We start from the raw sequence: 221,282 nt of genomic DNA, 5'->3' as shown, positions 1-221,282 counted from the left end.
GCCAGCACGCTCAAGGTGGTCTGGGAGCGCCTCGGCGGCCTGCCGGCAGCGCAACGACAGGCGCTGCTGCTGGTCGGCGCCGAAGGGCACACCTACGAGGAGGCCGCGACCCTGCTCGGCTGTCAGGTCGGCACCGTGAAGAGCCGGGTCAGCCGGGCGCGATCGTCGCTGCTCGATACCCTCGGCGTTGTGGTGGCCGGGCAGGTCCCGTCGGCGTGACGCCTACCTGCCGCCGCATCGGGTGAGCCGATGCCCGGGGTCCGAGGGTGCCCCTCGGCGCCGTGTCGCGAAGCGCATGACACACGCTGTGGTGGAGTTGTTCCGCCGCGTCCGGGTTTAATTTCGCTTTAAGGTTGAGATCCCAAAAGCGTCCCATCAGCTGCGACGGGACCGTACTGATATTCGCGCCTGTTCCCTCTTGCTCGGCGGATGAATACCCTCAAGAATCTCAAGCTCATCAGCAAGCTGGCGATCCCGGTCACGATCCTGATCGCGGTCTCTCTCGGGATGGTCCTGCTGGCGCGATCCAACCTGAACACGCTGGACGCGATCACCCGCGACACCGTCGAGGTCAGTGCCGGGCGCGTCATCCGCGTCCAGCAACTCGCCTTCGCCATCGGCGAGACAACGATCCGCGACAAGAACGCGATCATCGAGACGGATCCGAGCGTGCTCGCCCGGCAGGCCAAGCAGTTCGAGGCGGACAAGAACCGCGCCCTGACGCTGGCCGACGAGCTGATCGCGCTCTCCAGCTCGCCGGAGCGCCGCGCCGTCAACGCGGCGATCAAGTCTCAGCTCGTGACCTATCTCTCCTCAGTCGAGAAGGGCATGGGCTATGGCTTGGCGGGCGATAAGCAGATGGCCGCCAAGATTTCCGGGAGCGCGAGCCGCGACGTCCGGCTGAAGCTGATTGATGAGCTCAACGGCCGCATCACCGAGAACCAGCGTGATTTGAAGGCCGCGCAGGAGCGCGCCGCCGAGATCGCCGCCTCGGCCGCGACGACGCTGACGGTCCTGGCGGCTGTCGGCCTGCTGGCCGCGACCGGCCTGCTCGCTGCGATCGCGGTCTTCGGGGTGGCGCGCCCGCTGAACGCGATGGCGGCCGATATGGGTCGCTTGGCGGCCGGTGACCTGGACGTGTCGGTCGTCGGGACCGAGCGCCGGGACGAGGTCGGCTCTCTGGCCCGCTCGCTGCAGGTGTTCAAGGAGAACGCCGTGGAGGCGCGTGCCCTGGCGGCCGCCCAGGAGGCGGAGAACCAGGCCAAGATGCGCCGCGCCAACGTGCTCGACGACCTGACCCGCAGCTTCGAGCGCAGTGTCTCCGTGCTGACCCAGAGCCTCGCGGGGGCGGCCACCGAGATGGAGGCCACCGCGCGGGCGATGACCGCCACCGCCGACGAGACCACGGACCAGAGTGTCTCGGCGGCCGGCGCCGCCCAGCAGACTTCCGCCAACGTGCAGACGGTGGCGGCGGCCAGCGAGGAGATGTCGGCCTCCGTCGCCGAGATCGTCCATCAGGTGAGCCACTCGTCGCGGATCGCCGACGAGGCCGTCGAGACGGCGCGCCGGACCGACGCGACCGTGCAGAGACTGACCGGCACGGCCGAGCGCATCAGCACGGCGGTCTCGTTGATCACCGACATCGCCAGCCAGACCAACCTGCTGGCGCTCAACGCCACGATCGAGGCGGCGCGGGCCGGCGAGGCGGGGCGCGGCTTCGCGGTGGTCGCCGCCGAGGTGAAGGAACTGGCCGGTCAGACCGGCCGGGCCACCGGTGAGATCGGCGAGCGCATCGCGGAGATCCAGTCCGCCACGCGGGAAGCCGTCGCCGACATCCAGCAGATCGCCCGCGTGATCGGCGACATGTCCGCCTACACGGCGAGCATCGCCGCCGCCATGGAGGAGCAGGGCGCGGCGACGCAGGAGATCACCCGCAACGTCCAGGAGGCCGCCCGCGGTACAGAGCAGGTCACCCACAACATCGGTGCGGTGCGGACGGGGGCCGGCCAGACGAGCGCGGCCGCCACGCAGGTTCTCAGCTCGGCGCAGGAGCTGGCCCGGCATTCGGAGAGCCTCACGCACGAGGTCTCGGCTTTTCTGGCCGGCGTGAAAGCGGCCTGATCCAGCCTTTCGCCCATTCGAGGCCCGCCCGGCATTCGCCGCGGCGGGCTTCGTCGTTGCGGCGGCCGTGTTCCCGTCCTCGGTCCGGGACGGGTGCCGATCCGGCGCCTGGCTGAGCCGGCGGCCAGCCTGTGCTGTTACATAACGTTACGTCCCGGGCCGGACTGCAAAACTGGAGCAACGCCTCGACGCCACGGTCCTGCGGTGGCGCCGCAGAAGCCTCCCGCTCGGACGCGGGCTCGCAGACGGTCGTCCCGGAGGAGATGTCCGATGAAGAAGCCCCTGCTCGCGGTGATCGGTCTGATCGCGTTCTCGGCCACCCTGGGCTCAGCCACGGCACCCGCCTCCGCGCTGGGCGCCTGCGGTCCGAACGGCCACCGCAATGCCTGGGGCCGCTGCGTGTGGGGCGGGCAGAACCAGGCCTGGTGCCTGCGCCATCGCGGCCGTGTCGCAGGCTACGGCCCGTACGGAACGCGGTGGTGCCGCTGATCCAGTATCGGGTCTCGCGAGCGGAACCACCAGCGGTCGCGCCATCAAGTGGGCTTTGAGAAAGCCGGATGTGGATGGCTCCCAGCCGTCCACATCAGGTCGTCCGAGGACCGTCGGGCAAGCCGGCGGCGTTTCGCCCGCGGATCGCCCACTGAAGCGCGGCGCTCGCTGCGGCGCGATCGCGGCCGAGACCCGGCGCCACTCACTCGGTCAGCGGCCGGGCCTCCTCCGGCAGCATGATCGGGATGCCGTCGCGGATCGGGTAGGCGAGCTTCGCCGAGCGGCTGATCAGCTCCTGCCGGGCGGAATCGTATTCCAGAGTGCCCTTGGTCAGCGGGCAGACCAGGATCTCCAGCAGCTTCGGGTCGACGCGGGTCGCCTCGACGGGGGCGGTGAGGTCGTTGGACATCGGTGGTGCAACCTATTGCATCGGCGATTCGGGGCCCGAACCGCGAACCAGTTCCATCTGCGTGACCGCGATCAGGATCTCGGCCCGGGTCTTCAGGTCGGGGGCCTCCAGCATCGCCTGCTTCTCCCGTACGCCGAACGGGCTCATCATGCACAGAGCGTTGACCAGCGCCTCGTCGGGCGCCTCGTCGATCCCGGCCCAGTCCACCTTGAGATCGTTCGATTCCACGAAGTCGCGCAGCGCCTTGAGGACTCCTCGCGGTCGACATGCTCCTCGCCCGCCCGCGGCTCGAAGTCCACCGCGAAGGCGTCGTAGGAGACGTGGCAGCGCCGGTAGGGACCGACCGAGGCGATCTCGCTCTCCACCCGGAACCGGCTGATGCCGGTCAGCGAAATCAGGTAACGGCCGTCGCCGGTCTCGGCATATTGCGTCACGCGGCCCGCGCAGCCGACGCGGTAGAGCTTCGGGTTCGCCGCCGCACCCGGGCTCTCGGGATCGGGCTGGATCATGCCGATGATCCGGTCCGTGCGCATGGCGTCATCAACCATCGCCAGGTAGCGCGGCTCGAAGATGTTCAGCGGCATCTGCCCGCGGGGAAGCAGGAGCGCCCCCGACAGGGGGAACACCGGGATCACGGCCGGGCAGTCCGCGGGGCCCTTGTAGCTCGCATGGGTGCTCATGGCGCCTCCCAGAGGGACCGATGGGTGGGCCGGCGCGCGAGCCGGCGCCTCACGAGAACAGAAGCGCCGAGAGCTTGCGCCGGCCGCGGATCGTGTCGGGGTCCATCACGCCCCAAGCCTCGAAGAACTGCAGCAGCTGCTTGCGCGCCCCGTCCTCGTTCCAGTCCTTGTCGCGCTTGCGCAGCTCGATCAGCTGATCGACGGCCGGCCGCGCTCGCCCCGCGCCGCGAGGCCGAGCGCGAGATCGAACCGGGCCTGATGCGCATCCGGATTGGCCTCCACCTCCCGTTGCAGCCCCGCGAGATCGCCCAGGGAGGCGGCCTGCTCGGCGAGTTCGAGGGCGGCGCGGACGCCGGCGAGGGCCGGATCGCCGGCCTTCGCCTCTGGGACCATCGCCAGCACGCGCTTGGCGTTCTCGATCTCGCCCGCGTCCAGCTGCATCTTGGCGAGGCCCGCCAGTGCCGTGACATTGTCGGGCTGCTGCTCGAGCACGGCGGCGTAGATCTCGGCGGCGCCCGCAAGGTCGCCTTCCTCGATCAGGCTGGCCGCATCGGCGAGCGCCGCCTCGACCGGATCTTGCACCGGGCCGGCGACGCGCCCGATCAGCTCCTTGATCTGGCTCTCGGGCACCGCGCCCATGAAGCCGTCGACCGGCTGGCCCTTCTGGAAGACGATCACCGCCGGGATCGACTGGATGCCGAGCTGGCCCGCGATCGAGGGATGCTCGTCGATGTTCATCTTGACCAGGGCAACGGCGCCGGCGGCCTCCCGGACGACCTTCTCCAGCACCGGGGTCAGCTGCTTGCACGGCCCGCACCAGGGCGCCCAGAAGTCGACCAGCACCGGCCGGTGCATCGACGCGGCGATCACGTCCTGGCGGAAGCCCGCGGTCGTGGTGTCCTTGATCAGGGAGCCGGTATCGCCGGCCGGGACGCCGCCCCCGGCGAGGGTGTCGTTGAGCATCGGTCTCGCTTCGGAACCTTTTTCGTGGAGGGCCTTAAATGGGGCTTCCGAGGTCGTCTGACCAGCCCGAACGCCGTCGGCTCAGCGGGCCGGTGCGGCGCCGGGCGCCCCGGCCGCCGCCTTGGCGGCCGTCACGAACGTTCCCGCGAAAGCTCGGCCATCGGCCGCGTTGGCTTCGCAGGTGATGGCGGTGCGGCCGGGTTCCAGTGTGGAGAAGCGGCAGGCGCCGATCGCCAGGGTGGGACCGGCATCCTTGCCGATCGTCACGACATTGATCGGCTGGAGCGGGTCGGTCTCTTCAGTGGCCTCCTGCTGGGCGCCGTTGCCGCTGAAGCTGACCGTCTGACCGTCGGCGGTGGTAAAGTCGAAGCTCGTCCGGTTCCGGCTCACCGCGTTCGTCAGGACGTTGCTGCAGGATTGGCTCAGGTCCTGCGGGCCGATCATCAGCTTCTCGCAGGTGCCTTCCAACCGCAACGCCGCCTGGGCCCGCGCCGCGGACGGCAGGCTGATAAGGGCGCAGAGCAGCGCGAGGCGCAGGCTGTTGGTCATGGCGTGTCAGGCATCCTCCGGTTGAGAGCCGAATTAGGCGCGCCCTGACGGCCGTCGAGGGGCACGGCACATTGTCCGGCCTCGGACGGGCGGCAGCCGGCTGGACGCGCCCGCTTCGTCCCGCGGGCGAGGCAAGCCAGCGACGGCACGCTCGCGCATGTCCCGCGCCCCTGGCTTGCCTCGCTTCGCTCGCAAAAACCCGGGGAAAAGCCAGGCCGATGGGAGAAGCCCGCTAAGCGCCGAACCGCAGGGCACGGTCGTTCGGGGCCGAGAAGTCCAGATCCGGTCCGAGCGGCACGATCCCAGTCGGATTGATGGTCGGATGGCTCTCGTAATAGTGCCGCTTGATGTGAGTCAGGTTCACCGTCGGCGCGATGCCGGGAAGGGCATAAAGATCGCGCAGGTAATTCGACAGGTTCGGATAATCGGCGATCCGGCGCTTGTTGCACTTGAAGTGGCCGACATAGACCGCGTCGAACCGCACCAATGTGGTGAACAGACGGATATCCGCCTCGGTCAGCCGGTCGCCGCAGAGATAGCGGTTCCGGTCGAGCCGCTCCTCCAGCGCGTCGAGTTCCGCGAACAAGGCCTCAAAGGCACTCGCGTAGGCATCCTGCGCGGTGGCAAATCCCGCCTTGTAGACGCCGTTGTTCACACGGTCGTAGACGCGGGCATTCAGGCGGTCGATCTCGGTGCGCAGGTCTTCGGGGTAGAGATCCGGCCCGGTGCCGCCGAAGGCATCGTTCAGCATCCGCAGGATCTCGGCGGATTCGTTCGACACGATGGTCGCGCGCTGCCGGTCCCACAGCACCGGCACCGTCACGCGGCCGCTATAGGACGGGTCGGCCGCCAGATACACCTCGTAGAGGCGCCGGGCACCGTGGATCGAGTCCGGCGTCGCGCCGGGCGCATCGCCGAACACCCAGCCCTCCGCGCCCATATGCGGATCGACCACCGAGACGGTGACCGCCGCCTCCAGTCCTTTGAGGGCACGCCCGATCAGCGTGCGGTGGGCCCAGGGGCAGGCCAGCGAGACGTAGAGGTGGTAGCGGCCGGGCTCGGCGCGAAAGCCGCCCTCGCCCGACGGGCCCGGTGCTCCGTCCGCGGTCACCCAGTTGCGGAAGGCCGAGGCCTTGCGCTCGAAGCGCCCGCCCGTCGCGGCGGTGTCATACCATTGGTCGCGCCAGACGCCGTCTACGAGGAGACCCATCGCCCTATCCCGTTCCCGGTGAGATCCCGGACGAGATGGGCACGGTGCGGCACGCGGAAAGTCGGCCGGATGAATTCTTGAGGCCGCGTTAACTCCGGCATGCGCGCGGCGTTCGTTCCCGGCCGCCCGCGAATTCCGCGCAAGGCAGGTTTGCACGCACCCTTCTGTTGCAGTGCAGCAAGATCGGCCATCTCTCAAGCGCTCGCCCGCCGCATGTCCGAAGGACTGCCCGATCTCGGCGGGACATCGAACGGAGGTGGAGTGATGTCGTTCGCGCTGGTGCCCGTTGCCGAGGCGGCCCTGTTCACGTTCGGGTGCCTGGTGATCCATGCCCTGCGGCGCCACGCGGACGTGGTCACGGCGACGCTCGCGTGCCTTGCAACCCTCCTGGTGCTGATGATCGGGATCGCCTACGCGCCGGAATCCTTCGCGCAGTATCAGGCGGCGAGCATCAGCGATTTCACACGCATGGATCCGGCGATCTACTGAAGCTCGGGCGTAGGTCGCTTCTCGTCCAGGCCCTCTTTCTGGATCCGCGCGAGGCGGCCTCCGGTCCCCCGCTGGCCCGCGACAGCGACGTCGTAATCGTCGCTCGGAGTCCGGGCCAGGAAGCGTTCGGCCAGCTCGAAGAGCAGGATGTCGGGCCGGACGCGCTCGATATAGGCCCAGTCGAGGCTCGGCGACCAGACGAAGTGGACCTCGTGGAAGCTCTCGGCGAGCAGACCCGTCAGCAGGAACGGGTCGAAATGCGCGCAGGAATCGCCGAACAGCACGAGACGGCGCGGATCGGCGGTCGGCGCCTCGTTCCGGTAGATGACATGCGCGCCGACATGCACCTCCCGGTCGCGCCCCTGCGCCTCGTAGGCGGCGAGATAGGCGCCCGTCTCGACCCGTTTGGCATCGCGCTGCAGCATGAACCGCTCGACCCGCTCGCGCGGTCGTTCGGGAAGCTTCTCGCCGAGGTCCATGAGCTGGTCCGAGACGGTGCCGGGGCGCGTGCCGATATCGGCAGGCGGGATTGCCCCGAGCGCCCGCATGATCTCGCGATAGGCCAGCAGGCATCCCTGCGCCGTCCAGTGCGTGTCGGTGCGCAGGTAGAGCGGCACCGGCCCGTTCCGGGCCGCACGCAGCGGGGCCAGAAGATCGAGATAGGCCGGGTGACGCGCGAGATATCGCGCCAGACGCCGAGTCGAGGCCCTGGCGGGCGCGTAGCGCAGGCCATCGGTCTTGTCGTCGTAGACCGACAGCTTCTCCGGGACGATCACGTGGAGGCAGCGGATGCCGAGGCTGTCCGCCCGCCGCGCCCGCGCCCGGATCAGCCGCACCCAGCCCCGGAGCAGCAGCCAGTGCCGCAGGCCGCCCCGGTACCGTTCCAGGACGCGGTTGGTGCCGCCGGTGAGAAACAACCAGCCGCCGCGGCCGACATGTACGCTTTCCCTGCCTGCAGACATGGCGGTGCTTTAGCCGCACCGGGACCGGCCGACTAGGCCGGACCCGGCACGGCAGCCCATGCGTTCGCCAGGGATGCCGCCCTCGTCCGCTCTCGCGCTCGACGCTCCCGACCCGACAGCCCGCCCGCGGCCCGCCCGCCTGTGGCGCCCGCGCCGGGTGCTGGTGACGCCGGCCGCGCTGGAGCATGCGCATGGTCGGGCCATGCTGGCCCGCGCCGAGGCGCTGCGCCTGCCGGTGGAACGCCTGACGGCGAACCGCCTGCCAAGCCCGCGGGAGCCGGATCCGCGCCGCGCCTACGCGGCTGCCAAGGCCACGCTCGCGCTGACGGTGGCACCGCCGACAAAGCTGCGGCTGCAGCCGATCCCGCCCTCGGCCGACTGGCGCTTCGACCTTGCGGAGGGCTGCCCGGCCCATTGCCAGTACTGCTACCTCGCGGGCTCGCTCCAGGGGCCGCCGGTCACGAGGGCCTACGCCAATCTCGACGCGATCCTGGGCAACCTCGCCGCCTATGTCGGGCGCGGCGCGGTCACCTCGGCCTCCGCCGAGCGGGCCCACGAGGGGACCACGTTCGAGGCCTCCTGCTACACCGACCCGCTCGGCATCGAGCATCTGACTGGCTCGCTCTCCGAAGCGATCCGGCATTTCGGCGCCTGGGACGCCCCGGTGCAGCTGCGCTTCACCACCAAGTTCGCCGCGGTGGCCCCGCTTCTCGACCTGCCGCACAATCGGCGCACCCGCATCCGCTTCTCGGTGAATGCCCGCGCCGCCGCGCATTACGAGGGCGGCACCGATCCGCTCGACGCCCGGCTCGCCGCCCTGGGGCAGGTGGCCCGCGCCGGCTATCCGGTGGGTCTGACCATCGCGCCGATCCTGCCGGTGCCGGGCTGGGAGGAGGCTTACACCGACCTGATCCGCGATGCCGCCGACGCGCTGTCCGGCGTGCCGAACCTCGACCTGACGGCCGAGCTCATCACCCACCGGTTCACTCCCGGCTCGAAGGCGGTCCTGCGCGGCTGGTATCCGGGCTCGGACCTGCCTCTCGGCGAGGCGGAGCGCGTGGAGAAGCGCACGAAATTCGGCTCCGTGAAGCACGTCTTTCCGAAGCCGCTGATGCAGGCCATGCGCGCGCATCTCACCGAGAGCATGGCGCGCATCCTGCCGGCGGGCCGCGTCCTGTACTGGACCTGAGCGCCCCGGGCGCCATGTCGCCCGCATGAACGATGCCCCCCTGATCCTGACGCTCGCCTTCGATGAGCCGACCTTCGCGCGCTTCGACGGCGAGCGGCGGCGCTACTTCCCGGAGATGCTGAACGTCATCCCGGCCCACGCCACGCTGTTCCACCATCTGCCGGGCGATCGGGAGTGCGGCGTGATCGAGGCCATCACCGCCCTCGCCCGCACCCTGCCACCCCCGGAGGTCGCCGTGACGGGCCTGCGCTTCACCGGGCGGGGCGTCGCCTACGTGCTGGAATCCGAGCCGCTGGCGGCTTTCCGGGCTCGCCTCGCGCGGGAGTTCGAGCCGCATCTCACCGCGCAGGACCGGCAGGGCTGGCGCCCGCACGTCACCGTGCAGAACAAGGTCGCGCCCGAGAAGGCCCGGGCGCTCCATGCCGACCTGTCGGCGGGGTTCGAGCCGTTCCGCTTCACGGCGCCCGCGACCCTGCTGTGGCGTTACCTCGGAGGTCCCTGGGACGCGGTCGCGCGTCTGCCCTTCGGAGAGAACGCCTGATGGCCACCACCCCGCATCTGGAGGTCGCATCGTGAGAGCGCCGGCGAGCCTCCGGGACAACCGGCTGATCCGGCCCGCCACGGCGGTCTGGCTGCGGCTGCGGCTCAACGAGGTCGGGCCCCTCGTCGCCCTGCTCGGCCTCAGCATCCTGGGCTACGGCTTCTTCTACCTCGCCCACGAGGTCGGCGAGGGATCCACCGCCGCCCTCGATCGTCGGATCCTGCTGAGCCTGCGCAACCCGGCCGACCTGTCCGACCCGATCGGGCCGCCCTGGCTCGAGGAGACGATGCGCGACATCACCGGCCTCGGCAGCGTGTTCACTGTCCTGTTCCTGACCTGCGCGGTCGCCGCCTACCTGGCGGTGTCAGGGCGCCGCCGGATCGGTCTGTACGTTCTCGCCGCGGTCGGCAGCGGCGAGCTGGTCTCGACCGTGCTGAAGGTCTTCTACCAACGGCCCCGGCCGGACCTCGTGCCGCACGGTATGGAGGTGTTCACCGCGAGCTTCCCGAGCGGCCACGCCACCATGTCGGCGATCGCCTACCTGACCCTGGCGACCCTGATCGCCCGGGTGGAGCGCAACCGGCGCGCGAAGGCTCTGGTTCTGGCGCTCGGCGTGAGCCTGACGCTGCTGGTCGGCCTCAGCCGCATCTATCTCGGCGTGCACTGGCCGAGCGATGTGCTGGCCGGCTGGTGCATCGGCGCGGCCTGGGCGAGCCTGTGCTGGTTCGTCGCCCTGCAGCTTCAGCGCCGCGGCGAGGTGGAGGCGCCCGACCCGCCGCCGCCGGCCTGACCGCGTCGTTAAGGTAAACCACAGGTTAAGATGGACGTCGCGGTACGGTCCGGGCTGGATGGCGGTTGTCGGGGCATCGACGTCTTCGAGGATCAGCGATCGTGATCGACCGCCGCCGCACCGCCCGCCGCCGTGTCTGCCTCGGCGGCCGCGTGCGCGTCGCCGCCTTCCTGCCCGAACTCGACTGTACCGTGCGCGACGTGTCCCTGGACGGCGCGCGGATCCGCGTCGACGCCGAGACGATCCTGCCGGACTGCTTCGACCTGTTCATTCCCTGCCGGAACGAGACGCGGCGGGTCTTCGTCGCCTGGCGGTCGGGCGCGGCGGTCGGCCTCGGCTTCGACGTAACGCAGGCGGCCTCCGCGCCGGAGGCGGTCGCCCGGCGCCTCGCCGCCAGCGAGACGGAGGTGGCGCGTCTGCGCGCCGCGCTCCTGGGTGGAAACAGCTCGGAACCCGGTCGCGTTCACTGAGTGGGCGGTCCGGCCAGCGCTGGCACCCGGCCCCTGCTGCGGCGCTCCGGCGCCGTCACTGCAATCCGGCGATACGGCGAGGCTCATGGCGGACGACAACCGGCTCTCACGACGTAACCTTCTGGCCGCCGGGGGCGCCCTGGCCGGCGCCGCGATGGGAGGCCCCGCGCAGGCGGCGCCGCCGGCGCCGTCCGTTCCGGCCGACACCGGCGCGGTCCAGGGCGGCCGGGTGATGTTCCCGAACTGGCGCGGCTCCGGGGATCGTCCCCCGGCGCCGACCCCGTCCCCGCAACCGCCGGGCCAGCGCGTCGGCTACTGCGTCATCGGCCTCGGGCGCCTCAGCCTCGACGAGATCCTGCCGGCCTTCGGGGAGACCAAGCGCTCGCGGCTGGCCGCGGTGATGTCGGGATCGCCCGAGAAGGCGAAGCTCGTTGCGCGCCAGTACGGCCTGCCCGAGGATGCCGTCTACGGCTACGACGAGTGGGATCGGCTGAAGGCCAATCCGAACGTCCAGGCGGTCTACGTCGTCACGCCAAACGGCGTGCACCGGGACAACGTCGTGGCGGCGGCCGCCGCCGGCAAGCAGGTGCTCTGCGAGAAGCCGATGGCCGTGTCCTCGGACGAGTGCCGCGAGATGATCGCGGCCTGCGCCAAGGCGAGCGTCAAGCTGATGATCGCCTATCGCTGCCAGTACGAGCCGCACAATCGCGCGGTGATCAGGATCGCCCGCTCGGGCGAGTTCGGCCGACCCCGGACGATCCAGGCCTTCAACGGCCAGACGACCGGCCTGCCCGAGCAGTGGCGCCTCAAGAAGGCGCTGGCGGGCGGCGGCTCGCTGCCGGATATCGGGCTCTACTGCCTGAACACCACCCGCGCGGTGCTGGGCGAGGAGCCGGAGCTGATCCAGGCGCAGATCCACTCGCCGCCGGACGATCCGAAGTACCGCGAGGTTGAGGAGACGGTGAGCTTCACAATGCGCTTCCCGTCCGGGGTGATCGCGCAGTGCATGTCGAGCTACGGCGTCTATGAGGCGCGCTCGCTGACCCTGCACACCAGCAACGCGTCGGTCGATCTCCAGAACGCCTTCGCGTACGAGGGTCAGCGGCTCTACATCGGCCACCGGGACGGCAAGAACGCCGCCCGGGACGAGAAGGTCCTGAGCGCCAAGAACCAGTTCGCCCTGGAGATGGATCACTTCTCCCGGTGCATCCAGGAGAACCTGCGCCCGCGCACCCCCGGCGAGGAGGGCTTGCAGGACCAGGTGCTGATGGAGGCGATCTACGAGGCCGCGCGCACCGGCGCGCCCGTCAAGGTCGGCCCGCCCCAGGGTGCCGGCGCGGGCCTCGACGTGACCCGCGGGCCGGAGCCGGAGGAGCCGAGCTGAGATGCCTCAGAACGGCAGCAGGATGTCGACGATCTGCTGGCCGTAGCGCGGCTGCTGCACGTCGGTGATCTGGCCGCGGCCGCCATAGGCGATCCGGGCCTGGGCGATCTTGGCCGAATCGATGGTGTTGTCGGACTCGATGTCTTCCGGCCGGACGACGCCGGCGACCACCATCTCGCGGATCTCGAAATTGACCCGGATCTCCTGCTTGCCCTCGACCACGAGGTTGCCGTTGGGCAGGACCTGGGTGACGACCGCGGCCACGTTCGTCGTCACAGTCTCGGCGCGCTGGACCGAGCCGGCGCCGTCGTTGGCGGTCGCCGAGGTCGCGGCGAGCAGCGCCGTGCCGCCGACGCCGAAGGCCTTGCCGACGGCGTTGTTCTCAAGACCGAGGGCGTTCGGCAGGCCGAAGCTCTCGGTGTTGGCCCGCGACCGTTTGGTCTCGTTGCTGATGTTCGCTTGGTCGGTGACGTTGACCTTGATGGTCAGGATGTCGCCGAGCACGGCCGCGCGCTGATCCTTGAAGAAGGCGCGCGAGCCGGTGCGCCAGAGCGAGTTCGGCGCGTAGGAGACCGGCTGGACGTCGGGCATCGGCATCCGCACCGGCTTGTAGCCGGGCTGGGTCGTCGGATCCTCGATCGCCGACAGGGCCGGCGTCGCGCCGACCTGAGACAGGCGGTCGGCCGTGTTGCAGGCACCGAGCGCGCCGACGATCAGGGCGGCGGCGAGCGGGTTCAGGACGATGCGGCTGGCCATCGGACGGGTACTCTTCGACGCGGACAAGATGGGTACTCAGCGCAGGGAGGCGGTGGCCTGGACCTGCGCGGGGGCGCCCTGCTGGGCCGTGGGGCCCGGGCTCACCGAGACCCGGCCGGGCCCGATCACGGTGGCTTGAAGAACCTTCTTGGAGGTCACGTTCACGACGTTGACGACGGCACCCATGCGGCCGCTCTCGTTGGCGATGCCGCGCATCTGCAGGCTGATGCTTGGCGTCTCGTAGACGATCGTCACGTTCTCGCCCCGAGCGACCAGCTCGGGCGGCGCCGTGTCGGACACCCGCAGCACCGTGCCGGCCGACAGCGCGTGCTGGGCGACCTCCCCGAGGATCGCGGAGGCGCTCGCCTGCGCGTCGGTGGCGACGGCGTCGCGCGGGCGCCGTTCCAGGGCGATGTCGCCGTCCCTGACCGCCTCGCCGCGGTTGAGCGCGCGGGCGAGCACGGCCACTTCGCGCATCTCGATGACCACGCCCGAGACCCGCAGCGAGGCACGGCGCTCCCCCAGGCTGACCAAGCCCGCGACACGGCGGGAGCGCGGGTCGTAGCTCAGGTCGAGGGCAGCGGCCTGCCCTTCGAGGTCCACCGGCGCCAGCAGGGTCGGCCCGTCGCCGTCGAAGCGCACCGCGACGGTGCGCGGGTCGAGCCCGTAGTCGGTCTCCAGGCCGTGCTTGAGCGCCGCCTCGATCTCCGGCGGGCCGAGGCGGCGGGCGGCGCGCTGCACGGCGATCTGCAGCCGGCCTCCGGTCTCCAGGCCGGTGACGCCGAGCGCCGTCGCCGCTTCGGCGATCCGGCGGGTCTGGATCGTTCCGGTCGCGCCGAGCGCGGGAGAGCGGAACAGCGGGCGGGCGGCGAGGGTCGAGGGCGCGCCCTCGATCAGGTCGGCAAGGGTCAGGACGTCGCCGCGGGCGGTCACGTCGCCGCGCAGGCGCAGGCCGTCGGCCCGGGCCATCGCGGGGATCGCGAGCGCGCCGAGCACCGCGACGGTTAGGACGGCGAGCACCGCGCGCAGGATGACGGCCGTGCCGAGGGGGACGACCCGCGGCCGGGGACGGCGGACGATCGGGCTGAGGTCGCTCTCGTCGGACGCCGTGCTGACGAGGGGCAGGACGACGGTCTCGCGGGCGGGATCGGGGAGCATGCCGGCATACATGATCAGGGACCTGGAGCGGGTGCGGGCTGCGCGCTTAGCTGCGGAACATCTGGGTGGTGGTGGAGAGCATCTGGTCGGCGGCGGTGACGACCTTGGAATTCATCTCGTAGGCGCGCTGCGCGGCGATTAGCGACGAGATCTCCGTGACGGCATTGACGTTCGCCTCCTCCAGGTAGCTCTGCTGGAGGTTGCCGAAGCCCTCGGCGCCCGGCAGGCCGCTGATCGCCGGGCCGGAGGCTGCCGTCTCGATGAACAGGTTGTCGCCGATTGATTCGAGGCCGACCTTGTTCACGAAGCGCGAGAGCTGGAACTGGCCCAGCGCCTGCGGCGCCGTCTGTCCCGGTAGCGTCGCCTGCACGGCGCCGGTGGCGCTGATCGTCACCGAGGTCGCGGTCTGCGGCACGGTGATCGCCGGATCGAGCAGGTAGCCGTCGCGGGTGACGAGCTGGCCCTGGGCCGAGAGGTCGAAGGAGCCGTCCCGCGTGTATGCGGTCCGGCCGTCCGGCATGGTGACCCGGAAGAAGCCCTCGCCGCGGATCGCGACGTCGTAGTCCTTCTCGGTGGAGGAGAGCGTGCCCTGCGACATCACCCGGGCGGTGGAGGTGGTCTTCACGCCCGAGCCGAGGGCGAGGCCCGCGGGGAGCTGCGTGTTCTGCTCGGAGGTCGAGGAGCCCGCCCGGCGCAGGTTCTGATAGAGCAGATCCTGGAAGTGCACCTGCTGGCGCTTGTAGCCGGTGGTGCGCAGGTTCGCGATGTTGTTCGAGATGACCTGGACGTTGAGTTCCTGGGCCGCCATGCCGGTGGCGGCGGAGTAGAGGGCGCGCATCGGTCAGGCCCCCTTACGCGACGTCGGCGAGGCGGCGAATCGCCGTGCCCCGCAGATCGTCGAGGCGGGAGATCATGCTCGATACCATGGCGTAGGAGCGGTTCACGTCCATCAGCCGGGTCATCTCGATCACCGGCCGGACGTTCGAGCGCTCCAGCGCGGCCGGCTCCAGGCGGCCGTCGATCCCGGCCGGGCGTGCCGGATCCGGCGAGGCGTAGAGGTTGGCGCCCTCGTTGGTGAGCCGCTGCGGGTTGGCGAAGGTGACGAGCTTGATCTTCCCGCGGATGCCGAGATTGGTCGAGACCGTGCCGTCGGGACCGATCGCCAGCCCGGTCTCCTGCGGGTTGATGGTGATCGGGCCGCCGTCCCCCACGACCTTGTTGCCGTCGCTGGTCACGAGCGTGCCCTGGGCGTCCAGCTCGAACGCGCCGTTGCGGGTGTAGCGCTCGCCCTGGGGCGACTGCACGGCGATGAAGGCGGAGCCCTTGACGGCGACGTTGAGCGGGTTGCCGGTCTGCTCGACCGGCCCCTGCCCGAGGTCGAGTGCGGTGCCCTGGTCGATGACGTAGGAGAGGCGCCGGTCCGGCCGGGCGAACGAATCCGCGCTCGCCACCGGCATCAGGTATTCCTGGAAGCGGCTGTTGCGGGCCTTGAAGCCGGTGGTCGACACGTTCGCCATGTTGTTGGCGATCACGTCCAGCTCGCGCTGGAGCGCCATCTGGCTCGATACGCCGACGAAGAGGGCATTCTGCATCGTGGACTCTGGGACTCGTGCGCCGCGGTGGCGGCAACGATCCCTTCAGCATGCGCTGTGCCACGAGGTCGTGTGCAAAATTTCTGAGCTTACGGAATGACTTATCCGGAAATCCGCCGGTCGGTCCTGCCGGTCCGGACCGTGCCACGGCAAACCTGACTCGGCAGGAATTGCCCCCTTAACGGCGCGTTAACCGTGATGCTCCGATATCCGGATGTACCCGGCGCGGGGACTTCCGCGAGAGAGCATTATTCCATGGCCAAGAAGCCCAAGAAGGCCTCCGCCGGGGAAGGCGAGGCCGGAGCCGAAGCCGCCCCGAAGAGCAAGAAGAAGCTCATGATCATGGTGGCCGTCGCCGTCCTGGTGGTGGCGGGCGGCGGTGCGGGCGCCTTCATGATGATGGGCAAGGGCGGGGACCACGGTGAGGGCAAGGAGGCCACGGAAGGTGGTCACGGCAGCGGTCACGGCGGCGGCCACGGCGCCGGGCCGGAGGGCAAGAGGCAGGTCGTCTTCGTCGACGTGCGCGAGATGCTCCTGAACCTCAGCCCCGACATGCCTCAGGACAAGACGAAATACGCCAAGGTGCGGCTCTCCCTCGAGCTCAAGGACGCCAAGGTCGAGGAGGAGGTGAAGCCGCTGATGCCGCGCGTCGAGGACGCGCTGCAGATCTACATGCGCGAGCTGCGCGCCAGCGATCTCACCGGCTCGGTGGGCCTGTTCCGGCTGCGCGAGGAGCTGCTGCGCCGCGTCAACATCGCGCTCTATCCCGCCAAGGTCGAGGCCGTGCTGCTCAAGGACGTGATCGTCCAGTGATCCGGTCCGAGACCCTCTCACGCCACGCGAAGGCCGCGCGCCAAGGCTTGATCGAGCACGCCTGATGGAACCCGAGGACGAACTTCCCGAGGACGATTGGTCGGCGGCCCTTCTGGAGCAGGGCGCCGAGGGCGGCGACACGTCGCTCGCCGAGGAATGGGGCGCGGCCCTCGCCGAGCAGGGTACCACGCGCAATGCGGGCGACGTCGCCGCCGAATGGGCGACGATGATCGAGGATGGGGAGAGCGACAACCTCCCCGAACTCGCCGGCAACGACCGGGTGCTCAACCAGGACGAGATCGACGGCGTCCTCGGCTTCTCCATGCGCGAGCTCTCGGCCTCCGGGGCCGGGGGCGTGCAGGCCATCGTCGATTCGGGCGTCGTCCAGTACGAACGCCTCCCGATGCTGGAGATCGTCTTCGACCGGATGATCCGGTTGCTGTCGACCTCCCTGCGTAACCTGTTCCAGGACAACGTCGAGGTGACCCTCGACAACATCACCTCGGTCCGCTTCGGCGACTATCTCAACGCGATCCCGCTGCCGACGCTGCTGGGCGTATTCCGCGCCGAGCAGTGGGAGAATTCGGGCCTCGTCACGGTCGATTCCAACCTCGCCTACGCGACCTTCGACCTGCTGCTCGGCGGCAAGCGCGGCGGCCTGTCGAGCCGCCTCGACGGCCGTCCGTTCACCGCCATCGAGATGACGCTGGTGCGCCGCCTCGTGGAGATCGTGCTGGGCGACCTGGAGCTTTCGTTCCAGCCGCTCTCGCCCGTGAGCTTCGGCATCGACCGGATCGAGACCAACCCGCGCTTCGCCACCATCACGCGGCCGGGCAACGCCGCGATCCTGATCAGCCTGCGCCTCGACGTCGACGGGCGCGGCGGCATGCTGCAGATCCTGTTTCCCTACGCGACCATCGAGCCGATCCGCGAGCTGCTCACCCAGAGCTTCATGGGCGAGAAGCTCGGCCGCGACCACATCTGGGAAGGCCATCTCGCCACCGAGATCTGGCAGGCCGACGTGGCCATGGAGGCGGTGCTGCACGAGATGATGCTGCCGTTGAAGCAGGTCATGAGCCTCAAGGTCGGCGAGACGCTGATGTTCGACGCCAAGCCGTCGGACCTCATCACCGTGCGCTGCGGCGACTGGGCGCTGACGCAGGGGCGAATCGGCCGGGTTGACGGCCACATCGCCGTCCAGGTCACCCGACCGCTGCGCCGGTCGCGCACGACCATCCAGGCCTACGAGGCCTCGATGAACAACCGGTCGGACAATTAGGGGTGAGGGTCCCGGCATGAGTCTCTTCGTCACCCTCGCCGCCGACATCCTGGTCGCGGTCCTCCTTGCGGCGACAATCGTCACCTCCCTGCGGCTGTCGCGCCGGATCGGCCAGATGAAGGGCGACGAGGCCGCCCTCCGCCAGACCATCGGCGACCTGATGGTTGCGACCGGCACCGCCGAACGCGCCATCGCGGGTCTGCGCGCGGCCATCGGCGATGCCGACCGCACCCTCAATGCCAGCCTGGATGCCGCGACCGCCCGATCCGCCGAGCTGAAGCTGCAGGTCGAGGCGGGTGAGACGGTGGTGACGCGCATCGGCGCCATCGTCGCGCAGATGCGCGCGGTGCCGGCCCGGCCGGAGCCGGCGCCCGCCCCGCAGGTCGTGTCCGAGCCCGAGCTTCAGCCCCTGCGCCGACCGGAGCCGTCGAGCCCGAACGGGGAGCGCCTCGGGGCCGCCGCCGCGGCGGCGCTCGCCATGAGCGAGCGTGCCCTCGCGCGCGTCCGGGCGCGCGCCGCGTGACCGGAGTCAAGGCCCCGAAGCTCCCGCCGCCGAAGCCGGATCCCGAGGCGAAGCTGCGCCGCGCCGGCGAGGCGCTGCGCCGCCTGCCCCCCAAGCCGGCGCAGCCGGTGCGGCCGGCGCGGCTGCGCCTCATCAACGCCGTCGCTCTCGCGGCGGGCGGGCTCCTCGTGCTCAAGCTCCTCAGCCTGCTGCAGGCCGGCCTGCCGGAAAGCGCCGCGCTGCCGGACTACAGCCGCGCGGTCGCCCGGGCCCGGACCGGCTACGAGCCGCCCGACCCGGTCACCACCGGATCGGTGGGCGCCAAGGAGGAGCCGGCCGCCGCGGCCGAGAAGGCTCCGGTCACGGCCCCGCCGCAGCCTGCGGCCCCAGCCTCGGTCTCGCCGACCGAGCGCGCGCTGCTGGAGAAGCTCGGCGCTCGGCGCGATGCCCTGCGCCAGAAGAACGACGAGCTGGAGCTGCGCGAGAAGATGCTGGGCGAGGCCGAGCGGAAGCTCGAGACCGGGCTCGGCGATCTCAAGAAGGCCGAGGACAAGGTCGATTCCGTCGCCAAGGCGAAGGAGGAGGCCGAAAAGCAGGGGCTCAAGAACATCGTGACGATGTACGAGGCGATGAAGCCCAAGGATGCCGCCCGGGTGTTCGACCGGCTGGGCCACGACGTCCTGGTGCCGATCGTGCTGGCCATGAACCCGCGCAAGATGGCCGAGGTTCTGGCTGTGATGCAGCCCGAGACCGCCGAGCGCCTGACCGTGGCGCTCGCCAACCGCGCCCGCGGCGCCGGCGGCCCGCAGGCGCTGGCCGGCTCCGGCCTGCCGGCGAACGAGCTGCCGGCAATCGATCCGGGGCCGCCGGCGCACTAGACCCTCGGGGCGCGCCGATTGGCTATGGTGCGCTCCGGCCCATCCGTCGTAGGGTCCAGGGCCACCGAGATGGCGACCGCGCCCCACGCGCGGCACGATGGGAGCACCCGGATGTCCGATCTCGCGACCCTGCGCGGCCTGTCAGGCCTCAGCCCCGAGCCGGCCGGGCTCAAGGGCTCGGCGCTCGTCATGATCGACCTGCAGCAGACGTATCGCGAAGGCGTCATGCGCCTTGAGGGTGTCGAATCCGCGATCCGCGAGGCCGCGGACCTGCTCCGGCGGGCGCGCGAGGCCGGCATCCCGATCCTCCATGTCCGCCACGATGCCGGGCCGGGCTCGCCCTACGACGTCACGGCCCCGATCGGCCAGATCAGCCCGGAAGTGGCGCCGCAAGGGGACGAGCCGGTGATCACCAAGGCCTATCCGAGTTCGTTCGTAGGGACCGACCTTCAGGCGCGGCTGGAGACGGCGGGCGTGAAGGACGTCGTGCTCGCGGGCTTCATGACGCATATGTGCGTCAACTCCACGGCGCGCAGCGCCTTCAATCTCGGGTTCCGCCCGACCGTCGTGGCCGCCGCCACGGCGACGCGCGACCTGCCGGCGCCGGACGGCAGCGTGGTGCCCGCCGCGCAGCTTCAGGCCGCGAGCCTCGCCGCGCTCGGCGACCTGTTCGCCGTGGTGGCACGCAAGCAAGCCGACCTCCCGGATTGAGGCGCCGCCGGAGAAGGAAGTCCGGGCGCGGGGTTTACGGGTCTCCCGACGAGAAGCACCAAGCTCCCCGTCATCCCGGGTTGCGCAGCGGAGCCCGGGATCCGGACACGCCGAGGTGCCAAGTTCTGGCGCTCATGGCGGTTCTGGGTTCCCGGCTCGCCTGCGGCGCCCCGGAACGACGGTGACTCAGGGCCAGTGAGGCGCCGGGAGGCGGCCAGGAGACGTCAATCTCGACGACACTGCCGCCCGCTTACCCAAGGCTCAGGTCGCTCGCCCGATCGTGGCGATGACCTCTGGCAGGCTCGGCCGCCGCGCCGGATCGGCCTGCGTGCAGGCCCGTGCCAGACTTTGCAGTCTCTCCGGCGGTGCGGTGCAGTAGTCGAGCAACTCCCCGATCAGGATGCCGACGGCCCGCACCTCGACCCGCATCAGCGCCGAACCGGTCTCCCCCGCCGGCAGGGCCGAGGCCGCTCCGAGATCGCTGAGCACCGCCGCACCGGTCGCGACATCCCAGAGGGTGTTGTGGGCGTAGACGTCGCCGTGGAGCAGGCCGCGGCCATGAAGGTGCGCCACCGCCTCCGTCACCGAACGGGCGATGCGCAGGACCTGCGCCGGGTCGAGGCGCAGGCTCGGCGCGTAGACGTCGCGGCTGCAGCTCGCGAGGCTCGGCGGACCCGCGAGCACGCGCCAGTGCTGGGGCAGGAGCCGCAAGAGCAGCCCCTGCGCGCCGTCCGGATGTCCCGCGATCCGGCCGAGGGCGCCGGTCAGCGCCGGATGCGTCCCGGCAGCGAGGCAGGCTTCCATCTCGCGCTCGGGCAGCCCGTCGCTGGTCATCGCACCCTTGAACAGCTTGAGCGCCGCGTCCTGCGCGCCGGCGGGGCTCGTCCACACGGCCCGAAACACCTGCCCAGAGGCCCCTTCCCCGAGGAGATCGCCGACCGTCAGGGCGGCCCACGGGACGCGCGGCGCCCCGGCGGGCTCCGTCGCCGGCTCCGCGGGATTGCCCGCATAGGCGATCCAGGCGAGGCGCGGCAGCCGCGTCAGCCAGGCGGGGAGCGCGTCGAACCGGTTGCACGACAGGCGGATCAGCTCGAGATTGTCCGCCGCCGACAGGCTGTCGGGCAGCGCGGCGACCCGGTTGCCGGCGAGCATCAGCTTCTGCAGCAGCGGCCGTTCCCCGAGCGTGTCGGGCAGGCGCGCGATCTGGTTGTCGGTCAGGGTCAGCCAGCGCAGGTCACGCGGCAGGGAGTCCGGCGGAACCTCCCGGATGCCGCAGCCCCGGAAGCCCACTTGGCTCAGCGTCGGGCAGTCGCCCAGGACCGGCGGCAGGCAAGAGAAGGGGTTGCCGGAGCCGAACAGCACCCGCAGGCGCCTCAGGCGCCCGAGATCGTCCGGCAGCGTGGTCAGGCTGCCGCGGCCGAGATCCAGAACCTCGAGGGTGTCGGCGAGATCCAGCACCTCCCGGGGGAATCCGGCGAGCCCGTCGGGCAGGCGCAGCTCACGGGCGCCGTCGAGATCGCCGCGGCGAAGAGCGGCGAGCGTTCCGGTCCGGTCCAAGCGTCAGCCCCGCTTGAAGAAGGCGTCGGCCGCGCCCTGCGCCGCCTGCTTGGCCGCCCGGGCCGCCTCGATCCGGGCGATCTCGGCCCGCAGGAGCGCGACCCGCTCGTCGAGATCCGACAGCGAGAGCGTGTCCAGCGGCTGCCCGATCTCGTGGGCGACGGCCTTGCGCGGCCGGTCGTCATCGTCCCGCATCGTGCGCACTCCCTAGAGGAACGGTCGTCCGGCGCCGTCCCAGGGCAGGCCGAGATGGGCCGCCACTGTGGCACCGATATCCGCGAAGGTGTCCTGCCGCCCGATCGCGCGGCCGGCGACCCCCGGACCGAAGGCCAGGACCGGCACCTGCTCGCGGGTGTGGTCGGTGCCCGCCCAGGTCGGGTCGTTGCCATGGTCAGCGGTGATCACCGCGAGATCGCCGGGCCCGAGCGCCGCCAGGATCTCCGGGACCCGGACATCGAAGGCTTCCAGCTCCGCCGCGTAACCCGGCACGTCGCGGCGGTGGCCGTGTTCCGTGTCGAAATCCACGAGGTTCACGAAGACGAGGCCGCCGTCCGGCAGGTCCTTGAGCGCGTCGAGCCCGGCCGTGAGGCAGGCGGCGTTCGGGCCCGGCTTGATCTCGCGGCCCGTGGCGCGGTGGGCGAAGATGTCGCCGATCTTGCCGACGCTGACCACGGCGCGGCCCGCCGCCTCCGCCCGGTCGAGCAGCGTGCGGCCGGGCGGCGCCACGGCGAAATCCTTGCGGTTGCTCGTCCGGCGGAACTCCGCCTCCGCCGAGCCCACGAACGGCCGGGCGATGACCCGGCAGACCCGATAGGGATCGCAGAGCCGGCGTGCGGTGCGGCACAGCGCGTAGAGCCGCTCCAGCCCGAACGCCTCCTCGTGGGCGGCGATCTGGAACACGCTGTCGGCCGAGGTGTAGCAGATCGGCTTGCCGGTCCGCAGGTGCTCGGCCCCGAGCGCGTCGATGATCGCCACGCCCGGCGCGTGGCGATCGCCCAGGATGCCCGGCAGCTGCGCCTCCGCGACGAGCGCCTCGGTCAGCGCGGGGGGAAAGGCCGGCCGAGTATCGGGAAAATGGCCCCAGGGCTCGGGCAACGGCAGGCCGGCGATCTCCCAATGGCCCGAGGGCGTGTCCTTGCCGGCGGCCGTCTCCACGGCGTGGCCGTAGGCGCCGCGCGGCGCCCCATCCGGTGCCAGGCCGGGCGGGATCCGGCCCGACGCCCCGGCGGCCGCGAGTCCGAGACCGAGCGCGGCCAGATGCGGAAGCCGCAACGGGCCGGCGCGCAGCCCGGGCCGATCGCCGCGTCCCGCCATGCAGGCGTCCGCGATGTGCCCGAGCGTGTCGGACCCGGTATCGCCGTAGGTCTCGGCATCCGGGGCGCCGCCGATGCCGACGGAATCGAGGACGATGAGGAGCGCGCGCGCCACGGTCAGGCGGGCTCCAGCTCGGTGGGCGCATCGCTGTCGAGGGCGAAGGCGGCCTTGAACAGGGCCTGCGTGTAGGCGGTCTGCGGGCTCGCGAAGATCGTCTCCGCCGGGCCCTCCTCGACCACCCGGCCGTTCTGCATCACCACCACGTAGTTCGCCAGCGCGCGGACCACCTTCAAGTCGTGGCTGATGAACAGGTAGGCGAGGCCGCGCTCGCGCTGGAGGTCGCGCAGCAGGGTCACGATTTGGGCCTGGACCGAGCGGTCGAGAGCCGAGGTCGGCTCGTCGAGCACGACGAAGCGCGGATTGAGCACGATGGCCCGGGCGATGGCGATGCGCTGGCGCTGGCCGCCGGAGAACTCGTGCGGGTAGCGGTCCATGGCGGCCGGGTCGAGGCCGACATCGCTGAGGGCCTTCGACACCACGGCGCGGCGCTCGGCCCTGGAGCGCACGGCGCCCTGAACCACCAGCCCTTCGGCGACGATGTCGGCCACCGACATGCGCGGCGAGAGCGAGCCGTAGGGATCCTGGAAGACCACCTGCATGTCCTTCCGCAGCGGCCGCATCTGCGCCACGCCGTAGCCGTCGATCGCCTTGCCGAGGAACACGATCGGGCCCTCCGAGCCCGTCAGGCGCAGCAGGGCGAGGCCGAGCGTGGTCTTGCCGGAGCCGGATTCGCCGACGACGCCCACGGTCTCGCCGGCCCGCACCCGCAGGGACACCCCGTCCACCGCCTTGACGTGGCCGGTGACGCGCCGGAGCAGGCCGGTCTTCAGCGGGAACCAGACCTTGAGCGGCCCGGCCTCGACCAGCGAGGGGGCGTCGGACGGGACGGGATTGGCCCGACCCTTCGGCTCGGAGGCGATCAGGCGCCGGGTGTACTCGTGCTGCGGGTTCGCGAAAACCGCCCCGGTCGCACCGGCCTCCACGATCTTGCCCTTCAGCATGACGCAGACCCGGTCGGCAATCCGCTCGGCGATGCCGAGATCGTGGGTGATGAACAGCATCGCCATGCCGAGGCGCTTCTGCAGATCGGCCAGCAGCGCCAGGATCTGTGCCTGCACGGTGACGTCGAGCGCCGTGGTCGGCTCGTCGGCGACGAGCAGGTCCGGCTCGCAGGCGAGCGCCATGGCGATCATCACCCGCTGGCGCTGACCGCCCGAGAGCTCGTGCGGGTAGGCGCCCATGCGGCGCTCGGCGTCGCGCAGGCCCACGAGCTCCAGGAGTTCGAGGATCCGGCGCCTTGCCGCCTTGCCGCTGAGACCGCGATGGAGGCCCAGCACCTCGCCGATCTGCCGCTCGATCGTGTGGAGCGGGTTGAGCGACGTCATCGGCTCCTGGAACACCATGGTGATGTCGGCGCCGCGCACGTCGCGCATCGCGCGCTCGGGCAGGCCGGCGAGGTCGCGCCCCTTGAACAGGATCCGGCCGTCCTGGCGCGCCGCGCCGTCGAGGAGACGCAGGATCGCCAGCGCGGTCACCGACTTGCCGGATCCGGACTCGCCGACCAGCGCCACGGTCTCCCCGCGGCGGATCGTGAAGGCGATGTCGTCGACCGCCCGCGTCTCGCCCGCGCGGGACCGGAAGGCGACGGACAAGCCCTCGACGGCGAGGAGCGGCTGGTTTTCGGCCTCTGACATGCATCCCTTATAGCGCGCGTGCGCCGCGGCCCTAGTCTCTGCGGCCGTAAGGATGATCTGCCCGGCCGCGCGGATTCACGGGAGTTCGGCATGATGGAAGGCGCCGAGGCATTCGCCGCGCAGATCTGGGAGGCGCTCGGGGGACCGCCCCGCGTCCTCGACAGCCTCGACATCACCGGCACCGGCGCCCTGCCCTCCGCCTTTGCGGTCACGGAGCTGGCCGGCGGCTCGATCGGCGCAGCGGCGCTGGCGCTCGCGGCGATCGCGGGCGCGCGCGGACCGGTTCGCGTGGATCGAAGGCTCGCGGGGCTCTGGTTCGCGACCTCGCTGCGTCCGGAGGGCTGGACCGTGCCGGCGCCCTGGGATCCCGTCGCCGGCGACTACGCCACCCGGGACGGCTGGATCCGCCTCCACACCAACGCCCCGCACCACAGAGCCGCAGCCGAGCGGGTGCTCGGGGCGCAGGCGGATCGCGCCGGCATGGCCCGGGCGGTGGCCGGCTGGGCCAAGACCGAGCTGGAGGCCGCGATCCTGGCCGAGGGCGGCTGCGCCGCCGAGATGCGTGGGCTTTCCGAGTGGGCGGCGCATCCGCAGGGGCGCGCGGTGACGGCCGAGGCGCTGGTGGCCTGCGCGCCGGCCAGCGACCGGACGGAATCGCGCTGGGTGCCGCGTCCTGAGCGGCCGCTCGCGGGCCTGCGGGTGCTCGATCTGACGCGGGTGCTCGCCGGGCCGGTGGCGACGCGCTTCCTCGCGGGCTTCGGGGCCGACGTGCTGCGGATCGATCCGCCCGACTGGAACGAGGCCGCCCTTGAGCCGGAGGTGACGCTGGGCAAGAGTTGCGCCCGTCTCGACCTGCGCCAAAATCCCGACCGCGCGACATTCGAGGCGTTGCTCGGCAGGGCGGACGTGCTCGTCCACGGCTACCGGCCCGGCGCCCTGGACGGGCTCGGTTACGGCGAAGCGGCGCGGCGGGCGCTGGCGCCCGGCCTCGTCGAGGTCTGCCTCGACGCCTATGGCTGGACCGGCCCGTGGGCCGGACGGCGCGGCTTCGACAGCCTCGTTCAGATGAGCTGCGGCATCGCGCAGGCCGGGCAGGACTGGCGGAAGGCCGAAGCCCCGGTGCCTCTGCCCGTACAGGCCCTCGACCACGCGACCGGCTACATGATGGCCGCCGCGATCCTGCGGCTGCTGGCGCGCCGGCTCTCGGACGGAACCGGCGGCCGGGCCCGGCTCTCCCTCGCCCGGACGGCGGCGCTTCTGGTCGCTGCGGGGCCGGGAGCGCCCGACCAGCCACCCGTCGCCGAGGCGGCGGACGACCGCGCCTCGGAGATCGAGGCGACCGCCTGGGGCCCGGCGCGGCGCCTGTTGCCGCCCGCGACCGTGCCGGGCGCTCCGATGCGCTGGACCCGGGCGGCGCGCCGGCTCGGCGACGACGCCCCGGCCTGGGCGGCGGACCGGATGGATTGATCCGCAACCGGAGGTCGCTACAAGCGCCGGTGTGACCATCTCACGCCTGCGCCTCGGCGCGCTGCTCGCCCTCCTCGGCTTCGCTGTCGCGCATCCGGCGGCCTCCGCCCCGTCGGAAGGGGCCACCGAGACCGTCGAGCAGGCGCTCTGCCGGCTGATCGACGAGTCCGCCAAGGCCCGCGGCCTGCCGGTGCCGTTCCTGACGCGGCTGATCTGGCGCGAGAGCAGCTTTCGCGTCGGCGTCGTGAGCCCCGCGGGCGCGCAGGGTGTGGCGCAGTTCATGCCCGGGACCGCGCGGGAGCGGGGTCTCCTCGACCCATTCGACCCGGAGCAGGCGATCCCGCACGCCGCCCACCTGCTGGCCGACCTGAAAAGGCAGTTCGGCAATCTCGGGCTGGCCGCGGCCGCCTATAACGGCGGCGCGACGCGGGTCAGCAAATGGCTCGCCGGGGACGGCGGGCTGCCTGCCGAGACCCGCGCCTACGTGGCTGCCATCACGGGCGTTCCGGCCGACGACTGGCGGACCGGCCCCGCCAAGGCGATCGAGTATCCGGAAGGCGGGGCGCCCGAGAAGACCGAGAAGCCGGAAAAGCCCGAGCAGAAGGAGGCGAAGACGGAGGCGCCCCAGACCTGCCTGCAGGTCACCGCCAGCCTGCGGATCCCGGCCCGCGGCGACCGCTTCGCGCTGGGACCCAATGAGGGTCCGGCGGCCCCCTGGGGCATCCAGCTCGCCGGCAATTTCTCCAAGGCGCTGGCCCTCCAGAGCTTCAACCGTGCCCGGAGCAGCTATGCGGGTGTGATCGGCGAGGTGCGGCCGATGATCATCGGGACGCGCCTGCGCAACCGCGGGACCCGCGCCTTCTACCGGATCCGCATCCCGGCGCAGAGCCGGCAGGCGGCCGACGGCCTGTGCGGCCGGATCCGGAAGGTCGGTGGCGCCTGCATCGTGCTGCGGACCTGATTTTTTTCCGGTGTTCGCCGCCGGGCCGTCATCAATCCGCCCTGAGCCCGATGCGGTATGGCCCGGTCGGGACAACCGGATGGGATATGACACGTCTGCTTACCGCGCTGGCCAGCCTCCTCTGCCTCGGCCTCGCCGCGTTCGGCTTCACCGCCGCCTCGCCGCTTGCCCTGTTCGACGCGATCGGTCCGCGTGATCCGGGTGGCCGCCTCGCGGCAAAGGACCAGCCCTTCGGCGAGGGACCGCGGCGGCAGCTCGACGTCTACGTCCCGACGGCGGCCGCCGAGAACGCGCCCGTGCTGGTGTTCTTCTACGGCGGCTCCTGGCAGAGCGGCTCCAAGGACGACTATGCCTTCGTCGGGCACGCGCTCGCCGCGCAGGGCTTCGTCACCGTGCTGCCCGATTACCGGCTCTATCCCGACGCCCCGTTCCCGGGCTTCCTGGAGGACGGTGCGGCGGCCCTGGCCTGGGTGCGCGACAACATCACGACCTTCGGCGGCGACCCGCGCCGCATCGTGCTGGCCGGACACTCCGCGGGAGCCTACAACGCCCTGATGCTGGGCCTCGACCCGCGTTACGTGACCGCGGCCGGCGTCGATCCCAAGGTCATCAAGGCCGTCGCGGGCCTCTCGGGTCCCTACGACTTCCTGCCCCTCGACCAAGACACCACCCTCAAGGTTTTCGGGGACGCGCCCGACAAGGCCGCGACGCAGCCCGGGACCTTCGTCGGCCCGCTCTCGCCGCCCGCCTTCCTGGCGACCGGTGACGCCGACACGGTGGTGAAGCCCCGGCACACGGTCAGCCTAGCCGCCAAGCTGCGTGCCGAGCACGTTCCGGTCCAGGAGCGGCTCTATCCCGGGCTCGACCACAAGGACACGCTCCTGGCGCTGTCCGTGACCTTTCGCTCCAAGGCGCCCGAACTCGCCGAGATGGCGTCCTTCCTGATGCGGCAATCGGCCGGGCGCTCGCAGTACACGATGCGGCGCTGAGCATCGCGGCCCGGCGTCAAGGTTATCACGCGATCGTCGGGACGAAGCTTTAATTGCCCATCGCCCTGGATCCGTCCGCCGCTAGAATGACCAAGGCCGCAGAGCGCGGCTTTCGCGGTGAGACGGGATGGCTTCTGCGGGCGCGGCAACCGGGATCCGGGTACAGGAGCGGCAGCGCGGCACCGCGGCGCGCGTCGTGCCGGACGTGCTGCGCGTTCTCCTGAACGGCGCGGTCTTCGTTCTCCTCTGGAACCACATCTGGCTCGTCGACCTGTCCGACCGGTCGATCCTGGCGGCCTCGGAGGAAGGCAGCCTTCTCACACAGGCGCTCTTTCTCTCGACCGGTGTCGCCATGGTTGCCGCCATCCATCGGATCGGTTTCCGGCACCTGCGGCCACTGGTGACAGGCCCGCTCGTGCTGTGCGCCGTCTGGCTGAGCGGGACGGCTCTTCTCTCCATCGAGCCGAGCCTGTCGCTGCGACGGCTGGCCCTGTTCGCCATCGCTGCCCTGCTCTCGGCTGGCGTGCTGATCGTGGCCCGCTCTCCGCGGCAGCTCGCCCTGACCATGGCCGCGGCCGCGCTGGTGATCGTGCTGTCGTCCTACTTCGCGGTCGCCCTCGTTCCGAACCTCGCCATCCATTCGGCCTTCGACGTCAATTCCGACCCGAGCCATCCGGGGCTCTGGCGCGGGATCTTTCCGCAGAAGAACGAGGCCGGTGCCGCCATGGTCATTCTGGTGATCGTCGGGCTCTACGTTGCGCGGGTGGCGAGCCGCGTCCTCGGCTGGAGCATCGTGCTGCTGGCCGCCGGATTCCTGATCGCCAGCGGCTCCAAGACCGCGATCCTGCTCCTGCCGGTGATCCTCGTGATCACCGGTCTCTGCCAGATCCTCACGGGCGGAATCATGCGGACGCTGCTGCTGCTCGGCCCGATCGTCGGATTCTCGCTGATCTCGATCGGCTCGGTCCTGGTGCCGTCGATCCAGGACGCGGTGGGGGCGCTCCTCACCAACGCCACCTTCACGGGCCGTAGCGAGATCTGGCAGTTCGCCATCGACAACATCCTGGTCCGCCCTTGGCGCGGCTGGGGGCTCGGGGCGTTCTGGATGACAGAGCGCACCATGTATGGCGGCTCCGAGGAGCTGACCTGGGTCAACACCGTCGACCACGCCCACAACGCCTATCTCGACACGGCTCTGATCGGGGGCCTGCCGTTCCTTGCGCTGACCGTGGTGGCGTTCGTGCTCGCGCCCGTGCGCGACCTTCAGCGCGTGGCGGGCGGAACCCGCCTCGACGCGGAGACGATGCTGTTCCTGCGGCTGTGGTTCCTGGGGCTGGTCTCGGCGTCGTTCGAGACGGTGCTGTACAACGGCAACAACGCCACCTGCTGCATGTTCATGATGGCGGTGTTCGGCCTGCGCTTGCGTACGCGCTACCCGATCGCCCGTGACTGACCTATTCGCGCCACGGGCTCGGCCGCGGTCAATCGGGCAGCGCGAAGACCAGGAGCGCGTCGCCGGTGCCGAAGCCTGACGCCTTGGTGAACGACGCGCCGCCCGCCGCGACCGCCAGAAACTGCTTGCCGTCGAGGGCGTAGGTCATCGCCGGCCCGCTGATGCCGGCCCCGCACTGGAAACGCCAGAGCACGCGGCCATCGCGCGCATCGTGCGCGTCTAGATGCCCATCCTCCTCGCCGGAGAAGACGAGACCGCCGGCGGTCGCCAGCGTGCCGCCCGACAGCCGGCTCGCCGACCGCACCGACCAGGCGATCTTGCCGCCATCGCCGAGATCGACGGCCGTCAGGGTGCTGAAGGACGGCTCGCCCCTGGCCTCGCCGGTCTCGGTGTAGCGGATCTCCGGCCGCCCGGCGGTCGCCGGCACCGTCTTCACCGTGTAGGTCGTCGCCCCGTGGCGGACCTGCACGTAGGCGCGCCGTCCGTCATAGGCGGTGGGCGGCCACGACACGGCGCCGAGGGGACCGGGCGCCACCACCGTGCCCTGCGGCGTCGGCGGGGAGAACAGGTTCTTCTGGTCGATGAGCGGGGCCGAGCGCGCGATCAGCCGGCCCGTCGCGCGGTCGTGGACGTAGATCCAGCCGGTCTTGCTCGCCGAGGCCACGGCCTTGGCGCCGCCTGGCAAGTCGAGCAGAAACGGCGGCGCGGCGACGTCGTAGCCCCACTCGTCGTGCGGCACCTGCTGGTAGTACCAGCGCAGCGTGCCGGTCTTCACGTCGAGGGCAACGAGGCACATCGTGTAGAGGTTGTCGCCCGGTCGCGAGAGGCCGAAATTCTGCGGGGCCGGGTTGCCGGTCCCGAGGTAGATCAGGCCGAGATCCGCGTCGTAGGCCGGCGTCATCCAGAGGGAGCCGCCGCCGACCCGCCAGGCGTCGCGATTGGCCGGTGCGGCTGCCTTCTCGGCGGCGATGTCGCGGTGGAGTGGCGTCCCATCCGCAGTCTTCTCGGCGAAGCCGCCTTCCCAACCCTCCGACGGCGTGACGTACCAGCGCCAGCGCTCCTCGCCGGTCATGGCGTCGTAGGCCGCGAGCCAGCCGCGCCGCCCATATCCGCCCTCGATCCCGACCACCGCGCCGCCGTCGAGACCGCCCGCCTCGTCCTCGATGTGGAGGCCGTAGCCCGCGCCGGTCACGCCGACGATCACTAGCCCCTCGGCGACCAGCGGGGGCATCTTGAAGCCGAGGCGGCTCGATCCCTGCACGGGCTTGCCGCCGAGCGTTGCCGCGAGGCCCGAGGCGGTCTCGCTCTCGCCCTCCTCGGGCCGGACCGCCTCCTTGTCCCAGGCGATCTTCCCGGTCTTCGCGTCGAGGGCGATCAGCCGCCCGTCCATGGTCGCCTCGAAGACGAGGCCCCCGGAAACGGCCAGTCCGCGGTTCGAGGGCGGCCCGAAGATCTTCTCGGTGCGCGCCTTGTGCGTGTAGGTCCAGATCGGCTGGCCGGTGCGCGCGTCCAGTGCCGCGACGTTGTTCTGCGTCGTGGAGACGTAGAGCGTCCCAGCGACCATCACGGGCTGAGCCTGGAAGTAGCCGGTGACGCCCGTCTGGAAGACCCAGGCGGGGCGCAGGCGGCCGACGCTGTCGCGGTCGATCTGGGTGAGTTCGGAGAAGTTGCGATTGCTGGAATCGTGCCCGAAGGCGGGCCAGGGCGTCTCGGCGGCGGATGCTGCGCCGAAGGACGCGACCTGCACGAGGCAGGCCAGCGCGGCAGTTCCGAGGGATCGCGGCAAGACTCTGCTCCCGGGTGGGGCGCCTGTCGCGCCCGTGCGTGTCGGCTCGACGGTGCAACGCGCGGCGACGTGCACTACCGCCGCGCTGCCCCGTCGAGCTGCCCCGGCGTCGCCTGGGCGCCCATGGCCCGGGCCATGTCGGCCGCGCTCTGGCCTGCGGCGTCGCGGCGATCCGGATCGGCGCCGTGCTGGAGCAGCAGGTCGACCATCTCGGTCCGGTCGAACATCGCGGCCGTCATCAGGGCCGTGCGGCTGCCGCTGCCGGTTCCGTCCACCGCGGCCCCGTGCTGGAGCAGCAGCCGCGCCACCGCCAGATCGTTCTTGAAGGCAGCACCGGCCAGCGGCGTCTGGCCGCGGTCGTTGGCGAGTTCCGGGTCTCCGCCGGCCTCCAGGATCACCCGCGTGGCCTCCTCCTGGCCGTTATAGGCGGCCAGCATCAGCAGGCTGTCGCCCTTGTCGTTGCGCAGGTTCGCCGGCAGGCCCTGTCCGAACAGCTCCGCGAGTTCCTCCGCGTGGCCCATCCGCGCGTACTGGAACACCCGGGCCGCGAAGGCCAGGGTCTCGTCGTCGAGGGCGGGGGCGTGTTCGTCTCGGATGCCATCGTGTGCTCGTCTCTCACCGGCGGATGATCTGGGCCGGTGCGGCATTCGCGTCCAGGGCCGGCGGGAACAGTTTCGACGGGACGCTCGTTCCAGCCGCCAACCCGGGTCGATAAGGCCCGGCGCCTCCGGAGCGCGACGATGCCCCGACCCTTCGAGCCTTACGCCGACGCGCTGCGCACCGCGCGCGACATCGTCCGCGAGCGCGGCGTTGCGGTCGCCGAAGCGGCCGTGCAGGCGGATCCGCGCGCCTACGACGAAGCGTGCAACGCCCTCGTGCTCCGGATCGCCCAGGCGATCGTCGATGCGGGCGAGGCCGCGACGATGCATGGCCGAGGCCGGGATCACGAGGCCGCTTGAGGCCGAGACGGGCGGTCAGCCCCGCCGTCGTCCGCCGCCGCCCTTGTATTTGGGCTTCTGCCCGCCGAGCCCCTGCGTCGAGCGCGGCTTCGGCCGCTCCTGCCAGACCGGCGCCGTGCCGCCCACGGGCAGCTCCCGGTCCGTCCCCGGACCCATATTGTCGAGGTCCGGCTTGGCGATGCGGCTGCCTCCGCCCCCACGCGGCGCCTTCCGGCCGAACTTTCCGGCCTCCCGCTCCACGTCGCTCTGCCGCGCCATCGGGTCGTCGGAGACCAGCAGCTCGGTCGCCTGGAGCCGCTTGAGCTCGTCGCGCAGTCGCGCCGCCTCCTCGAAGTCGAGGTCGGCGGCCGCCGCGCGCATGCGCTTCTCGAGGTCGGCCATCACGGCCTTGAGGTTGTGGCCCACCGTGATCGCGTCCTTGGCCAGGCCGGTATCGACCTGGACGTGGTCGCGCTCGAACACGCTGCTCAGGATGTCGGCGATGCCGCGCTTCACGCTCTGCGGCGTGATCCCGTGCTCTTCGTTGTAAGCGAGCTGCTTGGCGCGGCGGCGCTCGGTCTCGGCCATCGCCCGCTCCATCGAGCCGGTGATGTGGTCCGCGTACAGGATGCAGCGCGCGTCGGCGTTGCGGGCCGCGCGGCCGATGGTCTGGATCAGCGAGGTCTCCGACCGGAGGAAGCCTTCCTTGTCGGCGTCGAGGATCGCCACCAGGGCGCATTCCGGGATGTCGAGGCCCTCGCGCAGCAGGTTGATGCCGATCAGCACGTCGAAGGCGCCGAGCCGCAGGTCGCGGATGATCTCGATCCGCTCCAGCGTGTCGATGTCGGAGTGCATGTAGCGCACCCGGACGTTGTTCTCGTGGAGGTACTCGGTGAGGTCCTCGGCCATGCGCTTGGTGAGCGTGGTCACGAGCGTCCGGTAGCCGGCCTGCGCGACTTCCCGGACCTCGCCCAGCAGGTCGTCGACCTGACTGCGCGCCGGGCGGATCTCGATCACCGGGTCGGCGAGGCCGGTCGGGCGGATCACCTGCTCCGCGAACACGCCGCCGGTCTGCTCCATCTCCCACTTGCCGGGCGTCGCCGAGACGTGGACCGTCATCGGCCGCATCGCGTCCCATTCCTCGAAGCGCAGCGGGCGGTTGTCCAGGCAGGAGGGCAGCCGGAAGCCGTATTCGGCCAGCGTCGCCTTGCGGCGGAAGTCGCCCCGGTACATGCCGCCGATCTGCGGCACGGTGACGTGGCTCTCGTCGGTGAAGACCAGGGCGTTGTCGGGCAGGTACTCGAACAGGGTCGGCGGCGGCTCGCCCGGCTTCCGGCCGGTGAGGTAGCGAGAGTAGTTCTCGATGCCGATGCCGTTGCAGGCGCCAGTGGCCTCGATCATCTCGATGTCGAAGGTGCAGCGCTGGTCGATGCGCTGCGCCTCGATGAGGCGGCCCATCTTGGTGAGTTCCTCGATTCGGCCCTTCAGCTCGTGCTTGATGCCCTTGATCGCCTGCTGCAGCGTCGGGCGCGGCGTCACGTAATGGGAGTTGGCGTAGACCTTCACGAACTTCAGCTCGGAGATCGTCTTTCCGGTGAGCGGGTCGAACTCGGCGATGCTCTCGACCTCGTCGCCAAACAGGCCGATCCGCCAGCCGCGGTCTTCCAAGTGGGCGGGCCACAGCTCAATTGAATCGCCGCGGACCCGGAAGGTGCCGCGGGCGAAGTCGGACTGGATGCGCTTGTACTGGAGCGCCACGAGGTCGGCGATCAGCTGGCGCTGCTCGATCCGCTCGCCGAGCGAGATCGTGAATGACATCGCCGTGTAGGTCTCGACCGAGCCGATACCGTAGATGCACGAGACCGAGGCGACGATGATCACGTCGTCACGCTCCAGCAGGGCGCGGGTCGCGGCGTGGCGCATCCGGTCGATCTGCTCGTTGATCGAGGATTCCTTCTCGATGAACGTGTCGGAGCGCGGGACGTAGGCCTCGGGCTGATAGTAGTCGTAGTAGGAAACGAAATACTCGACCGCGTTGTCGGGGAAGAACGCCTTGAACTCCCCGTAGAGCTGCGCGGCCAGCGTCTTGTTGGGCGCCAGGATCAGCGCCGGGCGCTGCGTCTCCTCGATGATCTTGGCCATCGTGAAGGTCTTGCCCGAGCCGGTGACGCCGAGCAGGACTTGGTCGCGCTCATGGGCCTGCACGCCGCTGACCAGTTCGGCGATGGCCTTCGGCTGGTCGCCGGCCGGCGTGAATTCGGATTTCAGCGTGAACCGGACGCCGCCCTCGGATTTCTGCGGTCGCTCCGGGCGGTGCGGCACCCAGGTCTGGCCGTCCTTGAACAGCGGATTGCCCTCGGTGAGCAGCCGCTCCAGGACCGTGACGGTGGCCGAGGCGCCGCCATCGGCGCCGGGATCCGGCAAGTCCGCGCCTTCCGGCGCCGGACCATCCTCCGGCGGGATCAGGCCGAGGGCCTGGGCCAGCCGCGGGTCGACATCTGCCGCGTCGCCGAGTGCGTAACCGGCCTGCGGGGCCTCCGCGAAGCCGTCGCGGGCGATCTCGGCCCGGCGCGTGGCCGCCTTGCCGTCACCCTTGCCGGTGCGCCCTTTCACCTTGCCCGGCCGCGCGGGCGGCTCAGGGGACGGCTCGATCGGGGCCAGCCGATTGCGGTTGAGCGCCGGGTTCAGCAACTCGGCCAAATAGGTATCGAGGGGCTTCAATTCGGGCTTCGACGCCTTGGCGGACGAGGCCGTGACGGAAGCGGCGCGCGATTTCTTCGGAGCGGGCATGGTATCAATATGGGCCCGGCGCCCGCCGCGAGAAACCCTTTTCGGCACGGAGTTTTGCCGCTTTCGTCGATGCCGCGGTCGATCCAGCCGGTGCGAGACACCCAGGACTCCAGCTGAAATCCATGAGCGAACGATGAAACGGGCGCTGCCGACGAGGAGCGTCCGCAACGACGGGCAGGCGCCGTGTCGGCTCATGCTGAGAAATATCGCCCCTTGACCTGCACGAACCGGCTTGCGGTGCCCTTGTCGGGCCGTTACTTTGCGTTACAAAGCATGATGCAGCCCGGGGCATGAGGCACATGCAGGACCTGGACAAGGCGCTGGCCGATATCGTGGCGATCCGCTCGCAGATCGCTCGGGACACGACGTTCCGCGGACTCGGGGCTGCGACGGTTGCGGCCACCGGCGGCCTTGCCCTGGCCTGCGCCACGGGTCAGGCCCTCTGGCTCGGCGATCCGGCCGCGCGGACCGGGATGTTCTTCGGCGTGTGGATCGCGGTTGCCCTCGTGGCCTTCGCGCTGATCGGCATCGAGGCGATCCGGCGCAGCCGCCGCCTGCATTCCGGGCTGGCCGACGCGATGGTGTGGAACGCCATCGAGGTTTTCCTGCCGGCTGCCGGCGCCGGCGCCTGCCTCGCCCTGGTGATCGCCCAATTCGCGCCCGACGAAGTCTGGATGCTGCCGGGACTCTGGCAGGTCCTGGTCGGGCTCGGCCTGTTCGCGTCGTCGCGCATCCTGCCGCGGGCCGTCCAGGGTGTCGGCGCCTGGTATCTGCTGGCCGGGCTCGCCGTGCTGGCGATCTCGGCCGAGACGCGAGCCCTCTCCCCCTGGACCATGGGCCTACCCTTCCTGGTCGGTCAGGTCTGGCTGGCCTGTATTCTCCATCACGGCGCCCGAGCCTTCGATGACGATCTCTGACCGAACCGACGGGCGCTTCTCGTACGAGGGGCTCGACAGGACGATCCACGAGCGGGCGCGCCTGAGCGTGCTCACATCGCTGGTCGCGCATCCGAAAGGCCTGCCCTTTCCGGATCTCAAGCGATTGTGCGGGCTCACGGACGGCAATCTGAGCCGGCATCTCGCCGTGCTGAGCGAGGCCGATCTCGTCAGTCTGGAGAAGGGCTCCGCCCATAACCGGCCGCAGACGGTGTGCCGTCTGACGGCGACCGGGCGTCAGCGCTTCATCGGCTATCTCGGCGTCCTCGAACAGGTCGTCCGGGATGCCGCGGAGGCCGCCGACCGCAGCGCCGAATCGGGGCTGCGCAGCCTCGATCCGGCCACGAAAACAGTGTGAGACCGAACGATCCCGCCCGGATTGTTAACGATAATCCGACAACCTTCAGCCAAGCGCCCATGCCGGGAGACTTTACGATGCAAAGCGAAGCGGTGCCGAGGGCCCTGCACGCCGGGATCATCATGGACGGCAACGGGCGCTGGGCGACGCAGCGCGGTCTCCCGCGGCTGGCGGGCCACCACCGCGGCGTGGAGGCGATCCGGCGCACCGCCGAGGCGTGCCCGGATCTCGGGATTGGCACGCTGACGCTCTACGCCTTCTCGGCGGACAACTGGCAGCGCCCGGCCGAGGAGGTCGGCGGGCTGATGCGGCTCCTGCGCTCCTACCTGCGCAACGAGACGCAGCGCTTGGCGCGCACCGGCACGCGTCTCAGCGTCGTCGGCCGGCGCGACCGGCTCCCGGACGGCATCCCCCAGGCGATCGCCGCCGCGGAGGCCGCCACCGCGGCTGGCAGCCGCCTGCACCTGCGGATCTGCGTCGACTACTCCGCCCGTGACGCCATCATCGCGGCCGCGCAGCGCCTGCAGAGCCAGGAGGACCTCACGCGGGAGAGTTTCGGCGCGCTGGTGGCGGGCGCGATGCACGGCTCGCCGGTCGACGTCGACCTGCTGATCCGGACAGGCGGCGAGCAGCGGCTCTCGGATTTCATGCTGTGGGAGGCGGCCTACGCCGAGTTGCACTTCACCGAGCGGATGTGGCCCGATTTCGGTCCCGACGACCTCGCCGCCGCCATGGCCGAGTTCGCCCGCCGCGAGCGCCGCTTCGGCGGCCTCAAGGCGCCCGCCGTCCCGGCCGCGGCCTGAGTCCGGCTTGACGAGCGCGCGCAGCCGCGCAGAGGGTCCGGCATGACCGAGACCCTCGCCAACCGCCGCGTCCTCCTCGTCATCGGCGGGGGCATCGCGGCCTACAAGGCCCTCGATCTGATCCGGCGGCTGCGCGAGCGGGGCGCCAGCGTCTGCCCGGTTCTCACCGCGGGAGCCCAGGAATTCGTCACGCCCCTGGCGGCGGCGGCGCTCGCTGGCGAGCGTGCCCATACCGACCTGTTCGACCGGGCCTCCGAGGCCGAGATCGGCCATATCAAGCTCGCCCGCCAAGCCGATGCGGTCATCGTTGCGCCCGCCACCGCCAACCTGATGGCCCGCCTCGCCGGCGGCCACGCGGCCGATCTGGCGACCACCGTGCTCCTGGCCACGACCCTGCCGATCCTGATCGCGCCGGCCATGAACGTGCAGATGTGGGCGCACCCGGCCACCCGACGCAACCTCGCGACCCTGGAGGGCGATGGCGTTCGCGTGGTCGGCCCGAATGCCGGCCGCATGGCGGAGCCCGAGTCCGGCCCCGGACGCATGGCCGAGCCCAACGAAATCGCCGACGCGCTGGAGACGATGCTGGGCGCGGATGGCGCGGCGCGGCCCCTCGCCGGACGACGGGTGCTGGTGACCTCCGGCCCCACCCACGAGCCGATCGACCCGGTGCGCTACCTCGCCAACCGCTCGTCGGGCCGGCAGGGGCATGCCATCGCGGAAGCGGCCGCGCGGGCTGGCGCCATCGTGACCCTGGTCTCCGGGCCGGTGACGATTCCCGATCCGCCGCGCGTGACCGTGGTGCGGGTCGAGACCGCACGGGAGATGCTGGCCGCCGTCGAGGCCGCGCTCCCGGCCGACATCGCCGTCTTCGCCGCGGCGGTGGCCGATTGGCGGCCGGAGCACGAGGCCGGGACCAAGAAGATCAAGAAGGACGGCAGCGGACCCGCCCTGCTTCCCCTCGCCGAGAACCCCGACATCCTCGCGACGATCGCGCGGAGGCCGTCGGGGCGCCCACCCTCGTGGTCGGGTTCGCCGCGGAAACCGACGCGGTGCTGGATCACGCCCGCGCGAAGATCGCCCGCAAGGGTTGCGATCTGATCGTGGCCAACGACGTCTCGGCTGAAGGCGGCGTCATGGGCGGCGTCGCCAACGCCGTCCACCTGATCCGCCCGGACGGCGCGGTGGAATCCTGGCCGCGCCTCGGCAAGGACGAGGTCGCCCGCCGGCTGGTGCAGCATCTGGCCGGAATGCTGGGCGGCTGACCGTCACCGCGCTTGCGGGCCGTGATGACCCGCCCTGGCCTCGCCGGACGTGAGCCGATAGAAGCGCTCCGACGGCCGGCGCGTACGGCGCCGGCTCCAGGGAGAAACCATGCCTCGCCTGTCCCTCATCGCCGGAGCCGCGTTGATCGCCATGAGCACAGCCGCCAATGCCGAGACCGTCACCCTGCCCTCCGGCCTCAAGTACCAGGACGAGGTCGTCGGGACCGGGCCTGAGCCCAAGGCCGGTCAGCAGGTCACCGTCCAGTACACCGGCTGGCTCGACGAGGGCGGCAAGAAGGGCAAGAAGTTCGACTCCTCCCGCGACCGCAACCAGCCCTTCTCGTTCCCCCTCGGCGCCGGCCAGGTGATCAAGGGCTGGGACGAGGGCGTCGCCACCATGAAGACCGGCGGCAAGCGCACCCTGATCATCCCGCCGCAGCTGGGCTACGGCGCCCGGGGCGCCGGCGGCGTGATCCCGCCGAATGCCACGCTGATCTTCGACGTCGAGCTCCTCGGCGCGAAGTAACGTCACGGCTGCGCGGACGGCGAGAGTCCCGAAGACATGCTGTTCGCGCAGCTGCCCGACGAGCTGTTCAAGCCGCTCGCGGCTCCGAGCCGCGGCTTCAATGCGGCCCTGCTCCTGCACCTGCATCGGCGCGTCCTCGGGGCCGAGCCGGTGCGCAAAGCCGAGTTGCTCGCCGAGATCGGCGACTTCGCCGCGGGCTGGAGCGATCCGGAGGTCAGCGGCGACGAGCCGATCTCGGCCGATCCCGCTGAGCGCCGGACCGCGCTGTACCGGCGCCTTCTCGACACCGGCTGGCTGATCGAGCGTCGCGAGCGCTACGTGCCGGTGGTGGAGTTCGATCCCGAGGCGCGTCTCCTACTGGAGGAGCTGTCCCGCCTCGAACGGGGCGAGACCCGCTCCTACGGCGGCGCCGTTCTGGAGGTGCTGGGTGGGCTGGAGAGCGCCCTGTCGGACCCGGCGAACCGCTCGGAGGCCCTGTCCAACGCCGCCCGGGCCGCCGCCGCCTTCCTGTCGCATGTGCGCGGGCTCGCCGCCGGCATGCGCAAGGTCGAGGAGCGGATCCTGCGCGAGCCGGACCGGGCCAAGACCTTCCGGCTGTTCTTCGAGGATTTCGTCGAGCGCCACCTGATCAGCGACTACCGGACGCTGCACACGCGCTTCAACCCGTTCCGGTTCCGCGCCAGCGTGGTGCGCGAGGCGGGCCGGGCTTTGCGCGACGCGCTCACCCTGCGGGCGCTGGCCGAGGGCCTGATCCGCGAAGGCCGCAGCCCCGATCTCGACACCGCCCAGCGGGCGGTCCGGGCCGACCTCGCCCAGATCCTCTCGGTGTTCGAGGGGCTCGACAACCATCTCGATGCCGTCGACGCCGTCGTGGCCCGTCTGGAGCGTCGGATCGGCGCCGCCCTGCACGTCATGGACCGCCCGGATCCGAGCGGGGTCGAGCGCGCCGCCGCGATGCTGCGGGCCATCGGCGGTTCGGAGATCGCGCCCGACGTGCCGGCCGACGTCTCCCAGCTGCGGCCACCCATCGGCCACGCGCATCTCCAGGCGCCGCGGGCGCGCAAGAGCGCGATCGACATGGAGCCCCTGCCCGACCTGGAGGACGATCCCGTGGTGGACGCCTTCGCGGCCGCCAAGGCGGAGTTCCAGCGCCGCACCACCGTGACGCCCGAGAGCATGACCGCCTTCGTGGAGGCGCGGCTCGGCAAGGCCGTGCGGCTGCGCGGGTCGCAGATCGTCATCGCGGGCGTCGACGACTTCGTCGTGTTCCAGCGCCTGCGCGAGATCGACGTGCTGTTCGACGCGCGGCTCGGCGAGCGATACGCCGTCACGCGTCTGCCGGAGCGGGTGGTCAACGGCTGGCTCGACTGCCCGGATTTCCTGTTGGAGCGCCGTCCCCGTGCTTGAGGGCTTCCGCGCCATCATCGACGGTGACGAGCCGCCGCCTCCCGGGGCCCGGGCGCCCGATGCCGAGGAGCTCAGCCGCGCGCTTCAGGTGCTGCTGAAGGGCAGGTGATCTACGCGGACACGCAGGGGATCGGCCGCTCCTACGAGCTTGCCCGGCACTATGCGCCGTTCTTCACCGACTATTTCGCCTGTCTTGGATACGCGCTCACGGTCTCGCACCGCGACCAGATGGTCTCGCTGAGCCCGTCGGCGGACGCGCCGCGCCACGACATCGTCTCGGAGCGCCTGCGCAAGGACGAGACCCTGGTGCTGCTGGCGCTCCGGCTCCTGTACGAGGAGGGCCTGCGCGACCACCGCGCCGGCACCGACGGGATCGTCGAGTGCACCACCGACGAGATCGTCGAGAAGATCCGGACCGTGGCGCGCAACGAGCCGCCGGAGGAGGGCCGGCTCGCCGACATCCTCCGCATGTACGCCAAGCGCGGCGGGCTGCGGCTCGGCGAGCGCGACCGGGTCGAGCGGGTCACCCCGCTCTCGCTCCTGCCGGGTCTCGCCGTGCTGGCCTCGGATGCGTGGCTGGAGCGCCTGCGGGCCTGGTCGGAGGCCGGCGAGGCCTGAGGCCGGCGCCTGTCGATGACGGGGGCGACCGGGCTCCTCACCCGCAAGCCCCCGCCCACCGGTTTCCGCTCAGGCCGCCCGGACGGTCGCAAGAAAGCGCTCGACCTCGCTGCCGAGATGAGCGGCCTGGCGGGCCATCTCGGAGGCCGAGGCCAGGACCTGGGCGGCGGCCGCGCCCGTCTCCTCGGCGGACCCGGCGACGCCGCTCACGTTGGCGGTGACAGCGTCCGTCCCGGTCGCGGCCTCGGCGACATTGCGGACGATCTCCTGAGTCGCCGCGCCCTGCTCCTCCACGGCGGCCGCGATCGAGTTCGCCATGCCGCTGATCTCGCGGATGCGCCCGGCGATCCCGTCGATCGCCTGGACGGCCTGCCCGGTCGAACCCTGGATCTGCCCGATCTGCGCGGAGATCTCGGCGGTGGCCTTGGCGGTCTGGTCGGCGAGCGCCTTTACCTCGGAGGCGACGACCGCAAAGCCCTTGCCCGCCGCGCCGGCGCGCGCCGCCTCGATGGTGGCGTTGAGCGCCAGCAGGTTGGTCTGGCTCGCGATGGCGGAGATCAGGTCGGCGACCTCCCCGACCCGCCGCGCCGCCGCACTCAGTTCCTGGACCAACTGGGCGGTCGCGCCGGCCTCCTGGACGGCGGCCTGCGCGAGGTCTGCGGAGGAACCGACCTGGCGCCCGATCTCGTTGACCGAGGAGCCGAGTTCCTCGGCCGCGGCGGCCACCGTCGTCACGTTGGTCGAGGCCTCCTCGGCGGCCGCGGCCGCGCTGGTCGACTGGCCGGCGGTCTGCGTCGCGGTCGCGGTCAGGCTCTGGGCGGTGGCCTGAAGCTGGGTCGCCGCGGCGGTGACGGACCCGACGATGCCGCCGACGCTCGCCTCGAACCGATCGGCCAGGTCCCGCGCGGCCTGGCGGCGCTGCGCCTCGGCGCCGGCGCGGGCGAGCGCGGTCTCGGCCTCCAGGGCCCGGGCATGCAGCAGGTTCTGCTTGAACACGTCCACGGTCGCCGACATGTCGCCGATCTCGTCCCGCCGCTGGGCGAAGGGCACTGCGGCCTCCGTGTCGCCGTCCGCGAGGCGCCGCATGGCCTGCGTCATGGCCGCCAGCGGGCGCGACACGCCGACGAAGGCGTAGAGCATCGCGCCGAGGGCGATCAGCACGGTGACGACCAGGATGGTCACGGTGGCCTGGACGGCTTCCGTCTGGCTCTGGCGGGCGACCTGCCCGGCAGCCGCGCCGGTCTTGATATTGAGATCGGCGAGGGCCCGGGTGGCCGTCGAGGCCGCCAGATAGTTGGCATTCATCGGACCGCGGAAATAGGCGAGCGCCTGCTCGTGCGCATCGGCCGGAAAAGCCCGCAACCGGTCCCAATCCTTTTCCTGGGCCGCGAGCTTGGTCAGCAGATCCTCGTAGATGGCCTGCTCCTCTTTCGAGGCCACCAAGGCGCGGTACGCCTCAACCTTCGCTTGGCGGTTGCGGGTCATCTCGTCCGCATTCTTCAGGCTCGTGTCCCGCTCGGCCTGCGTATCTGCCGTGACGTATCGGAACTGCCACAGTCGGGTCCGAAGCACGAAGGCATTGATGGCCTGGGCCTCGTTGATCGACGGGACGGCGTTGTCGAGAAGCTCCGTCAGTCGCTGATCGACCGCCTGCATCTTGTACAGCGTGACGCCGCCCTGGATCATCGCTGCGAGGAGCAGCATGATGAACAGGCCGCTCAACTTCGTCTTCAGGCTCAGGCGCATCGATCGAGACCGGGTCATCGGGCGAGATCCCAGCGGCATGAACAAGTTGTGCTAAAATTGTCATAATTTGTGGTCGTGTCCCGCATCCGGGCGGCGACCCGGTCGGCTTGCATACGCGGCCGATCCCGGCCAACTGGGCCGGCCGAATTCCTGCCAACGGTCCGACGCCCCGTCTCGTGTACGTCCTCACCGACATCGCCATCTCGAACTGGTACCTGATCCGCCGCGAGCAGATTCGGCTGCGCGGCGCGGCCGCGCTCGTCGGGCCGACGGGCGCCGGGAAGTCGGACGATTTTCGACGCGGTCGGCACGGTTCTGGCCGGCAACAATGCCAGCCGTCTCGCCCTCAACGCCTCGGCCTCAGGCCGCAGCGCCCGCACGGTGCGGGACTATTGCCTGGGCTGGATCAGCGACCCGGCGGAGGGCGGTCGCCCGACGCGGGAATCCTGCGAGACCGTGCTCGCCCTCGTGTTCGAGAACCCCGAGTCGGGGCGCGTGGTCACGGTCGGGCTGGCGCTGGCGGCGCGCGCCGTCGAGCCGAAGGAGACCGTGCTCTCGCGCTTCATCGCGGTCGGGCACCGGTTCGAGATCGCCGATTACGCCCGCACCGCCCCGGGCGGCAGCTACACGGCGCCGTGGAGCGAGATCGCCGCGGACCTGCGCGCCCGGGCATCGAGCTTCACGGAATACCGCACCTCCGGCGAGCGCTTCACGGCGGACATCCTCGCGACCCTGCGCGAGGGCGCGCTGGCGCCCGAGCCCCGCCATTTCCTGCGCAGCTTCGCCAACGCGGTGGCGTTCAAGCCGATCTTCGACACCAGCGCCTTCGTGCGCGCCTTCGTGCTCGACCCGGAACCGCTGGACGTCGAGCGCGTCCGCCTCTCCATCGCGAACTGGCGGCGCCTCCTGGAGACGATCGCCGAGCTGGAGACACGCCTCGGCCGCCTGCGGCGCCTTCGGGACCGTTACGAGGCCTGGAGCGAATCGGTGCTCGCCGCGGCGACGCACGACTTGCGCGCAGCGAGCGCCGAGTTGCGCCGCCGTAGCCTCGACCTGATCGCCGTTCGTACGCGCCTGCGCGAGGGCGCCGATACCCTGCGGATTGCCCGGGAGCGTGTCGCCGCGAGCCGCGCCTTCGTGCGCGAGATCGATGGCGAGATCGCCGAGAAGAAGGCGCTCGCCGCCGCGAGTGCCGCGGAGGGGCGGCTTGCCGCCTCGACCCTCGGCCTCTCCATGCTGGAGCGGGACCGCAAGGAACTCGCGGGCCGGATTGCCGACTTGGTCGGCCTCGTCGGTCAGATGGGCAAGCTCCAGGCGGTGGCCCCGATCCTGCGGTCGTCCAGCCCGCAGGCGGCGCGGCTGGCCGAGGCCTGTGCCCGGGCCGGCCTGCGCAAGGAATCTTCCCGGAGGAGATCCTGCGCCCCGACGGTCCGCTGGCCGAGCTTGTCGACGGGCTGGCGCGGTTGCCCGATTTCGGACGAGGCGCTGGAGCGGGCCGCCGAGGACGCCGCCCTCAAGGCGCGCGCCCAGGAGAGCGAGGCGGAACGCACCGCGCCGCGCACCGGTGCCGGGCCGACGGCGCGGCTGTCCTCCGACACGGTGGCGTTCCGCGGCGAGCTGGAGCGGCGCGGCATCACGGCGGTGCCGATCTGCGAGCTGGCCGAGATCGCCGATCCGACCTGGGGGCCGGCCCTCGAAGCCCTGCTCGGGCGTGCCCGCGAGGCGCTGGTGGTGGCGCCGGACCGGCTGAACGAGGCGCTCGGCGTCCTGCAATCCGGCCGTGATCGGTTCCATCGCTGCATCCTGGTCAAGACCACCGACACCGCCAAGCAGCGGGCGCGCCGCTACGATGACGGGCCGCTCACCGTCATCGAGACCAGCGACCCGCACGCGGAGGCGTTCCTGGGGGTGCGGCTGGGCGGCTACGACCTCGCTCGGGACGATGCTGAGCTCGCCCACCTCGCCCGCGCGGTGGCGCCGAGCGGTCGCACCACCGCCGGCATGGCTTATTCGGTGACGCGCAGCGTCGACCTCCTGATGACGCGCGGCCAACGCGGGCCGACCGCCGACAGCCGCCGTGCCCACGAGGTGGCGGTCGCGGAGGCGCGTCGGCTGCGCGGCGAGGCGGCGGTGCTGCGCGAGGCGGCCCGCACGGCCGCTGCGATCCGCGCCCGCATCGCCCGGGGTCTCGACGACATCGACACCCTGCGGACCGAGATGGACGGCCTGGATGGGCGGCGGCGAACCCTTCAGACAGAGCGCGAGGGGATCGAGAAGCACGACACCGCCGGGCTCACCGCCGAGATCACCGCGCTGAGTGCGGAGCGCGCCGGCTACCTGCGCGAGTTGTCGGAGGAGCTGGAGCCGAAGCTCGACCGCCTGCTCGCCGACGAGGCGGCGCTTCGCGCCCGGCTCGGCCCGGTGCGTGAGGCCACCCGCGCAGCCCTGGCGGCGCGGCGCGCGGCCCTGCGCCAGCTCACGGGCGGCGATGCCGCCCGGGTGCGGCTCGCGCGCTCCGAGGTGTTCGATGTCGGCATTATCGCCGAGGCACGCCGTGCTCTCGCGGGGCTCGACGCCAAGGCCGCCGGGTCGCGGGCGACCACCGAGCGCACGCTGGCCCGGGAGGCGGCCGACGCCGCCCGGTCACATGGCCGGATCGCCGAGCGGGAGCTGGCGGAGGCCTGCGCCGCCTGGCGGGTCGAGAACCCGCTCAATGCCGGAGATGCGCCCGCGATCGATGGGTTCGCCTGGGTCCGGCGGGAATACGAGGCCGTGGAAGGTCACGAGCTGCGCCGCTATCGCGCCCAGGCCGAGCGGGCCGAGACCGAGATGCGCCGCCTCATGACCGAGGACCTGCTGACGCGTCTGGCCGACCGGTTCGAGCGCGTCCACGCCAAGCTCGCGGCTTTGAACGAGCGTCTCTCGGCCCGCAGCTTCACCGGGCAGACCTACGCGTTCGAGGCTGCGGTGGACCGCCGCTACGCCGCCGTCCACGCGCTCGCCATCGAGACGGCCCGCTCGCCCGAGGCCGCCCAGGCGCTGTTCGCCGGCGAGGCCGAGGGTCCGATGGCGGCGGCGCTTGAGGAGATCACCGCCCTGATCGCCGGCGCGGAGGATGCGGCGCGGCTCGCCGATTACCGCAACTACTTCGTCTACGAGATCGGCATGCGGGACCGGGCGGGCAACCGCACCACCATGTCGGCCCGGGCGCTCCGCGGCTCGGGCGGCGAGGCGCAGGCGCCGTTCTACGTGGCGATCGCGGCCTCCCTGGCGAGCGCCTACTATCCCGGCGACCGGCCGGGCGACGAGAATCCGGGCCTGGGCCTGTGCCTCCTCGACGAGGCGTTCTCGAAGCTCGACGTGCGCAACAGCCAGGCGCTGGTGGACCTCTACCGGGCGTGGGGGCTGCAACTGCTGATCGCGGCGCCCGAGGACAAGCGCACGACGCTCACCGAGGTGATGGACACCATCGTGACGGTCTACAAGAGCCCGGATCTCACCTCGGTCCGGATCGAGGCCGAGCATCCGCTCGAGGCCGCCCGGCGGGCGCTGCACGCGATCAATCCCGACCAGGTCGGGATCGAGGGGTTCCGCCACTCAGACGCGGCGGAGTGAGCCCCGGGGACCCGGGGCGGCGCTTGCGCTGCCATCCCCGGTATCCCCGTTGCTCGACCGCTGGGGTCGTCAGTTCAGGTAGGTGCGGATCCAGTTCGGCGAGAGGATCTCGCCCTCTTCGGTGATGATCCAGGGCTGCTTGGCCGGGTCGGTCAGGGCGCCGGCGGCGGCGGCGATTGCCTCGCGCAGCGTGTCAAAGCGCTCGGGCTGCGCGAGCGGGGCGCTCGCCGGGGCCGTGCGCCAGATCGTCAGATCCGCGGGCCGTTCCAGAGCTTCGGTTTCCATGTGTACGCGTCCTTCCGAACCGTTTTGGACCGTTCAGATCACCGCCGTCGGCCTGAGCCGAGACGCGGCGGGGATCGATGGTCTGAGCGTCAAAGCAAGCATCTCTGCGGCAGTTTTGCGATCAATTCGGGCGGAGTTCGAAGCCAGCATCCGGTGCACAGGCACGAGGAAAGGCTGGGTCCGGTGTTCCATCGCCGTCTTGAACACATCCGAGCTGCCGTGGACTTGCGAGAATTGTGGCTCTCGAAAGATGACCATTCCGTTAGCCAGTTTGCGCCGCTCGCCGACGTGCGCCAGAACACGTCTGAGGCCTGTCGGCAGCGGCGCCTGTCTGTGTTGACGCCCTGAAGCTGAACGCGCACTTAAGACCCGCGCCCGCCCCGGGCCTTCCCTGGAGACACCCGTGCCGGATCGTACCGTGCGCATCCTTCTCGCCGCGGTCCTGGTCCTGATGGCGCTCTATGTTGTCCAGCCCTACCTGCAGCCGCTGCTCTACGCGGCCAACACGCCCCGGGCTGTAACCGCGCGCGGCGATCTCGCGCAGTCGGAGAAGGCGACGGTGGCCCTGTTCGAGCAGGCGAGCCCGTCGGTGGTCCACGTCTTCGCCCAGGGTGCGGCCCAGAACCGCGACCTGCTTGACCTCGATGAGGACGGTGGCGAGCAGGGCAACACGCAGACCGGCACCGGCTTCGTCTGGGATGGCGCTGGCCATATCGTGACCAACACGCACGTGGTGCAGAACGCCGCGCAGAGCGGCGGCTCCGTCTCGGTCCGCCTCAGCGACGGCGCGGTGGTGCCCGCGACGCTCGTCGGGATGGCGCCGTCCTACGACCTGGCGGTCCTGCAGCTCGGGCGCGTCGCGAACATGCCGCCGCCCCTGGCGATCGGCACCTCGGCGGATCTCAAGGTCGGCCAATCGACCTTCGCGATCGGCAACCCGTTCGGCCTCGACCACACGCTGACGACCGGCGTGATCAGCGCCGTCCGCCGCCGGATGCCGACCAGCGAGGGGCGTGAAGTGTCCGGCGTTATCCAGACGGATGCGGCGATCAATCCCGGCAATTCCGGCGGCCCGCTTCTCGACTCCGCCGGCCGGCTGATCGGCGTCAACACCGCCATCGTCTCGCCGTCGGGGGCGAGCGCCGGGATCGGGTTCGCCATTCCGGTCGACGTGGTCAACCGGATCGTGCCGGAGCTGATCAAGGCGGGACGCGTGCGCAATCCCGGCATCGGCATCATCGCCGCCCAGGAGGCTGCCACCGCGCGGCTCGGCATCGACGGCGTGGTGATCGTGCGGGTCCTGCCCGGGTCGCCGGCGGCCCAGGCAGGCCTGCGCGGCGTCGATCCCCAGACCGGGGACATCGGCGACGTAATCGTGGAGGCCAATGGCCGCCCGGTCCATCGCCTGGCCGATCTGACGGCGGCCATCGAGTGGGCCGGTCTCGGTGCGCCCGTGACGCTGAAGGTCGAGCGCGACGGCCGCATCCGGCAGGTGCGGGTCACGACGGCGGATGTGGCGGAGAACCGTCGATGAAATCCTCTCTCCTCGCTCTTCTCGTCGGGCTGACGGCCGCGGCCGCGCAGGCCGGCGAGCGGCCGGTGCGGTCACGCCTGTGCCCGGAGAACCTGCCCGAAGGCGTCCGCCTGCCGCCGCAGCCCGGCTGTGACGCCATCGCCGCCAAGCCGAAGTCGCGGCGTGACGGCGTCTACGATTTCGGCAACGGGACCACCGTGCAGATCGGCGGCCGGGCTTCGGCCACGTACGGCGCGCGGCGCTGAGCGATGGCGCTGCTTGCCGGCCTGCTCGCCTGCCTGACGCTGTGGTGGCTCTCGAAGAGGAGCGACGGTCTCGGTCGGCGGCTGAAGCGCGCCTTCGGCCAGGGGTTCGGTGCCGCCCTCGGCCGGGCGCAGCTGCCGACCTTCGGCGCCTTCGCGCTCCTGGCGGCGGGCTTCCTGCTGCTCCGGGGAAACCTCGTCCTCGCGGCGCTTCTCGGTCTCGGCGGCGTCTGGCTGATCGAGGGGCAAGCCTCGATGACCGAACGGCTCCGCCGCCTGGTCCGGCCGGCTTCCGGCCGTGACCCCCGCGCACCTCAGGACCGGCGCGTCCGCACGGTTCTGATCGACGCGCTGCTGCACCCGGACGGCAGCCTGCGCACCGCGCAGGTCCTGTCCGGGCCGGATATCGGCGCGCGGCTCGAGGGTATGCCCACCGGTGCGGTGGTCGAGCTGCTGCGGCTCTGCCGCCAGCGCGACGCTGCGGGCGCCGCCCTGCTAGAGCCGTATCTCGACCGCCGGGCGCCCGGATGGCGTGTAGACGCTGAGCGCGATCGAGACCCGCGGCCGGGCCGTCCGCCGAACCCAGGGGCGATGACGCAGGAGGAGGCGTACCAGGTCCTGGGGCTTCAGCGCGGGGCGACCGCTGAGGAGATCCGGTTGGCCCACCGGTCTCTCATGAAGCGCGCCCACCCCGACCAGGGCGGCAGCGCCGAACGGGCGGCGCGCGTCAACGCGGCCCGGGACAGGCTTCTGAACCGACATCGCTAAACTCCACGCGCGTTGTCAGAGAGTTACCGTATGCAGCCGCGGGCCAACTCAGCCGCGGCTTCACCGTATCGGCGCGGCTTGGGGCGCCGTCAGCTCCGGGTCGCGAAGCAGCTGAAGCCGCTGCGCTTCAGGGCCGAGCAGGCCTCCTGGGCGGAATCCTGCTCGGCGAAACCCGAGAAGCGGGCGCGGAACAGCGTCGTGCCGCCGTGCTCGACCTTGACCGTGTAGGGGGCCGCCTTGGCGAGGCTGCCGCCGACCTTGGCGCGCGCCTCCGAGAGCATCGACCGGGCCTTCGTCTCGTCGTCCATGGCGCCGAGCTGGATCACCCAGGCGGTGGGCACGACGCGGGCACCGGAGACGGCCTTCGGCGGCTCGTCGCGCTCGACCGACGCCACCCGGGCGGCCGACTTGGTCGCGCCCGGGAAGGGCGGCTGCGCGCTGCTGGCGCTGGCATAGGCCTGCGCGGCCTTCGGGATGCCCTGCGGGCCGGGCTTCCAGGTGCCGCCGGGCGTGGTGGTCTTGGACGGGGCGAGATCGAGGGGCTCGCCGGTCGTGCCCGTGGTCTCGACATCCTCGTCGTCGGCCGAGGCGACCTGCGTGCGGGTTCGCGAGACCGCGTCGGCGACGACCGCCGGGCGGGCGCGCTCGGCAACCTCGGTGACCGGTGGCGCGGTGCGTGCACCGGCGTAGGCCCGCGGCAGGCTGGAGCGGACGAGGTCGGCCATGATCCGGTCGCGGCTGGCGCCGGACTTTCCGCCGAGCACGATCGCCACGATCTGGTGGCCGTCGGACTTCGCGGCGGTCATCAGGTTGAAGCCGGAATCGCGGGTGTAGCCGGTCTTGATCCCGTCAACGCCCTGGACATTGCCCAGCAGATGGTTGTGGTTGCCGATCACCCGGCCGCGGAACGCGAAGGAGCGCGTCTGAAAGTAGCGATAGTAGTGGGGGAAGCGGTCCTGGATCGCCCGGGCCAGCAAGGTCAGGTCGCGGGCGGTTGTGAGCTGATCCGGGTCCGGGAGGCCCGAGGCGTTGGCGTAATGCGTCCGGCTCATGCCGAGCGCGTGCGCCTTGGCGGTCATCATCTGCGCGAAGCGCTCCTCGGAGCCGGCGATGTTCTCGCCGATGGCGCAGGCCACGTCGTTGGCCGACTTGGTCACGATCGCCTTGATCGCGTCCTCGACCGAGATGGTCTGGCCGGGACGCAGGCCGAGCTTCGAGGGTGCCTGTGCGGCGGCATGGGCCGAGATGCTCAGCTCGGAATCGAGGGCGAACTTGCCGCGCTCCATCTGCTCGAACAGCATGTAGAGCGTCATCACCTTGGTGATCGAGGCGGGATGGCGCAGGGCATCCTCGTTGACCGCGTGCAGGGTCTTGCCGCTCTTCACGTCGGCGACCATCGCGGCGTAGGGCGGATTGTAGCCGCCGCCGGTGCGCGCATGGTGATGGTGGCGCCCGCGCCGGGCCTCGGCCGGCGAGGCCAGGGCTGTCAGGACCGCCGCGGCCGCGAGGGCGGCCGGCAGCACGGGGATCGTCCGGGAGCGGCCTACTACGCTACGCATCACGCCTGATTGCCTCGCGAAACCGGCGCGCGCCGGTCATGTCCCCTGGTGGCCCGCGCTGGTCGCGTGGCCCCGATGCATCATCGGAGAGTTAGGCAAGTGCAGTTACAGGCCCGTTAATGCGATCGGCTCGAATGCCGGATCGTGTCGATCCAGCGGTCGCTTATTGTCCTTACCGGTCGTGGCTTGACGCTGGCTGACGCGGCGCACAAATTTGTATCGGGCCGCCGGGGCCGGCCTGGCTGGGCCAGTTGCGGTCCGGAGATCGGGCATGCAAGCCAAGCTCGGCCGCGCTCGCGAGCGCGGTTTGTCGCCCGCGTTCGGGCCTGCGCGGCTCCGGCGCGTCGGGCATGCGCGGCAAACCTTCCCGGACGGGCGGACAAGTGCGCACAGGCGTCTGGCGAAGTCGGCTCACCGTCTGTAGATTAACGGAAGCGGAGCCGAGCGCCGCTCCCGGCGAGGCCGAGACAGACGCGGCTTTTCGGGCTGGCGACGCCCGCTCCAGTTGAGGGATCGGTTCGACGCACATGAGACAGGTCCCCATGCAGGGCACCGCGAGTTCCACGAAGGGTCACTGGCCGGCGCGCATCGCGATCACGGCGTCCGGGTCGCGCGCGCCAGGCGGTGACGACCGCTCCAACACCGCGATCATCACCCGTACGAAGCCGCGGACCAAACGGCCGAGCCTCTACCGGGTGCTCCTTTTGAACGACGACTACACGCCCATGGAGTTCGTGGTGCTGGTGGTCGAGCGGTTCTTCAACAAGAGCCACGAGGATGCCTACCAGATCATGATGCACGTGCATCAGAACGGGGTCGGCGAGTGCGGGGTCTTCACCTACGAGGTGGCGGAGACCAAGGTGACGCAGGTCATGGACTTCGCGCGCAAACACCAACATCCTCTCCAGTGCGTTATGGAAAAGAAATAGGCGCCGCTCGCGGTAGGCACCCACACAGAGGCCAGCTTTGCCAAGCTTCTCACGCAGCCTAGAACAAGCTCTCCACCGCGCCCTGGCGCTCGCGGGAGAGCGCCGGCACGAATACGCGACGCTGGAGCACCTCCTGCTCGCCCTCGTGGACGACCAGGACGCGGCCGCGGTGATGCGCGCCTGCAATGTCGAGATCGACACGCTCAAGCGCAGCCTCGCCGACTACGTCGATACCGAGCTGTCCAACCTCACCGGCGACGGGCGGCAGGATGCCAAGCCCACGGCCGGGTTCCAGCGCGTGATCCAGCGCGCGGTGATCCACGTCCAGTCCTCCGGCCGCGAGGAGGTGACGGGGGCGAACGTGCTGGTGGCGATCTTCGCCGAGCGCGAGAGCCACGCCGCCTACTTCCTGCAGGAGCAGGACATGACCCGCTACGACGCGGTCAACTACATCAGCCATGGCATCGCCAAGCGTCCCGGCGCCTCCGAGTCGAAGCCGGTGCGCGGTGCCGAGGACGAGGGCGCGGCCGAGCGGCCGAGCGACGAGGGGGATCCCCGCGGCGGCGCGAAGAAGAAGGGCGACGCGCTGGACGCCTACTGCGTCAACCTCAACAAGAAGGCGCGCGACGGCAAGATCGACCCGCTGATCGGCCGCGAGACCGAGGTCCAGCGGACGATCCAGGTGCTCTGCCGCCGGCAGAAGAACAACCCGTTGCTGGTCGGCGATCCCGGCGTCGGCAAGACCGCGATCGCGGAAGGCCTGGCGCGCAAGATCATCCAGCACGAGGTGCCGGAGGTCCTAGCCGACGCGACGGTGTTCTCCCTCGACATGGGCACGCTGCTCGCCGGGACCCGCTACCGTGGCGACTTCGAGGAGCGCCTCAAGCAGGTGATGAAGGAGATCGAGGCGCACCCGAACGCGATCATGTTCATCGACGAGATCCACACGGTCATCGGCGCCGGTGCGACCTCGGGCGGGGCCATGGACGCGTCGAACCTGCTCAAGCCGGCGCTGGCTTCGGGCACGCTGCGCTGCATCGGCTCGACCACCTACAAGGAGTACCGCCAGTACTTCGAGAAGGATCGCGCCCTGGTGCGCCGGTTCCAGAAGATCGACGTCAACGAGCCGTCGATCCCCGACACGATCGAGATCGTGAAGGGCCTGCGCCCGTACTTCGAGGAGTTCCACAAGCTCAAGTACACGACCGAGGCCGTGAAAGCCGCGGTGGAGCTGTCGGCTCGCTACATCAACGACCGCAAGCTGCCCGACAAGGCGATCGATGTGATCGACGAGACCGGCGCCTCGCAGATGCTGGTGCCGGAGGCGCGCCGCAAGCGCACGATCGGCATCAAGGAGATCGAGGCGACCATCGCCACGATGGCCAGGATTCCGCCGAAGACCGTCTCCAAGGACGACGCGGTGGTGCTCCAGCACCTGACCGAGAACCTGAAGCGGGTGGTCTACGGCCAGCCGAACGCCATCGAGGCGCTGACCTCGGCGATCAAGCTGGCGCGCGCCGGCCTGCGCGATCCGGACAAGCCGATCGGCTCGTATCTGTTCGCGGGCCCGACCGGCGTCGGCAAGACCGAGGCCGCCAAGCAGCTCGCCTCGTCGCTCGGCGTCGAGATGCTGCGCTTCGACATGTCGGAATACATGGAGCGCCATACGGTGAGCCGCCTGATCGGCGCGCCCCCCGGCTATGTCGGCTTCGACCAGGGCGGCCTGCTCACCGACGGGATCGACCAGCACCCGCATTGCGTGCTGCTGCTCGACGAGATCGAGAAGGCGCACCCGGACCTGTTCAACATCCTGTTGCAGGTCATGGACCACGGCAAGCTGACCGACCACAACGGCAAGCAGGTCGATTTCCGCAACGTCATCATCATCATGACGTCGAATGCGGGCGCCTCGGATCTGGCGAAGTCGGCTTACGGCTTCACCCAGAGCAAGCGGACCGGGGACGACGTCGAGGCGATCAACCGGCTGTTCGCGCCGGAATTCCGCAACCGTCTCGACGCGATCATCTCGTTCGGCCACCTGCCGAAGGAGGTCGTGGCGAAGGTGGTCGACAAGTTCGTCCTCCAACTCGAGGCGCAACTCGCCGACCGCAACGTCACGATCGAGCTCTCGGACGAAGCCCGGGACTGGCTGGTGGAGCACGGCTACGACGACGCGATGGGCGCGCGCCCGATGGCCCGGCTGATCCAGTCGACCATCAAGACGCCGCTCGCCGACGAGGTGCTGTTCGGCAAGCTGAAGGATGGCGGCGCGGTCCGGGTGATCGTGCGCAAGCCGGAGGACGGCGAGGCCAAGGCCGGCGCCAAGGACAGCCTGGGCTTCGAGTTCCCGGCCGGTCCGGTGACGCCCAAGCCCGAGAAGGACGTGACCAACGTCGCCAAGCGCCACAAGCGCACAAAGCCCCGCACCGCGGCCCGGAAGAAGACTCCGAAGGACAACAAGGGCGGCGGCGGTTCGGGCGGCGTCCGGACCGTGCCGAAGGTGCCACTCGTGCGCGCCTAATGGTCCGCACGGCGATCGGCGGCCTTCCGGAGTAGAAGCCGCCGGTCTATGACCGCCGCGACGCGCAAGCGCCGCGGCGAGGAGGCGCCCGATGACTGACAATCTGCACGAGGGCCCCCTCACCCCCGTCTCGCAGCCGGCGCCCCCGAAGAAGCTGACACGGCGCGAGGAACGCCGCCGTCGCCGCCAGCGGCGTCGGCGGGGCGAGGAGGTACTCGCCTGGATGCTCGTGCCGCTGATCTGCTTCGGCCTCTATTGGGGCATCAACGCGGGCTTCAACTTCTTCGGGACGTCGCCGGGGCAGGTCTGGGACCAGCTGATGCAGGTCAAGGCCATGATGGAGAAGCGCTCGGGCACGCAGGGCGCGCGCGGTTAGCGCGTCCTTCCGCGTCCGGTGGATCCAGGACGTTTCCGAGCAGAGGCGCCATGAGGCCGGCTCAGCCGACACCCACCCGACGCGCGATCATCGCCTCCACCCTGCTGGCCGCACCGGCCCTGCGCGCGGCCGCGCGGGGCGGGACCGTGGTGATCGTCGGCGCCGGTTCGGCAGGTCTCGCGGCCGCGGCCGCGTTGCGCGCGGCAGGTCAGAGCTTCACCCTCGCCGAGGCGCGGGACCGGATCGGCGGACGCGCCTATACCGACCGGGCGCTCGGCGTGGACTGCCCGTTCGACGCCGGGGCCGAGTACATCCACTGGGCCGAGCACAATCCGTGGGCGCCGATCGCCCGCGCGGCCAAGGCCCGCTTCGCCCGGGAGGACGGCTGGGCGCGCACCCTCACGATCGACGGGCGCCCCGCGACCGACGCGGAGAAGGCGGCCCGGCGCGCCGGCTTTTCCGGCCTCGACGCGCTGCTGGAGCCGAAGGGAGGCGATCCGTCCCTGGCCGAGGCCGCCCGGGCCGGCGGCCGCGATGCCGAGCTGGCAGCCGCGGGCCTGAGCCGGCTCTCCCTGGGGGAGGATCCCGAGCGGGTCTCGGCTGTCGATTACGACCGCCTCTGGTCGGGCACCGACCTCTGGGTCGACGGCTACGGCGACTTGCTGGCGCGGCACTTCTCGGACCTGCCGGTCAGTCTCGGCTGCCCCGTGCGGGCGATCGACTGGTCCGGCCGGGAGGTCCGGGTCGAGACGGCACGAGGCACCCTGTCGGCGGCCGCCGTGATCGTCACGGTGCCCGTGGGCGTCCTCAAATCCGGGGCGATCCGGCTCACGCCGAAGCTTCCCGACGGCGCGCAGGCGGCTCTCGATGGGCTGCAGATGGGCGCCTACACCAAGGTCGGCCTGCGCCTCGACCCGACGAAGGTCGATCCGACGGCATTCGGCGATGCGGTCTCGATCGCGACCGGCGGCCCGACGCTGTACTTCGAGATGGGCCCGTTCGGCCGGTCCCTGGCGGTCGCCAATCTCGGCGGCGACCTCGCCCGCGACCTGTGCCGCGCCGGCGAGGCCGCGGCGGTGGCGCTGGCCACCGAACGCCTCGGCGCCGTCCTGGGCGAGAAGGCCAAGGGTGCCGTGCTGGCGGGCCGGCTCGCCGGCTGGTGGACGGATCCGCACGCCTGCGGATCGTACGCGATCGTCGCGCCCGGTCACGCCGCGGCCCGCGACCACCTGCGCGAGCCGGTGGGCGGGCGGCTGTTCTTCGCCGGTGAGGCCCTGGCTGGCGGCGGAGCCATGACGGTCGGTGGCGCGACCCTCGACGGCGAGCGCGCCGCCCGCGATGTGCTGAAGGCACTGGGCGCCTGATCGTGTCTCCCGCCAGGGGGTGGGATGGCTACCCCCGTTGGGACGTCTCAGCCCGCGACCACCTGGCTCTGGATCGGCGCCACCGACGCGGTGACGGGCGCGCGGCGTCGGACAGAAGCAACGGTCATCGGCTCCTCGCGGCCCCGCAGGGCGTGGGCGCCGAGATCCTCCGCGACAAGATCCGCCGGCAGCGGGCCGAGCCGGCGCAGGAGATCGGCCGACACCAACACGTGGACGCCGAGCGTCTTGGACAGTGCCTCCAGCCGGGCGGTGGTGTTCACCACATCGCCGAAATAGGCGATCTTGTGCCGCTCCAGACCGATCTCGGCGGTGACCACCGGGCCGCAATGGAGGGCCGCGCGGAATTCCGGGACCTGCCCGAACCGGCGCCGCCACGCCTCGGACTCGGCGGCGAGGCGCGCCGCGAAATCGAAGACGCAGCGGAGGCACGCGGCGTCGCGGGTGCCCCGCTCCATCGTCCAGGTCACCAGCGCGAGGTCGCCGATATAATCGCCGATGGAGCCGCGCGTCTGCGAGACCGGCAGCGCCAGCGCGTTGAACACCTGCCCGAGATAGGCCTGGGCCTCACGGTCACCGTAGCGGTCCGCGAAGCGCGTCGAGCCGGTCACGTCGAGGAACAGGAAGATCCGCTCCTCGCTGATCGGGCGGTGATACCGGCCGATCAGCAGGTTGGCGAACACGCCCGGCCCGATCAGGTCGCGGACCCGGAACACGAACACCACGAGCGCCGAGATGCAGAGCGCGTAGAGCAGCCCGGTGTCGGTCATCAGCATCGCGTTGCGCTCGCTGTACATGAACCGGAACAGGCGGTTCAGCACGGTGCTGGCGGCGGCATTGCCGACGATGATCATCGCGACGTAGATCGCCACTGTGGCGAGCAGGAACAGCGGCGTGGCGAGGCTCCGGACGCGCTCGCGCAAAGCCGGCGCCAGGAGCCGGCGCTCGTAGAGCATGATCGGCGTGCCGATGATCGCACCGCGGATCGCCGCGCCGGTCAGCGGGCCGACCTCGAAGATCGACCCGTAGACCAGGCCGGCCAGGGCGCCGAGGGAGGGCGCCACCACGTAGAACCAGGGCGGTCTGAAACGCACCGGCGCCTCCTCCGCGGCTCCGCTCGCCCGCGAACCCTCAATCCAGCCGGAGCGCGTGGACCGAGAACAGCCCCTGCGGATCGGTCCAGACCTTGAGCCAGGTCCAGCCGGCCCGCTCGGCGAGGGCCTGGAAGGTCGCGACCGTATACTTGTAGCTGCTCTCCGTGTGAATCGTCTCGCCTTCCGCAAACGCGAAGGTGTCGGAGCCGACGCGCACGTCCTGCGCGTTCCGGGAAACGAGATGCATCTCGATCCGTGAGGCCGACGGGTCGAACACGGCGCGATGGGTGAAGGCGTCGAGGTCGAAGCGGCCGGCGAGCTCCCGGTTGATCCGGGTCAGGAGATTGAGGTTGAAGGCTGCCGTGACGCCGGCGGCGTCGTCATAGGCACGCTCCAGCGTCGCGGTGTCCTTCACGAGGTCGACGCCCACGATCATGTGGGCGCCCTCCCCCAGGATCCGCCCGAACCGGCGCAGCAGGCCCTCGGCCTCGGCGGGTTCGAAGTTGCCGATGGTCGAGCCGGGGAAGAAGCCCGCCCGCGGCAGGCCGTCGAGGCTCTGGGGCAGGTCGAAGTCGCGGGTGAAGTCGGCGACCACCGGCTCGACCCGGAGTTGCGGCAGGTCCGCCTTGAGGGCCTCGGCCTGGGATTTCAGGAACGTGCCGGACACGTCGACCGGCACGTAGGCGGCCAGCGTATCGAGATGCTCAAGGAGACGGCGAAGCTTCACGGTCGAGCCGCTGCCGAACTCCACCAGGGCGGCGTGCGCCGGCAGCAGCGCCGCGATCTCCGGACCGCTCCGGTCGAGGATGCCGATCTCCGTCCGGGTCGGGTAGTATTCCGGAAGCCGCGTGATCGCCTCGAACAGGTCGGAGCCGGCGGCATCGTAGAAGTATTTCGGCGACAACGCCTTCTGGGGCCGGGACAGGCCCGCCCGGACATCATCGAGGAAGGCCAGCGCGGCCGTTTCCGGCGCGGCCGTGTCGAGGGCGACCGGTGCCGCGTCGGGGAAGGTGGGCTTGATGGTCAAGAGTGCCTCCGGGGCGCGTCAGGCGGCGTCCGCGAGGCGCAGGCCGGTGAACTGCCAGCGCTGGTGCGGATAGAAGAAGTTGCGGTAGGGCAGACGGGCATGGCCCTCGGGCGTGGCGACGGACGAGCCGCGCAGCACGAATTGGTTGGCCATGAACTTGCCGTTGTACTCGCCGAGCGCCCCCGGCAGCGGGCGGTAGCCCGGATAGGCGAGGTAGGCGCTCCGGGTCCATTGCCAGACGAGGCCGAACGCGTCCGGCAGCTGGCCGTCCCGGGCTGCGACCTCCCACTCGAACTCGGTCGGCAGGAAGCGGCCCGCCCAGCGGGCATAGGCGTCGGCTTCATAGTAGCTGATGTGGGTGACGGGCGCGTCGAGCGCCACCGGGCGCAGGCCGCCGAGGGTCATGGTGGCCCAGCCGTCCCCGTCCCGGCGCCAGTAGCCCGGCGCCTCCCAGCCCTCGCCCGGACCGGCATACCAGCCGTCCGAGAGCCACAGCTCGGGCTTGGCGTAACCGCCGTCTTCCATGAAGGCGAGCCATTGCCGGTTCGTGACCAGCGCCCGGTCGATCCGGCCGGCCGCGATCAGCGTCTCGTGGCGGGGCGACTCGTTGTCGAACGAGAACCCCTCCCCCTCATGCCCGATCCAGGCAATGCCCCTGTCCAGGCTGACCTGGCCGGGCCGCGCGGCGGCGTCGGGAAACCGCCGGCGGGATCGTAGGCGGGGCTGAGCGGGTTCTGCGCGAAGGCGTGGAGGATGTCGGTGAGCAGGAGCTCCTGATGCTGCTGCTCGTGGAAGAGGCCGATCTCAAGGATCGGCAGCACCGCCTCCAGGGCGCGCTCGGAGACCTGACTGAGCAGGCTCACCACGGCCTGATCGACATGCGCCCGGTAGGCGCTCACCTCCGCCATGGTCGGGCGCGTGATCAGGCCCCGCTGGATGCGCGGCTGACGCGGGCCGGCTGCCACGTAGTACGAGTTGAACAGGTAGTGCAGCCGCTCATCGAAGATGGCGTAACCCGGCAGGTGCTCGCGGAGCAGAAATTGCTCGAAGAACCACGTGACGTGCGCGCGATGCCACTTGGTCGGGCTGGCATCCGCCATGGACTGGACCTGCTGGTCCTCCGCGGAGAGCGGCTCGGCGCGACGCTCGGTCTCGTGCCGCACGTGGCGGAACGCGGCGATCCAGGCGGCCCGGTCGATCGGTCGAGCGGTGACGGTGGGCGGCGGGAAGGCTGGCGCCCCCTGCTCGCGCGCCCCCTTCGGGCGCAGTGCGGCCGTGGCTGCCATGACGATTGTCCCCCGTTCCGGGCACGACGCGGAACCATTTCCTCGATTCCGAGCCAGCGCGCAGAAGATATGTCCCGGTCGTGGTCAGACAACCTCTGCAGATCGGGAAGCCTGGCCGGCGCGGTCCTGTGCGTCTTCGCTCCGCGGACGCCGCGGTTAACCGGAACAGTTGGGGATCGCGGGTCTTTCTCTCGCCGCAGTGAGGGCCCTTTAACCCTCACCGCCGAGATTTTAGGACGCTCGTCGAGGAGTCCAGGGTTCTCATGCGGATCGATCTGATGGCTGGGGCCAGCCTGTCCGCCGCCGCGTTGCACGTCGCCTCCGAGCCGACCATCCTGGTCTTCGATTCCGGTCTGGGCGGCCTGACCGTCCTCGACGCGGTGCGCCGCGCCCGACCGGATGCCCGCTACGTCTATGTCGGCGACGACGCGGCCTTCCCGTACGGACGGCTCGGAGAGCCGGCGCTCGTCGCCCGCGTCCTCACCGTGATGGAGCGCCTCGTCGCGACCCACCGGCCCGACCTCGTGGTCATCGCCTGCAACACCGCCTCGACGCTGGTCCTGCCGGCCTTGCGCCAGCGCTTCACGACGCCCTTCGTGGGGGTCGTGCCGCCGATCAAGCCGGCCGCCGAGGCAACGCGCTCGCGCCTGGTCTCCCTGCTCGCGACGCCCGGAACGGTGGTCCGCTCCTACACCCGCGACCTGATCGCGACCTATGCCGGATCCTGCACGGTCAGCCTCGTCGGCTCGCAGAACCTCGCGGGTTACGCGGAGGCAGAACTCGCCGGTGCTCCGGTAGACGACGCCGCACTCGCGGCCGAGATCGCGCCCTGCTTCACGACCGAGCCGGACGGGCGGCGCACGGACGTGGTCTGTCTCGCCTGCACGCACTACCCCCTGCTGCTGCCGCGCCTCGAAGCGCTCGCGCCCTGGCCGGTGACGTGGATCGATCCGGCCCCGGCCATCGCGCGGCGCGTCGTGCAGCTGATCGGGCCCCTGCCCCGCGACGCGGGCCGGCACGGAACTGCGACCGGCGCCTTCACGGCCGGCACCTGCCTGAACGCGTCTCTGCGCACGGCGCTGGCGGCGCGCGGGATCGGCGAGGTGGGGATCGAGGCGATTCCCCTGCCGATGCAATAGGCGGCACACCTCAGCCGACGCTCTGACGAGTGCGTGAGAGCTGTATTGAGCGCTTGCCAATTCGGCGAGTGCAGTTACTGATTGCGACGATTCGAGAGGATGTGCTGATTTCGGGAGAGGCCGATGTCGCTGAAAGCTTCGGTGCTTGCGGCTGTATTGATCCTCGGCATGGATCCGACAGCGACGGCTCTGGCCTGCGGCGACGGTGAGGCCCCGACCTCCTGCGACGATCCAAGCCCGAATGGATTTGCATCTTGGATGCTCGGCCGCGTGGATCGGGCCCTGCAGTCCGACAAGGTTCGGGCGCTCCAGGATTTCACCGACGGGGCCCGCGGCTTTCGCACCGCCGACACGTACGTGTTCTGCATCGGTCCGGACGGCGTCATGAGTGCCCATCCCAGCCCGATCCTGAGAGGGCACGACGTGCGGGACCTGCACGACAGGACCGGGAACTATTTCATCCGCACGATGATGGAGGCGGCCGTGCCCGGGCAGATCTCGGTGATCCGTTACCTGTTCCCCAAGCCCGGCAGCACCGTGGAGGAGCCGAAGACCACCTACTACACCAGGGCGGGTGACCAGACCTGCGCGGTCGGCGTCTACGACGCCGATGCCGCCGCCCCTGCGGTCGCGACGGCCGACGGGCGCGTCGCCCAGCTTCGGCACCGCCTCGACAGCCAGATCCCGAGCAGCGCCCGCGCGGATTGGACTGCCTTCCTCGAGGCGCTGAACGCGCAGTGCGACGAGCGGGCGACGGTGATCGCCCAGGTGCGGCATGACTTAAACGCCGCGGCGACCGCCCTGGATCAGGCCGGCCCGAAATCGGTGGGTGGCCATTAGGACCCGCCCGACGCTGACCGGGGCCCCGGCCATGCGGGGCCGGTGCCGCCCGGGCCTGTGGGGTCGGTTCAGCGCGCGGCGATCACCGCCCCGGCCGGGCTCGCATCGGCCTCGGTCGGGACGATCAGGTGGACGAACAGCATCCCGGCCGCGACGATCAGCGCGAGGGCCACGATGCGCCAGACTTCGAGGATCGGCTCCTGGGGCGGCGTGTTCGTCTTGGTCGGCATGTTTCCGCATCCTGCCTGTTCGGACCCGGATGGGACACCCGGAGAATGAACGCTTGGTAAAGCCGTCCCGGTGATCCGCCCCGCGCGGCCCGCCACCCAGGCTCGGCGATGGCGGCTTGGGCGAGGACGATCAGCACTCGGGACAGCGGCGGTCGGTCCGTTGTGGAGCCGGCAGATGGGACATGTCGCACCGCCTCCGCGGTGCGGCGCCGCACAGACGGCGCGAGCCGCCTCTCAGGTGCTCGCGTTGCCGATCGCAATAAAAAGAGCCCGGCACGAGGCCGGGCTCAAGTTCCCATTTTGCACGGGGGTAGTCCATGACGCCGAAGCAGGCTACCCCGGCATCATGTTCCGATCGCCAGTGGTGATCAGAAGTCGCGCTGGACGCGGAAGCGCACCTGCGAAACCGAGTCCTTCGAGGCCGTGGCGACAGCGAACGTGCCGGCGTTGATGCCGGCGATGTTCGAATAGGCGGTCGGGCTCTTGTCGAGGTCGATCGCCCGGCCGCTCTTCAGGCCGATCTGCGTGTAGAAGGCCTCGACGCCGATATCGAGGTCCTTGACCGGGGACCAGATGATGCTGCCACCCGCCACGAACTGGTAGGTGTCGCGCAAGGCCTGGCTGAGCTGGAAGAACCGGGTGCCGGGCGTGCCGACGGCGTTCGAGCCGAACGGGTTGCTGCCGGCAAGCCCGCTCACGAGACCGTAGAGCTGGCCCTGCTGGAAGCGGGCGGTCGCCGAGAAGTCCTGCTCGCCGTAGGAGCCGAAGAACGCCGAGCGCCATTCCGGGGTCCAGTAGTGCAGGTAAGACGCCGTGACAGTGAAGCTCTGCGAGGTCTGCAGCTGGCCCGTATACGGGTTGACCGTGGCGTCCGAGAAGTACTGGGCGAACTTCTGGCCCTGGATGGTCGTGGTGCTCTGCGTGTAGCAGCCGGTATACGCGCAGTAGCCGGTATACATCTGCGCGCCGTCGCCGTAGGCGCCCTGCAGGTAGAGGGCGTCGCCCGGCGCGATGAACGGGGTGTTGATCTTCAGGCCGCCCTGAACCGCCCAACCGAACACGCTGTTGGTGTGTGCCGGAGAGACGATGGAGCCTGTGCCGGTGGTTGCAGCGGTGGAGATGTTGCCGACGTTCAGCTCGTGCGCGGCAGCCGAGAGCTGGGCCGAACCCCAGGCCTGGTCGAGACGCGCGACGCCGACGAAGTCGGGCAGGCGCTCCCGCTCAATGGTGTCGATGGCGCTGTAGCGGGTCGGCAGACCGTTGGTGTAGCCGACGAAGACCTGCGTCGGCTGGGTGGTCACGCCGAAATTCTGCACGCTGCCGGTGTTGAGCGTGGCAGAGACGTTCTGCGGCGAGAAGATCGGGGTGCGGCGGAAGACCGGATCTTCGATCGAGAGCGTCGCCGACAGGCCGTTGCCGATCGTGGCCGTGTAGGCGAGCAGGTTGGTCGAGAACACGTCCGAGCCGAGGGTCGCGGCGGCGATCTCGAAGTCGTGGGCGTAGAAGTCGAAAAACGAGGAGGCGCGACCGGCGGTCAGGCCGGCGAACTGGATGAACGCCTTGTCGACGTTCACGTATTGCTGGTCACGGCCGAACTGGTCGGTGCCGATGCCCGGGAAGGCCTGGCCGATGCGCTGCTGCGTGCCGGAGGTGCCGACGCCGGAGTAGCCGGTGCGGGCGCCGGCATCGAGGCGGACGAAGGCGCGCAGGGTGCCGTAGGCGGTCTGGGTGCGGGCATCGAGGTTGATGCGCATCCGGCCCTGGTAGCCCGACGTATCGCCGCTGTTGGTGCCGGATTGGCGGGTGTAACTGGTCTGGTAGCCGCCTTCGAACCGGGCGCGGCCCGAGACGCGCAGGCAGGTGTCGGTACCGGGAATGTAGAAGAAGCCGGCGCCATACGCGCCGCAGACGCGGACGTACTCGATCGGAACCGTCTTCTTGACCGGAAGGTCGGCGGCGTGCGCGGCACCCACGGCCGCGAATGCAGCCGCTGACCCGAGCAGCGAGCTCTTCAAGAGCGTCATAGATATCTCCAAAGCTTCGAGACCCGTGGCGCGGCCGCCCGGTTATCCAGATCTGACCGCATGTCTTTGGTTTGGCCTGCGTCTTGAGCGGCAGGCTCGTCAGGGCTCGCGTTCGGCGATGCCTGAGTGCGCTGCGATCATGCTCAGACGGCGGCTTCGGGACAATAGAGTTTAGTGCTTCGCGATGGTTGCACGCAGGCAATGTGATTTTTGTGCAACTTTTTACTCGACTTATACGATCGAATTAATCGCACAAACGAGAAATATTACGAAATGTATCCGGAAACTATGTTGCTGTGCTTAAATGATGCGCTCAATGCCCGCCATTCTGCCCATGTCGCGTGCAGATCGGAGCGCGCGCCGAATCGATCGTGAGCCCATGGCGGTCCTGCGAGCCGCACGGACGCTTCAGCCGAACGCGGCCTCCAGATCGTGGGGCGGTCGGCGCGTCATGCGGCAACATCGGTGAGAGGCGCGACCTCACAGATGTCGGCCCGAAGCCGCCAATCGATCACCCGCGCCCGCTCGCACAGAAGCGCCTTGGCTTGCCACTCGGCGGAGACGTCCGAGCGAGCGCGGACCAGGATGGTGCTCTGCACGGCACGGTGGTCGTGCCCGGTATCGTCGGGAACGGTCATGTAGAAGGTCACGCGGTAGATGCGCATCGGTCGGCTCCGCTCTGGGCGGAATCACCGTCGGTCACTGCGGCGCCCGCTGCCTTGATCCGGCGCAAGGACAACGGGAGGCGCGTGCCGGCGGGGCTTGCGGCGCCGATGCCGTCGTCGGAGAGCGCGAGGTCACCCACAGCTTTGCCGCGTACGATAAAGCCGAGTTGCCGTCACCGCTCGAATAGTCCAGCTTTGGCCGCAATCGCCTGCGGTCTTCACCATTCAAGAGCGGAGGTCATCGGCCCGGGAGTCGCTGATGTTCGAAAACCTGTTCTGGGGGGCGGCGCTCCTGATCCTGATCGGGGCGGTGACGCTGGTGGCGATCGGCGCCATCCGACAGCCGCGCCCGCGAAAGGGCCAGGCCGACCCGCACCGTGCCGACCCGCGCAGGACCTTCGGGCGCAAGCGACGCTGGCGCCGCGCCGCCGGGGCCGGCCGGCGCCCGGGTGTCCTCCCGCTGCGGTGAGCGGCAGGTCCGCCCCATCGGCGGACGAATTGCGTGCGCAAGCCTGGATCGGTCCGGCCTCCTTGGCGGTTGTGCTTGCCGGGCCCTGATCAGCCCTTCGGTCACACCGATATTCTGGACGTGGACACGACATGCTGGCTTGGTTTCGGGCCCTGATGCCGAAGGAAGACCGGTTCTTCGGCCTCTTCGAGCGTCACGCCGCCACGCTCGTTGACGGCGCGGTCGCCCTCCGGGCCCTCCTCGACGGCACGCAGGATATCGCGGGGGCTTGCGCGGCCATCGCGGCGCGCGAGGACGAGGCCGACGCGATCACCCGCGAGGCCCTTCTGGCGGTGCGCAGGACTTTCATCACGCCCTTCGACCGCGGCGACATCCAGGCCCTCGTCGGCTCCCTCGACGATGCCATCGATCAGATGCTCAAGACCGCCAAGGCGGTCCAGCTGTTCGAGGTGACGGCCTTCGAGCCGGCGATGCGTGAGATGGGCGTGGTGATCCAGGAGGCCGCCCTGGTTACCGCCGAGGCCCTGCCGAAATTGAGGGCCCTCGGCGAGAACGCCGCCGCCCTGAACGGCCTCACCGAGCGCGTCATCGAGCTGGAGGGTCGCGCGGACGACCTGCACAATGCCGGGCTGAAGAGGCTGTTCAAGGCCTCCCGGCAGGATCCGATGGCCTTCCTGGTCGGGTCCGAGCTCTACGATCACCTGGAGAAAGTCATGGACCGGTTCGAGGACGTGGCGAACCAGATCAGCAGTATCGTGGTCGAGCACGTTTGAGCGACGGGTCGCACGCGTGACGTTCCTCGTCGCCCTGATCGCCCTCGCGCTGATCTTCGACTTCCTGAACGGGCTGCACGACGCCGCCAACTCGATCGCCACCATCGTGTCGACCCGGGTTCTGGCGCCGCGCTACGCGGTGTTCTGGGCGGCGTTCTTCAACTTCGTCGCGTTCCTGGTCTTCGGCCTGCACGTCGCCGGGACGGTCGGGTCCGGCATCATCGACGTCACGGCCGTGGACGACCGGGTGATCCTCGGCGCGCTCGGTGGCGCGATCACCTGGAACCTGCTGACGTGGTATGCCGGCATCCCGTCCTCGAGTTCGCACGCGCTCATCGGCGGCTTGCTCGGAGCCGGAATCGCCAAGGCGGGGACGGGCGTGATCGTCTGGCAGGGCGTCGTCGCCACGAGCGCGGCGATCGTGCTCTCGCCGGCGCTGGGATTCGGGCTCGGGCTGCTACTGATGCTGGCCGTGTCGTGGCTCTTCGTCCGGTCCACGCCGACAGCCGTCGACCGGCTGTTCCGGAGCCTGCAATTCGTCTCGGCCTCGCTCTACTCCCTCGGGCATGGCGGCAACGACGCCCAGAAGACGATGGGCATCATCGCGGCACTGCTCTACGCCCACGGTGAGAGCAGCAGCTTTCACGTGCCGCTCTGGGTGGTTCTGTCCTGCCAGACCGCCATGGCTGTCGGGACGCTGCTCGGCGGCTGGCGCATCGTGCACACGATGGGATCGAAGATCACCCGGCTCTCGCCCATGCAGGGCTTCTGCGCCGAGACCGGCGGTGCCGTGACCCTGTTCGCCGCGACGGCGTTCGGCATCCCGGTCTCCACCACCCACACGATCACCGGGGCGATCGTGGGGGTCGGTGCCGCCCGCCGCGTCTCGGCGGTCCGGTGGAACGTCGCGCAGGGGATCGTGGTGGCCTGGGTGATCACGATGCCGGCCGCCGGCCTCGTCGCCGCCTTGACCTACGCGCTGTCCGGCCTGGTCCTGCCCTAGGAAGCCGGGCGCCGCGACGCGTCACCAGCGATGGTGCCAGCCGCCGGGGTGGCCGCCGTGCCAACCACCATGCCAGCTCCGATGCCATCCGCCGTGCCAGCCCGCATGCCGGAAGCCGCCCCAGCGATAGCCGCCGTGCCAGCCGAACCGCCGATGCCAGGCATAGGGATGGCCGTAGCGCCACCGGTAGCCGCGGACGACGACAAACGGACGGTAGAAGCCGTTCGGCCGGCACCAGCCGTAGAAGTTGCGGTGGAAGCCGGGGCCGCACCCGTCGCGGGCCTCGGCACTCGAACCGGCCAACAGGACTCCCGCCGCGAGGGCTGCGGGCATGACAAGCTTGCGGATCATCTGTCACTCCATGGTCGTCCGGCCGCGGGCCGGACACGGTACGGGGTTGCAGTCGGGCGACGCGTCAGTTCGGCCAGCAGCGTCGGCCGTAGGGACCGATGTGGAATCCGGGCGGGCAGGAGACGCCCCGGACGTAGCCGCCCCACTGGCCGCCGGGACGGCAGCCGCCATAGGGGCCGCGATGCCCGTACGGGCCGCAGCCGCCGTAGACTTGGATGATCTGCGCATCGCCCGGTCCGGCGGAGACCGCCGGCTGGACGAGCGGCAACGCCGAGGCCGGAACCGCGAGGGCGACGAGGAGAGCGGCCGGGCCGAGAACCTTCAACATCGGTGCGTTCCTTCTGCTCACGTGAGAGAGCCCTTGGGGCTCTGTCCCATCCGTCCCGGCTTTGGTCCCGCCGCGACGTGTGAGCGTAGGTTCGCCCGTGCGCTCTGCCCGGATGTGACGGGCGGAGGCCGGCGTGTAACGTTGCGTAACGCTTGATTTCTCGGTTGAGGTGCCGGCGCGTCAGGTCAGGGCTGGCAGCGTCACGGTGAACCGGGCTCCGCCCTGCGAACCTGTCTCGGCCACCACAGTGCCGCCATGCGCCTCTGCGATCTGCCGGCTGATCGCGAGACCCAGACCGGTCCCGCCGGTCCGCCGGTTTCGGGAGCGCTCGACCCGGTAGTATGGGCTGAAGATCGCGGCGCGTTCGGCTTCCGGAATGCCCGGCCCGTCATCCTCGGCGACGATCTGGCAGGCCGCGCCGGTCCGCCGCACCGACACGGCGACCGAGGATTGCCCGAACTTCACCGCGTTCCCGATCAGATTGGCAATGACGCGGCGCAGCGCGAGGGCGTCGCCCGCCACGGTCGCGTCCCGCACGTCCTCGCCGGTCATATCGATGTTGGCGCCCTGCGCCGCGTGCTCGGCGACTTCCACGGCCACCAGATCGGCGAGATCTACCGGCGAGCGGGCGGCCTCGACGGCGGTGCCGCGGGCGAAGACCAGGGAGGTCTCGAGCAGGTCGGTCATGGAGTCGAGATCCGCCACCAGCCGCTCCCGCAGCCTGGGCTCGGCCACGCCCTCGGCGCGCAGGCGCAGCCGCGTCAGATACGTCTTGAGGTCGTGCGAGATCGCCCCGATCAGCAGCGAACGCTCGGCCATCAGGCCGCTGATCCGCTCCTGCATGCCCTGGATCGCCTCGGCGAGGCGGAGGATCTCGGGGGCGCCGCGCGGGGCGCTCACGCGCTCCGGAGCCCGGCCGTCGAAGCGGGACACGGCGTCCGTCAGCCGCCGCAGCGGCGCAAGCTCGTGGCGCGTGCCGACCAGCACGAGAGCCGCCACCACGGCCCCGAGGACGGCCACCCAGAGACTCAGCGGCTGTCCGAACAGCCACGGCATGAGCGAACGATGGTGCGCGACGGCGGTGATCACCAGGGTCCGGCCGTCGGGCAGCGGGTATGTCGCCGTCGCCAGACGGCCGAAGGGACCACGCTGGTCAGCGTTCGCCACCGTGGACGGGTTGATGCCCCGCAGCAGCAGCGCCGAATCGGTGAACGCCCGGACCGGACCGCCCGTCAGCCGCCGGAGACGGGCTTCGAGGCGCGGCTCCGGGATCAGTCCGGTCTCGTCTGGGGGCGCGTCGACGATCTCCGCCCGCAAGGTCTCCCCGCTTACCGCCTTCAGGATGGCGGGTCTCTCGGCCGGGTCCGCATCCCGCAGGAGCGTCATGATGCTGGCGGCTTGGTCGACGCGCGGAAAGCGCGAGCCACTCGGCAGATGTTCCTGGCGACGCTGCCAATCATCCAGCGCCACGGTGGCGAGTACGAGGAGCGACAGCGCCCCCAGCAGGAGCAGCATGATCCGGCCGAGGAGGCCGACCCGGCCCATCACGGCAGGCCGGACTTCACCGGCGCGGCCAGGATGTAGCCCGCGTTGCGCACGGTCTTGATCAGGGACGCCGCGGTGCTGCCGGCGGCTTCGAGCCTGTGCCGCAGGCGGCTCACCTGCACGTCGATGGTGCGGTCGAAGGCGTCGGCGGTCCGGCCGCGAGTCCAGTCGAGGAGTTGGTCACGCGACAGCACGCGCTGGGGCCGGGTGATGAAGCAGTGCAGCAGGTCGTACTCGGCGCTGGTGAGCGGGATCTCGGTGGCCGGATCGCGGATCTTCACGGTGCGGGCCCCGAGGTTCACGGTGAGATCCGCGACGCTCAGCGTTTCCGAGCCGGGCTCGGCCACGTGGCCGCCGCCGCTGGCCCGGCGCAGGACGGCCCGGATCCGGGCGAGGAGCACGCGCGGGTTGAACGGCTTCGAGACGTAGTCGTCGGCGCCCATCTCCAGGCCCAGCACCCGGTCGATATCCTCGTCTTTGGCGGTCAGCATCACCACGGGCGGACCGTTCGCGTCCCGCAGCCGCCGGCAGATCGAGAGCCCGTCCTCGCCGGGCAGCATCCAGTCGAGGACGATCAGGTCCGGGACGGTGCCGGCCGCCAGGATCCGGTCGAGGCTGGCGCCACCGTCGAGGGCGACGACACGGAAGCCCTCACCTTCGAGATAGCCGGCGAGCAGCGCGCGGATGTCGGAATCGTCCTCGACGATGGCGATGGTCGTGCCTTCGTGCATGGCCGAAGCATAAGCGGTGCGGGCGGCCCGGCAACGCGAAACGTGCCGCTGACACAAAACGTTACACGGGTGATCCACGCGTTTCGGGCGGTGCTGCGGCGGACGTTCACCGCGCGCGCGGGCGGAGGTGGCCACCGCGTCGATGTCTCGGCACGAGGCGACACGGCGCGGTGGTCCGGCGCCGGGCCTACAGGTGCTTGAGCCCGTAGCTGTCCAGCAATGGCAGCAGTTCGTTGCGCGCGCGGATGCGGTGCTGGCGCGTGGCGTCGAGGGCCTCGGCCGCATCGCCGGCGCGGATCGCCTGCGCGATCCGCCGGTGCTCCGCAATCGAGGCGTCCAGCGCCCGGCGGAGGTTGAGCGTCAGCATCCGGGCCCGGTGCGACTGGTCGTTGATCGATTGCACGATCCGGCTCATCCGTCCGTTCCGGGCGTGCTCGATCAACGCGGCGTGGAAGGCCCCGTCGGCCTGCCCCCAGGCCGGGAGGTCGCTGCGTGCATGAGCCTCGGCCATGATGTCGGTCTGGGCGTCCAGCGCCTGCGCGGCCGCCAGGCGCTCATGGTCGGCTAGCGCAGCCACCAGTTCGGCGGCACGGCCCTCCATCGCGATGACGACGTCGTAGATCTCACGCATGTCATCCGGAGCGAGGGCCAGGATCAGGATGCCCTTCCGGGGCAGGACGCGCACGAGCCCGTCCTCCTGCAGCCGGATCGCCGCTTCGTGCACCGGCGTACGGCTCATCCCCAGCCGCAGGGCGATCTCCTGCTCGGAGGCTTGGTAGCCGGGAGCGAAGCTGGCATCGCGGATTGCGGCGCGCAGGGCCGCATACGCGTCGTCGACGAGCGAGGTGCGTTTCTCGCCCTCGTCAGCGGCCCCCGGCACCTCCGGATCCTTGCCGCGCTGCGCCCGCGCCATCAACCGCCTCCTCGATCCCGCTGCCCTAGCACCCCCGACATCCGCCGCGGAACAGGCATTGACAGGTCTGACCACCGGTTCTAGCGGTATTCCATCTTGCATGGAAGATGGCGCGCAAGTCACAACAGCGCGCCACGGCCGAGGGAGGAGACGATGGACGGCTCGCTCGAGCACGCCACCATGCGCCGCGTCGCATGGCGCTTGGTTCCCTTCATCTGCCTCCTCTACTTCCTTGCCTTCATCGACCGCGTGAATATCGGTTTCGCGGCTCTGACGATGAACAAGGATCTCGGATTTTCGGCTTCTGTCTTCGGTTTCGGGGCCGGCGTGTTCTTCTTCGGTTATTTCCTGTTCGAGGTGCCGTCGAACATCATTCTCGACAAGGTCGGTGCGCGGCTCTGGATCGCCCGCGTCATGATCACCTGGGGCTTCCTCTCGGGCGCCTTCGCCTTCATCCGGGGCGAGACGAGCTTCTACGTGCTGCGCTTCCTGCTCGGAGCCGCGGAGGCCGGATTCTTTCCCGGCATCATCCTCTACCTGAGCTACTGGTTCCCGAGCCGCTATCGCGCCGCGGTGGTCTCGCTGTTCATGGCGGCCGCGCCGATCTCGGTGCTGCTCGGCTCGCCGCTCTCGAGTCTCTTGCTCGAGATGGACGGCGTCCTCGGCCTCCACGGCTGGCAGTGGATGTTTATCGCCGAGGCTGTGCCCGCCGTGTTGCTGGGCGTGGCGGTGCTGTTCTACCTGACCGACCGGCCGGAGGCGGCGACCTGGCTCGCCGACGACCAGCGCGCCTGGCTCGTCGCCGAGATGAACGCCGAGCGGGCCGCCAAGCAGCCGAGCGCCCGGCACAGCCTGCTGAGCGGCCTTGCCGACGCCCGCGTGCTGGCGCTGGCGCTGATCTATTTCGGCACCTCGGCCGGCCTCTACACCCTCGGAATCTGGGCGCCGCAGATCATCAAGGGTCTCGGCCTGTCCACGATGACGGTCGGCCTGCTCAACGCCGTGCCGCCCACCGCGGCGGTGGTGGCGATGGTTCTGTGGGCGCGCCATTCCGATCGGACGGGCGAGCGCACGTGGCACGTGGTCATCGCCTGCCTCGCCGCATCCCTCGGCCTCGTCCTGGCCGGCGGCGCGTCGTCGGTGGTGGGGGTCGTGGCCGCCCTGAGCCTCGTCAATATCGGGATCAGTTCCGCCAAGCCGCCCCTCTGGGCGATGCCGACCCTGTTCCTGTCCGGCCCGGCCGCCGCGGTGGGCATTGCCACCATCAACGCGATCGGCAATCTCGGGGGCTTCGTCGGACCCTGGGTGATCGGCTGGATCAAGGACCGGACCGGCAGCTTCGCAGGCGGCCTGTACTTCGTCGCCGGCCTTCTGGTCCTCTCCGCCATCCTCACCCTCGCCGTCGCCCGCGCCGGGCGACGCGCCGTGCCCGAACGCGCGCTGGCGCGCTGAACCCTCTCTCGTTCCCAAGGAGATCTGTCATGACCAAGACCTACACCATCGCGGCCATCCCGGCGGACGGCATCGGCGTCGAGGTCATCGCCGCCGGTATCGAGGTGCTCGACGTGCTGGCCGAGAAGACCGGCGCGTTCCGGTTCCGGTTCGACCATTTCGACTGGGGTTCGGATTACTACAAGAAGCACGGCGTGATGATGCCCGCCGACGGTCGCGAGCAGATCAAGGACCACGACGCGATCTTCTTCGGGGCGGTGGGCGCGCCGGACGTGCCCGACCACATCACGCTCTGGGGCCTGCGGCTCAACATCTGCCAGCCCTTCGACCAGTACGCCAATGTCCGCCCGACCCGCATCCTGCCGGGCATCACCAGCCCGTTGCGCCACGTCTCGGGGCCGGAACTCGACTGGGTGATCGTGCGCGAGAACTCGGAGGGCGAGTATGCCGGCGTCGGCGGCCGGGTCCACCAGGGCCATCCGAACGAGGTCGCCACCGACGTCTCGATGATGACCCGGTCGGGCGTCGACCGCATCATCCGCTACGCGTTCAAGCTCGCCCAATCCCGGCCGCGCAAGCTCCTCACCGTCGTGACCAAGTCGAACGCCCAGCGCCACGCCATGGTGATGTGGGACCAGATCGCCGCCGAGGTCGCAGCGGATTTCCCCGACGTCACCTGGGACAAGATGCTGGTCGATGCCATGACGATGCGGATGGTGATGAAGCCCGAGACTCTCGACACCATCGTGGCGACCAACCTGCACGCCGACATCCTGTCGGACCTCGCGGCGGCGCTCGCCGGCTCGCTCGGGATCGCGCCGACCGCCAACATCAACCCGGAGCGCACCTTCCCGTCGATGTTCGAGCCGATCCACGGCTCGGCCTTCGACATCACCGGCAAGGGCATCGCCAACCCGGTCGCGACCTTCTGGACGGCGTGCCAGATGCTGGAGCACCTCGGCGAGCCGGATGCGGCCGGCCGGCTGATGCGCGCCGTCGAGCGCGTCACCGCGGATCCGAGCCTGCACACGCCCGACCTCGGCGGAAAGGCGACGACCCGTCAGGTCACCGATGCGGTCATCGCGGCGATCCGAGGCGACAACGCCTGAGGCAGCTGGACCCCGGGGGCGCCCCGTCATCGCGGGCGCCTTCCGGCCTCTCAGGCCCAAGGACCGGGCTTCGGGCGAACGCGGATCTTCGGAGGGGCCGGATGCGCCGCTGACGCTCGCGCCCGATCGTATCCAGTATTCGCCTTGATCCGTTCCGGCGCATGCGGCGCGTCGCTAGGCTGCCGCGCGTGACACCGGACGCGCAGACGGCCGGGCTCGAAGCAGCGGGAGGACGCGATGATCACACTGGACCCAAGCCGTCGCCGCGTGCTCGGCGGTGCGGCCGCGGCAACCCTCGGCGCCGCGCTCGGCCTGCAGGGCCGCCCGGCCTCCGCTCAGCACAATGTGCGCTTCTCGACCGGCACGGCGGCGCCGACGTTCAAGGTCCCGCCGAACACCGCGGATTGCCATTTCCATATCTACGACAACCGCGTCCCGCCGGCGGCGGGCGGCCTGCCGGCTCCGGACGCGACGCCGGACGATTACCGCGCGCTGCAGGCCCGCCTCGGCACCACCCGGGGCGTCGTGGTCCAACCCTCGCTGTACGGAACCGACAACCGCCCGACGCTCGCCGGCATGGCGGCTCTCGGGCCGAACTTCCGCGGCGTCGCGGTGGTGACCCCTGCCGTCAGCGATGCGGAACTGCAGCGGCTGCACGGTCTCGGCATCCGCGGCATCCGGTTCAACCTCGCGCAGGCCGGCACCACGACGCTCGACATGCTGGAGCCGCTCTCGCAGCGTGTGGACGCCCTCGGCTGGAACTGCCAGATCAACATGCCGGGCGACAAGATCGTGGCGGCGTCCGACACGTTCCTGAAGATCCGCGGCAAGCTGGTCTTCGATCACTTGGCGCACTGCCCGCAGCCGGGGGGCGTCCAGAGCGACACGTTCAAGCTGATGCGGCGGCTGCTCGACCAGGGGAACACCTGGGTGAAGCTCACCGGCCTCTACGCCGACACCAAAGTGGGGCCGCCTACCTACGCCGATACCGTGGCCGTCGCGCGCGCCTTCGCGGCCGCCGCACCGACGCGGTGCGTCTGGGGCAGTGATTGGCCGCATCCCACCGAGCGTCAGGACAACAAGCCCGACGACGCCCTGTTGCTCGATCTGTTCCCGACCTTCGTGCCGAACGAGGCCGACCGGACACGCATCCTCGCCGACAACCCCGCGGAACTCTACGACTTCCCGAAGGCCTGAGCGGGGCCTGGCCCTGCCGGGTCGCGTCCGTGCCGAATGCCGGCCGCGGCGCGATCCGGCCCGCCGGGATGCGCAGGACCGGAGGCGGGATCGCGGCTGATCCGATCCGGCGCTTTCCGGGAAGCGGCGACACGCGCATAGTCGCCCGATGCGCCGTCCCGAGCCGCGCCGGGCGTTCCGGGTCATCGAAGGCGGACCGCCGCCGCAGCGTTCCGGGCTGCGTTCCCGGTATCATCGCTTCGGCATCGCCGCGGCGTCCACGATCGGCGGTCTGGGTGCCGCCGTGGGCGTGTCGAAAGGGCTGTTCGGGCCCCGTGCAGGACCGGCCGATTGGATGATCGTCCCGATCGTCACGGCACTCTGTGCGGCTTCGGCTTACGGAGCGTGCCGGGCGCTCGGCTGGGCGGTGTCGAAGTTCCAGGGACGATAGGCGCCGGCCGCCAAGGTCTTGACCCGTCCATGTTCCGGGCGCGGCTCAGGCGACGGGCTGGGGCAGCTGGCCGGCCAGATCGCGGGACGAGAGGAAGCGGTCGGGCTCATCCAGGGGGACATCGAGAGCGCAGCGCGCGCCTTCAGGCGGAAAGCTCAGCTCGACCGATCCGCCGAGCTCCCGGGCGATGCCGCCGGTGATCAGGCGCGTGCCGAAGCCCCGACGTGTCGGTACAGCCACGGGCGGTCCGCCGCTCTCCCGCCACTCCAATACGAGCCTGCGAGCGTCGTCGGGCCCCACGACGACACGCCACGTCACGTCGACCCGGCCCTCCTCCGTCGCCAACGCACCGTATTTGGCCGCGTTCGTGGTCAGTTCGTGGATCGTCATGCCGAGGGCGAGCACGTAGCGGGGCCGAAGGTCGAGATCCGGCCCATCGAGTCTGAAGCGGCGGCCCTTCCCGTCCTGGAAGGGTGCGAACTCGTTCTCAATGACGAGCCGCAGCTTTGCCCCACCCCAATCATCCCGCGAGAGCAGATCGTGCGTCTTCGAGAGAGCGAGGATGCGTCCTTCCAGCCGGTCGCCACGGTCGTCATCGCGCCGGGCCTGCCGAGCCAACGATTGCACCGTCGTCAGGGTATTGCGCACGCGGTGGTTGAGTTCGTGCAGCAGCAGCGTCTGCCGTTCCTGAAGGAGGCGGCTGCGGGCGATCTCGGCGCGCAACTCGCCCTCATGCTTTTGCAGTGCGACCGCCATGGCGTCGAACGCCTCGCCGAGTTCGCCGAACTCGCCGGTCCCCCGATCCCGCTGCGCACATCCAGCTCGCCGGCCCGCCAGGCTGCGGCCGACCGGAGAAGGCGTCGGACCGGCCGGCGGATGAAGGCGCGCCCGCCCATCAGCGCCGCCACGAGCGCCAGGGCGGCCCCGATCCCGATCAGGACGAGACCGCGCCGCGTGGCGGCATCGATGTCGGCGAAGGCCGTGTTCGGTGAGAGACCGACCGCGACCGTGAAGGAGCCGAGATCCTCCGGGCTCGTCCCGGCGATCGCGGTGATCCGCGGATTATCCTGGAGGCCGGTCAAGTCCGCGACACCGCCGCGATGGCGGCTCAGCGCCGCCCAGAAGGGCGCGGGAAGCGGCTTGCCCACCCATTCGTCGTGATCGGGCAGACGGATCAGGACGGTGCCGTCCCGGTCTGCGACGGTCAGCGCCGCGTCGGGTGGCAGGCCGGCGGAGGCTTGGCGCATGGCCAGGTAGGAGAGATCGATGCTCGTCAGGACGATGCCGTCCGGGCGGCCATCGGCGCCGGGGATGGCCAGCGCGAACTGGATGGTCGGCCGCTTGGTGACCCGGCCGGACACGACCTCGCCGATGGCGAAGCCGCCGGTTCGCATCGCCTCCTTGAAGTAGGATCGGTCCGCGATCGCGTAGGCGCCGGGCGACGACCCGAGCGTATTGCACAGGATGCGTCCTTCGGCATCGGCCACGCCGAAGAAGAACGATCCTGGAACCTTATCGACCACACTCCTGAGGTAAGCCGTGCAGACTTGCGGATCCTTCTTCTGAATTTCCGGCAACTCGGACAGGATGCCGAGGATCTGCCTCGCGCCGCGACTGAACTGATCCAAGTCGACGGCGACGCCGCGTGCCGTCCGCATGGCCTCACCCCGGACGGCCTCGCCCCGCGCGCTGCGCAGCGCGTACTCGTTGTAGCCCTGGATGGCGAGCGCCGGCAGGAGGGCCAAGCCCACGAGGCCCACAATCCGCTTCGTCAGTGACATCGACGGCGCCGTCCTGCTCCTGAGTAACCCTCGCCGTGGGTCCGAGGACCGAAGGGCGCAGATAGGCGGCGACGGCGTTTCGGAAAGCGCCTTTCGGCGCGCCTGAAGCCGGCGCCGCGCTACGGTCATCCATTCGGGCCGCGCGACGGAGACTGAACCGTCTCTGATACGCATGGTTGACCCTGTGAGAGAGAAAAAACGTCCGAGGAATATTGATGACCCGTCTGCCTCTGCTCTGCGGCGCTGTTGCGCTCACGGCTTTCAGCCTGTCCACGGCTGCCTTCGCGCAGGAGGGCGGCCCGTGCACCGACGACATCGCCACGCTCAAGCGCGACCTCGGAACGCAGGTCGGCCTGGGTGCACCCGTGTCCGAGCCCGATTACGGCCAGCGCCGCGGGCCGAACGAGTCCGGAGGCCAGCAGGCCTCGGCCAGCACCACCGGCAGCACGGCCAAGCCGGTGGGCACGCCCGACACGGATCGGGCGCAGCAGGGTGGGGCATCCCGCGAGAGCGGCGGCACGCCCGGAACCGTCGGTGGCGTCTCGGGACCGGTTGGCGCGGCGACCGGCGGCACGCAGGCTGACGCCGTCGCCAGCGGCCGGATCGCCACGTCACCCGCGGATGTGCGCCGGCAGTCGGAGAACCGGCCCACGGCTGCCCAGGCTGCGGCGCAAGGGGGCGATCCCAAAGCCTCCCCCGAGCGGTCGTCCGAGGACAGGGTCTCCCAGGCCAAGATGGCTCTGCAGCAGGCCGTGGATCTCAACGCGCGCGGGGATCAGGGCTGCCGCGAGGCCGTCAAGCGGACGCGGGACCTGATGCCGCAGCAGGGCCGCTGAGGTCCATCGTTCGTCGGCCGTCGGTGCGCGCGGATTCCCGGAGCAGGCCTTCCGGGGTCTGCGGCACGCGCTAGAGCCACGGTGAAGAACCGCGCGCCGCTCCGCATCGATACGGTTCGCGCCGGCGGATGGCTCAGGCTGCTGATTGAGGCCTGCCATGCGGCTTCCCGCGACGGCTGAATTTAGGGGCGTGCGCGGTTCCGCACCGCCATGCCGCGCGGACCTCGGACTGGGGTCCATTCGCGACGTGTCAGGCGCGGCTCAGGTTGGACGTTCAACATCCCGGAGGTGAGATGGTCGATCCGTCAAAGGTACAGCGCGCGCCCGTACGCACAAACCGCTTCGGGCTGATTGCCGCCGCAATCCTGATCGCGGCGCTGATCGCGTACGCGATCTACTTCGTCATGGTCCCCGCTCCCCTGCCGCCCGGCGCGCACTGACGGTCCGGAAACGGCGCGCATCTCGAGAAGGCTGAGTGGGTGCGATGATCATTCCGACGGGGCCACCCGGGATTTCCGGAGAGCCTCGGACGGCGTGAGATCAATCTGAACATTGAAGCGAACCAGCGCTTTAGACGGCTGATTGTGCCCAGGAAAGAAGTGAAAGACGCAAGCACATTCAACGCCGTTCATCCCAGGTGCGAAATTTTCCGCGCCTTTGAGCAGCCGGTGCTTTTTCCGATGCGTCCCGCACCGCCGGCTGTTTGATCTTCTCAACGGCAGAATGAGGACGAACCGGTGACGGCCATCCTCAAACACCGCCGGGATTGGCATCGACGTGGTCCGGTGCGCCCGGCCGCGCGCGCCGGTACAGCACCCGTGCGCCCTGCCGCAGCGTCACCTCATCCCGCGGATAGGCACCCTTCACCGCCTCGAAGGCCGCGATCGCACCGTCGAGCGGGTAGATCACGCCGAGCCGCAACTCGACCCGGCCGCGCGCGTCCCAGACCTCGATCGCGAAGGGCCGGCCCGGCGGGACCGGCGGCTCCAGATCGGGCAGCTTCGGGAGACGCAGCGTCGCGAGGCACTGGCTCTCGTACTTGCGCGCGGCCTTGGCGCCGGGATCGCGCTGGTGGCGGCAGGTGGCGGTGAGCGCCCGCAGGAGGTCGAGCGTCGCGATCTCCGGCCCGAACCGGGCCAGCAGGCCGTCCAGGCGGTAGCTTCCGTGGCGGCGGCAGGTCGCGCAGTCGATCGCCAGCCGGTCGCCGGCGATGTCGCCCAGGCGCTGGGACGGGCCATCAGCCATGCACGCGGCCCCGCGCCGAGCCACGTGCGATCAGACGCCCCTGCCCGGCCGCGCGTCGGTCGGCCGCGTCGAGGTCGGTGAGCGCATCCGTGATCGCCTGGACGCGCGCCGCCCGGGCATCGCCTTTGGCGGCCCGGCGATAGGCCGCGGCGATCGCCTCGGCCTCAGGCCGACGGATCTCCACAGGCGGCGCGTGCCGTTGGACGTGCATCCGGGTCACAACCTCGATTAGAACAGATAGGGAACAAAGCGGACGGCGAGGCGTGGTTCAATGGCTGTTTCGGATCGCGCGACGATTGCGGTGGGCACCTGTGGAGAAGTTGGGAAAACGCCAATGCCGCGGAGGCTTTACCGCTTCCACTGCCTGGGAGGCGGTGAGGCCGTGTTCGATCTGGAGGGGCGGTGGCTGTCCAGCATCCGCGAGGTCCGGCAGCACGCGGACCGGGTGGCGCTGAGTCTGATGACGGGGGTGGGCTGCCAGGACTGGACCCTGTGGTCCGTGGACGTGCGCGATGCCGCGGGCCGGCCGGTGCTGTTGCGCGCGTTCACCGCCGTGACGGTGGACGGCAAGCGGGCGTGAGCGGAGCGGTGAAGCAGGCCGAGAACCTGGCCAAGCGGATGCCCGGCGCGGCGGTGCTGAAGGTGATGGCCGAAGACGGGACGGGCGAGCTGGAAGGCGTCACCATCCGCGGACAGTGGGGCGAGATCCCGGACGACGTCGCCGCGAGCCTGCAGGGCGGCTGACGCAGGTTTCCGGCCGTGCCGGCCGGTGAGCCCCGCATTATGCTCTTGTGCTCCTGCCCATGCGGCGTTGCGCGCCGGAACGTCACTGACCTGCCTGTCTTTCCAGATCACGAGGGCGGTCGATGACGACGGGCCCAGACAGGGACATTTTCATGCTGAACTTCGCTCGCGGATCGGTGGCGCTCGCCGCCCTCTTCCTCGCAGGTCCTGCTCTCGCCCAAGGCAAGCCGCTGGCGCCGCCTGCCAGCGATGCGATGCCGCCGGTTGAACTCACGATCAGCATGAAGGACGGCAAGCCGGTCTGCGACCCCGCCGAGCTCAAGCTGCCGGCCGACACCAACATCGCCCTGCACATCGTGAGCAGCGCCGATGCGCCGGTCACCATCACGGCGCCCGGGCAGTTCGAGAACGGCCTGGTGCTGCACGCGGACGGCGACCTCGTCCATGTCGCGAGCGAGAAGGGCTACACCGTCAAGCAGAACGGCCAGGGCACGCTTCGCCTGCGGACGATGAAGGCCGGACAGGAGGAGTACGCCTGCACCAGCACGCGCAAGGCCGACGCGCCGTTCAAGGGCAAGCTGGTCCTGAGCCCACCTGCCAACTAGCGTCCTGCCACAGCCACAACACCCCTGGTGAGGCGACCACGAGCGGGAGGCTTGCGTCGGCATGCCCGATAAGACATCGGCCAAGAAGAAGCCGCCCAAGGTGGCGGTCGCCGAGAAAGCGCCCCGCAAGGTCGGCCTGCCGACGCAGCTCGCGGCGATCCAGACGAAGTACCGGAACGCTCTTCTCGACGCCGCCGATCAGCCATTCGCGGCCCAAGGCGATCTGATCCGATCAGCACTGGCGACGCTGCTGGCCGAGAAGGCCGCGTTGGGCGTGAAGGACGGCGAGGAGGAGGCCGGCGCGTCGGAGTAGCCCTGCCGGGCGGCGGCCCGCGCCGCGAACTCCCAGACCCGCGGCCCCAGGTCTGGTTCTGCTTGTTCGGGTGGCCGGTCAACCGTCGGCGCCGCCCGATCTGCTCACGGGCCGGTGGGGTCGCAAAATCGGGCTTACGCGCAAGCCGCTTGCTACTTACCGCCGGCAGCCTTGTAGGCATCGATGGCACGGCGACAGTTCGGCGACATCTGGCTCATGTTCTTCTTGAAGCAGGCGTCCATCTGCGGGCTATTCGGGTCTATGCCGGCACAGAATGTGATGGCGTCACCTGCACAATTGGTCTGCAGTTCCTGATTGCCGCGATTTGGCGCCTGTGCCGAGGCGGGGGCGGCGATCGCGATGAGACCGAGGGCGAGGATGAGGCGGCGCATGTTTGGTCCTTAACCAGAGCAGTTCGTCCACGCCCTAACGAAGCTGACGCCCGTTTTATCCCATCCGCGTGCAAAATCGGATTCCAGCCGCGCTCTGCAAGGTAAACCCCAGGCCCGCGGTCATGGCACCAACCTGGTCAGCCCGCCGGCCGCCAAAGCTGTCACGAGCATCGCAAAGCCGATGCGCGAGCCCTGCTGCCGATCCTGGTCCGAACCAAGTGCCTCAGAGACTCGTCTTTTTTGCCGCGAACTCCCAGACCGGCACGCCCCAGGCCTGACCCGGCTTCGTCCGGTAGCCGGAGAAGCAATCAAACACGATCCGGTCCTGCTCGACGGCAATCACCCGGCTGTCGTTGACCATCAGCGCGCCGGCATATTCCACGCGCAGGAAGCCATGTTGCGGGTGAACGCCGAACAGCTGCTCGGCGGTCCAGCCGCGCCGGTGCGCGTCGGCGCCGTGCGCGTCGAGGAAAGCCAGCGCGTTCGTCCGCATCGCCGCTCACTTCGCCGGCAGCAGATACCGGCACGGCGACGCGTGCTCGGACAGGCGCTCGATCTGGTCGCGCCAGGTTATGACGGCGGGCGGGTAGTTGGACATGACGGCGGGGTACGGCCGAATGGTTGCCGGTCCGCTAAGCGTCCGCCACGTTCGCGACCGATGAGGATGCGGGCGCAGCCTTCATCGCGATGGCCAAGGCGGCGGCCATGACGCCCTTCACGGGAGTCGTTCCGCCGATTCGGCACTGACCCGATCGGCCTCCACCCTGGAGAGGCCTTGTGGCGGAGCGGTCATGACGCGGTCGAGGCCCTACAACGCAAAACGGCCGGGGCGATGCCCCGGCCGGTCCCGTTGTCGGCGATGCCGCTCTTAGCGGAGCAGCTGCAGGATGCCCTGCTGCGCCTGGTTGGCCAGCGACAGGGCCGAGATGCCCAGCGACTGCCGGGTCGACAGCGCCTGCGAGTTGGCCGCCTCCTGGTTGAGATCGGCCGCGGTGAGGTTGGACGATCCGGTATCCAGGATGTTGATCAGGTTCTTGCTGAAATCCTGACGGTTCTGCACCACCGAGAGGTTCGAACCGAAGGTCGAGGCATCGGTGCGCAGCTGGCTGGAGGCAGTGGTCAACTTGCTAAGTGTCGTGTTGATGTCGTCGTTCAGCAGGAAGTTGCCCTGTCCTGCCTTGGTCGTGCCGGCCGACTTGTTGCTGATCGCACTGAGATTGAGGCCGGCCGAGGTCTCGTCGGTCGCGGTGACCTGCAGGTTCGAGTTGCCCTTCGGGTTGAAGTTGATCGTCAGGTCGTTGTTGGGGCCCTTACCTCTGATCAGGTTCGTGCCGTTGAAGCTTGCGTCACTGGCCAGCTGATCGATCTGGGTCAACAGGCTGTTGTACTGCGACGCAAGCGTTGCGCGGGCCGAGACGCCCGACACCGTCAGATCCGTGCTCTGGCTGGCGGCGGTCGTGGTGTCATAGGTCACGCCCGACGCGTTCGTTCCGCCCGTGAAGCCGAGCGCCGTCTGATCGGCCGAGGTCTTGAACTCGACGTCGGCCGACGCGTTCATGACGATCTTGGTGCCATCCGTGCTCTTCGAGAAGCTGCCGGCGCCGACGGCGGTATTGAGAGAGGCGATCGCGTCGTCGATCGTTCCGGTCGAGGTGAGCGCGGCAGTCGTCGCGACACCGTTGACGAACAGGTTCAGGGTCGTGGCGCCCGTCGGAGCCGTATACGCGTTCTTTGCGGTGCCGGTGGTGGTGATCTGGGTGGACAGCGCCTGGTTGGCGACCGACTTCGCCTGATCGACCAGCTTCTGGATCGACGTGATGCCCTGGTTGGCCGCCTGGATCGCCTGGATGCCGTTGGAGATGCCGTCGAGCAGGTTCCCCAGGTCGCCGGAGCGCTGGCTCAGCGACTGGGAGGTGAAGAAGCTGACCGGGTTGTCGAGGGCCGAGGAGACCTTCAGGCCAGTGGAGAGCCGGTTCTGGGTGGTCGCGGTCAGCGCCGCCGTATCCTGCAGGGAGAGCAGGTTCTGGCGGGTCGCGGCGGTCAGGGTGACGCTGGAACTCATCTGCTACGCATCCATCGTTGCGTGTTCACAGCTATTTCGCACGGCAAAGTAAATAACATCTTATCTGGCCGATAATCCGCAAACGGGGCGGTCGAGTGGACAAGGTTTATCGGATCAGGCAGTCCCGCCTGCACGCTGTTACCCCCACTCGCGGAGGCCTGTACCATCAGGTTCTAGGATGTCGGCGCACGCGCTTCGGCGGCCATCCTGCTGGGATGTGCGAGGCTCTCGTGCGCGGGAAAAAGCCCGCGCCGGCGGACCGGGCGGGCTGATGCAACGTTGGGCCGGCTCAGCGCTTGCGATGCTGGGAAGCCACAGGCAGCCGCGAGAAGACCTCCTCGCACATCGTGCCGAGGCTGCTTCTCATGAGATTTCTCGCCCAAATCCGGCGGCCGTTGTCCATCAGCTCGATCGCTTTCGGCTCCGGTGTCTCTTTTGCGCAGGCTTTCATGACCCTCATGAAGGGATATTCCATCTTGCGACCGCACGACTTCACCGCTTGAAGGAATATCCCGTAGTTCTCAAAATTTTTACTGCAGTTATCGTCCGAGCGTGCGGCCGAGATAGAGCCACACATGATCAGCATCGCAAGATATGACCGAAGAAGCACTTGTGAAATCCGTGCAAGCGGGATTTACGAGCCGGCGTCCAGACGCAAGATGGCCTGCCAGAGCAGGGTTGTGACGGGCGCTCGCTCGCCCGAGAGACGTTGGTCCCTTCCAAACAGTTCCGAGCGCCTGCAACGAAAAAGCCCTGCCGGCGGTGCCGGTGGGGCTGAAGGAAACCGTGAGCGGAACAGCCGAGTCCGGTAAGCGGCGGGCCAGTCAGCAGGGCGGCGCCCAAGCGGTGCCCTTGTCGGATAGCGGGACTCAGCTATCCTGCCGACATGCGCGCAGCCCTCGCAAGCCTCGCTCTCATCGTCGCTACCGGTGGGGCAAGCGCGCAGCAGCACCTGCCGACTGTTCCGGAGTTGCTGACCGCGGAGCTGAAAGCCTCGCAGGCCTGTCAGGGCTCCGGAGATCCCGCCATCATCCGTGAGCAGTGCCGCCTCCGCGATCGGCTCAGCGGCCGCTTGGCCCAGGCTGGTTACTGCTGGGGGCGTAAAGGGCAGACCGACGAGAAGAAGGAGTGGCACGCCTGCCAGCCGGACTCGATCTATGAGGACGATATCGAGGCCGTGCAGCGCTGACGAGAAAACCCGCCTGGGCGAAACGCGCCGGCGAAACGCCCGCTCGTCCCGGCCCGAATCCCCACACCGACTGCCGCGCAGAGGCCGAGCCGCCGCGTCCCTGAATTCGGACCGCAGCACATCATGGCCCGCACCGGCGGACCGGCCGGGCGAAGGTTGCGTACGATGTTGGAGGCCCGAGCTCCTGATCCGATCGCAACCAGCGTCGGTGGCTGAACGACTACGCCTGTAGCGTGATGCGGTCAGAGAGAAACAGCCATGTAACGCGGTCTGCCCAGTGTCGAGCTTCGTCAACCTGGAGCGGCTCAGCATGGACGACCCTTCCACGCCGGATGCTATGGACATCCGCCTCGACGCGCGTCACCCCGCCTTCCGCGAAGACCCGCACGCCATCCTCGGCGACCTGCGCGCACGCTGCCCGGTTCATCAGGACAGCGTGCTCGATCGCGTCGTGCTCACCCGCGCCGACGACGTCGCGGCCGTCTTGGCTGACCGCACTCTGTCCAGCGACCCCTTCAAGGGACGGCCCACCACCTACGGTCGAGCCGGTTTAACCGACGCCGACCGCCCGGACCTCCCGCTGCCGTTTCTCGACGATCCGGACCACGCCCGGCTGCGCCGGCTCGTCGTCCAGGCTTTCAGCGTCCGCGCCGTCGAGGCACTTCGTCCACGCATTGAAGCGATTGCCGCGACTCTGCTCGACCGCATCGACCCCACACGCCCCTTCGATCTCATCGCCGACTATGCCGTGCCGCTGCCGACCCTCGTCATCGCCATCATGCTCGGTATCGGCGATGCCGAGATCGAGCAGTTCAAGGCGTGGTCGGACGCCGTCTTGATCGGGTACGCGCCGGGGCGGACCGAGGCGGAGGTGCGCGATCGAAACGCCGCAAACGATGGGCTGAATGATTGCATCCGGCGTGCGATCGTCGAGCGTCGGCGTGAGCCCCGCGATGATCTCATCGGCGCCCTGACGGCGGCCGAGGCGCAGGGCGAGCGGCTGAGCGATATCGAGATCCTCAACACCTGCCGCACGCTGCTCGTCGCCGGCAACGTCACGACCACCGATCTGATCGGCAACGGCAGCGTCGCGCTACTGCGGCATCCCGAACAAGCCGCGCGGCTGCGCGCCGACCCCGGGCTGTGGCCGGCTGCGATCGAGGAGATGCTGCGCTACGACCCGCCTGTTGTGAGTTGGAACCGGCAGTGCATCGATGACCGCCTGATCGACGGTTGTCCGGTCGAAGCGGGCCAGACGGTGACGGCCATGCTGTTGGCGGCCAACCATGACCCGGCCCTGCACGCCGCGCCACACGACTTCGACATCGGGCGGGACCGCCAGAAGCACCACAGCTTTGGCGGTGGCGCGCATTTCTGCCTGGGAGCTTCGCTAGCACGCCTGGAAGCCCAGGTCGCGCTCTCGGCGCTGTTCGACGGTTTTAAGCAGTTGCGGCTGGCACCGGGGCACGACCTGCACCGTAAGGCAATACCCCGATTCGGCGGCTACGAGACCGTGTGGCTGACAGCGGTGTGAAACTGAGAAAAGCCCCGCGCGGCGGTGCCGGCGGGGCTTCGGAAGGCAATCTGGTCTATAAGGACACGACGCCCAGTGTTCGGCCGATGCCCTAGCGGCTGTTGCCGCTGCCAGCGCTGCCGCCCGGCACCGCCCGTGAGGGCTGGCTCGCGTTGCCGCCAGCAGCCGAGTTCGTCGTTGCGGTTTCAGCCCCAGTCGCGCCGCGGGAGATGACCACGTCGCGATCGTTGCCGGTCGTGTTGGGCTGAGACTGGATTACAGCTCCGCCTGATTGCGGGGAGGCGCCGGGGGCCGCAGGTTGGGCAAAGGCCATTCCTGGAGCCAACAAGACGAGCGAAGCAATAAGAGCGGTGGATGTGACGCGCATTGAGCATCCTTTCAGTTGCAGCTCCTTAGGTAACTCAGCGCCAGATCGAAGTTTCCGGATGACTATAATGTATGCTTCGATACACGTGATGGGCGCCATGTTTTTTCGCACGGCCCAACAGCAACTATAATCCCCACAGAGGCCATTCGATCGGCTGATAGGCGCGATCACCCTATGTAGCCTCTCTGCATCGGGATCGGATCCCTGAACCGACCGCGTTCAGGCGGACAGTCGTACACGAAAAAACCGCCTCGGCCGGAGCCGGGCGGTTCGCGGTGGTCTCGCTGGCAAAAACGAGATCTGGTCTGGGCAGGTGACGTTCGGGAAGGTCTGCCGCGCGGCGGGTTGCCCGGCTCGGCGCACGAGCTGGGCAAGGCCGGCACGCGCCGGGCGGCCGAGGACGGGGCGACGGAGGCGAAGCTCAACGCGCTGTTCGGCTGGTCTGACGGTCGCCGCGAGAGTGCAACCTATACGCGGAGCGCGAACCGGGCCGGCCCGCGAGGCGCGGAGAAATACCGCACCGGTTCCCAGGATCCCGCATCCCCGGAAAAGATAAAGCCCGCCAACAACTTGGCGGGCTCACATCCGTTAATTGGTGCCCAGGAAAGGACTCGAACCTTCACCTCTCGCGAGACTGGTACCTGAAACCAGCGCGTCTACCAATTCCGCCACCTGGGCTTGCCGTCGGCCATCGGCCGGCGACGGCTCCGTTTAGGCAACGGAGCCGTCGCCGTCAATCGCGATTTCAGCCCTGCGGCCACTCTCGAATGTCGGCGAAGTGCCCGGTCACCGCCGCGGCGGCCGCCATCGCCGGAGACACGAGGTGCGTCCGCCCGCGCGGACCCTGCCGGCCCTCGAAGTTGCGGTTCGATGTCGAGGCGCAGCGCTCGCCCGGGCGCAGCTTGTCCGGGTTCATGCCGAGGCACATCGAGCAGCCCGGCTCGCGCCAGTCGAAGCCCGCCGCCTTCAGGATCTTATCGAGGCCCTCGGCCTCGGCCTGCGCCTTCACCAGGCCGGAACCCGGCACGATCATCGCCGAGACGCCCTCGTGGACCTTGCGGTCGCCGACCACCCGCGCGACCTCGCGCAGATCCTCGATCCGGCCGTTCGTGCAGGAGCCGATGAAGATCCGGTCCAGAGCGATGTCGGTGATTCGGGTGCCCGGCGTCAGGCCCATATAGGCCAGCGCCTTCTCCTTCGATTGTCGCTTGTTCTCGTCGGCGATCTCGGCCGGATCCGGCACGCGGCCCTGCACCGAGATCACGTCCTCGGGGCTGGTGCCCCAGCTGACGATCGGCGGCAGGTTGGCGGCGTCGAGGCGCACCTCGCGGTCGAAGAAGGCGCCCTCGTCCGTGACGAGGCTCTCCCAGTAGCGGCGCGCCGCGTCGAAGGCGGCGCCCTTGGGGGCCTTCGGCCGGTCCTTCACGTACGCGAAGGTCGTCGCGTCGGGGGCCACCATGCCGGCGCGGGCGCCGCCCTCGATCGACATGTTGCAGATCGTCATCCGGCCCTCCATCGAGAGCGCGCGGATCGCGTCGCCGGCATACTCGATCACGTGGCCGGTGCCGCCGGCGGTGCCGATCTCGCCGATGATCGCCAGGATGATGTCCTTCGCGGTCACGCCCGCCGGCAGCGTGCCGTCGACGGTGACGCGCATGTTCCGCGCCTTGCGCTGCACCAGCGTCTGGGTGGCGAGCACGTGCTCGACCTCCGAGGTGCCGATGCCGTGTGCCAGCGCCCCGAAGGCACCGTGCGTCGAGGTGTGGGAATCGCCGCACACGATCGTCTGTCCGGGCAGCGTGAAGCCCTGCTCGGGTCCGATGATGTGGACAATGCCCTGGCGCCGGTCGAGGGCATCGTAGAATTCGATGCCGAAGTCGCGCACGTTCTCGGCCAGCGCCTCGAGCTGGGTGCGGCTCTCGGGGTCGTCGATGCCCTTCGTGCGGTCGGAGGTCTGGACGTTATGGTCCACCACCGCGAGCGTCTTTTCCGGGTGGCGCACCTTGCGGCCGGCCGTGCGCAGCCCCTCGAACGCCTGCGGGCTCGTCACTTCGTGAACGAGGTGACGGTCGATGTAGAGGAGGCTGGAGCCGTCCGGCTGGACATCGGCGACGTGGTCGTCCCAAATCTTGTCGTAGAGAGTGCGCGGGCTGGTCATCGGTTTTCGTCTTCGGAGATGGGGCGGTGCAGAGCTCTCGCGATGATGCGTCATCCTTAGTAGGCATCGCGCGCGGATTTCGAAAGAGGCCAGCCCTGCCCCGGTCGGATGGCCGCCCGGCGTCGGCGCGCGGATGTCACCGTCAAGGGGCTGTCCCGCTGGCGCCGCACCCCGCGCAGGTCCTATGCGGGAACGGGGGAACCGGCCGCCTCGCTGAGCGGCCGAACACGGGAGTGAGCGATGCCTGATGCGCCGGCCGAGATCCTGTTGCTGCGGAAGATGCACCCGCTGGTGGAGGCGGCTTTCGAGGGGCGGCATACGGTGCACCGGCTCGCGGGCGCCGCGGATCCGGAGGCGGTGCTCGCCGAGATCGGCCCGCGAATCCGCGCGCTCTGCGTCGGCGGGCAGGTCGGCGTGGACGCGGCGCTGATGGACCGGCTCCCGAACCTGGAACTCATCGCCAATTTCGGTGTCGGCTACGATGCCGTGGACGCGGTCGAAGCCCACCGGCGCGGCGTCACCGTCACCAACACGCCGGATGTGCTCACCGACGAGGTTGCCGATCTCGCGGTCGGGCTCGTGCTCGCGACCCTGCGGCGGATCCCCCAGGCGGATCGCTACCTGCGTGCCGGCCACTGGCCCAAGGCGCCCTTCCCGCTCACGGCCTCCCTGCGCGGGCGGCGCATCGGCATCCTCGGTCTCGGTCGGATCGGGCGGGCGATCGCTCGACGCCTCGAGAGCTTCGGCGTGGAGATCGACTACCACGGCCGCAGCCGGCAGGCGGACGTGCCCTTCACCTATCACGACAGCCTGCTCGGCCTCGCCCGCGCCGTCCATATCCTGATCGTAGTGGCGCCCGGGGGCGCCGACACGCGCAACCTCGTGGACGCGGCCGTGCTGGAAGCGCTCGGCCCCGAAGGCATCCTGATCAACGTTGCCCGGGGCACGCTGGTCGGCGAGGCGGCGCTGACCGCCGCGCTGAAAGCGGGCACGATCCTGGGTGCCGGTCTCGACGTGTTCGAGAACGAGCCGCACGTGCCGGAGGACCTCGCCGCCCTCGACAACACGGTGCTGCTGCCGCATGTCGGCTCCGCCTCGGAGCATACCCGTGCCGCGATGGCGCAACTCGTCGTCGATAACGTCATCTCGTGGTTCGAGGGGCGCGGCCCGCTGACGCCCGTCGCAGAGACGCCCTGGAGACCGAAGACGTGAGATCGGCACAGGCCGCCCTGCTGGCCAGCTTGGTCCTGATCCCCTGGCCGGCGGCGGCGCAGGATGCGCCCGACCCGGCCCCTGGATCCGCTGCCCCGGCCACCGACATGCTCGCGGCCCCGCCCGTCGCGGCCTCCGCCCCGCCGAGCCTGCCCGAGAAGCTCGGCGAGGTTCCCGGGACCTGGGACCTGTCCCGCGACGGCACCAATCGCCGCTGCGTGATGACATTGCTGCTCGACAGCGGCGAGGCCGGGCGGAAGGTGAACTTCCCGGCGGGGTGCCGACGCGCCCTGCCGGTGATCGCCGGCGTCGCCGGATGGCTGTTCGTCGATGGCGCCGTGCGCCTCGTCGACCGCAACGTCCGGCCGATCCTCGACTTCGCCAAGCGGCCGGACCAGCGCAGCCTCGTCGCACGGGCGGAGAGCGGCGAGCATTACAGCCTGGTCCCGCTGGACATCGTGGCGATGCGGCCCGCCGAGGCGGCGGGCGGAGCGGGCACCCCGGCCGAGCTGGCGCCGAAGCCGTCCACGCTGCAGGCCGCGATACCGGTTCCGGCCGCGTTGCAGCCGGCCGCGGTCGCCGCGCCGGGGCCGGAGCCAGGGATCTACGCCCTGGACCGCTTCCAGGAGCGCGATACCTGCCGGATCACCATCGACGGCGCCGGTGGCGGCGTGAAGATCGTCCCCGGCTGCCACGATGGCGGGCTGGAGGTGTTCGACCCGGTGCGCTGGCGCTACGCCAACGGCCGCATGACGCTGACCGCCAAGCGCGGCCACAGCATCGACCTCGTGCCGAGCGGCGACGGGCGCTGGCGGCGCGACCCGGAGGTCGGCACCACCTTCGTCCTGCGCCGCGTCGACTGACGCTTAGCGTGCGGCGCCGCGGCCGTCCTGAACCGGGAGCATCCGCTCCAGAAGGCCGTCGCGGCGGATGACGAGGTGCCAGACGGTACCGGCGACGTGCAGCACCACCAGGGCATACACGAACCACTGCCCGGCGACATGGATCGACTCGGCCACCTTCTGGGCCGCGTCGTCCTTCGGCAGGCCCGGCACCGTGAACAGCCAGAAATACGGCGTGTCGCGGCCGGACAGCGCGCTCAGCAGGTAGCCGCTGACCGGCATGATCAGGAAGATCGCGTAGAGCAGCCAGTGGTTGATGCGGCCGATCAGCGTCAGGAGGCGCGGCGCCTGCGGGTCCGGCGGCGCCGGCCGGATCATGCGCCAGACGATCCGCAGGACCACGATCGCCAGGATCGTCAGGCCGACCGATTTGTGCAGGACGAAGGCGCTGCCCTTGGCCGGCGACGGAGGCAGGCTGATCGCCACCCAGGCCAGCGGCAGGATGGCGAGCACCAGGGCTGCGGTCAGCCAGTGCAGCGCCTGCGCGACGGGATTGTAGCGCGGCAGCCCGGAGGCCGTGACGTAGGTGGCGGGGAGCGGCGCCGCCTTGCCGGCCGCGATCGGAGAAGCTGACATGATCCCTCGCGCGTGAGCGTGGTCCGGTTCTGCATCTAGGGCCGGCGGCGAGGCGGAGGAGTATCGCGTCAGCGGGACGCGTCGGCCTCCGCGGTCCGCGCGACGGCGAGCAGGGCGGCAAGCTCCGCCGCCGCGGCGTTCAGCCGGGCCGCGACCCCCTGATCCACGATGCGGCCGTCCAGAATGTCGTCGGACCCCGCGTAGACCGACGTCGGCGCGATGTGGGCCGCGAAGAAGCCGAACAGCGGCCGCAGCCCGTGCTCGACCACGAGGGCATGGCGCAGACCGCCGCCCGTGGCGGTGAGCGCCACGGGCATGCCGGCCATCCGGACCGGATCGGCGAAGTCGAACACGTGCTTGAACAGGCCCGCATAGCCACCCTGGTACACCGGCGTCCCAACGATCAGTGCATCCGCCCCCTCGATCGCCTCGATCATCTGTGCCGCCGGCGCGGACAGATCGTCGCGCTGCGTCGCCCCGAGGCTGGGCCCGGCATCGAGCAGGTCGTAGACCGTCAAATCGATCCGGCGCAGGCGGCCGAGTTCGGTCCCGAGCGCCTCGACCAAGACGCGGGTGCGCGAGGGCCGCTTGGCGCTCCCCGAGAAGGCAACGACGCGGGCAACGCTGGGCTTGACGCTCGACTCGATACTCACCGGGAACCTTTCCGCCGCAGGACGCCCCGATGCGGGACTGCGCACACATCCGGCGCGTGCAACGGACGCGCCTCGGGCCTCATGACGGTAGCGCATTACCCCTCCGGATGAACACTCGGCGCATCCGCGCGCCGCCGCCATTTCGTTGCAGAACGACGAAGCCTCACGGCCGCAGCCTCCAGACGTGGCTGCGCTTGATCTCGGAATCTTCCAGGGATCGCGAGACGGGCACCGCGTAGGTCACCAGGCATTCGAGCCGGTCCCGCGGCAGGTACGTCCGGCCCGGATCGCCGATCAGAACCGTGGTGCCCTTCGCCTGGAGGCCGGTGAGCCATCCCGTCACGGCTTCGGCGAGGTCGCGCTCGTAGAAGACGTCGGCCGCCAGGACGAGATCGACCCCGGGATCCGTCTCGAGGAGATTGCCGGACACGGCCGCGATGCGGTCTGCGACGGCGTTGGCGGCGGCGTTCAGATGGATCGCCGCCACGGCGAACGGGTCCAGGTCGCTGGCGATGACATGCCGCGCACCGGCACGCGCCGCGGCGATCGCCACCAGGCCGGAACCCGAGGCGAAATCCACCACCCGCGCGCCCGCTACGACATCGGGGTGATCGAGGACATAGCGGGCGAGGGCCTGTCCGCCCGCCCAGGCGAAGGCCCAGAACGGCGGCGGCAGGCCGATCGTCTGCAACTCCTCCTCGGTCCGTTGCCACAAGGCGGTCGCCTCGTCGGCCACGTGGAGCCGGATCTCGGGGGCGTGGGGCACGGGCAGCAGGCGGGTGTTGGCGCGGATGAATCGGGTCGGATCGTCGGGCGCGTGCATGATCAGGCGTCCAGCAGGTCGCGCCAGACGGCGCGGACGCTGTCGGTCACCGCGGCCTCGGTGAAGCCGCCGGTCTCGATCCGCGACCGCGCCGCCGCGCCCAGGTCGGCGACAAGGCGGGCGTCGCCGCTCAGCCGTACGAGGACACGCGCCAGGGCGGGCGCGTCGTCCGGCGGGACGAGCAAACCCTCGACACCGTCGCGCACGAGGCTGCGGCAGCCCGGGACGTCCGACGCGACCAGGGCCCGGCCGCAGGAGGCGGCCTCCAGTAACGTCCGCGGCAGGCCCTCGCCGCCCCGGGAGGGCAGGCACGCGACGTGGTGATGGGCCCAGACCGAGGCGACATCGGCCGTCGGTCCGTGCCACGCGACGCCGTCGCGGCTCCAATCCCGCAGCGTCGCCTCGGCGATCGCGCGCCGGTTCGACGGATCCGGCGCGCCGAAGAGGTCGAGCTCGACCGGCGCGCCCTGCGCGCGGGCGAGGCGGACCGCCTCCACGGCCACGTCCACGCCCTTCGACCACAGCATGCGGGCCACGACGGCCACCCGCAACGGCGGCATCGCCGGCAGCGGATGGGGCACGAAGTCCGCCGGATCGACTCCGGCGCCGCCGATCACCGTGACCGATTGGTCCAGCGGATCGAGGCCGAGGGCGCGGGCATCGTCCGGGTTCTCGAACAGGAAGCGGGTGCGCGTCGAGGCCAGCGGGCCGCGGATCAGCGCCCGCAAGCCGAGCCGGGCCGCCCGCCCGATCCGGTCCTGCCGGGCACCCATGAGGCCGAGCCCGGTCAGCGCATAGACCCGGGCTGGGATGCCCGCCATGGCGGCGGCCGTGCCGCCGACCAAAATGCCGCGCAGGGCGATGCAGTGGACGATGTCGGCCCGGAGCGCCTTCAGGATCGCGGCGAGCTGACCGGCCGCGTAGCCGGCGGCCATGGGGTTGAGGCTCGCCCGTTCCGCCTCCAGGGGCACCACCTGCGCGCCGGTCGCCTCGATGGCGGCGCGGTGCGCCCGGACCCGGGTGACGACCGCCACCGCCAGGCCCATGGCCACGGCGGCCCGCGCCATCGGCAGGAAGTGCGAGGCGAAGAACCAGTCCTCGGTCACGACGAAGACGAGGCGCCGCATCGGGGCCGGCAGGTTTTCTGAGGCGGATTCAGAGGCCATGGCGATCCTCTAACACGCCCCCGCGGCGCATCCTGCGGCGGATGCGCAGGCCCGGAACGGCCGGCCCACGCAGCCGGTTGACCAAGGCCTTCTCGCGGGGCGTGCAGCCCGGCGGCGTAATCGGGAGGGGCAGGCGATGGCGGATGTCGGGACGGTCGAGAGCGGCGGAGACCTGCGCGCGGCGGCGGAGGAGGCCGGGCTGGTCTATGTCGGCGATAGCCGGCCGGGCCTGACACGCAAGCGCAGCGGCACCGGCTTCCGCTACCTCGACGCGAAGGGCGCACCGGTTCGGGACCAGAAAATTCTGGCCCGCATCCGGTCCCTCGCGGTGCCGCCGGCCTATACGGATGTCTGGATCTGCCCACGCAGCAACGGCCACATCCAGGCGACCGGCCGGGACGCCAAGGGCCGGAAGCAGTACCGCTACCATCCGGATTTCCGGCAGGCGCGGGAGGCCAACAAGTTCTCGCGCATCATGGCCTTCGCGAACGCCCTGCCCGACATCCGTCGGCGGGTCGATGCCGACATGAAGCGGCCGGGCCTCTCGCGCGAGAAGGTGCTGGCCACGGTGGTCCACCTCCTCGAGACGACGCTGATCCGCGTCGGCAACGACGACTACGCGCGCACCAACAAGAGCTACGGGCTCACCACCTTGCGCGATCCCCATGTCCGGATCGAGGGTGCGGCCCTGTCGTTCCGATTCAAGGGCAAGAGCGGCAAGACCTGGGACGTCTCGCTCAAGGACCGGCGCGTCGCCCGGATCGTGAAGGCCTGCCAGGACCTCCCCGGTCAGGAGCTGTTCCAGTATCTCGACGCGGACGGCACCCAGCGCGACGTGACCTCGTCGGACGTCAACGCGTATCTGCGCGAGATCACCGGCGAGGACTTCACCGCCAAGGATTTCCGGACCTGGGCCGGCACGGTCCTGGCCGCCCTGGCCCTGCGCGAGTTCGAGAGCTTCGACAGCGAGGCTGGCGCCAAGCGCAATCTTCGGGCTGCAATCGAGAGCGTCGCCAGCCGCCTCGGCAACACGCCGACGATCTGCCGCAAATGCTATATCCATCCTCAGGTTCTCGATTGCTACCTGGAGGGCGGCCTGCTCCTTCAGGTGAAGGACGCGGTCGAGTCGGAGTTGAGTGAGGATCTATCGAGCCTTCGACCCGAGGAGGCCGCAGTCCTCGGGCTGCTCCAGTCGCGGCTGGCCGCGGCCGAGGACGACGTCCGCGCGGGGCAACTGGTCAAGCCCGCGGCGACGCAGGGCCCGAACGCGAAGACAGGGCGCGGCAAGCCCGCCGCCAAAGCGGCAGCGAAGAGATCGGGTGCCGCCCGCACTCCATCGGCCGCGAAGGAGAAGCCGCGATCGCGCGCTCAGGGAAGACAGCAGGCCGGCGCCGCCTGACGCTGTCCTGCACCCCCGACGAGCCCGCTCGCTGTCCCGGTCAGTGCCGGAACGAATTGTCGTTGCTCGACGCGGGCCCGCTGGTCGTGCCGCGCCGGGCCTGCTCGCCGCTGTCCACCACCGGCGCGAGGCCGAGCTGACGCGCGAGAGAGACCAAGTCCTTCAGCCGCCCGGTCTGGGTCTTGCGGCGCAGGTTGAGGCGGTGGGTCTCAACCGTCCGGACGCTGAGGGCGAGCCGCCGTGCGACCTCCTTGTTGCTGAAGCCCGAGCTGAGGAAACGCAGTACCTCGGCCTCACGCGGTGTCAGCCCGAGGCTGTCGCCGGGACCGGTCGGCATGGGCAAGGGCTGCTCCGGCGGCACCAGACACTCGGAGCCCTCCGCGAGCGCGAGCAGCGCGGCACCGAGGTCCCGCGGCGACTTCGAGCGGGCGACAAAGGCATCGGCGCCCGCAGCCAGGAGGGCGCGCAGGTCGTCGGCGGTGAGGGCGCCGAACGCCACCAGCGTGCGCAGGTTCGGCTGGCGCTCCTTCAGACCGACGAGGCGTGCGATCCCATCGGCCAGCCGGATCTCATCCAGGAAGATCAGCGCGACCGCGCTCCCGGCACCGGCCTGTTCCAGGTCTGCCTCGCCGATCGTGTGAAATTCCGGCATGTGCTCCAGAGTGGCGCGAACAGTCGCGCTCAGGTCCTGCGGCTCATCCAGGATCAGGACGCCAACGGCCGTACTCATGACCTCGCACCTTTCTCTCCCGACATGGTACAGGTGGCCGGGATCGAAGGCCAAGTTCCAAGAACCGTTCCAGTCAGAACGGGCGAATATTAAGCTTTATATTGGCAGAATCGATGCACGTTCGCCGCACCTGGGCGAATTCCTGCCCCGATCTGGGGCAGGTGCCGGGATGTGCTGATCCGGCTGTGCCGATCTGGGACAGTCGGGCTGTTTCAACTGGCGACCGCCACGCCGTCATGACCCTGATACGGGACCACCTGATTGCGGCCGCCGCTCTTGGCCGCATAAAGCGCGACGTCGGCACGCTTGATCAGGGCCTCGACGCTGTCGCCGTCGACCCAGCTGCTGACACCGAAGCTGCAGGTCAGCCGGATCGGGCCCTTGCTGCCCAGGATGTGGAGCGCCTGAACGCCCACACGCAGGCTTTCGGCGCGCGCGAGAGCCAGGGAGAGACCGCATCCCGGCAGGATGACGGCGAATTCCTCGCCGCCGAGTCGGCCGGCGATGCCGGCCCCGGAGATCAGATCGGCCACGGCCTTGATGGCGACGTCGCCGACATCGTGCCCGTGCTCGTCGTTGATCCGCTTGAAGTGATCGATATCGAGCAGAATGGCCGAAACGCCGCCGGAACGCCGGCTCTGCTCGGCAGCTTTCCGCGCGCGGTTGAAGAAGGCACGCCGGTTGTAGGAACCGGTCAGCGGATCCGTCTCCGCCAGACGGATCAGTTCCTCCTGCATCGTGATCAGGCGCTCGGCCGCCCGGAGCCGCGCGTTCAGCTCCTCGGCGCTGGGCGGCTTCTCGATGAAATCGTCGGCGCCACTGTCGAGCGCCTCGGCCAGGCTGCGGACGTTGCGCGCCGACGACATGGTGATGACGTGCAGGGGGCCGCGCCCCTCGGCGAGCAGGCGCGCCGACCAGCAGAGCTCGAGCCCGCAGAGCGGCCGAACCTCAAGGCTTGTTATCAGGACCCGGACCGCCGGCGTCGCGGCGAGGAAGTCCAAGGCCTGCGCGGAATCCGTGAAGGCGTGCACGTCGTGACCCCGCGGCTCGATCAGCGAGGCGATGATCTGGAGCACGACGCGGCTCGAGTCGACGATGACGATCTGCATGGCGTGACCCGGGATTGATATCCGCGGTGTAAGCCGGAAGACTTAACCCGACCCAAACGGTCTGGATTTCAGGATGAGCGCGGCCATAACCACTCCCGACCAGCGCTATATCGTTGTCCGTGATCGACTTTGGCGGCGGACAGATCCCAATTTGTCTCCGGAAGAGCGGCAGGCGCTGATCGTACGGCTGATGGCAGCACGCCGGGCCGTGAAGGCGGCCAAGCAGGCCGAGCGCGACAACGATGCCGGCGCGGCGGAGGCGTTGACCGCCGCCCGCGCCGAGGTTGACGCCGCCAAGGTCGCGCTTGGCGAGCGCGGGCCGGTCTGGTGGCAGGACGGTGCGCCGGATCTCAACCGGCGCATGGTCCGCACCACCCCCTATGCGGAGTGGTACGCCGCGCTCAGCGCCGGGGAACCTGAACCGAGATGATCTGAGGGCCGGAGGGCCGACCGCCAGCAGTCTCGCGCCCGCGATGACGCGCGGTCGAGTCGCCGACATTGATGACCGTCAGGGTCGGCTGCGCGGCCGGAGGCGCCGCGATGCCCGTCACCGTCGGAATCCCATATGTGCCGTAGCTCCACGGCGCGGGAACGATCTGGGTCGGGCGCGGCACGCGCGTCAGGGGGGCGCCGATGTAGGTCCCGCGCACGAAGTTGCCGGCGAAGCCGTCCTCGCCGGCGTAGGCCGGACCATAGGCATCGACACCGCGGAAGCCCTGGGCCGAAGCCGGCGCGGCGAGGAACAGGGCGAGAAGTGCGAGGGTCGTCCGGGGCGCCATGGCGTCGGCTCCGATGCGCGTCGGCGCGACCGGGTCGCGCGGATGCTGGGGCGGGCTGCTGGGGAACGAACCGGACCACCGGCCGTTCCGGCGCTCCAGCCGTGGAGAGTGCGTAACGCTCACTCCACACCCTTCGGATTGCCGCGGCCGATCTCAGCGGCAGGTGGTGATCCGCCGGACGACCCAGCCCTCGCCCTCGATCCAGAGGCGGCGGCGTGCCCGGCTGCAGATCGCGTCATCGTCCCGCTCCACCACGGCAGCGGGATGTACCTGGGCGCCGGCTTCGGCGACTTTCGTCTCGGCCGGGGCTGTCGCGGCCTGAGCGGTGAGGTTGGCCAGGAGGAGAACGGCGCCGGACGCGCCGGCTACGGACATACGGATCATCATGGCGGGAAGAGCGCTCTGCGGCCGTGCTTGGGGGATCGTTCCTTGAATGCACGGGCGCCCAAATCGGTTTCATCGTCCGCGACAGTTGGTGCGCCGCGGCACGTCCGCCCGAGCACCGCTTAGATTTCCGTGCGTTCGCGGGTAAGGAGGAACAAAACCGGATACGACGGCTGCCGGAAGCCCCTGCACCGCGCCATGAACGGGTGCGGCAAGGTCCGGTCCAACACGCAAGGGTTCATGAGCAAGCCGAAGCCCCCGACCAACGCCCTCCTGACGCCGGAGAAGCGCACCGAGGACGTCGATCAGACGATCCGCCCGCTGAGCCTGTCCGAGTTCATCGGCCAGCGGGCGGCGCGGGCGAACATGCAGATCTTCATCGAGGCGGCGAAGAAGACCGGTCAGGCGCTCGACCACGTGCTGTTCGTCGGCCCGCCGGGCCTGGGCAAGACCACGCTGGCCCAGATCGTGGCGCGCGAGCTCGGGGTGAACTTCCGCTCGACGTCGGGTCCGGTGATCGCCAAGGCCGGGGATCTCGCCGCGCAGCTGACCAACCTCGACGAGCGCGACGTGCTGTTCATCGACGAGATCCACCGGCTCAACCCGGCGGTCGAGGAGATCCTCTACCCGGCCATGGAGGATTACCAGCTCGACCTGATCATCGGCGAGGGCCCGGCGGCGCGCTCGGTCAAGATCGAGCTGCCCAAGTTCACGCTGGTCGGCGCCACGACGCGGGCGGGCCTGCTGACGACGCCGCTGCGCGACCGGTTCGGGATCCCGATCCGGCTGGAGTTCTACGAGATCGGCGAGCTGGAGCAGATCGTGGCGCGCGGCGCGCGGGTCTTGGGCTTAGGGATGTCGGCGGAGGGCGCCAACGAGATCGCCCGGCGGGCGCGGGGCACGCCGCGGATCGCGGGGCGGCTGCTGCGGCGGGTGCGGGACTTTGCGGTGGTGGCGGAGGCCGAGACGGTGACGCGGGCGATCGCCGACCGGGCCTTGCAGCTGCTCGACGTGGACGGGGCGGGTCTCGACGTGATGGACCGCAAGTACCTGAGCCTGATCGCGCGCTCGTTCGGGGGCGGGCCCGTGGGCATCGAGACGATCGGGGCGGCGTTGTCGGAGCCGCGCGACGCGATCGAGGACATCATCGAGCCCTACCTGATCCAGCGCGGCTTCGTGCAGCGCACCCCGCGCGGCCGCATCCTCACCAAGCACGCCTACCGCCATCTCGGCCTCGCCGTGCCGAAACGTGACCCGGCCGGGCAACTCGGGCTGCTCGAAGACAACGAAGATTGACGTGCGAGAAACGCCGAACCCATGCGCCGAGATCAGTCCTGCATTTCGCGAGTTTCATGATGCGAAAGCCGGGTTTCACTGCGCTCTTCTGCGAGCTTTTCGCCGCGCGTCGGCTGTAACTATCTGTAACGGCGGCTGTTTCCGACATGGATCTGAGATAATATTGCCAAGCTTGTGGCGGTCTTCAGGCAAGATCCGTCGGCGGAAAACCGCGATGTTTCATGGAACAGCATGAAAATGCGCCAGTTGTGGAGGCGACCGCGCCACGTTCGTTTGGCGCAGGTGAGGCTGCCGTCATCGAGGCCCTGCCCCTCGGCTCTCGGCTGGTCTTCGCATTCCCAAGAACAACGTCAGGGATAAACTTCCGCCATGAAGAAGATGACGCTCGCCGTTCTCGGCCTCTCGGCCGTGTTCTCTGCGCCGGCCTTCGCGCAGGATGCTCTGCCGATCCGCGTGTCTCCGTTCGCCAACCAGGACGGTGTCGGCGCCGCCGCGACCGAGACCCCGGCCTTCCGCGCCGAGGCTTTGCGCTCGGACGCCGCCAGCATCGAGGCGAGCCGCATCGCTCTGCAGCGGTCGCGCAACCCGCACGTCCGCAACTACGCCAACCGCGTCCTGGTCGAGCGCAAGGCCACCACCGACGCGCTGCTGCCGCCGAACACCTCCCTGTCGCGCAACGGCTCGGTGGTCTCGGATAACCAGGGCATCCGGACCGATCTGAGCAACCCGGTCGGGCTCGTGCTCGCCCCGGTGACGATCGCGGCCAATATCGGCACCGGCATCGTCGGGGGCGCCCTGGGTGCGGTCGGCATCGCCGACAACAGCCCGGCTGAGCCGGGTCGCCGTGTGGCCCTCGGCGAGCGTGGTCAGGCGCGCCTTGCGCAGCTCCAGTCCGCCCCGCGGGGCCGCGCGTTCGACCGGACCTACATCGACCAGCAGGCTCGGTCCGATGCCCGGACGCTGGCGCTGTACGATTCCTACGCGAAGTCGGGTGACAACGCGCAGGGCCGTCGCTTCGCCACCGAAGCCCTGCCCTACATTGCCGACGAGCACGCCCACTCGGCGAGCCTCGCGGCCCGCATCGGCGGCTGATCGGCGCGCCTTTCCGGTGACGTGAACGCGAGGGCTGCCTTCGGGCGGCCCTCGTCGTGTTGCGCCTGCGCCCGGTGCGCCGCTAAGGGATCGCATGATTGCAGCAGAGCCCGCGAACGACGATCCGGCCCACTCAGGAGGCTCGCCGCATCGGCTCCCGGTGCGCGTCTATTACGAGGACACCGATTTCTCGGGCTTCGTCTATCACGCGAGCTATCTCAGGTTCCTCGAGCGGGGGCGCACGGAACTGCTCCGCGACCTCGCCGGTGACCAGTCGAAACTCCACCGCGAGGCGCGCGGCCTCGTCTTCGTGGTGCGTCGGATGAGCCTCGATTTCATCCGTCCGGCCCGGATGGACGACCTGCTGACGATCCTCACCCGCACGCGCGTCCTGCGCGGTGCCTCGATGCAGCTGGCCCAGGAGGTTCGGCGCGGCGGCGAACTTCTGGTCGCGGCGGAGGTCACGGTCGCCTGCGTGCGCGACGGCCGTGCGGTCCGCCTGCCGGACGGCCTGCGGCAGCGCTTTGCGTCCGCTCCGGCCGATTAGCCGTCAGCCGGCCCGTGACGGATCGGCCTCGCGCAGCACCCGGGCGAAGGCGTTGACGATCGTCATCGCATCGTACTCGACCGAGACGAGCTGGTAGCCCATTCCGACCATCTCCCGCGCCCGCGTCGGCGACGGCGCGAAGGCGCACGGGATCTTCCCCGCCGCACGCGTCTTGCGCGCGATCTCGGCGAGGGCGGCGCTGACCGCGGCGCCGAGGGGATCGAAGGCCGTGCCCTTTGAGAGCGCGATCGACAGGTCGGCGGGACCGACCAGCACGCCGTCGATGCCCGGCACGGCCAGGATCGCCTGGAGATCCGCGATCGCCCCCTCGGTCTCGCACATGGCGATCGTCAGGGCGCGCCCATTGGCCTCCGCGAGATATGCGGAGCTGTCCCGGAGACCCGACAACCACATGGCGCGGTCCGGGCCCCAGCTCCGCTGGCCGACCGGTGTGAACTTCGCGGCCGCGGCCAGCGCCTCTGCGTCGGCCACCGTGTTGATCATCGGGGCGACGATCCCGGCGGCGCCCGCGTCGAGCATGCGGGAGACCATGGCGAAGTCGCCCACCGGGACGCGCACCAGGGTCGATTTTCCGGCGAGGGCGACCTCGGTGATCGCGGCGCAGCAGGATCGGTAATCGTAGCTCCCGTGCTGCTGGTCCAGGAGCACGGCGTCGAAGCCGGCCCGCGCCAGGGCACCGGCCACCAGCGGATCCGCGATCATGGACCAGCCCAGGAACCGCGCCGGTCCGGTGGGCAGCAATTCGGGCAGACTGGGAACGGGGAGGGTCATGCGGTCCTGCGTGTTTCAGGGCTCGCGACTCGGCGCCGCTGGCCGGGACCTTAGCGGACGCGGTTTCGACGGGTCCAGCCCGCTGCCCCGGTTCGAACAGCGGGACGCCTCAGGATCGCCGGGATCGAAACCGATCCTTAACCCTGTCGCGCCCTTAACGGAGGCGGTGCGGCGGCGGGACGCCGAGGGCGGAGTCGGCCCTTACTTTCGACAGATTCGCGGGCGACAGCGTTGAAATCGCTCACGTATCCGGCGGACGCGGGCCTCGCCCGGCGCATCGCGATCCGGAGCAGGAGACCTCGACGGATGAACCCAGCCGACGCGATGCAGGCCGCGCCTGTCGCCGACATGACGCTGCTCGGTCTGTTCCTGCAGGCCCACTTCGTCGTGAAGATCGTGATGGTCGGGCTGCTCAGCGCCTCGATTTGGTGCTGGTCGATCATCGCCGACAAGACCCTGCTGTTCCGCCGGACCAAGGCCGAGATGGACGCGTTCGAGGACGCGTTCTGGTCCGGCCGCTCCCTGGAGGAGCTGTTCCGCTCGTTCAACGACCGGCCGGCCACGGGGCTCGCCGCGGTGTTCGTGGCCGCGATGCGCGAGTGGAAGCGCTCGTTCGAAGGCTCGGGCCGTCAGATCCAGTCCCTGTCACAGCGCATCGAGAAGCAGCTCGACGTCACCATTCACCGCGAGGTCGAGCGGCTGGAATCGCGCCTGCTGTTCCTCGCGTCGATCGGCTCGGCCGGTCCGTATATCGGCCTGTTCGGCACGGTCTGGGGCATCATGACCGCGTTCACGTCGATCGCCGCCTCGAAGAATACCTCGCTGGCGGTCGTCGCTCCCGGCATCGCCGAGGCTCTGTTCGCCACCGCCATCGGCCTGTTCGCGGCGATCCCGGCGGTGCTCGCCTACAACAAGCTCCAGGCCGAGGTCTCGAAGGCCCAGTCGCGGCTGGAGAGCTTCGCCGACGAGTTCTCCGCCATCCTCTCCCGCCAGATCGACGAGCGGCTGCCGCTCGCCGCCTGAACCGGCTGATCCAGAGGAGACCGATCCATGGGCATGGCAGCGGGTGCGTCTCAGGGCGGAAAGCGCCGGCGGCGGGGCCGCCGCGGCGGCCCGATCAACGAGATCAACATGACGCCGTTCATCGACGTCGTGCTGGTGCTCCTGATCATTTTCATGGTCGCGGCGCCGATGATGACCGTCGGCGTGCCCCTCGACCTGCCGCAATCGAAGGCGTCGCCGCTCAATTCCGACGTGAAGCCGATCACCCTGTCGATCCGCCAGACCGGGCAGGTCTTCCTCGGCGAGGACGAGCTCACCGACGACACGATCGTGCCGAAGCTCATGGAGACCGCCAAGACCGGGACCGAGGAGCGCGTGTTCGTGCGCGGCGACAAGCGGGTCGATTACGGCCGCGTGGCGCAGGTGATGGCGATCGTGACCGGCGGCGGCTTCAAGAAGGTCGCTCTCGTGACCGAGCCTGAGCATCAGTAGGGCCCAACGCCGTGGAGTTCCGCTTCGATCGCAAGGAACCGGGTGTCTGGATCTCCGCCGGCACCCATGTCGCGCTCCTGGCGCTGGCGCTGTTCAGCGTCGCCGCCCCGGCCCTGCCGGAGGCCCAGGAGGGCGTGCCCGTCGAGGTGATCACCGAGAACCAGTTCTCCGAGATTACCAAGGGCGAGCGGCAGGCCGACAAGCCGATGCCGAACGCCACCTCGCGCGCCGACCGCAAGGCGGAGAAATTCGAGGACCGCGAGCCCGAGAATTCCAAGACCGACGCGCCGACCGCGCCGACCCGCACGGCCGAGATGAAGCTCGCCAACGCGGAGGAGATGCCGCTGCGCGCCGAGCCGGATCCGCAGGAGGTGGCGCAGGCCGCCAAGGCGGCTCAGGAGAAGCGCGACGCCGAGAAGGCTGCGGAAAAGGCTGCCGAGAAAGCCGCCAAGGCTGCGGCCGAGAAGGCGGCCGCCGAAAAGGCTGCGGCCGCCAAGGCGGAGGCGAAAGCGAAGGCCGAGGCTGTCGCCAAGGCCGAGGCTGAGAAGCGCGAGCAGCTGGAGAAGCTGATCGAGAAGCAGGAAGCCGAAGCCGAACTGGCCGCTCAGAAGGCTGCGGCCGCCAAGGCGAAGGCCGAGGCCGCCGCCAAGGCCGAGGCGGCCAAGGAAGCTGCCAAGAAGGCGGCCGACGCCAAGGCGAAGGCCGAGGCGGAAGCCGAGCGCCAGAAGGAGATCGCAGAGGCGAAGGCCGAAGCCGAGCGCGAGAAGGCGGAAGCCGCCGCGAAGGCCAAGGCGGAGGCCGCCAAGGCCGAAGCGGCTGCGAAGGCCGAAGCCGCCGCGAAGGCGAAGGCCAAGGCGATGGCGGACGCGAAGGCCAAGGCCGACGCGGAGGCCAAGGCGCGCAAGCAGGCCGAGCTCGCCAACAAGTTCAACGCGGGCGACATCCGCTCGATGCTCGCCTCGAAGGCGCCGTCGCAATCGACTGGCGCCACCGGGCAGGCGGTGCAGAAGGTGGCGGCCTTGGGCGCGGCGACCGGCAATGCCCAGCGCCTGTCGCCGTCACTGCGCGACGCCCTGGTCGGCCTGCTCCAGCAGCAGATCGAGCGCTGCTACTCGGCGCCCCCCGGCGCGGCTCAAGGCGTGGTCCTGCCGGTGCTCGACATCCGCCTGAACCCGAACGGCTCGCTCAGCACCGAGCCGCGGATCATGCGCGGCGGGGCGAGCGCGGTGGACCAGTCGATCGCGCAGGCCGCGCTCCGGGCGGTTCGCCGCTGTGCGCCGTACAACATTCCGGCCACCTATGCGCCGTACTACAATGACTGGAAGGCCATCAACGCGGAGTTCGAGTTCACGGCGACCTGAGGTCTTCCAGCCGATGTCCCGCCGTCCCCGCGTCCCCGTCTGATCGTCACTCGGATCCGACCCACCATGCTGAACACTCCCTCCGTCGGGCGCCGCCCGACGTCCTATGCTGCGCGCCTGATCGCGCTCCTCGTGATGCTGACGGGCTTCCTGGCGGGGCCGGCGCAGGCGCAGCTGCAACTGCGCATCGGCGGCGGCAACTTCCAGCCGATGCCGATCGCCATCGCGGATTTCGGCGGCGATCCGAGCCTCGGCGGGCTCGTCTCCGGCGTGGTCACCAACGACCTCCGCCGCTCCGGCTACTTCACGCCTCTCGACCATGCCCGCTTCCCGGAGCAGCCGAACTTCGACGCGGCGCCCAATTTCGAGAAGTGGCGCGCCACTGGCATCCAGGGGCTCGTCACCGGCCGCGTCGTCCGCGACGGCGGCCGGGTCAAGGTCGAGTTCCGGCTCTGGGACGTCACCTCCGGCCAGCAGATGACCGGCCAGCAATACGGCACCGACTCCGCCAACGCCCGGCGCGCCGGCCACCTGATCTCCGACGCGGTCTACACCAAGATCACCGGTCTCGGCCCGTGGTTCGACAGCCGCATCGCCTTCGTCGACGAGACCGGCCCGAAGGAGAACCGCCGCAAGCGCCTGATGGTCATGGATCAGGACGGCGCCAACGTCCGGGCCATCACCAGCGGCGAGATGTCGATCGTGGCGCCGCGCTACTCGCCGGCCACGCAGGACATCGCCTTCATGGCCCAGGCCACCGGCCACCAGCCGCGGGTCCAGGTGATCAACTTGGAGACCGGCTCACGGCAGGCGCTGGGCAATGTCGATTCGATGAGCGCGAGCCCGCGCTTCTCGCCGGACGGGCGCAAGATCGTCATGAGCGTGCAGCAGGGCGGCAACGCCGACATCGTGACGATGGACATCGCCTCGAAGGCCCAGCACTCCATCACCAGCGGTATGGCGATCGATACCTCGCCGACCTACTCGCCGGATGGTGCGCAGATCGCCTTCGAGTCCGATCGCGGCGGCTCGCAGCAGGTCTACGTCATGGGCGCGGACGGCTCGAACCCGCACCGGATCACCTTCGGCGCCGGCTCGGCTTCGCAGCCGGCCTGGTCGCCGCGCGGCGACCTGATCGCCTACACGCGCCAGCGCAACGGCGGCTTCGCCATCTGCGTGTCGAAGCCCGACGGCTCCGGCGAGCGCGTCCTCACCGAAGGCTTCCACAACGAGGGTCCGACCTTCGCGCCGAACGGCCAGTACGTGCTGTTCTTCCGCGATCCCGGCGGCCAGGGCGGCGGCAAGCTGTTCATGGTCGACATCACCGGGAAGGTGGAGCAGCCGGTGCCGACGCCCGCCTACGCTTCCGACCCGACTTGGTCGCCCCTCCTGGCCGGCCGCTGAGCGGCGGGCGCTTCAGACGGTCGTCACGCGCAGAGGCGATGTGATCTTAGGCGGCGCGCGGTCGGAACCTGCGGCGCCGCCTAAATAGCTTCGCCGCGCTCGCAAGGACGGCGTCGGATCTTCCCGGCCGCGCGACCGGTTCCGTCACCCCTGCACCATCAGGCGGTCGCGCGCCTTCAGGGCCGGGAACAGCCGCCCCCAGAGCAGCGCCACGCCGATCGTCGCGGCGCCTCCGATCACCACAGCAGGAACTGCCCCGACGGCCGCGGCCAAAAGTCCGGACTCGAACTCGCCGAGTTCGTTCGAAGCCCCGATGAAGACCGTGTTCACTGCCGAGACCCGGCCGCGCATCGCGTCCGGCGTCTCGCCCTGCACGAAAGTCTGGCGCACGTAGACCGAGATCATGTCGGCCGCGCCTGTGACGAACAGGCAGACCATCGACAGCGGCAGCGAGGTCGAGAGGCCGAACACCACGATCGCCGCGCCGAACACCGCCGCGGCCCGGAGCATCCGCACCCCCGCGTGGCGGCGCAGCGGGTAGTTCGCCAGCAGCACGGCCATGGCGACCGCCCCGAAGGCCGGCATGCTCCGCAGCGCGCCGAGGCCGAGGGGGCCGACATGCAGCACCTCTCCGGCATAGATCGGCAGGAGCGCCGTGGCGCCACCGAGGAGGACGGTGAACAGGTCGAGGCTGATCGCGCCGAGCACCACCGGCTGCGAGCGGATGTAGTCGATGCCGGCCGAGAGCGCCGCCCAGGTGATCGGCGGCCGCTCGCTCATCGCAGCCGGCCGAAAGCGGATCAGCAGCGTCAGCAGGCTTGCCAGGGCGAAGCTGCCCCCTGCCCCGCCGAACACCACGGCGGGCCCGAGGGCGTAGAGGAAGCCGCCTAGAGCCGGTCCCATCACGGACGCGCTCTGCCACAAGGAGGCATTCCACGCGATCGCCGAGCTGAATTGCGGTCCCGGGACCAGGGTCGGCAGCAGCGCCTGGAGGGCCGGGTTCGCGAAGGCCCGGGCGGTGCCGACGAGGATCACCAGGGCGTAGATCGGCCAGACCGACTGATACCCGGCCAGGGCGTAGGCGAGGAGGCCGAGGCTCGCCCCACTCTGGAGCGCGAAGGCTGCGGCTCCAACGAGGCGCCGGTCGTAGGCGTCCGCCACGTGGCCGGTGATCAGCGCGCAGAGCACCGCCGGCAGGAAGCCCGCCAGGCCGACGAAGCCGAGCGCCAGGGCGGAGTGGGTCAGGTCGTAGACGAACCAGCCGATCGCCACCGCCTGCATCTGATAGGCGAGGCCCGTGAGGAAGCGGGCGGCGCCGAACAGGCGGAAGTCGCCGATGCCGAAGACGGCCCAGCCGGAGCGATCATGTGCGGACATGTCCCCTGCTGCGCGGGACCGGCACAAGAATCAAGCCTGACGGTATGGACGTCCCGGGCCGCTCTCGAATTTCGGGCTGCCGCGCCGCGCGCATCCGGCCGGGCCGATCGGGATCGGCACGCTCAGTGCAGCGCCATCCCGGGCTTGCGCGGTGTGGTCACCGGGGGTGGCACCGGCGGCCGGGGCTCCGGGCGCGGTTCGCGCGCGGTGCGTCCCGAGAGGCTGATCGGGAAGGTGCAGGTTACGTGCGTCCCGCTTCCGGGTGCCGTCTCCAGGTGGACCCGCCCGCCATGCAGCTCGACGAAGGACCGCACGATCGAGAGGCCGAGGCCGACGCCGCGATGGCGCGTGCCCAGGGTGTGGCTCTCGAATCGGTTGAAGACGGAATCGGCGATCTCGGCCGGCATGCCGCGCCCGTAATCGCGCACGCTCAGGACCAGATCCTGGGCGTCCTTGCGGGCATGGACCTCCACGCGTTGGCCGGCATCCGAGAAGCCCACGGCGTTCGACAGCAGATTGAACAGGATCTGGCGGACCCGCTTCCCGTCCGCGTGGACGCTGCCGATATCCTCCGGCACGTCGAGGGCGAGGGTGATGTGCGACTCGGCGAGCCGGTCCTCGATGCCGCGGACCGCGGCCTCGACCGTAGCCTGGACGTCGACCTCCTCCCGCTGCAGCTCCAGCGAGCCGGCGTCGATCGAGGCGAGATCGAGGATGTCGTTGATGATGACCAGCAGCGCCGCCGAGGAGCGCATGATGTGGTCGGCATATTCCCGCTGCCGCTCGTTCAGCGCGCCGACCGTCTCGTCGCCGAGGAGCTGGGTGAATCCGATGATGTTGGTGAGCGGGGAGCGCAGCTCGTAGGAGACGTGGTGCACGAAGGTGTCGCGCAGCTGCGCGGCCTTCTCCAGGGCGTCGTTCTTCTCGGTGAGCGCCCGCTCGACGTTCACGCTCGCGGTCACGTCGATCAGCGTCAGGAGGGTCGCGCCCTCGGGCAGCGGCTGTGCGGCGCAGTCGAGGACCGTGCCGTCCACGACCTCCAGGCGGCAGGATCGCGCGGTCCGCGATTCCAGCCCGACGACGGTGTCGCGGATGTCGAGCCAGGGCTCCTCGGCCGGCGCCAGCGACCGGCACGCCTGGATGACGGTGTCGACATGCGGGCGCTCCTCCACGATGGCGGGGTCGAGCCGCCACACGGTGCAAAAGGCGCGGTTGGCGAGGGTCAGGCGGCCGTCGGCCCCGAACACCGCGACGGGCTCGGCGAGGGTGTCGAGCGTCTCGGCCTGGAGGCGGCGCAGGGCGTTGTAGCGGGACTCGGCGTTCAGGTGATCGGAGACGTCGCCGAACAGGTAGGTCAGCCCACCCTGCGGATTCGGATCGGCGACCACGCGCAGCGTCCGGCCGTCGGGCAGGTACCACCAAGTCTGGTTCGCCTCCGCGGCCCGGTAGGCGGCGAGCACCCCCTGCTTCCAACCGCGGAAATCCGCGTGCTCCTCGAGCTTCCGCTCCGCCCGCAGGTGATCGAGAATCTCGCCGTCGGAGGGGCGGCTGTCGAGGAAGGCCTGATCGAGGTCCCAGAGCTGCCGGTAGGCGGCGTTGTGGAAGATCAGCCGCTGCGACACGTCGAACATCGCCACCGCGGTCGGCAGCTGATCGAGGGTCCGGACATTGGCATTCATCTGCCGCTGGAGGTCGACGCGGACGCTCTCCAGTTCCGAGACGTCGATGGCGATGCCGACCCGGCCGGTATCGAGGCTCGTCTCGAAGACGTCGAGGACGCGGCGGCTTCCGGCGACGATGGCCGAGAGACGCGGCACGCTTCGGGTCAGGCCGGCGGAGCGGGCGGCCTCCTCGCGGGCGATCGTCTCCCGGGCCGGCCGGTCCAGCAACTCAGTGCCGGCATCGAGGGCCGCCTCGCGGCTCTCCGCCTCTACGGCGGCCACGTAGGCGGCGTTGACCCAGCTCAGGCTGCCCTCGCGATTGCGCCGCCAGACCGGTTGCGGGATCGCGTCGAGGAGCCCCGACAGGGCCGACAGCCCGCGGCGGGTCTCGTCCAGGGTCGCGCGCAGGTCGGCGATCTCGCAGCGCTCCTGGCTGGTCTCGCGCAGGCGCAGCAGCGCCCGGCCGGCCACCGCCTGCCCGTGCGCCTCGATGTTCCGGCCGGTCTGCGTCCGGAGGCTCAGCGCGAAGCTCGTGCCCCGGGCCCGCAGGGTCTCCACGGCGGCCTCGACTGCGTCCGCGTCGGCGGCGATGAGCCACGTGCCGAAGGCCAGGACCCGGCGCGCGTAGCCCGAGGTCGGCCGCTCGCCGTGGATCGCCAGGCTGATGTCGCCCTCCACGACCGGCTCGCTGCGCCGGTCCCAGGTGACGATGATCTGCCGCTCGGCGTTGAGCAGCATCTCGGCCCGGTCGTGGGCGCCGCGCAGGACGTCGAGGGCTGCGGCCAGCTCGCGCTCGCGCCGCGTCCAGCGGCTGCGCTCATAGAGGTGGAGAAGCGAGAGGATCACCGCGAAGACGACGAGCCCACCGAAGACCGCGAGTGCGGCCACGCTGTGGATCTCGCGCGCCGGATGCGCCGCGGTCGCCTCGGGCAGTTCAGCGAGCGCCGCGCTCGCCGTGGTCAGGACAAGCGCGCCCACGCAGATCCGAACGTGTGTCGCACGACCGACACCCATGGCTTGCCCTGCCCCCAGCCCATCGATGGCGGTCCGAGCGGCGCGCGTCATCGCGCGGCGCAGAACGCACCGTCCCCGCGGCAATCCCTCCGGACCGCCGCGGTCCCATCGATCAAAGATTCGCCGGTACTCTACAGTGGGGTGGAATCACCCCGGAAGGGGAACGAAGCGTGCCTTCTGGCAAGATGCGCATAATCAGCCGTTAACGACACACAGAAGACACAGTTCGATCTCGCATACAGAGGTTGACAAACGACGAGGCCCGACGCAGCGCGCCGGGCCTCGAAGTGTTGTCGATTCCGACGGCCGAGACCGTCTGTCGAGATTCAGACATGCAGCCGGTGGTTCGACGCAGGATTGCGCCGAACCCGGGCCGCAGCGTCCTCAGTAACGGTAGTGCTCGGGCTTGAACGGGCCGGACTCGGACACGCCGATATAGGCGGCCTGATCGGGGCGGAGCTTCGACAGCTTCACGCCGATCTTCTCCAGGTGCAGGGCCGCGACCTTCTCATCGAGGGTCTTGGGCAGGGTGTAGACCTGCTTCTGGTACTTGCCCGGGTTGGTCCAGAGCTCGATCTGGGCCAGCGTCTGGTTGGTGAACGAGGCCGACATCACGAAGGACGGGTGGCCGGTCGCATTGCCGAGGTTCACCAGACGGCCCTCCGACAGGAGGATGATGCGGTGGCCGTCCGCGAAGGTGATCTCGTCCACCTGCGGCTTGATGTTCGACCACTTGAGATTCTTCAGGCCGGCGACCTGAATCTCGTTGTCGAAGTGGCCGATGTTGCAGACGATCGCCCGGTCCTTCATCGCCCGCATGTGGTCGATGGTGATGATGTCCTTGTTGCCCGTGGCGGTGACGAAGATGTCGGCGCGCGGAGCGGCATCCTCCATGGTCACGACCTCGTAGCCCTCCATGGCGGCCTGGAGCGCGCAGATCGGGTCGATCTCCGACACGAGCACGCGGCAGCCGGCGTTGCGCAGCGACGCGGCCGAGCCCTTGCCGACGTCGCCGAAGCCCGCGACCATGGCGACCTTGCCGGCCATCATCACGTCGGTGCCGCGGCGGATGCCGTCGACCAGCGATTCCTTGCAGCCGTAGAGGTTGTCGAACTTCGACTTGGTGACCGAGTCGTTCACGTTGATCGCCGGGAAGAGCAGCTTGCCCTCCTTGGCCAGCACGTAGAGGCGGTGGACGCCCGTGGTGGTCTCCTCGGAGATGCCCTTGATGCTGTCGGCGAGGCCGGCGAACCAGCCCTTCGGCTTCTCGGCGAGCTTCTTCTTGAGCAGCGCGAAGAAGATCTCCTCCTCCTCGCTCTCCGGCTTGTCGAGGAAGGCGGTGTCGCCGTTCTCGGCGCGCAAGCCGAGATGGACGAACATGGTGGCGTCGCCGCCGTCGCCGAGGATCATGTTCGGCATGCCGCCGTCATGCCAGTCGAACAGGCGCGAGGTGTAATCCCAGTACTCCTCCAGGGTCTCGCCCTTCACGGCGAAGACCGGGATGCCGGCGGCCGCGATGGCGGCGGCGGCGTGATCCTGGGTCGAGTAGATGTTGCAGGAGACCCAGCGGATGTCGGCGCCGAGCGCCTTCAGGGTCTCGATCAGCACGGCGGTCTGGATCGTCATGTGGAGCGAGCCGGCGATCTTCGCGCCCTTCAGGGGCTGCGCGGCGCCGTACTCCTCGCGGACCGCCATCAGGCCCGGCATCTCCGTCTCGGCGATCGAGATCTCCTTGCGGCCGTAATCGGCCAGCCCGATGTCCTTGACGATGTAATCCTTGGCCATGAGTCGATGGCTCCGTGTTCGCGTTGCGGTTCGGGCGAAGCCCCTACCACTTCGCGGGATACGAAGCAATCAAGACATAAAGATGTCTTTATGCGTTCCGCCCGGCGAGGCAGCCGCAAGACCGGCTGCCCCGCCTTCGGCGTCACCGCGCAGGGCGGCTCAGCGGGTCGGCCGCGCCAGCCAGCCGAGGCCGAACGCCATGGCGGCCACGAGCGCCAGAGTCGTGCCGCGGTTCTGGTCCGCGCGCCGCGCGAGGGTCCGGCCGTGGCGGACGGCTTGGTCGCGGTACTGTTGTCCGCGCTCGATGGCCTCGTCGGCGAGGGCGTGGCTCCGCTCGCTGACCTGACGGAACCGGGTGCGCCCCTCCTCGACGAGGTGCTCGCCGCCGTGGCGCAGGTCGCGCACCGCGTCGCGCGCTTCCCCGTAGGCGTATTGCGCCGCTCCGGTCGCCTGATCGTAGGCACCGTCGAACTGGTCGCCGGCCCGACCGCGAACCGCCCCCGCCGCGGTCTTGGCCCGGCCCCGCAGATGGCGAAGGCCGCCTTCGAAATGATCTCTGTTCATCCTCGTCCCTCCGATCCGGCGCACGCCGCATGGGCGCGTCGCCTGCGTCGGGGCGCAACGAGACCCGGCGGCCACGGTTCCGCGCCGTCCCGCATTGCCCGCTCAAGTTTCCGTGCATCGGCAGGCAAGGATCGGCGCCACGTACCGCCTGCAGCGCCGCGCCGATCCGTGTCATCCCCTGTGCAGGCGACCGCTACCGCGAACCTTTCAGGGCGGGTTGCCGCCCGTTGTCCCGCTTGGACTTGGCAACGTCACACGACGGAAGCGGCGGAGACTTGCGCGCGCGTCGGGCGGCCGCACCAACGCCTAGATCTCGATCTCGGTCCCGACTTCCACGACCTGCCGGGTCGGCACGCCGAAGAAGGCGCCGGTGCGCTCGGCGTTGCGCTGCATGAAGGCGAACAGGTTCTCCCGCCAGGGCGCCATGCCGCGCTTGTCCTTGCGCGGGATGATCGTCTCGTGGCCGACGAAGATGGTCATGTCGCCGAGGACGTGCGGCGGCAGGTGCCGGGACTCCACCGCACAGGCGAGCCCTTCCGGGATCGAAGCCTCCTCCATGAAGCCGTAGCGCAGGATCACCCGGTAGAAGTCCGGCGCCAGGATCGTCACGTGGGCGCGCCGATTCTTCGGGACGGTGGGTGTCTCTTCGTAGAGCGCGGTGATGATCAGGATGCGCTCCATCAGGGCGTGGTTGCGCTCCACGAACCGCGAGAGGTGCAGCGGAATGCCGTGCTCCGCCGCCGAGAGGAAGGCTGCGGTGCCCGGCAGGCGCAGCAGATCGCGGTGCTGAAGTCCGGCGAGGAACACATCCTCCGGCAGCCTCAGGGCGACCCGCGCCTCCTCGGCGAGCTCATTGCCCTTCTTCCACGTCAGCATCATCAGGGCGACGACGCCCGCGAGGATGAGGGGAAACCAGCCGCCCTCCATGATCTTCACGCTGTTGGCGGCGAAGAACACCGCGTCGATCGCCAGGAAGAAGCCGTTCACCGCGACCACCAGAAGCGGGCTGTAGCCCCAGCGCAGGGCGATCAGCGCGGCCAGCAGCGTGGTGATCGCCATGAGCATCGAGACCGCGATCCCGTAGGCGCCGGCCAGCGCGTCGGACGAGCCGAACATCACCACCGCCACGAGGGTCGCGACCGCCAGGAGCCAGTTCACCATCGGGACGTAGATCTGTCCGCGCTCCTCCCGGGCCGTCTGCACGATGCGCATCGCCGGGAGGAAGCCGAGCTGGACCGATTGCTGGGTCAGCGAGAACACGCCCGAGATGATCGCCTGAGACGCGATGATCGTCGCCATCGTGGCCAGTGCGATGAGCGGCAGGTGGCCCCAATCCGGGCACAGCCGGAAGAACGGGTTCTCGATTGCGTCGGGGGTGCCGATCAGCAGCGCGCCCTGGCCGAGATAGTTGAGCATCAGCGCGGGCAGGACCAGCGCGAACCAGGAGAGGCGGATCGGCATCGCGCCGAAATGCCCGAGATCGGCATACATCGCCTCGCCGCCGGTCACCGCCAGGAAGGCCGCGCCGAGCATGGCGAAGCTGACGTGCACGCCGGCGTGGAGCATGAAGTCGAGCGCGTGAAACGGGTTGGCGGCCGCGAGCACCTCGGGATGGCGGACGATGCCGACGGTTCCGAGCAGCGCCAGCACGACGAACCAGACCAGCATGACGGGCCCGAACACCCGGCCGATGGCGGCCACGCCCTTGTGCTGGACCAGGAACAGCCCGACCAGGATCACCAGCGTGATCGGCACCACGAACGGCCCGAGTGCCGGCGCGTCGACCTTCAGGCCCTCGATCGCCGACAGCACCGAGATCGCCGGCGTGATCGCCCCGTCGCCGTAGAGCAAAGCCGCGCCCACGAGCCCGACCACCAGAAGCAGCGCCTTCCACGTCCCCGGCCGCGCCTGCCGCGCGCCCAGCAACGCCAGCATGGCGACGATGCCGCCCTCGCCGCGGTTGTCGGCGCGCAGGATCAGCACCGCGTATTTCAGCGACACGATCAGGATCAGCGACCACAGGATCAGCGACACCGCACCCGTGGCCGCCGCCGGCACCGACGCGCCGCCGGCCGTCGCCGCCTTCACCGCCTCCTTGAACGCGTAGAGCGGGCTCGTGCCGATGTCGCCGTAGACCACCCCAAGCGCGCCCAGGATGAGGGCCGGCCGCAACCGGCCGCGCGTCGGCGCGTCGCCGTCCGAAGCAGCCTGGGACCCGGAATGCGCCGCGGGGGCAAGGGACTGACTCAACGCAGGACTCCGGCAGGGCGCCCCTCGGGTCCGGGGTGCGGCGCCTCCGTCGAAGAAGTAGCGGCTGCGGCCAAGCCGTCCAGCGCCGCGGCGGTCACGATCCTTGGCGCTTCAGATCAGGTCGGCGAGGCTGTCGGGACAGGGCTCATCGCGCCTCAGGCAGAAGACCGGCGCGCCGGCATGGCGGGCGATTGCGCCCGCTACCGTGCTGGCCGGTGCCGGCGCCCCTTCGCTCTCGCTGACCGCCACGGCGAGAAGGGGAACCGCATGCAGGCGCAGGGTTTCGCAGGCGGTGAGCGCGTGACTGATCGCCCCGAGATAGCTGCCGGAAACCAGAACGGCCGGAACGCCGAGCGCCCGCAGCCAATCGAGACCTGTGGCTGTCTCGGTCACCGGGCTCATGAGGCCGCCGACGCCCTCGATCAGGAGCGTGCCCTCGCGTGTGCCGGCGATCTGCGCGCGGCACCAGCCGACGAGGTCGGCGAGGTCGAGGGACCGCCCCTCCAGCGCCGCCGCCTGATCGGGCGAGAGCGGCGCCGAGAACCGCCAGGGTGAGCACGCCTCGACGGCCGCCTCGTCGAGGGCGAGATCCTGGGCGTCGAGCAGTCGGGCGGTGTCGCTCTCGGCGAAGCCGGGGTCGCCGAGCGGCGGGACTCCGCTCGCGAGCGGCTTCAGGGTCCGGACCGGCCGGCCCAGCGCCCGAAGGCGCCGGGTCAGGGCCGCGGTGACGTAGGTCTTGCCGATCTCCGTCCCGGCCCCGGCGATGAAGACCGCCCGTGCGGGCATGCCGGCCTCAGGCCTGGAGGCTGCCGTGGCAGTGCTTGTACTTCTTGCCCGAGCCGCAGGGGCACGGCTCGTTTCGGCCGACGCGGCCCCAGGTGGCGGCGTCGGTGGGATCGCGCTCCAGCACTGCCCCGTCCGCGGCCGGCCCTGTGCGGCGAAGCCGTAGGCCGGACCGCCGCCGCCGTCGCTGCCCGAGCCCTGACCGGCATAGTCCATCTCATTCTCGCCGGTGACCGGATCGAGATGCTGGGCGAACATCGGCGGCAGCGCCGGGCCGCCGGCCGGGTATTCCGCCTGCGGCTCCTGCATCATGATCTCGACCCGCGAGAGCTGCGCGGTGACCTGCTCGCGCAGGGCGGTCACGAGGCCGTTGAACAGGTCGAACGCCTCGGACTTGTACTCGTTCAGCGGGTCGCGCTGGGCGAAGCCGCGCCAGCCGATCACCTGCCGCAGGTGATCCAGGGTCACGAGGTGCTCGCGCCACAGGTGGTCCAGGGTCTGGAGCAGGACCTGCTTCTCGATATAGGCCGTGACCTCGGCGCCGTTCTTCTCGGTCCGCTCGGCATAGGCGGACTCGGCGGCCTTGAGCAGGCGCTCGCGCATCTCCTCGTCGGCGATGCCCTCCTCCTTGGCCCAGTCCTCGACCGGCACGTCGAGGTTGAGGATGTCCCTCACCTGCTCGCGCAGGCCGGCCACGTCCCACTGCTCGGCGTAGGCGTTCTCCGGGATGTGGCGGGCGACGAGATCGCCGATCACGCCCTCGCGCATCTCGTCCACGGTCTCGCGGACGCTGTCCTGGCCCATGAAGTCGCGGCGCTGCTCGAAGACGACCTTGCGCTGGTCGTTCATGACGTTGTCGTACTTGAGCACGTTCTTGCGCATGTCGAAGTTGCGCGCCTCGACCTTCTGCTGAGCCTTCTCGATGGCCTTGTTGATCCAGGGGTGGATGATCGCCTCGCCCTGCTCCAGGCCGAGCTTCTGCAGCATCCCGTCCATCCGGTCGGAGCCGAAGATCCGCATCAGGTCGTCCTGAAGCGACAGGTAGAACTTCGAGCGGCCGGGATCGCCCTGGCGACCGGAGCGGCCGCGGAGCTGGTTGTCGATGCGGCGCGATTCGTGGCGCTCGGTGCCGATGATGTAGAGGCCGCCGGGCAGCGCCTTCTTCCGGCCCGCCTCCGGATCGGCCGGCTCGCCCGAGGCCAGCACCTTGGCGCGGTTCTCGGTGATCTCCGCCTTGATCGCCGCGATGGCGGCGTCGCGCTCCGGGCCCTCCGCGAGGTGGCCGAGCTCCTTCTCGATCCGCATCTCGAGGTTGCCGCCGAGTTTGATGTCGGTGCCGCGGCCGGCCATGTTGGTGGCGATGGTGATCGCGCCGGGGACACCCGCCTCGGCCACGATGTAGGCCTCCTGCTCGTGGAAGCGGGCGTTCAGCACGGCGAAGCGCTTGGTCACCCGGCCCTCGCGGGCGGCGGCGTAGACGTCGGTCAGCGCGTTCGGGTCGGAATAGTCGAGCAGGCTGTAGCCGGCCTTCTTGAGCATCTCGGCGAGGTGCTCCGACTTCTCGATCGAGCCGGTGCCGACCAGGATCGGCTGGTGGCGGGCATGCGCCTTGTCGATCTCGGCGATGATGCCCTCGTACTTCTCCCCGACGGTCCGGTAGACCTCGTCGTCCTCGTCGACGCGCTCGACCTCCTTGTTGGTCGGGATGTCGACCACGTCGAGCTTGTAGATCTCGGCGAACTCGTCGGCCTCGGTGGAGGCCGTGCCGGTCATGCCGGCGAGCTTCTTGTAGAGGCGGAAGTAGTTCTGGAAGGTGATCGACGCGAGCGTCTGGTTCTCGGGCTGGATCGTGACCCGCTCCTTCGCCTCCAGCGCCTGGTGCAGGCCCTCCGAGTAGCGCCGGCCCTGCATCATGCGGCCGGTGAACTCATCGATGATCACCACCTCGTCGTTCTTGACGATGTAGTCCTTGTCGCGGGTGAACAGCGTGTGGGCGCGCAGGGCCTGGTTGACGTGGTGGACCAGGGTGACGTTGTGGGCGTCGTAGAGGTCGCCCTCCTTCAGGAGGCCGGCCTCGCGCATCGCCTCCTCGATGAACTCGTTGCCCTCTTCGGTCAGCGAGACCGTGCGCTGCTTCTCGTCGAGGTCGTAGAACTCCTTGCGCAGGCGCGGCATCAGCGCGTCGACCGCCACGTAGAGTTCCGAGCGATCGTCCACCGGGCCGGAGATGATCAGCGGCGTGCGCGCCTCGCCGATCAGGATCGAATCGACCTCGTCGACGATCGCGAAATTATGCCCCCGCTGCGCCAGCTGGGACATCTCGTACTTCATGTTGTCGCGCAGGTAGTCGAACCCGTACTCGTTGTTGGTGCCGTAGGTGATGTCGCAGGCGTAGGCGTCCTTGCGCTGCGCGTCGCCGAGCCCGTGGACGATCGTGCCGACGGACAGGCCGAGGAACCGGTAGACTTGGCCCATCCACTCGGCGTCGCGGGAGGCGAGGTAGTCGTTGACGGTGACGACGTGGACGCCCTTGCCCTCCAGCGCGTTCAGGTAGACCGGCAGCGTCGCCACCAGGGTCTTGCCCTCGCCGGTCTTCATCTCGGCGATGCCGCCCTCGTGCAGCACCATGCCGCCGATCAGCTGCACGTCGAAGTGGCGCTGGCCGAAGACGCGCTTGGCCGCCTCGCGCACCGTGGCGAAGGCCGGCACCAGGATGTCATCGAGGCTCTTGCCGGCGGCGAGCTCGGCTTTCAGCATGTCGGTGCGGGCGCGCAGCGCCTCGTCCGACAGGGCCTGGATCTCCGGTTCCAGCGCGTTGATCTGCGCCACGCGGGGGCGGTAGCCCTTGACGCGCCGGTCGTTGGAGGAGCCGAAAATCTTCTTGGCGATCGAGCCGAGCATCGTTGACCTGCGGACGCGCGAGCCCGCCCACGGGTGAGCGTGGCGGGCCGGCCTGGACGGAGTTGGCCGGGCTTATAGAGGTAAACATCGCCCGGTGCACCTGAAAGGGGCAGCCCTCAACGCGGGTCAGTACGGTCACGGTTCCGGGATGCGCGGAACGGCAGCGCTTGCCTTCTCGCGCGACGCGGGCCACCTGTGCCGCGGCCTGTCGCCCGGCCCGATCGGGGCGGCACGAGACGTCAGTCGGAGACTTCGCCCGCATGCCGAACACCGCCCTCCTCCGGCGCGCCAGCGCGCTCGCCGTCATGCTCGCGATGCCGGGATTCGCGCTGGCGCAGACGCCGCAGAAGGTCCCGGCACCGGCCTCGACGCCCGCGGCGAACACGCCCGCCGCCGCGCCCGGGCCGGACTCGGTCGCGGCGACCGTCAACGGCAAGCCGATCACGCAGGGCGACCTCGCCATCGCGGCCGAGGACCCGGCCCTGTCGCTGCCGGGCGTCGACGAGGCGCAGAAGAAGAACCTGCTCGCCGACTACATGGTCGACCTGCGGGTCGGCGCGCAGGCGGCCGAGGCCGCCAAGATCGGCGACACGCCGGAGTTCAAGCGCAAGCTCGCCTATTTCCGCGACAAGCTCCTGCTCGACGACTACCTGGAGCAGGAGGCCAAGCGCGCGGTCACGCCCGAGGCGGAGCACGCGATCTACGACCAGACCGTCAAGCTGATGAAGCCCGAGGAGGAGGTGCATGCCCGCCACATCCTCGTGGACAACGAGGCCGAGGCGAAGAAGATCGCGGCGCGGATCAAGGGCGGCGAGGATTTCGCCAAGGTCGCGGCCGAGGCGTCGAAGGATCCGGGCTCGAAGACCGAGGGCGGCGATCTCGGCTGGTTCACCAAGGAGCGGATGGTCCCGGACTTCGCCAATGCGGCGTTCGCGATGAAGGCCGGCCAGGTCTCCGACCCGATCAAGACGCAGTTCGGCTGGCACGTGATCAAGGTCGAGGAGAAGCGGACCAAGCCGCAGCCGACCTTCGACGAGCTCAAGGAGCAGATCGATCAGCACCTGATCCGCAAGGCTCAGCAGGACATGATCCTGAAGCTGCGCGCGGAGGCGAAGATCGAGCGCACCGACGCGCCGCCGGCCCCGGCCGAATCCGCGCCGGAGTCGAAGAAGCCCTGATCCGAGCGCGATTGACGGTCGAGCCGGACAGTCCGGTCAGGATGGGAAAAGGCGTGTGGCATGATCCACTGTGCCACGCAGGATGTGCAGGATGACGACGTAATTGGTCTCAACCCTATAGAAGATCAGGTAGTCGCCCTGCACACGCCGTCGAACGCCGCGGTCCTCGTAGCGGGGAACAAGCGGAAAGCGTTCGGGGAAATTAGCCAGCGCCAAGCAGGCCTCGCGCAGTTCCCGCACGAAACTAAGTGCGCGCTTCGGATTGTCCTGCGCGATGTAGTCGCCGAGCGCTTCCAGATCGTGTTCCGCCGCGTCCGTGAAACGGACGATCATTCTGTCCCGGCGCCAAGCGAACGATACTTGCTCTCCAGCCGGTCGAAGACCTCTTCGGCCGACTTGGTCTGCCCGGCCTGAGCCTGATCGAGGGCGATCGTGATCGATCGATCCAAAGCGGCAAGGCTCGCTTCCCGGTCGCGGATCAAGCGAACACCTTCCCGTAGAACCTCGCTCTCCGAAGTGTATCGGCCGGTCTCGACCAGCCGCATCACGAAGGCCTCAAGCTGATCCCCGAGCTCGGCACGAATCATCGCGTCCTCCTGATGGGCGGATTCGTCCAAGATAACCGAAGCCCAGCGCATCCGACCATTAAGAAGCGCAGCTTTGTGCCGCTCTTCTCGGCCTACATCGCGGGTCCGGAGACTCGGTCGACCTTGTCAGTACGGCCGATCGGGGACCAGATAGCTCGACCGTTCCGGCGCGGCCTGCGGCGTCACCCCGAGCGCGGCGAGCTCGTCGCCGCGGCGCCCTTCGGCAATCCTGTCGAGCACCGCGATCAGCAGCCACGGGCACGCGATGCCGATGAAGAACGCCATGTGATCCTCCCGCGCCGGATCGACGGACCCGTCCGGCTTAGGAAAATAATAGGGGGCTTGGCCGGCCCGCAAGCGGCGTTGCCGGCCGATCGTCAAACCCAGCCCTGAAGCTCGCGGCGCACCACGTGCTCGATGACCTTCATGCCGAGGTCGCTGTCGTTCAGGCACGGGATGTAGGCGAACTTCTCGCCGCCATTCTCCTCGAAATAGTGGCGGTTCTCGCCATCGAGCTCCTCCAGCGTCTCCAGGCAATCCGCCGTGAAGCCCGGGGCGACGATCGCCATGCGCTTCACGCCGGATTTCGCCAGCTCCATCACCGTCTCGTCGGTGTAGGGCTTCAGCCATTCCTCGTTGCCGAAGCGCGACTGGAAGGTCACCCGCATCTTGTCCGGCGTCAGGCCGAGCTTCTCCCGGATCAGCCGGCCGGTCTTGTGGCACTGGCAGTGGTAGGGATCGCCCTTGAGCAGGTAGCTCCGCGGCACCCCGTGGAACGAGGTGAGGATCACCTCCGGCTCGAAATCGAGCTTGGCCAGTGCCCTCGCGGATCGAATCGGCCATGGCGGCGATGTAGACCGGATCGTCGTGGTAGGGCGGCGACACCCGCACCGTCGGCTGCCAGCGCATGTCCATCAGGGCGCGGAACGCCTGATCGCAGGCGGTCGCCGAGGTGGCGGCGGCGTATTGCGGATAGAGCGGCACCAGCAGAATGCGGTCGCAGCCCTGATCGAGCAGGGCCTGGATCCGACCGGCGACCTCGGGCTTGCCGTAGCGCATCGCCCAATCGACCACGACGGAATCGCCCATGGCGGCCTGCAGGCGCTCGCTCTGGCCGCGGGTGATGGTCTTGAGCGGGCCCTCGTTCAGGACGTTGTTCCAGACGCTGGCATAGTCGCGCCCCTTCGGCTTGGGACGCTTGGTCAGGATGACGAGGTTGAGCAGCGGCCACCAGATCAGCCGCGGCACCTCGATCACCCGCCGGTCCGACAGGAATTCCTTGAGGTACCGGCGCATGGGCCAGTAGGTCGTGCCCTCCGGCGTGCCGAGGTTCATCAGCAGGACGCCGACACGGCCCCAGGCCACCTTCGGGTGGTCGGCCGGCAGGCCGTCCGCCGCGGGCTTGAGGGTCGTCAGGGGCCGGCCATTCGCCAGCGCGGCGGGTTCGACGCGTTCGTTCATGGCATCGTTCCGGCGCCGCGCGCCGTGTCCTTCCTCTGGCTTCGGATATCCGGGGGCCGGCGCGTGCGCTTGGGCCTGGACCGGAGGCTTGCCCCTGTCGGGTGCGCTCCATGTAGGGTGCGATGCCGCCCGGCGAAGACCGGACGCGACATGCCGCACCGTGAGGCGCCGCGCGCTCGACCTCTGTCCCTAACCCTTTGTCGCCGCCAGCCGCAACCGCCACCCCGGTGGCGGAGGGCGGCCGCCGCCGATCCCGACCGCGCCGTCCACCGCGAGACCCCATGACCGACACGCCCGTCGCCGACGCCCTCGCCGCCTTCCGCGCCTCCGGCTCGCCCTGGCTGGCGCTGCCGTTCTTCGCCGGGGGGCGGGCTGACGCCGTGGCGGCGCGCGTCGATGCCCGTATCGCCGCGGGCGCCCGCGTGCTCCCGGCGCCGGACCGGATCTTCCGCGCCCTGACCGAGACGCCGCTGCCGGCGGTGCGCGCGGTGATTCTCGGACAGGACCCCTACCCGACCCCCGGCGACGCCAACGGCCTGGCCTTCTCGTTCGTGGGCTCGGGCCGCCTGCCCGCCTCGCTGAAGGTGATCCTGGCGGAGGCCGGCTCGGACCGTTCCGCGGGCGGCGACCTGACGCCCTGGGCGCGGCAGGGCGTCCTGCTCCTCAACAGTGCGCTCACCGTCGAGGCCGGCAAGGCCGGGGCGCATCTCCGTTACGGCTGGGCGGCGCTGACCGACGAGGCGGTCGCCGCAATCTCGGCGCGTCCCGAGCCCTCGGTCTTTCTGCTCTGGGGCGCCCAGGCCCGCGCCCGGGCGGCGCTGATTGATCCGCGCCGCCACGGCGTTTTCGAGAGCGGGCATCCCTCACCGCTCAATCGCGCGCGGGATTTCCCCGGCTCGGACCCGTTCGGGCGGGCCAACCGCTGGCTTTCCGAGCACGGCGGCTCTCCGATCGACTGGCGCCTCGGCTGAGCGCCGCCGGCGCTCATTGGGGCTTGGCGGTCTCCGCCGGCTTGGTCGCCGGAGCGCTCGAATCCTGGCCGGCCGGCAGCAGCACGTTCTTGGCGATGGTGCCCTCGGGGCCGTACTCGCCGGCCACCGCAATGCAGGCCTGATCGCGGTTCTGCACCATCTGGTTCGACATCAGCGTGAACATGGTCTGCACGCGGTTGCCGAACGGACCCCGCGGCTGGACATCGGCGATCTGCACGTTCTGCTTCGCCAGCAGCGCCTCGAACTGGTCGCTGCCGATCCGGTAGCCGCAGACATTCGAGGCGGCGAAGATGTAGGCGGCGAATTCCAGGGCGCGCGGGCCCGGCGCGTTGCGGATCTGCGCCTGAGCCGGGACGGCGGCGAGCATCAGGGCAGCGGGAAGGGCGATGTGGCGCATGCGGAGCCGTTTCCTCGAAGACGGGCGAACTCTGGCGGGTCGCCTCGGGCGGGCGGGACATAGGACCATGCCGGCCATTCGCCAATGCGACCGAATTTGCCTGCAAACGACGGCCCGATTTTCATGACCTGTTGGCCATAGGTGCAGTCCAGGGCCGTGGAGCGGCCGAAAATGCACCCGTGTTCCGGCTGGGCCGCGCGGTGAGAGAGAGTGTTAACCTGCCCGCGTCACGCCAGACGTCACGATCTATCCAGATCCAGGCGGTCTGCATCGCATGTACGGCGTCAACTCCTCTGCCGCATCACTTCCGGTCCCGGCGCCCCAGGACCCGGCCCGCGTCTTCCGGACCGGCACGGCCGGGCCCGGAGCCGCCGACCGGCGCGGCGCCGGGGCCGCAGCCCTGGTCTGCCCGCACCGGGTCGCGCGCTGGGCCATCGGCGAGGGCCTCCGCGCCGGCGACACCGTCGCGCTTCTGGTGCAGGATCTCGGGCAGGCGGAGGCCATGCGCCTCGGTCTCACCCGCATCGGCCTGCGGGTCGTTTGCCTGGACGGGACCCGTCTCGGCGATACGCTGACCGACAGCCTGTCGCTGTCGAGCGCCGCCCTGGTGATCGTCGATACGGCGCTCGCGCAGGCCTATGCCGGCCTGATGGGCCGGCTGTCCGCCTATCCGCCGGTCTGGTGGAACGGGCCGGGCGCCGATTTCGCGAGCCTCGATCTGGCGCTGGCCGAGCTGGCGTAGGCGCGAGGCGACCTCCGTCCCGCGCCGTCAGCGCGGGCCGGCGCGCCCCAGCCAGTCGTCCAGCGCCTCGTAACGCGTGGGGTCATCCGGGCAGAGGCCGGTGCCGCATTCCGCGGCCGTCGACACGGCATTGGCGAGGACGACGCCGAGGAACAGCAGCAGGCACGCCGCGCCGAATCGGCCGGCCCTGCCGTTGTCCTCCCGGAGCTCTGCCCGGAGGACCCGGTCGCCCAGGAGCAGCACGCCCACGCCGACGATCAGGGCGACGAAGGCGATGAGCGCGAGCGTGTAGAAATGCAGCCCGAGCAGCGTCGAGCCGAAGCCGCCGGTGCCGGGGACGACGTGCAGGGCGACCTGCCGCCCCGCCACGACGGCACCCGCGACGGCGCTGAGGATCGCGATCCCGTAATGCGACGGCCGCGGACCGAAGCGCAGGTTGAGCGCGAAGCCGACGCCCGCCGCCGCGAACGCGGCCCGCTGCAGCAGGCAGAGCGGACAGGGCAATTCTCCGAGGGCGACCTGATACCAGAAGGCTTCGATGAGCACGGCGCAGCAGCCGAGCAGCGCGAGGGCGTTGAGGGTCCGGGCCTGACGGGCGGTCATCGCGCGATCCCCTCAGAAATCGAGCTGCAGGGTCGAGGTGGCATGGGCGCCGAACAGCACGAGCGTGCCGACCAGCGACACCAGCCACAGGCCCATTGCGACGCCGCGCCGGCCGCCGAGCACGGCGACCAGGCTTCCCGCGAAACCGACGAACGGCAGCACCATCATGGCTCGGATCCCCGATCGCAGCCGCCACGTGCGATCGTCCGCGTGGATCGGCCGGGTGAGCTTGCCAGACGAGCGGTTTCACCTTCCTTGAGGCAGTCCGTCCGGCACGGCGGCATCGCTGGGGCTCGGCCCGCGTGCTAATCCTCCGGCCACAGGATCGGCCGCACACGCCAGGGCGGCCGGCATCGGGAGACGCCCTCATGACCGCAGCCCTGTCCACGGTCCCGCCCGCCTCGGCTGGCTCGGACGAACCGATCCTGCTGCGCGAGGACGCCGACGGGATCGCGACGCTGACCCTGAACCGGCCCCAGGCCCGCAACGCTCTGTCGATGGCCCTGATGGGCGCGCTCCAGGAGCAGCTCGACGCGATCCGTGCGGATCCCGGGATTCGCGTCGTGGTCCTCCAGGGGGCCGGCCCCGCCTTCTGCGCCGGCCACGATCTCAAGGAGATGCGCGCCGATCCCTCGCGGGAGGCGACCGAGGCGGTGTTCCGCAGCTGCGCCCGGCTGATGCTGAGCCTCACGCGCCTGCCGCAGCCGGTGATCGCCCGGGTCCACGGCATCGCCACCGCCGCCGGCTGCCAGCTCGTGGCGACCTGCGACCTCGCCGTCTGTGCCGAGGAGGCCCGCTTCGCGACGCCCGGCGTGCAGATCGGGCTGTTCTGCTCGACCCCGATGGTGGCCCTGTCGCGGGCCGTGTCGCGCAAGGCCGCCCTGGAGATGCTTCTGGTCGGCGAGCCGATCGACGCCGCCGAGGCCCTGCGGATCGGCCTCGTCAACCGCGTCGTGCCGCAGGCGGATCTCGACGCGGCGGTCGGCGCCCTCGCGACCCGGATCGCCGGCAAGGCGCGGCGCGTCCTGGCGATCGGCAAGGAGGCGTTCGGCCGCCAGATCGAGATGGGCCTGGAGGAGGCCTACGGCTACGCCGCCGAAATCATGACCCGGAACATGATGATGGCCGACGCCCACGAGGGCATCGACGCCTTCCTGGGCAAGCGGCCGCCGCGCTGGGAGCCATAGGTCCCCGCGGCCTGACGCGATACGACGCAGGCTGGTTCGCGTAGGTTATGGCGCCGTCCTGCCCTAGGATTGAGGATACGCCCGATCCTGCCGGGTTCGGCGCCCCAATGCGGAACGGCTGATGAGCACCATCGACCTGTTCGGTCTGACGCTCGCTTTCTACGGCGCGATGCCGCCCCCTCGGCCGCAGCGCCCCGATCGGAACGGCGCCACCTGGGCGGCGGCCCTGGTGTTCGGCGGCATCTGCTTCGCCACGATGGGGCCGATGATCACCATCTGGAGCTTCCACCGGCCCTACGCGGAGGCGAAGGCGCGCTGCATCGAATCCGGCGGCCGCGTGCTGTACGCGGCCCTCGACGGGAGCGGGCCCTATCGCTGCGAGCGGCCGGTGGTCGGGCCCGTCGCGTCACCCATTGCCTCCCCGGCCAAGCCGGCCGATTAATCCGCGCCGCCGCGCATCCTTCGGGTATATCCGGCGCCACTTCACGCGAACCGGATGCCGATACCTTGGACAACGCGCTCACTCGATGGGTCCAGTCGACCGCCCTGCTGCGGTCGGACGTGGAGGCGCTCATCGGCTTCGCGCTCGCGATCGGCGTGACCCTGCACGCCCTGCTGCGCAAGCGGCGGGTGAGCGTGGCGGTCGGATGGATCGGGCTCGCTTGGCTGTCGCCGATCTTCGGCACCGCCCTGTACCTGACCTTCGGCATCAACCGCGTCTCGCGCCGCGCCCGGCGGCTCCGGACCAAGCCCTCCGACGCGACGAACCTGCCCGATACCGACGACGCGGTCGTGCCAGAGACGCTCTGGCCTCTGGACCGCGCGATCCGGCGGATCACCGGCCTCCCGGCCTTCGCGGGCAACGCCGTCCAGATGTTCCGCAACGGCGACGCGGCCTATCCCGTCATGCTGGCCGCCATCCGGGAAGCGCGGGCGAGCATCGCCCTGTCGAGCTACATCTTCCGGGACGATGCGACGGGGGGCGAGTTCTGCGACGCGCTGGTGGAGGCCAAGGCGCGGGGCGTGAGCGTCCGGGTCATCATCGACGGCATCGGGGGCGGCTATTTCCGGGCGCCCGCCTACCACCGCCTGACCGCCGCCGGGGTTCCGGCGGCCCTGTTCATGCACTCTGCCCTGCCCTGGCGGATGCCGTTCCTCAACCTGCGCTCGCACAAGAAGCTGCTGATCGTCGACGGGCGCGTCGCCTTCACAGGCGGCCTCAACATCTCGCACCCGAACCGCGTCGCCCTGAAGCCCGAGCACCCGATCCGCGACACCCATTTCCGGCTGACCGGCCCCGTCGCCGAGCAGCTCGCCGTGGCCTTCGCGGCCGACTGGGCCTTCGTGGCCGGCGAGAACCTCGATGCCGAGCCCTGGTTCGCCGATCTGGAGCCGGCCGGCTCAAGCGTCGCCCGCGCGGTCACGTCGGGCCCGGATGCCGACGTGGAGAAGATCGAGCAGGTCATCCTCCAGGCGCTGGCCTGCGCCCGCAAGACGGTCCGGTTCGTGACGCCGTACTTCCTGCCCGACGAGCTGGTGACCGGCGCCCTGGCGCAGGCCGCGACCCGCGGGATCACCGTCGACATCATCATCCCGCGGGTCAGCGATCACCCGTTCATCGACTGGGCGACCCGGGCCCATCTCGACCCGCTGCTCCGGGCCGGTGTGCGGGTCTGGCTCGACGAGCCGCCGTTCGATCACTCGAAGGCGATGGTGGTCGACGACATCTGGTGCTTCGTCGGCAGCGCCAACTGGGACATGCGCAGCTTCCGGCTCAACTTCGAGCTGAACGTCGAGATCATCGACGCGGAGCTGGCCGCCGAGCTCGACCGGTTCATGCGCGCCAAGATGGAGGCGCGTCTCAGCCGGGAGGACCTCGCCGCCCGCGTCCTGCCGATCCGTCTGCGCGACGCAGGCGTGCGACTGCTGCTGCCATACCTTTGAAGCGGCCGGGCGCGTGCGCCTCCGGCGCCGGCCCGAGATGGACGACGATCGGCCGGTGATCGGACGGTCCGCGGGGCAGCACGTCGTGCGCGTGACAGATGAGGCCGCGGGCGAGGCACCGGTCGAGCCGCAGCGGCAGAACGTCCACCATCGCGTGGGTCGGCCGGCGGGGACCGACGTCGCGGAAGCCCGGGATCAGCGCCGGACCGACGATGTTGTAGTCGCCGAGCACGGCGGCGCGCGGCGGCAACTCGGTGACGATGCGGCGGAGCTGGCGGCGGTTCAGCATCTGCCCATGCGACAGATGGACATTGGCCACGCCGAACTCGCCGAGGTCGAGGATCTGGCAGACCCGGTGCACCAGGGCGCCCGAGGGCAGCGTGATCACCCGCGGCGGCGCCGGCCAGGGTTCGGGGCTCCACATGGCGAGCCCGTGGATCCGCCCCGGAAGGGGTGCCCAGGCATAGTGGCCGCCGATCCGGTCCAGAAGGAAGCCGATGGCGCGGGTCGCCTCCTGCATCAGCAGCAGGTCGGGCTTCTCCTGGGCGATCAGGGCCGCCACGTCGTCGACGGCGGCGCCGGTCCGGCGCAGGAGGTTCCAGCTCACGATCTTGAACGGCGCGTGTCCGCGGGCCGCCGGCCGGAGCGGCAGATCGGGAGCCGCGGTCAAGCCGGGCCGGGCCGGGGGGCGTGCAGCGATGTTCATGGGGCCGGACTTGCCTCTCATCACGCGGCTCTCCCGCCACCGCCACGCTGTAACGCGCGCGCGGCTCCGTCGTTCGACGGCCTATGCGCCAATCGGCCCGATGCGGTCGAACTCATCCGGGGCGTCCCACAGGCCAGCGACGAAGGCCGCTTGAGGCCACCCCTGCCGGCGGCCTAAGAGCCGGCACGCGATGCCGGCCGGCCTGCACGGGCCGGCCTCCGTTCCGGACGCGCCACGATCCCCTGGGATACCGATGACGGGCTTCAGCTTCATCCATGCGGCGGACCTGCATCTCGGCAGCCCCCTGTCGGGGCTCGCCGCCCGCGATGCCGACCTGGCCCGGCGCCTCGCCACGGCCGGCCGGCAGGCCTTCGAGGATCTGGTCACCCAGGCGATCGAGCGGTCGGTCGCCTTCGTGGTCGTGGCCGGCGACATCTACGACGGCGACTGGGCCGACAACACGATCGGCCTGTTCTTCGCCCGGCAGGTGGCCCGGCTCGACCGCGCCGGCATCCCGACGATCCTGGTGCGCGGCAACCACGACGCCGAGAGCGTGATCACCCGCTCGATCACCCTGCCGCCCTCGGTCCACGTCTTCCCCGCCAACCGCGCCGGGACGTTCCGCCTGGAGGGGCTGCGGGTCGCCCTGCACGGAAGGAGCTTCCAGGGCCGGGCCGTCGAGGAGAACCTGTCCCTGACCTACCCGGCCGCCCTGCCGGGCTGGTTCAATCTCGGCATCCTTCATACCTCCTGCACCGGCCACGCGGCCCACGAGACCTACGCTCCGTGCTCGGTCGCCGACCTCGCGGCGCGCGGCTACGAGTACTGGGCGCTCGGCCATATCCACGAATACGCGGAGCTGTCCCGGGATCCCTGGATCGTGTTCCCCGGCAACCTCCAGGGCCGCAGCATCCGCGAGCGCGGCGAGAAGGGCGCCGTGGTGGTCGATGTCGCCGACGGCCGCGTGACCGGCCTGCAGCGCCTAGCCCTCGACCGCGCCCGGTTCGAGCAGGTCTCGGTCGATCTCGCCGCGGCGACGGATCCCCGCGCGGCGCTCGAGGCCGTGGAGGCGGCGCTCCGGCCGTTCGCCGCCCTCGCCGCCAACCGGCTCGTCCTCGTGCGCGTCCACCTCACCGGCACGACGCCGGCCCACGACGCGCTGGCGGCGGACCGGGAGTCGCTCACGGCCGAGATCCAGGCCGCCGCCCACCGGCTGCACGAGGATCTCTGGCTGGAGCGCCTGAAGATCGAGACGCACCGGCCCCGCGCGCCGATGGAATCGTCCGGCACCGCGATCGATCCCGCCGCGCTGCTCGCCGACATCGACCGCGATCCCGATTTCCGGACGCGGGCCAAGGCGGCCCTGGCCGAGATCGGCGGCCGGATGCCGACCGCGGTCGCCGCCGAGGCGGGTCTGGACGATGAGTTCGACGCCCTCTGTGCCGAGGCCGAGGCCCTGATCCTCGGCCGCCTCGTCGGCCGGCACTGCTGAGCGGAGCGCCCAGGGACATCCGATGCGTCTGATCCGCCTCGCCCTCGAGCGCTACGGCGCCTTCACGGACCGCGCGATCGCGTTCCGCCCTGACGCGCGGCTGCATGTCGTGCTCGGAGCCAACGAGGCCGGCAAGAGCACCGCGCTCGCGGCCGTCACCGACCTGCTGTTCGGCTTCGAGAAATCCACGCGCTACGCCTTCCTGCACGACATGCCGCAGCTGCGCCTCGGCGCGGAGATCGCCGCCGCCGACGGCCGCCGGCTGAGCTTCCGCCGCCGCAAGGGCAACAGCCGCACGCTGATCGATGCGGGCGACGCGCCCCTGCCCGACGACGCCCTCGCGCCGTTCCTCGGCGGCCTGTCGCGGACAGCCTTCTGCCGCGCCTTCGGCCTCGACGCGCAGAGCCTGCGGGCGGGCGGGCGCGAGATGGTCGACGTGGAGGGCGAAGTCGGCGCGAGCCTGTTCGCGGCGGGCTCCGGCCTGCGCGGCCTCACGGACCTGCAATCCGCCCTCGACACCGAGGCGGAGGGCATCTTCGCGCCGCGCCAGGCCAAGCACCGGACCTTCTATCAGGCGCTGGAACGCCACGACACCGCCCGCAAGGCGATCCGCGAGAAGGGCCTGCGTGCGGGCGACTGGCGTGCGCTGAACGACGAGATCGCGGCCGCGGCCGGCCAGCTCGACGCGCTCCGGGCCGAGCAGAAGGCCATGGCCGTCGAGCGCGCCCGCCTGGAGCGGCTCAAGCGCGTCCGGCCGATCGTCGCGGAGATCGACGCGCTGGAGCAGCGCATCACGGCCGAGGACGGCCTCGTCGACGCGGATCCGGCCTGGATCGAGCGCCTCGGCGACGCCCTCGATCGCTGCCGGACGGCGGAGGCCGAGGCGGTTCGGGCCGACACCGTTCTGGCCCAGGCCCGGACGGAGGCCGAGGCCGTGCCGGTCGAGCCGGGGCTGACGCTCCGGGCCGACGAGATCCTCGCGGCCTTCAGCGGCACCAAGGAGTACGAGAAGGGCGGGACGGACCTGCCCCGGATCGAGGGCGATGCCCACAAGGTCGGGCTGGAGCTGGAGCGGCTGCGCGCCCGGATCGGTGCCGCCGATCTGGCGGCGCTCGAATCGGCTCAGCCGACCGATGCCGCCCGGGCCCGGATCGAGGGGCTGATCCGCGCGCATCGGGCCCTGTCGGCGGCCGAGGATCAGATCGCCCGCGACCACGCCGTGGCCCTGGCCGAACGGGACCGGCTGGCGGGCGAGATCGAAGCCGCAGGCGCGACCCACGATCCGACGCCGCTGCGCGAGGCGCTGAAGCCGCTCGCCCGCCTGCACGAGTGGATCGCCGCCCACGAAACCCTCGATGGCGCGATCCGGCGGGAGACGGCGCTGCTGCGCAACCAGGCGGCCCGGCTGTCACCGCCCGTCCCGGACACCGCCGCCCTCGTCCGGATGCCGCTGCCCGCGCCGGAGGCGATCGCCCGCTTCCGCGCTCTCCTCGACGGACGACATCGCGAGCGGGAGCGCGCCGTCGACCGGCACGAGACGGCGTTGCGCCAGGCCGCCGCCACCCGGGACAGGCTGCGCGCGCGCGAGGCCGACCGGCCGATCGCCACGCGGGAGCGGCTGGACGGGGCGCGGGCGTCCCGCGACGCGGCGTTCGCGCCGCTACGGGACGTTCTGGGGGCGGGAAAGACAGCGGCGCTCGCCGAGATCGCCGCCTACGAGCGGGCTGTCCTCGAAGCGGACCGGCTCGCCGACGAGCGCGCCAGCGACGCGGCGCGGGTCGCAGCCCATGCCGCCGACCAGGACCGCCTCGCCGCCGAGGAGGCGGAGGTCGCCGCCGCGCAGGACATCCTGGCCGGCATCACGGCCGATATCGCGGCCGGCGAGGCGGCGTGGCACGCGGCGTGGCGGCCCGCCGGGATCGAGCCGGGGCCGCCCGTCGAGATGGCGGCGTGGCTCGCCGAGACGGAGAACCTGATCGAGGCCGAGCAGCGGCTGGCCGAGCAGCGGATCGAGCGGGAGCGGCTGGCAGCCCGGATCGAGGCCGCCCAGTCGCCGCTGGCCGATCTCTGCGCCCGCTCCGGGCTCGATCCCGCGCCGGAGCTGGAGGTCGGCCCGGCCCTCGAACGGCTGGAGGCTCGGGTGGCGACGCTGGCGAGCCGCTGGGAGGCGAATCTCCAGACCGGTGGCCTGCTCCGCGCGGCCCGCGCCGCCTGCGGCCGGCTGGACGCGGCCCGCGCCGAGACCGCGGCGCGGCGCGCCGCGTGGCAGACCGAATGGGCCTCGGCCCTGCAGCCGCTGGGCCTCGCCGCCACGAGCCAGCCCGAGGAGGCGGAGGGTGCCCTGGAGGCGTGGCGCACGGTGCCCGACCGGCTCTCGGAGCGCGCCGCCCTGAACCGCCGGGCTACCGGGATCCGGCGCGACATGGAGGCGTTCCGGGTCGGCGCGACCGCCCTGGTCGAGGCGCTGGCGCCGGACCTCGCCGACACGCCGGCGACGACCGCGATCCGCACCCTGCACGCGCGCCTCGTCGCCGCGCAGGCCCGGGAGGCGCGGCGCGCCGAGCTGGACCGCCGGCGCGACGAGGCCGCGGCGGCGAGCCGCGCGGCGGCCGACCTGCACACGGCGGCCCGGGCGGCGCTGACCCGTGCGGTCGCCGCCGCGATGCCGGACCGGGCCGAGGCGGCGATGCCCGAGATCGAGGCCCTGTTCGGCCGCCTGAGCGCCCGGGAGAGCCTGCGCGGCGAGCTCCTGCGCCTGCGCGGCAGCCTCGCGGGCGCCGCCGACGGGCTGCCCGAGGCCGAGCTCCGCGGCGGCCTCGAAGCGCTCCCGCCGGAGGCGATCGAGGCCGAGCTGGCCCGGCTCGCCCTGGAAGCTGAGGAGCAGGCCGAACGCGGACAGGTCATCTTCGCCGACCGCGACCGCGCCGAGCGGCGCCGGGCCGAGCTGGAAGGCGGAACCGGCGCCGAGTTGGCGCTTGCCGAGCGCAAGGCCGCGGAGGCGGATTTGCAGGCCGCGGCCCGGTCCTGGGCGGTCCTGCGTCTCGCCGGGCTGATGCTCGGGCAGGCGGTCGCCCGCCACCGCGCCGGTCAGCAGGACCCGCTGCTGGCGCGCGCCGGTGCCCTGTTCTGCGCCATGACGGGCGGCGGCTTCTCCGGGCTCGCCCAGACCTACGACGAGGCCGACACGCCGCGGCTCGCCGGGCAGCGGGCGGGCGGCGGGCTGGTGCAGATCGAGGGGATGAGCGAGGGCACGCGCGACCAGCTCTACCTCGCCCTGCGGCTGGCCTATCTGGAGGATTACGCCGGCCGCGCCGAGCCGGCACCGTTCATCGGCGACGACCTGTTCTCGACCTTCGACGAGGTGCGCACCGGCCACGGCCTCGACGCGCTGGCGGCGATCGGGGAACGCGTTCAGCCGATCCTGTTCACGCATCACCGCCACGTCGCCGACATCGCCCGCGACCGGCTCGGCGCGGCGGTGGACGTCGTAGCGCTGTAGCGGGTCGCGGGGCGGTCGGCCGCGGCCAACTCATAGCCTAAGAGCGCGTAGCCAGACCGTCATTCCGGGACTGCGCAGCAGGGCCCGGAATCCAGATCCGCAACGGTCAGCGAGCCGAGCGCCGTCGGCGGCTCTGGATCCCGGGCTCCGCTGCGCGGCCCCGGGATGACGTGGCGGCAGGCGATGGCCTGCCTGCGAGAGCCCGGTCAGCCTCGCGCGTCCCCGAGATACCGGGCCTCCAGATGCGCCCGGAACGAAGCGGTGCCGAGCGGCGCGCCCGTGGCGCGGGTGAGCAGGTCGTCGGTGCCGAGCAGAGAGCCGACTTCGTGCACGTTGCTCCGCAGCCAACCGCGCAGGGGCCCGAAATCGCCCTCTGCCAGGCAGCCCGGAAGCGCCGGCTCGGCCGACCGCGCGGCCCGGAACAGCTGCGCCGCCGCCATGGCGCCGAGCGTGTAGGTCGGGAAGTAGCCGAAGGCGCCGCTCGGCCAGTGGATGTCCTGCAGGCAGCCCACCCGGTCGTCCGGCACGGTCAGGCCCAGCAGCTCCCGCAGGCCGTCGTTGAAGGCGCCCGGCAGGTCCCGAACAGCGAGGTCGCCCGCGATCATCGCGGTCTCCAGGCGGTAGCGCAGCAGGATATGGGCCGGGTAGGTCGCCTCGTCGGCATCGACCCGGATGAAGCCCGGCGCGACCCGGGTGTTGAGCGCGTGCAGGTTCTCGGCCGACCATTCCGGCCCGGACCGGCCGAACGCCGCGCGCAGCAGCGGCGCCAGGAAGGTGAAGAACTCCCGGCTGCGGCAGGCCTGCATCTCGATGATCAGCGACTGGCTCTCGTGCAGGCTCATGCCCCGGGCCGCGCCGACCGGCTGGTGCCGCCAGGCTGCCGGCCGGCCCTGTTCGTAGAGGGCGTGCCCGGTCTCGTGCAGCACGCCCATCAGGGCGCGGCCGAAATCGGCGGCGTCGTAGCGGGTGGTGATCCTTACGTCGTCGGTGGCGCCGCCGCAGAACGGGTGCAGGCTGATGTCGAGCCGGCCGCGGGTGAAGTCGAAGCCCACCGCCTCCATGAGCTTGAGGCCGAGCTCCCGCTGGACCGCCACGTCGAACGGGCCGGTCAGCGGCAGCGGCGCCGGGCGGGCGGCCTGCATCTCCCGGGCGCGGGCGATCAGCGCCGGCAGCCAGCTGGTCAGATCCGCGAACAGCGGGTCGATCACCGCCCGGCGCATCCCGGGATCGTAGCTGTCGAGCAGCGCGTCGTAGGGGTCGAGCCCGAGGGCCGCGCCCTTGGCCTGCCCGATCTCCCGCTGGAGCCGCAGCACCTCGGCGAGGTGCGGCTCGAGCACGGCAAAGTCCGCGTCCCGCCGCGCCTCGCGCCAGACCACCTCGGAGCGGGACACCGCGCGGGAGCTCGCCTCCACGAGGTCGCGGGGGACGGCCGTGGCGTGGGCCTGGGCGCGGCGCATCTCGCGCAGGTTGGCGGCCGGCCAGGATTCGAGGCCGCTCGCCCGCTCGGCGGCCGCCAAGTCCTCGGCCGCTTCGGGCGCCGTCAGGATCTCGTGCGCCAGCCCGCGCAGGATCGCGAGCTGGTCGCCCCTTGCCTCGGCGGCGCCGTCGGGCATCAGCGTCTGCGCGTCCCAGCCGAGGATCCCGGCGGCGCCTTCGAGGGCCGCGAGCCGGGCGAAACGCTGTTCGAGGGTCTGGTAGGCGGTCATGCGGTCTCCGGTCCCAGGGAATGTCTCGCGGCTGCCGGCGGCGCTCACCCCGCCTGCAGCATCTCCAGCTCCAGCCAGCGGTCCTCCGCCTGCGACAGCTCGGTCTCGGCCTGCGCCAGCATGGACGAAGCCTTGTCGAAGCGGGCGGGATCGCGGGCGTACAGGTCGGGATCGGCCAGGATCGTCTTGAGCTGGCCGATCGCCGCCTCCAGCTTCTGCATCCGGGCCGGCAGCGTCTTCAGCTCGTGCTGCTCGTTGAAGCCGAGCTTGGGCTTGCCGGCCGGCGCGGCAGCCGTCCCGGTGCGCGCCTTGGTTTCCCGGGGCTCCTTGGCCTTCGGGGCGACCGTGCGCGCCTCGACCCCCTGCCCGCGCTGGATCAGCATGTCGCTGTAGCCGCCGGCATACTCGACCCAGCGGCCCGCTCCCTCGGACACCAGCACGCTGCCGACCACCCGGTCGAGGAAGTCGCGGTCGTGGCTGACCAGGATCAGTGTGCCCTGGTAGTCGCCCAGCATCTCCTGGAGAAGGTCGAGAGTCTCGAGGTCGAGGTCGTTGGTCGGCTCGTCGAGGACCAGCAGGTTGGCGGGCTGGGCCAGGGCACGGGCGATCAGCAGCCGGTTGCGCTCGCCGCCCGACAGGACCGAGACCGGCGTGCGCGCCTGCTCGGGGGCGAACAGGAAGTCCTTGAGGTAGCCGATCACGTGCCGGCTCTGACCGTTGACCGTGACGCTGTCACCCCGCCCGCCCGTCAGCACGTCGGTGACGGTCATGCCCGGCTCCAGCACGGCCCGGGCCTGATCGAGGACCACCGGAAGGAGGTTGGTGCCGAGGACGATCTGCCCCGAATCGGGCGCGAGCCGGCCCATCAGCAGGTTGATCAGCGTGCTCTTGCCGGCGCCGTTGGCGCCGACGATGCCCAGCCGGTCGCCGCGCATCACCCGCAGGGACAGGCCGTCGGCGATCGGCCGGTCGCCGTAGGCTTTCGCGATGTCGCGGGCCTCGACCACGAGGCTCCCGGAGGATTCCGCGTCGGAGGCCTGCATGCTGACGCTGCCCACCGGACGGCGGACCTCGCGGCGGTTCTTGCGCAGCTCGTGCAGGTTGCCGAGCCGGCGGACGTTGCGCTTTCGCCGGGCGGTGACGCCGTAGCGCAGCCAGTGCTCCTCGGCGGCGATCTTGCGGTCGAGCTTGTGCTGGTCGCGCTCCTCCTCCTCGAAGAACGCGTCGCGCCATGCCTCGAAGCCGGAGAAGCCCTGGTCGATCCGCCGGGTCTCGCCGCGGTCGAGCCAGATCGTGGCCCGCGACAGGGCCGACAGGAAGCGGCGGTCATGGCTGATCAGGACCAGGGCCGCGCGGGTGCCCTTCAGCTCCGATTCGAGCCACTCGATCGCCGGCAGATCGAGGTGGTTGGTGGGCTCGTCGAGGAGCAGCACGTCGGGCTCGGGCGCGAGCGCCTGGGCCAGCGCGGTGCGCCGGCCCTCGCCGCCGGACAGCTTCGTCGGATCCTCCGCGCCGGTGAGCCCGAGGCTCTCCAGCAGGTAGCGGGCGCGGTGGGTGGATTCGCCCGGCGGCAGCCCGGCCTCGGCGAATTCGAGCGTGGTCGCGAAGCCCGAGAAGTCCGGCTCCTGCGCGAGGTACCGGATCGTCGTGCCGGGCTGGACGAAGCGGCGGCCCTTGTCGGGCTCCGCGATGCCCGCGGCGATCTTCATCAGCGTCGACTTGCCGGACCCGTTCCGCCCGACGAGGCAGGTCCGCTCGCCAGGGGCGATGGTGAGCTCGGCGCGGCTGATCAGCGGCGTACCGCCGAAGGTGAGCGCGACGTCCTGAAGAGTGAGAAGCGGTGGAGCGGCCATGGGCCGGCTTATGGCAGCGCGAGGCGGCCGGTTCAAACGGTGCCGCCCCGCCGGAACTTCGCCCGGTCAGGCGATCGGGTTCGCCGGCCCGGTGGGCGGGCTGATCTCCGGCGCGCCGGGATCGTTGACGGGGATCTCGGGCGGCTGGATGCCCGGCGCCTCGGCGGGCGTATTCCCGGGGATCTCCGGCCCCGGGGGCTGCGTCGGGGCCTGCGGCGGGTCGTAGGGCCGGTCGGGTGCCGGACCCGGCTGCGGCGGCACCTCGGGGACCTGCCCCGGGTCGGCGAGCGTGAACTGGGACACGGTGTTCCTCCGGATGGCCAACGGTGCGTTCCTGCACCGTTCGGGCGGAAACGAGGTCCCGCCCCTCCGGTTCCGGACGGCTACTTCTTGGTGAGCAGCAGGTTGCCTTCCTTGCTTGCCACCTTCTGGATCTTCTCGGCGAACAGGGCGAGCAGGAACGGCAGCTTCACCTCAAGGCGCACGCTCTCCGCGCCGACATCGATGGTTCCGGCGACGTTCTGCGCGAGCGCCGACACGCCGAAATCGAGCCGGTCCCCGGTCCACGCCAGCTGGTCGACCGCGATGCCGCTCTTGGCCAGGAATGCCCGTGCCTGCTCGGTGCCCTGCTCGAGGCGCCGCTTGGCCTCGTCGCGGCCGAGGTCGTGCGGGATATCGACGATGAGGGGCTTGGGCATGGGCAGCTGATCCGGATTGAACCCGGCTGCAGATGGGGCCTCGCATCGTCGCCGACAACGCCCGGGAGCCGCCCTGCCCCTTCGGAGCCGGGCGGCTGAAGGTCTGCGACGTTATTTCAGGACCTGCAGGGAGACGTAGGTCGTGCCGCCCATGCCGAGGGCACGGGCCGAGCCGCGCGACAGGTCGATGATGCGGCCGCGCACGAAGGGACCGCGGTCGTTGATGCGCACCACGACCGAGCGCCCGGTCCGCTTGTTCTCGACGCGGACCCGGGTTCCGAAGGGCAGGCTGCGATGGGCGGCGGTCAGTCCGTTGGGGTTGAAGTGCTCGCCGTTCGCGGTGCGGTGCCCGCTGCCGTACCAGGAGGCCGCTCCGCTCTGCGCGGTGGCCGGGACAGTCGTTCCGAGGACGGTGGACAGCATTCCAAGCGAGGCGACGAACTTTCCGAAACCAAACGACATTCTCAACGCATTCCCTTTGTTTTTGTCGGGGCGGCGCCAGTCGTGTGGGAAATCGGCCGGAATATGGCAGGTGTTTGCTTACTGCCGAGGTCACATTTTGGCCGGTTTCGTCCTGGTCATTCTCATTACATAGGCGTTTATTTCGGATTATTTCCGTCTGATCTTTGAAATACACATAGGTCAGTCGAGCGATGTATTGTGCAAGATCTCCCGCGGCCGGGCGGAAAGGCGGCGAAATGGGCGCAGATTCCTAAGCCCTGCGCTGGCTGTGACCCTGCCTCCCGCTGGGCTTGACCCGGACGACACGAGCAAAGCCGATGGCTGTCGCCGATCATGCGAGGCGCTTCGGCAAGGATAGCCTGCGCGACGGCCGCCCGGCCGGCAGGCGAATCCTGATTTCGCCTGGCCGTGGGTACCCGGGATGGGTCCGGTAACCCTTGCTTAATCTGTGCGGTGTCTGGCCTGATTTGCGCCCGGCAAAAATTGCAGCCCCAGAACGGGACGCATCGCGGGCAAAATCGACAACGCGACCTTTACCGTACCCGGGGCATGGTCTGCCGGTCAGTCGCGTAACCGGTGTTTGCCATGGCTTCCCCGCGTACCGTGGCTGCCGACGCCGTCGCCCGGAAACAGGTCTCGCGTGCCGGGCGGCCCGCGTCGGCGCCACGGATGGGTCTCGTACCCGCCCAGCGTTTCCTACCCCTCGACCAGGTTCTCGTCGGGGATTGCATCGCGGCCATGAACGCCCTGCCGGCGTCGAGCGTCGACTGCGTGTTCGCCGACCCGCCCTACAACCTGCAGCTCGGCGACGCCGGCCTGCTGCGCCCGGACCAGAGCCGCGTCGACGCCGTCGGCGACGACTGGGACAAGTTCGCCACCTTCGAGGCCTACGACGCCTTCACCCGGGACTGGCTCGCAGCCTGCCGCCGCGTGATGAAGCCGAACGCGACCCTCTGGGTGATCGGGTCTTACCACAACATCTTCCGCGTCGGGAGCGCGTTGCAGGATCTCGGTTACTGGATCCTCAACGACATCGTCTGGCGCAAGGCCAATCCGATGCCGAACTTCCGCGGCAAGCGCTTCACCAACGCCCACGAGACCCTGATCTGGGCCTCGCGTTCGGCGGAGTCGAAGGGCTACACCTTCCATTACGAGGCGCTCAAGGGGGGAACGAAGACCTCCAGATGCGCTCCGACTGGTTCATCCCCCTCTGCACCGGCGAGGAGCGCCTGAAGGATGCGGCGGGGCATAAGGTCCACCCGACGCAGAAGCCCGAGGCCCTGCTCGCCCGGACGCTGCTGGCGGCGACCAATCCCGGCGACGTGGTGCTCGATCCGTTCTTCGGCACCGGAACGACCGGCGCCGTCGCCAAGCGCCTCGGCCGCCGTTTCATCGGCATCGAGCGCGAGACGGTCTACGCGGAGGCCGCTCGTGAGCGGATCGCCGCCGTCGAGACCCTGTCGAAAGCCGCCCTTATGGTCGCGCCGACCAAGCGCGCCGAGCCGCGGGTGCCGTTCCTGTCGGTGATCGAGGCCGGGCACATCCGTCCCGGGGAGATCGTGACCGACGAGCGCCGCCGCTTCCGCGCCACGGTGCGCCCGGATGGCCAGCTCGACAACGGTCTCGTCATCGGCTCGATCCACAAGATCGGTGCCCTGGTCCAGGGGCTCCCCGCCTGCAACGGCTGGACCTTCTGGCACGTGGAGCGTGGCGGCAAGCCGGTGGTCATCGACACCTACCGGGCCGGCCTCCGGCAGGCGATGGCGAACGGCTGAACCCTTTTCCGCTTGCTGCGGCCGACAACTGCGGCGCAACCATCAACTGGCGGTAGAACCGCATCCCACACAGGGTCAGTCATTCCGGGACTGCGAAGCAGGGCCTGGAATCCAGAACCGCGCCGTCACCGAGTCGGGGCGCCACGGACCGAACCGAGCACGTATCTGGATTCCGGGCTCTCGCCTGCGGCGAGCCCCGGAATGACGGCGCGATCTTGTTACGATCGTCTGCGGGCCGGTCCCCGGCGTCGCGGCGGTGGCGGCCCGGCGGGCGGCTCCACCTCCCCCTCCAGCAGATCATCCGCTTCCGGCGGCGGCGCGGGCGCGGGCTTCGGGGGCGGCTTCGGCACGGCGCGCACGCGCGGGCGCGGCTCGGGGTCCGGCATCGACACCGGCGGCTCCATCGCCGCGAGCAGTGGCATCGGCGGCGGCTCCTTCTTGGGGCGGCCGCGCGGCTTCTTCTCGGGCTCGGGCTTCGGGTCGAAGGCGTGCGCCAGGACCTTGCGCATCAGCCCGGGCAGCGGCTCGTCGTCGAGGGCGCTGCGCGGGGTGAAGCGCATGCCGGACGGGGCCGCCGTCGCGAGCGCGACGCGGGCGACGAACACCGTCAGTTCCAGCGGGAAATGCGTGAAGCCGTGGCGAACCAGCCCCGGCAGGCGCTTCCACCGCGCATCGAGGGGGGCGTCCAGAAGCGCGGCGGCAACGTCGTAATCCGGCTCCCAGGCGCTGCCCGGCGGCTCGGCCATGTTGCCGAGCAGCCCCTCCGGGGCCCGGGTCCGCAGCAGCACCGCCTCGTCGCCGCTGCGGATCGCCACGAAGGCCGCGCCGCGGCGGAGCGCCCCCTTGGTCACCTTGATCTTGCGCGGGAACGTCTCCTGGATGCCGAGCGCGCGGGCGCGGCAGGGCCGCATCCAGGGGCAGAGCGCGCAGGCGGGGCGCTTGGGCGTGCAGATCGTCGCGCCGAGATCCATCAGCGCCTGAGCGAAGTCGCCCGGCCTGTCCGCCGGCACCAGCGCCTGCGTCAGGCGGCGGATCTCCGGCCTGCTGCCCGGGAGCGGCGTTTCCACCGCGTAGGCTCGGCTCAGGACGCGCTCGACATTGCCGTCGACCGCCGCCTCCTGCCGGTCGAAGGCGATCGCCGCGATGGCACCGGCCGTGTAGGCGCCGATCCCCGGAAGCTTGCGCAGACCCTCGGCCGTGTCGGGGAAGCGGCCACCTCCGGCCGCGACGGCTTTCGCGCAGGCGTGGAGGTTGCGGGCGCGGGAATAGTAGCCGAGGCCGGCCCAGGCCGACATCACCGCCTCCTCGGGCGCGTCGGCCAGGGCGAAGACGTCCGGGAAGCGCGTCAGGAAGCGCTCGAAATACGGCCGGACCGCCGCGATCGTGGTCTGCTGCAGCATGACCTCGGAAAGCCAGACCCGATAGGGTTCGGGCACCTCGCCGGCGAGCGCCCGCCACGGCAGGACCCGCCGATGCCGGTCGTACCAGGCGAGCAGGTCGTCGGCGCGCGGTCCGGGACCGGGCTCGGGATCCGTGGCTGTGCGAAGCGGCATGGTCAGGTCGACAAGGATCGCGCTGCATAGCCGGAGCCCGGCGGCGATCATAGGGCGGCGAAAGCGCCGGCGCGTCCTCCCTTCGTCAACCATCCTGCGCTACCCTTCGCGGATCCACAGGTCCGGAACCACCATGGCGCGCGTCAAACCGCTGGCCGAACTGATCGAGGGCTGCATCGGCCCGGCGTTCGCGGCGCAAGGATTCGCCTCGACCGACATCCTCGCCGCCTGGCCGGAGATCGTCGGCGAGCGGCTGGCCCGCTATTGCCGACCGTCCAAGCTGGAATGGCCCAAGCGCCGCCGCAAGGATTCGGACGCGCCCGAATCCGGCACGCTGGTGGTGCGCGTCGAGGGGGTGTTCGCCATCGAATTGCAGCACCTCGCGCCGGTGGTGATCCAACGGATCAACGCCCATTACGGCTGGGCCTGCGTTTCGCGGATCGTGCTGCAGCAGGACCGGGTCGGCCGTGGCGGGCGGCAGCCGTCGCGCGCCCGCATCGATCCGGCGCGGGTCGTCGAGGTGCAGCGCGCCGTCTCGGGGATCGAGGATGACGGGCTGCGCGCAGCCCTCGACCGCCTCGGCACCGCCGCCGTCGCCACCCGCCCCGAGCGCTGAGCCGGACGCCGGCGCGTCCGCGGGCGCAGAGGCGATTCGGTCATCTTGCCAGGACGCCCGCGCCCGAGTACCGGCTTTCGCACGCCAAGACCGACCAATTCGGCGGAGCCTGCCCGATGACGACGCGACGCGACGCTCTCAAGATCTCCGGCCTCGCGCTCGGCGCCGGCCTCGCCCTGCCCTACCTCGGCCGCTCCGCTCGGGCGGAGGGCGTCGACACGGCCGCCCTGCTGCAGCCGGGTCCGCTCGGCGATGTCTGGCTCGGCCCGGCGGACGCCAAGTGCACGATCATCGAGTACGCCTCGATGACCTGCTCGCACTGCGCGGCCTTTCATCGGAACACCTGGCCGACCCTCAAGGAGCGCTACATCGACACCGGCAAGGTGCGGTTCACGCTCCGCGAGTTTCCCCTCGATCCCCTGGCCACCGCGGCCTTCATGCTGGCGCGCTGCGAGGGCGATTCCAAGTACTACCCGATCACCGACCTGCTGTTCGACCAGCAGCCGGCCTGGGCCTTCACACAGAAGCCCGTCGACGCGCTGGAGCAGATGCTGCGGCAGGCCGGCTACAACAAGCAGACCTTCGAGGCGTGCCTCAAGGACCAGAAGGTCTACAGCGCGGTGAACGCCGTGAAGCAGCGCGGGCTCGACGTGTTCAAGGTCGATTCCACCCCGACCTTCTTCATCAACGGCGAGCGCTACACCGGCGAGATGACGGTCGAGGGCATGGAGAAGGTGATCAAGCCGATCCTGGGCGCCTAAGCGACCGGCCGGAGCCACGCGCGGAGCGCGGCTCCGGCACAACGTCCCAACCTGAAATACCAACTCAGAATCAAAGACTTACTGTGTATGCGGTTCGCCTTGACACTCAAGATAGGCGAAACTATGGTGCGCCCGCTTGCTGGGGGCGTCCAGCCGGTTCCAGATCCTCCCGCCCGATGAGTTTTGAGCCGTGAACGGCGACGACCCGAGGGACGGGAAAGGGACCGAGCAGACGCCGACGGATAGCGAACTCTCCGCGAGGCTCAGACGTCTCGAGACGCAGATCGAACGGAAGCGGCCGCAGGCTGCTCCCGATCCTTCGGCGCGCCCTCGGAGCGGCGGGGCCTCCTCGCTGGGCCAGGCCATGACGATCTCCACGGAGTTCGTCGCGGGCGTGATCGCGGGGGGCATACTCGGCTGGATCGTCGATCATGTCTTCGGGACCAAGCCCTGGGGAATGATCGTTCTCCTGATGCTGGGGTTCGTCGCGGGGGTCTACAACGTGATGCGGGTGTCGGGTTTCGCCGGCGCGCGTCCGGAACGGCGCGATCGGCAGGAGCCATAAGGCGCGCCGGTCAGTGGTAATCGAGGCGCCCGACAACCGTCGGTGCGCCGGACAAGAAGGGCGGGAGCGGGAATGGCGGTCACGATCGACCCGATCGAGCAGTTCGAGCTGAAGCCGCTCGTCTCGCTCGGCCATATCGGCCATCAGCAGCTCGCGTTCACGCAATCCGCCCTGTACATGTTCGCCGCCGTGGGCGTGATCGCGCTGATCACCATCGTGGCGACGGCGTCGCGCTCGGTGGTTCCGGGCCGGATGCAGTCGCTGGCCGAGATCTTCTACGAATTCATCGCCGACACGCTCCACCAGGCCACCGGCGACGGCGGCAAGCGGTTCATGCCGCTGGTGTTCTCGCTGTTCATGTTCGTGCTGATCCTGAACCTGTTCGGCATGATCCCCTACGCCTTCGCGGTGACCAGCCACCTGATCGTCACCTTCGGCCTCGCCGCGCTGGTGATCTCCACCGTGGTGATCTTCGGCGTGATGAAGCACGGCACCCACTTCTTCGGCCTGTTCGTGCCGTCAGGCGTGCCGAAGCCGCTGCTGGCGATCCTGGTGCCGATCGAGATCATCTCGTTCATCTCGCGCCCGATCAGCCTGTCGGTCCGTCTGTTCGCCAACATGCTGGCCGGCCACATCGCGATGAAGATCTTCGCGTTCTTCGTGGTCCAGCTTCTTCTCGCCGGCGCCTGGAGCGTGCTATCGCCGCTCCCGCTGTTCCTGACGATCGCGCTGACCGCTCTCGAGTTCCTCGTTGCGGCGCTTCAGGCCTACGTCTTCGCGACGCTGACGGCGATCTACCTCAACGACGCCCTTCACCCCGGCCACTGATCGGCCGGCTCCACCCGCCGCAAACGTCAAAGCACGTTTCGATCTGAAGAGACCTCAGGAGTTATCATGGATCCCGTCGCTGCGAAGTACATCGGCGCCGGCCTCGCCTGCCTCGGCATGGCGGGTGCGGGCATCGGCCTCGGCAACCTGTTCGGTCAGTTCCTCGCCGGCGCCCTTCGCAACCCGTCCGCGGCCGACGGCCAGCGCGCCACGCTGCTCCTGGGCTTCGCCCTCACCGAGGCGCTCGGCATCTTCTCGCTGCTGATCGCGCTGCTGCTGCTCTTCGCCGTCTGATCGGCGTCCGGAGGCCGCGGATCCCGCGGCCTCTTCGGGCAGCCGCCCGATGAACGGGTGGGCGCTCCCCGGCGGGGCGCCCGCTTCTTCCGTCACCGCCCTGCGGTGGCACAGCGAACGGTGTCAGTGTAGCGGTCTCATGGCGCAGCCCAATCCCCTCACCACGCCGCCTCCGGGCGCCGACACGCAGATCGTGCCGGGCCATACCGAGCACACGGAAGCGCATACCGGCGCCTTCCCGCCCTTCGAGAGCTCCGGCTTCCTGGCGCAGCTGATCTGGCTCGCCCTGGCCTTCGGGCTGCTCTACTACCTGATGGACAAGATCGCGCTGCCGCGGATCCAGTCGATCCTGCATGCCCGCGCCGAGCGCCTGCGTGCCGACCTGGACCAGGCGCAGGCGATGAAGGCCGAGGCGGATGCCGCCGGCGTGGCCTTCGAGACCGCGCTGCGGGACGCCCAGGGCAAGGCGCGCGACATCGCGCAGACCACCCGCAACGCGCTCGCCGCCGAGGCCGAGACCAAGCGCAAGGCCCTGGAGGAGCAGCTGAACGCCAAGCTCTCCGCCTCCGAGGCGACGATCCGTACACGGACCGAGGCCGCCATGGGCAATGTCCGCTCCATCGCGGGCGAGGCCGCCTCGGCGATCGTCGAGCGCCTCACCGGTCAGGCCCCCGACCGGGCCAGCCTCGACCGCGCCCTCGACGCCACCGCACACTAGACGGGAACCCACGATGCTGCTCGAAGCCGAATTCTGGGTCGCCGTCGCGTTCGTGATCTTCATGGGCATTGCCTGGAAGGTCGGCGGTTTCTCGGCCATGACCAAGGGGCTGGACGGCCGCGCCAACCGTGTCCGCCACGAGCTCGGCGAGGCCAAGCGCCTGCGCGAGGAGGCCGCCGCCGTGCTCGCCGATTACAAGCGCCGCCGCGCCGAGGCCGAGAAGGAGGCCGAGTCGATCGTCGCCGGCGCCCGCGAGGAGGCCCAGCGCGCCGCCGAGGAGGGCCACCGCAAGCTCGACGACTTCCTGGCGCGCCGCACCAAGGCCGCCGAGACCAAGATCGCCCAGGCCGAGGCGCAGGCTGAGGCCCAGGTACGCGCTGCCGCGGCCGAGGCCGCCGTGAAGGTGTCGGAGACGATCCTGCGCGAGCGGCTGCAGGGCGACGCGGCCCAGGGCCTGATCCGCGCCAGCCTCGGCGAGGTCCGGACCCGCCTGCGGTCCTGATCCGGCCGCAGCGCTGCACGGTTTGAGAAAGCCGCCTTCGGGCGGCTTTTTTCATGGTGGACGACGCGCGCAAAGACGCGGTGCATCCGCGCCTGCCGTCGCGAACATCGGTGCCCTGACCGGCGTTCCCGAGGAGGGTGAACGCGGAGACATCATGGCGGACAGGGCTCGGATCGTGATCGTCGGTGGCGGGGTTGCCGGCATCGAGGTGGCCACGAGCCTCGGCCGTGGCGACCGGGCCGACGTGACGCTGGCCGACCGCAGCCTGTCCCACGTCTGGAAGCCGATGCTGCACACCTTCGCGGCCGGCACCGCCCGGGCCGACCGGCAGAAGGTGGATTTCTTCGCTCAGGCACGGCGCAACGGCTTCCGCTTCCAGCCCGGAGCTCTCGTCGGCATCGACCGGCAGGCCCGGCGCGTCCGCCTCGCTGTCGAGGCCGCGGAGGGGCGGCCGGAGGTTGAGATCGCCTACGATCTGCTCGTGCTCGCCATCGGAAGCCGGGCCAACGATTTCGGCACGCCGGGCGTGGCCGAGCACTGCCTGACCATCGATGACCTGACCGAGGCCGAGCATTTCCACGACCAGCTCCGGTGCCACCTGCTGGCGCGTCTCGACCGCGGCGGCATGCTGGAGATCGCGATCGTGGGTGGCGGCGCCACCGGCGTCGAGCTGGCCGCCGAGCTGAAGCACGCCATCAACCTGCTCTCGGCCTACGGCTCGCCGGACCTGCCGGGGCGCCTGCGCCTGACCTTGATCGAGAGCGGGCCGCGCCTGCTGCCGGCCTTCCCCGAGAAGGTCTCGCGCGCCGCCGCCCGGACCCTGTCGGACCTCGCCGTCGAGGTCAGGACCGGCGCGATGGTCACGGCGGCGGACGCGACCGGCTTCACCCTGAAGGACGGCAGCCGAATCCCGGCGGGACTTAAGGTCTGGGCGGCCGGCGTGAAGGCGCCGGACGTGCTTGCGGGTCTCGACGGCCTGGAACGCTCACGGACCGGGCAGCTCGTCGTCGGACCGGATCTGCGTACGACCCGCGATCCCGCCATCATCGCGTTGGGCGACTGCGCCAGCCTCACCGACCCCCAGACCGGCAAGCCGGTCCCGGCGACGGCCCAGGCCGCCCGGCAGCAGGCCCAGCACCTCGCGCGCCATCTTGGCCGCGTCCTGGCCCGCGGCGACACGGTGGCGACGGAGCTTCCGCCGTTCCATTACGTCGAGAAGGGCGCCATCGTCTCGCTGGCCGATTTCAATGGCTGGGGGACGCTGGGCCGCTACACGTTCGGCGGCGGCCGGCTGAACGGGCTGTCCGCGCGCCTGACCCACGACCTGCTGTACCGGCAGCACCAGATCGGCCTCTACGGCCCGCTGCGGGGGACCCTGACATGGGTGCTCGGCGATCTCGACCACCTGATCAGCCCGCCGGTGAAGCTCGACTGACCGGGCTCAATCCGGCCGCTCGCCCTCGACCGCCTTCGTCTCCTCGACCTCCGGCGCCACCTGCCCGTAGTTCAGCACGCCGACCAGGGCCGCGCCGCCGAAGGTGTTGCCGAGCAGGGTCGGCAGGAAGAACTTCAGCGCGTAGTCGTTCATCGTCGCGGCGCCCGTGACCACGAGGTAGAAGGCCTCCACGGAGCCGGCCACGATGTGGGCGAGGCTGCAGAGCGAGACCAGCCACGTCATCAGCAGGATCACGAAGGGCGCGGCGCTGGCGGTCGCCGGCAGGAACCAGACCATCAGGGCGATCATCCAGCCGGCGAAGACAGCCTTGACGAACGTCGCCCAGAATTCGTTGGCGATGGCGTCGTGGCTGATCTCCGCGAAGGCCTTGAGAACCGGAGGCTCGAAGGCTCCGGAATGGGCCATCACTGTGGCGATCGCCAGCGTCCCCAGGATGTTGCCGCATAGGACGATGAGCCAGAGCCGCACCACCCGGAACGCGGTCTTGGCCGACCGGTCGTGCAGCAGCGGCAGGACCGGCGTGATGGTGTTCTCGGTGAAGAGCTGCTGGCGGCCGAGGACGACCACCAGGAAGCCGACCGCGTAGCCCATCGAACTCACGATCTTCGCCCAGTCCGCCTCCGGCAGATGACTCCGCAGGACGCCGGGGACGATCAGAGACAGGGCGATGCTTAGGCCGGCCGCGAAGGCCGAGAGAAATAGGGCCAGGCCGTTGCGCCGCAATTCCTCGTCGCCTTCGAGCCGGATGACCTCGTGCAGCACGTAGGCATCCGGGCGGCCGATATCGGAGACTTCCTTCAGTAACTCGTCGCGCCGAGCTTCCTGCTCGGCCCGCTTGTTCTTGTCCCGGGCCATCCGCCAGCTCCGCTACGCCACTCGATCCGATCGGATGTTCGACACTCAGGCCGTGAGCCGCGCCACCAGCGCCTCGACGGCGCTCCGCGCCTCGGCCAGCGCCTGCGCGTCGCGGCTGCGCACGACGATCCGATTGCGGAACCCCTCCGGCGTCATGGCCGGGTACGAGCCGATGGACACCAATGGGCGCTCCTTCGCGATGGCGCCGAGCTCGCCCGCGTAGCTCCCCTCGGGCACGCCGGCGGCTTCGATCGTCTCGGACATCATCGCGGCGCCACCCTTCAGGGTCGGGGCGATCGAGTCGAGCATGGCCTGCATGATGCTCGGTACGCCGGCCATGACGTGGACATTGCCGATGCGGAAGCCCGGCGCCTTCGAGACCGGGTTGGCGATCAGGTCGGCGCCGAACGGGATCCGCGCCATGCGCAGGCGTGCCTCGTTCAGATCCTCGGGCTTGTGCCGCTCCAGCAGCATCGCCCGGGCGCGCTCGTCCACGTCGATGCCGACCCCGAAGGCCTGGGCCACGCAGTCGGCGGTGATGTCGTCATGGGTCGGGCCGATCCCGCCGGTGGTGAACAGGTAGGTGTAGCGGGCCCGCAGGGCATTGACCGCCTCGGCGATCATCGCGGCCTCGTCGGGCACGATCCGCACCTCGCGCAGGTCGATGCCGGCCGCGGTGAGGAAATCCGCGATGGTGCCGATATTCTTGTCCTTGGTGCGACCCGAGAGGATCTCATCGCCGATCACGAGGATGGCGGCGGTGACGGAATCGGAAGGCTGGTCCATGGGTCTCTGGCGTCGGGCGGGCGTCGCAGGCAGATAGCGCAGCCGCAGCCCACGACTACGTGAACCCCGAGGACCCAATGCAGTTCGCCGCGCCGCTCGTGCCCGGACGGCTCGTGCAGCGCTACAAGCGCTTCCTGGCCGATATCGAGACCGAGGACGGCCCCGTGACCGTCCACTGTCCCAACCCCGGCGCGATGCTCGGCCTGAACAGCCCGGGGGCGCGGGTGCTACTCTCACGCTCGACCAATCCGGCCCGGAAGCTGCCGCTGACCTGGGAACTCGTCGAGGCCGACCTCCCCGGCGGTCCGCAATGGGTCGGCATCAACACCATGCGGCCGAATGGGCTCGTGGCCGAGGCCTTCCGGGCCGGCGCCATCGCGGCGCTCGCCGGCCACGACGTGCTGAGGCCGGAGGTCCGCTACGCGCAGGCGAGCCGGGTCGATTTCCTGGCGAGCGGCGCAGCGGGCGGCCCGTGCCATGTCGAGGTCAAGAACTGCCACATGATGCGGCGGCCCGGCCTCGCGGAATTTCCCGACTGCAAGGCCGCCCGCAGCGCCCGGCACATGCGCGACCTGGCTCAGGTCGTCGCCGAGGGCGGCCGCGCCCTGGTGGTCATCGTGGTGCAGATGGAGGCGGAGGCGTTCGACGTCGCCCGCGACATCGATCCGGCCTTCGACCGGGCGTTCCGGGAGGCGCGGGCCGCGGGCGTGGAGGTCCGCGCCTATCGGTGTGCCGTGGGCCCGGAGGGCGTCGCCATCGCGGACGAGATCCCGGTGGTCACGCCGCCCTGACGGCCGAGCGCTCGAACATGAGGTTCAGCCGGGAGCGCGAGATCTCGCGATAGCCGTAGCTCTCCAGATGCCTCGGCAGGTCGAGCTGCCACTGCCCGGTGCCGTTCTCGATCAGCAGGATCCGCGGCAGCAGCGTCTCCGGCGCCTCGCGCAGAAAGGGCTCCAGGATCAGGTCCTCGGCGCCCTCGACGTCCAGCTTGACGGCATCGACCCGGGTCAGGCCCTCGTTGCGCAGGAGATCCATCAGGGTCACCGCCGGCACGGTGATCCGCGCGCCCTCATTGGTGCCGACGATCCGCAGGCTCGACTCGCCGCGGTTGCGCGGATCGATGAACAGGGTCAGCTCGCCTGCCTTGTCGGCCACCGCGCAGGCGACCGCCTTGACTGTGTGGAACGGGTTCTGGGCGATGTTGTAGGTCAGGCGGTCGAACACGTCGGGCTGCGGCTCGACCGCGACGATCCGCGCCGCCGGGCCCGCGAAAGCCGCCACGCACAGGGCGTAGGCGCCAATATTGGCGCCGATGTCGAGGAACACGCAGTCCTTCGGGAGGCGCGCCTGCAGGAGAGCGCGCTCCTCTGGATCGAAGAATTGCGGCGTGAAGAGTACCTTCTTCTCGCAGTTGTTGTTGTACGGGTGCAGCCGCATCCGCGCGCCGTAGCGGGTCACGTCGAGGGGCTTGCCCCCGAGCCGCGAGATCGCGATCCGGCGCAGGAACAGCGCGAGGCGCCGGCCGTACCAGGAATTGGCGGGGATCCGGTTCGTGCGGCGGGTGATCGCCGCCACGAGGCCGGACGGTTCGTAGGTGCCGTAGGGCTGCGTGTCCGTCATGACCGGCGCGGTTTGCCAGCCGGCGCTCTGACCCGCAAGCGCATCGCTACGCGTTGCCCCGGCGCGTGCGCGTGGTCTAAGCGGGTGGCCGAGCTTACGGAGCATGGATTGCGCGGCATGGAGTCCTTCAATTCCGACGGCGTGCGGATCGCCTATATCGACGTTCCGCCGGCAGACGGCGTTGGCAAGCCGATCCTGCTGATCCACGGCTTCGCGTCGAACCACGCGGTTAACTGGGTCAACACCCAGTGGGTGAGAGCCCTGACCCAGGCCGGATATCGGGCGATCGCGCTGGACAATCGCGGCCACGGCGAGAGCGAGAAGCTCTACGATCCGGCCGCCTACAGCTCCGAGGCGATGGCCGGCGACGCGATCCGCCTCCTCGACCATCTCGAAATCGAACGCGCCCACGTGATGGGCTACTCGATGGGCGGCCGGATCACCGCCCACATCACCCTGGACCACGCGGATCGGGTCCGCTCGGCGCTGATCGGCGGTCTCGGGATGCACTTGGTCGAGGGCAAGGGCCTGCCGTCCGGCATCGCCGAAGCCCTGGAGGCGCCTCCGGGCACGCCGGCCCCGAACCCCACCGCCGCGGCCTTCCGTACCTTTGCCGAGCAGACCCGAAGCGACCTGCGGGCGCTCGCCGCCTGCATGCGCGGCTCGCGCCAGACGCTCAGCCGGGCCGAACTCGCGCAGATCGAGGTGCCGGTTCTGGTCTCGGTCGGGACCCTCGACACCGTGGCGGGCTCGGGCCCGGGGCTCGCCGCCCTGATCCCGGACGCGCGGGCGCTCGAGATCGAGGGCAAAGACCACTCGACCGCGGTCGGCGCCAAGCCGCACCGGGACGGCGTGCTGGCCTTCCTCGCGGCGCAGCCCTGAGGCGTCAGCTCTTCAGCCGGTAGCCCGTGCGGAAGATGTAGGTGACGAGGCCGAGGCAGATCACCAGGAACAGCGCGGTCATGCCCAGGCTGATCGCGATGTTCACGTCCGCCTTGCCGAAGAACGCCCAGCGGAAGCCGCTGATCAGGTACACGACCGGATTGAGCAGGCTCACCGCGTGCCAGAACGGCGGCAGCATGCCGATGGCGTAGAAGCTGCCGCCCAGGAAGGTCAGGGGTGTGACCACGAGGAGCGGCACCAGCTGCAGCTTCTCGAACCCGTCCGCCCACAGGCCGATCACGAAGCCGAACAGGCTGAAGGTCACGGCGGTGAGCAGCAGGAAGCCGATCATCCAGAGCGGGTGGTCGATGCGCAGCGGCACGAACAGCGCCGAGGTCGCCAGGATGATCAGGCCAATCAGGATCGATTTCGAGGCCGCCGCACCGACGAAGCCCAGCACCACCTCGAGGGGCGAGATCGGCGCCGACAGGATCTCGTAGATCGTCCCGGCGAAGCGCGGGAAGTAGATGCCGAACGAGGCGTTCGCGATGCTCTGCGTGAGCAGCGAGAGCATGATCAGGCCGGGCACGATGAACAGCCCGTAGGGCACGCCGTCGACCGCCGAGACCCGCGAGCCGATCGCGGCGCCGAACACCACGAAGTACAGGGTCGCCGAGATCACCGGGGCCAGGATGCTCTGGCCGGCGGTGCGCCAGAACCGGCCCATCTCGAACCGGTAGATCGCCCGGACCGCCGGCCAGTTCATGTTCGTGGCGCTGATCATGCCCGTGCTCCTTCCTCGCGGACGAGACCCACGAAGATGTCCTCCAGCGAACTCTGCTCGGTGTGGAGGTCGTTGAACCGGATGCCCGCCGCCGCCAGGCCGGTCAGCAGCCCGGTGATGCCGGTGCGCTCGGCCCGGGTGTCGTAGGTGTAGACCAGCTCGCTCCCCTCCCCGGCGAGCGCCAGCTCGTAATCGGAGAGGTCCGGCGGGATCGACGCGATCGGCTGCTGGAGATGCAGGGTGAGCTGCTTGCGCCCGAGCTTGCGCATCAGCGCGGCCTTCTCCTCCACCAGGATGATCTCGCCCCGGCGGATCACGCCGATGCGGTCGGCCATCTCCTCGGCCTCCTCGATGTAGTGGGTGGTGAGGATGACGGTGACGCCCTGCTGGCGCAGGTCGCGCACGAGGCGCCACATGTCCTGGCGCAGTTCCACGTCGACGCCGGCGGTCGGCTCGTCGAGGAACAGCACCCGGGGCTCGTGCGACAGGGCCTTGGCGATCAGCACCCGGCGCTTCATGCCGCCCGACAGGGTCATCAGCCGGCTGTCGCGCTTGTCCCAGAGGGACAGCGCCCGCAGGATCCGCTCGATATGGCTGGGATCGGGGCGAAGCCCGAACAGGCCCCGGGAGAAGCTCACGGTGTTCAGCACCGTCTCGAAGGCGTCGGTCGTCAATTCCTGCGGCACGAGACCAATGGCCCGCCGGGCGGAGCGGTAGTCGCCGGCAATGTCGTGGCCGTCGACCAGCACGGTGCCGGAACTCGGCGTGACGATGCCGCAGACGATGTTGATCAGGGTCGACTTGCCGGCGCCGTTGGGGCCCAAGAGCGCGAAGATCTCCCCGCGCTCGATGGCGAGGTTGATGTCGCGCAGGGCTGTGAAGCCCGACTTGTAGGTCTTTGACAGCGACGAGATGGTGATGATCGGCATCAGGGCCTGAACGGAGCAGGGGCGCGCGGGGCCGGAAGCGCCCCGGCCGCGAAGATGCGGCGCGCCGATGGAGGCCCGCCTCGGAGACGGCGGGCGGTATAGCATGCCGTGTGTCCGGCCCTCACAGCCCGCGTGTGCGCGAACGCACCGCCGGATGCACAGAGCCTCATGCGTCGCTGTAGCGTTCCACGAGGGCGAGGCACTCCTTCCGGACATCCGGATCGTCGATCCGCGCGAAGGCGGCCAGAAGCGCCGCGCATTCCGACGCATTTGGCCCTCGGCCCAGCGCGACCAGGGAACCCTTCCCGCGAAAGGTCGTGACCGGGATGTTCAGGGCGTCGGCAATCTGACCGAGCAGCCTCTCCCGCTCATCCGCGCGCGTAGCGGGGTCTTTGGGGTCAAATCCTCCCGCGTCCGTCATGAGGCCTTCAACACCAACCATCGGCCGGGCGCGGAAACGCGCACCATTGCAGGGCTGCACCACGCCACGTGGTGCCTGGCGTGACCATTCACAATTTCTCGGCCAGTGCAACCTACCGTTATGTTTGTACCGTGGCGGAACGATGTGAACTGAACGCTTCCTGACGCAATCGAAGGCGCATTTACCTGGGGGAGAATCAGATTCCGTTCAGAACTCGACTGAGTGCAGATCGGATAGGAGCTTGAAGATGTACAATTGTCAGTAGCGCGATTGGATCAAGCCCGGCCTATGCTGCTCGCCGAAGCGTGATCAGGATCACGAGGCCAGCGAGCGTCGCTGCACCGAGCAGCCTCCGCCAGGGATTGACGCCGCGCACCAGCTCGTCGAGCGCCCACCAGGTTAAAGCGACGTCTGCGGCGAACGACAACCGAGAGGCGAGCGCTTCGGAATCCCGACCCAGCCACGCGCCCACGCTGAGGCCGCCGAAAAGCCAAAGCGGCAGGTTCGGCCATTGCGCAATGGTGATCGTGCCGGTGGTGCGGTCGCGGAACATCCAGTCGACCGCGCGCCGGACCGGACCCGTCCGTTGCTGCAGCATGAGGAGCGTACCTCCGGAGGGTGGGCGCCGGTGCCCCGCTGCGCTTCGGCGAGCCTCGGCGGCATCGAGAACGGTTTGTCGGCGCCGGGCGCAATTAACGAACGGCTAACCTTACTGAATGGAAACCGCTCGTAAATCCCTAACGGAAGCTGAAAGGACTCGCGGAAAATCCGTTAATGCGCTGATAATCTTTCATCGAGCGGCGACGAAGCCGACGAACGCGAGAGGATAGATCATGAGCGCCCGCTTCGAAGATCTGAAGTTCATGTTCACGCTCAGCGCCGTCGTCCTGTGCGGCAGCGGGCTCGACATCATCCTGCGCTGATGGGGGCGGTGAGATCGGGGCTGACCCTGTGAGCGGTACGGATGATTGCGCGGCCGAGAGCCGAGCGGGCGGCGGAGTCCCGTTGCGGTCTGGCGTGACCGCGGCTCGGCACGACCGGGATGGCGCTCAGGCGCGGACCGAACAGGGCCGTCCGGCGCGGTTCTACGACGCCGAGATTGGAGGATGAGCTCTGTCCGGAGCGGAGGAACCCGCGGAGCTCGGCGGCCTTCGCCCGTCGTTCCGCCCGCATTCTGATGGCCGCGATCACGAGGCCGATGAGTCCGGCCATTTCCAGGAATGCCGCGACGACGTAGCCCGAAGCCATCCGCTTTCACCAACCGTGCCGAGGGAGACCGCAACGAAGGCGGCCGATCCGATCTGCGCGGGCATGGTTACCGCGGCCTTAACGGCTACGTAGATTGCCGTAGGCGATCGTGGACGTGTCAGTGCGCACGTGGGACTGATTCAGTCCTGCCTCCTATTACACGGCCACGACACTTTCCGTTTCAGCTGGCTCGACTTGCGCGAGGCGAATCTCGACGCTCATCGGTCCGTCAGGGCCGTAGCCTGGTCGATCAGCCGCTGCCTCCTGCTTGAAGAAGCGCGGCGTCTTCGCATCGCGCTGGACATGCGCCCGGGCGACGCCCCGGAGGCCGAGCCCTATGAGACCACGCTCGTCCCCAGCGATCTTCCAGAGATCGCGGCCCGGCTCGCCCTCGCCGACATCGAGGATCTCCACCCGGGCCGTCGGATCCCCCAGGCCGGCCTACCACATGTCGAGGGCGACGCGCGCCTCGTCCGACATGCGGCTCTGATCCCACGGCGGATCGAACACCATCGTCACCGAACACGACTGGACACCCGGCACGGCGCCTACGGCGTTCTCGACCCAGCCGGGCATCTCGCCCGCCACCGGGCAGCCCGGCGCCGTGAGCGTCATGTCGATGGCGACCTTGCGGTCGTCGTCGATGTCGACCTTGTAGATCAGGCCGAGCTCGTAGATGTCGGCCGGAATCTCCGGATCGTAGACGCTCTTCAGCGCCGCGACGATGTCGTCCGTCAGGCGGTCCAGTTCCGCCGGCGGGATCGCCGAAGCTGCGGCGACTGCGGGGGCATTCATGCCGCCGGTGATGGTGGCGTCGGTGGTCATCGCTTCACTCTCCGCGGGCCCGCGCGGGCGGGACCAGCTTCAACCAGACTATCAGGTAAACAGCATTTCCGCCCTGCCAAGCGCCTCGGCAAGGGCATCGATCTCGGCCGTCGTGTTGTAGAGGCCGAACGAGGCGCGGCAGGTCGAGGTCACGCCGAAACGCTTGAGCAGCGGCATGGCGCAGTGGGTCCCGGCCCGCACCGCGACGCCCTGTCGGTCGATCACGGTGGCGATGTCGTGGGCATGCGCCCCCTTCATCTCGAAGGCGATCACGCCGCCCTTGCCCGGGGCGGTGCCGATCAGCCGCAGCGCGTTCATCGCCCCGAGCCGCTGCTGCGCGTAGGCCGTGAGCTTCGCCTCGTGGGCGGCGATCGCCTCGCGTCCGAGAGTCATCATGTATTCGAGCGCCGCGCCGAGGCCGACCGCCTCGATGATGGCCGGGGTGCCGGCCTCGAACCGGTGCGGCGGATCGTTGTAGGTGATCGCGTCCTCGCTCACCGTACGGATCATCTCGCCGCCGCCCTGATAGGGCGGCAGACGCTCCAGCCATTCCTTCTTGCCGTAGAGCACGCCGATCCCGGTGGGGCCGTAGACCTTGTGGCCGGTGAAGACGAAGAAGTCGCAGTCGAGCGCCTGCACGTCGACCGGTTGATGCACCGCGCTCTGCGCACCGTCGAGCAGGACCGGCACGCCGTGGGCATGGGCGATGCGGACGATCTCCGCGGCGGGGGTCACGGTGCCCAGCACGTTCGACATGTGGGTGATCGCCACCATCTTGGTCCGGGGCGAGAACAGCTTCTCGTACTCCTCGACCAGGAAGTTGCCGTCGTCGTCCACCGGTGCCCACTTGATCACGGCGCCGCGGCGCTCGCGCAGGAAGTGCCAGGGCACGATGTTGGAGTGATGCTCCATGATCGAGAGGATGATCTCGTCCCCCTCCCCGATCAGACCGGCCCAGCCCATCGACGAGGCCACGAGGTTGTAGGCCTCGGTGGCGTTGCGGGTGAAGATGATCTCGTCGGTCGAGGCGGCGTTGAGGAACTGGCGCGTCGTTTCGCGGGCGCCCTCGAACCCCTCGGTGGCGGCGTTCGCCATGTAGTGCAGGCCGCGATGGACGTTGGCATAGCCGGTCTCCATGCAGGAGACCATGGCGTCGATCACCTGACGCGGCTTCTGCGCCGAGGCGGCGTTGTCCAGGTAGACGAGCGGTTTGCCATAGACCTGCTGGCTCAGGATCGGAAAATCCTTCCGGATCACCTCGACATCGTAGGTGGGGGTGAGGACGGGTGCGTTCATCGCTTCTCACTCACAGAGCGCCCTCCTTCCGGAAGGACGGAGTCCCCTCCCCCTTGCGGGGAGGGGGCAGGGGTGGGGGTGGTTCAGGATCGAGCGCCGCGGTGCCTTCTGCACCACCCCCAACTCCGGCTCCTCCCCACAAGGGGGAGGAGAGTGCGTCGCGAAATGTGGACGCTAGCCCCGCGCCCTCAGCCAGGCCTCGATCTCGCCGATCAGCGCCGCGCGGGCGCCCTCGTGCGTGACGGACTCGACAGCCTCGCCCACGAAGGCCTGGACCAGCAGGCTCTCCGCGACGGGACGCGGCAGGCCGCGGGCCATCAGGTAGAACAGCAGGTCCGGGTCCGGTGCGCCGCAGGTGGCCCCGTGGCCGCACGCAACGTCGTCGGCGAAGATCTCCAGCTCCGGCTTGTTCATCATCTGCCCCTCGTCGGTGAGGAGGAGGCAGTCGGACTTCATCTTGCCGTCGGTCTTCTGGGCGACCTGGCGGACGATGATCTTGCCCTGGAACACGCCCGTGGCGTCGCCGTCGATGATCCACTTGAACTGCTCGCGGCCGACGCCGCCGACCGCGGCGTGGTCGGCGAGCAGCGTCGAATCGGCGAGCTGGCCGTTCCGCAGCATCGCCGCACCGTTCACCACGACGTTGGTGTCGTCGCCGGCGACGTGGACGTAGATCTGGTGGCGCGACAGCACCGCCCCGGTCACGAGGTTCACGGTCTCGACCTGACCCTCGGCCTCGACCTTCAACGACAGGGTCGAGAGCGCGATCGTGGCGTCGCCCTCCTTGTTGAGGCGGGTATGCCGGAAGACGGCCCGCGGGCCGACCACCACGTCGAGGGCGTCGTTCGGCTGACAGGTGAGGCCGTCCGGACCTTCATGGCTCTCCAGAAGGGCGAATTCCGCTCCTTCGCCGAGTTGCACGAGGACGCGCGTGGCCGTCGAGAACGGCGCGTCGCCCGAGCCGACGAAGCGGAGATGGACCGGCCGGACCGGCTTCGCGCCGGGGGCGACCGCGATGACTGCGCCGTCCGCCAGGAAGGCGGTGTTCAGCTGGTAGACCGGGTTCTCGCGCGCCTGGGGCACCGGAGCGAGCTGCTTCAGGGCGGTGTCGCCCTGGGTCAGCGCCTCGTTGAGCGGCACGACGCGGACGCCGTCCGGCAGGCTGTCGAGGTCGGACAGCTCGCGGACGAGATGGCCGTTCACGAAGGTCAGGCGCGCGGCCTCGATCCCGCCGAAGCCGGTGGCCTGCGCCACGGCGGCCTTGGCGGCCTCAAGGCTCGGCGCCTCGGCCGGGGGGGCCGCCTCGGTGATGGCGGCGCGCAGGTCCGTATACTTGAACGCCTCGACCCGGCGGCTCGGCAGGCCGGTCGCCTCGAAGAAGCGGAACGCCTCCTCGCGGGCGATCGTCGCGTCGCTGGCGAAGCTCTGGCGGGCCGACTCGAACAGCTTCGACAGGCCGGCCTCGGCGGGAGCGGAGGTTGGTGACGTCGGCCATGGTTCAGGCGGCCTCGCTGGTGCGGTACTCGGCGTAGCCGGAGGCCTCGAGCTCGAGGGCGAGCTCCTTGCCGCCGGTCTTCACGATCTGCCCCTTCGACATGACGTGCACGGTGTCGGGCACGATGTGGTTGAGCAGCCGCTGGTAGTGGGTGATGACGAGGAACGAGCGGCCCTGGTCGCGGAGCGCATTCACGCCCTCGGAGACGATGCGCAGGGCGTCGATGTCGAGGCCGGAATCGGTCTCGTCGAGCACGCAGAACTTCGGCTGCAGCAGCGCCATTTGGAGGATCTCCATGCGCTTCTTCTCGCCGCCGGAGAAACCGACGTTGAGGGCGCGCTTGAGCATCTCCTTGTTGATCTCGAGCTTGTCGGCCGCGCCGTTCACCGCCCGGATGAAGTCGGGGGTCGACAGCTCGGCCTCGCCGCGCGTCTTGCGCTGCGCATTCAGGCAGGCCTTTAGGAAGGTCATGGTGCCGACGCCGGGGATCTCCAGCGGGTACTGGAACGCCAGGAACACGCCGGCGGCGGCGCGCTCGTCGGCGGCCATCTCCAGCACGTTCTGCCCGTCGAGCAGGATCTCGCCGTCGAGGACTTCATAGTCCTCCTTGCCGGCGATGACGTACGACAGGGTCGACTTGCCCGAGCCGTTCGGCCCCATGATCGCCGCGACCTCGCCGTCGTTCACGGTCAGGTTCAGGCCGTTCAGGATGCGGTTGTCCTCGATCTGCACGACGAGGTTCTTGATTTCCAGCATGTCTTGGTAGTCCTGTTCGAATTCGCTGATTGTCCCCTGCCCCCGAGGCCTCGCTGCTCACGCACCCTGGCGTGACGAAGCGCGACGCGCTCTCCTCCCCCTCGCGGGAAGGAGCCGGAGATGGGGGTGGAGCAGAAGGCAGCGCCGCACTTTATCCGGCACCACCCCCACCCCTGCCCCTCCCCGCAAGGGGGGGGAGGATGCACACACCCGTTGAGGGCCCTCAGCCCACCGAGCCTTCCAGGCTGATCGAGATCAGCTTCTGAGCCTCGACGGCGAACTCCATGGGCAGCTGCTGCAGCACGTCCCGGACGAAGCCGTTGACGATAAGCGCGGTCGCCTCCTCCTCGGAGAGGCCGCGCTGCTGGCAGTAGAACTTCTGCTCCTCGGAGATCTTCGAGGTCGTCGCCTCGTGCTCGAACACGGCCGAGGCGTTCTTCGACTCGATGTAGGGCACGGTGTGCGCGCCGCACTGGTCGCCGATCAGCAGAGAGTCGCAGTTCGTGAAGTTCCGGGCGTTCGAGGCCTTCCGGTGCGCCGAGACGAGACCCCGGTAGGTGTTCTGCGAGCGGCCGGCCGAGATGCCCTTCGAGATGATCCGGCTCGTCGTGTTCTTGCCGAGATGGATCATCTTGGTGCCGGAATCGACCTGCTGCATGCCGTTCGACACCGCGATCGAGTAGAACTCGCCGCGGGAATCGTCGCCGCGCAGGATGCAGGACGGATACTTCCAGGTGATCGCCGAGCCGGTCTCGACCTGCGTCCACGAGATCTTCGAGCGGGCGCCGCGGCAGTCGCCGCGCTTGGTCACGAAGTTGTAGATCCCGCCCTTGCCCTCGTTGTCACCCGGGTACCAATTCTGGACGGTCGAGTACTTGATCTCGGCATCATCCAGGGCGACCAGCTCGACCACCGCGGCGTGGAGCTGGTTATCGTCGCGCTTGGGGGCGGTGCAGCCCTCGAGATACGAGACGTAGGAGCCCTTGTCGGCGATGATCAGCGTGCGCTCGAACTGGCCGGTGTCGCGCTCGTTGATGCGGAAATAGGTCGACAGCTCCATCGGGCAGCGCACGCCCGGCGGGATGTAGACGAACGACCCGTCCGAGAACACGGCCGAGTTCAGCGTCGCGAAGAAGTTGTCGGTCGCCGGCACCACCGAGCCGAGGTACTTCTGCACCAGCTCGGGATATTCCTGCACCGCCTCGGAGATCGGCATGAAGATCACGCCGGCCTTCGAGAGTTCCTTCTTGAAGGTGGTGGCCACCGAGACCGAGTCGAACACGGCGTCGACCGCGACGCGGCGCTCGGGGGCGATGCCCTCCAGCACCTCGACCTCGCGCAGCGGGATGCCCAGCTTCTCGTAGGTCTTCAGGATCTCGGGGTCGATCTCGTCGAGCGACATCGCCGCCGGGCGCTTGGGCGCCGCGTAGTAGTAGATGTCGTTGTAATTGACCTTGTCGTAGGCGACGCGGGCCCACTCCGGCTCCTTCATGGTCAGCCAGCGCCGGTAGGCGTCGAGGCGCCACTCCAGCAGCCACGCGGGCTCGTTCTTCTTGGCCGAGATGAAGCGGACGACGTCCTCGGAGATGCCCTTCTCGGACTTCTCCATCTCGATGGTGGTCTCGAACCCGTACTTGTACTGGTCGAGGTCGATCGAGCGGACCCGGTCAATGGTTTCCTGCACAGCAGGCATCAGCGTCTCCTAGGCATCGCCGGCGTCAAGGACCGGGAAGCGTCTGTCGGATAGCGGGGATGCGGCGCTCAGGCCGCCTGTCCTCGCCGTCTATATAGGGGCTGCAAGGCCCGTTCGAAGGCGTCGAGGAAGCATGCCACCTCCTCGTCCACCGTGTTCCAGCCGAGACTGACGCGCAGCGCCCCCGGCGAGATCGAATCCACGCCCATCGCCATGAGCGTCGCCGAGCGCGCGACCTTGCCCGACGAGCAGGCCGAGCCCGACGACACCGCCACGCCGGCGAGATCGAGGGCGATCAGGGCCGAGGGCGCGTCGAGCCCCGGGACCGAGAAACTCAGGGTGTTGGGCAGGCGCGGGGCACCGGCGGCGAACACCACGGCGTCGGGCGCCAGCGCTCGCACGCCGGCCTCGATCCGGTCGCGAAGCGCCGAGAGGCGGGCGGCCTCCCCGTTGAGAGTGTCGCGCGCGATCCGGGCCGCCTCCCCCATGCCGACGATCGCCGGCAGGCACTCGGTGCCGCAGCGCTGCCGGCGCTCCTGGCCGCCGCCGCGCAGGAAAGCGCTCTCCAGGGTCACGCCGTCGGCCAGCACCAGGACGCCGACGCCCTTCGGGGCCGCGAATTTGTGGCCCGACAGGGTGATCGCATCGAGGCCGAGCGCCGCCATATCGAGGGGAATCTTGCCGGCCGCCTGCACGGCATCGCTGTGAACAAGCGTCCGGCCATGCGCCCGCGCCAAGGCGACGACGTCGGACAGCGGCTGCACGGCGCCGGTCTCGTTGTTGGCCGCATGGACCGACAGAAGCACACGCTCCCCCGCCAGATCGGCGAGGCGTACCTCCAGGGCGGCGAGGTCGATCAAGCCATCCCGGGTCACCGGCAACTGGTCCACTGCCGCGTCCGCGAATCGATGGCCTGCGGCCACGCGGGATGCTCCGTCGCCGTGTGAAGAAGGCGGGTCGGGGCTGGCTGACCGTCACGGCGCAGGGCGCCGGACAGTGCGGCGTTCGCCGCCTCGGTCCCGCCGCTCGTGAAGATCACCTGCTCGGGCCGCGCGTTCACGAGCGCGGCGACCTGGGCGCGCGCGGCTTCCAGAGCGGCCCGGGCCGCACGCCCTTCCGCATGGATCGAGGACGGGTTGCCGGGAAGGGCTAACGCGCGCGCGACGGCTTCCACGACGGCCGGACGGACCGGCGCGGTGGCGTTGTAGTCGAGATAGGCGCGTGCCCGGCTCATCCGCGTTCCGTTGAAACCCCTGCTGCGGCGCGTCACAATTCCTTGCACGCGCACCGGCTCGCCGTGCTAAGGCGCGCCGAGAGACTGAGATACCGCCGACCAAGCTCGATCGGCGTGGCAGCCATCGCGACGCATCGGACGGCTTCTTTAGAACAGTTCTAATCGCCTAGAACTGTTCTAAGACTGCTTTTATGGTGGACGCGCGACGAGTCAAGGCTGCTGCGCCATGGGGCCGAACGCTGGCGCGGTTTCTCGAGAGTGAGAGACGAGCGATGCCCGAAGTCATCTTCACCGGCCCGGCTGGCCGCCTGGAAGGCCGCTACCAAGCTCCCAAGAAGCGCGGAGCGCCGATCGCAATCATTCTTCATCCGCATCCCCAGTTCGGGGGTACGATGAACAATCAGATCGTGTACAACCTCTTCTACACGTTCGCCAATCGCGGCTTCGCGGCCCTGCGCTTCAATTTTCGCGGGGTCGGACGGAGCCAGGGCTCGTTCGACCACGGGACCGGTGAGCTGTCGGACGCGGCCGCCGCGCTCGACTGGGTGCAGTCGGTCAATCCGGAGGCGAAGTCCTGCTGGATCGCCGGCGTGTCGTTCGGCTCGTGGATCGGCATGCAGCTGCTGATGCGCCGGCCGGAGATCGAGGGCTTCATCTCCATCGCCGCGATGGCGAACCGCTACGACTTCACCTTCCTGGCGCCCTGCCCGTCCTCGGGCCTGTTCGTGCACGGTTCCGAGGACCGGGTCGCGCCCGCGCGCGAGGTCATGCCGGTGATCGAGAAGGTGAAGACCCAGAAGGGCGTCATCATCGAGCACCAGATGGTCGAAGGCGCCAACCACTTCTTCGACGGAAAGGTCGAGGAGCTGACCCAGACGGTGGATACCTATCTCGATAAACGCCTCGGTAAGCGGGAAGAGGCAGCCTGACGCAGCCGGGCCCCGCGCCTTGACGGGGGAGCCCCGGAGGAATACGGCGCGGGCTTCGGAATTTGAGACTCACCTCCGCAGGTTCGATGTCAGAAAGCCCGTCCGATCATCCCGTGGTGCTTCTGGTGGAAGATGACGGCCTCCTGCTGATGGAGGCCTCGGACACCCTGGCGGATGCCGGCTTCACCGTGGTGGAGGCGAGCCACGCCGACAAAGCCCTCAAGGTGCTGGAGAACCGCGACGACGTCGGCGTCCTGATGACGGATGTCGACATGCCGCAGGGCTCGATGGACGGCTTCGCGCTCGCGCGCCTCGTGGCGCATCGCTGGCCGTCGATTCCGGTGCTGGTGGTGTCGGGCATGGGCACCCCTGGGCCCAACGACATGCCGGAGGGCGCGCGGTTCATCCCGAAGCCCTACGAGCCGACGACCCTGGTCCGGACCCTGCAGGCCTTCATCAGCCGCGCGGCGTGACCGACCGATCTGCTCGGGTTCACCCGCGGTCCGGACACCGAGAACCCGACCGAGAGCCATGACGGACAAGAACCGACCGCACCGTTTCGCGACCCGGGCCATCCATGCCGGGGCGGCGCCGGACCCCGCCACCGGCGCGCGGGTCCAACCGATCTACTTCACCAACGGCTTCGTCTTCGACTCGACCGAACAGGCGGCGGACATCTTTGCCGGGCGCCGGACCGGGTTCTCGTATTCCCGCGGCTCCAATCCCACCGTTGCCGCGCTGGAGCGGCGCATCGCCGACCTAGAGGGCGCCAAGGCAGGGGTCGCGGTGTCCTCCGGACAATCCGCCATGCAGCTCGTGCTGATGACGCTGATGCGTAGCGGTGACGCCTATGTCGCGTCCCCGCGCCTGTTCGGTGGGTCGCTGGGCCTGATGCGGCGTCTTGACGGGCGCTACAACCTGAAGCCCCGCTTCGCCCGCGGCATGGCGCCGGAGGACTTCGAGGCGGCGATCACGCCGGACTGCCGGGCCATCTTCTGCGAGTCGATCGTGAACCCGTGCGCCTCGGTGGTGGATCTCAAGGGGATCGCCGCGGTGGCCCGCCGTCACAATCTACCGCTCGTCGTGGACAACACCCTGGCCTCCCCGGCCCTGATCCGACCGATCGAGCACGGCGCCGACATCGTCTGGCACTCCACCTCGAAGTTTCTGAGCGGCTCCGGTCAGACCATCGGCGGCGTGATCTGCGATGCCGGCACGTTCGATTGGACGAAGGCCGGCGGGTACAACCTGATCACCGAGCCCTGGCCGGATTACGACGGGCTGGTCCTCACGCAGGCCTTCCCGGAGACGCCGTTCGCGGCGGCCTGCCGGTTCTTCGGCCTGCGCGATCTCGGGCCCGGGCTGTCGCCGATGAACGCGTTCCTGACGCTGATGGGCATCGAGACGCTACTCCTGCGCATGGAGCGGCACTGCGCCAATGCGCGGGCCGTCGCGGCCTTCCTGAAGGACCACCCGGCGGTGGCGTGGGTCAGCTACCCGCTGCTGCCGGGGCAACCTGGGAGGATCTCGCCCGGCGCTACACGCCGGACGGTCCGGGCTCGATCTTCACCTTCGCGCTCAAGGGCGGCGAGCCGGCGGCGCTGGACTTCATCGCCGGGCTGGAGCTGATCTCGCACCTCGTGAATATCGGCGAGATCAAGTCGCTGGCGATTCACCCGTCCTCGACCACGCACCGGCAACTGCCGGAGCACGAGAAGGCCGCTGCACTGGTGGGACCTGAGACCGTCCGGCTGTCGATCGGGCTGGAGAACGAGGCCGACCTGATCGCCGATCTCAAGCAGGCGCTGGACCGCCTCCTCTAATCCGTCATCGCGAGCGTAGCGAAGCGGCCCAGAGCCGCGCGATCTCGATCAAAGTGGCGCCGCTGGATTGCTTCGCTTCGCTCGCAAGGACGGCCACAGCGGGCGGAGCGCGGTCGCAACCGGAATGGCCTCAGCGGCGCCGCTCCAAGATCGACACGTAATTGGCCACCGCCGCGCCGCCCATGTTGAAGATCCCGGCGAGTTCCGCGCCGGGCACCTGCATCTCGCCGGCCTCGCCCATGAGCTGCAGGCAGGCCATCACGTGCATCGACACGCCGGTGGCGCCCACCGGATGGCCCTTGGCCTTCAGGCCGCCGGACGGGTTGATCGGCAGCCGGCCGCCCTTCTCGGCCAGCCCCTCGCGCACCACGCGAAAACCCTCGCCCGGGGCGGCGAGGCCCATCGCCTCGTACTCGATCAGCTCGGCGATGGTGAAGCAGTCGTGCGTCTCCACGAAGGAGAGGTCGTCGTTGCCGATCCCGGCCTGGGCCCGCGCCTTGTCCCAGGCCATGCGCGCCGCCTTGAACTCCGTCGGGTCGCGGCGGGACAGGGGCAGGATGTCGTTGACGTGCGCCCGGGCGCGGAAGCCGATCGCCCGCTCAAGGGTCTCGGCGGTCTCGGCATCGGCCACCACCAAAGCGGCCGCCCCGTCCGAAATCAGCGAACAGTCGGTGCGCCGCAGGGGCGCCGCCACGTAGGGGTTCTTGTCCGAAACCCGGTTGCAGAACTCGAAGCCGAGATCCTTGCGCAGTTGCGCGTAGGGATTGCCGACGCCGTTGCGGTGGTTCTTGGCGGCGATCCGGGCCAGCTCCTCGCTGCGGTCGCCGTAGCGCTGGAAGTAGCCCGCCGCGATCCGGCCGAAGACGCCCGCGAAGCCGCCCTCGATGTCCGCCTCCTCCTTCCGGTAGGAGGCGCCGAGCAGGATGTCGCCGGTCTCGGCCACGGTCTTGGCCGTCATCTTCTCGGCGCCGATCACCAGGGCCACGCGGCCCCGGCCGCTGTCGGCGAAGTCGAGGGCTGCGTAGAGCGCCGCCGAGCCGGTGGCGCAGGCATTCTCCAGGTGGGTCGCCGGCGCGTGGGCCAGCCCCGGCCGGTTCACGGCGACGAGGGAGCCCTCGAAACCCTGCTTCGAGAAGCCGGTGTTCATCGAGCCCACGTAGATGCCGTCGACCTGGGCTTCCTCGACGCCGGCATGGGCCAGCGCCTCGCCCGAGACGCGGGCGATCAGCCCCTCGACGTCGGGCTCCTCGAGCTTGCCGAACGGGGTGTGGGCCCAGCCCACGATGCAGGCGCGCGTCATCCGGTGATCTCCCGAGTCTCGCTCGGACGATGGGCCCGCACCTGCCCGCGATCAAGCGTGCCGATCAGCCCGGACTGCCCTCCGCCGTCAGGAAGTCGAAATCGCAGCCTTCCGGCGCCTGCGTGACGGTGCGCCGGTAGAGGGCCTTGTAGCCCCGGGTCGGGGCAGGCGGCGGCCGGTGGTCGGCCAGCCGCCGGGCGATCTCGTCGGGCTCGACAAGCAGGTCGATCCGCTTGTCGCGGATCGACAGCTTGATCCGGTCGCCGTCGCGCACCGCGGCGAGCGGCCCACCGATGGCGGCCTCGGGGGCGATGTGCAGCACGATCGACCCGAAGGCCGTGCCGGACATCCGCGCGTCGGAGATGCGCACCATGTCCTTCACGCCGGCCCGGGCCAGCTTCTTCGGGATCGGCAGGTAGCCGGCCTCCGGCATGCCGGCGGCGTGCGGGCCGGCATTCTGCAGGACCAGCACGTCGCCCGGCGCCACGTCGAGGTCGGGATCGTCGATCCGCCGGCTCAGGTCCTCGAGGCCGGTGAACACCACGGCCCGCCCCTCGGATTCGAACAGCTCCGGGGTCGCCGCCGCGCGCTTGAAGATCGCGCCCTCGGGGGCGAGGTTGCCGGTGAGGGCGACCAGCCCCCCGACCGGCGAGACCGGGTTGTCGAAGGGGCGGATCACCGCGCGATCGACCCAGCCGGCCGGCTCGTCCAGCCGCTCGGCGAGGGTGCGGCCCTCCACGTCCACGGTGTCGAGATGCAGGAGCGGCCGCAGCTCGCGCAGCAGCGCGCCCATGCCGCCGGCGGCGTGGAAATCCTCCATGTAGCCCTCGCCCACGGGCTTCAGATCGACCAGCACCGGCGTCTCGTCGGAGATCTGGTTGAAGCGCGCGTAGGGGATCCGGATGCCCAGCCGCCCCGCAACCGCCGTGAGGTGCACGATCGCGTTGGTCGAGCCCGAGACCGCCATCAGCACCCGGATGGCGTTCTCGACCGACTTCTCGGTGATGACCTGCGACGGCGCGATCTTCGACTGGATCAGGCGCACCGCGGCCCGTCCGGTCTCCTCGGCGGCGACCAGCCGGTCGGAATGCACCGCCGGGATCGCCGCCGTGCCCGGCAACGACATGCCGAGCGCCTCGGCGATGCACGCCATGGTCGAGGCCGTGCCCATCACCGCGCAGGTGCCGGCGGTGACGGAGAGCCGTCCCTCGACCTCGGCGATCTCCTCCGCGTCGACCGTGCCGGCCCGGTACTTCGCCCAGAAGCCCCGGCAATCCGTGCAGGCGCCGAGCCGCTGGCCCCGGTGCCGGCCGGTGGACATCGGACCGGTGACGAGCTGGATCGCCGGGAGGTCGGCGGAGGCCGCACCCATGAGCTGGGCCGGCACGGTCTTGTCGCAGCCGCCGATCAGCACGACCGCGTCCATCGGCTGGGCCTGGATCATCTCCTCCGTGTCCATGGCCATCAGGTTGCGGTACATCATGCTGGTCGGGTTGAGGAAAACCTCGCCGAGCGACACGGTCGGGAACGGCCGCGGCAGGGCGCCGGCCGCCAGCACGCCGCGCGAGACCGCCTCCACCAGCTCGGGCATGCCTCGGTGGCAGTTGTTGAAGCCCGAGGGCGTCATGGCGATGCCGACGACCGGCTTGTTCAGCAGGCCGACCGAGATGCCCATCGAGCGGGCGAAGGAGCGGCGCAGGTAGCGGGCGAAGTCACGGTCGCCGTAATTGGTCAGGCCGCGGTCGAGCCCGTGCGGCTCTGCGTGTCCGGCGTCTTCGCTCATGCCATCGATCCCTGGAACGTTTGCGTTGCGGGCGGTCAGCGCAGGTGGAAGGCGATCCACGCAACCCCGGCCAGCACCACGGCAGTCAGCAACCCCCGAGCGAGTACGCGATAGCGGATTCTCACGCCCGGAACAGCTCCGGATGGCGCGCGCGCAGCGCCAGGACCAGGGTGAGCGTCTTCAGGTCGGTGATCTCGGCCCGGTCGGCCAGGGCGGCGAGCTCGGCGAGTGGCATCTCGACGACCCGGATGTTCTCGTGCTCGCCCGCGGCACCGCCGCCCGCCTCCGCCCGGTCCGCCCGGCCGTAAGGCGCGAGGTAGAGGTGGATCTTCTCGGTTGTGAGGCTCGCGCAGGAATAGGTGGCGCCGACGAATTCCAGGCCTTGCAGGCGCAGGCCGACCTCCTCGAGCACCTCGCGGCGGGCGTTCTCTTCCGGGCTGCCGTCGCCGATCAGGCCGGCTGGGGCCTCCAGCTGGACCTGCTCCCCGGCCGCGAACAGCGGCGGCACCCGCAGCTCGCGCACGAGCGTGGCGACCTTCCGCTCGGGGTCGTAGGGCAGGATCCCGACCGAGTTACCGTGATCCTCGATCTCCCGCTCGACCACGGCGCCGTCGGCGAGGCGCACCTGCGCGAGGCCGAAACGGCTCCATCCCTCGTGGACGAAGCAGATGCTGAGGATCTCGGCCTTCATGATGCGCCCTCGCCCGCGGAACCGCCTTGCGCCGCGCTGTGCTTACACGAAGGCGTGTCCCCGGGTTCCGGGAACGGCTCCGCTCCGTGCCACGTTTCGGTCGGATCGGGCGTATGGCCACGCTCCCACGACGCGTTCCGGTCAGGATCGATGCGAGCAGGACCGATCAGCGGACTCAGGAGGCGGTCGACGCGTGACGGCGTCGCGATCTGGATCGCGCTGGTCCTCACCTACATGGTCTTCGCCGGTTCCGTGAGCGTGAACGAGGGCATGGCCGCTCTCGGCTGTGCCAGCCTGGCGACGCTCTGGTGGTGGGGCGTCGGGCGGCGCGGCGGCATACGCTTCCATTTCGGCCGGGACACGCTCCGGCCGCTCGGTCCGGCCATCCGCGACATGCCCCGCCAGACCGCCAAGGTCGGGCTCCACCTGCTTAAAGCCGCGCTCGGGCGCGCCGGTGGCGGAGCGACGCGGGAGCGCAGCGCGTCCGAGGTGGCCTGGGCCACGCCGGAGGGAGACACGGCTCCGGCCACGCGGGCCGTCGGGCTGCTGGCCGCCTCGCTGGCCCCGGACAGCTACGTGCTCACCCTCGACCGGGAGCACGGCACCGTGGCGACCCATGCCCTGGAGAACGACGCGCGATGAACCTCTGGACGGCCGCCATCCTGGCGCTGCTGCCGCCGCTCCTCCTCAGCGCGGCGCTGGCGTGGCGCGGACGGCCCGGCCAGCGCTTCGCCGCCTATCAGCTCACCGGCAGCGTCACGGTGCTGATCCTGACGCTCATGGCCTTCGCCACCGATCAAGCCTCGATCACCGACCTCGCCCTCACGCTGGTCCTGCTCAACCTGCCGGGCACGATGCTGTTCGGGGTCTTCCTGGAGCGCTGGATATGAACGTCGCGATCGGGGTGCTGCTGGCTCTCGCGGTGGCGGTGACGTGGCTCGCGGCCCTCGTCCTGTGGCGCCTGCCCCGGGCCCTCGACCGGCTGCACGCGCTCAGCTTCCTCAATGTCGCGGCCTCGGGGCTCGTTACGGTAGCGGCCTTCCTGGCCGACGGCTTCTCCGGGCGCTCCCTGAAGATCTTGGTGATGATGGTGGTGTTTCTCGCCTGGGCCGCGGTGCTCTCGCACGTGTCCGGCCGAGCCGTGCTGATGCGCGAGGGCCGCTCGGCATGACGGTGATCTTGCCGCTGCTGTTCCTGCTGACCGCCGCGTCCGGCACCGCGGTGGTCCTGGTGCGCGACCCCGCCCGACAGATCTTCGCGATCGCGGTCAACGGACTGGTTCTCACGATCCTGTTCGACGCCCTCCAGGCCCCTGACGTCGCCCTGTCGGAACTGGCGGTCGGCTCGGCGGCGGTGCCGCTGCTCTTCCTCGTGGCGCTGATGGCCGTGCGCACGCAGCCACCCGAGGAGAAGTCGTGAGCCCGCGCGTTCGCATCGCGCTGCTCGCGCTGGCGGGCCTGATCCTGCTGCCCGGGGCCGCCGAGGTCATCGCCGGGCTGCCGCCCTTCGGTGAAACCATCGCCCGGTACGGCGAACGCATCAACGCGATCACCCCGGAGGCGCGGCACGTCGCCAACATGGTGAGCGCGATCAACTTCGACCTGCGCGGCCTCGACACCCTCGGCGAGGAATTCATGCTGCTGGCCGCCATCACCGGGACGGTCGTCCTGCTGCGTGGCCGTCGCGGCGAGGGCCAGACCGGCCGCGCCATGCGCCGGCCCGGCCGCGCCGTGATCCCGCGCTCCGAGGCCGTGGTGCTCGCCTGCCGGATCGCCGGACCCCTCACCGCCCTGTTCGGCCTCTACGTGGTGCTGCACGCCACCGTCACGCCCGGGGGCGGCTTCCAGGGCGGCGTGATCCTCGCCTCGGGAACCCTGCTGATCTACCTCGGCGAGGGCTATGCCGGCTGGCGCGATGCCGTGCGCAGCCACTGGCTTGACGCGCTGGAGGGCGGCGGCGCGCTGCTCTTCGCCCTGTGCGGGCTGGCGCCGATGCTCATGGGCGCCGCCTTCATGCAGAACGTCCTGCCGCTCGGCACCTTCCGCGACCTGTTCTCCGGCGGCCTGATGCTGGTGGAGAACCTCGGCGTCGCGATGGCGGTGGCGGGCGGCTTCACCCAGCTCTTCCTCGAATTCATGGAGGAGACCCGCGAGGCGGACGCGCCCGAAGAGTCCGGAGAGGAATCCGCGTGAGCATGCTGCCCTACGCGGTCGCCGCGTGGCTGTTCGGAATCGGCCTCTACGGCATCGCCACCAGCCGCAACTTCATCCACCTCGTGGGCTGCCTCGGCGTCTGCCAGTCGGCGACCTACGTGCTCCTGCTGGGTCTCGGCTATCGTTGGGGCAGCATCGCGCCGATCTTCTACGACCACCCGCCGGGCACGCCCGCCGTCGATCCGGTGATGCAGGCGCTGGTGCTCACCGACATCGTGGTCGGCGCGACCCTCACGGCGCTTCTGCTCGTGCTGACGATCCAGGCCTACAAGCGTGGCGGCAGCCTCGATCCGGAGAAGCTCCGGCCGATGCGCGCCGGCGGCAAGTCCGGGCGCGGCCAGGGGTCGAGCCAGGTGAAGGACGGGGAGCGGACGGCTTCGTGACCGCCTTTCCCGCCGCTCTTCTGCCGCTGCCGGTCGCGATCCCGCTCGTCGTCTGCGCGGCGATGCTGGCGACCGCCCATCTGCTTCCGGGCCGCCTCCCCGACATCCTGGCGACGCTCGCGGCGCTCGGGGTCGCGCTCCTGTCCGCCATCATCGCCGCGCATGCCGCGGACGGGCCCCTCGTCTACTGGTTCGGGGGCTGGGAGCCGCGCGACGGTGTCCATCTCGGGATCGGCTTCTCGGTCGACGAGGCCAGCGGCTGGGTCGCGGCGTTCATCGGCCTGCTCTACGCGCTGACCTTCGTGTTCGCCTGGGGCTTCTTCGGCCGCACCCACGGGCACTTCCAGATCCTGATGCTGCTGTTCCTGGCCGCCATGGTCGGGTTCTGCTTCACCCGCGACATGTTCAATCTGTTCGTGTGGTTCGAGGTGATGAGCGTCGCCGCCTTCGCCCTAACGGCCTACCATCTGGAGGAGTCGGCGCTCGCAGGTGCCATCAACTTCACAGTGATCAACAGCCTCGCGGGCTTCCTGATGCTCGGCGGGATCGGACTGATCTACGCGCAGACCGGGACCCTCGACTTCGAGGGGATCGCGGCCGCGGTGGCGCGGGGCGGCCGTGATCCGGTGGTGGCCGGAGCCTTCTGCCTCGTCGCGGCGGCCCTGATGATCAAGGGCGCGATCGTGCCGTTCCAGTTCTGGCTTGCCGACGCCCACGCCGTGGCGCCGAGTCCGGTCTCGGTGATCTTCTCCGGGTCGATGGTCTCGCTCGGGCTGTTCGGCCTCGCGAAGGTGAGCGCCGTCGTGTTCGCGGGCTCCGATCAGGTCCAGCACGCGCTGCCGGTGCTCCTGACCGCGCTGGGCAGCTTCACCGCTCTGCTCGGCGGCTGGATGGCGCTGCTGCAGCGCCACCTCAAGCGGATGCTGGCCTTCTCGACGATTTCCCATGCCGGGATCATGCTCACCGGCATCGGCGCCCTCTCGGCGGACGGCACCGGCGGGACGCTGGTCTACGTGGTCGGCCATGGGCTGGTGAAGGGCGCCCTGTTCATGATTGCCGGCATCCTGCTGGCCACGCGGGCGAGCATCGACGAGATCGCCTTGCGCGGCCTCGGACGGGGCATCGGGCCGGCGGGGATCGCGATGGCGCTTGCCGGGCTGCTGCTCTGCGGCCTGCCGATCGGGGTGCTCGACCAGGGAACGCGCCTCGTCCAGGGGGCGCTGGCACAGCAGGGCCACGGGATTGCGCTGGCGGCCGGCGCCATCGGCGCAGCGCTGACGGGCGCCGCGGTCCTGCGGGCGGCAGGCCGCATCTTCCTCGGCCTCGGGCCGGATCCCGGCGACGAGGCCGGGGCGCCCAGCGAGGACGAGCGCGAGAAGGCCAACCGCCCCCTGTGGCTGATGCTGGCGCCCTGCTGCGCGCTGCTCGCCCTCGATGTCGGACTGCCGGCGAGCCTGATCGAGCATGCCCTGCCCCGGGCGGCGTCGGCCTTCATGCACCGCCCCGCTGTCGATGCCGTCGCCGAGGGTCCGGGCTGGCTGCCCTGGATGTCCGTGCTGGCGGCGCTGGCCGGCGCGGCCTACGGGCTGTTCCGTGACAGGCTGCCGGCGTTCGTGGTCCGATCGGTCGGCGCGACGCAATCGGCGCCGACGCGCGCTCTCGAAGCCCTGCATAGCGGCCTGATCGGCGACTACGCCGCCTGGCTGGCTGTCGGCGTGGCGGTCATCGTGGCCGTTCTGGCGTCGGTCTGATGGCGACGGAACACGCGGATGTCCCGGGCGGCAGGTCCCGCCCAATACCTGAGCTTGCTCGACCCGCTGACGCGCTGTCCAGCGCCTACGAGATCAAACGGCCGCACCTGCGCGAGACTACCTTGTTTCGCCGCGATGTGTAGAATGTGATTCGCTTTCGACGGATCGCGGTTCAATAACGCAATAAGGCGTTCGCGAATGCCTCGTTTCTACTTCGACATCCATGATGGCGAGCTGCTCCCCGACGAGGAGGGCACCGAGTGCGCGGATTTCGAAGCCGCCCGCGAGAAGGTGCTCGCCAGCCTGCCGGATGTCGCCGGCTGGATCACGCCTGTCGACAGTGACAATCAAGCCGTCTCGGTGCTGGTTCGGGACGAGACGGGCCGCGAAATCTATTCGGCGACGCTCACCTTCGCTGCCAGCAGGCTGGACCAAGCAGCCTCGTAGGCGGTGCGGTTCTCGGTGCGTGGAAGCAGAGCGAAGTGATGGTGCCGCAAGAGGGATTCGAACCCCCGACCCCCTCATTACGAATGAGGTGCTCTACCAGCTGAGCTATTGCGGCCCAGGCCCGGATCAGGGCCGTGAACGGCGCGGGTTTGGCCGCGCCGGGTGAGGCAGGCTCATAGCGGGCCGACCCGCGTTAGGCAAGGCCGGTCACGCCCCGAACGGCGTCAGGCGCGCTGCGCCGCGGCGAGTTCGTCGCGCAGGAACGCCGCCACCTCCGCGCGGTCCACGCCCGGTGCGATGAAGCTCTGGCCGATGCCGCGGGCGAGGATGAAGGTCAGCACCCCGTCTCGGACCTTCTTGTCCTGAGCCATCGCGTCGAGGATCGCCTCGGCATCACCGCACCCGCCGGGGACCGCCTGAAGACGGGTCGGCAGGCCCGCGAGCGCGAGGTGGTTGGCCACGCGGCCCGCGTCCTGGCCGGCGCAGAGGCCGAGCCGTGCCGAGAACCGGAAGGCCAGCGCCAGCCCGATCGCTACGCCCTCTCCGTGGACCAGCCGGGCCGGGTCGTAGCCGGTCAGGCGCTCGAGGGCATGACCGAAGGTATGGCCGAGATTCAGCAGCGCCCGCTCGCCGTCCTCACGCTCGTCCCGGGTGACCACCGCGGCCTTGGCGCGGCAGCAGGCGGCGACCGCTTCCTCGCGCTCCGGCCCGCCCGCGAAGATCCCGCGCCAGTTGGCCTCGCACCAGTCGAAGAAGCCGGAATCGGCGATCAGCCCGTATTTCGCGACCTCGGCGTAGCCGGCGCGCATCTCGCGCTCGGACAACGTGTCGAGGGCCGCCGTATCCGCCAGAACGAGGCGAGGCTGATGGAAGGCGCCGATCAGGTTCTTGCCGAGCGGCGCGTTGATGCCGGTCTTGCCGCCGACGGAGGAATCGACCTGGGCGAGCAGGCTCGTGGGCACCTGCACGAAGCGCACGCCCCGCCGCAGGGTCGCGGCCGCGAAGCCGGCGAGGTCCCCGACCACGCCGCCGCCCAGGGCCACGACGAGGTCGCCGCGCTCGACCTTCAGGGCCAGCAGGCCGTCGCAGACCTGCGCGTAGCCCGCGTAGGATTTCGACCCCTCGCCGGGCGCAACCGTCACGACGCCCGCCTGCAGGCCGGCCCGCTCCAGGCTCTCCGCCAGGCGTTCGGCGTAGAGCGCGCCGACGTTCTCATCCGTGACGATGGCGGCGCGGCGCCCCCCGAGGGCGGCCACCTGCGGGCCGGCGCTGTCGATCAGGCCGCGCCCGATCCGGATGTCGTAGGCGCGGCCCCCGTCGAGCGGCACGTGGACCGTCAGCGGATCCGGATTGGTGGAATGCTCGGTCACAGGCGGGCTCGCTCAAACCTACTGGGCGGCGACATGGATTGTGCCTTCGCCGTTGAGATGCGCGTCGAGCGCCTCCAGGACGTCCTGGACGACGCGGTCGTGCGACACTTCCCGGGAGATCACCATCACGTCGGCCGCGGCATAGACCGGGTGGCGGACCGCCATCAGGTCGCGCATCGTCCCCTCGGGATCCTCGGTCTGGAGGAGCGGCCGGTTCCCGCGCTTGCGCACCCGGCGCATCAGCACGTCGAGATCGGCCTTCAGCCAGACCGACACGGCCGATTCGGCGATGCGCACGCGCGTGGCCTCGCGCAGATAGGCGCCCCCGCCGGTCGCCAGCACCAGGGGGCCGGCCCGCAGCAGCCGCGAGATCACGCGCTCCTCGCCGTCGCGGAAGCTCGGCTCGCCGTAGATCGCGAAAATATCGGGGATCGTCAGGCCGGCGGCCGCCTCGATCTCGTGATCGGCATCCTTGAAGATCAGGCCGAGACGGCTCGCGAGGCGTCGGCCGACGGTGCTCTTGCCCGCACCCATCAGGCCGACGAGCACGATCGAGCGCACGCCCAGCGCGCGGCGCAGACGCGCCTCGATCGGTTCACCAACCTCGTCCTCCGCATTCATCGAAAGCTGCACCGCATCCGTGTGGCGTCCCCGCCTCCCCGACGGTCCCGGGCGCGTGGCACGGGACGGGCTGTCATCCTGCGGCAGGCTCTTAGCGCGATTCAAGCGCCCTGCGAAACGCATCGCTGTGTCGTTGTGGGCCTTGTCAGCGCCTTGTTCGCGTGATGGAAACCCGGCACCCGCGGCAACTCGGAGCAGGCCTCCGCTTGCCCCGACCCCCGCCGTCCGCGCCCGTCCGCCCGAGGTTCGACCGACGTGCCGACCCTGCTTCGTTTCTTTGCCACCCTCGCGATCCTGGCGGGCCTCGTCTTCGCGGCGATGTTCACGCTGGCGAACTTCGTCCAGCCGACGCCGCGGGAGATGACCGTCACCATCCCGGCCTCGAAGCTCCAGCCGGGCAACCGTTGAGCGAGGCCGACGCCGGTGTGGACGCCGTCCGGGCGCCCTGCCCCGAGGCTGCCGATTATCTCGACATGCTGGCGGCGGAGCGCGGCGCCAGCGGCAACACCCTGGCCGCGTACCGGCGCGACCTCGACGATTATCTCGGCTATCTCGACCGGGCCGGCATCGCGCTGGCCGATGTCGATGCCGGCACACTCAGGGCCTTCCTGATCGATCTCGAGAGCCGCGGATTGAAGGCGTCCTCGGCGGCGCGGCGCCTGTCCTGCGTGCGCGGTTTCCACAAGTTCCTGTACGCCGAGGGCGACGCTTCGGCCGACCCCAGCGTCGCGGTCTCGGGACCGCGTCGGGGCCGCGTGCTGCCCAAGATCCTGTCCGTCGCGGAGGTCGACCGCCTGCTCGCCACCGCGCAGGAGGCGGTCGCCGCCGAGCAACCACCGGGCCGGGCCCGCCGGGCACGCAGGATGCTCTGCCTGCTCGAACTGCTCTACGCGACCGGCCTGCGCGTCTCCGAGCTTGTCGCCCTGCCCCGGACCGCGGGGGTGAGCCGTGAGCGCTACCTCTTCATCAAGGGAAAGGGCGGCCGGGAGCGCCTCGTGCCCCTCACGGAGGCGGCCCGCACCGCCATGGCGGCCCATCTCGCGGCCGTGCCGGAGGAGTCCGCCTGGCTGTTTCCCGCCGATAGCGACAGCGGCCATCTGACCCGGCAGGCCTTCGCCCGGGATCTCAAGGCGGCGGCTTTGGCGGCCGGGTTGCGGCCCGATCGGGTCAGCCCGCACGTGCTGCGCCACGCCTTCGCAAGCCACCTTCTGCAGAATGGCGCCGATCTGCGCATCGTCCAGGAATTGCTCGGCCACGCCGACATCTCCACGACGCAGATCTACACGCACGTCCTCGATGAGCGTCTGAAGGCGATGGTACGCGATCTGCACCCGCTGATGGACGGCTGAACGCAACTTCGCGGCGAATGTCGCGCGGCTCTGTCGTCAGCACCAATTGTACAGGTTTGGCGAACTGCCTAAGAGTGGCCTTTCGCCATACCGGTATGTGAGACCGACTTTACCAGAGAGAGACCATTCCGATGTCAGGCCCGACTGCTTCGCAGAGCGGCGCTGAGCCGAACCCGGCGGGGCATGCGACGATCGATCAGCCATCGCAGCAGGACCGGCAGCGCCTCGACAACCAGCTGTGCTTCGCGGTCTACGCCGCCGCGCACGCCTTCGGCCGCGCGTATCGCACGCTCCTCGGTCGCCACGAGCTGACCTACCCGCAATATCTCGTGCTGCTCGTGCTGTGGGAGCAGGACGGCCTGTCGGTGAAGGAGATCGGCAACCGCCTGTTCCTCGACTCGGGGACGCTGACGCCGTTGCTCAAGCGCCTCGAAGCGTCAGGTCGCGTGCGGCGCGCCCGCGACCGTGTCGACGAGCGGCAGGTCAGCATCTTCCTGACCCCGGCCGGCGAGTCGCTGCGCGATGTCCTCGCCTGCATTCCCGACGAGGCGGGCGGCCTGACCGGCCTCGACATGCAGGGCCGCAAGAACCTGCTGCACGATCTCGTGACCCTCAGGCTCGGCCTTCAGACCGGGCTGATTCCGGAATAGCCGATCCCAATAGGCCCCGGGGCGGCCTGAGGCCGGCCCCGGGGTTTCGGCACGCGGCCGGTCCGACCTCAGGACTGCGTCTTAAGGTAGGCGATCACGTCGTTGATCTTCTTGTCGTCGGGGTAGCCCTGGAAGATCATCTTGGTGCCCGGCACCTTCGCCTTCGGGTTCTTCAGCCACTCGTGGAGCGTGGCCTCGTCCCAGGTCAGGCCGGAGTTCTTCAGCGCGGCGGAGTAGTTGTAGCCCTCATAGGTGCCCGCCTTGCGGCCGACGACGCCCTTCAGGTCCGGACCCACGCCGTTCTTCTGGAAGTTGTGGCACGCCTTGCACGGGGCGAACGCCTTCTCGCCGGCGGCCGCGTCGCCGGCCTCCTGGGCCTGAGCCGAAAGCGGGATCAGGGCGGCAAGGACGGCGCCGAGAACGAGTGAACGCATGGATTTCCTCCTGTTGGCCGCCGGCGCGGCAGCGCTGAAGGCAGAGCTTGCCTGCCTGGAACAGCTCTAAATGAATCCCCACGCACGGTGCAACGGCCTAGTCTCCTCAAGCCGCTGACCCGGCGCTGGATCGGCGCCCGCGTCCGGCCGCCGTCTGCCTCAACACGGAAGCTTCGGCATTGGCTCCCTGCGGCACTTGGAAGCTTCGAGACGCCAAGCGACGCTGCGATCGCGACGGCTTACGTCAGGGTGCCTTGTCGCCGTGAGCCCGCGCCCTGTAGGCTCACGGGCGCCGTGCCGCTGAACCAGAAACCGCTCCCGGAAAGCCTGACGCGCCTGCTCGTCGCGCCACCCCCGCGCGCGGCGCCGGCAGAGCCACACCGGACCAAGCGCCCGGCGCAATCCGAGGACCGGAACCCGGCGCAGAACGCGCGGCATGCAGCGCTGGAAGCGACGCTGCTGCGCGGCTTCGTCTACGGCCTGACGGGCATCGTCTGGCTGGTCGTGCTGGCGCTGACAGTGCGCCATCTGGCGCGCTGAGCGGGACGCGGGGCACGTGCGACACCTCCCTGTGGATAGTGGTAGCCGACCCTCTAAGCCGTCGACCTCACCGCTATCCCGTCATCGAAATCCGGTATCGAGGTGCGCGATAATGGAGGCGATCGATCCGGTCGCTTCGCGCGACCTGTACTGGGAACCAGATCATGAGCCTGACCGGACGCTTCTGGTTTCGGAAATCCTGGACCGGCCGCCTCATCCTCCTCGCCGAGGAAGAGCGCCCGCGCTGGTTCGGGCGCGGCGCTGGCAAGCCGCGCTGGCGCAACGCCAAGCTGATGGACTTCGCCGAGCCCGAGCTGCGTCCGCTGATGACCATGGAGAAGCATCACCGCGCGGGGGCGGCCTCGGCTCAGGTTCGGACGCTCCGGCCCGTTCCCTCCACGCCGGAGCCGAAGGCCGCCAACGGCTGAACGACCGGTCGGGGACGCGCCCATCATGGCGGGCGCTGTTCCGGCCGGCGTCGATCACCACTTGGGAGGTCTGCACCCGTCAGGGCGCGCTTCTGAGCCGGTGACGAAGCCCATGCCACGCTACTTCTTCCACACCCAGATCGGCGAGGACGTGATCACCGATCCCACCGGGATCGAGCTGCGCGATCCGGACGAGGCCTGGGAGAAGGCCCGCGCGACGGTCCGCGCCGCCCTACGCTCCCCCCAAGAGCAGGCTCGGCTGATGGCGGCCTGCCTGGTCGTCGCCGATGCCGCGGGCGAGGTGGTCTTCGAATTTCCGTTCAGCGAGGCGGTCACGCTGCCCGCGCCGGAGGATCCCACGGTTCACTGACAGCGGCGGTCCGACAACCGCGCCCTACATCGCGCCGGACGCGATGGACGAGGAGCCGCGACAGGATGGATACACCCCCCAACGATCTCGACGCACGGGCACTCGGCCGCGCCGCGCCCCTGAAGGGCTTGGCCCGCGAGGCCTGCCCCTATGCCGAGGGGACAGAGGCGCGCACGCTCTGGCTGGCCGGCTACGATGACGCCGTGAAGGCCGGCGTCGAGCCCGTCACCGGCGGGATCGCCAAGGATCCGGTCCACACGCCGTCCGGCCCGGTGCGCTGATGGACGCGCGGACCAGATCGAGTCTCGCCGCGCCCATGCACCCGGCCCTGAACCGCAAGGCGGTGGGTGCCGTGGTACTCGGCAACGCGCTCGAATTCTACGACTTCACCGTCTACGCCTTCTTCGCCAAGGCGATCGGCGAGGCGTTCTTCCCGGCCAACGACCCGACCCACAGCCTGCTCGCCTCGCTGGCCCTGTTCGGCATCGGCTACGTCATGCGGCCGATCGGGGGCGCGCTGATCGGCGCCTTCGCGGACCGCGCTGGTCGCAAGCCCGCAATGCTGATCACCATCGCGCTGATGGCGGTCGGCATGCTGATGCTGGCGGTCTGCCCGTCCTACGCCACGATCGGCGGCTGGGCGCAGGTCATCGTCATCGCCGGCCGGCTCGTTCAGGGCCTCGCGCTCGGCGGCGAGGTCGGCCCGTCGACGGCCTACCTGCTGGAGGCCGCGCCTCCGGACCGGCGCGGCTTCGTGACGAGCTGGCAGATTGCCAGCCAGGGTTGCGCCGCCCTGTTCGCCGGTCTCGTGGCGACCACGCTGGCGCTGACGGTCGGGGACCGCGCCATGGCGGAGTGGGGCTGGCGGCTGATGTTCGCGCTCGGCCTGTGCGTGGTTCCGGTGGGCCTCGTGATCCGCAGCCATCTTCCGGAGACGGCCGGCGCCGAGGAGGATCCGCACGCGGCCGCCTCGACGCTCGCGGTGGTCGGGCGGCTGCTTCGCGAGCACGGCCGGCTGCTCGGTCTGACCTTCCTGGTCATAGCGGCCTCCACGGTCTCGAATTCCGTCGGCACCAACATGCCGGTCTATGCCGGCGCGACGCTCGGCCTCAGCGAGACCGCGTCCACGGCGGTGCCGATCGCGCTGGGCCTCGCCTCGGTGGTGTTCCCGCTGCTCGGCGGCTGGCTCGCAGATCGTGTCGGGCGGCGGCCGGTGATGATCTGGCCGCGGGCGCTGATCCTGGTCCTCGCCGTCCCGGCCTTCGCCTGGGTGCTGCACGCCCCGAGTGCGGCGAGCGTCTACGCGGTGACGTTCCTGCTCTCGGCCCTGTCCTCGATCAACGCCGCGGCGGTGATCGTCGGCATCCCCGAGGCGCTGCCGCGGGCGGTGCGCAGCGCCGGCCTGTCGATCGTCTACGCGGTGGCAGTCTCGGTGTTTGGCGGCAGCACCAACTATCTCGTGAACTGGCTGATCGCCGCGACCGGCGACCGGCTCGCGCCCGCCTACTACCTCGCAGCCTTCAGCCTCGTCGGCACGATCGCCGCGCTGCTGCTGCCGGAAACCCGGGGGCGCGATCTCGACGCCGATACGGCGGCGTAGCGGCGGGCGGGAAACGCCGTTCGCGGGCCTGCCGGTCGAAGCCGGCAGGTCGCTCATTGCAAGTCGCTGCGCTGTTGGTTCAGCTGCCATTTCGTCATCCCGGGGCCGCGGAGCGGAGCCCGGGATCCAGAGCCGCCGAGGAGCCAAGCGCTGGCATAGATTGCGGTTCTAGATTCCGGGCTCACCTTCGGTGCCCCGGAATGACGCAGTGAGAAGCCTGACGCTGGATGGGCCCCGCTGGCACGCAGGCCTCGCGGCTGTCTCGGCAGAGCCGATCATGTGCGTTCCCGCACGACACTCGCTTTAGGCGACGGATTACGCGTCGCTCAACGCTAGGTCGACGGCGCTGTCAGGACTAGACCGCGTCCATGCCGAATCCCGCTGAGACGCGCCGCCCGCTGGTCCTCGCCGCGGTGATGGCGGCGATGTTCATGATCGCCATCGAGGCGACCATCGTGTCGACGGCGATGCCGCAGATCGCCGGCCAGCTCGGCGATCTCCACCTCTATGCCTGGGTCTTCGCCTCGTTCCTGCTGACCCAGACCGCCACGACGGTGGTGTTCGGCAAGCTGTCCGATCTCTACGGCCGCCGGCCGGTGCTGCTGTTCGGCATCGCGGTGTTCCTGGTGGGCTCGTGGCTCTGCGGCCTGGCCTGGTCGATGCCGTCCCTGATCCTGTTCCGCCTCGTGCAGGGCGTCGGCGCCGGCGCGATTCAGCCGGTGAGCCTGACGGTGGTCGGCGACCTCTACTCGGCGCGGGAGCGCGGCCGGGTCCAGGGCTACCTCGCGAGCGTCTGGGGCATCTCCTCGGTGGCCGGGCCGCTGGTCGGCGGCCTGATCATCGGCCATCTGAGCTGGCCGTGGATCTTCTGGATCAACCTGCCGATCGGGGTGATCGCGGCTGGACTGTTCCTCCGCTTCCTGCACGAGGGCGTCGAGCGGCGCAGCCGTCAGATTGACGCCCTCGGCGCCGCCCTGTTCACCGCCGCCATCGCGGCGCTCATGATCGCGTTGACCGAGGCCGGCGAATCGGCCGCCGCAGCGCTGTGGCCGGCCGTGGGCTTCGTGGTCGCCGCGATCCTGTTCGTGCTTCAGGAGCGGCGGGCCCCCGATCCGATGCTCGATATCCGCCTGTGGATGCAGCGGCCGATCGCCACCGCCAACACCGCGACGCTTCTGTCCGGCATGACGGTGATCGGGCTCACGGCGTTCCTGCCGATGTACGTCCAGGGCGTCTTGCGGCAATCGCCCCTGATCGCCGGCCTGACGCTGACCTTGATGGTGCTCGGCTGGCCGATCGGCGCCACCACGGCCGCGCGCAGCTTCGTGCGCTTCGGGCTGCGCCCGATCCTGCTGGTCGGCGCGACCCTGCTGCCGCTCGGTGCGACCGCGTTCGTCGCCCTGGGTCCCGCGACCTCCCCGGTGGTCGCGGCCTGCGGCTCGGTGGTGATGGGGCTCGGTATGGGATTCCTGTCGACCGCCGCCATCGTGATCATCCAGGACAGCGTCGCCTGGGCGCAGCGCGGGGCGGCGACGGCCTCGAACATCTTCGCGCGCAACCTCGGCTCGACATTGGGGGCCACCGTTCTCGGCGCCGTGCTGAACTACAGGCTGGCGCACCCCACGAGCGGGCCGACGGTCAATTCCGACGAGCTGCGGCGCCTGCTCGACGATCCGGCAAGCCTTGGCCCCGGGGGCGACGCGATCCGCGACGGGCTCCAGCACGCTCTCCACGGCACGTTCTGGACGGTCTTCGCGGTCGCCGTGCTGACCCTGCTCCTGTCGCTCCTGGTGCCGCCCGTGGCGCTCTCGGATCGCCCGCGCGAACTCGCGGTGGAGTAAGTCTCCGGGCCGGCGCTTCCGTGCGGCCGCGTCATGCTCTAGCGTCCGGCCATGCCCCTCGTGCCGCCCCCGCGTCCATCAGCCAGCCAGGCGGCGGATATCCCGCCGACCAGCGTGCTCACCGCCAATCAGCCCGAATGGACGGTGGGCGACCTCGCCGGCGCGCTGAAGCGCACGCTGGAGGACGCGTTCGGCCATGTGCGCCTGCGCGGCGAGATATCGGGCTATCGCGGTCAGCACGGCTCGGGCCATGCCTATTTCTCCCTGAAGGATGGTCAGGCGCGCATCGACGCGGTCGTCTGGAAGGGCGTGTTCGGTCGCCTGCGCCAGCGCCCGCAGGAGGGGCTGGAGGTCATCGCCACCGGCCGCATCACCACCTTCGCGGGCAAGTCCTCGTACCAGATCGTGGTCGAGAGCCTGGAGCCGGCGGGCCTCGGCGCCTGGATGGCGCTGCTGGAGGAGCGCAAGAAGCAGCTCGCCGCCGAGGGGCTGTTCGCCCCGGAGCACAAGCGCGCGATCCCCTATCTGCCGCGGGTCGTCGGCGTCGTCACCTCCCCCACCGGCGCGGTGATCCGTGACATCCTCCACCGGCTGGAGGACCGCTTCCCCCGCCCCGTTCTGGTCTGGCCGGTCCGGGTCCAGGGCGACGGCGCTGCCGAGGAGGTCGCGGCCGCGATCCGCGGCTTCAACGCGCTGAAGCCCGGCGGCCCTGTTCCGCGCCCGGACGTGCTGATCGTCGCTCGCGGCGGCGGCTCCATCGAGGATCTCTGGGCCTTCAACGAGGAATGTGTGGTCCGCGCCGCGTTCGAGAGCGCGATCCCGCTGATCTCGGCGGTCGGGCACGAAACCGATACGACGCTGATCGACTACGTCTCCGACCGCCGCGCCCCGACACCCACAGGCGCCGCCGAGATGGCCGTGCCGGTCCGCGCCGACCTGATCGCCACGGTTGCGGATCTCGCCGCCCGGAGCGTCGGGGCGGTCGGGCGGCGGATCGAGCGCGACCGGGTCGACCTGCGGGCCCTCGGCCGGGCGCTGCCGAGCGCCGACGTCCTGCTCGCCGCGAAGCGGCAGCGGCTCGACCTCGCCGAGGCGCGCCTCGCCCCGGCGCTGGCGGCGGGCGCCAGCCGTCACCGGGCGCGGCTCCAGCTGCTCCTCGACCGGATGGCACGTCGCTCCCCCGACGTGGCGCTCGCCAACGCCCGCGCACGGCTGGCGCGGATCGACCACCGGCCGCTCCACGCCCTGCGCAACGACGTGCAGCGCAAGGGCGAGGCGCTTGTCCAGCTCGGACGCCGCCTCGTCGTCGCCCGGGACGCCAGCCTGGAACGGGCCCGGGCGCTTCAGGCGCGCCGCGCCGACCGTCTGCTCGCCCTCTCGGACCGCCTCATCCAGGCGGGGACGCGGAGCGTTGAGCGCCGGCGCGACCGGCTGGAGGGCTTGGCGGGATTGCTGGGCTCGCTCAGCTACCGCGCCGTGCTCGAACGCGGCTACGTGCTCGTGCGAGACGCCGCCGGCCTCCCGGTGCGGCATGCCGCGGACGCGGCAGCGGCACGGAGACTGAGCCTGCAATTCGCCGACGGCAGCGTCGAGGCGGTCCCCGACGGCGGAGCCGACTCATCCTCGGCCGGCAAGGCTGCGCATCCGGTCGGCCTGCGGACTCCGTCAGCCTCTCGCGCCGCGGAGCGGCGGACGGCCTCGAAGCCGGCCACGCCGGTGCGGCAGGGGTCGCTGTTCGACGCCTGAGGCCGCCCGCGGGCTCAGGCGGGCCCGACGCGGTAATGGTAGCGGTAGAGCTCCGTCTTGAAGCCGAGCCCGCCGTAGAGCGCCCGCGCCGGCGTGTTGGTGGCGACCACCTGCAGGCAGGCCGACCGCGCACCCTCCTGGCGCGCCCACCGCAACAGCGCCGTGACGGCGCGCTTGGCGTGGCCCCGGCCGCGCAGGGCTTCGAGCGTGACCACCGACTCGATGACCAGAAGCTCCCGATCGAGCACGCCGAAGGCGATCGCCGCGAGACCGCCCTCGGCGGCGGCGGTCGCGAAGGCGCGCGGCTGGACCAGGGCTGCGACCGTGTCGCGGAACACCTGTGCGGCGGCGGCATCGGCCCTGTTCACCGCGTCGCGCAGGGCCAGCCAGTCGGCTCCCGGCGCCGGAGCGACCGCTACGGACGGATCCGGAACCGCCGGGAGGCCGTCGAGGTCACGGAAGAGCGTGCAGGTCTCGCCGACCACGTCGTAGTCGGATCCCGCCAGCAGCGGCTCCATCTGCGGCGCGATCTCCGGGATCCGGAAGATCGCCCGCAGCCCGAGCCGGCCGTAGATCGCGCGCGCGGCGGCGACGGCCGGCTCGGGCGGCCCACTTCCGCGCAAGGGATTGACGGAATTCTGCCGCTTCGACGGGCCCCCGGCGGCGCGCAGAAGGTAACCCTCGACCAGCAGCTGACGCGGGCTCGGCCAGGCATTGAGACAGGCTTCCTCGACGCGCCAAGCGAGCTCGTGGTCCGGGGTCATGGTATCCTCCGGCGGCGGTGATCGCACGCGGCCCGGACTTGGCCAACAGGCGTTCCGGGAAGTCTTCGGCCATGCGGCGTCGCGTACGCTTGAAGCATCTCGGGCTCGCGCGATGTCTCCGCGATGTCTGAACCTGAAATCCTGTTCTGCCTGCACTTCCTGGGCGGCAGTGCGCGAAGTTGGGCGCCGCTTGCGGGCGCGCTCGACGGTGCGCTGACTTGCGTGCCCGTAGACTTGCCGGGCTTTGGCCAGGAGGCCGGCACAACAGGATTTACCGTCGCCGCCATGGCCGACCACGTGGCTGCGGCGGTGCGCGGCCGGGCGCCCACGCGTTACGCAATCGCGGGCCACAGCATGGGCGCCAAGGTGGCCCTGGTCCTGGCGCGCCGTGCCGAGGATGGGGAGCCGGACCTTGCCGGGCTGACCGATCTGATCCTGGTCTCCGGCTCCCCGCCGAGCCCGGAGCCGATCCCCGAGGATCGCCGCGCGCGGATGATCGCCTGGATCGACGCGGATCCCGATACGCGGCGCCGTGAGGCGCAGGCCTTCGTGCGCGAGAATGTCGGGGCCGCACTGGATCCCGATACCGAGGCCCGCGCGGTGGCCGACGTCCTGCAGGCGTCGCCGGAGGCGTGGAAGGCGTGGCTCGAAGCGGGAGCGCGCGAGGATTGGTGCCGCCGTATCGGGGTCCTGCGCACGCCGGCGCTGATCCTGGCCGGCTCCGAGGACGCGGATCTCGGGCCGGACGCGCAGCAGGCCCTGATGGCGCCGCATCTCGCGTTTCACCGCCGCGTCACCGTCGACGGCGTCGGCCATCTCCTGCCGCTGGAGCGACCCGGGACCCTGGCCGAACGGGTGCTCGATCATGTCGGCGATCGGCCGCGCGGATCGGCACCCGCAACCCCTGCGGTGCCCGCTGCCTATCAGGCGCTGATCACCTCGGACCGGGTCAACAGCCGCCTGCGCTCAGTCCTGGATTCCCGCGCCGCGCCGGATGACCCGGCCTACCGGCCGAACGCCCTCAATCCGGTGGAACTCGCGCTCCTGCGCGCCGTCCTCGCCCATGTCCTGCCGGTCCCGGGCATCGATCCGGCGGCCCGGCTCGACAGACGTCTGGCCGATGATGCCGGCGATGGGTGGCGCTACGCGGCGCTGCCGCCGGACGCGGAGGCCTACCGCGCGGCGTTGCGCACGCTTGATGCGGCCGCGCGGGCCGCGCATGATCGGCCCTACCTCGCCCTCGACCCGGAGGCGCAGGCCGCGTTGCTCGTTCTCACGCAGCGCAGCGACCTGACGGTGCCGGAGAGCCTCGGCGGCCGGCTCGACGCCGACCGGATGCGGTTCTGGTTCGAGGATCTGCGCGCCGACGCCACCAAGCTCTGGCTGGCCAGCCGGCGGCCCTGGCGCGGATCGGGTTCTCGGGCATCGGCGCGGGCGGCGACCGGCCGGGGGCGATCGCCGAGGGGCTGCACGGCTTCCACGAAGTCGGGCTCGACGCGCCGGAACCCTGGGAGCCGCGACCCGCGCAGGTGGAGGCGGCACGATGAACCTCGCCGAGATGCGGACCTACCGCGCCGACGATGTCGCCGACGCGGTCATCGTCGGGACCGGGGCCGGCGGAGCCCCGCTCCTCGCGCGGCTCGCGGCCGCCGGCCTGAAGGTCGTCGCCCTGGAGGCCGGACCGAATTTCACGCCGGAGAAATTCGCCTTCGACGAGACGCTCGCCGACGAGATCTACTGGACCGAGGAGCGCCTGAGCGGCGGCTCGACGCCCGAGGCCTTCGGCGGCAACAACAGCGGCACCGGAGTCGGTGGTTCGACGCTGCACTGGGGCGCCTTCGTGCCGCGGTCCGATGCCCGCGACCTGCGGCTCCACACCGAGTCCGGCGAGGGCGTCGACTGGCCGCTGACCTATGACGAGCTGCGGCCATACTACGAGCGGGTCGAGCGCTTCCTCGGCGTCTCGGGGGCGCAGGCCTATCCCTGGGATCCCGAGCGCCGGTATCCCCTCCCCCGGTTCCGCGGAACGGCCCGGCGCGGATCATGAGCGAGGCCTGCGACACGCTCGGTATCCGCTGGGCCGATGCCCCCGCCGCTGTCGTCTCGCGCGACTTCGACTCCGAGGGCGGGCCGCGCCGCAACGCCTGCATTAACTGCGGCTACTGCCACCAGGGCTGCCGCAACGGCGCCAAGGCGAGCATGGACGTGACCTACCTGCCGCTGGCCGTGACCCATGGCGCGGAGATCCGGCCCGAGGCGTTCGTGCACGGGCTGGAGCGCGGCGCCGACGGCCGGGTCACCGCCGTGGTCTACCGGCAGGGCGGCCAGGATCGGCGCCAGCGCTGCGCCGCCGTCTTCCTCTGTGCCGGCGCCGTCGAGACGCCGCGCCTGCTGCTGCATCTCGGGATGGCCAATTCGAGCGACCAAGTCGGGCGCAACTACATGGGCCATGTCGCCACGCAGGTCTGGGGCACGTTCCCGCATGAGGTGCGGATGAACCGAGGCTACCCATCCGCCCTGATCACCGAGGATTTCATCCGGGCCGGTGCCGACTTCGCCGGCGGCTACCTCATCCAGAGCCTCGGCGTGGTGCCGGTGACCTTCGGCAACGCAGTCGCGCGCGGGCGCGGCCTGTGGGGCAAGCCGCTGCTCGACTACCTCGACCGTTACAACAACCTCGCGGGCATCGGCATCAACGGCGAGACCCTGCCCTGCGACGCGAACGTCCTGACCTTGTCGGACGAGACCGACGCGCGGGGGATGCGCAAGGCCCATATCAGCTTCGGCTACAGCACCAACGAGAACCGCCTGAACGCCCACGCGACCAAGGTCATGCGGGGCCTCTGGGAGGCGGCGGGCGCCGAGGATATCTGGGTGCTGGAGCGGGTCGCCCACACGATCGGCACCTGCCGGATGGGGCGCGACGGGTCGAGCGCGGTGGTCGATCCCGTCGGCCGCAGCTTCGACATCGACAACCTGTGGATCTGCGACGGCTCGACCTTCCCGAGTTCCCTCGCCGCCAACCCGGCGCTCACGATCATGGCGTTGAGCCTGCGCACCGCCGCGGCGTTCCTGGCGGCCGGACCGTCGGGGCGGCGCTGACGTCTCCGGTCCGACTGACGCTCGCGCCTAGTCGGGAGCTGTTGGGGACCGCGCTGGAGCGGACCGCGTGTCGAATCGCCGGTCCGCCCACCTGACTTCAGCCGCTCCTCACCACAGGCGTGCGGTCTTGGCGAAAGGCTGGCCCGCAACCAGGATCCCGTCGAGCACCGCGTTGCCGTCCGCTGCCACGCGCACGTCGACGAGGATCTCCTTTCGGGCTGCGCGGTCGAGCTTGGCCGGCACGCCCTGGGCGCCGTACCACCGTTCGATTCCGTAGGTCACGACGCCTGTCAGACAGGCGAGACGCTGGCACATGGCGGGCTCGGCCGGCTGGTTACCGGTTCTGGGGCGGGCGCGGAGCGGAGCGCCCTGGCGCACAAGCGTTCCCGAGCTCAGGTGACCCTTGATGAACGGGACGTCGCCTGCCGGAGGCTCGAACAGCACCTCGTCTGCCCTGTGGACGCCCTCGGCATCGGCGGAGAGACGGAGATAGACGGAGCGCCCGGCCTCGAGACTGCACGATTCGCGAGCTTCGAGATTGCAGTTCGCGGGCGGCGTTCCTGCGCCGATCCCCTGCAGACGCCCGATCTCGTACGTCAGCACGCTGTACTCGCCGCGGAGCAGATCCCGCGGATCCCGGGTCTCGACGGCCAGGCGGACCGAGCGCCCGTCGTTCAGACGCTCAGTCTGCTGCCACGCCAGGAGCGCTGACGGGAGCACCTGGACCACCAACAAGCCGGCGAAGGCGATGCCGAGGATGAGGCCTCTCACGCGGCTCTCCGATCGATGCGGCGCGCAGCCCAGCGACAGGCGAACAGTGCCAGCGTGAGCAGAAGCGCGCAGAGCAGCAGGTTCCCCGAGAAGGCGATGAGATTGCGCGATGCGACGAGCATGCCCAGCGTGACGCCGGCGGTCAGCGCCAATCCCCAGCCGTACAGTTCACGCCTGTCCTCGATATGCCCGGCCACGACGAGGATGAGCGCCGGCACGATACCGCCCCATACGGTCCAGACCGTCGCGGGCTCCCGGCTCAGACTGGCGATCAGCCAGACGAGGAGGGCCAGCGCGGCGGCGGCGAGAACGAGGAGATCGCTCGTCGCGGACAGCGCCGATGCCGACGCGCGGAGGCGGACCAGGATGAGCGCGGCGATGGCGATCGCCGCGAATGCGAGCGCCACCGCTGGGGTTGGCTGCGCGCCGCCGAACCCCAGTATGCGCGCCGAGACCATGACGATTCCGAGGAGGATGAGGCCGACAGCCGCGCGCGCGAGCGCCTGCGCGCCGCCGTGCAGGCGGGTCGCCCATGGTTTTTCCCGGGAGAGACGCGCCAGCACGTGGCCCAGAGCGAGGGCGAGAGCCGCTACGGACAGGATCCGGTCGGGCGGCAGAAGAAACATCGATCCTGCAGGTGTGCTCCCGAGATGGTTGCTGAGCACGACCAGGAGCAGGAGCAGCGTCGTCTCGCGTGCCCGCAGCCAGCCCGAGAGACTTGCGAGGAACAGCGCGGGGCCGACCATCCAGAACCAGGGTTCTGATCCGGAGGCGGCCTCTCCCCGCACCAAGCCGAGGTCGAGGGCGTTGGGGCCCGCATCGCTCGCGACAAGCGCGATGCAGGCGATCACGGCCGCACCGCTGGATCGCGCGACGAGCGCCGTCGCCAGGCCGAGAACCGCGACGGTCCCGGCGAAGCCGCGGGGGTCGGCAGCCACGTGGAAGGTCTGCCCGACCAGGGCCAGCGTGGCCGTCGCGATGGCGAGCGACAGGGTCGCGAGGCCATCGCGAGCCTGTGCGACGTGCCGGCCGGATCACGGGCACGACGTTGCGCCGCGAGGTAGGTGGCGGATACGGCCGCGGCGTTGGCGAGGAAGAGCACGATCAGCCGCCCGGACGGCGGCATCGCCGACCAGTTCGCGGCCACGAACGCGATGACGGAGGGCGCCACGAGGAGGAGGATGCACAGAGCGAGGGCGGTCTGGAGGTGCCGCATACCCCGGGGCGCGAGGGCATGGGCGGCGATGCGCTCGGCCTGCTCCGGCTGGATCAAGCCGCGTTCCTGCCAATCACGGAGGTCGCGCCGGAGGCGCGCGGAATAGGACAGCGGCATGGATCGCCTTCACGCGTTGCCACGCATGGTGTGAGACGAGCTCTTAAATCTCCAATACCGGATCCGAATGCGGTTTTTCGCACATCGGATGATGCCTATTATTCGTTGAACAGGGCGGAAGGCATTGAAGCGAGCGCTCTTCACTCTCTGCGGTCGCTGATGACCCTCGCTGTCCGCCAGGGAGCGGACGAGGGAGGGGCGTCGTCAGGTCACGCTGGAGCGGTCAGCCGCGTCGCGTGCCGCTTTGGCGGTCTGCTTACAGCGAAGTCAGATCGTGGCCTGGTCTTGCGCCGCTCGAGCTGCTCGAGGCCGGGCCCGATAGTGTCTCTCCGGTGTCATGTGCTTCGACGGCGCGGCGTTGCCGGACGACAACGCTTATCGAACCGCCTCGCGCAGCTCCGCCAACCCGCGCCGCTGCCGGCCCTCCGCGTCGAAATTTGCCGGGTCAAGCCAGGCCGCAAATCCGGCGCGCACCCGCGGCCACTCGGCGTCGGTGATCGAGAACCAAGCCGTGTCGCGGGAGCGGCCCTTCACCACGACGGCGTTGCGGAAGATGCCCTCGAAGGTGAAACCGAGGCGCAGGGCGGCTGCCCGGGATGGGGCGTTGAGGCTGTCGCACTTCCACTCGTAGCGGCGGTAGCCCAGCTCATCGAAGGCCCGGGTCATCATCAGCGCCATCGCCTCCGTGGCGGCGGGCGCGCGCTGAAGCTTCGGCCCGAAATGCAGATGGCCGACCTCGATCACCCCGTTGCCGGGGTCGATCCGCAGATACGAGGCGATCCCCAGGGCCTCTCCGCTCGCGCGGTCGAGCACCACGTGGAAGAGCGGATCCTGGCTCGTCTCCATGGCCTCGAGCCGGGCCCGGTAGACGGCTTCACTCGTGGGCATCTCGTCGCCGAGATAGGTCCAGCCGCGCGTATCGGACGCTGCGCTGTAGGTCGCGAACAGGCCGGCCGTGTGAGCCTCCGCGACCAGGGGCACGACCCGGCAGGTGCGGCCCTCCATGGGCGATCGCGGCGGCCGCGGGCGCGCCGTCCAATCCGATAGGTCCGGACCGATCGGCTGGCCGAATTCGTTGAGGCGCGCGCTCATGCCGGGCTCCGCTCGGCGATCAGGCCGGCGAGAACCGGTTCGCCCTCCGCCTGGAAGCCGGCCATGACGCCGTGCCGGTCCGCTTCGGACCTGTTCTGGCTCATCTTCCATTTCCCCTCGATGCGGCTGATCGGGATTTCGACGCCGACGAGCGCCCGGACCTGCGCGGCGACGAACGGCTCGGGCGCGTCCGACACGGCCCAGGGCGCCGCCCGCGGAGCCTCGCGCAGGGCGGTGAGGTCGGCGATCTGTCGGTGCAGCCAGTCCGCCGCCTCGATCACCCGGGGTCGGCCCCAGGCATGGACGGTGGCGTAGTTCCAGGTCGGCACCACGCGCCCGTGCTCGCGCTTGCTCGCGTACCAGCTGGGCGTGACGTAGCCCTGGGGTCCCTGGAACACCACCAAGCACTCCTCCACCGCGGCAAGCTCACGCCCCTGCGGGTTGGCGCGGGCGAGGTGGGCTCGCAGCGTGCCGTGCTCTCCGACCGCGTCGAGGAGGAAGGGGATCGGATTGGCGATGAGACCGCCCGGCCCGGCGGTGACCAGAAGGCCCAGCGGATGGGCGCGGATCAGCGCGTGCTGGGCGGCTTGGCTGTCCTCCCGGAAGTGCGGCGGCTGGTACATCGCCCCTGTCCTGTCTGGCACGTGGATACAGCTCTGCTTGACCCGGCGGCGGACCAGGCGAAAGGTCCAATTCTCTGAACCCGGCTGGACCAGTTTGCACGATGCCCAGGGGGCCGCTTCCGCTGCCCGTCAGCCTCGATCCGGCGGCGGCGCTGCCACTGCACGTGCAGCTGCGCGAGGGCCTGCGAACGGCCATCCTCGACCGCCGCCTGCCGCGCGGTGCCCGGCTGCCGGCCTCGCGGGTCCTCGCGGCGGATCTCGGCTGCGCCCGCGGCACCGTGGTGCTGGCCCTGGAGCAGCTCACCGCGGAAGGCTACCTGACGGCGCGGCCCGGCTCGGCCACGCGCGTCGCCGCGATCCTGCCGGACGATGCGGTCCCGCATTCCAGGCCGGTCGCTCGGACGGCCCTCGGACCGGCGCCGGCGCTGTCGCGGCGCGGCGCCGAGCGCGTCCGTGCACCGTCGCAGCGCTACATGGCGGGACCGGGCGTCCCCGACGCCTTCGCCCTCGGCCGTCCGGCTCTGGACGCGTTCCCCTACGAGGTCTGGGCCCGCCTGCTCCAGGCGGAGTGGCGCCACGGTCCGGCCGAGCGGACCGATCCGCGCGGCTCGGCGGCGCTACGCGGGGCGATCGCCGCCTTCCTCGCCCAGGCCCGCGGCGTCGTCTGCGAGGCCGACGACGTCATCGTCACGGCGGGCATCCGTCAGAGCCTGCGCCTTCTGGCCGAGCTGCTGCTCGATCCGGGCGAGACCGCTTGGGTCGAGGAGCCGGGCTTCCCCGGAATCGCCCGGGCCCTGGCGGGCTCGGGCCTGCGCGTTGTGCCGATCCCGATCGGGCCGGGCGGCCTCTCGGCAAGCCGCGGGGCGGCCGCGGCGCCCGGCGCCCGGCTCGCCGTGGTCACGCCGGCCCAGCATTACCCCCTCGGTTACGCCATGAGCCTCGAGAACCGGCTGGATCTCCTGGCCTGGGCGGATGCGGCCTCGGGCTGGATCGTCGAGGACGATTACGACGGGGCGTACCGCTATGCCGGGCGCCCGCTCGCACCGCTGCGCGCCCTCGATCGCGGCGGGCGGGTGATCTATGTCGGCAGCTTCTCCAAGCTCCTGCTGCCCGCCCTGGGCCTGAGCTACCTCGTCCTGCCGCGCGGCCTCGTGGCGCCGGTCAACCAAGCCCTCGCCGAAACCGGTCCGGCCCCGCCCGGAATCGGCCAGTGGGCGCTGGCCCGCTTCATCGAGGACGGCCATCTCGCCGGTCACCTGCGGCGGACCCGCCGCCTCTATGCCCTGCGTCAGGACGCGCTGGTGGAGGCTGCAAGGCGCCACGCGGCGGACGTGATCGCGGTGGCTCCGATGGAGGGCGGCATGCACCTCATCGCCCGGCCGGGACCTGCCTGGACGCCATCCCTCGCCGATCACGCCGCCGCCGCCGCGCTCGGTCGGGCCGGGATCTCCGCGGTGGCGCTGTCGGCCTACCATGCCGGCGCGCCAGAGCCGGGGCTGCTTCTGGGTTACGCCGCGGTGCCGGAGCGCGCGATCGAACCGGCCGTGCGGCGGATGGCGGAGGCGTTGCGGCTGGCGAGCTGAGCGGGTGCAGGTCGCGCGTCGGTCACGACCCGACAGGCCCGGAGCCGAACGGGGCGTCAGTGAACCAGTGCGCCCGTCTCCGTGAACCGGACCAGCCGCTCGAGCAGCGGTGCCACCATCACCCGGTCGAGCTGCGGCAGCAGACCGTGCCGAGCGTGCGCGACGTTCGCCTCGGCCTGCTCCCGTGCCCGGCGGTGCCGTGCAGCGCGGTCGCTCCTGCAGTCGGCCCACGCCCGCTCGATCGATCGGAACACCCGCGGCAGCCGCTCGGCCGGTTCGGTGACCGGATCGTAGTCATGATCGATCAGGCTGCCGAAGGTGTGGAAGCCCAGTTCCGACAGCCGCGCGACGGCCCGGGGCGCGCCGACCATCACGAAGGGCAGCCCGGTCGCGGCGGCCTTGAGGGACTTCTCCGTGACGCGCTCGACCCCGCCCTCGAAGAAGTCGGTCTCGGAGATGATGGTGAGGTCGCAATCCGCGTAGGCGCGGGTATCCAGGGTCATCACCATGTCGGTACCCGCGGCGGGCGGATCGATCCGCCGGGCCTGCCGGGGGATCCAGTCGCCGACATCGGCGAGCAGAGGAGCGAAGGCGGCCTCGATCTCCGGCGGGGCGTGGAAGACGTTGATGCCGCCGGCCTTCGGGTTGTCCGCCCCGATGCCGTGGAACGAGATCAGCCCGTGCCGATCCATGCCGTTGAGCTGGAACCAGCGGTACAGCAGGACCCGGTGCCAACGCAGGGCCGCGTTCTGGCAGAGAAAGCGCGCGGGCCCGAAATCCCGTGCGAAGGGCGCGTATCCGGTGCGGTCGAGCGGATGCTGCGGGAACAGCCGCGGGCCCGCTTCCGCGTCGAGCCAGAGGGCGACCTGCAGCGGGAAGAACTCGAAGGTCCAGAAGCGCAGGCCCTCCCCGTAGAGCCGCTCGTAATCCAGGCGCAGCATCCTGTTCTGCGAGACGAGGATGACCCGGTCGCGGGGGATCCCGAGCCCGTCGAGGTTGCGATGCAGCGCCTCGAAGGTCGGGGCGTGGAGTCCCGGCCCCTCGTTCGACAGGTCGAGGAGGAGCGCCGCCCGTCCAGCCCGCAGGTTCTCGGCGTCACCCGGCTGCAGCAGGTCCAGCCGTCCGTTCGCGTCCGGGAAACCCAGGCGGACGAAGTCGAGGACCGGCAGGCACAGCACATGGTTCGCCTCGCCCGGATGGTGCGTGACGGTGGTGCGCTTCCCCATCCAGCCGAGCGCCGCCGGCAGGAAATGGCCGGCTTCGCCCCGCGGAACAAGGAGGATCTCGGAGGAGAGCTGGCTCATCGTGACGCCCGAGCGGCCGGTTCGGAGGCGGTCTACCGCGCCGGTGCCGCGCGGAGCCGGATAAAGATTCCGGGCCGATGCGTCGAGGTCGGACTCTTATTGGTCGACAGGCCGCATGTGAGGTCCGGGCGGTGAGCAACCCGTAAATCCCGGTCCATCGGTGTATCCGGGCCGTCATCCCGGAGCCGCGCAGCGGCACTCGGGATGATTCCCGCCGCTGCGCAGGGCTGTCGGGAAGGGCCGCCGAGGCCCCTCCCCGCCATCTTGTCCGGTCCGCCTCAGTTGCGGCCGGCACCCGTCTGGCCACCGGACTGGCCGCCCGAGCGGCCCGCGCCCTGGGCGCCGCCCATGCTGCCGCCGCTCATGCCGCCACGCTCGGCGCCGCCCGTCCGGCCGCCCTCGGTGCCGCCAGCCTTCATGCCACCCTGCTGACCGCCGCGATCCGAGGCGTTGCGGATGCCGTCCTGCTGCTGGCCGCCGCGCATGTCGCTGTTGCGCATGCCGTCGTTCTTGCGGTCCTGGCCGGCCGTGCGGTCCATCCCGCGATCCTGGCCGCGGTCCATGCGGCCCTCGTTGCGACCGTCATTCCGGCCCTCGTTGCGCGAGGCGTTGCGGATGCCGTCCCGCTCGCCGTGCTTGTCGAAGCGCGCGCCGGCGCGCTGCTCGGAGCGGAAGCTGGCGCTGACGGTGCCGCCGCCGCTCAGGCGCCGGTACTCGTCGGAGCCGTAGCGCACGCGGTGACCGCGGATCGTGACGAAGCGGTCCTCCTGCACTGAGACGAGGCGACGATACTCAGGCGAGCCGTACAGGACCCGGTGGCCGCGCACGACCACGTAGCGCTCGCGCGGGCCGCTCTCGCGGACGCTGACGAGGCGCTTGTACTCCGGCGAGCCGTAGAGGACGCGCTGGCCGCGGATGACGACGTAGCGCTCGCGCGGGCCGCGGTTCTCGGTGACGATCAGGCGGCGATATTCCGGCGAGCCGTACACGACCCGGCGGCCGCCGATGAACACGTAGCGGCCCTCGCGGCGGTATCCGCCCTCGACCCGGTTCGAACGCACGTCGGTCCGGCTGCTCACGTCGGTCCGGCCGCGGAAGTCGGCACGGCCGTCGCGATGATCGCCGCGCTCGTTGCGCTCCGCCCGTGCGCCGTTGCGGTCGCCGCGCTCCGCACGATCACCGTTGCGGTCACCCCGATCGTTGCGCTCGGCGCGGGCGCCGTCGCGATCCCCGCGCTCGGCACCGGCGCGACCGCGGTCCTGGGCCATCCGGCCCTCGCCACCCGCGTCCCGGCCCTGAGCGGAGCGGCCCGTATCGGCGCCGCCCCGATCGGATCCGGCCTGGCTGCCTCCCTGCAAGCCGCCGCGGTCACCGCCGCCGGCCTTCATGCCGGACTCGGCTCCGCCCTGGCCGCCGCGGCCGCTCATCCCGGCGCCAGCGCCGGCGCCGCCCTGTTGCGCATAGGCCGAGGTGCTGATCAGCAGCGCGGCCAGACCGATGGACAATTTCCGCATGGGAATTCCTCCGATGTTGAATCTGCCACGCAACGTCGAAGGTCCGGAAACGGTTCGGGTCTGGCTCCTTAAAAATTCACGCAACGAATACGGGTATCAACGCGTTACGCGGACGAAGCTTGGCCGTAAGCGCTGGGTGATAGCCTCGCGCCCTCAGTCTCAGTTCGGTCTCTACTGCTTAGGCTGCTCGGCGATCTCGGCCTCGACCTCCTGCGGATCGAGGTCGTATCGACGAGAGCAGAATTCGCAGGTGATGACGATCCGCCCGTCATCCGCCACCATGTCGTGCCGCTCCTGCGGCGAGAACGAACGGATCATACCCATCACCCGCTCTCGGGAGCAGCGGCAGGTCTCGTGCACGGGCTGACGCTCGAAGACCCGCACCCCGCGCTCGTGGAACAGCCTGTAGAGCAGGCGCTCGCTTGAGACATTGGGGTCGGCGAGCTCGTGATCCTCGATCGTGGCGACCAGGGAGCGCGCCTCGACCCAGGCATCGTCCTCGGGCGCAGCGCCGGAGAGATGCGCGTGCCCCTCCGGGATGTCGCCCGGCGGCAGATCGGCGAGCCGGGCGCGGTCGACCGATTGCGGCAGGAACTGCACGAGCAGCCCGCCGGCCCGCCAGCGGCCCGCAATCTCGTCCACGGCCTCCGCCACGGCGAGGCGCACCTCCGTGGGGATCTGCTCCGACTGGCGGAAATACTGGTGGGCGGCCTCCTCCAGGCTCTGACCTTCCAGGGCGACCACGCCCTGGTAACGGCTGGCGGCCGTGCCCTGGTCGATGGTCATGGCGAGGTGACCCGTGCCGATCAGCTCGGAATCTTTGAGCGGGCCGGAACCCAGGGCCGCGACGCGCTCCGCATCGAACCGGGCGGTGGCGCGCAGGCGGTCGGGCGCCTCGAAATCGACCACGATCATCGCGACCGGGCCGTCGGTCTTGGTCTGGAGCTGGAACCGGCCCTCAAACTTGAGGGAGGAGCCGAGCAGCACCGTGAGCGCCGCCGCCTCGCCGAGCAGCCGGGCGACCGGGTCCGGATAGCCGTGGCGGCGCAGGATCGTGTCCACGGAATCGCCGAGCCGGACCACGCGCCCGCGCACGTCCAGAGCCTCCACGGCGAAGGGCAGCACGGCGTCGTCCTCGCCCGCGTGGCCATTGCCGGCGGTCTGGTGCTGCGGCTGAGATTGCGTTTCTGAGGTCATACCCTCTCCGATCGATGCGTCCGGCGCCCGCGGCGCCCTGCTCCCGGATCAGGCGGCCGTCCCGACAGGGCGCGGCCTCGTTCTCCGCACGGGCCGGGCGGGGTGAGGCGATGTCCCTGGCGGAGCGACCGAATCCCTCACCCCGCCCGGCCCGTGCGGGAAGGACGGCGCAGCACGCCACATCCGTCGCCGGGATGACCGCCTGTCGGCAGCCGTGATGGGGAGGCGGGCGGCGTGTGCCGCCCGCTGACGCCTATATGGGGCGCCGGCCCCACCAGCGCGAGACCGGGCGAGCCGCTCGGATCAGAGGCCGCCCGCGCCCAGGCACCAGGCCAGGATCCCCTTCTGCGCGTGCAGACGATTCTCGGCCTCGTCGAACACGACCGAGCTCGGGCCGTCCATGACCTCCGCCGTCACCTCCTCGCCGCGATGGGCCGGCAGGCAATGCATGAAGATCGCGTCCCGGTTGGCCGCGGCCATCAGCTTGGCGTTGACCTGATAGGGGCTCAGCAGGTTGTGGCGGTGGGCCTCGTCGTCGTCGCCCATGGACACCCAGCAATCCGTGACCACCGCATCGGCGCCGTCCACGGCCGCGAAGGCGTCCGTGGTGACGTTGAGGTCGGCGCCCTCCTGCTTGGCCCAGGCGAGCAGCGCGGGCGGCGGCGCGAGTTCGGGGGGACTCGCCACGTTGAGCGTGAAGTCGAGCCGCGCCGCCGCGTGGACCCAGCTGGCCAGCACGTTGTTGGAATCGCCCGACCACGCCACGGTCCGGCCCTTGATCGGCCCGCGATGCTCCTCGAAGGTCAGCACGTCCGCCATGATCTGGCACGGATGCGAGACCTTGGTCAGCGCATTGATCACCGGCACCGTGGCGTACTCGGCGAGTTCCAGCATCTGACCGTGGTCGAGGATGCGGATCATGATCGCGTCGGCGAAGCGGGACAGAACCTGCGCGGTATCGCCGATCGTCTCGCCGCGGCCGAGCTGCATCTCGGAGCCGGTGAGCATCAGGGTCTCGCCGCCGAGTTCGCGCATCGCCACGTCGAACGAGACGCGGGTGCGGGTCGAGGGGCGGTCGAACACCATCGCCAGGGTCTTGCCCGTGAGCGGCCGCTCGGTCGCGAGTTCGCCCTTGCGGCGGCGCGCCTTGATGGCGGCGCTGGCATCGAGGACCCGGCGCAGCTCCGCACCGGAGAAATCCTTGAGGTCGAGGAAATGGCGAGGGCCGGCACCGTTCAGGTGCGGGGCCGGGGCCTGGGCCCGGCCGTCAATCTGGGCTTTCATCGCGTCACGTTACCTAGAGTCTGCTCAACGATCACCTGATCATGAACCGCACTCTACCTCCTTGCAGGGGCGTCTCCGTCCGGCGCGGCGGGATCGCGCGCGCCCGGAAACGCTTCGAGCCGCCCCCCGCGGCGCGGGGACGGTGTTCTGAAATCCGGTCTCTGACCTTACTCGGCGGCTCCGCGCACGGCCTCGAAGCCGGACGCCGCCGCGTCGAGGCGCCGGACGGCCTCATCGATCTCGGCGTCGCCGATGGTGAGCGGCGGCAGGAGGCGGACGATGTTGTCGCCCGCTGGGATCACCAGGAGATGCGCGTCCCGGGCCGCGGCGGCGAAATCGGTGTTCGGCACGCCGAGCTTGAGCCCGAGCATCAGCCCCTCGCCGCGGATCTCCTCGAAGACGTGGGGGTGCCGGTCGCGCAGGGCGGCGAGCTTCTGCTTGAGGATGAGGCCAGATCGGGCGACGCGCTCCAGGAAGCCCTCTTCCAAGACGACGTCGAGCACGGCGTTGCCCACCGCCATGGCGAGCGGGTTGCCGCCGAAGGTGGTGCCGTGCGTGCCGGCAGTCATGCCGCGGGCCGCCTCTCGGGTCGCGAGGCAGGCGCCGAGGGGGAAGCCGCCGCCGATTCCCTTCGCGACGCTCATGATGTCCGGGGTGATGCCGGACCATTCGTGGGCGAACAGACGCCCGGTGCGGCCGACGCCGGTCTGGACCTCGTCCATGATCAGCAGGAGACCGTTGGCGTCGCAGATCTCGCGCAGCCGGCGCAGATCCGCATGGGGGATCTCCCGCACGCCGCCCTCGCCCTGGATCGGCTCGATCATCAGCGCGGCCGTCTCGGGGCCGATCACCGCCTCGAGCGCCGCCCAGTCGCCGGCCGGGACCTGATCAAAACCCTCCACCTTGGGCCCGAAGCCCTCGATGTATTTCTGCTGGCCGCCGGCCGCGAGAGTCGCCAGCGTGCGCCCGTGGAAAGCGCCCGCGAAGGTAACGATCCGGAACCGCTCGGGCTGGCCGCCGGCGGCGTGATACTTCCGGGCGATCTTGATCGCCGCCTCGTTCGCCTCGGCCCCCGAGTTGCAGAAGAACACCACGTCCGCGAAGGTCGCGTCGACCAGGCGCTGCCCGAGGCGCTCGCCGCCGGGAATCTGGAACAGGTTCGAGGTGTGCCAGATCTTGGCCGCCTGCTCGGTCAGGGCGTTGACCAAGTGCGGATGGGCATGGCCGAGTCCGTTGACCGCGATACCGGCACCGAAGTCGAGATATCGCTCGCCGCCCTCCGTCACGAGCCAGGCGCCCTCGCCGCGCTCGAAGGCGAGCGGCGCGCGGACGTAGGTCGGCAGAAGGGCTGACGTCACGGGTCCCATCTCCGTTTCAGGCAAAAGTCGCGGAGCAAGCGTAGCCGGCTCCAAATGAAAGTGCCGCCTCAGTGATGGGCGGCACGCGCGCGATTACTATGAAAGAGGCCGGCGCTGTCAACGTTTCTATGCTCGGCGCGCGCGCGCGGCTGCTCTGCGCGACACCGTCAAACCGCTGATGACCCGATCGTTCAGCCGGTCTTTTTCCTTGCGCGGCGGGGGGCGGCCATGCTCCAGCCTCGGGCGGATTTCAGTCAGCGAGGGAGATCGCGATGAGCACGGTCAAGGAACGCCTGGAGGCTCTGGGCCTCGCCCTGCCGAAAGCGGCGGCGCCGGTGGCGAACTACGTGCCGTTCGTGCGCACGGGCGCGCTCGTGGTGATCTCCGGCCAGATCTGCTTCGGCACGGACGGCAAGCTCGCCGCCGAGCACACGGGCAAGGTCGGCGGCAACGTCTCGGCCGAGGCCGGCAAGGCGGCCGCCCGGCTCTGTGCCCTCAACGTGCTCGCCCAGCTCGAGGCCGCGGTGACCGACCTCGACCGCGCGGTGGTCCAGTGCGTGCGGCTCGGCGGCTTCATCAACGCGGCGCCGGGCTTCTCGGCGGTGGCCGGCGTCATGAACGGCGCCTCCGACCTGATGGTCGAGTTGCTCGGCGATCGCGGGCGTCACGCCCGCTCGACCGTCGGCGTGGCGGAGCTGCCCCTCGACGCTGCCGTCGAGGTCGAGGCCATGTTCGAGGTCCGGTAGCCATGGCCGCGCCCGACTGGCTCACCGCACGGCCGATCGCCCATCGCGGGCTTCATGACCGCGCGGCGGGCCGGCCGGAGAACACCCTGGCGGCGGCCCGGGCGGCGGTGGCCGGCGGCTTCGCCATCGAGTGCGACGTGCAATTGAGCGCCGACGGCGAGGCGATGGTGTTCCACGACGCCGCCCTCGGGCGTCTGACGGAGGCGAGCAGATCGGTCGCGTCGAAATCCGCGGCCTCGCTCGGGCGCCTCGGGATCGCCGGCTCCGCCGAGACGATGCCGACGCTATCGGCCTTCCTGGCGGCGGTGGACGGCGCCGTTCCGGTGGTGATCGAGGTCAAGTCCCGCTACGACGGCGACCTGCGGCTCGCCACCCGCGCCGCCGACGTCGCGGCGGCCTACACGGGCCCGGTGGCGCTGAAATCCTTCGACCCGCAGATCGTCGCGGCCCTGCGGGACCTCTGCCCGCCGACGGTCCCGCGCGGAATCGTGGCGGAGACCACGCAGGACGACCCGATCTACGCGGCGCTCCCGCCGAGCGCCCGCCGGCTTTGTCCAACCTCCTGCACTTCGCCGAGTCGCGGCCGGATTTCCTGTCCTGGCGCGTCGGCGACCTGCCCTGCGCGCCGACGTATCTGTGCCGGCTACTCGGCCGGATCCCGGTGATGACCTGGACGGTCCGGACCGAGGATCAGCGCGCCCGTGCGGGCACGCATGCGGACCAGATGGTGTTCGAGGGGTTCGTGCCGTGAAGCGAAGGCTGTTCGTCGGCCTCACGGCGTTCCTGATCACCGCCGGACCGGCCACGGCGGACGATCCCTGCACCGGCGCGACCCAGATGGATCTGAACGCCTGCGCCGGGGCCGCGTACGACCGCGCGGATGCGACGATGAACCAGGCGTATACCCGGCTGATGAAGCAGATCAGCCCCAGGGCGAAGGACGGTTTGCGCGTGGCACAGAAGGCGTGGCTGCCGTTCCGGGACGCGAGCTGCGCCCTGGAGGCGATGGGCGTCGAGGGCGGCTCCATGCAGCCGCAGGTCCGCGCGGACTGCCTGGCGCGTGTCACAGCCGCGCGAACTTCGGTGCTGAACGGGTATCTAACCTGCAGCGAGGGCGACGTCTCCTGCGTCGGCCGGTTCAGCGAGTGAGGCGCCTGGGCTTCGTCGTCGGCCAAAGGATGTGAAAGCGGTTTCGTTAGGCGCCCGGTTGAAAGGCTGCCATCGCCGCCGCGCGCATCCGCCCGCTTGCTCCGCTCCGGACACCGGCTAGACTCTCGCTCATGAAGCAAGCACCCGGGCCGATGCCGGAGACCCCCACGCTCACCGTGCGGGCGCTGCCCGGATTGAAGGACATCGGCGCGGCGGAATGGGATGCCTGCGCCTTCTCCCCCGAGACCCTGGCGGCCGGCGACGAGACGCATAACCCTTTCGTGTCGCACGCGTTCCTGTCGGCCCTGGAGGATTCGGGCTGCGTCTCCCGCAGGACCGGCTGGCTGCCGCTCCACGTCTCCGTGGAGCGCGACGGCGCGCGCCTCGGCGTGGTGCCCTGCTATCTGAAGACGCACAGCCAGGGCGAGTACGTGTTCGACCACGGCTGGGCCGATGCCTACGAGCGGGCCGGCGGCGAATACTACCCCAAGCTCCAGGTGAGCGTGCCGTTCACCCCCGTGACCGGCCCGCGCTTCCTGATCGCCCCGGGCGCCGATCCCGATGAGGCCACCGCCGGCCTCGTCGCGGGCCTGCGGGCCCTGCGGGCCGAGACCAAGGCCTCCTCGATCCACGTCACCTTCATGCGCGAGGCCGAGTGGAACCGGGCCGGCGCAGCGGGTTTCCTGCAGCGCACCGACCAGCAGTTCCACTGGCAGAACGACGGCTACGGGCGCTTCGGCGACTTTCTCGCCGCCCTGGCCTCGCGCAAGCGCAAGACCATCCGCAAGGAGCGCCGCGACGCGCTCGCACCCGGCATCTCCGTGGAGCACCTGACCGGCGCGGACATCACCGAGGCGCACTGGGACGCGTTCTACGCCTTCTACACCGACACGGGCTCCCGCAAGTGGGGGCGGCCCTACCTCAATCGCCGGTTCTTCTCGCTCCTGTCCGAGCGGATGGCCGACCGCGTGCTGCTGGTAATGGCCAAGCGCAACAATGCCTACATCGCCGGCGCGATCAACCTGATCGGCGACACGGCGCTCTACGGGCGCAACTGGGGCTGCATCGAGGATCACCCGTTCCTGCACTTCGAGGTCTGCTACTATCAGGCGATCGATTTCGCGATTGCCCGCGGCCTGAAGCGCGTTGAGGCGGGCGCCCAGGGCGAGCACAAGCTCGCCCGCGGTTACCGGCCGGTCCTGATGCACTCGGCCCACGACATCGCCGACCCGGCCCTGCGCCGCGCCGTGGCCGATTACTTGCAGCGGGAACGCGCCCACGTCGCCGAGGCGGTCGACGTCCTCGACACGCTGACGCCGTTCCGGCGTACGGATGAGGGCGGCGCCTGCGACGGCGCGGCGCGTCCCGAGGCCCCGCCTCCGAAGACCGTCCCTTCCAAGACATCACCCCCGAGAGTTCCGAGACATGAGCCCGATCGACCACATCAAGACCTATGCCGACGAGCTGACGGCCCTGCGCCGCGATCTGCACGCCCATCCGGAGCTCGGCTTCGAGGAGGTGCGCACCGCCGGCATCGTGGCCGATCTCCTCGAGAAATTCGGCTGCGAGGTGCATCGCGGCGTCGGCGGCACCGGGGTGGTGGGCCTGCTCAAGGGCCGCACCGACAACGGGAAACGCATCGGCCTGCGCGCCGACATGGACGCCTTGCCCATCGAGGAGGAGACCAACCTCCCCTACCGCTCGACCTATGCCGGCAAGATGCACGCCTGCGGCCATGACGGGCACACCACGATGCTGGTCGGCGCGGCCCGCTACCTCGCCGAGACCCGCGACTTCGACGGCACCGCGGTGTTCGTGTTCCAGCCGGCCGAGGAAGGCCGCGGCGGCGCCCGGGCCATGCTGAAGGACGGGCTGTTCGAGCGCTTCCCCTGCGACGAGATCTACGGGCTGCACAACCAGCCCGGCGGCGGCCACGGCATGATCAAGCTCCGGCCCGGGCCGATCATGGCGGCGGCCGACTTTTTCGACATCCATATCCGCGGCAAGGGCATCCACGCGGCCCAGCCGCATCGCGGCGTCGACCCGATCATCATCGCCACCGGGCTCGCTCAGGCGCTCCAGTCGATCGTCTCGCGCAACGCCGACCCGCTGAAGTCGATCGTGCTGTCGATCACCCGGATCGAGGCGGGCTCCGCCTACAACGTGATCCCGGAGACGGCGCATCTCGCCGGCACGATCCGCACCTTCGACAAGGAAATCCGGGCGCTCGCCGGTACCCGCATGCGCGAGCTGGCGGCGGGCTTCGCTGCCGCCTACGGCGCCGAGGTCACGGTCGACCTGCAGGACGTGTTCTCCGTGCTGGAGAACGCGCCCGAGCAGGCGGCGGCGGCCACGGAGGTCGCCACCGAGCTGTTGGGGGCCGACAAGGTCGAGGCGAACGTCGTCCCCAAAATGGGCAGCGAGGATTTCGCCGACATGACCATGGCGGTGCCCGGTGCCTATGTCTGGCTCGGCGCGAATCCCGGCCCGGGCCTGCACAATGCCGGCTACAACTTCGGACGACTCGATCATCCCGATCGGCAGCGCTTTCCTAGCGCGGATGGTCGAGCGCCGCACGGCCGCCTGATCAACGGGCGCAGGATCGTCGCGGCGCTCAGATCGCGGCGACCCTGGCCCTCAGGGCGGTCATCGCTCGGCTGAAGAGCGCGGGCTCGCCGAGGGCCCGCGCCAGGACGATCGCCCCCTGGATCTGGGCGACGACCTCCTCCGCCAGAGCGACGCTCGCCGCGTCGTCCCGGCCCGATCGCTTCAGGGCATCGGCCAGCGCCGCCACCCAGCGCGCGAAGTAGCTTTGCACCGCCTCGGCGAAGCGCTCGCGCTCCGAGCCGAGCGCCACCACGCCCACGAGGCAGACCCGCCGGCCGGAGCGGAAATATGCCTGGACGGCGTCGAACATGGCCGACACCGCCTCGGCCGGCGGGTCCGCCTCGCGAAGCGGCGCGTACAGGTTGGCCTCGAACCACGCGTCGATCTCGGCCAGCACGCAGGCCGCCATCTCGGCTTTCCCGCCGGGGAAGAGGTTGTACAGGCTGCCCTTGCCCAGCCCGGTTGCACGGCTGATCAGCGCCAGGCTGGCGCCCTCATAGCCGTGCTCGCGAAACACCTCCGCCAGCACGGGGAGCAGCCCGGCCCGACCGGCCACAGCCGTCAGAGGCCGAGATCGCTGAGGCCCGGATGGTCGTCGGGGCGGCGGCCCAGCGGCCAGTGGAACTTCCGTTCCGACTCCTCAATCGAAAGGTCGTTGATGCTGGCGATCCGCCGCCGCATCAGGCCGTGCGCGTCGAACTCCCAGTTCTCATTGCCGTAGGACCGGAACCAGTGTCCCTCCGCGTTGTGCCACTCATAGGCGAAGCGCACCGCGATGCGGTCGCCCCCGAAGGTCCAGAGCTCCTTGATCAGCCGATAATCCAGTTCCTTCGCCCATTTGCGCTGGAGGAAGGCGACGATGGCCTCACGGCCCGTGAAGAACTCGCTGCGGTTCCGCCAGACGCTGTCCGGCGTGTAGGCAAGCGACACGCGCTCCGGATCGCGCCCGTTCCAGGCGTCCTCGGCCATGCGGGCCTTCTGGGCCGCGGTCTCGGCGGTAAAAGGCGGAAACGGGGGCGGTCCGACATCGTGCTCATCCCTGCGCATGTTTGTACCGATCGGTACAAACATGCTCCGACTCGACCGCTCGCGTCAATTGGTTTGCCCTGTCGAGGGTGTGGTGCCGTGCGTGTCGACAGGCCGGCGGAACGGTGCAAATCTGGCCCTGTCGTGCCGCGGGCCAACGCGCGCCGGGACCGGAGGGGAGCCATGTCGCCGGAAATACGGGAGTCGCGCGCCGCTCTCATTCTGCTGGCGGCCTCGGTCGGTGCGGTCTTGATCTTCGGTGCCTTCACGCTGCTGACGCAGCTCGGCTAGACCGGGAGCGGTCGGCGCGGCTTGCGTTCAGATCGCGACGGGGGGCTTCAGCGTGCCGATCCCCGCGGGATCGAAGGCCGCGCTCTTGATGATCGCGTAGACAGGGCTGTCCGGCACGAGACCGAGTTCACGCACCGCCGCCGCGGTGAGGCGCGCGGCGAGCGGCGCCCCTTTGCAGTCGATCTCCACCAGGATCTCCGTGCCGGACGGTGTCAGCGCGCTGACACGGCCCGCGAGGATGTTGCGCGCGCTGAGGCCTCGAGGACGCTCGGTGGCGACCAGGACGTCCCGGGCCGGGATACGCACCCGCAGGCGCGCCCCCGGCGCGCGCGCCGGTCCAGGCACCAGCAGCTGGCCCGCGGCTCCGGTCAGGCGCGTCAGGCCCGTCTCCGGATCTCGGTCCGCCACGACCATGTCGAGCAACGCGCCGGCCTCGGCCTCGTGGATCGGCACGAGGTCGGCGCGGCGCAGGATCGCCTCCGCGGGGCCGGCGGCAGCTACGCGCCCCGCCTCCAGCACGACCACCGTGGTGGCGAGCCGCGCCACCTCCGAGACGGCGTGGCTGACATAGACGATCGGCACCCCGGCCTCGTCGCGCAGGCGCTCGATATAGGGCAGGATTTCGGCCTTGCGGGCCTCGTCCAGCGCAGCCAGCGGCTCGTCCATCAGCAGGAGGCGGGGCTGGGCGAGCAGCGCCCGGCCGATCGCGACCCGCTGCCGCTCGCCCCCGAGAGCCCCGCCGGCTGTCGGTCGAGAAGATGGCCGATACCGAGCATCTCGGTCACCGACGCGAAGGCCGCCGGATCAGGCCGGTGCCGCGCGAAGACGCGGCCGTAGCCCAGATTGGTCCGCACGCTCAGATGCGGGAACAGCCGTGCATCCTGGAAGACGACACCGACGCGGCGCCGATGCGGCGGCAGGAACAATCCGGCGGCGGTATCGACCAGCGCGGCGCCGTCGACCGCGATCCGGCCCCGGTCCGGCCGGGCGAGCCCGGCGATCAGGTCGATCAGCGTCGTCTTTCCCGAACCCGAGCGCCCGAACAGGGCGGTGAGCCCCGGCCCGGCCGCGAAGGCGGCCTCAAGGGCGAAGGCCCCGCGCCGAAGCTGGACGTCGACTTGGATGCTCACGCGGAGCGACTCGCGTAACAGGGGGCGCGGCGCGCTCCGGCGCCGGTCCGGACGCGCGCGCCATGATCACGGTCCACCATCTCGAGAACAGCCGCTCGCAGCGCGTGCTCTGGCTCTTGGAGGAACTCGGCCTGCCCTACCGGGTGCAGCGCTACGCCCGCGACCCGCGGACCCTGCGCGCCCCGCCGGACCTCGTCGCCGTCCACCCGCTGGGCAAGTCGCCGGTGATCACGGAGGACGGGACGGTGATCGCCGAGACCGGCGCGATCGTGACGTATCTCACCGGCAGGACCGGCGGCGCGCTGGTGCCCGCCCCGGGGACGGAGGCGCATGCGCGCTACGTCTACTGGCTGCATTACGCCGAAGGGTCGGCAATGCCGCCGCTTCTGCTCAAGCTGATCTTCTCCCGTTTGGCCCCCAGCAGCCCGTGGCTGCTGCGTCCCCTGGTGAGCCGGATCGCCGGGCGCGTGCTCCAGGGTTTCGCCGATCCGGATCTGCGCCGGCACGCGGCCTACTGGGAGACGGAGCTCACCGGCCAGCCGTATTTCTGCGGAACGGATTTCACCGCCGCCGACATCATGATGAGCTTCCCGCTGGAGGCCTTCGCGGCGCGCGGCACAGGGGCCGGGCCGCAGGCCGAGGCATGGCTCGCGCGCATTCACGCCCGCCCGGCCTATCAGCGCGCGCTGCAGGCGGGCGGTCCCTACGCGTACGCCTGAAGCCGTGTCGGCTGGCGCGATCACCGCGTGTCCGCTCGTCAATCCGGGACGCCGCCGGTGAGACCGAAATCTTGATGCGCGGCCGGTGCTCAGCCTTGGCGCGTCGGCGGCTCTGGATCCCGGGATCCGCGCCGCAGCCCCGGGATGACGGAGGTCTGCGCCTGCCGCGCCAACGATCGGCCGAAGGACAGCATTGCGGGCTCCCTGCCTTCCGGACGTACGCTGGATGGTCCGGGATCGCACCTCCGACGGGCAGCGGATCGATGCCGTCATGTCAGCCCGCTCCCAGCCGCCGCGCTGCCCGGGCCGCCAGGAACTCGGACACGAGCAGCGCCGTCACAGATAGGGCGATCGAGATCAGGGTGAGGCGCAGGGCCGGCCCCTCGCCGCCGGGGACCTGCGTCAGCGTGTAGATGGCCGACGGCAGCGTCTGAGTCTCCCCCGGGATGTTGGACACGAAGGTGATGGTCGCGCCGAATTCGCCCATCGCCTTGGCGAAGGCCAGCACGGCCCCCGCGATGCAGCCGGGCAGGCTCAGCGGCACGGTCACGGTCAGGAACACCGCGAGCGGACTCGCGCCCAGGGTTGCCGCCGCCTGCTCCAGCCGCCGGTCCACCGCCTCGATCGACAGCCGCATCGCCCGCACCATGAGGGGAAACCCCATGATCGCGCAGGCCAGCGCGGCCCCGGTCCAGCGGAACGAGAAGACGAGGCCGATCTCGGCGAGCGCGCTGCCGAACAGGCCACGTCGGCCGAAGGTCAGCAGCAGCAGGTAGCCGGTGACTACGGGAGGCAGGATCAGCGGCAGGTGGACCAGCCCGTCGAGGAGCGCGCGGCCGGGAAACCGGCGCCGGGCGAGCAGCCACGCCACGGCGAGGCCCGGACCCAGGCTCGCGAGCGTCGCCACCGCCGCCACCCGCAGGCTCAGGGCGACGGCGGTCCATTCCTCCGGGGTGAAGCCGAGCACGGCGGCGCGGCGACGCTACCGGCCGGCGCTCTGCGCCCCGATGACCGTGAAGCCCTGGCGCTCGAAGGCGCCCCGAGCCCCCGGGCCGCGCAGGTAGGTCAGCAGGGCGGCGGCGTCCGGGTTGTGCGAATCCTTGAGAAGGGCGGCGGGATAGACGATCGGCGGATGGCTGTCGGAGGGGAAGGTCGCCTCCACGTGGACGCTCGGATCGGCGGCCGCATCCGTGGCGTAGACGATGCCGAGCGGAGCCTCGCCGCGGGCGACGAGCAGCAGGGCGGCGCGCACGTTCTCGGCCTGCGCGACCTGCCCTTTCACCGCATCCCAGGCGCCGAGCTTCTCAAGGGCGGCCTTGCCGTACTTGCCGGCCGGGACGGCATCGATGGTCGCCATGGCGAGCTTCCCGCCGCCGAGCACGCGCGACAGCGTGGTCCCGAGATCCGGCGCCAGGGCGATCCGCGGATCCGAGCCCGGGTTCTGGGGGCCGGCCGCGATCAGCACCAGCGCGTTGCGCAGGAGATCGAAGCGGGAATCCGGCTCCAGCAGCCCCGCCTGCTCGACATAATCCATCCAGGCCTGGTCCGCCGAGATGAACAGGTCCGCCGGAGCGCCCGCCTCGATCTGCTTCGCCAGGGCATTCGAGCCCGCATAGGAGATCCGGGCGGTCTTGCCGGTCTCCTTCGTCCAGGCGGCCGAAGCCGCGTCCAGCGCGTTCTTCAGGCTCGCCGCAGCGAACACCACGACGGGCTCGCCCGCGCGAGCCGGCGGGGCCGTGGGAACGAGCGCCAGCGTGCCGAGGACGAGGGCGGCCACGATCCGTCGGGTCAGGCGCATGCGGTGACTATCCCTGTCGCAACCCGTTATATCCGGCCGGGTACGACGGTGATCATAGAGAGGCCCGTCCACGCGGCCAAGGGCGGCCGCACAGGCCCGCGGCGGGCTCAGCCGTGCTGGGGCTCGGGACGGTCCTTCGGGGCCGCTTCGGCGCGATGCAGACGGCTGAGAAGAACGAGGAGGTGACCCGGCAGCGGCCCGTCCGGCGCGGGCCCGCCGAAGATCCGCTCGCGCGGCCTGGAAGGCGCGGACGTATCGTTGACGACCACGGGCCCGCGGGGGCCGGAACGCCTGGACTTGGTCACGCTGTACGCACCCTGCTCAATCGTGATTCACGGAAAAAGCCGGCAAAAACGTCGGTCCAGGCAGCGGGTTCCGCACGCCTTCGAAGATCCTATGGTTAACGCGTGAACACAGTGCCGCATTCCTGGGCGTTCGCCGTTCCGAATCGCGACGACACGCCTGGGCTCCCGATGCCCGTCGTCACCAGGTCCGGATGTCGCGCCGCTCGGTCGGCTCGGCCTCCGCCAAGCTGGTCATGTCGGCCGCCACAAGCAACGCCCAGAGTGTCGCCACACCGGTGGTGACCAGCGCGACGGCCACGCTGATGAGGAAAGGCGAGTTCATGGGCGTCGTGTCATCTGGCAAAACTGGCGCGCCGGGTCGCGAAAATCGGCGCGCCTGAGTTGAGGGTCTGGCTTTGGGAGAGCCGGAACTGTTTAAGCACACCGATTGGCTCCGGACACTGATTTAGGTGCGCGAACTCACAAGTATTGCAGGCTGTGTCTGGCTGGCCACAAGCGGTCGTGCCCTGGGGCAAGGGGTGTGTCAGGCCGCCGCCGGATTTTTTCGCGTCCGCCTCTGGGATGTGGCGCGTCCCGGCGTTACAGCCCAGAACCATGCTCGAAGGCTTGCCGCCCCACCGCCCGTCCCACGTCCTGCGCCTGCTGACCGACGAACGCTCGGCCCGGGCCATGACCGATCTGCTGGGCGAGATGTTCGACCCGACCGAGACCGCAGTGGCGGCCTTCGAGGATGAGGACGGACGCACGTGGCGGCTCGAAGCCTACTTCGCCGACGAACCCGACGAGGATTACGTCCGTGCCCTGATCCGGCCGGTGATCGGCGATGCCGCCGACGCGGCCGAATTCCGCACGATCGCGCAGCAGGATTGGGTCCGCGCCTCGCTGGAGGGGCTGAAACCCGTCCGCGCCGGGCGCTTCGTCGTCCACGGCTCGCACGATCGCGACACGGTACGGGCGAACGACCTGCCCATCGAGATCGAGGCGGCCCTGGCCTTCGGCACGGGCCATCACGGGACGACGCTGGGCTGCCTCCGGGCTCTGGTCTCCGAGCTGAAGCGGCGGCGTCCGGCCCACGTCTTGGACGTCGGCACGGGCACCGGCATCCTCGCCTTTGCCGCCGCCAAGGCCTTGCGGCAGCCGGTGGTGGCGGGCGATCTCGACGCCGAGGCGGTGCGCACCGCGCGCGAGAACGCCCGGGCCAACGGCCTCGGCCCCTATCTCAAGCTCTACCAGGGGCCGGGGGTGCGCCATCACCTCGCGGACCGGCCGCGGCACTTCGACCTGGTCTTCGCCAACATCCTGGCGCGGCCCCTGCGGCTGCTTGCCCCGACCCTGGCGGGCGTGGTCGCCCCGGAAGGCGTCCTCGTCCTGTCGGGCCTGATCGAGCGCGACGTGTCCGGCGTGCTCTCAGCCTACCGGGCTCAGGGCTTCTCGCTCGTACGCCGCGGCCTGATCGAGGGCTGGGTCGCCCTCGTCCTGATGCGGGGCGGTGCGGCCCGACGCCCGCGGCGCTGAACCGGAGACAGGCCGCCGCGTTTTCCTGGCATGAGCCAGACGTCGCTCCACCACCCGCCGGCGGATCCGATCACGGAAGGCGCCCGCGCGCGGGCCCAGGGCCGACCGAAGGACGCCTGCCCCTATCCGGCGCATTCGGCGGCGCGCACGGCCTGGCTTGAGGGCTATGACGGCGCGCCGGTCGACCGCGCGCCTGATTTGCCGGTCAGAAACGGTTGATCGGAACTGCGCCGCAGATCCTACTGCCGCGCCGTGCGCAATCGCCCAGCGGATGTCGGCCCCTGCGGCTGCGTATCCGGCTGAGATGCCGGCTCGATCCCATCCGCCTGCGCCACCGGCGCGCCGAGCGCCGCCATCAGAACGCGCAGGCCTTCGATCCACTCCTCGAGTTCGGCGAGAGATTCGAAGCCGTCGCGGCGGACCACTGTGTCCGGCTCGAGATCGTCACGACGGCGTCGAAGCGGCCGTCCGCTCTGTCGCTGATCCGATAATAAACACGGCGGGGCATGCCTCAGGAATAAGCCAAATTCGGCTGCGTGATAAGATTGCTCGCGATTTTTAATCCCAAAATTAGCATGTGCCGCTTCGATTGCTGCGCAGTTGCGAGCCGGGTCCGGCGGGCGCTAGGCTCGCCCCATGACCGAACTCGACCCGACCGCACCGCGCCGGCGCTTCCAGACCTTCGACGATCCGAGCCATCGCAAGGGGCCTGAGCGCATCGAGGCCCTGCGCGCAGCCCTGCGGGAGACCGGCCTCGACGGCTTCGTCGTGCCGCGGGGCGACGAGCACCAGTCGGAATATGTCCCCGCCGATGCCGAGCGTCTCGCGTGGCTGACCGGCTTCACCGGCTCGGCCGGCACCGCCGTGATCCTGATGGAATCCGCGGCGCTGGTGGTGGACGGCCGCTACACCTTGCAGGCGCCCGAGCAGGTCGACACCGGCCTGGTGACGGTCGTGCCGCTCGCCGAAACAACGGCCGAAGGCTGGATCGGCGCCAACCTCAAGCGCGATCAGGTGCTCGGCTACGATCCCTGGCTGCACACGCCCGACGGGCTCGCGCGGCTTGAGCGCGCGGTCACGAAGGCGGGCGGTACGGTGCGGGCCGTGCCGAACCTCGCCGACGCGGTCTGGGCCGGACGGCCGAAGCCGGCCGCCGGGCCGGTGGTCGTCCAGCCGGACGCGCTTGCAGGCGAGACGGCCGCCGACAAGCTCGCCCGGGTGCGCGCGGCCCTTGCGGAGGGCGGCTGCGATGCCCTCGTGATCTCCGACCCGCACAATCTCGCCTGGGTGTTCAACCTGCGCGGTTCGGATGTCGGGCATACGCCGCTCGCGCTCGGCTACGCGATCCTGCCGCGCGCGGGCGCGGCGCTGCTGTTCCTGGTCTCGCCGAACGTCGATCCGGCCCTGCGCGCGGCGCTGGCCCCGATCGCCGGGATTCTGCCCCGATCGGACCTCGATGACGGGCTGGCCTCCCTGGCCGGCGTGCGCGTCCGGCTGGACGCCGCGACCGGGGCGGTCGCCCTCAAGGAGAAGATCGAGGCGGCCGGCGGCACCGCCGATGTCGGCAAGGACCCAATCACCGCCATGAAGGCGGTCAAGAACGCCGCCGAGGTGGCGGGCGCGCGCGCCGCCCATATCCGCGACGGGGCGAGCGTCGTGCGCTTCCTGGCCTGGCTCGACGGGGCGGCCGCGTCCGGCGGCGTGACCGAGATCGCCGCGGTCGAGGCGCTGGAGGATTTCCGCTCCGCTGGCGGCGACCTGCGCGACGTCTCGTTCCCGACGATCTCGGGCTCCGGCCCGAACGGGGCGATCGTCCATTATCGGGTCACCCGCGCCAGCGACCGGACGGTCCGGCCCGGCGAGCTGTTCCTGATCGATTCCGGCGCGCAATACCCGGACGGCACCACCGACATAACCCGCACGGTCGCGGTGGGCGAGCCGAGCGCCGAGATGCGCGACCGCTTCACCCGGGTGCTCAAGGGCCATGTCGCCATCGCGCGCGCGGTCTTCCCGACCGGCACGACCGGCGCGCAGATCGACGCCTTCGCCCGGGCGCCGCTCTGGCAGGCGGGGCTCGATTTCGATCACGGCACCGGCCACGGGGTCGGCGCCTTCCTGTCGGTGCATGAGGGTCCGCAGCGCATCGCCAAGACCGGCACGGTGCCGCTGGAGGCCGGCATGATCCTGTCGAACGAGCCCGGCTACTACGCGAGCGGCGCCTACGGCATCCGGATCGAGAACCTCGTGCTGGTGGAGCCCCGTCCGATGTCCGGAGGCGAGCGGCCGATGCTCGGCTTCGAGACCCTGACGCTTGCCCCTTACGACCGGCGGCTGATCGAGCCGGCTCTCGCCGACCCGGGAGAGCGCGCCTGGATCGACGCCTATCATGCGCGGGTCCGCGAGACCCTGGCGCCCGGCCTCGACGCCGAGGCGTGCGCCTGGCTGGAGCGTGCCACTGCGCCGCTCCCGGCCTGACGTCGCGGCCTGCCGCCACAAGCGCCTTCCGTGCTAAGCGGTTCGGATACGGAATAGCCCGCGCCGGGCCGGACATCGCCGCGCGTGAAACCGCGCCGGCCCTGCGCGCGAAGGAACAGCATGATCCGTCGCCTCGCCTTCCTGATCCTGGCTCTGGCCGCAGGCCTCTCGGCCGCGGCGGCGCAGGGTCTGCAATCGAGCTTCCGCACGCCGCCGGACCTTGTGCGGTCGAGCCTGGTGGCCGAGCCTGTCGCGGTGGCGGGTGCGCAGCCGTTCACCCTCGCCGTGCGCATGGAGGTGAAGCCCGGCTGGCACGTCTACTGGCGCAATCCGGGCGATTCCGGCCTGCCGCCGGAGGTGACCTGGACCCTGCCGGCGGGGTTCAACGCCGGGGCGCTCCGGTGGCCGGCGCCGGAGCGCATCCCGATCGCCACGCTGATGAACTACGGCTACGAGGGCGAGGTCACGCTCCTAGTGCCGGTCACCCCGCCGCCGAGCCTCGATCCGGCCGACCCGGTGCAAATCCGGGCGAAGCTCACCTATCTCGTCTGCGAGACCGAGTGCGTGCCGGGCTCCGCCGACCTCGCGCTGACGCTGCCGGTGGCCGAGCCCCGGCCCGATCCGGACAACGCCGCCCTGTTCGCCCGCGCCCGGGCCGCCCTGCCCGTCCCGCCGCTCTGGCCGCTGCATCTCGCAAGTCAGGGCGACACGCTGCGGCTCGATTTCGCGGCAATGGGCCTCAAGCCGGATTCGGTCCGGAACGCCGCGTTCTTCCCCTATTCCGAGACGGCGATCGACAACGCCGCCGCGCAGGTGATGTCGGTCGATGAGACCGGCCTGCATCTCACCCTCGCCCGCAGCAGCCCGACCGAGCCGGCGCCCGCCGCGCTGCCGGGCGTGCTCACTCTCGAGGAGGTCACTGAGGCCGGTCCCCGCCGGCTCGCCTTCGCGTATGGCGACGAGCCGGTCCTGCCGACGGCGGCTCCGGCCATCACGCCGGAAGCGCCCGCGGCACGGGCGATCGCGCCCGATGTCGACGCGCTGACGCTCGCGACCGCGGCGGCCTTCGCGTTCCTCGGCGGCCTGATCCTCAACCTGATGCCGTGCGTCTTCCCGGTCCTGTCGATCAAGGTTCTCGGCCTGATCCGGCATGCCGGCGAGAGCCCCGGTCGCCTCCGCCTCCACGGCCTGGCCTACACCGCCGGCGTGCTGGCGAGCTTCCTGGGCCTCGCAGCGCTGCTGATCGCCCTGAAGGGCGGCGGGGCGGCGATCGGCTGGGGCTTTCAGCTGCAATCGCCGATCGTGGTGGCGGGGCTGGCCTATCTGCTGTTCGCGATGGGCCTCAGCCTGTCGGGGGTCGTCCATGTCGGCGGCCGGCTTGCCGGCCTCGGCGACGGCCTCGCCCGGCGCGCGGGCCTGAGCGGCTCGTTCTTCACGGGCGTGCTCGCGACGCTCGTGGCCACGCCCTGCACGGCGCCGTTTATGGGCTCGGCGGTGGGCTTCGCGCTGACCCAGAGCGCCGGCGTGGCGCTCGCGGTATTCGCGAGCCTCGGCCTCGGCCTCGCCCTGCCCTTCCTGGCGCTGACCCTCTGGCCGCCGGCCCTGCGGGCGCTGCCGCGGCCCGGCGCCTGGATGGAGGTCCTCAAGCAGATCCTGGCCTTCCCGGTCTACGCGACGGTGGCGTGGCTGGTCTGGGTGCTGGCGCAGCAGGTCGATCCGCGCGGGCTGCTGGCGGCGCTGATCGGGCTGGTTCTGGTCGGCTTCGCCGCCTGGGCCTGGGAGCGTGGACGCGCCGCCGCGCCCCGCACCGGTCGAATCGCCCAGGCCGCCGCAATCCTGGCGATCGTCACCGTCGCGGCGCTCGCCGTGACCCTCCCGCAGCAGCGCACGCTCCCGTCGGCGCAGGCTGCTGCCGACGGGATCGTGCCGTTCACGCAGGCGCGCCTCGACGCGCTGGTGAGCGCCCGCCGCCCGGTCTTCATCGATATGACGGCGGCGTGGTGCATCACCTGCGCGGTGAACGAGGCGACCTCGCTCAACACCAAGGCCGTGCGGGCGGCGATGGCGGAGCGCGGCGTGACCTACATGAAGGGCGATTGGACCAACCAGAATCCCGAGATCACCCGCCTGCTGGAGAAGTACGGGCGCAGCGGCGTACCGCTCTACCTGCTCTATGCCGGGACCGGGGAGCCCCAGGTGCTGCCGCAGATCCTGACTGAGGGAACGGTTCTGGCGGCGCTGGATGCGGTCCCGGCCTCGTCCGGCCGGAGTGCTGCGCTGGCCCGCTGAGCCTTTCTGGGATCCGAGCCCCTAATGCATCAACGCGCGGTCGCCGTCTTTGCGAGCGGAGCGAAGCAATCCAGCAGCGCCACGCCGACCGGCCGCGCGCCGCTCCGGTACACGTCGATGCGCGCGACGACAGTGCGCCGGACCGAAGTTCGTTTCGGAGAGCCCGTGCGGCCGCCTCACGCCTCCAGCGAGAAGGTCTCGCCGAAGGCGTAGCCCGAGCCGCGGACCGTGCGAATCGGATCGGCCTGGCGCGGGCCGTTCAGCGCCTTGCGCAGGCGCCCGACATGCACGTCCACGGTGCGCTCGCCGATGTAGACGTCATGGCCCCAGACCCCGTCGAGGAGCTGCTCGCGGGAGAAGACCCGGCCCGGGGCCAGCATCAGGAATTCCAGCAGCCGGAACTCGGTCGGGCCGAGATGCAGCTCCTCGCCGCCGCGGCGGACGCGGTGGCCGGTCCGGTCGAGTTCGAGATCGCCGGCGGCCAGCCGATCCGAGCTGTGGGCAGGCTTGGCCCGGCGCAGCAGCGCGCGGATCCGGGCCAGCAGCTCCGGCACGGAGAACGGCTTGACGATGTAGTCGTCGGCGCCCGTGCCGAGACCGCGGATCCGGTCGCCCTCCTCGCCGCGGGCAGTGAGCATGATCACCGGCAGCCGCTCGGTCTCCCGGCGCGCCCGGATCCGGCGGCAGAGCTCGATCCCCGAGAGGCCGGGCAGCATCCAGTCGAGCAGGACGAGATCGGGAATCCGCTCGGCCAGGAGCAGCTCCGCATCGTCGCCGCGGGCCGCCGAGTCGGCGAGGAAGCCCTCGGCCTCAAGGTTGTAGCGCAGCAGCGTGGTCAGCGCCTCCTCGTCCTCGACGATCAGGACTTGCATGCTCACGTTCGAAGACCCGTTCCCGAGGCGGCGCCACACGGCCTGCCGACACCCCGACGCGCATCGGAGCGGACTGCAGGCGGAGGGTGCGGGAGGCGCCGCTCAGCCTCAACCCGCACCCTCCGATTTTCCGACCGCGCCCCACAGGAGAGCGCGCAGGCCGGCGCGTGAAATCAGGCCGGCCCGCCTACGGAGCCTGCACCCCGTCCACGGTCGCGTAGTTCGACGCGTCGTTCTTCGGCCGGTCGCCCGCCAGCGTCTCGCCGGTGGCGAGGTAGTGGATCGTCTCGGCGATGTTGGTGGTGTGGTCGCCGATCCGCTCGACGTTCTTGGCGCAGAACAGCAGATGCGTGCAGAACGAGATGTTGCGCGGATCCTCCATCATGTAGGTCAGGAGTTCGCGGAACAGGGAATTGTACAGGGCGTCGATCTCGCCGTCGCGCTCCCAGACATCGTGGGCCGCCCGGACGTCGCGGCTCGCGTAGGCGTCGAGCACGTCCTTGAGCTGTCCCTCGGCGAGGTCGCTCATGTGGCGGACACCGAGCACGATCTTCTGGGCCGGCGCCTGGTCGGAGATCGCCACCACCCGCTTTGCGACGTTCTTGGCGAGGTCGCCGATCCGCTCGAGATCGCCTGAGACGCGAATGGCCGAGATGGTCTCGCGCAGGTCGATCGCCAGGGGCTGGCGCCGGGCGATCAGCAGGACCGCGCGCTCCTCGATATCCCGCTGCAGCGCGTCGAGCCGCTTGTCGGCGAGGATCACCGCCTGGGCGAGCGTGTCGTCCCGGCGCACGAGAGCGTCGGTCGCCTCCGCGGTCATCTTCTCGGCGACGCCGCCCATCTCCGAGATCGAGCGACGCAGGTTCTCCAGGTCGGTGTCGTAGGAGGTGACGATATGGCCGGGCATGGCGGATCCTTCGATGGGGTCCCGGGGACGGCCCTCCGGGAGGCTTGCGGGATCCGCCGGCGCGCTGGAGACGCGAGCGGCGGCCCCGAGACCGGAGCGGCCCGGCAGACTAGCCGAAGCGGCCGGTGATGTAGTCCTGCGTGCGGCGTTCCGTCGGGTTCATGAACATCCGGTTGGTCGGACCGAACTCGACGAGCTGTCCCAGATACATGAAGGCGGTGAACTGCGAGATGCGCGCCGCCTGCTGCATGTTGTGGGTGACGATCACGATGGTGAACTCGTCGCGCAGCTGCTCGATCAGCTCCTCGATGCGGCCCGTGGAGATCGGGTCGAGGGCCGAGGTCGGCTCGTCGAACAGGATCACCTCCGGCTTCTGCGCCACCGTCCGGGCGATGCACAGGCGCTGCTGCTGGCCACCCGAGAGGCCCGTGCCCGGCTGGCGGAGCTTGTCCTTCACCTCGTCCCAGAGGGCGGCCTTGCGCAGCGATTCCTCGATGCGGCCGTCGAGCTCGGACTTCGGCAGCTTCTCGTAGAGGCGCAGGCCGAAGGCCACGTTGTCGTAGATCGACATCGGGAACGGCGTCGGCTTCTGGAACACCATGCCGATGCGCGAGCGCAGCTCGTTCAGGTCGACCGAGGGGCTGAGGATGTTCTCGCCGTCGAGCAGGATCTCGCCCTCGGCCCGCTGCTCCGGATAGAGGCTGTAGATCCGGTTGAAGCAGCGCAGCAGGGTGGACTTGCCGCAGCCGGAGGGGCCGATCAGCGCCGTGACCTGCCGGTCGTGGAAGTCGAGGTTGACGTCCTTCAGGCCGTGGAAGCTGCCGTAGTAGAAGTTCAGGTCCTTCACGGCGATCCGCACGGGGCCGGCCTCGTCGGCGCGGTTGCGGTTGAGCTCGACCGTGGGGATCGCGGAGGCGGCGTTCATCGTCGTGTCCTCGAAAGGGGTCTCAGCGCGAGGTCTGCGGCTTGATCACGAGGCGCGCGATGATCGACAGCACCAGGATGGTCGCGGTGATCAGGAGCGCGCCCGCCCAGGCGAGCCCCTGCCAGTTCGGATAGGGCGACAGGGCGAACTGGTAGATCATCACCGGCAGGTTCGCGACGCCGCCCATCAGATTGGCGGAGAACCAGGAATTGTTGTTGAGCGCCGTGAACAGCAGCGGCGCGGTCTCGCCGGCGATGCGCGCCAGCGCCAGGATGATGCCGGTGACGATGCCCGCCGAGGCCGCGCGCCAGGTCACGCTGGTGATCACCGTCGAGGGCGGCGCCCCGAGGGCCGCGCCGGCTTCCCGCAGAGTGCCGGGGACGAGGCGCAGCATGTCCTCAGTGGTGCGCACGATCACCGGCACGGCGATGATCGCGAGCGCCACGCCGCCGGCCCAGCCCGAATAGGTCCCCATCGGCCGTACCATCAGCGTGTAGACGAACAGCCCGATCAGGATCGACGGCGCCGAGAGCAGGATGTCGTTGAGGAACCGGATCAGCGCCGCGAGCTTCGAGCCGCGCCCGTACTCGGCCAGATAGGTCCCCGCCATGACGCCGATCGGCGTCGCGATCAGGATGCCGATCCCGGTCAGAACGAGGCTGCCGAGGATCGCGTTCGCGATGCCGCCGCCCTCGGAGCCCGGGCCCGGGGTCGGGTTGGTGAACAGGGTCGGCGTGAAGCCGCGCACGCCCTGGACGATCAGCATCACCAGGATCGAGCCCAGGACCAGGGCGCCCACCAGGGTCGCGCCGGTACAGGCGATCCGCAGGGCCCGGTCGGCGACGCGGCGGCCGTGGCGGACACGACCGGAACGGCGCCCGGTGGTCGTGGTGATCGTGTTGGAAGCGTCCATCGCGCGGGCTCCTCAGGCGGACTGGACGCGGCGCGTCAGCAGCCGGGCGATGATGAGCACCACGAAGGTGATCACGAACAGGATGCAGCCCAGCGCCATCAGGGCGTTCAGCTGGAGGCCGTCCGCCTCGTTGAACTCGTTGGCGATGCGCGACGCGATGGTGGAACTCGGGTCGAAGATCGAGGCCGAGAGGCGGTTGGCGTTGCCGACCACGAAGGTCACCGCCATCGTCTCGCCGAGGGCCCGGCCGAGCCCGAGCATGATCGCGCCGATGATCGAGACCGCGGCCTGCGGCACCAGCACGTGGCGCACGACCTCCCAGGTGGTGCAGCCGATGCCGTAGGCGCTCTCGCGTAGCACGGTGGGGATCTGGTCGAGCATGTCGCGGGCGATCGAGGCGATGAACGGCACGATCATGATCGCCAGGATGATGCCGGCGGTGAGCACGCCGACGCCGGACGGCACCCGGGCGTAGAACAACGTGCCGACGATCGGCATGCCTTCGGCGAGGTTCGAGACCGGGATCTGCACGAAGCGCGCGAAGAGCGGCGCGAACACGAACAGGCCCCACATGCCGTAGATGATGCTCGGCACGGCGGCGAGCAGCTCGATCGTCATGGCGACCGGCTTGCGCGCCCAGCCGGGGCAGAGCTGCGTCAGGTAGACCGCGATCCCGAGGGAGACGGGGACGCCGATCAGCAGCGCCAGGAAGGCGGAGGCGACGGTCCCGAGCACCGCGACCAGCGCGCCGTACTGCTCGGTCCCGACGTTCCAGGCGGCGGAGGTCAGGAAGCCGAAGCCGAACTCGCGGAAGGCGGGCCAGCCGCCGTACAGGATCGAGCCGAGGATGCCGGCGAGGACGAGAAGCACCAGCAGCGCGGCGGCATACGAGAAGGTCCGGAACAGGGTGTCGAGGCTCCGGCTCGGCGCCTTCCGCGCGGTCGCGGAACGGGTTCGGCCGAGGGCGATCGATTCTGTCAAAGCGGGCATCCGCGGTTCTCTGCGAAGGGTGGCGTGGTAGCGCGGTGCGTTCCCGGAAGCGAGGGAGGAGGTTGTCACCTCCTCCCGGCCACGCTCACATGTTGAAGACAGGCTTACCGTCCTTGCCCTTCACGTCTTTCCACTCCTGGTGGATGAGCTCGGCGACGTTGTCCGGCAGCGGCACATAGTCGAGATCGGTGGCGAGCTTGTCGCCGTTCTTGTAGGCCCAGTCGAAGAACCTGAGCACGTCGGCGGCCTTGGCCGGATCGGCCGCATCCTTGTGGATCAGGATGAAGGTCGCCGCCGTGATCGGCCACGCATCGTCGCCCGGCTGGTTGGTCAGCGAGATGCCGAAGCCCGGGGCGGCTTTCCAGTCGGCGCTCGCGGCCGCGGCCTGGAACGCCTTGTCGTCCGGCTGCGGGTACTTGCCGGCCTTGTTCTGCAGCAGGGCGTAGGAGAGCTTGTTCTGCTTGGCATAGGCCGACTCGACGTAGCCGATCGCGTTCGGGACCTGCTTCACGGTGGCGGTCACGCCCTCGTTGCCCTTGCCGCCCTGACCCACCGGCCAGGAGATCGTGGTGGCTGCGCCGTATTCCTTCTTCCAAGTGTCGGACGCCTGGGAGAGGTAGGTGGTGAAGATGTTGGTCGTGCCCGACGCATCCGAACGGTAAACCGGCGTGATGTTCGAATCGGGGAGCTTCAGCCCGTCATTGAGCTTCGCGATCCGCGGATCCGACCATTTGGCGATCTTGCCGGCGTAGATGTCGGCCAGGATGTCGCCGGTGAGCTTGAGCTTGCCCGGTTCGATCCCGGGGATGTTCACCACCGGCACGACGCCGCCCATCACGGTCGGGAACTGGACGAGGCCGTCCTTGGCGAGCTGCTCGGCCTTCAGCGGCGCGTCCGTGGCGCCGAAATCGACGGTCTTGGCCTGGATCTGCTTGATGCCGCCGCCGGAGCCGATCGACTGATAGTTGAGGCCCGAGCCGGTCTCCTTGCGGTAGGCTTCGGCCCACTTCGAGTAGACCGGGAAGGGGAACGTGGCCCCGGCTCCGGTGATGTCGGCGGCGAGCGCCGCGGACGCCAGCTGAACCGTCGCGAGGCCGACGGCGAGCGCGTAAGCGAAGGGTCTCAAGGGATTCTCCGTTGCCGTCGGGCAAGAGCCTGCGCCGCTCCGCCGGCAAGCCCATGCCCGCGGCAGAGCTCTGCGGCCGATCTTCCGAAGAGACCCAGCGCCGGCCGCCCGATGGCTGGGCGGTTACGACAGAGAGATGACACCGGGATGACACCGCAGCCGCAAGTCGAGCGGCACGGTTCATCGACCTCGTGCGTTCAATACCGG

Annotated in this window: 213 protein-coding genes, 2 tRNA genes and 16 pseudogenes (1 of these 231 running past the window's edge); 116 read left to right on the top strand and 115 right to left on the bottom strand. The window is 70.3% G+C overall.

The features are described from left to right. From M6G65_RS03505 to M6G65_RS03495, 3 genes are all read left to right on the top strand, one after another. Positions 1-219: the final stretch of a sigma-70 family RNA polymerase sigma factor gene (locus M6G65_RS03505; RefSeq protein WP_250103576.1), read on the top strand. It extends 486 nt beyond the left edge of the window; the window shows 219 of its 705 coding nt (coding positions 487-705); the start codon falls outside the window, past its left edge; its stop codon occupies positions 217-219. Between the two features lie 210 nt (positions 220-429). Next, positions 430-2,121 (top strand): methyl-accepting chemotaxis protein, encoded by a 1,692-nt coding sequence (locus M6G65_RS03500; protein ID WP_250103575.1) that lies wholly within the window; start codon positions 430-432, stop codon positions 2,119-2,121. A 270-nt stretch (positions 2,122-2,391) separates the two neighbouring features. Then, positions 2,392-2,610 (top strand): GCG_CRPN prefix-to-repeats domain-containing protein, encoded by a 219-nt coding sequence (locus M6G65_RS03495; protein WP_192708739.1) that lies wholly within the window; start codon positions 2,392-2,394, stop codon positions 2,608-2,610. Positions 2,611-2,812: 202 nt separating this feature from the next. On the opposite strand, the gene M6G65_RS03490 is transcribed toward M6G65_RS03495, so the two are convergent. The 5 genes and pseudogenes from M6G65_RS03490 to M6G65_RS03470 form a co-directional block, all read right to left on the bottom strand. Further along, positions 2,813-3,019, bottom strand: coding sequence for a Trm112 family protein (locus tag M6G65_RS03490; RefSeq protein ID WP_192708738.1), 207 nt, complete (start codon positions 3,017-3,019; stop codon positions 2,813-2,815). Between the two features lie 12 nt (positions 3,020-3,031). Next, positions 3,032-3,699, bottom strand: a pseudogene (locus M6G65_RS03485) (LON peptidase substrate-binding domain-containing protein). Positions 3,700-3,748: 49 nt separating this feature from the next. Further along, positions 3,749-4,662 (bottom strand): annotated as a pseudogene (gene trxA / locus M6G65_RS03480) (thioredoxin). 81 nt (positions 4,663-4,743) lie between these two features. Beyond that, entirely contained in the window at positions 4,744-5,211 is a 468-nt protein-coding gene (locus tag M6G65_RS03475) for a hypothetical protein (RefSeq protein ID WP_238198128.1), read from the bottom strand. A gap of 232 nt (positions 5,212-5,443) precedes the next feature. Next, positions 5,444-6,421: a glutathione S-transferase family protein gene (locus M6G65_RS03470; protein WP_238198126.1), complete on the bottom strand. Its 978-nt coding sequence runs from the start codon at positions 6,419-6,421 to the stop codon at positions 5,444-5,446. 264 nt (positions 6,422-6,685) lie between these two features. Here M6G65_RS03470 and M6G65_RS03465 point away from each other — a divergent pair, with 264 nt between their 5' ends. After that, on the top strand, positions 6,686-6,910 hold the full coding sequence (locus M6G65_RS03465; RefSeq protein ID WP_192708733.1) for a hypothetical protein: 225 nt from the start codon (positions 6,686-6,688) through the stop codon (positions 6,908-6,910). On the opposite strand, the gene M6G65_RS03460 is transcribed toward M6G65_RS03465, so the two are convergent. Continuing rightward, positions 6,904-7,872, bottom strand: coding sequence for an alginate O-acetyltransferase AlgX-related protein (locus M6G65_RS03460; protein WP_250103574.1), 969 nt, complete (start codon positions 7,870-7,872; stop codon positions 6,904-6,906). The two genes, M6G65_RS03465 and M6G65_RS03460, sit on opposite strands and share 7 nt — an antisense overlap. Before the next feature lie 73 nt (positions 7,873-7,945). On the opposite strand from M6G65_RS03460, the gene M6G65_RS03455 reads away from it, so the two are divergent. From M6G65_RS03455 to M6G65_RS03435, 5 genes are all read left to right on the top strand, one after another. Next, positions 7,946-9,061 carry an SPL family radical SAM protein gene (locus tag M6G65_RS03455; RefSeq protein WP_250103573.1) on the top strand — a complete coding sequence of 372 codons (1,116 nt, stop codon included), beginning with the start codon at positions 7,946-7,948 and terminating at the stop codon, positions 9,059-9,061. Between the two features lie 25 nt (positions 9,062-9,086). Beyond that, entirely contained in the window at positions 9,087-9,602 is a 516-nt protein-coding gene (locus tag M6G65_RS03450; RefSeq protein ID WP_238198122.1) for a 2'-5' RNA ligase family protein, read from the top strand. Positions 9,603-9,633: 31 nt separating this feature from the next. After that, positions 9,634-10,392 carry a phosphatase PAP2 family protein gene (locus M6G65_RS03445; protein ID WP_192708729.1) on the top strand — a complete coding sequence of 253 codons (759 nt, stop codon included), beginning with the start codon at positions 9,634-9,636 and terminating at the stop codon, positions 10,390-10,392. A gap of 101 nt (positions 10,393-10,493) precedes the next feature. Next, entirely contained in the window at positions 10,494-10,862 is a 369-nt protein-coding gene (locus M6G65_RS03440) for a PilZ domain-containing protein (protein WP_238198120.1), read from the top strand. Between the two features lie 85 nt (positions 10,863-10,947). Then, positions 10,948-12,246, top strand: a complete 1,299-nt coding sequence (locus tag M6G65_RS03435) for a Gfo/Idh/MocA family protein (RefSeq protein ID WP_238198118.1) — start codon at positions 10,948-10,950, stop codon at positions 12,244-12,246. Between the two features lie 6 nt (positions 12,247-12,252). Here M6G65_RS03435 and flgH read toward each other — a convergent pair whose 3' ends face one another. Genes flgH through flgF form a run of 4 tightly spaced genes read right to left on the bottom strand, consistent with a single transcriptional unit; the run spans position 12,253 to position 15,752 of the window. Further along, positions 12,253-13,002, bottom strand: coding sequence for a flagellar basal body L-ring protein FlgH (flgH, locus tag M6G65_RS03430; RefSeq protein WP_250103572.1), 750 nt, complete (start codon positions 13,000-13,002; stop codon positions 12,253-12,255). Between the two features lie 36 nt (positions 13,003-13,038). After that, on the bottom strand, positions 13,039-14,172 hold the full coding sequence (flgA, locus tag M6G65_RS03425; RefSeq protein WP_250103571.1) for a flagellar basal body P-ring formation chaperone FlgA: 1,134 nt from the start codon (positions 14,170-14,172) through the stop codon (positions 13,039-13,041). A 34-nt stretch (positions 14,173-14,206) separates the two neighbouring features. Next, positions 14,207-14,998, bottom strand: a complete 792-nt coding sequence (flgG, locus tag M6G65_RS03420) for a flagellar basal-body rod protein FlgG (RefSeq protein ID WP_192708724.1) — start codon at positions 14,996-14,998, stop codon at positions 14,207-14,209. 13 nt (positions 14,999-15,011) lie between these two features. Beyond that, positions 15,012-15,752, bottom strand: a complete 741-nt coding sequence (flgF, locus tag M6G65_RS03415) for a flagellar basal-body rod protein FlgF (protein ID WP_192708723.1) — start codon at positions 15,750-15,752, stop codon at positions 15,012-15,014. Between the two features lie 255 nt (positions 15,753-16,007). On the opposite strand from flgF, the gene fliL reads away from it, so the two are divergent. From fliL to M6G65_RS03390, 5 genes are all read left to right on the top strand, one after another. Next, complete coding sequence (gene fliL, locus M6G65_RS03410) at positions 16,008-16,565, top strand: flagellar basal body-associated protein FliL (RefSeq protein WP_238198112.1); 558 nt, start codon at positions 16,008-16,010, stop codon at positions 16,563-16,565. Between the two features lie 61 nt (positions 16,566-16,626). Beyond that, on the top strand, positions 16,627-17,844 hold the full coding sequence (gene fliM / locus M6G65_RS03405) for a flagellar motor switch protein FliM (RefSeq protein ID WP_238198167.1): 1,218 nt from the start codon (positions 16,627-16,629) through the stop codon (positions 17,842-17,844). A gap of 16 nt (positions 17,845-17,860) precedes the next feature. Further along, the gene (locus M6G65_RS03400; protein WP_250103570.1) at positions 17,861-18,367 is read left to right on the top strand and encodes a DUF6468 domain-containing protein; all 507 of its coding nucleotides are present in this window, start codon (positions 17,861-17,863) and stop codon (positions 18,365-18,367) included. Continuing rightward, on the top strand, positions 18,364-19,224 hold the full coding sequence (locus M6G65_RS03395; RefSeq protein ID WP_373323832.1) for a MotE family protein: 861 nt from the start codon (positions 18,364-18,366) through the stop codon (positions 19,222-19,224). The genes M6G65_RS03400 and M6G65_RS03395 overlap by 4 nt, the downstream gene beginning before the upstream one ends. A 111-nt stretch (positions 19,225-19,335) precedes the next feature. Next, entirely contained in the window at positions 19,336-19,935 is a 600-nt protein-coding gene (locus M6G65_RS03390) for a cysteine hydrolase family protein (protein ID WP_238198108.1), read from the top strand. Between the two features lie 261 nt (positions 19,936-20,196). Here M6G65_RS03390 and M6G65_RS03385 read toward each other — a convergent pair whose 3' ends face one another. From M6G65_RS03385 to M6G65_RS03370, 4 genes are read right to left on the bottom strand one after another with little or no spacing between them, the layout of a single operon-like run. Beyond that, complete coding sequence (locus M6G65_RS03385) at positions 20,197-21,492, bottom strand: leucine-rich repeat-containing protein kinase family protein (protein WP_238198106.1); 1,296 nt, start codon at positions 21,490-21,492, stop codon at positions 20,197-20,199. A gap of 3 nt (positions 21,493-21,495) precedes the next feature. Continuing rightward, positions 21,496-21,687, bottom strand: a complete 192-nt coding sequence (locus tag M6G65_RS03380; RefSeq protein WP_238198104.1) for a DUF1192 domain-containing protein — start codon at positions 21,685-21,687, stop codon at positions 21,496-21,498. A 12-nt stretch (positions 21,688-21,699) separates the two neighbouring features. Further along, positions 21,700-22,920: a phosphopentomutase gene (locus M6G65_RS03375; RefSeq protein WP_238198102.1), complete on the bottom strand. Its 1,221-nt coding sequence runs from the start codon at positions 22,918-22,920 to the stop codon at positions 21,700-21,702. Positions 22,921-22,922: 2 nt separating this feature from the next. After that, a complete protein-coding gene (locus M6G65_RS03370) occupies positions 22,923-24,560 on the bottom strand; it encodes an ABC transporter ATP-binding protein (RefSeq protein ID WP_250103569.1) in 1,638 nt (545 codons plus the stop codon). Positions 24,561-24,650: 90 nt separating this feature from the next. Between M6G65_RS03370 and M6G65_RS03365 the strand changes: the two genes are divergently transcribed. The 4 genes from M6G65_RS03365 to M6G65_RS03350 all read left to right on the top strand — a co-directional run bounded on the left by M6G65_RS03365 (position 24,651) and on the right by M6G65_RS03350 (position 29,430). After that, entirely contained in the window at positions 24,651-26,027 is a 1,377-nt protein-coding gene (locus M6G65_RS03365; RefSeq protein ID WP_238198098.1) for a CoA transferase, read from the top strand. Positions 26,028-26,064: 37 nt separating this feature from the next. Continuing rightward, positions 26,065-26,988: a lytic transglycosylase domain-containing protein gene (locus tag M6G65_RS03360; protein WP_238198163.1), complete on the top strand. Its 924-nt coding sequence runs from the start codon at positions 26,065-26,067 to the stop codon at positions 26,986-26,988. 86 nt (positions 26,989-27,074) lie between these two features. Further along, the gene (locus M6G65_RS03355; protein WP_238198096.1) at positions 27,075-27,977 is read left to right on the top strand and encodes an alpha/beta hydrolase; all 903 of its coding nucleotides are present in this window, start codon (positions 27,075-27,077) and stop codon (positions 27,975-27,977) included. Between the two features lie 127 nt (positions 27,978-28,104). Then, the gene (locus tag M6G65_RS03350; protein ID WP_238198094.1) at positions 28,105-29,430 is read left to right on the top strand and encodes an O-antigen ligase family protein; all 1,326 of its coding nucleotides are present in this window, start codon (positions 28,105-28,107) and stop codon (positions 29,428-29,430) included. Positions 29,431-29,458: 28 nt separating this feature from the next. Here M6G65_RS03350 and M6G65_RS03345 read toward each other — a convergent pair whose 3' ends face one another. Continuing rightward, positions 29,459-31,216: a pyrroloquinoline quinone-dependent dehydrogenase gene (locus M6G65_RS03345; RefSeq protein WP_250103568.1), complete on the bottom strand. Its 1,758-nt coding sequence runs from the start codon at positions 31,214-31,216 to the stop codon at positions 29,459-29,461. A gap of 74 nt (positions 31,217-31,290) precedes the next feature. Beyond that, positions 31,291-31,863 carry an ankyrin repeat domain-containing protein gene (locus M6G65_RS03340; protein WP_250103567.1) on the bottom strand — a complete coding sequence of 191 codons (573 nt, stop codon included), beginning with the start codon at positions 31,861-31,863 and terminating at the stop codon, positions 31,291-31,293. Positions 31,864-31,956: 93 nt separating this feature from the next. Here M6G65_RS03340 and M6G65_RS03335 point away from each other — a divergent pair, with 93 nt between their 5' ends. Next, positions 31,957-32,175: a hypothetical protein gene (locus M6G65_RS03335; protein WP_192708711.1), complete on the top strand. Its 219-nt coding sequence runs from the start codon at positions 31,957-31,959 to the stop codon at positions 32,173-32,175. A gap of 15 nt (positions 32,176-32,190) precedes the next feature. On the opposite strand, the gene uvrB is transcribed toward M6G65_RS03335, so the two are convergent. Continuing rightward, positions 32,191-34,944: an excinuclease ABC subunit UvrB gene (gene uvrB / locus M6G65_RS03330; RefSeq protein ID WP_250103566.1), complete on the bottom strand. Its 2,754-nt coding sequence runs from the start codon at positions 34,942-34,944 to the stop codon at positions 32,191-32,193. A 299-nt stretch (positions 34,945-35,243) separates the two neighbouring features. On the opposite strand from uvrB, the gene M6G65_RS03325 reads away from it, so the two are divergent. From M6G65_RS03325 to M6G65_RS03295, 7 genes and pseudogenes are all read left to right on the top strand, one after another. Continuing rightward, positions 35,244-35,861 carry a hypothetical protein gene (locus tag M6G65_RS03325; RefSeq protein WP_238198087.1) on the top strand — a complete coding sequence of 206 codons (618 nt, stop codon included), beginning with the start codon at positions 35,244-35,246 and terminating at the stop codon, positions 35,859-35,861. Continuing rightward, on the top strand, positions 35,848-36,237 hold the full coding sequence (locus tag M6G65_RS03320; protein WP_238198085.1) for a transcriptional regulator: 390 nt from the start codon (positions 35,848-35,850) through the stop codon (positions 36,235-36,237). Before M6G65_RS03325 ends, M6G65_RS03320 begins: the two co-directional genes overlap by 14 nt. 77 nt (positions 36,238-36,314) lie before the next feature. Next, positions 36,315-37,040 carry a di-trans,poly-cis-decaprenylcistransferase gene (locus M6G65_RS03315; RefSeq protein ID WP_238198083.1) on the top strand — a complete coding sequence of 242 codons (726 nt, stop codon included), beginning with the start codon at positions 36,315-36,317 and terminating at the stop codon, positions 37,038-37,040. Positions 37,041-37,082: 42 nt separating this feature from the next. After that, positions 37,083-38,305 (top strand): annotated as a pseudogene (gene coaBC / locus M6G65_RS03310) (bifunctional phosphopantothenoylcysteine decarboxylase/phosphopantothenate--cysteine ligase CoaBC). A gap of 109 nt (positions 38,306-38,414) precedes the next feature. After that, complete coding sequence (locus M6G65_RS03305; RefSeq protein ID WP_192708705.1) at positions 38,415-38,831, top strand: FKBP-type peptidyl-prolyl cis-trans isomerase; 417 nt, start codon at positions 38,415-38,417, stop codon at positions 38,829-38,831. 36 nt (positions 38,832-38,867) lie between these two features. Continuing rightward, entirely contained in the window at positions 38,868-40,238 is a 1,371-nt protein-coding gene (locus M6G65_RS03300) for a Wadjet anti-phage system protein JetA family protein (RefSeq protein ID WP_238198079.1), read from the top strand. After that, positions 40,231-40,856 (top strand): annotated as a pseudogene (locus M6G65_RS03295) (DUF4194 domain-containing protein). The gene M6G65_RS03300 and the pseudogene M6G65_RS03295 overlap by 8 nt, the downstream one beginning before the upstream one ends. Before the next feature lie 69 nt (positions 40,857-40,925). Here M6G65_RS03295 and M6G65_RS03290 read toward each other — a convergent pair. Then, the gene (locus M6G65_RS03290) at positions 40,926-42,602 is read right to left on the bottom strand and encodes a methyl-accepting chemotaxis protein (protein WP_250104201.1); all 1,677 of its coding nucleotides are present in this window, start codon (positions 42,600-42,602) and stop codon (positions 40,926-40,928) included. A gap of 176 nt (positions 42,603-42,778) precedes the next feature. Between M6G65_RS03290 and M6G65_RS03285 the strand changes: the two are divergent. Then, positions 42,779-46,217 (top strand): annotated as a pseudogene (locus M6G65_RS03285) (SbcC/MukB-like Walker B domain-containing protein). 69 nt (positions 46,218-46,286) lie between these two features. Here M6G65_RS03285 and M6G65_RS03280 read toward each other — a convergent pair. Beyond that, a complete protein-coding gene (locus M6G65_RS03280) occupies positions 46,287-46,502 on the bottom strand; it encodes a hypothetical protein (protein WP_192708701.1) in 216 nt (71 codons plus the stop codon). Positions 46,503-46,905: 403 nt separating this feature from the next. Here M6G65_RS03280 and M6G65_RS03275 point away from each other — a divergent pair, with 403 nt between their 5' ends. The 3 genes from M6G65_RS03275 to M6G65_RS03265 are packed head-to-tail and all read left to right on the top strand — an operon-like array spanning position 46,906 to position 49,046. Then, entirely contained in the window at positions 46,906-48,036 is a 1,131-nt protein-coding gene (locus M6G65_RS03275) for a S1C family serine protease (RefSeq protein WP_238198076.1), read from the top strand. Further along, positions 48,033-48,281: a hypothetical protein gene (locus tag M6G65_RS03270; protein WP_238198074.1), complete on the top strand. Its 249-nt coding sequence runs from the start codon at positions 48,033-48,035 to the stop codon at positions 48,279-48,281. Before M6G65_RS03275 ends, M6G65_RS03270 begins: the two co-directional genes overlap by 4 nt. A 3-nt stretch (positions 48,282-48,284) precedes the next feature. Next, the gene (locus tag M6G65_RS03265; protein WP_238198072.1) at positions 48,285-49,046 is read left to right on the top strand and encodes a DnaJ domain-containing protein; all 762 of its coding nucleotides are present in this window, start codon (positions 48,285-48,287) and stop codon (positions 49,044-49,046) included. 89 nt (positions 49,047-49,135) lie between these two features. Here the strand turns inward: M6G65_RS03265 and M6G65_RS03260 are convergent, their stop codons facing one another. Further along, positions 49,136-50,605, bottom strand: a complete 1,470-nt coding sequence (locus M6G65_RS03260) for a D-alanyl-D-alanine carboxypeptidase (RefSeq protein ID WP_250103564.1) — start codon at positions 50,603-50,605, stop codon at positions 49,136-49,138. Between the two features lie 542 nt (positions 50,606-51,147). Between M6G65_RS03260 and clpS the strand changes: the two genes are divergently transcribed. From clpS to M6G65_RS03240, 4 genes are all read left to right on the top strand, one after another. Beyond that, the gene (gene clpS / locus M6G65_RS03255) at positions 51,148-51,534 is read left to right on the top strand and encodes an ATP-dependent Clp protease adapter ClpS (RefSeq protein WP_192708797.1); all 387 of its coding nucleotides are present in this window, start codon (positions 51,148-51,150) and stop codon (positions 51,532-51,534) included. A 37-nt stretch (positions 51,535-51,571) separates the two neighbouring features. Beyond that, complete coding sequence (clpA, locus tag M6G65_RS03250; protein WP_250103563.1) at positions 51,572-54,055, top strand: ATP-dependent Clp protease ATP-binding subunit ClpA; 2,484 nt, start codon at positions 51,572-51,574, stop codon at positions 54,053-54,055. A gap of 91 nt (positions 54,056-54,146) precedes the next feature. Beyond that, positions 54,147-54,431, top strand: a complete 285-nt coding sequence (locus M6G65_RS03245; RefSeq protein ID WP_192708695.1) for a hypothetical protein — start codon at positions 54,147-54,149, stop codon at positions 54,429-54,431. 50 nt (positions 54,432-54,481) lie between these two features. Further along, positions 54,482-55,795 carry a flavin monoamine oxidase family protein gene (locus tag M6G65_RS03240; RefSeq protein ID WP_250103562.1) on the top strand — a complete coding sequence of 438 codons (1,314 nt, stop codon included), beginning with the start codon at positions 54,482-54,484 and terminating at the stop codon, positions 55,793-55,795. A gap of 47 nt (positions 55,796-55,842) precedes the next feature. Here the strand turns inward: M6G65_RS03240 and M6G65_RS03235 are convergent, their stop codons facing one another. The 3 genes and pseudogenes from M6G65_RS03235 to egtB form a co-directional block, all read right to left on the bottom strand. Next, positions 55,843-56,907, bottom strand: coding sequence for an adenylate/guanylate cyclase domain-containing protein (locus tag M6G65_RS03235; protein ID WP_250103561.1), 1,065 nt, complete (start codon positions 56,905-56,907; stop codon positions 55,843-55,845). 37 nt (positions 56,908-56,944) lie between these two features. Further along, positions 56,945-57,934, bottom strand: coding sequence for an L-histidine N(alpha)-methyltransferase (egtD, locus tag M6G65_RS03230; protein WP_238198060.1), 990 nt, complete (start codon positions 57,932-57,934; stop codon positions 56,945-56,947). An 18-nt stretch (positions 57,935-57,952) separates the two neighbouring features. After that, a pseudogene (gene egtB / locus M6G65_RS03225) lies at positions 57,953-59,220 on the bottom strand (ergothioneine biosynthesis protein EgtB). Between the two features lie 263 nt (positions 59,221-59,483). On the opposite strand from egtB, the gene murI reads away from it, so the two are divergent. After that, positions 59,484-60,359: a glutamate racemase gene (gene murI / locus M6G65_RS03220; protein ID WP_238198056.1), complete on the top strand. Its 876-nt coding sequence runs from the start codon at positions 59,484-59,486 to the stop codon at positions 60,357-60,359. 123 nt (positions 60,360-60,482) lie between these two features. Beyond that, a complete protein-coding gene (locus tag M6G65_RS03215; protein WP_250103560.1) occupies positions 60,483-61,199 on the top strand; it encodes a cache domain-containing protein in 717 nt (238 codons plus the stop codon). Between the two features lie 68 nt (positions 61,200-61,267). Here M6G65_RS03215 and M6G65_RS03210 read toward each other — a convergent pair whose 3' ends face one another. The 3 genes from M6G65_RS03210 to M6G65_RS03200 all read right to left on the bottom strand — a co-directional run bounded on the left by M6G65_RS03210 (position 61,268) and on the right by M6G65_RS03200 (position 64,118). Continuing rightward, on the bottom strand, positions 61,268-61,429 hold the full coding sequence (locus tag M6G65_RS03210; RefSeq protein WP_238198052.1) for a hypothetical protein: 162 nt from the start codon (positions 61,427-61,429) through the stop codon (positions 61,268-61,270). Positions 61,430-61,797: 368 nt separating this feature from the next. Beyond that, positions 61,798-63,453 (bottom strand): porin, encoded by a 1,656-nt coding sequence (locus tag M6G65_RS03205; protein WP_238198050.1) that lies wholly within the window; start codon positions 63,451-63,453, stop codon positions 61,798-61,800. A 449-nt stretch (positions 63,454-63,902) separates the two neighbouring features. Further along, positions 63,903-64,118 carry a hypothetical protein gene (locus M6G65_RS03200; RefSeq protein ID WP_238198048.1) on the bottom strand — a complete coding sequence of 72 codons (216 nt, stop codon included), beginning with the start codon at positions 64,116-64,118 and terminating at the stop codon, positions 63,903-63,905. Between the two features lie 259 nt (positions 64,119-64,377). On the opposite strand from M6G65_RS03200, the gene M6G65_RS03195 reads away from it, so the two are divergent. The 3 genes from M6G65_RS03195 to M6G65_RS03185 all read left to right on the top strand — a co-directional run bounded on the left by M6G65_RS03195 (position 64,378) and on the right by M6G65_RS03185 (position 66,363). Then, the gene (locus M6G65_RS03195) at positions 64,378-64,587 is read left to right on the top strand and encodes a hypothetical protein (protein WP_238198047.1); all 210 of its coding nucleotides are present in this window, start codon (positions 64,378-64,380) and stop codon (positions 64,585-64,587) included. A 131-nt stretch (positions 64,588-64,718) separates the two neighbouring features. Further along, a complete protein-coding gene (locus M6G65_RS03190) occupies positions 64,719-65,360 on the top strand; it encodes a DUF47 domain-containing protein (protein WP_192708684.1) in 642 nt (213 codons plus the stop codon). 16 nt (positions 65,361-65,376) lie between these two features. After that, positions 65,377-66,363 (top strand): inorganic phosphate transporter, encoded by a 987-nt coding sequence (locus M6G65_RS03185; protein ID WP_192708683.1) that lies wholly within the window; start codon positions 65,377-65,379, stop codon positions 66,361-66,363. Positions 66,364-66,384: 21 nt separating this feature from the next. Here M6G65_RS03185 and M6G65_RS03180 read toward each other — a convergent pair whose 3' ends face one another. The 5 genes from M6G65_RS03180 to M6G65_RS03160 form a co-directional block, all read right to left on the bottom strand. Further along, the gene (locus M6G65_RS03180) at positions 66,385-66,714 is read right to left on the bottom strand and encodes a GCG_CRPN prefix-to-repeats domain-containing protein (protein WP_238198045.1); all 330 of its coding nucleotides are present in this window, start codon (positions 66,712-66,714) and stop codon (positions 66,385-66,387) included. Between the two features lie 64 nt (positions 66,715-66,778). Beyond that, on the bottom strand, positions 66,779-67,042 hold the full coding sequence (locus tag M6G65_RS03175) for a GCG_CRPN prefix-to-repeats domain-containing protein (protein ID WP_238198043.1): 264 nt from the start codon (positions 67,040-67,042) through the stop codon (positions 66,779-66,781). Positions 67,043-67,222: 180 nt separating this feature from the next. Next, positions 67,223-68,587, bottom strand: a complete 1,365-nt coding sequence (locus tag M6G65_RS03170; protein WP_250104200.1) for a sensor histidine kinase — start codon at positions 68,585-68,587, stop codon at positions 67,223-67,225. Then, a complete protein-coding gene (locus M6G65_RS03165; RefSeq protein WP_238198041.1) occupies positions 68,587-69,318 on the bottom strand; it encodes a response regulator in 732 nt (243 codons plus the stop codon). The genes M6G65_RS03170 and M6G65_RS03165 overlap by 1 nt, the downstream gene beginning before the upstream one ends. A 187-nt stretch (positions 69,319-69,505) precedes the next feature. Continuing rightward, on the bottom strand, positions 69,506-70,231 hold the full coding sequence (locus M6G65_RS03160; protein ID WP_238198039.1) for a GntR family transcriptional regulator: 726 nt from the start codon (positions 70,229-70,231) through the stop codon (positions 69,506-69,508). A gap of 153 nt (positions 70,232-70,384) precedes the next feature. Here M6G65_RS03160 and M6G65_RS03155 point away from each other — a divergent pair, with 153 nt between their 5' ends. From M6G65_RS03155 to M6G65_RS03140, 4 genes are all read left to right on the top strand, one after another. After that, positions 70,385-71,683, top strand: a complete 1,299-nt coding sequence (locus M6G65_RS03155) for an MFS transporter (protein WP_250103559.1) — start codon at positions 70,385-70,387, stop codon at positions 71,681-71,683. A gap of 29 nt (positions 71,684-71,712) precedes the next feature. Next, entirely contained in the window at positions 71,713-72,792 is a 1,080-nt protein-coding gene (locus tag M6G65_RS03150) for a tartrate dehydrogenase (protein WP_238198035.1), read from the top strand. Between the two features lie 237 nt (positions 72,793-73,029). Continuing rightward, positions 73,030-73,989 (top strand): amidohydrolase family protein, encoded by a 960-nt coding sequence (locus M6G65_RS03145; protein WP_250103558.1) that lies wholly within the window; start codon positions 73,030-73,032, stop codon positions 73,987-73,989. Between the two features lie 148 nt (positions 73,990-74,137). Continuing rightward, complete coding sequence (locus tag M6G65_RS03140; RefSeq protein WP_238198031.1) at positions 74,138-74,419, top strand: hypothetical protein; 282 nt, start codon at positions 74,138-74,140, stop codon at positions 74,417-74,419. A gap of 45 nt (positions 74,420-74,464) precedes the next feature. Here the strand turns inward: M6G65_RS03140 and M6G65_RS33660 are convergent, their stop codons facing one another. Continuing rightward, positions 74,465-75,142 (bottom strand): sensor histidine kinase, encoded by a 678-nt coding sequence (locus M6G65_RS33660; protein ID WP_347710478.1) that lies wholly within the window; start codon positions 75,140-75,142, stop codon positions 74,465-74,467. Then, on the bottom strand, positions 75,052-76,200 hold the full coding sequence (locus M6G65_RS03135; RefSeq protein ID WP_347710477.1) for a PDC sensor domain-containing protein: 1,149 nt from the start codon (positions 76,198-76,200) through the stop codon (positions 75,052-75,054). Before M6G65_RS03135 ends, M6G65_RS33660 begins: the two co-directional genes overlap by 91 nt. Positions 76,201-76,415: 215 nt before the next feature. On the opposite strand from M6G65_RS03135, the gene M6G65_RS03130 reads away from it, so the two are divergent. Beyond that, positions 76,416-77,036: a hypothetical protein gene (locus M6G65_RS03130; protein WP_238198027.1), complete on the top strand. Its 621-nt coding sequence runs from the start codon at positions 76,416-76,418 to the stop codon at positions 77,034-77,036. Between the two features lie 293 nt (positions 77,037-77,329). Beyond that, positions 77,330-77,476, top strand: a complete 147-nt coding sequence (locus M6G65_RS03125; protein ID WP_192708672.1) for a hypothetical protein — start codon at positions 77,330-77,332, stop codon at positions 77,474-77,476. A 310-nt stretch (positions 77,477-77,786) separates the two neighbouring features. On the opposite strand, the gene M6G65_RS03120 is transcribed toward M6G65_RS03125, so the two are convergent. Both M6G65_RS03120 and M6G65_RS03115 read right to left on the bottom strand, forming a co-directional pair. Next, complete coding sequence (locus tag M6G65_RS03120; RefSeq protein WP_238198025.1) at positions 77,787-78,281, bottom strand: hypothetical protein; 495 nt, start codon at positions 78,279-78,281, stop codon at positions 77,787-77,789. Further along, a complete protein-coding gene (locus M6G65_RS03115; protein ID WP_238198023.1) occupies positions 78,274-78,492 on the bottom strand; it encodes a hypothetical protein in 219 nt (72 codons plus the stop codon). Before M6G65_RS03115 ends, M6G65_RS03120 begins: the two co-directional genes overlap by 8 nt. Positions 78,493-78,615: 123 nt before the next feature. On the opposite strand from M6G65_RS03115, the gene M6G65_RS03110 reads away from it, so the two are divergent. The 4 genes from M6G65_RS03110 (at position 78,616) to M6G65_RS03095 (ending at position 79,943) form a co-directional block, all read left to right on the top strand. Beyond that, positions 78,616-78,861, top strand: a complete 246-nt coding sequence (locus tag M6G65_RS03110) for a DUF6894 family protein (protein ID WP_238198021.1) — start codon at positions 78,616-78,618, stop codon at positions 78,859-78,861. Positions 78,862-78,869: 8 nt separating this feature from the next. Then, positions 78,870-79,025 (top strand): hypothetical protein, encoded by a 156-nt coding sequence (locus tag M6G65_RS03105; protein ID WP_238198170.1) that lies wholly within the window; start codon positions 78,870-78,872, stop codon positions 79,023-79,025. Between the two features lie 152 nt (positions 79,026-79,177). Beyond that, positions 79,178-79,630 carry a cupredoxin domain-containing protein gene (locus M6G65_RS03100; protein WP_238198019.1) on the top strand — a complete coding sequence of 151 codons (453 nt, stop codon included), beginning with the start codon at positions 79,178-79,180 and terminating at the stop codon, positions 79,628-79,630. A 61-nt stretch (positions 79,631-79,691) separates the two neighbouring features. Further along, complete coding sequence (locus tag M6G65_RS03095) at positions 79,692-79,943, top strand: hypothetical protein (RefSeq protein WP_250103557.1); 252 nt, start codon at positions 79,692-79,694, stop codon at positions 79,941-79,943. A 152-nt stretch (positions 79,944-80,095) separates the two neighbouring features. Here M6G65_RS03095 and M6G65_RS03090 read toward each other — a convergent pair whose 3' ends face one another. The 4 genes from M6G65_RS03090 to M6G65_RS03075 form a co-directional block, all read right to left on the bottom strand. Continuing rightward, a complete protein-coding gene (locus M6G65_RS03090) occupies positions 80,096-80,335 on the bottom strand; it encodes a 3',5'-cyclic-nucleotide phosphodiesterase (RefSeq protein ID WP_238198017.1) in 240 nt (79 codons plus the stop codon). A 223-nt stretch (positions 80,336-80,558) separates the two neighbouring features. Continuing rightward, a complete protein-coding gene (locus tag M6G65_RS03085) occupies positions 80,559-80,828 on the bottom strand; it encodes a hypothetical protein (protein WP_238198016.1) in 270 nt (89 codons plus the stop codon). Positions 80,829-81,203: 375 nt separating this feature from the next. Continuing rightward, a complete protein-coding gene (locus M6G65_RS03080) occupies positions 81,204-82,397 on the bottom strand; it encodes a flagellin N-terminal helical domain-containing protein (RefSeq protein ID WP_238198014.1) in 1,194 nt (397 codons plus the stop codon). Between the two features lie 289 nt (positions 82,398-82,686). Continuing rightward, on the bottom strand, positions 82,687-82,974 hold the full coding sequence (locus M6G65_RS03075) for a hypothetical protein (RefSeq protein ID WP_250103556.1): 288 nt from the start codon (positions 82,972-82,974) through the stop codon (positions 82,687-82,689). A 309-nt stretch (positions 82,975-83,283) separates the two neighbouring features. Between M6G65_RS03075 and M6G65_RS03070 the strand changes: the two genes are divergently transcribed. Beyond that, on the top strand, positions 83,284-83,586 hold the full coding sequence (locus M6G65_RS03070) for a hypothetical protein (RefSeq protein WP_238198010.1): 303 nt from the start codon (positions 83,284-83,286) through the stop codon (positions 83,584-83,586). A 277-nt stretch (positions 83,587-83,863) separates the two neighbouring features. Further along, a complete protein-coding gene (locus tag M6G65_RS03065) occupies positions 83,864-85,120 on the top strand; it encodes a cytochrome P450 (protein WP_250103555.1) in 1,257 nt (418 codons plus the stop codon). Between the two features lie 960 nt (positions 85,121-86,080). Here the strand turns inward: M6G65_RS03065 and M6G65_RS03050 are convergent. Continuing rightward, a tRNA-Leu gene (locus M6G65_RS03050) sits at positions 86,081-86,165 on the bottom strand. A 67-nt stretch (positions 86,166-86,232) separates the two neighbouring features. After that, complete coding sequence (gene leuC, locus M6G65_RS03045) at positions 86,233-87,645, bottom strand: 3-isopropylmalate dehydratase large subunit (RefSeq protein ID WP_250103554.1); 1,413 nt, start codon at positions 87,643-87,645, stop codon at positions 86,233-86,235. 240 nt (positions 87,646-87,885) lie between these two features. Between leuC and M6G65_RS03040 the strand changes: the two genes are divergently transcribed. Continuing rightward, a complete protein-coding gene (locus tag M6G65_RS03040; protein ID WP_250103553.1) occupies positions 87,886-88,857 on the top strand; it encodes a 2-hydroxyacid dehydrogenase in 972 nt (323 codons plus the stop codon). Next, a complete protein-coding gene (locus M6G65_RS03035; protein WP_238198003.1) occupies positions 88,854-89,720 on the top strand; it encodes an AprI/Inh family metalloprotease inhibitor in 867 nt (288 codons plus the stop codon). Before M6G65_RS03040 ends, M6G65_RS03035 begins: the two co-directional genes overlap by 4 nt. 3 nt (positions 89,721-89,723) lie before the next feature. Here the strand turns inward: M6G65_RS03035 and M6G65_RS03030 are convergent, their stop codons facing one another. From M6G65_RS03030 to M6G65_RS03015, 4 genes are all read right to left on the bottom strand, one after another. Then, positions 89,724-90,335, bottom strand: a complete 612-nt coding sequence (locus M6G65_RS03030) for a cytochrome b (RefSeq protein WP_238198001.1) — start codon at positions 90,333-90,335, stop codon at positions 89,724-89,726. A gap of 68 nt (positions 90,336-90,403) precedes the next feature. Next, complete coding sequence (locus M6G65_RS03025; RefSeq protein ID WP_250103552.1) at positions 90,404-90,988, bottom strand: NAD(P)H-dependent oxidoreductase; 585 nt, start codon at positions 90,986-90,988, stop codon at positions 90,404-90,406. A 163-nt stretch (positions 90,989-91,151) separates the two neighbouring features. Beyond that, positions 91,152-91,811: a class I SAM-dependent methyltransferase gene (locus M6G65_RS03020; protein ID WP_238197996.1), complete on the bottom strand. Its 660-nt coding sequence runs from the start codon at positions 91,809-91,811 to the stop codon at positions 91,152-91,154. Between the two features lie 2 nt (positions 91,812-91,813). Further along, complete coding sequence (locus M6G65_RS03015; RefSeq protein ID WP_238197994.1) at positions 91,814-92,977, bottom strand: glycosyltransferase family 4 protein; 1,164 nt, start codon at positions 92,975-92,977, stop codon at positions 91,814-91,816. A 136-nt stretch (positions 92,978-93,113) separates the two neighbouring features. On the opposite strand from M6G65_RS03015, the gene M6G65_RS03010 reads away from it, so the two are divergent. Further along, a complete protein-coding gene (locus M6G65_RS03010; RefSeq protein WP_250103551.1) occupies positions 93,114-94,376 on the top strand; it encodes a DNA topoisomerase IB in 1,263 nt (420 codons plus the stop codon). Positions 94,377-94,416: 40 nt separating this feature from the next. Here M6G65_RS03010 and M6G65_RS03005 read toward each other — a convergent pair whose 3' ends face one another. After that, on the bottom strand, positions 94,417-95,106 hold the full coding sequence (locus M6G65_RS03005; RefSeq protein WP_238197990.1) for a LuxR C-terminal-related transcriptional regulator: 690 nt from the start codon (positions 95,104-95,106) through the stop codon (positions 94,417-94,419). 212 nt (positions 95,107-95,318) lie between these two features. Beyond that, on the bottom strand, positions 95,319-96,215 hold the full coding sequence (locus M6G65_RS03000; protein WP_250103550.1) for a GGDEF domain-containing protein: 897 nt from the start codon (positions 96,213-96,215) through the stop codon (positions 95,319-95,321). A 73-nt stretch (positions 96,216-96,288) separates the two neighbouring features. On the opposite strand from M6G65_RS03000, the gene M6G65_RS02995 reads away from it, so the two are divergent. Next, positions 96,289-96,645: a hypothetical protein gene (locus tag M6G65_RS02995; RefSeq protein ID WP_238197986.1), complete on the top strand. Its 357-nt coding sequence runs from the start codon at positions 96,289-96,291 to the stop codon at positions 96,643-96,645. Here M6G65_RS02995 and M6G65_RS02990 read toward each other — a convergent pair. Both M6G65_RS02990 and M6G65_RS02985 read right to left on the bottom strand, forming a co-directional pair. Further along, entirely contained in the window at positions 96,617-96,994 is a 378-nt protein-coding gene (locus M6G65_RS02990) for a hypothetical protein (RefSeq protein ID WP_238197984.1), read from the bottom strand. The genes M6G65_RS02995 and M6G65_RS02990 overlap by 29 nt on opposite strands. A 153-nt stretch (positions 96,995-97,147) precedes the next feature. Further along, positions 97,148-97,369, bottom strand: a complete 222-nt coding sequence (locus M6G65_RS02985) for a hypothetical protein (RefSeq protein WP_238197982.1) — start codon at positions 97,367-97,369, stop codon at positions 97,148-97,150. Between the two features lie 249 nt (positions 97,370-97,618). Between M6G65_RS02985 and ruvB the strand changes: the two genes are divergently transcribed. The 3 genes from ruvB (at position 97,619) to ybgC (ending at position 100,313) form a co-directional block, all read left to right on the top strand. Next, positions 97,619-98,674 (top strand): Holliday junction branch migration DNA helicase RuvB, encoded by a 1,056-nt coding sequence (gene ruvB, locus M6G65_RS02980; protein ID WP_250103549.1) that lies wholly within the window; start codon positions 97,619-97,621, stop codon positions 98,672-98,674. A 369-nt stretch (positions 98,675-99,043) separates the two neighbouring features. Then, entirely contained in the window at positions 99,044-99,766 is a 723-nt protein-coding gene (locus M6G65_RS02975; RefSeq protein WP_250103548.1) for a DUF4142 domain-containing protein, read from the top strand. Positions 99,767-99,860: 94 nt separating this feature from the next. Further along, the gene (gene ybgC, locus M6G65_RS02970; protein WP_238200066.1) at positions 99,861-100,313 is read left to right on the top strand and encodes a tol-pal system-associated acyl-CoA thioesterase; all 453 of its coding nucleotides are present in this window, start codon (positions 99,861-99,863) and stop codon (positions 100,311-100,313) included. Between the two features lie 3 nt (positions 100,314-100,316). Here the strand turns inward: ybgC and M6G65_RS02965 are convergent, their stop codons facing one another. Further along, on the bottom strand, positions 100,317-101,105 hold the full coding sequence (locus M6G65_RS02965) for an HpcH/HpaI aldolase family protein (protein WP_238200067.1): 789 nt from the start codon (positions 101,103-101,105) through the stop codon (positions 100,317-100,319). A 306-nt stretch (positions 101,106-101,411) separates the two neighbouring features. On the opposite strand from M6G65_RS02965, the gene tolQ reads away from it, so the two are divergent. The 4 genes from tolQ (at position 101,412) to tolB (ending at position 105,364) form a co-directional block, all read left to right on the top strand. Continuing rightward, a complete protein-coding gene (tolQ, locus tag M6G65_RS02960; protein WP_250103547.1) occupies positions 101,412-102,128 on the top strand; it encodes a protein TolQ in 717 nt (238 codons plus the stop codon). 27 nt (positions 102,129-102,155) lie between these two features. After that, complete coding sequence (locus M6G65_RS02955; protein WP_238200069.1) at positions 102,156-102,599, top strand: ExbD/TolR family protein; 444 nt, start codon at positions 102,156-102,158, stop codon at positions 102,597-102,599. 11 nt (positions 102,600-102,610) lie between these two features. Further along, positions 102,611-103,960 (top strand): cell envelope integrity protein TolA, encoded by a 1,350-nt coding sequence (tolA, locus tag M6G65_RS02950; RefSeq protein ID WP_238200070.1) that lies wholly within the window; start codon positions 102,611-102,613, stop codon positions 103,958-103,960. Positions 103,961-104,026: 66 nt separating this feature from the next. Continuing rightward, positions 104,027-105,364, top strand: coding sequence for a Tol-Pal system beta propeller repeat protein TolB (gene tolB / locus M6G65_RS02945; RefSeq protein WP_373323941.1), 1,338 nt, complete (start codon positions 104,027-104,029; stop codon positions 105,362-105,364). A gap of 144 nt (positions 105,365-105,508) precedes the next feature. On the opposite strand, the gene M6G65_RS02940 is transcribed toward tolB, so the two are convergent. The 6 genes from M6G65_RS02940 to secA all read right to left on the bottom strand — a co-directional run bounded on the left by M6G65_RS02940 (position 105,509) and on the right by secA (position 117,699). Then, complete coding sequence (locus M6G65_RS02940) at positions 105,509-106,741, bottom strand: MFS transporter (protein WP_238200071.1); 1,233 nt, start codon at positions 106,739-106,741, stop codon at positions 105,509-105,511. Positions 106,742-106,863: 122 nt separating this feature from the next. Further along, positions 106,864-109,416, bottom strand: coding sequence for a sensor histidine kinase (locus M6G65_RS02935; RefSeq protein WP_250103546.1), 2,553 nt, complete (start codon positions 109,414-109,416; stop codon positions 106,864-106,866). Between the two features lie 384 nt (positions 109,417-109,800). Then, complete coding sequence (gene ahcY, locus M6G65_RS02930) at positions 109,801-111,201, bottom strand: adenosylhomocysteinase (protein WP_250103545.1); 1,401 nt, start codon at positions 111,199-111,201, stop codon at positions 109,801-109,803. A 159-nt stretch (positions 111,202-111,360) separates the two neighbouring features. Beyond that, positions 111,361-111,765 carry a CsbD family protein gene (locus tag M6G65_RS02925; RefSeq protein ID WP_238200074.1) on the bottom strand — a complete coding sequence of 135 codons (405 nt, stop codon included), beginning with the start codon at positions 111,763-111,765 and terminating at the stop codon, positions 111,361-111,363. A gap of 306 nt (positions 111,766-112,071) precedes the next feature. Next, positions 112,072-114,015, bottom strand: a complete 1,944-nt coding sequence (locus M6G65_RS02920) for a potassium transporter Kup (protein ID WP_430929542.1) — start codon at positions 114,013-114,015, stop codon at positions 112,072-112,074. Between the two features lie 111 nt (positions 114,016-114,126). Beyond that, on the bottom strand, positions 114,127-117,699 hold the full coding sequence (gene secA / locus M6G65_RS02910) for a preprotein translocase subunit SecA (RefSeq protein ID WP_430929541.1): 3,573 nt from the start codon (positions 117,697-117,699) through the stop codon (positions 114,127-114,129). Positions 117,700-117,959: 260 nt separating this feature from the next. Between secA and M6G65_RS02905 the strand changes: the two genes are divergently transcribed. Continuing rightward, the gene (locus M6G65_RS02905; protein WP_250103544.1) at positions 117,960-118,877 is read left to right on the top strand and encodes a peptidylprolyl isomerase; all 918 of its coding nucleotides are present in this window, start codon (positions 117,960-117,962) and stop codon (positions 118,875-118,877) included. Positions 118,878-118,913: 36 nt separating this feature from the next. Here M6G65_RS02905 and M6G65_RS02900 read toward each other — a convergent pair whose 3' ends face one another. From M6G65_RS02900 to hemH, 4 genes and pseudogenes are all read right to left on the bottom strand, one after another. After that, positions 118,914-119,210 carry a type II toxin-antitoxin system RelE/ParE family toxin gene (locus tag M6G65_RS02900; protein WP_238196465.1) on the bottom strand — a complete coding sequence of 99 codons (297 nt, stop codon included), beginning with the start codon at positions 119,208-119,210 and terminating at the stop codon, positions 118,914-118,916. Beyond that, positions 119,207-119,464, bottom strand: a complete 258-nt coding sequence (locus M6G65_RS02895; RefSeq protein WP_238196591.1) for a type II toxin-antitoxin system ParD family antitoxin — start codon at positions 119,462-119,464, stop codon at positions 119,207-119,209. Before M6G65_RS02895 ends, M6G65_RS02900 begins: the two co-directional genes overlap by 4 nt. Before the next feature lie 126 nt (positions 119,465-119,590). Continuing rightward, on the bottom strand, positions 119,591-119,749 hold the full coding sequence (locus M6G65_RS02890; protein ID WP_192708630.1) for a hypothetical protein: 159 nt from the start codon (positions 119,747-119,749) through the stop codon (positions 119,591-119,593). Positions 119,750-119,841: 92 nt separating this feature from the next. Beyond that, positions 119,842-120,925: pseudogene (hemH, locus tag M6G65_RS02885) on the bottom strand (ferrochelatase). 281 nt (positions 120,926-121,206) lie between these two features. Here hemH and M6G65_RS02880 point away from each other — a divergent pair. After that, on the top strand, positions 121,207-121,896 hold the full coding sequence (locus M6G65_RS02880; RefSeq protein WP_238196467.1) for a uracil-DNA glycosylase: 690 nt from the start codon (positions 121,207-121,209) through the stop codon (positions 121,894-121,896). 13 nt (positions 121,897-121,909) lie between these two features. Here M6G65_RS02880 and M6G65_RS02875 read toward each other — a convergent pair whose 3' ends face one another. Then, positions 121,910-122,314, bottom strand: a complete 405-nt coding sequence (locus M6G65_RS02875; RefSeq protein ID WP_238196468.1) for a hypothetical protein — start codon at positions 122,312-122,314, stop codon at positions 121,910-121,912. A gap of 274 nt (positions 122,315-122,588) precedes the next feature. Here M6G65_RS02875 and M6G65_RS02870 point away from each other — a divergent pair, with 274 nt between their 5' ends. After that, entirely contained in the window at positions 122,589-123,056 is a 468-nt protein-coding gene (locus M6G65_RS02870; protein WP_238196469.1) for an AMP-dependent synthetase, read from the top strand. Positions 123,057-123,083: 27 nt separating this feature from the next. Here the strand turns inward: M6G65_RS02870 and M6G65_RS02865 are convergent, their stop codons facing one another. Both M6G65_RS02865 and M6G65_RS02860 read right to left on the bottom strand, forming a co-directional pair. Beyond that, complete coding sequence (locus M6G65_RS02865) at positions 123,084-123,659, bottom strand: disulfide bond formation protein B (RefSeq protein ID WP_238196470.1); 576 nt, start codon at positions 123,657-123,659, stop codon at positions 123,084-123,086. Positions 123,660-123,671: 12 nt separating this feature from the next. Continuing rightward, positions 123,672-123,827: a DUF5993 family protein gene (locus M6G65_RS02860; protein WP_238196471.1), complete on the bottom strand. Its 156-nt coding sequence runs from the start codon at positions 123,825-123,827 to the stop codon at positions 123,672-123,674. Between the two features lie 200 nt (positions 123,828-124,027). Between M6G65_RS02860 and M6G65_RS02855 the strand changes: the two genes are divergently transcribed. The 3 genes from M6G65_RS02855 (at position 124,028) to M6G65_RS02845 (ending at position 126,790) form a co-directional block, all read left to right on the top strand. Beyond that, positions 124,028-124,846, top strand: coding sequence for an enoyl-CoA hydratase (locus M6G65_RS02855; RefSeq protein WP_238196472.1), 819 nt, complete (start codon positions 124,028-124,030; stop codon positions 124,844-124,846). A 121-nt stretch (positions 124,847-124,967) separates the two neighbouring features. Beyond that, positions 124,968-125,288 (top strand): hypothetical protein, encoded by a 321-nt coding sequence (locus M6G65_RS02850; RefSeq protein ID WP_238196473.1) that lies wholly within the window; start codon positions 124,968-124,970, stop codon positions 125,286-125,288. A gap of 65 nt (positions 125,289-125,353) precedes the next feature. Next, a complete protein-coding gene (locus M6G65_RS02845; protein WP_250103543.1) occupies positions 125,354-126,790 on the top strand; it encodes a phospholipase D-like domain-containing protein in 1,437 nt (478 codons plus the stop codon). On the opposite strand, the gene M6G65_RS02840 is transcribed toward M6G65_RS02845, so the two are convergent. Next, the gene (locus M6G65_RS02840) at positions 126,708-127,496 is read right to left on the bottom strand and encodes an endonuclease/exonuclease/phosphatase family protein (protein ID WP_238196592.1); all 789 of its coding nucleotides are present in this window, start codon (positions 127,494-127,496) and stop codon (positions 126,708-126,710) included. The genes M6G65_RS02845 and M6G65_RS02840 overlap by 83 nt on opposite strands. Positions 127,497-127,749: 253 nt before the next feature. On the opposite strand from M6G65_RS02840, the gene M6G65_RS02835 reads away from it, so the two are divergent. Then, positions 127,750-128,988 carry a metallophosphoesterase family protein gene (locus tag M6G65_RS02835; protein WP_238196475.1) on the top strand — a complete coding sequence of 413 codons (1,239 nt, stop codon included), beginning with the start codon at positions 127,750-127,752 and terminating at the stop codon, positions 128,986-128,988. A 22-nt stretch (positions 128,989-129,010) separates the two neighbouring features. Beyond that, positions 129,011-132,487, top strand: coding sequence for a YhaN family protein (locus M6G65_RS02830; protein ID WP_238196476.1), 3,477 nt, complete (start codon positions 129,011-129,013; stop codon positions 132,485-132,487). A gap of 206 nt (positions 132,488-132,693) precedes the next feature. Here the strand turns inward: M6G65_RS02830 and M6G65_RS02825 are convergent, their stop codons facing one another. The 5 genes from M6G65_RS02825 to M6G65_RS02805 all read right to left on the bottom strand — a co-directional run bounded on the left by M6G65_RS02825 (position 132,694) and on the right by M6G65_RS02805 (position 137,167). Continuing rightward, complete coding sequence (locus M6G65_RS02825; protein WP_250103542.1) at positions 132,694-134,193, bottom strand: carboxypeptidase M32; 1,500 nt, start codon at positions 134,191-134,193, stop codon at positions 132,694-132,696. A gap of 44 nt (positions 134,194-134,237) precedes the next feature. Further along, positions 134,238-136,046, bottom strand: coding sequence for an ATP-binding cassette domain-containing protein (locus M6G65_RS02820; protein WP_250103541.1), 1,809 nt, complete (start codon positions 136,044-136,046; stop codon positions 134,238-134,240). A gap of 66 nt (positions 136,047-136,112) precedes the next feature. Further along, on the bottom strand, positions 136,113-136,349 hold the full coding sequence (locus M6G65_RS02815; RefSeq protein ID WP_238196479.1) for a hypothetical protein: 237 nt from the start codon (positions 136,347-136,349) through the stop codon (positions 136,113-136,115). An 80-nt stretch (positions 136,350-136,429) separates the two neighbouring features. Further along, the gene (locus tag M6G65_RS02810; protein WP_192708616.1) at positions 136,430-136,744 is read right to left on the bottom strand and encodes a polyhydroxyalkanoic acid system family protein; all 315 of its coding nucleotides are present in this window, start codon (positions 136,742-136,744) and stop codon (positions 136,430-136,432) included. Between the two features lie 111 nt (positions 136,745-136,855). Beyond that, positions 136,856-137,167, bottom strand: a complete 312-nt coding sequence (locus M6G65_RS02805) for a septal ring lytic transglycosylase RlpA family protein (protein ID WP_238196593.1) — start codon at positions 137,165-137,167, stop codon at positions 136,856-136,858. A 624-nt stretch (positions 137,168-137,791) separates the two neighbouring features. On the opposite strand from M6G65_RS02805, the pseudogene M6G65_RS33385 reads away from it, so the two are divergent. After that, a pseudogene (locus tag M6G65_RS33385) lies at positions 137,792-138,981 on the top strand (DNA methyltransferase). Positions 138,982-139,199: 218 nt separating this feature from the next. Here M6G65_RS33385 and mutY read toward each other — a convergent pair. Then, positions 139,200-140,534: an A/G-specific adenine glycosylase gene (mutY, locus tag M6G65_RS02790; RefSeq protein WP_238196481.1), complete on the bottom strand. Its 1,335-nt coding sequence runs from the start codon at positions 140,532-140,534 to the stop codon at positions 139,200-139,202. A gap of 133 nt (positions 140,535-140,667) precedes the next feature. On the opposite strand from mutY, the gene M6G65_RS02785 reads away from it, so the two are divergent. The 8 genes from M6G65_RS02785 (at position 140,668) to M6G65_RS02750 (ending at position 146,253) form a co-directional block, all read left to right on the top strand. After that, the gene (locus M6G65_RS02785) at positions 140,668-141,150 is read left to right on the top strand and encodes a DUF721 domain-containing protein (RefSeq protein WP_238196482.1); all 483 of its coding nucleotides are present in this window, start codon (positions 140,668-140,670) and stop codon (positions 141,148-141,150) included. 116 nt (positions 141,151-141,266) lie between these two features. After that, positions 141,267-141,911: a DsbA family protein gene (locus M6G65_RS02780; protein WP_238196483.1), complete on the top strand. Its 645-nt coding sequence runs from the start codon at positions 141,267-141,269 to the stop codon at positions 141,909-141,911. A gap of 190 nt (positions 141,912-142,101) precedes the next feature. Next, positions 142,102-142,476, top strand: a complete 375-nt coding sequence (locus M6G65_RS02775) for an AtpZ/AtpI family protein (protein ID WP_238196484.1) — start codon at positions 142,102-142,104, stop codon at positions 142,474-142,476. Between the two features lie 72 nt (positions 142,477-142,548). Next, positions 142,549-143,304 carry a F0F1 ATP synthase subunit A gene (locus tag M6G65_RS02770; protein ID WP_238196485.1) on the top strand — a complete coding sequence of 252 codons (756 nt, stop codon included), beginning with the start codon at positions 142,549-142,551 and terminating at the stop codon, positions 143,302-143,304. A 66-nt stretch (positions 143,305-143,370) separates the two neighbouring features. After that, positions 143,371-143,598 carry a F0F1 ATP synthase subunit C gene (locus M6G65_RS02765; RefSeq protein WP_007566773.1) on the top strand — a complete coding sequence of 76 codons (228 nt, stop codon included), beginning with the start codon at positions 143,371-143,373 and terminating at the stop codon, positions 143,596-143,598. Positions 143,599-143,737: 139 nt separating this feature from the next. After that, positions 143,738-144,316, top strand: a complete 579-nt coding sequence (locus M6G65_RS02760; RefSeq protein ID WP_238196486.1) for a F0F1 ATP synthase subunit B family protein — start codon at positions 143,738-143,740, stop codon at positions 144,314-144,316. A 16-nt stretch (positions 144,317-144,332) separates the two neighbouring features. Beyond that, a complete protein-coding gene (locus tag M6G65_RS02755) occupies positions 144,333-144,818 on the top strand; it encodes a F0F1 ATP synthase subunit B family protein (RefSeq protein ID WP_250104197.1) in 486 nt (161 codons plus the stop codon). Between the two features lie 154 nt (positions 144,819-144,972). Continuing rightward, complete coding sequence (locus M6G65_RS02750; protein WP_250103540.1) at positions 144,973-146,253, top strand: NAD(P)/FAD-dependent oxidoreductase; 1,281 nt, start codon at positions 144,973-144,975, stop codon at positions 146,251-146,253. A gap of 6 nt (positions 146,254-146,259) precedes the next feature. Here the strand turns inward: M6G65_RS02750 and M6G65_RS02745 are convergent, their stop codons facing one another. Together M6G65_RS02745 and M6G65_RS02740 are read right to left on the bottom strand one after the other, a co-directional pair. Then, a complete protein-coding gene (locus M6G65_RS02745) occupies positions 146,260-147,129 on the bottom strand; it encodes a formate/nitrite transporter family protein (RefSeq protein WP_238196488.1) in 870 nt (289 codons plus the stop codon). 45 nt (positions 147,130-147,174) lie between these two features. After that, positions 147,175-147,915 carry a competence/damage-inducible protein A gene (locus tag M6G65_RS02740; RefSeq protein ID WP_250103539.1) on the bottom strand — a complete coding sequence of 247 codons (741 nt, stop codon included), beginning with the start codon at positions 147,913-147,915 and terminating at the stop codon, positions 147,175-147,177. Positions 147,916-147,992: 77 nt separating this feature from the next. Between M6G65_RS02740 and sfsA the strand changes: the two genes are divergently transcribed. Continuing rightward, entirely contained in the window at positions 147,993-148,706 is a 714-nt protein-coding gene (gene sfsA, locus M6G65_RS02735) for a DNA/RNA nuclease SfsA (RefSeq protein ID WP_250103538.1), read from the top strand. Here sfsA and M6G65_RS02730 read toward each other — a convergent pair. Next, on the bottom strand, positions 148,693-149,535 hold the full coding sequence (locus tag M6G65_RS02730) for an FkbM family methyltransferase (RefSeq protein WP_238196491.1): 843 nt from the start codon (positions 149,533-149,535) through the stop codon (positions 148,693-148,695). The genes sfsA and M6G65_RS02730 overlap by 14 nt on opposite strands. A gap of 117 nt (positions 149,536-149,652) precedes the next feature. On the opposite strand from M6G65_RS02730, the gene M6G65_RS02725 reads away from it, so the two are divergent. Next, positions 149,653-150,417, top strand: coding sequence for an alpha/beta fold hydrolase (locus tag M6G65_RS02725; protein WP_238196492.1), 765 nt, complete (start codon positions 149,653-149,655; stop codon positions 150,415-150,417). Between the two features lie 4 nt (positions 150,418-150,421). Here the strand turns inward: M6G65_RS02725 and M6G65_RS02720 are convergent, their stop codons facing one another. The 11 genes and pseudogenes from M6G65_RS02720 to M6G65_RS02670 all read right to left on the bottom strand — a co-directional run bounded on the left by M6G65_RS02720 (position 150,422) and on the right by M6G65_RS02670 (position 161,098). Next, the gene (locus tag M6G65_RS02720; RefSeq protein WP_379011913.1) at positions 150,422-151,183 is read right to left on the bottom strand and encodes an ABC transporter permease; all 762 of its coding nucleotides are present in this window, start codon (positions 151,181-151,183) and stop codon (positions 150,422-150,424) included. A 14-nt stretch (positions 151,184-151,197) separates the two neighbouring features. Further along, positions 151,198-152,133 (bottom strand): ABC transporter ATP-binding protein, encoded by a 936-nt coding sequence (locus M6G65_RS02715; protein ID WP_238196595.1) that lies wholly within the window; start codon positions 152,131-152,133, stop codon positions 151,198-151,200. Between the two features lie 163 nt (positions 152,134-152,296). Then, positions 152,297-152,614, bottom strand: a complete 318-nt coding sequence (locus M6G65_RS02710; RefSeq protein ID WP_250103536.1) for a hypothetical protein — start codon at positions 152,612-152,614, stop codon at positions 152,297-152,299. Between the two features lie 223 nt (positions 152,615-152,837). Next, complete coding sequence (locus M6G65_RS02705) at positions 152,838-153,149, bottom strand: hypothetical protein (protein ID WP_238196494.1); 312 nt, start codon at positions 153,147-153,149, stop codon at positions 152,838-152,840. A gap of 806 nt (positions 153,150-153,955) precedes the next feature. Further along, the gene (locus M6G65_RS02700; RefSeq protein WP_238196495.1) at positions 153,956-154,213 is read right to left on the bottom strand and encodes a hypothetical protein; all 258 of its coding nucleotides are present in this window, start codon (positions 154,211-154,213) and stop codon (positions 153,956-153,958) included. A 27-nt stretch (positions 154,214-154,240) separates the two neighbouring features. Continuing rightward, positions 154,241-154,624: an SUF system Fe-S cluster assembly protein gene (locus M6G65_RS02695; RefSeq protein ID WP_192708597.1), complete on the bottom strand. Its 384-nt coding sequence runs from the start codon at positions 154,622-154,624 to the stop codon at positions 154,241-154,243. A gap of 51 nt (positions 154,625-154,675) precedes the next feature. After that, a complete protein-coding gene (locus M6G65_RS02690; RefSeq protein ID WP_238196496.1) occupies positions 154,676-155,920 on the bottom strand; it encodes a cysteine desulfurase in 1,245 nt (414 codons plus the stop codon). A gap of 174 nt (positions 155,921-156,094) precedes the next feature. Next, positions 156,095-157,415: pseudogene (locus tag M6G65_RS02685) on the bottom strand (SufB/SufD family protein). Between the two features lie 3 nt (positions 157,416-157,418). Continuing rightward, positions 157,419-158,171: a Fe-S cluster assembly ATPase SufC gene (gene sufC, locus M6G65_RS02680; protein ID WP_238196498.1), complete on the bottom strand. Its 753-nt coding sequence runs from the start codon at positions 158,169-158,171 to the stop codon at positions 157,419-157,421. 223 nt (positions 158,172-158,394) lie between these two features. Continuing rightward, positions 158,395-159,864, bottom strand: a complete 1,470-nt coding sequence (gene sufB / locus M6G65_RS02675) for a Fe-S cluster assembly protein SufB (RefSeq protein WP_238196499.1) — start codon at positions 159,862-159,864, stop codon at positions 158,395-158,397. A gap of 68 nt (positions 159,865-159,932) precedes the next feature. Further along, positions 159,933-161,098, bottom strand: a pseudogene (locus tag M6G65_RS02670) (cysteine desulfurase family protein). A 272-nt stretch (positions 161,099-161,370) separates the two neighbouring features. Between M6G65_RS02670 and M6G65_RS02665 the strand changes: the two are divergent. From M6G65_RS02665 to M6G65_RS02655, 3 genes and pseudogenes are all read left to right on the top strand, one after another. Continuing rightward, positions 161,371-162,027 (top strand): alpha/beta hydrolase, encoded by a 657-nt coding sequence (locus M6G65_RS02665; protein ID WP_192708591.1) that lies wholly within the window; start codon positions 161,371-161,373, stop codon positions 162,025-162,027. 86 nt (positions 162,028-162,113) lie between these two features. Further along, positions 162,114-162,500, top strand: coding sequence for a response regulator (locus tag M6G65_RS02660; protein ID WP_192708590.1), 387 nt, complete (start codon positions 162,114-162,116; stop codon positions 162,498-162,500). A 58-nt stretch (positions 162,501-162,558) separates the two neighbouring features. Further along, positions 162,559-163,850 (top strand): annotated as a pseudogene (locus M6G65_RS02655) (O-acetylhomoserine aminocarboxypropyltransferase/cysteine synthase family protein). Between the two features lie 130 nt (positions 163,851-163,980). Here M6G65_RS02655 and M6G65_RS02650 read toward each other — a convergent pair. From M6G65_RS02650 to M6G65_RS02640, 3 genes are all read right to left on the bottom strand, one after another. Then, entirely contained in the window at positions 163,981-165,150 is a 1,170-nt protein-coding gene (locus tag M6G65_RS02650) for an acetyl-CoA acetyltransferase (RefSeq protein WP_250103535.1), read from the bottom strand. A gap of 64 nt (positions 165,151-165,214) precedes the next feature. After that, positions 165,215-166,933, bottom strand: coding sequence for an IlvD/Edd family dehydratase (locus M6G65_RS02645; protein ID WP_238196503.1), 1,719 nt, complete (start codon positions 166,931-166,933; stop codon positions 165,215-165,217). A gap of 121 nt (positions 166,934-167,054) precedes the next feature. Continuing rightward, the gene (locus M6G65_RS02640; RefSeq protein ID WP_250103534.1) at positions 167,055-167,624 is read right to left on the bottom strand and encodes an NUDIX domain-containing protein; all 570 of its coding nucleotides are present in this window, start codon (positions 167,622-167,624) and stop codon (positions 167,055-167,057) included. Between the two features lie 150 nt (positions 167,625-167,774). On the opposite strand from M6G65_RS02640, the gene M6G65_RS02635 reads away from it, so the two are divergent. The 8 genes from M6G65_RS02635 to M6G65_RS02600 all read left to right on the top strand — a co-directional run bounded on the left by M6G65_RS02635 (position 167,775) and on the right by M6G65_RS02600 (position 172,418). Beyond that, positions 167,775-168,266 (top strand): hypothetical protein, encoded by a 492-nt coding sequence (locus M6G65_RS02635; RefSeq protein WP_238196505.1) that lies wholly within the window; start codon positions 167,775-167,777, stop codon positions 168,264-168,266. Further along, entirely contained in the window at positions 168,263-168,514 is a 252-nt protein-coding gene (locus M6G65_RS02630) for a monovalent cation/H+ antiporter complex subunit F (RefSeq protein ID WP_238196506.1), read from the top strand. Before M6G65_RS02635 ends, M6G65_RS02630 begins: the two co-directional genes overlap by 4 nt. After that, entirely contained in the window at positions 168,511-168,795 is a 285-nt protein-coding gene (locus M6G65_RS02625; RefSeq protein WP_238196507.1) for a monovalent cation/H(+) antiporter subunit G, read from the top strand. The genes M6G65_RS02630 and M6G65_RS02625 overlap by 4 nt, the downstream gene beginning before the upstream one ends. Continuing rightward, on the top strand, positions 168,792-169,043 hold the full coding sequence (locus M6G65_RS02620; RefSeq protein WP_238196508.1) for a Na(+)/H(+) antiporter subunit B: 252 nt from the start codon (positions 168,792-168,794) through the stop codon (positions 169,041-169,043). The genes M6G65_RS02625 and M6G65_RS02620 overlap by 4 nt, the downstream gene beginning before the upstream one ends. Beyond that, positions 169,040-169,816, top strand: a complete 777-nt coding sequence (locus tag M6G65_RS02615) for an MnhB domain-containing protein (protein ID WP_238196509.1) — start codon at positions 169,040-169,042, stop codon at positions 169,814-169,816. Before M6G65_RS02620 ends, M6G65_RS02615 begins: the two co-directional genes overlap by 4 nt. Positions 169,817-169,818: 2 nt before the next feature. After that, a complete protein-coding gene (locus M6G65_RS02610) occupies positions 169,819-170,220 on the top strand; it encodes a sodium:proton antiporter (RefSeq protein WP_238196596.1) in 402 nt (133 codons plus the stop codon). Further along, positions 170,217-171,971: a complex I subunit 5 family protein gene (locus M6G65_RS02605; protein WP_238196510.1), complete on the top strand. Its 1,755-nt coding sequence runs from the start codon at positions 170,217-170,219 to the stop codon at positions 171,969-171,971. The genes M6G65_RS02610 and M6G65_RS02605 overlap by 4 nt, the downstream gene beginning before the upstream one ends. Before the next feature lie 198 nt (positions 171,972-172,169). Further along, positions 172,170-172,418: a DUF6894 family protein gene (locus tag M6G65_RS02600; protein ID WP_238196511.1), complete on the top strand. Its 249-nt coding sequence runs from the start codon at positions 172,170-172,172 to the stop codon at positions 172,416-172,418. Positions 172,419-172,457: 39 nt separating this feature from the next. Here M6G65_RS02600 and M6G65_RS02595 read toward each other — a convergent pair. The 3 genes from M6G65_RS02595 to M6G65_RS02585 all read right to left on the bottom strand — a co-directional run bounded on the left by M6G65_RS02595 (position 172,458) and on the right by M6G65_RS02585 (position 174,409). Beyond that, positions 172,458-172,533 (bottom strand) — tRNA-Thr (locus M6G65_RS02595). A gap of 109 nt (positions 172,534-172,642) precedes the next feature. Continuing rightward, positions 172,643-173,788 (bottom strand): 3-dehydroquinate synthase, encoded by a 1,146-nt coding sequence (aroB, locus tag M6G65_RS02590; RefSeq protein WP_238196512.1) that lies wholly within the window; start codon positions 173,786-173,788, stop codon positions 172,643-172,645. A gap of 18 nt (positions 173,789-173,806) precedes the next feature. Beyond that, positions 173,807-174,409: a shikimate kinase gene (locus M6G65_RS02585; RefSeq protein WP_192708791.1), complete on the bottom strand. Its 603-nt coding sequence runs from the start codon at positions 174,407-174,409 to the stop codon at positions 173,807-173,809. Between the two features lie 255 nt (positions 174,410-174,664). Between M6G65_RS02585 and M6G65_RS02580 the strand changes: the two genes are divergently transcribed. The 3 genes from M6G65_RS02580 to M6G65_RS02570 all read left to right on the top strand — a co-directional run bounded on the left by M6G65_RS02580 (position 174,665) and on the right by M6G65_RS02570 (position 176,408). Beyond that, on the top strand, positions 174,665-174,817 hold the full coding sequence (locus tag M6G65_RS02580; RefSeq protein ID WP_192708576.1) for a histidine kinase: 153 nt from the start codon (positions 174,665-174,667) through the stop codon (positions 174,815-174,817). A 65-nt stretch (positions 174,818-174,882) separates the two neighbouring features. Next, positions 174,883-175,758 carry a tyrosine recombinase gene (locus tag M6G65_RS02575; RefSeq protein WP_238196597.1) on the top strand — a complete coding sequence of 292 codons (876 nt, stop codon included), beginning with the start codon at positions 174,883-174,885 and terminating at the stop codon, positions 175,756-175,758. Between the two features lie 131 nt (positions 175,759-175,889). After that, positions 175,890-176,408, top strand: a complete 519-nt coding sequence (locus M6G65_RS02570; RefSeq protein ID WP_238196514.1) for a MarR family winged helix-turn-helix transcriptional regulator — start codon at positions 175,890-175,892, stop codon at positions 176,406-176,408. Positions 176,409-176,476: 68 nt separating this feature from the next. Here the strand turns inward: M6G65_RS02570 and M6G65_RS02565 are convergent, their stop codons facing one another. After that, complete coding sequence (locus tag M6G65_RS02565) at positions 176,477-176,842, bottom strand: c-type cytochrome (RefSeq protein ID WP_192708574.1); 366 nt, start codon at positions 176,840-176,842, stop codon at positions 176,477-176,479. A gap of 294 nt (positions 176,843-177,136) precedes the next feature. Between M6G65_RS02565 and M6G65_RS02560 the strand changes: the two genes are divergently transcribed. The 7 genes from M6G65_RS02560 to xseA all read left to right on the top strand — a co-directional run bounded on the left by M6G65_RS02560 (position 177,137) and on the right by xseA (position 183,367). Next, a complete protein-coding gene (locus M6G65_RS02560; RefSeq protein WP_238196515.1) occupies positions 177,137-177,382 on the top strand; it encodes a hypothetical protein in 246 nt (81 codons plus the stop codon). Between the two features lie 164 nt (positions 177,383-177,546). Next, complete coding sequence (locus tag M6G65_RS02555; protein WP_250103533.1) at positions 177,547-177,810, top strand: hypothetical protein; 264 nt, start codon at positions 177,547-177,549, stop codon at positions 177,808-177,810. 112 nt (positions 177,811-177,922) lie between these two features. Next, positions 177,923-178,180 (top strand): DUF6894 family protein, encoded by a 258-nt coding sequence (locus tag M6G65_RS02550; protein WP_238196516.1) that lies wholly within the window; start codon positions 177,923-177,925, stop codon positions 178,178-178,180. A gap of 65 nt (positions 178,181-178,245) precedes the next feature. Then, a complete protein-coding gene (locus M6G65_RS02545) occupies positions 178,246-178,461 on the top strand; it encodes a ribosome modulation factor (RefSeq protein ID WP_238196517.1) in 216 nt (71 codons plus the stop codon). Beyond that, positions 178,461-179,780 (top strand): MFS transporter, encoded by a 1,320-nt coding sequence (locus tag M6G65_RS02540; protein ID WP_238196518.1) that lies wholly within the window; start codon positions 178,461-178,463, stop codon positions 179,778-179,780. The genes M6G65_RS02545 and M6G65_RS02540 overlap by 1 nt, the downstream gene beginning before the upstream one ends. Positions 179,781-180,148: 368 nt before the next feature. Further along, positions 180,149-181,621, top strand: coding sequence for an MDR family MFS transporter (locus M6G65_RS02535; RefSeq protein ID WP_238196519.1), 1,473 nt, complete (start codon positions 180,149-180,151; stop codon positions 181,619-181,621). A gap of 51 nt (positions 181,622-181,672) precedes the next feature. Next, positions 181,673-183,367 (top strand): exodeoxyribonuclease VII large subunit, encoded by a 1,695-nt coding sequence (xseA, locus tag M6G65_RS02530; protein WP_238196520.1) that lies wholly within the window; start codon positions 181,673-181,675, stop codon positions 183,365-183,367. 14 nt (positions 183,368-183,381) lie between these two features. Here the strand turns inward: xseA and M6G65_RS02525 are convergent, their stop codons facing one another. Beyond that, positions 183,382-184,131: a GNAT family N-acetyltransferase gene (locus M6G65_RS02525; protein ID WP_250103532.1), complete on the bottom strand. Its 750-nt coding sequence runs from the start codon at positions 184,129-184,131 to the stop codon at positions 183,382-183,384. Between the two features lie 123 nt (positions 184,132-184,254). Between M6G65_RS02525 and M6G65_RS02520 the strand changes: the two are divergent. From M6G65_RS02520 to M6G65_RS02510, 3 genes and pseudogenes are all read left to right on the top strand, one after another. Further along, positions 184,255-185,445, top strand: a pseudogene (locus tag M6G65_RS02520) (alpha/beta hydrolase); the annotation flags it as partial. Positions 185,446-185,674: 229 nt separating this feature from the next. Continuing rightward, complete coding sequence (locus M6G65_RS02515) at positions 185,675-186,178, top strand: GMC family oxidoreductase (RefSeq protein ID WP_250104334.1); 504 nt, start codon at positions 185,675-185,677, stop codon at positions 186,176-186,178. Further along, positions 186,175-187,233, top strand: a complete 1,059-nt coding sequence (locus M6G65_RS02510) for a GMC oxidoreductase (RefSeq protein WP_250103531.1) — start codon at positions 186,175-186,177, stop codon at positions 187,231-187,233. Before M6G65_RS02515 ends, M6G65_RS02510 begins: the two co-directional genes overlap by 4 nt. A gap of 108 nt (positions 187,234-187,341) precedes the next feature. On the opposite strand, the gene M6G65_RS02505 is transcribed toward M6G65_RS02510, so the two are convergent. The 5 genes from M6G65_RS02505 to M6G65_RS02485 form a co-directional block, all read right to left on the bottom strand. Beyond that, complete coding sequence (locus tag M6G65_RS02505; protein WP_238196524.1) at positions 187,342-188,004, bottom strand: GDYXXLXY domain-containing protein; 663 nt, start codon at positions 188,002-188,004, stop codon at positions 187,342-187,344. Next, positions 188,001-188,750 (bottom strand): hypothetical protein, encoded by a 750-nt coding sequence (locus M6G65_RS02500; protein ID WP_250103530.1) that lies wholly within the window; start codon positions 188,748-188,750, stop codon positions 188,001-188,003. Before M6G65_RS02500 ends, M6G65_RS02505 begins: the two co-directional genes overlap by 4 nt. 101 nt (positions 188,751-188,851) lie before the next feature. Then, complete coding sequence (locus M6G65_RS02495) at positions 188,852-189,277, bottom strand: DUF2157 domain-containing protein (RefSeq protein ID WP_250103529.1); 426 nt, start codon at positions 189,275-189,277, stop codon at positions 188,852-188,854. Positions 189,278-189,712: 435 nt separating this feature from the next. After that, entirely contained in the window at positions 189,713-190,429 is a 717-nt protein-coding gene (locus tag M6G65_RS02490; protein ID WP_238196526.1) for a GNAT family N-acetyltransferase, read from the bottom strand. Then, on the bottom strand, positions 190,426-191,052 hold the full coding sequence (locus M6G65_RS02485) for an FMN-binding negative transcriptional regulator (protein WP_238196527.1): 627 nt from the start codon (positions 191,050-191,052) through the stop codon (positions 190,426-190,428). The genes M6G65_RS02490 and M6G65_RS02485 overlap by 4 nt, the downstream gene beginning before the upstream one ends. A gap of 101 nt (positions 191,053-191,153) precedes the next feature. Here M6G65_RS02485 and pdxR point away from each other — a divergent pair, with 101 nt between their 5' ends. Further along, positions 191,154-192,635: a MocR-like pyridoxine biosynthesis transcription factor PdxR gene (gene pdxR / locus M6G65_RS02480; protein ID WP_238196528.1), complete on the top strand. Its 1,482-nt coding sequence runs from the start codon at positions 191,154-191,156 to the stop codon at positions 192,633-192,635. 56 nt (positions 192,636-192,691) lie between these two features. On the opposite strand, the gene M6G65_RS02475 is transcribed toward pdxR, so the two are convergent. The 5 genes from M6G65_RS02475 to M6G65_RS02455 all read right to left on the bottom strand — a co-directional run bounded on the left by M6G65_RS02475 (position 192,692) and on the right by M6G65_RS02455 (position 199,292). Then, a complete protein-coding gene (locus tag M6G65_RS02475) occupies positions 192,692-193,939 on the bottom strand; it encodes a hypothetical protein (protein WP_250103528.1) in 1,248 nt (415 codons plus the stop codon). A gap of 278 nt (positions 193,940-194,217) precedes the next feature. Continuing rightward, entirely contained in the window at positions 194,218-195,453 is a 1,236-nt protein-coding gene (locus M6G65_RS02470; RefSeq protein WP_238196530.1) for a hypothetical protein, read from the bottom strand. A 171-nt stretch (positions 195,454-195,624) separates the two neighbouring features. Continuing rightward, a complete protein-coding gene (locus M6G65_RS02465) occupies positions 195,625-196,650 on the bottom strand; it encodes an Hsp33 family molecular chaperone (protein WP_250103527.1) in 1,026 nt (341 codons plus the stop codon). A gap of 303 nt (positions 196,651-196,953) precedes the next feature. Next, entirely contained in the window at positions 196,954-197,934 is a 981-nt protein-coding gene (argF, locus tag M6G65_RS02460) for an ornithine carbamoyltransferase (protein ID WP_250103526.1), read from the bottom strand. A 167-nt stretch (positions 197,935-198,101) separates the two neighbouring features. After that, a complete protein-coding gene (locus M6G65_RS02455) occupies positions 198,102-199,292 on the bottom strand; it encodes an aspartate aminotransferase family protein (protein ID WP_238196533.1) in 1,191 nt (396 codons plus the stop codon). Positions 199,293-199,564: 272 nt separating this feature from the next. Here M6G65_RS02455 and M6G65_RS02450 point away from each other — a divergent pair, with 272 nt between their 5' ends. From M6G65_RS02450 to M6G65_RS02430, 5 genes and pseudogenes are all read left to right on the top strand, one after another. Beyond that, the gene (locus M6G65_RS02450) at positions 199,565-200,038 is read left to right on the top strand and encodes a RidA family protein (protein WP_238196534.1); all 474 of its coding nucleotides are present in this window, start codon (positions 199,565-199,567) and stop codon (positions 200,036-200,038) included. Positions 200,039-200,040: 2 nt separating this feature from the next. Further along, positions 200,041-200,789 (top strand): annotated as a pseudogene (locus M6G65_RS02445) (glycerophosphodiester phosphodiesterase family protein). Then, positions 200,786-201,187 (top strand): lysozyme inhibitor LprI family protein, encoded by a 402-nt coding sequence (locus tag M6G65_RS02440; protein WP_238196536.1) that lies wholly within the window; start codon positions 200,786-200,788, stop codon positions 201,185-201,187. Before M6G65_RS02445 ends, M6G65_RS02440 begins: the two are co-directional and overlap by 4 nt. Positions 201,188-201,318: 131 nt before the next feature. Further along, positions 201,319-202,524: pseudogene (locus M6G65_RS02435) on the top strand (GNAT family N-acetyltransferase); the annotation flags it as partial. Positions 202,525-202,612: 88 nt separating this feature from the next. Then, positions 202,613-203,774 (top strand): annotated as a pseudogene (locus M6G65_RS02430) (M20 aminoacylase family protein). A gap of 27 nt (positions 203,775-203,801) precedes the next feature. Here M6G65_RS02430 and M6G65_RS02425 read toward each other — a convergent pair. The 3 genes and pseudogenes from M6G65_RS02425 to modC all read right to left on the bottom strand — a co-directional run bounded on the left by M6G65_RS02425 (position 203,802) and on the right by modC (position 206,241). Beyond that, the gene (locus M6G65_RS02425) at positions 203,802-204,350 is read right to left on the bottom strand and encodes a TetR/AcrR family transcriptional regulator (protein ID WP_250103525.1); all 549 of its coding nucleotides are present in this window, start codon (positions 204,348-204,350) and stop codon (positions 203,802-203,804) included. A 5-nt stretch (positions 204,351-204,355) separates the two neighbouring features. Continuing rightward, a complete protein-coding gene (locus M6G65_RS02420) occupies positions 204,356-204,841 on the bottom strand; it encodes a nuclear transport factor 2 family protein (RefSeq protein WP_250103524.1) in 486 nt (161 codons plus the stop codon). 297 nt (positions 204,842-205,138) lie between these two features. Beyond that, positions 205,139-206,241 (bottom strand): annotated as a pseudogene (gene modC / locus M6G65_RS02415) (molybdenum ABC transporter ATP-binding protein). A gap of 62 nt (positions 206,242-206,303) precedes the next feature. On the opposite strand from modC, the gene M6G65_RS02410 reads away from it, so the two are divergent. Continuing rightward, positions 206,304-206,960, top strand: coding sequence for a glutathione S-transferase (locus M6G65_RS02410; protein WP_250103523.1), 657 nt, complete (start codon positions 206,304-206,306; stop codon positions 206,958-206,960). A gap of 274 nt (positions 206,961-207,234) precedes the next feature. On the opposite strand, the gene modB is transcribed toward M6G65_RS02410, so the two are convergent. The 3 genes from modB to M6G65_RS02395 form a co-directional block, all read right to left on the bottom strand. Beyond that, positions 207,235-207,927 carry a molybdate ABC transporter permease subunit gene (modB, locus tag M6G65_RS02405; RefSeq protein WP_238196543.1) on the bottom strand — a complete coding sequence of 231 codons (693 nt, stop codon included), beginning with the start codon at positions 207,925-207,927 and terminating at the stop codon, positions 207,235-207,237. Positions 207,928-207,942: 15 nt separating this feature from the next. Beyond that, on the bottom strand, positions 207,943-208,758 hold the full coding sequence (gene modA, locus M6G65_RS02400; protein WP_238196544.1) for a molybdate ABC transporter substrate-binding protein: 816 nt from the start codon (positions 208,756-208,758) through the stop codon (positions 207,943-207,945). A gap of 483 nt (positions 208,759-209,241) precedes the next feature. Further along, the gene (locus M6G65_RS02395; protein ID WP_192708544.1) at positions 209,242-209,385 is read right to left on the bottom strand and encodes a hypothetical protein; all 144 of its coding nucleotides are present in this window, start codon (positions 209,383-209,385) and stop codon (positions 209,242-209,244) included. A 272-nt stretch (positions 209,386-209,657) separates the two neighbouring features. Between M6G65_RS02395 and M6G65_RS02390 the strand changes: the two genes are divergently transcribed. After that, a complete protein-coding gene (locus M6G65_RS02390; protein WP_238196545.1) occupies positions 209,658-210,578 on the top strand; it encodes a 50S ribosomal protein L11 methyltransferase in 921 nt (306 codons plus the stop codon). 30 nt (positions 210,579-210,608) lie between these two features. Continuing rightward, positions 210,609-210,797, top strand: coding sequence for a ribosome modulation factor (gene rmf, locus M6G65_RS02385; protein WP_192708542.1), 189 nt, complete (start codon positions 210,609-210,611; stop codon positions 210,795-210,797). A gap of 20 nt (positions 210,798-210,817) precedes the next feature. Here the strand turns inward: rmf and M6G65_RS02380 are convergent, their stop codons facing one another. After that, positions 210,818-211,003 carry a hypothetical protein gene (locus tag M6G65_RS02380; protein WP_250103522.1) on the bottom strand — a complete coding sequence of 62 codons (186 nt, stop codon included), beginning with the start codon at positions 211,001-211,003 and terminating at the stop codon, positions 210,818-210,820. A gap of 211 nt (positions 211,004-211,214) precedes the next feature. On the opposite strand from M6G65_RS02380, the gene M6G65_RS02375 reads away from it, so the two are divergent. Then, complete coding sequence (locus tag M6G65_RS02375) at positions 211,215-213,053, top strand: aminopeptidase P family protein (RefSeq protein ID WP_250103521.1); 1,839 nt, start codon at positions 211,215-211,217, stop codon at positions 213,051-213,053. 120 nt (positions 213,054-213,173) lie between these two features. Next, complete coding sequence (locus M6G65_RS02370) at positions 213,174-215,342, top strand: protein-disulfide reductase DsbD family protein (protein ID WP_238196548.1); 2,169 nt, start codon at positions 213,174-213,176, stop codon at positions 215,340-215,342. A 176-nt stretch (positions 215,343-215,518) separates the two neighbouring features. Here M6G65_RS02370 and phoB read toward each other — a convergent pair whose 3' ends face one another. The 6 genes from phoB to pstS all read right to left on the bottom strand — a co-directional run bounded on the left by phoB (position 215,519) and on the right by pstS (position 221,075). Further along, positions 215,519-216,214, bottom strand: a complete 696-nt coding sequence (gene phoB, locus M6G65_RS02365; protein ID WP_250103520.1) for a phosphate regulon transcriptional regulator PhoB — start codon at positions 216,212-216,214, stop codon at positions 215,519-215,521. Between the two features lie 187 nt (positions 216,215-216,401). Next, positions 216,402-217,121, bottom strand: coding sequence for a phosphate signaling complex protein PhoU (gene phoU, locus M6G65_RS02360; RefSeq protein WP_238196550.1), 720 nt, complete (start codon positions 217,119-217,121; stop codon positions 216,402-216,404). 109 nt (positions 217,122-217,230) lie between these two features. Continuing rightward, complete coding sequence (pstB, locus tag M6G65_RS02355) at positions 217,231-218,046, bottom strand: phosphate ABC transporter ATP-binding protein PstB (protein WP_238196551.1); 816 nt, start codon at positions 218,044-218,046, stop codon at positions 217,231-217,233. 22 nt (positions 218,047-218,068) lie between these two features. Continuing rightward, on the bottom strand, positions 218,069-218,959 hold the full coding sequence (gene pstA / locus M6G65_RS02350; protein WP_238196552.1) for a phosphate ABC transporter permease PstA: 891 nt from the start codon (positions 218,957-218,959) through the stop codon (positions 218,069-218,071). A gap of 12 nt (positions 218,960-218,971) precedes the next feature. Continuing rightward, positions 218,972-219,949 carry a phosphate ABC transporter permease subunit PstC gene (gene pstC / locus M6G65_RS02345; protein ID WP_250103519.1) on the bottom strand — a complete coding sequence of 326 codons (978 nt, stop codon included), beginning with the start codon at positions 219,947-219,949 and terminating at the stop codon, positions 218,972-218,974. A gap of 85 nt (positions 219,950-220,034) precedes the next feature. Continuing rightward, complete coding sequence (pstS, locus tag M6G65_RS02340) at positions 220,035-221,075, bottom strand: phosphate ABC transporter substrate-binding protein PstS (protein WP_250103518.1); 1,041 nt, start codon at positions 221,073-221,075, stop codon at positions 220,035-220,037. Between the last annotated feature and the right edge of the window lie 207 nt (positions 221,076-221,282).

Origin of the sequence: Methylobacterium tardum (assembly GCF_023546765.1) — a bacterium.
GTDB classification, from domain to species: Bacteria; Pseudomonadota; Alphaproteobacteria; order Rhizobiales; family Beijerinckiaceae; genus Methylobacterium; species Methylobacterium tardum.
Note: the sequence above shows the minus strand (reverse complement) of the source record. Positions and strands in the feature narration are given on the sequence as shown.

Excerpts from the sequence above, each read along its gene's own strand:
- M6G65_RS03500 (WP_250103575.1), top strand. The coding sequence starts at position 430 with ATGAATACCCTCAAGAATCTCAAGCTCATCAGCAAGCTGGCGATCCCG.
- M6G65_RS03495 (WP_192708739.1), top strand. The coding sequence starts at position 2,392 with ATGAAGAAGCCCCTGCTCGCGGTGATCGGTCTGATCGCGTTCTCGGCC.
- M6G65_RS03490 (WP_192708738.1), bottom strand. The coding sequence starts at position 3,019 with ATGTCCAACGACCTCACCGCCCCCGTCGAGGCGACCCGCGTCGACCCG.
- M6G65_RS03475 (WP_238198128.1), bottom strand. The coding sequence starts at position 5,211 with ATGACCAACAGCCTGCGCCTCGCGCTGCTCTGCGCCCTTATCAGCCTG.
- M6G65_RS03470 (WP_238198126.1), bottom strand. The coding sequence starts at position 6,421 with ATGGGTCTCCTCGTAGACGGCGTCTGGCGCGACCAATGGTATGACACC.
- M6G65_RS03465 (WP_192708733.1), top strand. The coding sequence starts at position 6,686 with ATGTCGTTCGCGCTGGTGCCCGTTGCCGAGGCGGCCCTGTTCACGTTC.
- M6G65_RS03460 (WP_250103574.1), bottom strand. The coding sequence starts at position 7,872 with ATGTCTGCAGGCAGGGAAAGCGTACATGTCGGCCGCGGCGGCTGGTTG.
- M6G65_RS03455 (WP_250103573.1), top strand. The coding sequence starts at position 7,946 with ATGCCGCCCTCGTCCGCTCTCGCGCTCGACGCTCCCGACCCGACAGCC.
- M6G65_RS03450 (WP_238198122.1), top strand. The coding sequence starts at position 9,087 with ATGAACGATGCCCCCCTGATCCTGACGCTCGCCTTCGATGAGCCGACC.
- M6G65_RS03435 (WP_238198118.1), top strand. The coding sequence starts at position 10,948 with ATGGCGGACGACAACCGGCTCTCACGACGTAACCTTCTGGCCGCCGGG.
- flgH (WP_250103572.1), bottom strand. The coding sequence starts at position 13,002 with ATGGCCAGCCGCATCGTCCTGAACCCGCTCGCCGCCGCCCTGATCGTC.
- flgA (WP_250103571.1), bottom strand. The coding sequence starts at position 14,172 with ATGTATGCCGGCATGCTCCCCGATCCCGCCCGCGAGACCGTCGTCCTG.
- flgG (WP_192708724.1), bottom strand. The coding sequence starts at position 14,998 with ATGCGCGCCCTCTACTCCGCCGCCACCGGCATGGCGGCCCAGGAACTC.
- flgF (WP_192708723.1), bottom strand. The coding sequence starts at position 15,752 with ATGCAGAATGCCCTCTTCGTCGGCGTATCGAGCCAGATGGCGCTCCAG.
- fliL (WP_238198112.1), top strand. The coding sequence starts at position 16,008 with ATGGCCAAGAAGCCCAAGAAGGCCTCCGCCGGGGAAGGCGAGGCCGGA.
- M6G65_RS03400 (WP_250103570.1), top strand. The coding sequence starts at position 17,861 with ATGAGTCTCTTCGTCACCCTCGCCGCCGACATCCTGGTCGCGGTCCTC.
- M6G65_RS03390 (WP_238198108.1), top strand. The coding sequence starts at position 19,336 with ATGTCCGATCTCGCGACCCTGCGCGGCCTGTCAGGCCTCAGCCCCGAG.
- M6G65_RS03380 (WP_238198104.1), bottom strand. The coding sequence starts at position 21,687 with ATGCGGGACGATGACGACCGGCCGCGCAAGGCCGTCGCCCACGAGATC.
- M6G65_RS03370 (WP_250103569.1), bottom strand. The coding sequence starts at position 24,560 with ATGTCAGAGGCCGAAAACCAGCCGCTCCTCGCCGTCGAGGGCTTGTCC.
- M6G65_RS03365 (WP_238198098.1), top strand. The coding sequence starts at position 24,651 with ATGATGGAAGGCGCCGAGGCATTCGCCGCGCAGATCTGGGAGGCGCTC.
- M6G65_RS03355 (WP_238198096.1), top strand. The coding sequence starts at position 27,075 with ATGACACGTCTGCTTACCGCGCTGGCCAGCCTCCTCTGCCTCGGCCTC.
- M6G65_RS03350 (WP_238198094.1), top strand. The coding sequence starts at position 28,105 with ATGGCTTCTGCGGGCGCGGCAACCGGGATCCGGGTACAGGAGCGGCAG.
- M6G65_RS03340 (WP_250103567.1), bottom strand. The coding sequence starts at position 31,863 with ATGCCGCACCGGCCCAGATCATCCGCCGGTGAGAGACGAGCACACGAT.
- M6G65_RS03335 (WP_192708711.1), top strand. The coding sequence starts at position 31,957 with ATGCCCCGACCCTTCGAGCCTTACGCCGACGCGCTGCGCACCGCGCGC.
- uvrB (WP_250103566.1), bottom strand. The coding sequence starts at position 34,944 with ATGCCCGCTCCGAAGAAATCGCGCGCCGCTTCCGTCACGGCCTCGTCC.
- M6G65_RS03325 (WP_238198087.1), top strand. The coding sequence starts at position 35,244 with ATGCAGGACCTGGACAAGGCGCTGGCCGATATCGTGGCGATCCGCTCG.
- M6G65_RS03320 (WP_238198085.1), top strand. The coding sequence starts at position 35,848 with ATGACGATCTCTGACCGAACCGACGGGCGCTTCTCGTACGAGGGGCTC.
- M6G65_RS03315 (WP_238198083.1), top strand. The coding sequence starts at position 36,315 with ATGCAAAGCGAAGCGGTGCCGAGGGCCCTGCACGCCGGGATCATCATG.
- M6G65_RS03305 (WP_192708705.1), top strand. The coding sequence starts at position 38,415 with ATGCCTCGCCTGTCCCTCATCGCCGGAGCCGCGTTGATCGCCATGAGC.
- M6G65_RS03300 (WP_238198079.1), top strand. The coding sequence starts at position 38,868 with ATGCTGTTCGCGCAGCTGCCCGACGAGCTGTTCAAGCCGCTCGCGGCT.
- M6G65_RS03290 (WP_250104201.1), bottom strand. The coding sequence starts at position 42,602 with ATGCGCCTGAGCCTGAAGACGAAGTTGAGCGGCCTGTTCATCATGCTG.
- M6G65_RS03280 (WP_192708701.1), bottom strand. The coding sequence starts at position 46,502 with ATGGAAACCGAAGCTCTGGAACGGCCCGCGGATCTGACGATCTGGCGC.
- M6G65_RS03270 (WP_238198074.1), top strand. The coding sequence starts at position 48,033 with ATGAAATCCTCTCTCCTCGCTCTTCTCGTCGGGCTGACGGCCGCGGCC.
- M6G65_RS03265 (WP_238198072.1), top strand. The coding sequence starts at position 48,285 with ATGGCGCTGCTTGCCGGCCTGCTCGCCTGCCTGACGCTGTGGTGGCTC.
- M6G65_RS03260 (WP_250103564.1), bottom strand. The coding sequence starts at position 50,605 with ATGCGTAGCGTAGTAGGCCGCTCCCGGACGATCCCCGTGCTGCCGGCC.
- clpS (WP_192708797.1), top strand. The coding sequence starts at position 51,148 with ATGCAGGGCACCGCGAGTTCCACGAAGGGTCACTGGCCGGCGCGCATC.
- M6G65_RS03245 (WP_192708695.1), top strand. The coding sequence starts at position 54,147 with ATGACTGACAATCTGCACGAGGGCCCCCTCACCCCCGTCTCGCAGCCG.
- M6G65_RS03240 (WP_250103562.1), top strand. The coding sequence starts at position 54,482 with ATGAGGCCGGCTCAGCCGACACCCACCCGACGCGCGATCATCGCCTCC.
- murI (WP_238198056.1), top strand. The coding sequence starts at position 59,484 with ATGCGGATCGATCTGATGGCTGGGGCCAGCCTGTCCGCCGCCGCGTTG.
- M6G65_RS03215 (WP_250103560.1), top strand. The coding sequence starts at position 60,483 with ATGTCGCTGAAAGCTTCGGTGCTTGCGGCTGTATTGATCCTCGGCATG.
- M6G65_RS03210 (WP_238198052.1), bottom strand. The coding sequence starts at position 61,429 with ATGCCGACCAAGACGAACACGCCGCCCCAGGAGCCGATCCTCGAAGTC.
- M6G65_RS03205 (WP_238198050.1), bottom strand. The coding sequence starts at position 63,453 with ATGACGCTCTTGAAGAGCTCGCTGCTCGGGTCAGCGGCTGCATTCGCG.
- M6G65_RS03200 (WP_238198048.1), bottom strand. The coding sequence starts at position 64,118 with ATGCGCATCTACCGCGTGACCTTCTACATGACCGTTCCCGACGATACC.
- M6G65_RS03195 (WP_238198047.1), top strand. The coding sequence starts at position 64,378 with ATGTTCGAAAACCTGTTCTGGGGGGCGGCGCTCCTGATCCTGATCGGG.
- M6G65_RS03190 (WP_192708684.1), top strand. The coding sequence starts at position 64,719 with ATGCTGGCTTGGTTTCGGGCCCTGATGCCGAAGGAAGACCGGTTCTTC.
- M6G65_RS03180 (WP_238198045.1), bottom strand. The coding sequence starts at position 66,714 with ATGATCCGCAAGCTTGTCATGCCCGCAGCCCTCGCGGCGGGAGTCCTG.
- M6G65_RS03175 (WP_238198043.1), bottom strand. The coding sequence starts at position 67,042 with ATGTTGAAGGTTCTCGGCCCGGCCGCTCTCCTCGTCGCCCTCGCGGTT.
- M6G65_RS03170 (WP_250104200.1), bottom strand. The coding sequence starts at position 68,587 with ATGGGCCGGGTCGGCCTCCTCGGCCGGATCATGCTGCTCCTGCTGGGG.
- M6G65_RS03165 (WP_238198041.1), bottom strand. The coding sequence starts at position 69,318 with ATGCACGAAGGCACGACCATCGCCATCGTCGAGGACGATTCCGACATC.
- M6G65_RS03160 (WP_238198039.1), bottom strand. The coding sequence starts at position 70,231 with ATGGCGCGGGCGCAGCGCGGCAAGGATCCGGAGGTGCCGGGGGCCGCT.
- M6G65_RS03155 (WP_250103559.1), top strand. The coding sequence starts at position 70,385 with ATGGACGGCTCGCTCGAGCACGCCACCATGCGCCGCGTCGCATGGCGC.
- M6G65_RS03150 (WP_238198035.1), top strand. The coding sequence starts at position 71,713 with ATGACCAAGACCTACACCATCGCGGCCATCCCGGCGGACGGCATCGGC.
- M6G65_RS03145 (WP_250103558.1), top strand. The coding sequence starts at position 73,030 with ATGATCACACTGGACCCAAGCCGTCGCCGCGTGCTCGGCGGTGCGGCC.
- M6G65_RS03140 (WP_238198031.1), top strand. The coding sequence starts at position 74,138 with ATGCGCCGTCCCGAGCCGCGCCGGGCGTTCCGGGTCATCGAAGGCGGA.
- M6G65_RS03135 (WP_347710477.1), bottom strand. The coding sequence starts at position 76,200 with ATGTCACTGACGAAGCGGATTGTGGGCCTCGTGGGCTTGGCCCTCCTG.
- M6G65_RS03130 (WP_238198027.1), top strand. The coding sequence starts at position 76,416 with ATGACCCGTCTGCCTCTGCTCTGCGGCGCTGTTGCGCTCACGGCTTTC.
- M6G65_RS03125 (WP_192708672.1), top strand. The coding sequence starts at position 77,330 with ATGGTCGATCCGTCAAAGGTACAGCGCGCGCCCGTACGCACAAACCGC.
- M6G65_RS03120 (WP_238198025.1), bottom strand. The coding sequence starts at position 78,281 with ATGGCTGATGGCCCGTCCCAGCGCCTGGGCGACATCGCCGGCGACCGG.
- M6G65_RS03115 (WP_238198023.1), bottom strand. The coding sequence starts at position 78,492 with ATGCACGTCCAACGGCACGCGCCGCCTGTGGAGATCCGTCGGCCTGAG.
- M6G65_RS03110 (WP_238198021.1), top strand. The coding sequence starts at position 78,616 with ATGCCGCGGAGGCTTTACCGCTTCCACTGCCTGGGAGGCGGTGAGGCC.
- M6G65_RS03100 (WP_238198019.1), top strand. The coding sequence starts at position 79,178 with ATGCTGAACTTCGCTCGCGGATCGGTGGCGCTCGCCGCCCTCTTCCTC.
- M6G65_RS03095 (WP_250103557.1), top strand. The coding sequence starts at position 79,692 with ATGCCCGATAAGACATCGGCCAAGAAGAAGCCGCCCAAGGTGGCGGTC.
- M6G65_RS03090 (WP_238198017.1), bottom strand. The coding sequence starts at position 80,335 with ATGCGCCGCCTCATCCTCGCCCTCGGTCTCATCGCGATCGCCGCCCCC.
- M6G65_RS03085 (WP_238198016.1), bottom strand. The coding sequence starts at position 80,828 with ATGCGGACGAACGCGCTGGCTTTCCTCGACGCGCACGGCGCCGACGCG.
- M6G65_RS03080 (WP_238198014.1), bottom strand. The coding sequence starts at position 82,397 with ATGAGTTCCAGCGTCACCCTGACCGCCGCGACCCGCCAGAACCTGCTC.
- M6G65_RS03075 (WP_250103556.1), bottom strand. The coding sequence starts at position 82,974 with ATGTGTGGCTCTATCTCGGCCGCACGCTCGGACGATAACTGCAGTAAA.
- M6G65_RS03070 (WP_238198010.1), top strand. The coding sequence starts at position 83,284 with ATGCGCGCAGCCCTCGCAAGCCTCGCTCTCATCGTCGCTACCGGTGGG.
- leuC (WP_250103554.1), bottom strand. The coding sequence starts at position 87,645 with ATGACCAGCCCGCGCACTCTCTACGACAAGATTTGGGACGACCACGTC.
- M6G65_RS03040 (WP_250103553.1), top strand. The coding sequence starts at position 87,886 with ATGCCTGATGCGCCGGCCGAGATCCTGTTGCTGCGGAAGATGCACCCG.
- M6G65_RS03030 (WP_238198001.1), bottom strand. The coding sequence starts at position 90,335 with ATGTCAGCTTCTCCGATCGCGGCCGGCAAGGCGGCGCCGCTCCCCGCC.
- M6G65_RS03020 (WP_238197996.1), bottom strand. The coding sequence starts at position 91,811 with ATGCACGCGCCCGACGATCCGACCCGATTCATCCGCGCCAACACCCGC.
- M6G65_RS03015 (WP_238197994.1), bottom strand. The coding sequence starts at position 92,977 with ATGGCCTCTGAATCCGCCTCAGAAAACCTGCCGGCCCCGATGCGGCGC.
- M6G65_RS03010 (WP_250103551.1), top strand. The coding sequence starts at position 93,114 with ATGGCGGATGTCGGGACGGTCGAGAGCGGCGGAGACCTGCGCGCGGCG.
- M6G65_RS03005 (WP_238197990.1), bottom strand. The coding sequence starts at position 95,106 with ATGAGTACGGCCGTTGGCGTCCTGATCCTGGATGAGCCGCAGGACCTG.
- M6G65_RS03000 (WP_250103550.1), bottom strand. The coding sequence starts at position 96,215 with ATGCAGATCGTCATCGTCGACTCGAGCCGCGTCGTGCTCCAGATCATC.
- M6G65_RS02995 (WP_238197986.1), top strand. The coding sequence starts at position 96,289 with ATGAGCGCGGCCATAACCACTCCCGACCAGCGCTATATCGTTGTCCGT.
- M6G65_RS02990 (WP_238197984.1), bottom strand. The coding sequence starts at position 96,994 with ATGGCGCCCCGGACGACCCTCGCACTTCTCGCCCTGTTCCTCGCCGCG.
- M6G65_RS02985 (WP_238197982.1), bottom strand. The coding sequence starts at position 97,369 with ATGTCCGTAGCCGGCGCGTCCGGCGCCGTTCTCCTCCTGGCCAACCTC.
- ruvB (WP_250103549.1), top strand. The coding sequence starts at position 97,619 with ATGAGCAAGCCGAAGCCCCCGACCAACGCCCTCCTGACGCCGGAGAAG.
- M6G65_RS02975 (WP_250103548.1), top strand. The coding sequence starts at position 99,044 with ATGAAGAAGATGACGCTCGCCGTTCTCGGCCTCTCGGCCGTGTTCTCT.
- ybgC (WP_238200066.1), top strand. The coding sequence starts at position 99,861 with ATGATTGCAGCAGAGCCCGCGAACGACGATCCGGCCCACTCAGGAGGC.
- M6G65_RS02965 (WP_238200067.1), bottom strand. The coding sequence starts at position 101,105 with ATGACCCTCCCCGTTCCCAGTCTGCCCGAATTGCTGCCCACCGGACCG.
- tolQ (WP_250103547.1), top strand. The coding sequence starts at position 101,412 with ATGAACCCAGCCGACGCGATGCAGGCCGCGCCTGTCGCCGACATGACG.
- M6G65_RS02955 (WP_238200069.1), top strand. The coding sequence starts at position 102,156 with ATGGGCATGGCAGCGGGTGCGTCTCAGGGCGGAAAGCGCCGGCGGCGG.
- tolB (WP_373323941.1), top strand. The coding sequence starts at position 104,027 with ATGCTGAACACTCCCTCCGTCGGGCGCCGCCCGACGTCCTATGCTGCG.
- M6G65_RS02940 (WP_238200071.1), bottom strand. The coding sequence starts at position 106,741 with ATGTCCGCACATGATCGCTCCGGCTGGGCCGTCTTCGGCATCGGCGAC.
- M6G65_RS02935 (WP_250103546.1), bottom strand. The coding sequence starts at position 109,416 with ATGGGTGTCGGTCGTGCGACACACGTTCGGATCTGCGTGGGCGCGCTT.
- ahcY (WP_250103545.1), bottom strand. The coding sequence starts at position 111,201 with ATGGCCAAGGATTACATCGTCAAGGACATCGGGCTGGCCGATTACGGC.
- M6G65_RS02925 (WP_238200074.1), bottom strand. The coding sequence starts at position 111,765 with ATGAACAGAGATCATTTCGAAGGCGGCCTTCGCCATCTGCGGGGCCGG.
- secA (WP_430929541.1), bottom strand. The coding sequence starts at position 117,699 with ATGCTCGGCTCGATCGCCAAGAAGATTTTCGGCTCCTCCAACGACCGG.
- M6G65_RS02905 (WP_250103544.1), top strand. The coding sequence starts at position 117,960 with ATGCCGAACACCGCCCTCCTCCGGCGCGCCAGCGCGCTCGCCGTCATG.
- M6G65_RS02900 (WP_238196465.1), bottom strand. The coding sequence starts at position 119,210 with ATGATCGTCCGTTTCACGGACGCGGCGGAACACGATCTGGAAGCGCTC.
- M6G65_RS02895 (WP_238196591.1), bottom strand. The coding sequence starts at position 119,464 with ATGATTCGTGCCGAGCTCGGGGATCAGCTTGAGGCCTTCGTGATGCGG.
- M6G65_RS02890 (WP_192708630.1), bottom strand. The coding sequence starts at position 119,749 with ATGGCGTTCTTCATCGGCATCGCGTGCCCGTGGCTGCTGATCGCGGTG.
- M6G65_RS02880 (WP_238196467.1), top strand. The coding sequence starts at position 121,207 with ATGACCGACACGCCCGTCGCCGACGCCCTCGCCGCCTTCCGCGCCTCC.
- M6G65_RS02875 (WP_238196468.1), bottom strand. The coding sequence starts at position 122,314 with ATGCGCCACATCGCCCTTCCCGCTGCCCTGATGCTCGCCGCCGTCCCG.
- M6G65_RS02870 (WP_238196469.1), top strand. The coding sequence starts at position 122,589 with ATGTACGGCGTCAACTCCTCTGCCGCATCACTTCCGGTCCCGGCGCCC.
- M6G65_RS02865 (WP_238196470.1), bottom strand. The coding sequence starts at position 123,659 with ATGACCGCCCGTCAGGCCCGGACCCTCAACGCCCTCGCGCTGCTCGGC.
- M6G65_RS02860 (WP_238196471.1), bottom strand. The coding sequence starts at position 123,827 with ATGATGGTGCTGCCGTTCGTCGGTTTCGCGGGAAGCCTGGTCGCCGTG.
- M6G65_RS02855 (WP_238196472.1), top strand. The coding sequence starts at position 124,028 with ATGACCGCAGCCCTGTCCACGGTCCCGCCCGCCTCGGCTGGCTCGGAC.
- M6G65_RS02850 (WP_238196473.1), top strand. The coding sequence starts at position 124,968 with ATGAGCACCATCGACCTGTTCGGTCTGACGCTCGCTTTCTACGGCGCG.
- M6G65_RS02840 (WP_238196592.1), bottom strand. The coding sequence starts at position 127,496 with ATGAACATCGCTGCACGCCCCCCGGCCCGGCCCGGCTTGACCGCGGCT.
- M6G65_RS02835 (WP_238196475.1), top strand. The coding sequence starts at position 127,750 with ATGACGGGCTTCAGCTTCATCCATGCGGCGGACCTGCATCTCGGCAGC.
- M6G65_RS02830 (WP_238196476.1), top strand. The coding sequence starts at position 129,011 with ATGCGTCTGATCCGCCTCGCCCTCGAGCGCTACGGCGCCTTCACGGAC.
- M6G65_RS02825 (WP_250103542.1), bottom strand. The coding sequence starts at position 134,193 with ATGACCGCCTACCAGACCCTCGAACAGCGTTTCGCCCGGCTCGCGGCC.
- M6G65_RS02820 (WP_250103541.1), bottom strand. The coding sequence starts at position 136,046 with ATGGCCGCTCCACCGCTTCTCACTCTTCAGGACGTCGCGCTCACCTTC.
- M6G65_RS02810 (WP_192708616.1), bottom strand. The coding sequence starts at position 136,744 with ATGCCCAAGCCCCTCATCGTCGATATCCCGCACGACCTCGGCCGCGAC.
- M6G65_RS02805 (WP_238196593.1), bottom strand. The coding sequence starts at position 137,167 with ATGCTGTCCACCGTCCTCGGAACGACTGTCCCGGCCACCGCGCAGAGC.
- mutY (WP_238196481.1), bottom strand. The coding sequence starts at position 140,534 with ATGCCGCTTCGCACAGCCACGGATCCCGAGCCCGGTCCCGGACCGCGC.
- M6G65_RS02785 (WP_238196482.1), top strand. The coding sequence starts at position 140,668 with ATGGCGCGCGTCAAACCGCTGGCCGAACTGATCGAGGGCTGCATCGGC.
- M6G65_RS02780 (WP_238196483.1), top strand. The coding sequence starts at position 141,267 with ATGACGACGCGACGCGACGCTCTCAAGATCTCCGGCCTCGCGCTCGGC.
- M6G65_RS02770 (WP_238196485.1), top strand. The coding sequence starts at position 142,549 with ATGGCGGTCACGATCGACCCGATCGAGCAGTTCGAGCTGAAGCCGCTC.
- M6G65_RS02765 (WP_007566773.1), top strand. The coding sequence starts at position 143,371 with ATGGATCCCGTCGCTGCGAAGTACATCGGCGCCGGCCTCGCCTGCCTC.
- M6G65_RS02760 (WP_238196486.1), top strand. The coding sequence starts at position 143,738 with ATGGCGCAGCCCAATCCCCTCACCACGCCGCCTCCGGGCGCCGACACG.
- M6G65_RS02750 (WP_250103540.1), top strand. The coding sequence starts at position 144,973 with ATGGCGGACAGGGCTCGGATCGTGATCGTCGGTGGCGGGGTTGCCGGC.
- M6G65_RS02745 (WP_238196488.1), bottom strand. The coding sequence starts at position 147,129 with ATGGCCCGGGACAAGAACAAGCGGGCCGAGCAGGAAGCTCGGCGCGAC.
- M6G65_RS02740 (WP_250103539.1), bottom strand. The coding sequence starts at position 147,915 with ATGGACCAGCCTTCCGATTCCGTCACCGCCGCCATCCTCGTGATCGGC.
- sfsA (WP_250103538.1), top strand. The coding sequence starts at position 147,993 with ATGCAGTTCGCCGCGCCGCTCGTGCCCGGACGGCTCGTGCAGCGCTAC.
- M6G65_RS02730 (WP_238196491.1), bottom strand. The coding sequence starts at position 149,535 with ATGACGGACACGCAGCCCTACGGCACCTACGAACCGTCCGGCCTCGTG.
- M6G65_RS02725 (WP_238196492.1), top strand. The coding sequence starts at position 149,653 with ATGGAGTCCTTCAATTCCGACGGCGTGCGGATCGCCTATATCGACGTT.
- M6G65_RS02720 (WP_379011913.1), bottom strand. The coding sequence starts at position 151,183 with ATGAACTGGCCGGCGGTCCGGGCGATCTACCGGTTCGAGATGGGCCGG.
- M6G65_RS02705 (WP_238196494.1), bottom strand. The coding sequence starts at position 153,149 with ATGCTGCAGCAACGGACGGGTCCGGTCCGGCGCGCGGTCGACTGGATG.
- M6G65_RS02695 (WP_192708597.1), bottom strand. The coding sequence starts at position 154,624 with ATGACCACCGACGCCACCATCACCGGCGGCATGAATGCCCCCGCAGTC.
- M6G65_RS02690 (WP_238196496.1), bottom strand. The coding sequence starts at position 155,920 with ATGAACGCACCCGTCCTCACCCCCACCTACGATGTCGAGGTGATCCGG.
- sufC (WP_238196498.1), bottom strand. The coding sequence starts at position 158,171 with ATGCTGGAAATCAAGAACCTCGTCGTGCAGATCGAGGACAACCGCATC.
- sufB (WP_238196499.1), bottom strand. The coding sequence starts at position 159,864 with ATGCCTGCTGTGCAGGAAACCATTGACCGGGTCCGCTCGATCGACCTC.
- M6G65_RS02665 (WP_192708591.1), top strand. The coding sequence starts at position 161,371 with ATGCCCGAAGTCATCTTCACCGGCCCGGCTGGCCGCCTGGAAGGCCGC.
- M6G65_RS02660 (WP_192708590.1), top strand. The coding sequence starts at position 162,114 with ATGTCAGAAAGCCCGTCCGATCATCCCGTGGTGCTTCTGGTGGAAGAT.
- M6G65_RS02650 (WP_250103535.1), bottom strand. The coding sequence starts at position 165,150 with ATGACGCGCGCCTGCATCGTGGGCTGGGCCCACACCCCGTTCGGCAAG.
- M6G65_RS02645 (WP_238196503.1), bottom strand. The coding sequence starts at position 166,933 with ATGAGCGAAGACGCCGGACACGCAGAGCCGCACGGGCTCGACCGCGGC.
- M6G65_RS02640 (WP_250103534.1), bottom strand. The coding sequence starts at position 167,624 with ATGAAGGCCGAGATCCTCAGCATCTGCTTCGTCCACGAGGGATGGAGC.
- M6G65_RS02635 (WP_238196505.1), top strand. The coding sequence starts at position 167,775 with ATGCGAGCAGGACCGATCAGCGGACTCAGGAGGCGGTCGACGCGTGAC.
- M6G65_RS02630 (WP_238196506.1), top strand. The coding sequence starts at position 168,263 with ATGAACCTCTGGACGGCCGCCATCCTGGCGCTGCTGCCGCCGCTCCTC.
- M6G65_RS02625 (WP_238196507.1), top strand. The coding sequence starts at position 168,511 with ATGAACGTCGCGATCGGGGTGCTGCTGGCTCTCGCGGTGGCGGTGACG.
- M6G65_RS02620 (WP_238196508.1), top strand. The coding sequence starts at position 168,792 with ATGACGGTGATCTTGCCGCTGCTGTTCCTGCTGACCGCCGCGTCCGGC.
- M6G65_RS02610 (WP_238196596.1), top strand. The coding sequence starts at position 169,819 with ATGCTGCCCTACGCGGTCGCCGCGTGGCTGTTCGGAATCGGCCTCTAC.
- M6G65_RS02600 (WP_238196511.1), top strand. The coding sequence starts at position 172,170 with ATGCCTCGTTTCTACTTCGACATCCATGATGGCGAGCTGCTCCCCGAC.
- M6G65_RS02585 (WP_192708791.1), bottom strand. The coding sequence starts at position 174,409 with ATGAATGCGGAGGACGAGGTTGGTGAACCGATCGAGGCGCGTCTGCGC.
- M6G65_RS02575 (WP_238196597.1), top strand. The coding sequence starts at position 174,883 with ATGCTGGCGGCGGAGCGCGGCGCCAGCGGCAACACCCTGGCCGCGTAC.
- M6G65_RS02570 (WP_238196514.1), top strand. The coding sequence starts at position 175,890 with ATGTCAGGCCCGACTGCTTCGCAGAGCGGCGCTGAGCCGAACCCGGCG.
- M6G65_RS02565 (WP_192708574.1), bottom strand. The coding sequence starts at position 176,842 with ATGCGTTCACTCGTTCTCGGCGCCGTCCTTGCCGCCCTGATCCCGCTT.
- M6G65_RS02555 (WP_250103533.1), top strand. The coding sequence starts at position 177,547 with ATGAGCCTGACCGGACGCTTCTGGTTTCGGAAATCCTGGACCGGCCGC.
- M6G65_RS02550 (WP_238196516.1), top strand. The coding sequence starts at position 177,923 with ATGCCACGCTACTTCTTCCACACCCAGATCGGCGAGGACGTGATCACC.
- M6G65_RS02545 (WP_238196517.1), top strand. The coding sequence starts at position 178,246 with ATGGATACACCCCCCAACGATCTCGACGCACGGGCACTCGGCCGCGCC.
- M6G65_RS02540 (WP_238196518.1), top strand. The coding sequence starts at position 178,461 with ATGGACGCGCGGACCAGATCGAGTCTCGCCGCGCCCATGCACCCGGCC.
- M6G65_RS02535 (WP_238196519.1), top strand. The coding sequence starts at position 180,149 with ATGCCGAATCCCGCTGAGACGCGCCGCCCGCTGGTCCTCGCCGCGGTG.
- xseA (WP_238196520.1), top strand. The coding sequence starts at position 181,673 with ATGCCCCTCGTGCCGCCCCCGCGTCCATCAGCCAGCCAGGCGGCGGAT.
- M6G65_RS02525 (WP_250103532.1), bottom strand. The coding sequence starts at position 184,131 with ATGACCCCGGACCACGAGCTCGCTTGGCGCGTCGAGGAAGCCTGTCTC.
- M6G65_RS02515 (WP_250104334.1), top strand. The coding sequence starts at position 185,675 with ATGAACCTCGCCGAGATGCGGACCTACCGCGCCGACGATGTCGCCGAC.
- M6G65_RS02510 (WP_250103531.1), top strand. The coding sequence starts at position 186,175 with ATGAGCGAGGCCTGCGACACGCTCGGTATCCGCTGGGCCGATGCCCCC.
- M6G65_RS02500 (WP_250103530.1), bottom strand. The coding sequence starts at position 188,750 with ATGGTCGGCCCCGCGCTGTTCCTCGCAAGTCTCTCGGGCTGGCTGCGG.
- M6G65_RS02490 (WP_238196526.1), bottom strand. The coding sequence starts at position 190,429 with ATGAGCGCGCGCCTCAACGAATTCGGCCAGCCGATCGGTCCGGACCTA.
- M6G65_RS02485 (WP_238196527.1), bottom strand. The coding sequence starts at position 191,052 with ATGTACCAGCCGCCGCACTTCCGGGAGGACAGCCAAGCCGCCCAGCAC.
- pdxR (WP_238196528.1), top strand. The coding sequence starts at position 191,154 with ATGCCCAGGGGGCCGCTTCCGCTGCCCGTCAGCCTCGATCCGGCGGCG.
- M6G65_RS02475 (WP_250103528.1), bottom strand. The coding sequence starts at position 193,939 with ATGAGCCAGCTCTCCTCCGAGATCCTCCTTGTTCCGCGGGGCGAAGCC.
- M6G65_RS02470 (WP_238196530.1), bottom strand. The coding sequence starts at position 195,453 with ATGCGGAAATTGTCCATCGGTCTGGCCGCGCTGCTGATCAGCACCTCG.
- M6G65_RS02465 (WP_250103527.1), bottom strand. The coding sequence starts at position 196,650 with ATGACCTCAGAAACGCAATCTCAGCCGCAGCACCAGACCGCCGGCAAT.
- argF (WP_250103526.1), bottom strand. The coding sequence starts at position 197,934 with ATGAAAGCCCAGATTGACGGCCGGGCCCAGGCCCCGGCCCCGCACCTG.
- M6G65_RS02450 (WP_238196534.1), top strand. The coding sequence starts at position 199,565 with ATGAGCACGGTCAAGGAACGCCTGGAGGCTCTGGGCCTCGCCCTGCCG.
- M6G65_RS02420 (WP_250103524.1), bottom strand. The coding sequence starts at position 204,841 with ATGCGCAGGGATGAGCACGATGTCGGACCGCCCCCGTTTCCGCCTTTT.
- M6G65_RS02410 (WP_250103523.1), top strand. The coding sequence starts at position 206,304 with ATGATCACGGTCCACCATCTCGAGAACAGCCGCTCGCAGCGCGTGCTC.
- modA (WP_238196544.1), bottom strand. The coding sequence starts at position 208,758 with ATGCGCCTGACCCGACGGATCGTGGCCGCCCTCGTCCTCGGCACGCTG.
- M6G65_RS02395 (WP_192708544.1), bottom strand. The coding sequence starts at position 209,385 with ATGAACTCGCCTTTCCTCATCAGCGTGGCCGTCGCGCTGGTCACCACC.
- M6G65_RS02390 (WP_238196545.1), top strand. The coding sequence starts at position 209,658 with ATGCTCGAAGGCTTGCCGCCCCACCGCCCGTCCCACGTCCTGCGCCTG.
- rmf (WP_192708542.1), top strand. The coding sequence starts at position 210,609 with ATGAGCCAGACGTCGCTCCACCACCCGCCGGCGGATCCGATCACGGAA.
- M6G65_RS02375 (WP_250103521.1), top strand. The coding sequence starts at position 211,215 with ATGACCGAACTCGACCCGACCGCACCGCGCCGGCGCTTCCAGACCTTC.
- M6G65_RS02370 (WP_238196548.1), top strand. The coding sequence starts at position 213,174 with ATGATCCGTCGCCTCGCCTTCCTGATCCTGGCTCTGGCCGCAGGCCTC.
- phoB (WP_250103520.1), bottom strand. The coding sequence starts at position 216,214 with ATGCAAGTCCTGATCGTCGAGGACGAGGAGGCGCTGACCACGCTGCTG.
- phoU (WP_238196550.1), bottom strand. The coding sequence starts at position 217,121 with ATGCCCGGCCATATCGTCACCTCCTACGACACCGACCTGGAGAACCTG.
- pstB (WP_238196551.1), bottom strand. The coding sequence starts at position 218,046 with ATGAACGCCGCCTCCGCGATCCCCACGGTCGAGCTCAACCGCAACCGC.
- pstA (WP_238196552.1), bottom strand. The coding sequence starts at position 218,959 with ATGGACGCTTCCAACACGATCACCACGACCACCGGGCGCCGTTCCGGT.
- pstC (WP_250103519.1), bottom strand. The coding sequence starts at position 219,949 with ATGCCCGCTTTGACAGAATCGATCGCCCTCGGCCGAACCCGTTCCGCG.